Here is a 224,265-nt window from a genome sequence, read left to right as displayed (position 1 = left end):
GAGCCGGGTGGAGGAGGTGTGCGCCGTGCCGCCTGCCGCGCCGATGCGGACGGCGAGCGGGGTCAGCGCGAAGACCTCCGGGACCACCGTGATCGTCCGCGTGTCGCCGAACGCCTGCTCCCGCTGCGCCAGACCGAACGGATCGACGGTGCGCAGCAGGAGCGGCCCCAGGGGCCAGACGCCGCGACGGACGCCGGTGACGAGGTAGCTGAGCTGCGGGGTGTCGGCGGGGTATTCGCCTCCCGAGTCGCCGGTGACGGCGGAGGGGAGGACATCGTGCCACAGCCCGTGCGGCACCCGGAGGGCCCGGAGCGTGAAGCGGACCGTCACGCGCGAGGTCTCCGAGACCGTGAGGAGGTCGGTCGAGATCTGCCGGGTGACCGTTCCGGAGCGGCGGGGGAGGCGGACGGCGAGAGCCGCGAACAGCGTGAGCGCGGCCAGCAGGACCCCGAGGTACAGCAGGATCCGCGCACCGAGGATGTTGGCCGCGATCACGCATCCGAGCGCGGCGATGAGCGCACCGGTGCCGCGCGGCGTGAGCAGTCGACGTCGGCGCATGGCGGTGTCCTCAGGAGCGGGTCGCGACGGGCACGCGCACGCGCTCCGCGATCTGGGTGAGCGCCGCCTCGACCGGCTGGGCACCCGCCCGATGCGCGCCGCGGGCGGGGAGCAGCCGATGGGCGAACACGGGGATCAGCAGGTCCGTGATGTCATCCGGGATGACGTAGTCGCGGCCGTCCAGCGCGGCCCAGACCTTCGCCGCGCGGACGAGCTGCAGCGTGGCCCGCGGGCTGGCGCCGAGGTGCAGGCTCGGGTCGGTGCGGGTGGCCTGGGCGAGGGCGACCGCGTACTCCTCGAGTGCGGGCGCCACGTGCACGGCCCGGGCCCAGGCGATGAGCTGCGAGATCGCGGTGGCGTCCGCGACCGGGGTCACGGTCGCCAGCGGGTTCACGACGTCACGCTGCCGCAGCATGAGGGCCTCGGCCGCGGGGTCGGGGTAGCCCATCGAGATGCGCATCATGAACCGGTCGCGCTGCGCCTCGGGGAGCGCGTAGGTGCCCTCCATCTCCAGCGGGTTCTGCGTGGCGACGACGAGGAACGGGTCGGGCAGCCGATGCGTGGAGCCGTCGACCGTGACCTGCCCCTCCTCCATGGCCTCCAGGAGTGCGGACTGGGTCTTGGGGGAGGAACGGTTGATCTCGTCGGCGATGACGATGTGGGCGAAGACGGCGCCGCGCTTGAACTCGAACTCGCGATCGACGGGGTTGTAGACCGAGACCCCCGTGACGTCGCCGGGCAGGAGGTCAGGGGTGAACTGGATGCGCCGGACGGTGGCGTCGACGGTCGCGGCGAGGGCGCGGGCCAGCATCGTCTTCCCGACGCCGGGCACGTCCTCGATGAGCAGATGGCCTTCGGCGAGCAGGCAGACGAGGGCGCTGCGCACGGCCTCGGGCTTCCCGTCGATCACCTGGCTGATCGAGCCGAGGATGGCCGCGGTCTGGGCGGCGAATCCGTCGGCGTCGATCGCGACCGGGCTCAGGGGGGCGTTCTCTGGCATGCGTTCCCTCTCGTCCGGCGCAACGATGCGCGTGCATCGATCGTACGCTCCGCACGGCCCGCGGGACCATGCCGGGCTGCGGTCGTCGGGTCCCGTCGGCGTCGGGTAGAGTGGACGACGGCTCTCCGCGTGGCGGCATCCAGGCCAATTCCCCCAGGGCGGAAACGCAGCAAGGGTAACCGGGCTCTGCTGGGTGCGCGGAGGGTCTTTTCTTTTGCCCGCGTCCAGCCGGCCGCAGGGTGCTCCTGCGAGAATCGAACGGTGACCGTTCCTCCGCCGGCCAGACCCGAGCATCCGCTGCGGCGATTCGCGTCGCCCGTGCTGCTGCTCGCGGCGATGTGGGCAGTGCAGTTCGCGGACGCCGTGCTGCCGGGCTCCTTCAGCGGCCTCGGCATCCGCTCGTGGGACCCTGCGGGACTCCTGGGGATCGTCTTCGCCCCACTGCTGCACGCGAGCTGGGCGCATCTGATCGCGAACTCCGTGCCGTTCCTCGTGCTCGGCTGCCTGGTCGCGGTCGAGGGCACGCGCCGGTTCTGGGCCGTCACCGTGATCGTCGCGGTCGTCGGCGGGCTCGGGACCTGGCTCGTGAACGCCCCCGGCACGCTGACCGTGGGTGCCTCCGGGCTCGTCTTCGGGTACTTCGGCTACGTGGTGATGCGGGTGTTCGCTCCCGGCCGCGTGTCGCACCGCATCCTCTACGCGGTGATCGCCGTCGTCGTGATCGGGCTGTACGGCGGCACCATGCTGGCCGGGGTGTTCGGCGTCGCGGACGGCGTGTCCTGGCAGGGCCATCTGTTCGGCGCCATCGGGGGCGGTGCGGCCGCGCTCGCCGGACGGCGTCCCGACCAGCGCCGCGCCGTCGGACGATGACGGCTCCGCGCACGAGGAGGACGACGGCGACGCGGACCACGTCGACCCGGCGGCCCGCCGCGTCGCGCGAGGCCGCCAACCGCCGACGCCGGGAGGCCCGCCGTCGAGCCGCCCGGCGCGCACAGCGGAAACGGATCCTGCGGCGCGTCGCCGTGTCCGCCGCCGTGGTGGCCGCGGGGGCGGTGCTGCTCGTGCTCATCCCGCTGGGGCTGGCGAGGGATCCGGCGCCGGTCTGCCTCGACCGTCCGTCGACCTTCCCCCAGGCGGGCGTCGCCGGATGGAGCGGCGAACAGCTCGAGAACGCCGCGACCATCATCCGCACCGCCGACGAGCTCGGGTTCGCGCGGGACGGTCAGATCCTCGGCGTCATGACCGCGATGGGCGAGAGCAGCCTGCGCAACATCGACTACGGGGACTGGGAGACGCGCGGCTGGACCAATCCGGATGGATCGCGCACGACGAGCATCGGTCTCTTCCAGCAGCAGGAGTGGTGGGGGAGCGCGGAGCAGCGGATGGATCCCGCCACCGCGGCCCGCCTGTTCTTCGAGCGCCTGGCGCGGGTCCCCGACTGGCGGTCGATGGCGCCCTCGCACGCCATCCACCGGGTGCAGGTGAACACGGACCGGGACTACTACACGCGGTACCAGGAGGATGCCACGGCCGTCGTCGACGTGCTGTCCGGCCCGTGCGAGTGACGCGCGCGTTTGTCACGGCAGCGGCGGGGTGCGGTGTCGGGGTGCCCGCCTAAGCTGGAGCCGTGTCGCGGAGCATCTACATCACCTCGGCCGAAGGCCACACCGGGAAGTCGACGATCGCCCTCGGGGTGCTCGATGCGCTGATGCGCGTGTCGCCGCGCGTGGGCGTGTTCCGCCCGATCGCCCGCGCGGTCGCCGAGCGCGACGAGATCCTCGAGCTGCTGCTCGCCCACGACGGCGTCCAGCTCGACTACGAGGACTGCATCGGCGTCACCTACGACGATGTGCGCGCCGACCCCGAGGGCGCGCTGTCGACCATCGTCGCCCGCTTCAAGGCCGTCGAGGCGCAGTGCGACGCCGTCGTCATCGTCGGCAGCGACTACACCGACGTCGCGAGCCCCGCCGAGCTCGGCTTCAACGCCCGGATCGCGGCGAACCTCGGAGCCCCCGTCCTGCTCGTGCTGAGCGGACGCGACCAGCAGCGGCAGGCCGAGCAGCTCGGCACGACCACGGCGCGGGAGGCCGCCGCCGTCGGCCAGATCGCCGCCCTGGCGCTGCCGGAACTCGCCGAGGAGCGCGCGGAGCTGTTCGCGGTGGCCGTGAACAGGGCCGATCCCGACGGGCTCGACGCCATCGTCGACGCGGTGCGGGCCGTCGTCCCCGCCGGCACCCCGGTCTGGGCGCTGCCCGAGGATCGAGCGCTCGTCGCGCCGTCCATCCGCGGCATCGTGTCGGCCGTCGACGGCACGCTGCTCAAGGGCGACGAGGATCGTCTGACCGCGGTCGCGCTGTCGATCGTCGTGGCCGGCATGTCGATGGTGAACGTCCTGCCGCGCCTCACCGACGAGGCCGTGGTCGTGATCCCCGCAGACCGCACCGAGGTGCTGCTCGCCGCCCTCCTCGCCGACTCCTCCGGCACGTTCCCGCGGATCGCCGGGATCATCCTCAACGGGCCGTTCCCGCTGCCGGACCCGATCCTCCAGCTGCTCGACGGCTTCGCCTCCTCGGTGCCGATCATCACCACCGACCTCGGCACCTACGACACGGCGGTGCGGGTGATGGGCACCCGCGGCCGCATCTCCGCCGACTCGCGTGGTCGCTACGACCGGGCGCTCGGACTCTTCCAGGCGCACGTCGACGTGGCCGAGCTCACCGAGCAGCTCGGGCTCGCGGAGGCGCACGTCGTCACGCCGCTCATGTTCCAGTACGGCCTGATGGAACGCGCGCGGTCCGACCGCCGCCACATCGTCCTCCCCGAGGGCGACGACGACCGCATCCTCCGGGCGGCGGCGGCGCTGCTGTCCCGCGAGGTGGCGGAGCTGACGATCCTCGGCGACGACGGGGCGATCCGCGCGCGGGCGGCGGAACTCGGCCTCGACATCGCCGGCGCGCACGTGGTGAGCCCCACCGACCCAGAGCTCGTGGAGCGCTTCGCCGCCGAGTACGCCCGGCTGCGCGCTCACAAGGGGATCACGCTCGCGCAGGCCGCGGACACCGTCACCGACGTCTCCTACTTCGGGACGATGATGGTGCACCTCGGGCTCGCCGACGGCATGGTCTCCGGCGCCGCGCACACCACGGCGCACACGATCCGTCCCTCCTTCGAGATCATCAAGACGAAGCCGGGGGTGAACGTCGTCTCCAGCGTGTTCCTCATGGCCCTCGCCGATCGTGTGCTCGTGTACGGCGACTGCGCGGTCATCCCCGATCCCACGGCCGAGCAGCTCGCCGACATCGCGATCTCGTCCGCCACCACCGCCCGGCAGTTCGGCATCGACCCCCGCGTGGCGATGCTGTCGTACTCCACCGGCGAGTCCGGGTCGGGGGCCGACGTCGACAAGGTCAGGGCGGCGACGGCGCTCGTGCGTGAGCGCGCTCCCGAACTCCTCGTGGAGGGTCCCATCCAGTACGACGCCGCCGCCGATGCGGCGGTCGCCAAGGCGAAGCTGCCGGACTCGGCCGTGGCGGGGCGGGCGACGGTGTTCGTCTTCCCCGACCTCAACACCGGCAACAACACCTACAAGGCGGTGCAGCGCTCCGCCGGCGCCGTGGCCATCGGTCCGGTGCTGCAGGGGCTCAACAAACCGATCAACGACCTGTCCCGCGGCGCGCTCGTCGACGACATCGTGAACACGGTGGCCATCACGGCGATCCAGGCCCAGGGCGACGAGCGAGCGGGGGAGGAGGCATGAGCGCGATCCTCGTCATCAACAGCGGGTCGTCCTCGTTGAAGTACAGCCTCATCGACACGGCGCACGAGGACGAGCTCGCCAGCGGGCTCATCGAGCGCATCGGGCAGGACTCCAGCCCCGTCGCCCACACCGTGCGCCCGGAGCCGGGTGACGGACCGTCGGCGACGATGCTCGACGCCACCTACCGCGACGAACAGTCCATCCCCGACCACGCCGCCGCCTTCGAGGTCATGCGCGCGCAGTTCGCCGCGCATGGCCCCTCCCTCGAGGCGCATCCCCCGGTCGCGGTCGGGCATCGGGTCGTGCACGGTGGTGCGCGCTTCTACGCGCCGACCCTGATCGACGCCGACGTCGAGCGGCAGATCGACGAGCTCGCCGTGCTCGCGCCGCTGCACAATCCGGCGAACCTCGCCGGCATCCGGGCGGCTCGCGCCGTGTTCGACAGCGTCCCGCACGTGGCGGTGTTCGACACCGCGTTCCACCAGACGCTGCCGCCGGCGGCCTACACCTACGCGATCGATGCGGCGCTCGCCGCCGAGCACCGGGTCCGTCGGTACGGATTCCACGGCACGAGCCACCAGTACGTCAGCGAGACCGCCGCGCGTTTCCTCGGGCGCGACCTCGGGACCCTCCGGCAGCTCGTGTTCCACCTCGGCAACGGCGCGTCGGTCACCGCGATCGACGGGGGTCGCTCGGTCGAGACCTCGATGGGCCTCACGCCGCTCGAGGGCCTCGTCATGGGCACGCGGTCGGGCGACATCGACCCGGCCGCTCTCGTGCACCTGTCCCGCCGCGCCGGCTACACCATCGACGACCTCGATGCGCTGCTGAACACCCGCAGCGGACTGGCGGGACTCGCCGGACGCAGCGACATGCGCGACATCCTCGCGGGCGTCGCCGCGGGGGAGGCGGCCGCGACGCTGGCCTTCGACGTGTACGTCCACCGTCTGAGGGCCTACGCCGGCGCGTACATCGCGCAGCTCGGCGGGGTCGACGTCGTGTCCTTCACCGCGGGCGTCGGGGAGAATGCGGCGCCCGTGCGGGCGGCGGCGATGGCGACGCTCGGCTTCGCGGGGATCGAGATCGACCCGGCCCGCAACGAGGCGAAGGAGCGCGGCGTCCGCGTCATCTCGACGGACGCCTCGGCCGTGATGGTCCTCGTCGTCCCCACCGACGAGGAGCTCCAGATCGCCAGGCAGACCGCCGAACTGCTCTGATCGCGGTCCGGGGTTACCCCGCGCGCGCCACCGCCATTACGCTTGCACAGTGGCACGGAGAGGTGCCGACCCGACCCTCGTCCTTCTCCTGGAGGCTCTGTGCCAGACGCGCTGCCCGACCTGTTCCACGCCGACGGTGTGCTGTTCGACCTCGACGGCGTCCTCACGCCGACCGCCGAGGTGCATATGCGCGCCTGGAAGGCGGTCTTCGATGACGTCTTCGCCCGCTGGGACATCACGCCGCCGTACACCGACGAGGACTACTTCGCCTACGTCGACGGCAAGAAGCGCTACGACGGCGTCGCGAGCCTGCTGCGCAGCCGCAACGTCGAGGTGCCCTGGGGCTCGGTGGACGACGACCCGTCCGCCGAGACCATCTGCGGGATCGGCAACCGCAAGAACGCCGCGTTCGCGGCGTCGCTCCGCAGCCAGGGCATCGCTCCGTTCCCCGGCTCCCTCGCCGTGGTCGAGGCGCTGCACGCCGCGGGGATCCCGCTCGGTGTCGTCTCCAGCTCCAAGAACGCCGAGGAGGTGCTGGCGGCCGCCGGCATCCGGTCCTTCTTCCGCGTCGTGATCGACGGCGTCGTCGCCGAGCGTGAGCACCTCGCCTCCAAGCCCGCGGCCGACATGTTCGCCGCCGGCGCCACGGCCCTCGGCGTCGCCCCGGCCCGCAGCATCGCCGTCGAGGACGCCACCTCCGGCGCCGCTTCGGCCGCCGCCGCCGGATACGCCGTCGTCATCGGCGTCGACCGCGGCGCCGGCGCCGACGCACTCCGCGCCGCCGGCGCGACCCACGTCGTCGACGACCTCGGCGTCCTGCTTCCCGCCGCCCGCACCGACACCCCGGAGACCGCATGATCGACCGCGACCGCTTCCCCGTCGACCCGTGGCGTCTCATCGAGACGCGCTACTCGGAGGAGGGCGTCGGCGAGACGCTGTTCTCGGTCGGCAACGGCTACCTCGGGCTCCGGGGCAACCACATCGAGGGGCGCGGCGCGCAGGAGCACGGCACCTTCATCAACGGCCTGCACGAGACATGGCCGATCCGGCACGCCGAGCAGGCCTACGGCTTCGCCGAGGTCGGCCAGACGATCGTCAACGCCCCCGACGCCAAGGTGATGCGGCTCTACGTCGACGACGAGCCGATCTCCCTCGACGACGCGGACGTGCGCGAGTACGCCCGCACGCTCGACATGCGCACGGGTGTGCTGGAACGGCGCGTCGTCTGGGAGACCCCGTCAGGCAAGCGGGTACGCATGCGGGATCAGCGTCTCGTGAGCTTCGAGGAGCGCCACCTCGCCGTGCTGCGGCTCGAGGTCGTGGTCGAGAACGCCAACGCCCCGGTCACGATCAGCTGCCAGCTGCTCAACCGTCAGGACGGGGCGGGCGTCTACGCCGGCTCCCCGATGACGACCAAGGGCGCCGCCTTCGACCCGCGCAAGGCCGAGCGCATCGCGGACCGCGTGCTGGAGCCGGCGGAGCACTGGCAGGACGGGCTGCGCTCCGCGCTGTCGTACCGGGTCGCCGCGTCCGGGATGACCGTCGCCGTCGTCGCCGATCACATCATCGAGACGGAGAACGACTACAACGTCCGGACGCTCATCGAGCCGGACATCGCCAAGAACGTCTTCCGCGTCCAGGCGAAGGCCGGCGTCCCCATCACGATCACCAAGCTCGTCAGCTACCACTCGTCCCGCGGCGTGCCCCCGCGGGAGCTCGTCGACCGCTGCCGTCGCTCTCTCGACCGGGCAGCGGACGAGGGCGTGGAGACGGTGTTCCGTCGTCAGCGCGAGTGGCTCGACGCGTTCTGGGAGCGCAGCGACGTGCAGATCGGCGGGCGCGACGACCTGCAGCAGGCCACCCGGTGGTGCCTGTTCCAGCTCGCTCAGGCCTCGGCCAGGGCGGACGGCGCCGGCGTCCCCGCGAAGGGACTCACCGGCTCCGGCTACAGCGGCCACTACTTCTGGGACACCGAGATCTACGTGCTCCCGTTCCTCACCTACACGACGCCGCGCTGGGCGTACAACGCTCTCCGGGCCCGGGTGAAGATGCTCCCCGCGGCGCGCCGCCGGGCCGCTCAGCTCAACGAGGCCGGCGCGCTCTTCCCGTGGCGCACGATCAACGGCGAGGAGGCCTCGGCGTACTACGCCGCCGGCACCGCGCAGTACCACATCAACGCCGACATCAGCTTCGCGCTCGGCAAGTACGTGCGGGCGACCGGGGACGAGGCCTTCCTGCGGCGCGAGGGCGCCGACGTCGCGATCGAGACCGCGCGGCTCTGGGCCACCCTCGGCTTCTGGCGGGGATCGCGGCTCGTGGAGCAGTCCGGCGCCGGCGACGGCCTCCAGACGTTCCACATCCACGGCGTCACCGGCCCGGACGAGTACACGACCGTCGTGAACGACAACCTGTACACGAACGTCATGGCGCGGTACAACCTCCGGTACGCGGCCAAGGTCGTGCGGGAGATCCGCGACAGCTACCCCGAGGACTACGCGGCCCTCGTCGAGCGCACGGGCCTCGGCTCCGGTGAGGCGGAGTCCTGGGAGCGGGCCGCCGAGGCGATGTACATCCCGTACAGCGAGAGCCTCGGCATCCACCCGCAGGATTCGCTGTTCCTGGAGCGGGAGGTCTGGGACCTCGCGAACACCCCGGCCGACCAGCGCCCGCTGCTGCTGCACTTCCACCCGCTCGTGATCTACCGCTTCCAGGTGCTCAAGCAGGCCGACGTCGTGCTGGCGCTGTTCCTCCAGGGCAACCACTTCTCGCCCGAGGAGAAGAAGGCCGACTTCGACTACTACGACCCGCTGACGACGGGCGACTCGACCCTCTCGGCGGTCGTGCAGTCGATCCTCGCGGCCGAGGTGGGCTATCAGGACCTCGCGCAGAAGTACTTCGAGCAGTCGCTGTTCGTCGATCTGCACGACCTGCACCACAACGCGGCGGACGGCGTGCACGTGGCCTCGGCCGGTGGCGTGTGGACGGCCCTCGTCTGCGGCTTCGGCGGCATGCGCGACTACGGCGGCGACCTCAGCTTCGACCCGCGGCTCCCCGAGTCCTGGCCGTCGTTGTCGTTCCCGCTGCAGTGGCAGGGGACGGCGATGCAGGTGACCGTCACGCGGCACGAGCTGCGCGTCGAGGTGCGCAGCGGACCTCCGGTGCCGTTCAGCGTGCGGGACAACGCGTACATCGCGACGCTGGAGGACGAGGTCATCGTCCCGCTCGCGAACCAGGGACCCGTGATCCCCGGACGCCCGACCCTGCAGGAGTTCGCCGACGCCCGCCGCGACGACGGCACGCGTCTTTCGGCCTCGGTCCCCGTGATCACGAGCGCGATCCCCGTCATCGAGAACCTCGACTGACCGCTGACCCACCCCTCTGCGTGCGTCCCCCCCCGTTGCGGACGCACGCAGAGGGGTGGCTCGCGTGAAAGGGGCCGGGTCGACCGGGAGGGGAGCAACGTCGGTGGCACGCCGTAGGCTGGAGGGGTGACCACAGCCCTCTACCGCCGCTACCGACCCGAGACGTTCGGCGAGATGATCGGGCAGTCGCAGGTGACCGATCCGCTCATGACCGCGCTGCGTGGCGACCGCGTCGGCCACGCCTACCTGTTCTCCGGCCCGCGCGGCTGCGGCAAGACCACCTCGGCGCGCATCCTCGCCCGGTGCCTGAACTGCGCGGAGGGACCGACCGACACCCCCTGCGGGACCTGCCCGAGCTGTGTCGAGCTGTCCAGGGCGGGCGGTGGATCGCTCGACGTCGTCGAGATCGACGCGGCGAGTCACAACGGCGTCGACGACGCGCGCGACCTGCGCGAGCGGGCGACCTTCGCCCCGAGCCGCGACCGCTTCAAGATCTTCATCCTCGATGAGGCGCACATGGTCACCCCGCAGGGCTTCAACGCGCTGCTGAAGCTGGTCGAGGAGCCCCCGCCGCACGTCAAGTTCATCTTCGCGACGACGGAGCCCGAGAAGGTGCTCGGCACGATCCGCTCGCGCACCCATCACTACCCGTTCCGGCTGGTCCCGCCCGCCGCGATGCTCGACTACGTCGAGAAGCTCTGCGCGGAGGAGGGGGTCATCGTCGAGCAGGGCGTCCTCCCGCTCGTCGTCCGCGCCGGGGGTGGCTCGCCCCGCGACACCCTGTCGCTGCTGGATCAGCTCATCGCGGGGTCGGACGCCCCTGCCGGCTCGGAGACTGTCACCGTCGGCTACGCGCGCGCGGTCGCGCTGCTCGGGTACACCCACGGGGCCCTCCTCGACGAGATCGTCGATGCGCTGGCGACGGGCGACGCCGCGACCGCCTTCCCGGCCATCGACCGCGTCGTGCAGACCGGACAAGACCCGCGTCGCTTCGTCGACGACCTCCTGGAGCGCCTGCGCGACCTCATCGTGATCGCCGCCGTGGGCTCCGGTGCCTCCGCCGTGCTCCGCGGGATCGCGGAAGACGAGCTCGACCGTATGCGCCGCCAGGCAGAGTCGTTCGGCGCCGCGCGGCTCTCCCGTACGGCCGACGTGGTCAGCGCGGCTCTCGACGACATGTCCGGAGCCACGTCGCCCCGCCTCCACCTCGAGCTCATGGTGGCCCGTGTCCTCGCCGCATCCGGGGGGTCGACCTCGTCCGGGGCGGCCGCGTCGGGCGCGCTGCAGCCGCCGGCCACCACGCATCCGCCGGTGATCCCGCCCGCGGCCGCGGCGCCGTCTCCCACGGCTGCGCCCGGCACGGAGACCGCGCCGGCAGTGCCCTCGACGCCCGCGGCACCGGCTCCCTCCGCGCCGGCCGTCTCCGCCCCGGTGGCCGCCGCTGAACCCGAGCGCTCCCCGGAGCCCGAGCCGGCGCCGGAACCTGCCCGTCCCGCGGAGCCCGACCCCACGCCGGCTCCGGCCCCGGCGTCGTCCGCGCCGTCCGCCCCCGTCACGTTCGACCGCGTCCGCGATGCCTGGCCGGCCGTGCTGAAGCGTCTCGAAGGCATCAGCCGCACGTCCTGGCTGCTCGCCACCGCTGTGCAGCCGCTGGCCTACGACGGCGACTCCGAGGTCCTGACCCTCGGATTCACGAGTCAGCACGACGTCGCGAAGTTCAAGGGGACCACGCCCGGCTCCGGGCCGTCCGACCACCTCCGCACGGCCATCGAGCAGGAGGTCGGGGTGCGGGTCAAGTACCTGCCGGCCCCGATGCCGCCCGGCGGTGCGCCGCGGCAGCCCGCCTCCTCGGGATCCGCCGCCCCGGCCGACACCGCTCCCGCATCGGAGCCTGCGTCAGCGCGTCCCTCCCGCCCGCAGACCCGCGCCGCCGCGGCCCCCGTGACGGAGTGGGCGGTCGCACCCATCCCGACGACAGCGGCCGCCGCGCCCGCAGCGCCCCTCGCCGTCGACGAGGAGCCGGAGGATGTCGAGGCCGCCCCCGCCGCCCCGACCCCGCCGGCCGACGGCAGGATCGATCGCGATGAGCCGCCGCTGCCCGGCGACGACGACGCTCCCGCGTTCGACGAGGAGCCGCCGTACGATCCGGCCTACGAGCCCCCGGCTCCGTACGACCGCCCTCCCTCCCCACGCGCGACTCCGGCGGCGGCCCCGAAGGCGGCCGCCCGCGCGGCCCCCGCGGCCGCTCCACCGGTCGTCGTCGAGCGCACCCCTGCCGCCGGCGGCGTGCAGCGCTACGGAGAGGCCGTGATCCGCCAGGTGCTCGGCGCGACGTTCCTTCGCGAAGAGCCCTACGAGCCCCCCACGAGGTTCTCCTGATGTACGACGGCATCGTCCAAGAGCTGATCGACGAGTTCGGCCGCCTTCCCGGCATCGGCCCGAAGTCGGCGCAGCGCATCGCGTTCCACATCCTGCAGACGCCGACGTTCGACGTCGCCCGTCTCGCCGAGCTGCTGACCGAGATCCGCATCCGGGTCCGCTTCTGCGAGATCTGCGGCAACGTCGCGGAGCAGGAACGCTGCGCGATCTGTCGCGACCCTCGCCGCAACCAGGCGCTGATCTGCGTGGTCGAGGACGCGAAGGACGTCGCGGCGATCGAGCGCACGCGGGAGTTCCGCGGCCTGTACCACGTGCTCGGCGGCGCGATCAGCCCCATCGCGGGCATCGGGCCGGACGACCTCCGGATCGCCCAGCTCATGACGAGGCTCGCCGACGGCACCGTGCAGGAGGTCATCATCGCCACGAACCCCAATCTGGAGGGGGAGGCGACGGCGAGCTACCTGAGCCGGCTCCTGACGACGATGCAGATCACGGTCTCGCGGCTCGCCTCGGGCCTCCCGGTCGGCGGCGACCTCGAGTACGCGGACGAGGTGACGCTCGGCCGGGCCTTCGAGGGCCGGCGCGTGCTGTGACCCCGCAGTCCGGCTTCTCCCGCCGGGGCTGGCTGCTCTTCGGGGCCATGGCCCTGCTCTGGGGCGTTCCCTACCTCTTCATCAGCGTGGCGGTGGATTCGATCTCCCCGCCCGCGATCGTGGCGGGACGGACGCTGATCGCGGCTCTCCTCCTGCTGCCGTTCGCCCTGCGCAGCGGCGCCCTTCGCGCGGCGCTCCGGCACTGGCCGTGGGTGCTGGCCTTCGGGGCGGTGGAGATGGCCGGACCGTTCCTCCTTCTCGGGCATGCCGAGATGACGCTGCCCTCCGGAATGACCGGACTCCTCGTCGCCACGGTGCCGCTGTTCGCCGCTCTCATCGCGCTGGGCGGCGGCGACCGTGGCGTGCTGCGTCCCGCCCGCGGCCTCGGCCTGCTCGTCGGCTTCGTCGGCGTCGCCATCGTCGTGGCGGGGCCCGGGCTCTTCGGGGGAGAGGTGAGCCTGCTCGCGGCCGGGGAGGTGCTGCTCGTCGCGGTGCTGTACGCGATCGCACCGTTCATCGTGGCGCGCAAGTTGAACGACGTGCCCTCGCTCGGCACGATCACGCTGTCCCTGCTCATGGTCGGCATCTTCTATCTCCCGATCGGTCTGCTCACGCAGCACGAGGTGCCCACGCTCCCGTCGATCGGTGCGCTGCTCGCCCTCGCCGTCATCTGCACGGCGCTGGCGTTCCTGGCCTTCTTCGCGCTGATCCGCGAGGTCGGACCGGTCAGGGCGCCGTTGTTCACCTACGTGAACCCGGTCGTGGCGATCGTGCTCGGCGCCATCGTGCTCGCCGAGCCCCTCACCCCGGGGCTCCTCCTCGGATTCCCGCTGATCATCGTCGGGTGCTGGTTCGCCGCCACCGGAGGGCGCCTGCGCCCGGTGACGCCCGTCCCGCCCGCCCCCGCCTGAGCCGTCACATGCGCGGGGCGGCATGCGCGCCGATCGTAGAATGACCGTGGGCGGATCCGCCCGACATCCCAGGGAGTGAACGTGGCCCTCATCGTGCAGAAGTACGGCGGCTCGTCCGTCGCCGACGCAGAGAGCATCAAGCGCGTCGCCAAGCGCATCGTCGACACGCGTCGCGCCGGTCACGACGTCGTCGTCGCCGTGAGCGCCATGGGCGACACGACCGATGAGCTGCTCGACCTCGCGAACGAGGTCGCGCCGATCCCGGCGCCGCGCGAGCTCGACATGCTCCTCTCCAGCGGCGAGCGGATCTCGATGGCGCTGCTGGCGATGGCGATCCACTCCATGGGCTTCGAAGCGCGGTCGTTCACCGGCAGCCAGGCCGGCATGATCACCGACTCGCAGCACGGCGCGGCGCGCATCGTCGACGTCACGCCCGTGCGACTCCGCGAGGCGCTCGACGAGGGCGCCATCGTCATCGTCGCCGGCTTCCAGGGGTTCAACCGCGACACCCGCGACATCACCACGCTCGGCCGCGGCGGGTCGGACACGACGGCCGTCGCACTGGCGGCGGCACTGTCGGCCGACGTCTGCGAGATCTACAGCGACGTGGACGGCATCTTCACCGCCGACCCGCGCGTGATTCCGAAGGCGCAGAAGCTCGACCACGTCTCCAGCGAGGAGATGCTGGAGCTCGCCGCCAACGGCGCCAAGGTCCTCTACATCCGTGCCGTGGAGTACGCCCGCCGGCACGGTGTCCTCATCCACGCCCGGTCGACGTTCTCGTCGGCCGAGGGCACATACGTTCTGGGCGAGGGCATGAAGAACCCTCGCGAAGCCGAGGGAGCAGTCATGGAAGAACCGATCGTCGCCGGCGTCGCCACCGACTTCAGCCAGGCCAAGATCACCGTCGCCGGGGTGCCCGACGTCCCGGGCAAGGCCGCCGAGATCTTCAAGATCGTCGCGAAGTCCGGCGCCAACGTCGACATGATCGTGCAGAACGTCTCCGCCACCGGGCGCACGGACATCTCGTTCACGGTCCCCAAGGCCGACGCCGCTGCCGCGCTCAAGGCCCTCGCCGGCGAGCAGACCGAGGTCGGCTTCCAGAACCTCATCCACGACGACCAGATCGGCAAGCTCTCCGTGGTCGGCGCGGGGATGCGCACGCACTCCGGTGTCTCGGCGACCCTGTTCGAGGCCCTGTCCGCCGGCGGCATCAACATCGAGATGATCTCCACGTCGGAGATCCGCATCTCGGTCGTGCTCCGCGACACCGACCTCACCGAGGCTGCCCGCACCGTGCACACCGCCTACGGTCTCGACGGCGACGCGGAGGCCACGGTCCACGCCGGCACCGGCCGCTGACTCCACGCCAGCGCGCCACGCCAGCTCAGGCGTTCGCGCTAACTCAGGCGGCCCTGTCCGCGCGTGCCTGTTGTCCCGCGTTCGCCTGTTCTCGCGGGACTGCCTGTTCTCCCGGGCCCGCGTCAGCTCAGGCGTTCGCGCTAACTCAGGCGGCCCTGTCCACGCGTGCCTGTTGTCCCGCGTTCGCCTGATGTACCGGGGGCGCGTGCCTTCGTGAAACGGACGGGCTTCGGGGTGGTCGTGGCGCGATAGACTCGCGGAAACCCTGACACCGGCGCCAGGCGCAGCATCAGCATCCCGACGCCGCGCCCGAAGCCTCGTACGCCGTACCGCACGAAGCCAAGGAACATCATGACCCGCATCTCCGAATCAGGACTCTCCGTCGCCATCGTCGGCGCCACCGGCCAGGTGGGCACCGTGATGCGCGAGATTCTCGCGGAGCGTTCGTTCCCGATCCGCGAGCTGCGGCTGTTCTCGTCGGCGCGTTCCGCGGGCACGGCGATCGAGTTCGGCGGACAGACGGTCATCGTCGAGGACGTCGAGGCCGCCGACCCGTCCGGGATCGACATCGCGCTGTTCTCCGCCGGTGCCACCGCCAGCCGCGCCTACGCCCCCCGCTTCGCCGAGGCCGGCGCCGTGGTCGTCGACAACTCCAGCGCCTGGCGCATGGACCCCGAGGTCCCCCTCGTCGTCAGCGAGGTCAACCCGCACGCGATCGACGACCGGCCCAAGGGCATCATCGCGAACCCGAACTGCACCACGATGGCGGCGATGCCGGTGCTGAAGGTCCTCGACGCCGAGGCCGGCCTGGAGCGCCTGATCGTGTCGACCTACCAGGCGGTGTCCGGCTCCGGACTCGCCGGCGCCCAGGAGCTGCTCGGCCAGGTCGAGGGCGTGCTCGCGCAGGGCGACACCCTCCGCCTCGTGCACGACGGCTCCGCGGTCGACTTCCCCGAGCCCGAGAAGTACGTCGCGCCGATCGCCTTCGACGTCATCCCGTTCGCGGGGAACCTCGTGGACGACGGGGACAACGAGACCGACGAGGAGAAGAAGCTCCGCAACGAGAGCCGGAAGATCCTCGAGCTGCCCGACCTCCGCGTCGCCGGTACCTGCGTCCGCGTGCCGGTGTTCACGGGCCACTCGCTGTCGATCCACGCCGAGTTCTCCCGCGACCTGACGCCCGAGCGCGCCACGGAGGTGCTGAGCGCGGCGCCCGGCGTCGTGCTCGACGAGGTGCCGACCCCGCTGCAGGCCGCGGGCAAGGACCCGAGCTTCGTGGGCCGCATCCGTGCCGACCAGTCGGCTCCGGAGGGCAAGGGGCTCGTGCTCTTCATCAGCAACGACAACCTCCGCAAGGGGGCGGCGTTGAACGCGGTGCAGATCGCCGAAGTGCTCGCCGAGCGCCTCGCCCCGGTGTTCTGACCGCCCGGTGGTCGGCGGGGTCCTGCCCGCGAACTAGACTGTTCGGGTGACTGAAAACGTCGATGTCGTCCTGATCGGCGGTGGCATCATGAGCGCCACCCTGGGTACCCTGCTGCACGAGCTGCAGCCGGACTGGAAGATCGTCGCCTTCGAGCGGCTGTCGGACGTGGCGCAGGAGAGCTCGAACCCCTGGAACAACGCCGGGACCGGGCATGCCGCCCTGTGCGAGCTGAACTACATGCCGCAGCAGGGCGACGCTCCACTCGACCCCGCCAAGGCGATCTCGATCAACGAGCAGTTCCAGCAGAGCCGCCAGTTCTGGTCCTCTCTCGTCGAGAAGGGCGTGCTGGACGAGCCGTCGACCTTCATCAACGCGACGCCGCACATGACGTTCGTGCGGGGTGAGAAGGACGTGGCCTACCTCAAGAAGCGCTATGAGGTGCTCAAGGAGCAGCCGCTGTTCGCCGGCATCGAGTACAGCGAAGACTCCCGCGTCATCAACCAGTGGGCGCCGCTGCTCATGCAGAAGCGGCGGAAGGGCGAGCCGTTCGCGGCCACCCGGGTGCCCGCCGGCACCGACGTCGACTTCGGCGCGCTCACGCATCAGCTCTTCGATCACCTGCGTGACTCGGGCGTCGCCGTGCGCACGAACCACGAGGTCAAGTCGCTCAAGCGCCAGAAGGACGGCACCTGGCTCATCAAGTACCGCACGACGGTCGGCCGCACCCCGAACGAGATCAAGGCGAAGTTCGTGTTCGTCGGGGCCGGTGGCTGGGCGCTGAAGCTCCTGCAGAATTCCGGTATCCCTGAGATCAAGGGCTACGGCGTCTTCCCGATCGGCGGCCAGTTCCTCAAGACGACGAACCCGAAGATCGTCGCGCAGCACAAGGCGAAGGTCTATTCGCAGGCCTCGGTCGGCGCGCCGCCGATGTCGGTCCCGCACCTCGACACGCGTGTCGTCGACGGCGAGGCATCGCTGATGTTCGGGCCGTTCGCGACGTTCAGCCCGAAGTTCCTCAAGAACGGCTCGATGCTCGACATCGTCACGCAGGTCCGGCCGCACAACCTTTGGCCGATGCTGCGGGTCGCCTTCGCCAACCCCGACCTCATCACCTACCTCATCAGCGAGCTGATGAAGAACCACCGCAAGAAGGTCGACAGCCTCCGCACGTTCATGCCGACGGCCAAGGACAAGGACTGGACGCTCATCGACGCCGGTCAGCGCGCCCAGGTCATGAAGAAGGACCCGAAGAAGGGCGGCGTGCTGCAGTTCGGCACCGAGGTGGTCGCCTCGGGCGACGGCTCGATCGCCGGTCTCCTCGGTGCATCCCCCGGGGCTTCGACCGCCGTGCCGATCATGCTCGACCTGCTGAAGAAGTGCTTCCCCGGCGAGTACCCGGGGTGGGAGTCGCAGCTGCGTGAGCTCATCCCCACCTTCGGCCGGAAGCTCAACGGCGACGCGGAGCTCGCGGAGGAGTCGACCGCCGCGACTGCCGCCGTCCTCGGCATCAACGTCTGACCTGGGCCCGTGGCGAAGCTCTACTTCCGCTACGGCGCGATGAACTCGGGCAAGTCGACCGCTCTGCTGCAGGTCGCCTACAACTACGAGGAGCGCGGCCAGCACGTGCTCCTCGCCAAGCCCGCGATCGACACCAAGGGCGCGGGGCAGATCGAGAGTCGCCTCGGCGTCACGCGGCCGGTCGACTTCCTCGTCGGTCCGGACGATGACGTGCGCGCGCTCTTCGCGGTCCACCGCGAGCGGATGCAGCGGTCCACGGAGGAGGAGCTCCTCCCGACCGGCCCGATCGACGTCGCCTGTCTCCTCATCGACGAGGCGCAGTTCCTCACGCCGACACAGATCGACGACCTGTTCCGCATCGCGGTGGAGGACGGCATCCCGGTGATGGCCTACGGCATCCGCAACGACTTCCGCACCCACGCGTTCCCCGGCTCCGCCCGGCTCCTGGCCATCGCGCACTCCCTGGAGGAGCTCAAGACCATCTGCCGCTGCGGGCGCAAGGCGGTGTTCAACGGCCGCGTGGTCGGCGGCCGCTTCGTGTTCGACGGCGACCAGGTCGCGATCGACGAGGGCGCCGACGGTTCCGCCTCGCCCGAGCTCACGACCTACGAGTCGCTGTGTGGCACCTGCTATCTGGAGGAGTCCGGCGGCCGTCTCGGCTGACCCGCCGACCCACCCCCTTCCGGTCGCCCCACCCCTCTGCGTGCGTACGCACCGGGCCGGGACGCACGAAGAGGGGTGGGTCGCGCGCGCCGCATCACCGCATTGCGTGGTCTGACCACACGCGCTAACCTGTGGTCTGACCACAGGAGGCGGGATGACGGAGCAGCCGGCGCGGGCATGGCGACTCGTGCTCGAGCACATCGAGCGTGACCTGCTCGACGGTCGTCTCGGGCCGGGGGACCGGCTGCCGTCCGAACGGGACCTCGCGAGCGACCTCGGCGTCGGGCGGTCGAGTGTGCGGGAGGCGTTCCGGGTGCTCGAGGTGCTCGGCCTCATCCGTACCGCCACCGGCTCCGGGCCGCAGGCGGGCGCCATCGTCATCGCGACCCCCACCGGCGGGATGTCGGCGCTCCTGCGGCTCCAGGTGGCCGCGCAGGGCTTCCCGCTCGATGACGTCGTCCGCACGCGACTCGTGCTCGAGGACGCGGTCGTGGAGGCGATGGCAGGCGCCACCCACCGCGACACCGACCGGGCGCACGAGCTGCTCACGGCCATGGACGACGGCGCCCTCACTCCGGCCGAGTTCCTGGCCCTCGACGCGCAGCTGCACCTCTCCCTCGCGGAGGGCAGCGGCAACACCGTCATCGCGGCGATGATGGCGGGCCTCCGCTCCGCCATCGAGTCGTACGTGCTCGCGGGCGCGGCGACCGTCGACGACTGGGACCGCATGGCCGACCGCCTGCGGTCCGAGCACCGTGCACTGGTCGCGGCGATCGACGCGGGCGAGGTCGACACCGCCCGGCGCCTGGTCCGCGCCCACATCACCGGCTACTACACCGCCGCGGGCCTCACCCGCGCCATCACCCCGCAGAACTGAGAGGCAGAACATGGTCCAGCGCCAGCTCCCCAACCCCGCCGAGCTGTTGGAGCTCATGAAGTTCAAGAAGCCCGAGCTCGACGGGCGCAAGCGCCGTCTCGACGCCGCGCTCACCATCGACGATCTGCGCACGATCGCCAAGCGCCGCACACCGAAGGCCGCCTTCGACTACACGGACGGCGCGGCCGAGGGCGAGCTCTCGCTGAGCCGCGCCCGTCAGGCGTTCCAGGACGTGGAGTTCCACCCCGGCATCCTCAAGCCGGCGCCGGACGTCGACACGACCGTCGAGATCCTCGGCGGTCCGTCCGCGCTTCCGTTCGGCATCGCGCCGACCGGCTTCACCCGGCTCATGCAGACCGAGGGCGAGGTCGCGGGTGCCGGAGCCGCGGCCGCTGCGGGCATCCCGTTCACGCTGTCCACCCTCGGGACCACCTCGATCGAGGACGTCAAGGCGGCGACGGTCCGGGAGCCGCAGGGCCCCGTGCCCGGACGGAACTGGTTCCAGCTTTACGTCATGCGCGACCGCGAGATCTCGTACGAGCTCGCCCGCCGCGCCGCCGCCGCCGGCTTCGACACCCTGCAGTTCACCGTCGACACCCCGGTCGCCGGTGCCCGTCTCCGCGACAAGCGCAACGGCTTCAGCATCCCGCCGCAGCTCACCCTCGGCACGATCATCAACGCCATCCCGCGGCCCTGGTGGTGGTTCGACTTCCTGACCACCCCGAAGCTGGAGTTCGCGTCGCTGAGCACGACCGGCGGCACCGTGGGCGAGCTCCTCGACGCGGCGATGGACCCGACGATCAGCTACGACGACCTCGCCGTCATCCGCGACATCTGGCCCGGCAAGATCGTCATCAAGGGCGTGCAGAACATCGAGGACTCCGTGCGCCTGCGGGACGCGGGCGTCGACGGCATCGTGCTGTCGAACCACGGCGGGCGCCAGCTCGACCGCGCCCCGATCCCGTTCCACCTCCTGCCCGAGGTCCGTCGTGCGGTCGGCGACGACTTCACGGTCATGATCGACACCGGCATCATGAACGGCGCCGACATCGTGGCCTCCGTCGCGCTCGGCGCCGACTTCACCCTGATCGGCCGCGCCTACCTCTACGGCCTCATGGCGGGGGGACGGCAGGGCGTCGACCGCACGATCGCCATCCTGCGCGGTGAGATCGAGCGCACGATGCGGCTGCTGGGCGTGGCCTCCCTCGCGGAGCTCGAGCCCGGACACGTGACCCAGCTCACCCGTCTGGTGCCCGTCTCCCGCGCGGCCGGCGTCGAGGTGCACTGACCCACCTGCACGACCAGACCACGCCTGCACGACGGATTCGCTCGTCCCGTCGTGCAGGCGGGTCGACGTCGTGCGAACGTGCGCGTCAGACCCGGGTGGAGAGGGTCGGCAGGAGAGCCTCGAGGCGGGCCGCCGTGTCCTCCCAGCCCTCGACGGCCACCGACGGCACGCCCAGCGCGAGGACGGGGTAGTCGTTGCCGCCCTCGTCGAGACGGTCGCCGTAGAACAGCATCGCCGTGAGCTCGATCCCGGTGTGCGTGGCGAGCTGTCGCATGCCGAACGCCTTGTCGATGCCGGCGCGGGTGATGTCGATGGAGGTCGAGCCGCCGGAGCGCACCTCGAGGCCAGGAAGCCGCGCGGCGACGGCATCGCGCAGGGCGCCGCGCTTCGCGCCGGTCGGATCCCAGGCGTGCTTCGCGTCACGCGGTGCCTGCTGGCCGAGGGCCGAGAACGTGATCTGCGAGCCGCGGTCCTCGAGGATCTCGCCCCAGGGCTCGGTCTCCCAGAGCCCGAGGCGCTCCGCCTCCTCGCGGAGGGCCGTGAGGGCGGCGGACTTCTCCTCGTCGCTCAGGTCGTGGGCGTACACGGCTACGAAGTCGCTGCCGTCATGCCGCAGGTATCGCGTGCCGCACGTCGGAAGCAGGTGCAGGCGGGCGAGCGCCTCCGGGTCGGCGTCCGCGAGCTGCGCGACGACCTGCGTGCGGAACTGCGCCTCGTTGCCCCCGGAGATGATGGCGACGTCGACGGACTGGAGCAGCTCGTTCAGGAGCGCGGCGATCCGCGGGTCGATCGTGCCCTTGGACGGCGCGAGCGTGTCATCGAGGTCGAAGGCGACGAGAGAGGGCGATGTCATGATGCCTCCACTGTAGGTGTTCGCGGCCGGGAGGAGGGTGTGGTGGCGAGCAGCGTGCAGAACACCGCGATGACGATGCCGATCGTCGCCCCGGTGGAGTTGGCCAGCACGTCGCTCACGGTCGCGGCGCGGTGGGGGAGGGCCAGGTACTGCGCCGTCTCGATCACAAGCGAGAGGGTCGGGCCCACGAGCAGCGACAGCGGCCAGAGTCGGCGGGGAAGGAGCAGGAACGCGAGGATGCCGACGGGGACGAAGACGATGACGTTCGCGAGGATCTCGAGGCGCGTGAAGTCGAGGCCCGTCCAGCCGACGCGGTGGAGTGCGCCGAGGGCGAGGTCCACCACGGAGGGCATCGTCTGCTCCACCCGCGCGGGCGTGAGCGTAAGGAACGCGATGCCGGCGAGGAACGGCAGCCCGAGAGCGAGCGCCCAGATGCGCGTCGAACGACGCGGCGGCGGCAGGAGCCTCCCCATGCGTTCCCCTCTCGCACGACATCCCGATACAGAGAAGGCCGCCCCTGCGGGCGGCCTTCTCGTGTCACTGGTCGGGGTGACAGGATTTGAACCTGCGACCTCTTCGTCCCGAACGAAGCGCGCTACCAAGCTGCGCCACACCCCGTTTTGCAACCCTCCGAGTCTACAGCGAAATGCCTCCAGCACCGAATCGAGCGCGCACATCCGCGTGGCGCGCCGTGCGGGAGCCGTCGGCACGGGGATCCGCGCCCGTGTCGTACGGGCTCAGGCGCGCGGGGTCAGGGTGAGCAGCGTCGCCTCGGGGCGGCACGCGAAGCGCACGGGGGCGTAGATCGAGTGTCCGCAGCCGGCGCTCACGTTCAGCGGCGCCGAACGCCCGTCGTGCGTCCAGGTGCTCAGCCCCTTGGCCTGCTTGAGGGGGATGTCGCAGTTGGCGACGAGCGCGCCGTATCCCGGGAGGCACACCTGGCCCCCGTGCGTGTGTCCGCCGAGGATCGCGTCCGCGCCGAGGTCGACGAAGCCGTTGAGCACCCGCTGATAGGGGGCGTGCGTCACCCCCAGCACGGGAGCACCGTCCGGGCGGGGACCGAGGCCGGCCAGGGCGTCGGGGAGCACGTCCAGCCGATCCCAGTCGCGATGCGCGTCGTTCACGCCGAACAGATCGACGGGCGCTCCGCGGACGGTCAGCCGAGCCGCGGCGTTGTTCAGATCGGCCCAGCCGAGCTCGTCCGTGAAGTAGTCGTCCATCGCGGCGGTGTCGAGCAGCGCCGGCTGTCGGATCTTCTGAGACGGGCCCGCGAAGTAGCGCAGAGGATTGCGCGGCGTGGGGACGTTGACGTCGTTCGACCCGTGCACGAACACACCGGGGATGCCGGCGAGGGGAGCGAAGGCGCGACGGATCCCCTGCAGCCCGTCCTCGTGACCGAGGTTGTCGCCGGTGTTGACGATGAGGTCGGGCTGAAGCTCGGCGAGCGAGGCGAGCCAGTCCTGCTTCCGACGCTGCCAGGGCGCCATGTGCGCATCGGACAGGTGCAGGATGCGCAGCGGCTCCGCGCCGGCGGGAAGGGCCTCCGCCGTCACCTCCCGCACGGTGAACAGGTAGCGCTCGATCCCGATGCCCCACACCGCAGCGGCCGCACCGACGGCCCCCACCGCGCCGAGCGCGATGAGGGCCGGGTGTGCCGCGCGGGGCGCGCCTACTTGCACGTCACCCTGATCGGCGTGGACTTCGTGGCCGCGGTGTTCGCGGCCGGGTCGGTCGAGGTCACCTTGGCATCGTCCGCGTTGCACGATCCGGCGCGCTCGACCGACGTGAAGCCGGCTGCGATCAGCGCGGCGTTCGCGGCGGTCGGTGACTGGCCGGTGACGTCGGGGACGGTCGCTCCGTCGCCGTTGCTCGGCGAGATCGTGATGGTGGCGCCCGACGGAGCCTGACCACTGGGATCCTGCGCGACGACGATGTTGGTCGCCTTGTCGCTGTCGACGGGGTCGCCCACGGAGACGGTGAACCCGGCACGCTCGAGGGTGGCCGTCGCCTCCTCCACCGTCTGTCCGACCACATCGGGCACGTCCACCCGGATCTGCCGGATGAGGTTGCCGTCGGGCTGCGGGAAGGCGTCGCCGCCGTAGACCATGTTGGCCGCGTGCTGAGCCGCCCTCGCCAGCGGATAGCGCACCTCGTTGAGGAGGTGGCTGCCGGTCCAGACGTTGAAGACGTTGTCGTGGTTGCCGTTCGACCGGCCGGCCCAGACCGCGGTCGCGACCTTGGTGCTCGACTCGATCATCATCGTCGACCAGAGGTCGTGGGTACCGGTCTTGCCGATCAGCGGCGTGCCGTCGAACGGGTTGGCCCTGGCACCGGTGCCTCCGCCGGCCATGACGCCCTGGAGCGCGTAGGCGGCGGTCGCGGCGACCTCCGGGGCGAGCACGCCCTCGGTGCACGAGGCCTTGGGAAGCTCGCGCTCCTTGCCCTCCGCGTCGATCACCTTGTCGATCGCGCGCGGCGTGCAGTACGTGCCGCCGCTCGCGACGGTGGCGTACGCGTTGGCCATCGCGATGGGGGAGATGTTCTTCGGGCCGAGCACGTCGTACGGCACGTTCTCCTCGGTGACCTTGTTGCCGTTGGCCAGCGTGACGCCCATCTTGTCGGCGACCTTGTTGATGTCGCAGACGTCGAGCTTGGCCGCCATGGCGAAGTAGCCACTGTTGAGCGACTGGGCCGTGAAGGTCATCGGGGTGCCGGGGTAGCCGCGGCTGCGGCCGAAGTTGCCGATCTCCGCCGTGTTCGTCGCCTGCGGGCTGCCGCAGACGGGGATCCGCAGATTGGTCTGCACGGTGCCGTTCAGGTTCTCCCGGACGGAGTGCCCCTTCTCGAGCCAGTCGATGAGGGTGAACAGCTTGTACGTCGATCCCACCTGGAAGCCGCCGGACTTGCCGTACTTCTGGTCACCGGCGAACACGAGGGAGGAGTACGCCTGATCGGTGGTCGGCGTCTCCGAGAACATCGTGTTCTGGGTGATCGAGAGGATGCGACCGGTGCCGACCTCGATGGAGACGCCCGCGGCGCCAAAGTACTTGTTGTCGAAGTTGGCCGGGGCGACGTTGGCCATCTCCTCGGCGGCCGGGTCCTGCACCCGGAAGTCGAGCGACGTGTAGATCTTCAGGCCACCGCGGCGGAGCAGATCCCGACGGTCCTGGATGTCCTCGCCGAAGGCCTCGTCGTTCTCGATGATCGACTTCACGTACTGGCAGAAGTAGGCGTTGCGCCCGGCCGCCGCACAGCCCTGGACGGGAACGGTGATCGCCGGCTCGATCGCCGAGGCCATCGCCTCGTCGTACTGGGCCTGGGTGATCTTCTTGTCGGCGAGCATGCGCCCGAGGACGTAGTCACGACGGTCCTTGGCGTCCTTGTAGCCGTCCTCCGCGGAGTTGTGGGCGACGCCGTCCTTGGTCGTGTACGTGCCCTCCGGCTTGTCGATGCGGTAGGTGTTCGGGTTCTGCACGATGCCGGCGAGGGTCGCGGCCTGGGCGACGCTGAGCTTGCTGGCGGACGTGGAGAAGTAGTAGCGCGACGCGGCCTCGATGCCGTAGACCGTGCCGCCGAAGTTCGCGATGTTCAGGTAGCCGAGGAGGATCTCGTTCTTCGAGTAGTCCTTCTCGATCTGGATGGCGTAGCGCATCTCCTGGAGCTTGCGCTCGATGCCGTCGACGCCCGACGCGTTGGTGGCGTCCTGCCAGCACTGCTGCAGCTCGTCCGCGTAGGTCTCGGAGGCGGTGCTGACGTTCTGCTCGCACTGCTGGATGCGGACGTTCTTCACGAACTGCTGGCTGATGGTCGAGGCGCCACGGCTCGAGGTGCCGCGCACGTTGTCGACGAGGGCCTTCACCGTCGCGCCGAGGTTGACCCCGCCGTGGGTGTAGAAGTTCTTGTCCTCACTCGAGAGGATCGCGTCGTAGAGGACCGGCGAGACTTCCTCGTACTTCACCGGGACGCGGTTCTGCTCGTAGAACGACGCCAGCACGACCGGCTTGCCCTCGGGGTTCGTGGCGTAGATGGTCGACTGCTCCATGGGAGTGTCGACCTTCAGCACCTCGGGCAGCTCATCGAAGATGGTCAGCGCCGTGGTGCCGGCGACGCCGGTCATCGCGAGGACGGGGGTGACGCTGGCGGTGACCAGCAGACCGGCGATGGCGCTCAGTCCGACGAGCCCGACGAGACCGCCGAGCACGCCCTTCACCGTGCGGTTCTTTTGGGGCATACGCTTGATCGTAGGGGAGTTCCCTGAATACCGGCTTTGACGAGCGCGGCCCGGTCTGCCCTGGACGCGCCCTGATCGACAGGAGTGCCATGACCACGTGGGAGTACCTCACCACGCCGCTGCTGATCCACAACACCGCGGCCATCCTCAATAACTGGGGCAAGCAGGGCTGGGAGCTCGTCCAGGTGGTGCAGGGCCCCGAAGGCGGTCTGGTCGCCTACTTCAAGCGCCCCGTGACCACGGACGGCTCGACCAACGCCGGTCTCGCCGCCGCCGCCGAGGCCTCGCGCCAGTTCGAGGGAGGCCAGGCATGAGCATCGCCGCCCGCCTCTCCGAGCTCGGCATCGGGCTGCCCGCCGTCGCCGCTCCAGTCGCCGCCTACGTGCCGGCGGTCGTGCACGGCGGCCTCGTCTACACGTCGGGCCAGCTCCCGTTCGTCGACGGCGCCCTCCCCGCGACCGGCAAGGTCGGCGCGGAGGTGTCCGCGGAGGACGCGAAGGCCTACGCCAGGACGTGCGCTCTGAACGCGCTGGCCGCCGCGGCCGATGTCGCGGGCGGTGTCGACCGCATCGCGGGCGTCGTCAGGGTGGGCGGGTTCGTCGGCTCGGCGGAGGGCTTCACCGGACAGCCCGGCGTCATCAACGGCGCGAGTGAGGTGCTCGGCGAGATCTTCGGCGAGGAGGGCCGGCACGCGCGTGCTGCCGTCGGCGTCGCGGAGCTCCCGCTCGGCAGCCCCGTTGAGGTCGAGGTCACGTTCCGCCTCGCGTAGTTCCCGCGCCCGGCCCCGAGACCCCGGGCACACGTCGAGACCCCCTGCTGCAGACGTCTGCAACAGGGGGTCTCGACGTTAACCCGGGGTCTCGCGTTACTTGACCTGGGCGGAGATGATGCTCATCACGGCCGTGTCCGCGAGCGTCGTCGTGTCGCCGACCTCGCGACCCTCGGCCACGTCGCGGAGCAGACGCCGCATGATCTTCCCGGAGCGGGTCTTCGGCAGCTCGCCGACGATGTAGACGTCACGCGGACGGGCGATCGCGCCGATCTGCTCGCCCACCCAGAGCCGCAGCTGCTGCGCGAGTCCCGCCGGGTCGTGCGCGGAGAGGTAGCTCTCCTTGATGATCACGAACGCCACGACCGCCTGACCCGTGGTCTCGTCCGAGGCGCCGACGACGGCGGCCTCCGCGGTGGCCTCGTGCGCGACGAGGGAGGACTCGATCTCCGCGGTCGACAGGCGGTGACCCGAGACGTTCATCACGTCGTCGACGCGTCCGAGCAGCCAGAGGTCGCCGTCCTCGTCGAGCCGTGCGCCGTCACCCGCGAAGTAGTAGCCCTGCTTCTCGAACTTCTCCCAATAGGTCTCGCGGAAGCGCTCCGGGTCGCCCCAGATGCCGCGCAGCATGCTCGGCCACGGTTCGGTGATGACGAGGAGCCCGCCGTTGCCGTTGCCGACCTCGACGCCCTGCTCGTCCACCACGTCGATCGAGATGCCGGGCAGGGGCACCTGGGCGGAGCCGGGCTTCGTCGCGGTGATGCCGGGGAGTGCCGACACCATGATCGCGCCGGTCTCGGTCTGCCACCACGTGTCGACGATCGGGGTCGTGCCGGCGCCGATGACCTCGCGGTACCACATCCAGGCCTCGGGGTTGATGGGCTCGCCCACCGAGCCGAGCACGCGCAGCGAGGACAGGTCGAACTTCTGCGGGACGCTGCGACCGATCTTCATGAACGAGCGGATCGCGGTCGGGGCCGTGTAGAAGATCGAGACCTTGTACTTCTCGATGAGCTCCCACCAGCGGCCGGGGTGCGGGGTGTCGGGCGTGCCTTCGTAGAGCACCTGCGTCGCGCCGTTCGCGAGCGGACCGTAGGTGACGTAGCTGTGTCCGGTGATCCAGCCGATGTCGGCGGTGCACCAGTAGACGTCGGTCTCCGGCTTCAGGTCGAAGACGTTCTTGTGCGAGTACGCCGCCTGGGTGAGGTAGCCGCCGGAGGTGTGCAGGATGCCCTTCGGCTTCCCCGTCGTGCCCGAGGTGTACAGGATGAAGAGGGGGTTCTCGGCGGGGAACGCCTGCGCCGTGTGGTCGGCGGAGGCCGCGGGGACGACGTCGTGCCACCAGAGGTCGCGGCCCTCCGTCCACTCCACCTCGTTCTCGCCGCGCTTGACCACGAGCACGTGCTCGACGGTCTGCTGCTCACCCTCGCCGCGGTCGGCCAGCGCCTGGTCCACCGCCGGCTTCAGCGCGGAGACGCGGCCCTTGCGGTACCCGCCGTCCGCGGTGATGACGAGCTTGGCGCCGGCGTCGTCGATCCGGGAGCGCAGGCTGTCCGCGCTGAACCCGCCGAAGACGACCGAGTGGATGGCGCCCACGCGCGCCACGGCGAGCATCGCGGCGATCGCCTCGGGGATCATCGGCAGATAGATCGCGACGCGGTCGCCCTGCCCGATGCCGAGACCCTCGAGCACGTTCGCGACGCGCTTGACCTCGTCCGTCAGCTCGGCGTAGGTGATGCGGCGGCTGTCGCCGGGCTCGCCCTCCCAGAAGAGCGCCACGCGGTCGCCGTTGCCGGCCTCGACGTGCCGGTCGAGGCAGTTGTAGGCCACGTTGAGCTCGCCGTCGTCGAACCACTTGGCGAAGGGCGGGTTGCTCCAGTCGAGGACCTGGGTGAAGGGCTTGTGCCAGTGCACGAGCTCGCGCGACTGATCGGCCCAGAAGCCCTCGCGATCCGCGGCGGCGCGCTCGTAGAGCTCTTTCGAGGCGACGGATTGGACGGCGAACTCCTCCGACGGCGCGAAGCGCCGGGTCTCGTCGAGAAGGTGATCGATCTGACTGCTCATCGGCAGGCGCTCCTTTGCGGCGTTCGGGTCGTGCAGGCATGGCCGCAGGGGGAGTGCGACCAGGTCAGGGTGAATCTATCCCCGGCCCCCACCGTCGAATACTGCCGAAAGTCAGTAGTCGCGTGGGTTTTGTCAGGACGGTCGCCTTGCGTACACTCGACGACAGCCGAAATCTCATTCCGGCCTTGGCGTGCCCGATTCCCCCGATCGAGAGCCGCCGTGGGCGGCACTTCATTCCCCCCGTGAGGTGCCGCCCTTTCTTATGGGAGCGCTCCCGATCCGCGCTCGCATCGCGATCGGCTCCTCCACTGCGGGAGACGGCGCCGGCTTGTGCACACGCGCCGCGGGAGCCCGGGCACCGCGCGGTCCAGGTGGGCGGCCTGCGGCCTACCGTCGCCGTATGCCTGACCGATTCGTCATCCAGCCGCGCTCGTCCGAGACGCGCGCGGCGCCACGCTCGCCGCAGGAGGCCCTCCGGAGTGAGGCGGCTTTCGCCCCGCTCGCGCCGTTCATCGACGACGAGGTCACGGACGTGTTCCTGAACGGCGCGGACGCGCTGTTCGTGGACAGGGGGAGGGGCGCGGTACGTGTTCCTGAGTGGCGGGCGACGGAGCGGGAGGTCAGGGAGCTCGCCGTGGCGCTCGTCGCGATCGGCGGGCGACACCTCGACGATCAGACGCCGTGCGTCGACGTCCGCCTCGGGTCCGGGGTCCGGGTGCACGCCGCGCTGGCTCCGGTGTCGGCGCGAGGCACAGCCCTGTCGATCCGCGTCCCTCGCGTGCATGCCGCCGACCTCGATGCGCTCGCGGCGCGCGGAGCGTTCGACCCGCGGCAGCGGCGATGGCTCGGCGCGCTGGTCCGCGACCGGGCGAACCTCCTCCTCACCGGGGGCACGGGCTCCGGCAAGACGACGCTGCTGTCGGCCCTGCTGTCGGAGGTCCCGCCCGAGGAGCGCATCGTCACCATCGAAGACGTCGCGGAGCTGCGGCCCCGGCATCCGCACCATGTCGCTCTGGAGGCCCGGCAGGCCAACCTCGAAGGCGCCGGTGAGATCGATCTGGCGCGGCTGGTGCGGGAGTCCCTGCGCATGCGGCCCGACCGCCTCGTGGTGGGCGAATGCCGAGGAGTGGAGGTGCGGGAGCTGCTCACCGCGCTCAACACCGGGCACGACGGCGGCGCCGGCACTCTGCACGCCAGCGGTCTGGCCGACGTCCCCGCGCGGTTGGAGGCCCTGGGAGCGCTCGCCGGCATGGACGCGGTAGCGCTCGCGCGTCAGGCGGTGAGTGCCTTCACCATCGTGTTGCACCTGGAGCGGGCTCGGGATGGCATCCGACGCATCGCGAAGGCCGGCCGTCTCGCGCTCGCGGGCGACCGCCTGACGATCGAGGAGGTCGAGCCGTGGTGACGCTCCGTGTGCCGCGTCCGGCGTCGGCGGCCGGTCCGCATGTCGCCGATTCCGTCCAGACGCTCGCGGTGCTCCTGCAGGCCGGGGCGATCCCCCTCGTCGCCTGGAGGCACCTCGCGGGCACGGGAGACCCCGCCGCGACGGCGGTGCTCGAACGAACGCGCGAGGGCATGCCGCTGGTGTCCGCGATCGAGGCGCAGGGTGGCATGTGGACGGAGCTGGCGGCGGCGTGGGAGGTCGCCACGACGGTGGGGGCACCGCTGGCCGACGTGCTCCGCACCATCGCCGAGGCGCTGCGCGATGCCGCGTCGGCGGCCGACGATGTCCGAGTGGCTCTCGCCGAGCCTGCGGGGACGGCGCGACTGCTGCTGTGGATGCCGCTGGCCGGTCTGCTGCTCGGCGCCGCGCTGGGATTCGACACCCTGGGCGCGATCATCGGTAACCCGCTCGGGGGCGTATGCGTCGTCGCGGGGCTGCTGCTGGTCGCGGCCGCTCGGCTCTGGATACGGCGGCTGCTGCGCCAAGCACGCCCAGCGCCGGGCACGCCGGGCATGGCCGCGGAACTCGTCGCGGTGGCGCTCGCCGGCGGCGCACCGATCGACCGCGCCGTCGCGCTCGTCACCGAGACCGGCGTCGTCGACCCCGCCGAGCGCGACCGCGTCGGCCAGGTGCTCGAGCTCTCCCGCGCGGCCGGCGTCCCCGCCGTTGAGCTGCTGCGCGCGGCGGCGGCGCAGGACCGGCATCGCGCCAGGGTGCACGGGCGTCTCCGCGCCGCGCGTCTCTCCACGCGCCTGCTGCTTCCGCTCGGCGTCTGCACGCTGCCGGCGTTCCTCCTGCTCGGTGTGGCGCCCCTCCTGCTCAGTGTGCTCGCCTCCACGCCGCTGCCGACCTGACCCTTCCGTGATCACCGACAAAGAAAGAGGTACGAAGATGAACGACACGCTCCCCACCCTGGACCGGCGCCGCGCCAGGGCGCTCTTCGGAGACGACACCGGCGCGGCGACCGCCGAATACGCCATCACCACCATGGCCGCGGTCGCCTTCGCCGGTCTGCTCGTGGCGATCATGCGCTCGGACGAGGTGCGGGGCATCCTCACCGGTCTCGTCCGTCGAGCCCTGACCGTGTCATGACGCACGGCGGACACGACGCTCGCGCGACCGCGGCACCGGCAAGGTGGCGGGGCGACCGCGGTGCCGTCGCGGCGGAGCTCGCCCTGGCGCTGCCGGCCATCGTGCTGGTGCTGCTGCTGGGGGCGGGAGCTCTCCTGGCGGCGTCGCGGCAGGTCGCGCTGCAGGATGCTGCCGCCGACGCCGCCCGACTGCTCGGTCGTGGCGAGGACGCGGCGGCGGCTGCCCGGGTCGTCCACGAGGCGATCCCGGGTGCCGGTACCGCGTTCGCCCCTGCCGGCGACCTCGTGTGCGCCACGGCGACGCTCCGGGTGTCGCTCGGAGCGGTCATCAGCGTCCCGCTGCGTGCCTCGAGCTGCGCCCTGGACGGGGGCCGCTGATGGCGGGGTCGGCGCTCGCGGCCGCGCTCCTCGTGGTGAGCGCCACGCTGTCCGTCGGTCTCGCGGCGGTGGGCGGTGCGGCGGTCACGGCACAGCGTGCGGCGGGCGCGGCCGACGCCGCCGCGCTCGCCGCCGCCGATGCCGCGAGCGGCGCGGTGCCGACGGCGGACGAGCCCTGTGCGTTGGCCGCCAGGGTCGCCGCGGCGAGCGGGGCGGCCCTGACGAGCTGTTCGCTGGAAGGGTATGTGGCGACCGTGTCGGTGGAGGCGGCGTACGCTGGACTCGCTGCCGTCTCCCGCGCTCGTGCCGGGCCACCCGAGGAACCATGACGGCGGCTCTACCCCTCGCCCGCTGTGAACGACCCCTGATAGCGGTGTGTATGGTGTGCTTCGAAGAAAGGACGCCCCTTGGCTGAAGGCAAGAAGCTCGTCATCGTCGAGTCCCCGACGAAGATGCGGTCTATTCAGGGATACCTCGGCGACGGTTACGAGGTGCTCAGCTCCGTCGGCCACATCCGCGATCTCGCCGACAAGAAGGACATCCCGGCCGAGGACAAGAAGGCGTACGGCAAGTACTCCATCGACATCGACAACGGCTTCGACCCTTACTACGTGGTGTCGGACCGCAAGACCAAGACGGTCGCCGAGCTCAAGCGCGCGCTCAAGCACGCGGATGAGGTCCTGCTCGCCACTGATGAGGACCGCGAGGGCGAGGCCATCGCCTGGCACCTGCTGGAGACGCTCAAGCCCAAGGTGCCGGTCAAGCGCATGGTCTTCCACGAGATCACCAAGGACGCGATCCAGGCCGCTGTCGGCAACACCCGTGAACTCGACCACGCCCTCGTCGATGCGCAGGAGACCCGCCGCATCCTCGACCGCCTCTACGGGTGGGACGTCTCGCCCGTGCTCTGGTACAAGGTCAAGACCGGGATCTCGGCCGGCCGCGTGCAGTCCGCCGCGACCCGCCTGATCGTCGACCGCGAGCGCGAGCGCATGGCCTTCGTCTCCGCGGAGTACTGGGACGTCGACGCCGATGCGGCCGCGACCGGCACGTCGTTCCGCATCCGCCTGGTGCGCGTGGACGGCGGCCAGCTCGCCCGCGGCTCCGACTTCGACGACACCGGGAAGCTCAAGAAGGCGGTCGTGGTCCTCGACGAGGCGAAGGCGGCGACCCTTGCGCGCGCCGTCGACGCCGCCGGGGCGGGAACCGTCACCAAGGTCGAGGCCAAGCCGGGAACCCGCAGCCCCTACGCGCCCTTCACGACCTCCACCATGCAGCAGGAGGCGGGCCGCAAGCTCTCGATGAGCGCGAAGCAGGCGATGAGCGTCGCCCAGCGCCTCTACGAGAAGGGGTACATCACCTATATGCGTACCGACTCCACGGCGCTGAGCACCCAGGCGGTGCAGGCGGCCCGGAGTCAGGCCGTGGCTCTCTACGGCGACAACGCGGTGCCGCTCAAGCCGCGCGTCTACAAGTCGAAGAGCAAGAACGCCCAGGAGGCGCACGAGGCGATCCGCCCGTCGGGGGAGAACTTCCGCACGCCGTCCTCGCTGTCCGGCGAGCTCGACCGCGAGGAGCAGCGGCTGTACGACCTGATCTGGAAGCGCACCGTCGCGAGCCAGATGTCGGACGCCAAGTACGAGACGACGACCGTCACCATCGCGGTCGAGGCGGACGGCCAGACGGCGGAGTTCACCGCCTCCGGCACGGTCTACACGTTCAAGGGTTTCCTCGAGGCGTACGAGGAGGGTCGCGACGAGAAGCGCAGCGACGCCGACGCCGCGGAGAACCAGTCCCTGCCCGCCGTCTCCGTCGGCGACGAGCTGGCCGTGTCCGCCGCGGAGGCGAAGGGTCACCGCACCACGCCGAAGCCGCGCTACACCGAGGCCTCGCTGGTGAAGGTGCTCGAGGAGAAGGGCATCGGCCGACCCTCGACCTTCGCCACGATCCCGGAGACCATCCTCGATCGCGGGTACGCGGTCAAGCGCGGCCAGGCCCTCGTGCCGACGTGGCTCGCGTTCAGCGTGGTGCGTCTGCTCGAGGAGCACTTCGCCGAGCTCGTCGACTACGACTTCACCGCGGCGCTCGAGGACGACCTCGACACCATCGCCCGCGGCGAGCAGAACCGTGTCGAGTGGCTGAAGTCGTTCTACTTCGGCTCCGACTCGCACGTGGGTCTGCGCCAGGTCGTCGACAACCTCGGCGAGATCGACGCCCGCGCGCTGAACTCGACGCGGATCACCGACACCGCGACGCTGCGCTTCGGCAAGTACGGCCCCTACCTCGAGGTGACGGACCCGAAGGATCCGGAGGCCAAGCCGCGCATCGTCAACGTCCCCGAAGATCTCGCGCCCGACGAGCTCACGGCGGAGAAGGCCCAGGAGCTCATCGACGCGCCGGTCGCCGGCGACCGTGTCCTCGGGGTGAACCCGGAGAACGGCAAGGTCGTCGTCGTCAAGGACGGACGCTTCGGCCCCTACGTGCAGGAGAACGATCCGGTCTCCGACGACGCCGTCGTCGATGAGGCCACCGGCGAGGTCGTCGACCTTCGACAGGCTCAGGCACCCAGCGCGAAGGGGAAGCGCGGTGCGAAGAAGGAAGCGGCGCCCAAGCCCCGCACCGCCTCGCTGTTCCGCTCGATGTCGGTCGACACGATCGACCTCGACACCGCGCTGCAGCTGCTGAGCCTGCCGCGCGTGGTCGGCGTCGACCCGGAGTCGGGCGACGAGATCACCGCGCAGAACGGCCGCTTCGGTCCGTACCTGAAGAAGGGTGCCGACTCCCGGTCGCTGGAGAGCGAGTCGCAGATCTTCGACGTCACGCTGGAACAGGCGCTGGAGATCTACCAGCAGCCCAAGTACGGCGCCCGCCGGGCGTCGAGCGCGCTGGCGGAGTTCGACGCCGACCCGGTGAGCGGCAAGCCCATCCGCGTGCGCGACGGCCGCTTCGGCCCGTACGTCACCGACGGTGAGACGAACGTCACCATCCCGCGCGGACAGACCCCGGACGACATCACGTTCGAGATCGCCGTGCAGATGCTCGCGGACAAGCGCGCCAAGGGTCCGGCACCCAAGCGGGGAGCGGCGAAGAAGGCTCCCGCGAAGAAGGCTCCGGCCAAGAAGGCGCCGGCGAAGAAGACGTCGGCGAAGGCCTCCACGGCGAAGAAGTCCACGGCGGCGAAGACGTCGACCACGTCGGCAGCCCGCTCGGCGGCGGCCAAGAAGGCAGCGGCGACCCGGGCCGCGAACGCGGCGGCGAAGGCGGCAGAGAAGGCGGACTCGTGACCGCAGGCCCCGGCCTCTGGATCACGCTGGAGGGCGGGGACGGCTCCGGGAAGACGACCCAGTCGAACCTCCTCGCCACGTGGCTCGAGCAGAGCGGTCGGATGGTCGTGCGCACCCGGGAGCCGGGCGGCTCCGAGGTCGGGCAGCTCATCCGAGACATCGTGCTCCACCACCGCGGTGACATCGCGCCGCGCGCGGAGGCGCTGCTCTACGCCGCCGACCGCGCGCACCACGTCGCGACGGTGGTGCGCCCCGCGCTCGCTCGCGGCGAGATCGTGCTGCAGGACCGCTATCTCGACTCCTCGGTGGCGTACCAGGGCGCCGGACGCGTCCTGGACGCCACGGAGATCCGCGACCTCTCACTGTGGGCTGCGGAGGGTGCTCTTCCGGATCTCACCGTGCTCCTCGATCTCGATCCGGCCACCGCGCGCACGCGCCTCGATTCGGCCGACAAGCCGTTCGACCGGCTGGAGGCCGAGAAGGAGGCCTTCCACGCCCGTGTGCGCGACGCCTACCTCGAACTGGCCCGTGCGGAGCCCGCCCGGTTCCTCGTGATCGACGCCGCGGCGTCACCCGAGCGCATCGCCGATCGCATCCGCGCCCGCGTCTCGGCGCTCTTCGACTGATCCTCCACAGAGAGGGCTTCGCCCGACGGGACGCACGGCCCGTCAGCGGGTGGTGGGAGCGTCGGCGGTCCCGATTAGGCTGAGTGCATGCCCTCGACCCTCGCCCCGCCGTTTCCCTGGGCCGATGTCTGGGGGCAGGAGGCCGCCGTCGAGACGTTGCGCGCCGCCTCGGCCGATCCGGCCGCGCTCTCGCACGCCTGGTTGATCACGGGCCCTCCGGGATCCGGACGCTCGACGCTCGCCTATGCCTTCGCCGCGGCGCTCATCGCCGAGGGGCCGGACGACGAGGCCACGATGCGCCAGGTCCTCGCCGGCACCCACCCCGATGTGACGGCGCTGCGCACCGACAAGGTGATCATCACCATCGCCGAAGCACGGGCCCTCGTCGAGCGCTCCTACTTCGCCCCGTCCGCCGGCCGCTATCGGGTCATCGTCGTCGAAGACGCCGACCGGATGGTGGAGCGCACGTCCAACGTGCTGCTCAAGGCGCTGGAGGAGCCGCCGGAGCAGACCGTCTGGATCCTCTGCGCGCCGAGTGAGGCCGACCTCCTCCCGACCATCCGCTCACGCGTGCGGTCGCTCCGACTCCGCGAACCCGACGTGGTGGACGTGTCCCGCCTCATCAGCCTCCGCACGGGCGTGGACGAGGCCGTCGCCGAGCAGGCCGCCCGACACGCGCAGCGCCACATCGGCATGGCCCAGCGACTCGCCACCGACGACGCCGCCCGGCGACGCCGCGACGAGACGCTCCGCGCCGTGATGGGCGTGCGCGGGGTCAACGACGCGGTCGAGGTCGCCGGGCGCATCATCCAGGCGGCGACGGAAGACGCCAAGGCACTCACGGCCGAGCGGGATGCGGCGGAACGCGCCGCGCTCCTGCGCACCGTCGGGGTCGCCGAAGGGCAGGCCGTGCCTCCGGCGCTGCGGGCCCAGGTGTCCGCGCTGGAGGACGAACAGAAGAAGCGGGCGACGCGGAGTCTGCGGGACGGCATCGACCGCGTCCTCACGGATCTGCAGTCGCTCTTCCGCGATGTCGTGATGCTGCAGTACGGCCGCGGTGACGATCTCATCAATCGCGAGCTGCACGCCGAGCTGGCCGCCCTCGCCGCCGCCTGGAGCGTCGAGCGTACGCTCGTCGTGCTCGACCACCTGGCTGAGACCCGTGAGGCGCTGGAGCGCAACGTCGCCCCGCTGCTCGCACTCGAGAGTTTGCTCGTGACCGTCACGAGCGGGAGGAAACCGTGAAGACTCGATCCCTGCCCCGCCTCCGTCGCTCCGCGGCGCTCATCGCCGGTCTGGCCGCCGCCTCGGTCGTGCTCTCCGGGTGCCTCTACGCCATGATCCCGGAGCAGTCCTCGAAGCCGGCCGTGGAGAAGACCCCGGACACCGAGGGTGTCTCGGAAGATCTGCTTCCCTTCTACTCCCAGGAGCTGGACTGGACCGAGTGCGGTCCGGGCTTCGACTGCACGACCGTCACCGCGCCGCTCGACTGGGACGACCCCGGAGCGGGAGAGATCGAGCTCGCCGTCGTGCGGCAACGGGCCGAGGGCGAGGCGATCGGCTCGCTGCTCACGAACCCCGGTGGCCCCGGTTCCAGCGGCGTCGACCTCATCCAGGGAAGCCTCGACTACGCGGTGGGTCCGGCGCTCATCGAGAACTACGACGTCATCGGCTTCGACCCGCGCGGGGTCGGCGCCTCCACCGCCGTCACCTGCTACGACGCGAAGGAGATGGACGAGTACCTCTACGGCATCCCTTCGGCGCCGCGGGGCACCCCGGAGTGGGAGACCGAGCTGCTCGATTCCGCCCGCGGCTTCGGAGAGGCGTGCGACGCCAACAGCGGGGGCATCCTCCCGTACATCACCACGGTCAACGCCGCCCGCGACATGGACCTCCTCCGCGCCGTCCTGGGCGACAAGGAGCTCAACTACCTCGGGTACTCGTACGGCACGTTCCTGGGCGCGACCTACGCCAAGCTCTACCCGGAGAAGGCCGGACGGCTCGTGCTCGACGGGGCGATCGATCCCTCCGTCCCCGGTCTCGAGGTCGGTGCCACGCAGGCGCTCGGCTTCGAGTCGGCCCTGCGGGCCTACATGCAGAGCTGCCTCGACTCCGGCTCGTGCCCCTTCAGCGGGACGGTCGACGAGGCGATGGCCGATCTCGGCGCCCTGCTCGCGAGCGCGGATCGCACGCCGTTGAAGAACGGTGACGGCCGGCTCATGGGCGCCGACTCCCTGATGACGGCGATCATCGCGGCGCTGTACTCGGAGGACAGCTGGGAGATCCTCACCCAGGCCCTGGACGAGGCGCTGCAGGGCGACCCGTCGACGGCCTTCCGCCTCGCCGACTTCTACAACGGCCGGGAGAACGGCACCTACATCGACAACTCGACCGAGGCCTTCCGCGCGTACAACTGCATGGACTACCCGGTCGAGGACGACCCTGCGGCCGAGGCGGCCACGGAGAAGAAGATCGCGGAGGGGGCGCCGACCATCGCTCCGTACTGGTCGGGACCCGACCCGTGCGAGGTGTGGCCGTATCCGCCCACCGGCACCCGCGAGAAGATCACGGCGGAAGGCGCGGGTCCCATCGTCGTCGTCGGCACGACCAACGATCCCGCGACCCCGTACGAGTGGTCGGAGTCGCTCGCCGACCAGCTCTCCGAGGGCGTCCTCATCACCCGCGTGGGGGAGGGCCACACCGGTTACAACAAGGGCAACGTCTGCGTCGACGAGGCGGTGGAGGCGTTCCTCCTCGAAGACGTGGTGCCGGAAGACGGCCTGCGCTGCGAGTGAGAGAGCCTCGATTCGCGAGCGAGCGCGAGACAGGGTAATATCGGTGATCGCGCCGCTCACGCGTCGCACGCCGCTTTAGCTCAGTCGGCAGAGCATTTCACTCGTAATGAAAAGGTCGTCAGTTCGATTCTGACAAGCGGCTCAGGAAAGCCCCCGGAACCCTCGTGGTCCCGGGGGTTTCCTCGTCTCCGGGCCCGGCCGCGGGGCGTACGCTCGGAGCATGAGCAGAGCGCTTCTCATCGTCGACGTGCAGAACGACTTCACCGAGGGCGGTGCGCTCGCGGTTGCGGGCGGTGACGCGGTGGCCGCCGCCGTCTCCGCCTACCTCGCGTCCCACGCCGACGACTACGAGGTCGTCGTGGCCTCCCGGGACTGGCACGATCCCGACGGCGACAACGGCGGCCACTTCTCCACGACCCCGGACTACACCGACTCCTGGCCCGTGCACTGCGTCGCCGGCACGGCCGGAGCCGACTACGACCCGCTGCTCGTGACCGACGGCGTCACCCATCACGTGCGCAAGGGGCAGGGCCGTCCGGCCTACTCGATGTTCGAGGGGGTGACCGACGACGGGGCGACGGTCGCCGCGGTGCTGAGCGCGGCCGGCGTCGTGACGGCCGACGTCGTCGGCATCGCCACGGACCACTGCGTCCGTGCTTCCGCACTCGATGCGATCGCCCACGGCGTCCACGTCCGCGTCCTCACCGACCTGGTCGCCGGAGTCGCGCCCGAACCCAGTGCCGCGGCCCTCGCCGAGCTCGCGCACGCCGGTGCCGAGCTCCTCGAGAGCTCGGAGGCGTGAGCCGCAGCGTCCTCCTCCTCCGCGCGGTCAACGTCAGCGGACGCAGCCGCGTGCCGATGGCGCGGTTGCGGGAGGTGCTCGCCGCCGCGACCGACCTGGAGGACGTCTCCACCTACATCGCGAGCGGCAACATCCTCTGCGCGACGCCGCGGGAACCCGCGGCTGCCTGCGCGTCGGTCCGTGCGCTCATCGCGGCGGAGTTCGGCGTCGACACTCCGGTGATCCACCGCACGCACACCGAGCTCGCCGAGTCCGAAGCGGCCCAGCCCTTCCCGGAGGGGGAGCTGAAGCTCGTGCACGCGATGTTCCTCGAGGGCGCTCCCGCCGCGGGCGCCCTCGAGGCCCTGCACGAGCGCCTGGTGCCGGGGGAGCGTCTCGCCCTGGTCGGACATGATCTGTGGATCGACTACGCCCCCGGAGGGGTGCACACGACGAAGCTCACGAAGGCCGTGCTGGACCGGGCGCTCGGGGTTCCCGGCACGGCGCGCAACCTCCGCACGGTGCGGAAGCTCATCGCGCTGACGGCGTGACCACGGCCCGGCTCAGCGCGGCCGGCGGCATCGGGGCATGCGTGGCGAGGTCGACCCGGCGGGAGTCGCAGCCCGCGCACCGGACGTAGACGACGACGCCCCCGCTGGTGGGGTGACGCGACTCCACGAGCCAGGCGTGCTCGTGGGTGTCGGCGGCGGAGGCGAGCCGGGGGATCGGGAGGGTGTCGGAGGAGGTCATGGGACCAGCGTGATGTAATGGTCTTATGCATCTCAACCCTTACGGTGAATACGCGGTGCTCCTCGCGGCCTCCCTCGCGAATGACTGGCCGGTCGATCGCGCGGGCATCGAGGAGCGGTCGCTCGCGCTCGGGATGACGCAGACGTTTCCGCCGGCCCCCGACGACCACGCGCAGGTGCGCGCCGTGATCGACGACTGGCTGGCCATCGTGGATGAGCCGGACCCTGATGCGCGGGCCGCCCTGCTCAACGATCAGCTCGCCACCGCGGGTGCCTATCCGCGGCTCACCAATCACGATGACGAGGGCTGGCACCTGCATTACCGGGACGACGTGCGCTCGCTGCCCTTCGTGCTGCGCGCGATCATCAACCTCGGCACGGCGCTGCACCTCGTGACCCGGGGGATGAACCGACTCGGGCGCTGTGACGCGCCGCCGTGCACCAACGTCGTCGCGGACGTGACGCGCAACGGCCGCCAGCGGTTCTGCTCCGTGAGGTGCGCGAACCGGGCGGCCGTGCGGCGCCATCGGGCGCGCGTCAGCTGAGGGTCAGGCGGTCTGCCCTGCGTGCTTGCCCTCGCCGATCTCCTCGACGAGCTTGGCGTTGAACGCCGGGAGGTCATCGGGGGTGCGGCTCGACACGAGACCCTCGTCGACCACGACCTCCTCGTCCACCCAGCTCGCGCCGGCGTTGCGGAGGTCGGTCTTCAGGCTCGGGTAGCTCGTGATGGTCCGACCGTCGACGACACCGGCCTCGATGAGGATCCAGGCGCCGTGGCAGATCACGCCCACGGGCTTGTGCTGCTCGAAGAACGCGCGGGCCAGGTCGATGGAGGCTTGATCCATGCGGAGGTGGTCGGCGTTCACCACGCCGCCCGGCAGCACGAGCGCGTCGAACTGGTCGGCGCTGGCGTCCGCGGCCTTCAGGTCGACGGCCTGTTCGTGACCGTTCTTGCCGGTGATCGCCGCTCCGTCCGGGGCGATGAGCGTGGCGCTCGCGCCTTCCGTCGTCACCGCCTCCCAGGGGCTCGTGAGCTCGCTGTCCTCGAAGCCGTCCGTCGCCAGGAATGCCACGCGGTTTCCGGTGAGAGTCATGGTCCGTCCTTTCGGTGGGAAGTCGCCCTGTTCCGGGGACTCCTCGACCCTCTCCCACCGCATCAGACCTCGCCAGGGGGTGGCCAGCCGTCGGCGACGGTGATACAGCAGGGCCGCGTCGGCGCGGGGCGGCGCGGTCGAGTCGATACGATCCAGACATGCGCCTCCGTCCTGCTCTCCTCCTCCTGCCGGTGCTGGTCGTGCTCGCGGGCTGCACACCCGCTCCGGAACCGACGCCGACCGCGACGTCCAGCGCCTCGGCGACGCCGTCGTCCTCGCCCGCCCCGACCACGGCCCCGACGCCCACGGAGACGTCTTCGCCCCCGGCCGCCGGCACCTTCGCGAAGGGGCAGCTCGTGTCGCTCTGCACCGAGAAGATCCGCTCGATCTCGCCGGATGCGACGTTCTTCGCCGACATGGCGACCACGGAGTGGCTGGAGGAGTCGGCGGTGTGGTTCGTGGCCGTCCCGGAGACGATCGACGGTCAGGACAACGTCGCCGTCTGCGGCATCGGGGGAAGCCCGGAGGCGCCGGACTTCGTGATGCACGGCGAGACGCTGCCGGACGGCGTCGCGGGGATCCGCGACGACCTGCTCGCCGGGAACGTCGGCGGCGACGACTGAGGATGCGGTGGGCCCCGTGGGGCTCGAACCCACGACCCGCGGATTAAAAGTCCGATGCTCTGCCAACTGAGCTAGAGGCCCGTGCTCCCAGTCTAGGGGGCGCACGACGAGGGGCCGTCGGCGCCACAGCCGCCGACGGCCCCTTCACCTGCCCCGTGTCCCTCCTGACAACAGGGGAGGCCGTGTGCCGGTCGGGTCGCCGGCACCGTCCCTGGCTTACTCAGCCGGGGGCATCAGGACCGAGTCGATGAGGTACACGGTCGCGTTCGCGGTCTGCACGCCGCCGCAGATGACGTTGGCGTCGTTGACCATCCACTCGTCACCGCTGCCGGTCACCTCGAGGTCGGCGCCCTGGACGGTGGTGTGCATGCCCTCGATGTCGGACGGCTCGATCTGGCCGGGGACCACGTGGTACGTGAGGATCGAGGTGAGGAGGTCGCTGTCGGTCTTCAGCGTCTCGATGGTCGCGGGGTCGATCTTCGCGAAGGCGTCGTCGACCGGCGCGAACACGGTGAACTCGTCGCCGTTGAGCGTGTCGACGAGGTTCACGTCGGGGTTCAGCTCACCGCTCACCGCCGACACGAGCGTCGTCAGCATCGGGTTGTTCGAGGCCGCGACCGCTACCGGGTCCTGGGACATGCCCTGGATGGAACCGGCGCCGTCCGGGACCTCTTCCGCGTACGCCGCGCAGCCCGGGCCGACGAGGTTCGCCGCGGGGTCCATCTCCATCGGCGTCGACTCCGACGTCTCCGGCGTCGTCGGCTCCGACGACTCCTCCGTGCTTGTTCCGCTGCCCATGGAACATGCCGAGAGCAGGAATGCGCTCGCCAGACCCAGGGTGACTGCTGCGGTGACCTTCTTCTTGGTGCTGAACATGTCGAGCTCCTTCGAAACTCCGGCCACGGCCTCTCCGTGGCGTCGAGGGCTGTTCGGAAGCCTCTGCGGATCGGATGGGAGGAATTTCGAGATTCTCCGAAATCGGATCCGATCCAATCCGCTGCGGGGGGTCGGCGCGAACAGCACCCGACAGAGACGAGGACCTCATGGACCTGATCATCATCGGCCTGCTCGGCGGGCTCATCACCGGCATCTCGCCGTGCATCCTGCCCGTGCTCCCGGTGATCTTCCTCACCGGCGGTGCCCAGTCGGCGTCCTACGAGGGGGAGGCGGTGCCGGCCAAGCGCAGCCGCCCGTACTTCGTCATCGCCGGCCTCGTGCTGAGCTTCACGCTCGTGACGCTCGCCGGGTCGCTCCTGCTGGGCCTGCTGAACCTGCCGCAGGACATCATCCGCTGGGTCGGCATCGCGGTGCTGGTCGTCATCGGGGTGGGACTCATCGTGCCGCGGTTCCAGCACATCCTGGAGCGGCCGTTCCAGCGCTTCGGACAGCGCGAGGTGAAGAACCGCGGCAACGGCTTCGGCGTCGGCCTCGCTCTCGGGGCCGTGTTCGTCCCGTGCGCGGGCCCGGTCCTCGCGGCCATCATCGTCGCCGGCTCCACGGGGCAGATCGGCGTGGGCACCGTGCTCCTCACCGTCTCCTTCGCGATCGGCGTCGCGGTGCCGCTGCTGGTCTTCGCACTCGCGGGTCGCAGCGTCATCGAGCGCATCCGGGCCTTCCGGACGAAGGAGCGCGCGCTGCGGATCGCCGCCGGCGTGGCGATGATCGCCCTCGCCGTGGGACTCGTCTTCAACGTGCCGCAGGCGCTGCAGCGTCTGCTCCCGGACTACACCGCGCCGCTGCAGGAGCAGATCGCTGACTCCGAGCAGGTGCAGGACGCCCTCGACCTCGGCGGCCTGGTGAACGAGGAGAACAAGGACCTCGACAAGTGCACGAACGGCGCGACCGAGCTTGAGTCCTGCGGGACGGCGCCCTCCATCAAGGGGATCCAGCAGTGGCTCAACACCCCGGACGGGGAGGCGATCGACCTGAAAGACCTGCGCGGACAGGTGGTCCTCATCGACTTCTGGGCGTACTCCTGCATCAACTGCCAGCGCTCCATCCCGCACGTCGTGGCCTGGGACGAGGCCTACCGGGACGCGGGGCTGCAGGTGATCGGCATCCACTCGCCCGAGTATGCGTTCGAGAAGGATCCGGGGAACGTCGCGGCGGGCGCGCGCGACTTCGGCATCGAGTACCCGGTCGCTCTCGACAACACCCTCTCCACCTGGACCAACTACCGCAACCGGTACTGGCCCGCGCACTACCTCATCGACGCGGAGGGGACCGTCCGCCACATCTCCTTCGGCGAGGGCAACTACGCCGCCACCGAGGCGATGATCCGGGAGCTGCTGCAGGACGCCGACCCCGACGTCGAGCTGCCCGCCGCCACGGACGTGAAGGACGAGACCCCTGAGGTGGGAGCCACGACCCGGGAGACCTTCCTCGGCTCCTCCAAGGACGTCAACTACGGCGGCGGCGACGAGTACCGCCGCGGCGACGGCAGCTTCCGCTTCCCCGATGACCAGCCCGACGACAGCTTCGCCCTGGACGGCGACTGGACCGTGGACACGCAGTACGTCACGCCGACCGCTGAGGACGCGCGGATCCGGCTGCAGTATCGCGCGGCCGAGGTGCGCATGGTCGTCGCGGGGTCGGGCGAGGTGGTGGTCACCGACGCCGACGGGAACGCGCAGACGATCCGGATCGACGGGACGCCACGCTCCTACGGCCTGCTCGAGCAGGACGACATCGAGAAGGGCACGTTCACGCTCGAGGTCCCCACCGGCGTCGAGGTGTATTCGTTCACATTCGGGTGACGTCTGCACGGGAAGAGGGAGGAGATACGGCATGCTTATGGAGATGGTCATCGATGGGATGGACGTCCCCGAGGACGGGACGGCGCCGCAGGATGCTGTCGCCGACCTCCTCGTCCGCGTCGCCTCCGGTGATCAGGCTGCCTTCGCTGCGCTGTACGACTCCCTCTCCTCCCGTGTGTTCGGCCTCATCCTGCGCGTCCTCGTGAACCGCGCGCAGAGCGAGGAAGTGCTGCAGGAGGTGTTCCTCGAGATCTGGCAATCCGCTTCCCGGTTCGCTCCGAACAAGGGACAGGGACGAACCTGGGTGATGACCATCGCGCATCGCCGGGCCGTGGATCGGGTGCGGGCTTCGCAGTCGAGTGCGGACCGGGACGTACGCGCGGGCTTCAAGGACCTCGGCGTCGCGCACGACAGCGTGGCGGAACGGGTGGAGCTGGGGATCGAGGGAGAGCGGGTCGTCGCGGCGCTGGCGGGGCTTCCGGAGGCGCAGCGGGAGGCGCTCGTCCTCGCCTACTACGGCGGTTACAGTCAGAACGAGATCGCGGCGCTCGTGGGAGCACCGCTGGGCACGATCAAGACACGGATGAGAGACGGGCTGACCCGGCTCCGCACGGCGATGGGGGTGACGGCATGAACGAGAAGGACTTCGCGGAACTCGCGGCAGGTGCCGCGCTCCACGCGCTCTCGGCGGACGACGAGCGCCGGTACCGCCGTGCCCTCACCGAGCACCCGGAGTGGGCGGCGCAGGACGACACCGACGCCCAGACGGCCGCTCTCCTCGCCGACGGCGTGGCCCCGGTCGCTCCGCCCGCCGGCATCCGTGCGGCTCTGCTCGCGCAGATCGCCCAGACTCCGCAGGGCGGCGCCGCGGAATCCTCGTCCGACTCGGGCGAGCCCGACGGACCCGCGGACGAGAGCCCTGCCTCCGGTGCCGCCGCTCCCGCTCCGGCTCGCCGCTGGACCCGGCTCGCTTTCGCGCTCGCCGCATGCCTCGCGCTCCTCGTGGGCGTCGGGATCGGTGCGGTCGCTCTGAACGACCAGCTGAACCGCCCGGCGAGTGTCGTCGCGCTGCAGGAGATCGAATCCGCGGGCGACGCGCAGACGGCGACGGTCGAGCTCGACGACGGCGCGACGGCGACGGCGCACTGGTCGGGCTCGGTCGGCAAGGCCGTGCTCGTCACGGACGGACTGCCCGAGGTAGCGGACGGCAAGACCTATGAGCTGTGGTTCGTGCGCGGGGAGGATCCCATCGCCGCGGGTGTGTTCGACGTCGACGACGGAGAGGCCACCGCGCTCCTCGAGGGCGAGATGCAGGCGGGCGACGCCATCGCGGTGACGGTCGAGCAGGAGGGCGGATCGCCGTCCGGGCTCCCCACGACCGACCCGGTGATCGTCATCCCGACGGCCTGAGCGTCGGAGGCGGGGCGTACCCTGGAGGGATGCCCGAGCAGCACCACCGCCCCGTGCGTCGTCCGACGAGCGCGTTCGACAACATCGTCGGCGCCCATGATCCCGCCGAGGAGACGCGTGTCGCACACGCCACCGCCTCCGCGCTGCTGACCCGCGTCCGCGAGGACGAGAGCGGGGCGAGCGTCGAGCGGCTGATCGCCTTCACGAGCGAGCACGGCATCGACGAGATCGCGGAGCTGTGGTCGAAGGCGCCGTCGCGCACCCTCCCCGGGTCGCTGTGGCGGCTGTACGTGCTCCAGCTCGCGATCCACGGCGATCCGCGCACCGCGGCCCTTCTCTATGACCGGGGACGGGTCGAGCTGCCGTCGGCCGACGCCGTGGTCGCCGGGGCGCCCGTGCCGGCGAGCCCGGACGAGCTCGTCGCGCTCATCGACACGATCCTGCGCGGCGCCTTCCGCGGCGACTTCGCCGTGGCGCTGGAGCGGGCGGCGGCGTTCTGCCGCGTCCAGGCCTCGGGGGCGACGCACACCGCCGACGACTACGAGCCCACGGAGCCCGCCCGGGCGAGCGAGCTCACCACGCGGGCGCTGCGGCTGAGCAGCTATGCCCAGGACCTCGCGGCGTCGGCGGCCCTGTGGCGCACCGGCGCCCTGGCCTGAGTCCGAGCGGGCGGGACGGCGTCCGGACAGAGAAAGACCGGGCCGCAAGAACGCCTCTCGGCGGAAGGCCGCTCGCAGCGGCGAAAATTGGAGCCCGGGGTTATGCGGCCCGGCCACTCCAGTGTAACGCGAGGACGCGGTGGGTATTCCCGGCGGCCTAGGCTCGGTGACATGACCCGTCGCTTCGCCCTCATGATCGATCCCGTCGCCGCCGACGAGCAGCGTGCCGACTACGCCGACACGTTCACGCAGGTGGACGCCGCGGCCCCCGCCCTCAGTGTCGGCGAGCTGAGCACGCAACGGGGCGACGGCGTGTTCGAGTCTATCGGCGTGATCGACGGACATGCGCAGGAGGTCGTCCCGCATCTGGAACGCCTTGCGCACTCGGCGCGACTCTGCGACCTCCCGGTGCCGAACCAGGAGCAGTGGCGGCAGGCGATCCAGCAGGCCGCCGCACAGCTCGACGCGGGGGAGTCGGTCATCAAACTGATCCTCAGTCGCGGCGTCGAGCACGGGCCGACGCCGACCGCCTGGGTCACGGCGGCTCCGGCGGCGGACTTCGCGGCGGTACGGCGGAACGGCGTCAAAGTCGTCACCCTCGACCGCGGATACGACCTCGGCGCGGCAGAACGGGCGCCCTGGCTGCTGCTCGGAGCGAAGACGCTGTCCTACGCCGTGAACATGGCGGCCCTGCGCGAGGCCAAGCGCCGCGGAGCCGACGACGCGATCTTCCTGTCGAGCGACGGCTTCGTGCTGGAGGCTCCGACGGCCTCCCTCATCCTGCGCTTCGGCGACCGCTTCACGACCCCGGCCCCGAACGGCGGGATCCTGCATGGCACCACGCAGCTCAGCGTCTACGACCACCTTCTCGCGCGGGGCTTCGAGGTCGGGTACGACCGCATTCCCGCCGCCGATCTGACGCGGGCCGACGCCGCATGGCTCGTGTCGAGCGTGCGTCTCGCGACCGCCATCACCGCGATCGACGGCACGCCGGTCGCCGTGGACGCCGCCCTCACGGACGACCTCAACGCCTACCTCCTCTCCCCGCGCGACTGAGTCCTCCGGCGGGACGGACGGAGACGAGAACGGGCCCGGACGCGAGGCGTCCGGGCCCGAAGACCGAAGAGAGTGCGGGTCAGCCGAAACGGCCGGAGACGTAGTCCTCTGTGGCCTGCACCGACGGGGTCGTGAAGATGTTCGTCGTGTCGTCGTACTCGATGAGCTTTCCGGGCTTGCCGGTGCCGGCGATGTTGAAGAACGCGGTCTTGTCGGAGACCCGGCTCGCCTGCTGCATGTTGTGCGTCACGATGACGATCGTGAACTCGTTCTTGAGCTCGCCGATCAGCTCCTCGATCGCGTAGGTCGAGATGGGGTCGAGGGCGGAGCACGGCTCGTCCATCAACAGCACCTCCGGGGAGACGGCGATCGCGCGGGCGATGCAGAGACGCTGCTGCTGGCCGCCCGAGAGCCCGGAGCCAGGACGGTCGAGGCGGTCCTTGACCTCGTTCCACAGGTTCGCGCCGGTGAGCGACTTCTCGACGAGGTCGTCCTGCTCGCTCTTCGACATGCGCTTGTTGTTGAGCTTCACGCCGGCGAGCACGTTCTCCTTGATCGACATCGTGGGGAACGGGTTCGGCCGCTGGAACACCATGCCGACCTGGCGACGCACGAGCACCGGGTCCACGCCGGCGCCGTAGAGGTCCTTGCCGTCGAGCAGCACCTCGCCCTCGACGCGGGCTCCGGGGATCACCTCGTGCATGCGGTTGAGGGTGCGGAGGAAGGTGGACTTGCCGCAGCCCGACGGGCCGATGAAGGCCGTGACACTGCGCGGCTGGATGTCGAGGGAGACGCCTTCGACCGCGAGGAAGTTGCCGTAGTAGACGTTGAGGTCGTTGACTTCGATGCTCTTGGACACGTGAATTCCTATTCTGAGTGGTCGGGCGCTCAGCGGCCGTTGACCTTCGGGGCGAACAGCCTCGCGATCAGGCGGGCGAGCAGGTTCAGCACCATGACGATGAGGATGAGGGTGAGGGCGGCGGCCCAGGCGCGCGCGACGGCGGCGTCCGGGCTCGTGCCCTGGTTCATGTACTGGTTGTAGGCGAACACCGGGAGGGTCATCATCTGACCGTCGAAGATGTTCGTGTTGAGGCTCTGCGTGAAGCCGGCGGTGAGCAGCAGCGGGGCGGTCTCGCCGATCACGCGGGAGATGGCGAGCATGACCGAGGTCATGATGCCGGCGATCGAGGTGGGCAGGACGACCTTGAGGATCGTGAGCCACTTCGGCACGCCCAGGGCGTAGGAGGCCTCGCGCAGCTCGTTCGGGACGATCCGGAGCAGCTCCTCGCTGCCGCGCACCACGACAGGCGTCATCAGCACGGCGAGGGCGAGAGCGCCCATGAAGCCCATCGAGATCCCGGGACGGATCAGGAGGGCGAACACCGCGTAGATGAACAGACCGGCGACGATCGAGGGGATGCCCGTCATCACGTCGACGAAGAACGTGATGGCCTTGGCGATCTTGCCGCGGCCGTACTCGACCAGGTAGATCGAGGTCATCAGACCGACCGGGACCGAGATGATCGTGGCCGTCAGCGTGATGAGGACCGTGCCCCAGATGGCGTGCACGATACCGCCGCCTTCACCGACGACGTTGCGCATCGAGTAGGTGAAGAACTCGGCGTCGAAGCGCTCGAGGCCGTTCGCCACCACGGTCCACAGCAGGGAGATCAGCGGCAGCAGGGCGATGAGGAAGGCCGTGGCGACGAGGGCCGTCATCAGGCGGTCGACGGCCTTGCGACGGCTCTCCGCGATGGAGGAGATCACCGTGATGATCACCATGTAGAGCAGGATGCCGACGACGACGGTGCCCGCGATGTTGAAGTCGGCGAGCGGGGTGTCCGAGCCGGCAGCGGCGACACCGAAGACGGCGGCGGACACGACGAACGAGACGCCGAGGAGGGCCCACGGAGCCCACTTCGGCAGGCGGCCGGAGGTGAGGGCGGTGGTGCTCGCGGCGGGCGGAGCGCTGGTGAGGGCGGTCATGTCAGTTCGCTCCCGAGAACTCGGCGCGGCGGGCGACGATCCAGCGCGCCAGCGCGTTGACCGCGAAGGTCACGACGAAGAGGATGAGGCCGGTCGCGATCAGCGTGTTCACACCGGTGCCGTGCGCCTCCGGGAAGGCGAGGGCGATGTTCGCGGGGATCGGCGTGGGGTTCGTGGCGGTGAGCACGAGGAAGCTGACGACCGCCGAGGGGGAGAGCACCATCGTCACGGCCATCGTCTCGCCGAGCGCGCGGCCGAGGGCCAGCATCGCCGCCGACACCATGCCGCCGCGGGCGAAGGGGAGGACGGCCATGCGGACCATCTCCCAGCGCGTGGAGCCGAGGGCGAGGGCCGCCTCCTCGTGGAGCTTGGGGGTCTGCAGGAAGACCTCGCGGCAGATGGCGGTCATGATCGGGATGCACATCACGGCGAGGACGAGGGCGGCGGTGAGGATGGTCTTGCCCGTCGCGGAGACCTGCCCGCCGAAGAACGGCACCCACGAGGCGTTCTCGTTGAGCCACACGTAGATCGGCTGGAGCATGGGGGCGAGCACGAGGCCGCCCCAGAGGCCGAACACCACGGAGGGCACGGCGGCGAGCAGGTCGATGATGTAGCCGAGGAACGACGCGAGCCGCCGGTGGGCGTAGTGCGAGATGAAGAGCGCGATGCCGATGGCGATCGGGGCGGCGATCAGCAGGGCGATGAACGAGGCCCAGAGGGTGCCGAAGACGAGCGGCCAGACGTACACCCAGAACGACTCGCCCCGGAGGATGTGGTTGTCGGTGGTGTCGAGCTGGAAGGCCGGCAGGCTCTGGATGATGAGGAAGGCGGCGACGAGCGCCAGCACGATCAGGATGATGATGCCGGCGGCCAGCGCGGTGCCGGAGAAGACCCGGTCGCCGAGGCGCTGCTTGGCCTTGATCGGTGTGGGCGGCGCCGGTGTCGGTGCCGGTGCCGTTGTCGGCTCCTGCGCGGTCGTGCTCATGATCTCCCTGTTTCGGGCCGGGTGGAGATGGATCGGGTGCTGACCTGGCGGAGCCCCCGCGCCCGCTCGGGGACGCGGGGGCACCGTCGTCAGTGGATCGGCAGGATCAGCCGACCTGGATGAGGTCGATCGCGGCCTGGACCTGCTCGCGCAGGCCGTCCGAGATCGGGGCGCTGCCGGCGTTCTCGGCGGCGGCGTCCTGGCCCTCGGCGCTCGCGATGTACGTGAAGTACTCCTTCACGAGCTCCGCGACGTTGCTGTCCTCGTACTGCTCGCAGCCGATGAGGTAGCTGACCAGGGCGATCGGGTAGGCGCCGTCCGCGGCGGCGGCCGGGTCGACGTCGAAGACGAGGTCGCCCTCGCCGCGTCCCTCGGCGAGCGGCGAGCCCTCGACGAGCTTCGCGGCGGCCTCGGCCGAGTAGGAGACGAAGTCCTCGCCGACGCCCACGGCGACCTGGCCGAGGCCGTCCGCCTGCGAGGCGTCGAGGAAGCCGATCGCGCCGTTGCCGGCGGTGAGGGCCTGCTTCACACCCGAGGTGCCCTGAGCGGCCTCGCCACCCTGGATCGGCCACTCGTCGGAGACCTCGTAGGTCCAGACGTCGGGGGCCGTCGCGCTGAGGTACTTGGCGAAGGTCTCCTGCGTGCCCGAGGGGTCGGAGCGGTGCACCGGCGAGATCGCCAGGTCGGGGAGCTCGACGCCGTCGTTCAGGGCGGCGATGGCCTCGTCGTTCCAGTTGGTGATCGTGCCGGCGAAGATGCCCGCGATCGTGGCGGCGTCGAGGTTCAGCGTGTCGATGCCCTCGAGGTTGAACGCGACGGCGACGGGGGAGATGTAGAGGGGGACCTCGACGATGTCGTCGGTGGTGCAGGCGCCGAAGCCGCCGGCGGCGAGCTCCTCGTCGTTGAACGCGCGGTCCGAGCCGATGAAGTTGCTGCCGCCCTCGAGGAAGTTCTCGCGGCCGGTGCCGGAGCCGGTGGGCTCGTAGTTGACCGTCACGTCGGGGTTGGCGGTCTGGAAGGCGGCGACCCAGGCCTCCTGGGCTGCGGTCTGCGAGGACGCGCCGGTCGCGTCGATCGTGCCGGAGAGCGTGGACTCCGAGGGCTCTTCGCTGGAGCCGCCGGCTCCGCCTTCGTTCGCGGCACAGCCGGCGAGGGCGAGAGCGGCGACGGCGCCGATGGCGCCGATTCGTGCGATTCGGGAGATCTTCACTGTGGATCCTTCGATCTTGGAGGGGTGGGGCCCGGTGCAGGGCACACAGTGACGCTAGGGGCGACGGTTAACGAGACTCTCCCGCGCAGGTGAACGGCAGGTGAACGACCGGCGACTCTCTGGAGCCGATCCCCGTCACTGCGCGGCCCCCTCCGTTTCGAATCGCCCGATCTGCGCCATCCCCGGCCGAGATGCAGCGAAGTGCGCGATTCGAACGAGGGAGGGTCAAACCTTGGGGGCGTGGGTCTCGATCGAGATGATGCCGGAGCCGGGATTGGTCGCCGAGACGTGCACCACGGAGAACGCGCCGGTCTCCAGATCGGCGGCGCTGCCGACGTACGAGCCGTGCACGGTGCCGGTCGCGAGGGCGATCTCCGAGAGGAGCGCAGGCAGCACCGGGCCGTGGCTGCAGAGCACGGCGGGCTTGCCGGCGCGGATGCGGCGGCCGACGACGGAGCGGAGATCGGCGACGCCGTCCTCCCAGGCGTCCTGGCTGATCTTCTCGGTGAGGACCGGCTTGCGGTCCAGGGCCTTGGCGAGCGGCGTGACCGTCTGCACGCAGCGCACCGCGTCGCTGGTGACGATCTTGCGCACGCCGAAAGCGCGGAGCGGTCCGACGATGGCCTTGGCCTGGCGCTTCCCGCGGTCGGTGAGCGGCCGGGCCGCGTCCGCCTTGTCCCACTCCGAACGGGGAAGGGCCTTCGCGTGCCGGAGGGCGATCACCGGGAAGGTCCGCAGCACGCCGTCGTCGACGAGGGCCGCGAACGCTTCGAGGATCTCGAGGTCGACGGGGTAGCTCAGCGCGGCACGGGCCTTCTTCACGCTGACCCACTCGAGGGCGGCGATCTCGCGGTTGGGTACGAAGGTCGACGCGCGGATCGCGGCGTCCGTCGCCTCGGCAGCCCAGTAGTGCACCACCTTCTGCTTGCGGGACGCGAGGTGGTAGCGGCTGATCCCGACCGGCACGCCGAGGGCCACGCGGATGCCGGTCTCCTCGTGCACCTCGCGGACGGCGGTCTCCGCGAGCATCTCGCCCGGGTCGACCTTGCCCTTCGGCAGGGTGACGTCGCGGTACTTCGTGCGGTGGATGAGCAGGATCCGCAGCTTGCCGTCGACGAGGCGCCACACGACGGCGCCGGCCGCGTACACGGCCTTGTCCGCCCACTTCGCGTCGGCCGCGGATGGCGGGAGCTGGACCTGCCGCGCCGTCATCGAACCGCCCGCGCCCGACGACGTCGCTGGATCATCCCCATGGTCTTATCCTGCAGGTCGGTGAGCGGCTTGCCGTCGGAATCCACGGCGTGGCGCTCCCACACGCCGTCGCGGCCGAGGTGCCACGACGATGTCCGATCGTCCATCGCCAGGTCGAAGAAGGCGGTGAGCTCCTTGAGGTGCGCGGGGTCGGTGACCCGCACCAGGGCCTCGACGCGCCGGTCGAGGTTGCGGTGCATCATGTCGGCGCTGCCGATGTACACCTGCGGGTCGCCGTCGTTCTCGAACGTGAAGATGCGCGAGTGCTCGAGGTAGCGGCCGAGGATGCTGCGGACGGTGATGTTGTCGCTGATCCCGTCGAGGTCGGGCCGCAGGCTGCAGATTCCGCGCACCCACACGTCGACCTTCACCCCTGCGGCGCTGGCGCGGTAGAGGGCGTCGATGATCTCCTCGTCGACCATCGAGTTGACCTTGATGCGGATGTGCGCGGGCTTGCCCGACTCGGCGATCCGGCGCTCGGCGTCGATCAGCCGCACGAGGCCCTTGCGGAGGTGGAGCGGGGCGACGAGCAGACGCTTGAACTTCTTCTCGATCGCGTAGCCGCTGAGCTCGTTGAACAGCCGGGTGAGGTCCTTGCCGACCTGGGCATCGGCGGTGAACAGACCGAAGTCCTCGTAGATGCGGCTCGTCTTCGGGTTGTAGTTGCCGGTGCCGACGTGCGAGTAGTGCTGGAGTCTGCCCTCCTCCTCGCGGATCACGAGGGCGAGCTTGCAGTGGGTCTTGAGCCCGACGAGGCCGTACACCACGTGCACGCCGGCCTTCTCGAGCTTGCGCGCCCACACGATGTTGTTGGCCTCGTCGAAGCGGGCCTTCACCTCGACGAGCGCGAGCACCTGCTTGCCGGCCTCGGCGGCGTCGATGAGGGCCTGCACGACGGGGCTGTCGCCGGACGTCCGGTACAGCGTCTGCTTGATGGCGAGCACGTGCGGGTCGCGGGCGGCCTGCTCCAGGAACGCCTGGACACTCGTGGTGAAGGACTCGTACGGGTGGTGCACGAGCACGTCGGACTTCCGGATCGCCTTGAAGATGTCCGCACGGGTGTTGGAGCCCGTCGGCTGGAAGGCCACCGCGGTGGTGGGGAGGTGCGGCGGGTACCGCAGATCGGGGCGATCGATGCGCGACAGATCGAAGAGGCCGCGCAGATCGAGCGGCCCGGGGAGGCGGTAGACCTCCTGGTCGGTGATGTCGAGCTCGCGCACGAGGAGGTCCATCGTGACCTCGTCCATGTCGTCGGTGATCTCGAGCCGGATCGGCGGCCCGAACCGGCGGCGCAGCAGCTCGGCCTCCAGCGCCTGGATGAGGTTCTCGCTCTCGTCCTCCTCGATCTCCACGTCCTCGTTGCGGGTGAGGCGGAACGCGTGGTGGTCGAGCACCTCCATGCCGGGGAACAGGTCGCCGAGGTGGTTGGCGATGAGCTCCTCGAGGCGGAGGAAGCGCTTGATCTCGCCGGTGGACGGCACCTCGACGAAGCGCGGCAGCATGGGCGGCACCTTGAGGCGGGCGAACTCCTGGCGGCCGGTCCGCGCGTTGCGGATGCGGATGGCGAGGTTCAGGGAGAGCCCGGAGATGTAGGGGAACGGGTGCGCCGGGTCGACCGCCAGCGGCATCAGCACCGGGAAGACCTGTGCGCCGAAGTAGTCGGACAGCGCGCTGCGCTCGTCGTCGGTGAGATCCGACCACTCCGTGATCTCGATGCCGGAGTCGGCGAGGGCGGGGCGGACGAGCTTCGTCCAGGCGTCCGCGTGGCGGAGCTGGAGGGCGTGCGCCTCGCGCGAGATATCGGCGAGGGCGTCGACGGGGGAGCGTCCGATGTTGGTGGGCACGGCGAGACCGGTCATGATGCGCCGCTTGAGACCGGCCACGCGCACCATGAAGAACTCGTCGAGGTTGCTGGCGAAGATGGCCAGGAAGTTCGCCCGCTCCAGCTCCGGCAGCGACGGGTCCTCCGCGAGTTCGAGCACCCGCTGGTTGAACGCGAGCCAGCTCAGCTCGCGGTCCAGGTAGCGATGGTCGGGGAGCTGCGAGTCCGGCGCCTCGACGGCGTCGTCGAAGTCGTCGTCTTCGGCGTCACCGAGTCCGGCGTCGGCGAGTGCGGGATCGATCATGGGGTACATCTAAGCACCGGCAGGTGTCGGGCGTGTGAACGGCGGTCAGCGCGAGCCGACCAGGCTGTCGTCCTCGTAGACGTTGAAGCGGTACCCGACGTTGCGCACGGTGCCGATGATCTGCTCCTGATCGCCGAGCTTGGCGCGGAGCCGTCGCACGTGCACGTCGACGGTCCTGGTGCCGCCGAAGTAGTCGTACCCCCACACCTCGCTGAGCAGCTGCTCGCGGGTGAACACCCGGGACGGGTGGGTGGCGAGGAAGTGCAGGAGCTGGAACTCCTTGTAGGTGAGGTCCAGCGGCCGCCCGTGGAGCTTGGCCGAGTAGGACTGCTCGTCGATCGTGACGCCGGAGGCCTGCACGCGCGCCGGTTCGGCGACCTCGTCCCGTCGTGCGAGCGCCAGACGCACGCGTGCGTCGATCTCCGCGGGACCGGCCGTCGCCAGCAGGACGTCGTCGATGCCCCACTCGCCCGACAGCGCGCTCATGCCGCCCTCGGTCACCACGAGCAGGAGCGGTGCGTCCTGTCCGGTGGCCCGCAGCAGTCGGCACAGCGACTTCGCCCCGACGAGGTCGTGGCGGCCGTCGACGATCACGATGTCGTACTCCGGGGCATTGATCAGCTGCGCCGGCTCCGCCGGGATCTGCCGCGTGCGATGGCTCAGCAGCTCGAGGGCGGGCAGCACCTGCTCCGAGAGCGGAGCATTGGTCAGAACCAGCACCAGGGCCACGCGCACTCCTCACCGGCGGGGGATCGACGCCGTGCCGCCATGATAGCGGCCACCGATGCGCAAGAATGGAGACATGTCAGAACCGGCACTCGCGCCCCGCAACGCCTTCACCGGCGTCATCGCGGTCTGGGCGACCGCGTTCGTCGGCAGCATCGTCATCGGGATCTTCGCTCCGGAGGAGTGGCGCATCCCCTGGATGCTGGTCGGCTTCGGGGCGGTGGTGCTGCTGTCCTTCGCCGTGCAGCTCTGGTACGGGCGCACGCAGGGCTTCATCTTCCGCGTCGCGAGCAGCGTGACCGGTGCGCTGCTGCTGATGGGGATCATCTCGGTCGGCTTCGGCCTGGCCGCCCTCATCCCCTCCTGACCCGGATCGCCGGGGGTAAGGTGGAGGTCATGGACATCATGGCGCTCGAAATCTTCTTCATCGGCCTGCTCGGCCTGGCGAGCCTCGCGATCGTTTTCGTGTCGGCCGTGGTGCTGCGCAACCTCTTCCGCGGCCAGCGCTGACGACATGATCGAACTCCCCACCGACCTTCCCGCCGACCTCGCCCCGCTGGCGTGGCTCATCGGCGTGTGGGAGGGTTCCGGGGTGATCGACTACCCGGTCGGCGAGGAGCGTCTGCAGGGCGAGTTCACGCATCGCGTCAGCTTCAGCCACGACGGGGGACCGTTCCTCAACTACGCGGCCACGGCGACCTTCGTCGGTGACGAGGGTGCGCCCGCCGTCCCGCTGACCGCCGAGTCCGGTTTCTGGCGTCTGGCGCGTCCGGCCGCGGCGACCGACGCGGGACCGGCGCTGCTGCCGCCGACGGCGACCCCCGTCACCCGCACGGTCGACGACGTGGAGGCGCTGCGGTCGGACAACGGCGCGTTCCCGCTCGAGGTGTCGCTGGCGCGCTCGGACGGCATGCTCGAGTACTACCTCGGCGAGATCAACGGACCGCGGGTCGACCTCGCGTCGGACGCGATCGTGCGCGGCGCCGGTGCCAAGGACTACGGCTCCGCCTCGCGGATGTACGGACTCGTCGACGGGCACCTGCTGTGGGCGTGGGACATCGCCGCCCTCGGCACACCTCTGCGGGCGCACGCCTCGGCGCGTCTCGCCCGCGTCTGAACGGAGCACACGGTGAGCACCAGCGTCTTCGACGGCGTCCCCGGCGCGACAGCGGGGGAGCGCGGGATCGCCCACTTCGGTGATCCGTTCCGGGAGCAGCGCCGCCTCGCGGCCGGAACGGCGATCGCGCCCCTCGACGACCGGACGGTCATCGAGGTGTCCGGTCCCGAACGCCTCCCCTGGCTCGACTCCATCACGTCGCAGGCGGTGGGTCGCCTGCGCGCGGGGGAGAGCACCGAGCTCCTCGTCCTCGATCCGCAGGGACGGGTGGAGCACGCGGCCGGCGTCCTCGACGACGGCACCTCGACCTGGCTCCTGGCGGATGCCGGCGATGCCGAGGGGCTCGCGACGTGGCTGACGCGGATGAAGTTCCGCACCCAGGCCACGGTCGAGCTGCGCCCCGACCTCGCGCTGCTCGGCTTCGTCGACGGCGGACCCGCGGCCGAGCGCGTGCGCGGCCTCGACGACGCGCGGATCTGGGTCGACCCGTGGCAGCAGGTCGCCGTCGGCGGCCATCAGTACGCCGACGTGGCCGCGCACCCCGGGGCCGACCTCGCCTGGCGGGTCGGCATCGTGCCCGGGACGGCGGCGCGGGCGCTCGCCGCGGAGCTCGATCGGGAGGATGCCGCCGGACTCCTCGCCGCCGAAGCGCTGCGCATCGCCGCCTGGCGCCCGCGGTGGGCGGCCGAGGTGGACGAGCGATCGCTGCCGCACGAGTCGGACTGGCTCCGCAGCGCCGTGCACCTGAACAAGGGCTGCTACCGCGGGCAGGAGACCGTCGCGAAGGTGCACAACCTCGGTCATCCGCCGCGGCGGCTCGCCCTGCTCCAGCTCGACGGCAGCGACGCCGTGCTTCCGGAACCCGGAGCCCCCGTGTTCGCGGGCGATGACGAGGTCGGGCACATCACCTCCTCCGCGCGGCATCATGAGGACGGGCCGATCGCCCTCGCCCTCCTGTCCCGTCGCGCCCCGATCGGCGATCTCGTCGTCCGGGCCGAGGGGATCGACATCGCCGCGTCCCAGCAGATCATCGTCCCGGCCGACGCCGGCGCCACCGCGGACATCCCGCGCCTGACGCGGCTGTCCCGCCGACCCACGGCGCCCGACCCCCGCGACGCCGGGGTCTGAGACACCGGACCCTGGTCAGGCCGGTGCCACGGCGTCCCACGGCAGGGTGAGCTCGCCCAGCCGCCACCGGCTCCGCCCGCCCTGCACAGGCCAGCCCTGCGCGCGCAGCGCGGTCACCGCGGCGAGGAAGCGCTGCGTGGCCCCGAAGGTCGACAGGGGAGCAGCGCGCTCCCACTCCCGGTCCAGGTCGACGAGCAGCGCATGGATGCGCTCGCCGGGGACGTTGCGGTGGATGAGGGCCTTGGGCAGCCGCTCCGCCACGATGCTCGGGACCTCGAGCCCGCGCAGGCGGAGGGAGACGGTGAAGCGGAGCGGCGTGCCGCCGGGATCGACATCGACCCAGCTCGCCACGCGCCCGATCTCGTCGCAGGTGCCCTCCACCAGGAGCCCGTCCGGCGCGAGGCGGTGCGCCATCGTCCGCCAGGCGGCGGCGACCTCGGCCTCGTCATACTGCCGCAGGACGTTCATCGCCCGGATGACGGCGGGCCGACGACCGCCCGGGAGCGGCACCTCGAACCCGCCGCGGGCGAAGGAGACGCGAAGATCGGCAGGGAAGGGCGTGCGGCCGGCCCGGACCTCGGCGAGCTGCTGCTCCGCGGTGGCCACCCGGTCCGGGTCGAGCTCCAGACCGCGCACCTCCGCATCCGGCCGCGCGCGTCGCAGTCGGGCGGCCAGCTCGAACGCGGTCACCCCGCTCGCCCCGAAACCGAGGTCGACGACGAGAGGGTCGGCCGCGCGTCGGAAGGCAGGGGAGGCGGCGATCCACCGGTCGTTCCGACGCAGCCGGTTCGTCCCTGTCGTGCCGCGGGTCGGCCGACCGAGGGGAGATGACGCCATGCGTCCATCCTCCCTCCTCCGCCGCTGTGCCCGCTCCGCGCCCCGGATAAACTGGCGACATGACTGCGAAGCGCACCCTGATCCTGCTCCGCCACGGCCAGAGCGAGTGGAACGAACTGAACCTCTTCACCGGCTGGGTGGACGTCCGCCTGACCGCGCAGGGCAAGAACGAGGCCCGTCGCGGCGGTGAGCTGCTCGCCGAGTCCGGCATCCTGCCCGACGTGCTGCACACGTCCCTGCTGAGCCGGGCGATCCAGACCGCCGACATCGCGCTGGACGCCGCCGACCGGCTGTGGATCCCGGTGAAGCGCTCCTGGCGGCTCAACGAGCGCCACTACGGGGCGCTGCAGGGCAAGGACAAGGCACAGACGCTCGAGGAGTTCGGTCCGGAGCAGTTCCAGCTGTGGCGCCGCTCGTTCGACGTGCCGCCGCCCCCGCTGGACGACGCGAGCGAGTTCAGCCAGGTGGGTGACGCCCGCTACGAGGGCATCGACGGCGAGGTGCCGCGCACGGAGTCGCTCAAGCTCGTCATCGACCGCCTCCTGCCGTACTGGGACGCGGAGATCGTCCCCGATCTGGAAGCCGGCAAGACCGTCCTCGTGACCGCGCACGGCAACTCGCTGCGCGGCCTCGTCAAGCACCTCGAGGGCATCAGCGACGACGACATCGCCGGCCTGAACATCCCGACCGGCATTCCGCTGGTGTACGAGCTCGACGATAACAACGCGCCGACGGGTCCCGGCCGGTACCTCGACCCGGAGGCCGCCGCCGCCGGTGCCGCGGCCGTGGCCGCCCAGGGCAAGAAGTAACCGAGCCCCCGGTTTCACGTCGAGACCCCCTGCTGCAGGCGACTGCAGCAGGGGGTCTCGACGATAAGGCGGGGTCTCGGTCAGGCGTGGCCGAGCTGCTCCTGCTGTTCCACCGCGAGGGCGATGTCCTCCTCCTCGACGTGCCAGTCGCCCGTCGCGAGGTAGACGACCTTCTTGGCGACGGCGACCGCGTGGTCCGCGAACCGCTCGTGGTAGCGGCTGGCGAGTGTCGCGTCGACCGTGGCGACGGCCTCGCCCTTCCAGTTGTCGCTCAGCACCTTCTCGAAGACGCTGGCGTGCAGTTCGTCGACGTCGTCATCGGCGTTGCGGATCGCGTCCGCGAACTTCAGATCCTGGGTGCGGAGGAGCTCCGTGAGCGTGCGGGAGATCTCCACGTCCAGCTCGCCCATCTTCACGAACGTGCCCTTCAGGCCCTTCGGGATCGCGCGCTCCGGGAAGCGCAGGCGGGCGAGCTGGGCGATGTGCTCGGACATGTCGCCCATCCGCTCCAGGGACGCGCTGACGCGGAGCGCCGTGACGACGATCCGGAGGTCGCGCGCGACCGGCTGCTGTCGGGCGAGGATCTCGATGGCCTGCTCGTCCAGCGCGACGGCGAGCTCGTCGATCTTCGCGTCGTCGGCGATGACCTCCTCGGCCAGCGCGACGTCGCTCGTGGCGAACGCGCGGGTCGCCTTGTCGATGGAGACCGTGACGAGCTCGGCGATCTCGACGAGGCGGGACTGCAGGTCCTCGAGGGACTGGTGGAAGACTTCGCGCATGGTGGGCGCAACCTTTCATTCGGATCCCGGCTGACGGTCCAGCGCGGGGCGGCGGGCGTCCGCGGGGAGAGCACTGCGCGCGCGCAGGCCTGAAGCGATTGTCTGCTCCGAAGGTTAACGAACGGTGCCCAGCGAGTGAATAGTACGTCTCCGCTCCCCGGGATGGCGCGGAAACCCGCCGGATCGACGGTGAACGCGCTCTACGCTGGAGTCATGACCCTGCCGCAGCTCGCGCTGTCCTCCCTCGCCATCGGGTTGGCGATCGGGGTGGGCCTCTCGCTCCTCGTCGTCTGGGCGTATCGGGCGCGGGCGCGGGCGGAGGAGGAGACGTCGATGGCGATCCCGCCCGGGATCACCGACGTGCTGCGCAGCATGGACGACGCCGCGTGCGTGGTCGACGTCTCCGGCCTCGTGCTCGCCACGTCGAAAGCCGCCGCACGGTTCGGGATCGAGGTCGGATCGACGCTCGAGAATCCGGAGCTCCGGCAACTCGTGCGGGGCGTCCGGTCGACGGGGGAGACGGCGACCGAGTCGCTGCGCATCACCCGCGGCGGTCTCAGCCTCGACCCCCGCCTCGTGTCGGCCAGGGCGAGCGCCATCGGCACGCGCCTCGTGCTCCTCATCATCCGCGACGTGACCGAGCAGGAGCGCCTCGACCAGATGCGCCGTGACTTCGTGGCCAACACGAGCCACGAGCTCAAGACGCCCGTCGGGGCCGTGAGCCTGCTCGCCGAGGCCATCGAGTCCGCCGCCGACGACCCCGCCCAGGTGCGGGCATTCGCGTCGCGGATCTCGGCGGAGGCCGGCCGTCTCGGTCAGCTCACCGGACGCATCATGAGTCTGTCCCGGCTGCAGGCGGAGGACGGGCTGACCGAGGTCGCCCCGGTCTCGATCGACGAGGTCATCGCCTCCTCGATCGAAGCCCACGTCGTGCAGGCCGACTCCGCCGGTGTGGAGCTCGCCCGCGGTGGAGACCGCGGCGTCTGGGTCCGCGGCGACGCACAGATCCTCATCGAGGCCGTCGGCAATCTCATCGCCAACGCCATCGTCTACTCGCCCCGCGGCTCCCGGGTGGGCGTCGGGGTGAAGGCCGACGACGACGTCGTGGAGATCGCCGTCTCCGACCAGGGCATCGGGATCGCGGAGGCCGACCGCGAGCGCATCTTCGAGCGGTTCTACCGCGCGGACGAGGCCCGCTCCCGGCGCACCGGCGGCACCGGCCTCGGGCTGTCCATCGTCAAGCACGCCACCCAGCGGCACGGAGGAGAGGTGCGGCTGTGGTCGCGCCCGGGCCGCGGGTCCACGTTCACCATCCGCCTGCCCCGGATCGACGCCCCCGCGAACACCGGGCAGGGCAAGAAGAGCAAGAAGAAGCGCGCGCGCAAGGCCGTCCCCGCCACCGGGGCGACGCGCGTCCGAAACGGAGAGACCGCATGACCCGCATCCTTCTCGTCGAAGACGAGCCCGACCTCGCCGACCCGCTCGCCTACCTGCTGCGCCGCGAGGGCTACGAGGTGGAGATCGCCGAGGACGGCCCCGGTGCGCTGACGGCGTTCCGGGAGCGCGGTGCCGACATCGTGCTGCTCGACCTCATGCTGCCCGGCATGCCGGGGACCGAGGTGTGCCGGCAGATCCGGTCCACGTCGGCCGTGCCCATCATCATGCTGACGGCGAAGGACTCCGAGGTCGACATCGTCGTGGGGCTCGAGCTCGGCGCGGACGATTACATCACCAAGCCGTACTCGTCGCGGGAGCTGCTCGCCCGGATGCGGGCGGTGCTGCGGCGGGTGGTGCAGGCGGAGGCCGAGCTCGACGAGCGGGTGCTCGAGGGCGGGCGCGTCTCGCTCGACATCGATCGGCACACGGTGGCGGTGGCCGGCGAGCAGATCAACATGCCGCTGAAGGAGTTCGAGCTGCTGGAGGTGCTGATGCGCAACTCCGGCCGGGTGCTCACGCGCGGCCAGCTCATCGACCGGGTGTGGGGGAGTGACTACTTCGGCGACACCAAGACGCTCGACGTGCACATCAAGCGCATCCGCTCGCGGATCGAGGAGAACCCGAGCGAACCGGTGATGCTGGTGACCGTCCGCGGCCTGGGGTATCGCTTCGAGGGGTGACCGCACACAAGAGAGGCCGGCACCCGTGGGTGCCGGCCTCTCTTGTCTGTCTGCGGACTCAGTCCTGCGGAGCGAGGTCCGAGTAGTACGGCAGGGTGCCGTCGAGGACGGGCACCTGCGTGGTCACACCCGCGGAGTCGCCGGACTGGAAGTGCATCGCGACGGTGGCGCCGGGCATGGTGTCGAGGCCGACGATCTCCACCGGCTCCTGGTCGGCGCCGAGGCTGACCGATCCGCCGGCGGGCACGGTGATCATGAACGGCTCGCCGCCCTCGAGGGAGACCGTCAGGGTGGCGCGGTCCTGCGTCGGGTTGACGACCGCGCCCACGAAGTTCCCGGCCGTGCCGTCTTCGTTCGCGATGATGAGGGCGTTCCGGACGGCGATGGGGCCGTCCTCGTCCGACACGTTCACGCCGTCGGAGGCCGCGTACTCGATCTTCGTCGACTGCGGCGTGATGAACGTGCACCCGGTCGCGCCGAGCAGAACGAGGGCGCTGATGGCGGCAGACGCGACAAGGCGCGATTTCACGGGTCCTCCTGAGGTCCGACGGGATATCCCTCCCCATTCTATGGGTAAGTCGAGGAGCCGCTGGGAACAGGAAGCGCGAACCTTAGCGCATATCCCCTGTGGTATCCTTGAGGTTGCCGAAAGGACATGTTTTTATGCTTTTTGAGGTTGGCGAGACCGTCGTCTATCCGCACCATGGCGCTGCGACCATCATCGAGGTCAAGGAACGCGTCATCAAGGGCGAGACGAAGAAATACCTGAAGCTCAACGTCACGCAGGGCGATCTCATCATCGAGGTCCCGGCCGAGAACGTCGACCTCGTCGGCGTCCGCGACGTGATCGGCAAGGAGGGCCTCGACCACGTGTTCGAGGTGCTGCGCGCGCCGTTCACCGAGGAGCCCACCAACTGGTCGCGCCGGTACAAGGCGAACCTGGAGAAGCTCGCGTCCGGCGATGTCATCAAGGTGAGCGAGGTCGTGCGCGACCTCTGGCGCCGCGACCAGGACCGCGGCCTGTCCGCGGGTGAGAAGCGGATGCTGGCCAAGGCCCGGCAGATCCTCATCTCGGAGCTGGCCCTGGCCGAGAAGATCGACGAGGACAAGGCGGGCGCACTGCTCGACGAGGTCCTCGCGTCCTGAGACGTCCTTCACGGAAGGCGGGTGCTGCGGCACCCGCCTTCTGTCGTCTCCGCCGGTAACGTGAAGCTGTGAGCATCCTCCCCGTCCCGCATACCGCGATCATCGTCGTCGCCGCCGGCTCCGGCACCCGTCTCGAGGCCGGAGCGCCCAAGGCGTTCGTCGGCATCGACGGCCGCACCATCCTGCGGCACGCCCTCGACGGCGTCTTCGCGGCGGCGCCCTTGCAGGTCGTGGTCGTCGCGCCCGCAGGCTACGAAGGCGACGCGGAGACGGAGCTGCGGGAGGCCGCCGGCGATCGTGCCGACCTGGGCCGCGTGGTCACCGGAGGGGCGACGCGGCAGGAGTCGGTCGCCGCGGGGCTCGCCGCCCTGTGGGGGGACGTCACGACGGTGCTCGTGCACGACGCGGCGCGCGCCCTCACGCCGCCCGGCGTCATCGACGCGGTGGCGGCGGCCGTGGTCGCCGATGCCGGTGCGGTGCCGAGCCTGCCTGTCGTGGACACGCTCAAGCGCGTCGCGGACGGTCTCGTCGTCGGTGCCGTGGATCGTGCGGAGCTCGCGGCCGCGCAGACTCCGCAGGGCTTCCCGCGCGCGCTGCTGGAAGCGGCGTACGCGGAGGCGACCGCCCGGGGTGCCGAGTACACCGACGACGCCGCGCTCTTCGCCGCGGCCGGGAACACCGTGCGCCTGGTGCCGGGTTCCGAGCGTTCGTTCAAGATCACCACTCCCGCCGACCTGGAGCGCGCCCGCCTCCTCGTCGCGACGTCGTCGGGATCGCCCGCCTCGGCGGCGCGGCCGTCGACTCCCGTCGGGGGCGCACCCCGTGTGGGCATCGGCACGGACGTGCACGCCTTCGGTGGCGACGGGCCGCTGTGGCTGGCCGGGCTGGAATGGCCGGGGGAGCCCGCGCTCTCCGGGCATTCGGACGGGGACGCGGTCGCCCACGCGATCGTCGACGCCCTGCTCGGCGCCGCCGGGCTCGGCGACATCGGCGAGCACTTCGGCACCGCTCACCCGGAGTATGCGGGGGCGCACGCCGATGTCTTCCTCTCCCGCACCGCGGAGCTCCTGGCGGAGGCGGGCTTCGCGATCGGCAACGTGTCGGTGCAGTTCCAGGGCAACCGCCCGCGCTTCAGCGGACGACGCGGGGAGGCCGAGGCTGCTCTGTCGGCGGCGCTCGGGGGCGCTCCGGTGGCCGTGACGGCCACGACGACCGACGGCCTCGGCTTCCCGGGACGGGGCGAGGGGATCGCGGTCACGGCCGTCGCGGTCGTCATCCCGCGACCGGAGCGGAGTCTCTCAGCGCCCGCCGAGTAGGCTTGAGCGGTGACTCTCCGCCTCTACGACACCCGCGCACAGCTGCTGCGCGACTTCGTGCCTCTCGATCCCGAGAACATCACGATGTACGTGTGCGGACCCACCGTGCAGTCCGGCCCGCACATCGGCCACGTCCGCGCGGCCCTGAGCTTCGATCTCCTGCGCCGCTGGCTGACGCACCGCCACGGCCGCGTGACCTTCGTGCGCAACGTCACCGACATCGACGACAAGGTGCTCGCCAACGCCACGGACGCCGAGCCGTGGTGGGCGCTCGCCTACCGGATGGAGCAGGAGTTCGCCGCGGCCTACGCCGGCATCGGCATCCTGCCGCCCACGTACGAGCCGCGGGCGACGGCCTCCGTCCCGCAGATGCAGGAGCTCATCGCGCTGCTCATCGACCGGGGCCACGCGTATCCCGCTCCCGACGGGTCGGGCGACGTGTACTTCGATGTGCGCTCCTGGCCGTCCTACGGCGATCTCACCCATCAGTCGGTGGACGCGATGGAGGCGGCGCAGGACGCCGACCCGCGGGGCAAGCGCAACCCCCAGGACTTCGCCCTGTGGAAGGGGGCCAAGCCCGACGAGCCCGCCGATGCGACCTGGGCGTCGCCGTGGGGGCCGGGGCGTCCGGGCTGGCACATCGAGTGCTCGGCCATGGCGAAGCGGTACCTCGGCGCGGAGTTCGACATCCACGGCGGCGGCCTCGACCTGCGGTTCCCTCATCACGAGAACGAGCTCGCGCAGTCGACGGCCGCGGGTGACGGCTTCGCCCGCTACTGGGTGCACAACGGCCTCGTGACCGTCGACGGCCAGAAGATGTCGAAATCCCTCGGCAACTTCACCCTCGCGCGGGACGTGCTCGCGGAGCGGGATCCGCTGGTCGTGCGCTACGCTCTCGCCGCCGCGCACTACCGGTCGAGCCTCGATCTCTCGGAATCGTCCTGGGCGGAGGCGGACGCGGCGCTCGGCCGTATCCGCTCCTTCCTCGATCGCGCATTCCGCGCGGCCGGCGAGGAGATCGGTGCCGAGGTCGCGCGGAGCCTGCCCGAGGCCTTCGTCGAGGCGCTGGACGACGACCTCGGCGTGCCGCAGGCCCTGGCCGTCGTGCACGAGAGCGTGCGGGGCGGGAACTCGGCGCTGGACGCGGGCGACACCGACACGGCCCTGGACGCGGCGCGGGCGGTGCTCGCCATGACCGGGATCCTCGGTCTGGACCCGCGCACGGGATCGGGCGCCGCCGGGGGCGCGCAGGCAGCGGCGCTGGACGCGCTGGTGCAGGAGATGATCGCGCAGCGCGCCACCGCGCGCGCGGAGAAGGACTGGGCGGCGGCGGATCGCATCCGTGACGCGATCGCCGCCGCAGGAATCACGCTGGAGGACACTCCGGCCGGAACTCATTGGAGTATCGATGGCTAAGCCAGGGCGCCCCGGCGCGAGCAAGGGAAACAAGAAGGGCCCGACCAAGGGCACCGGCGGTCTCGGGCGCAAGGCGCTCGAGGGTCGCGGGCCCACGCCGAAGGCGGAGGACCGCGCGTGGCACCCCGCCGGTAAGCGCAAGGCCGCGGCCGAGCGCTACGCGGCTGCGGGCGGCAAGGGCAAGCCCGGTGGGCGCCCCGCGTCCGGCGGCAACCCGAACCGCAGCGCCCGGTCGAAGGACAACACCACCGACACCGAGACGGTCACCGGCCGCAACTCCGTGCTCGAGGCGTTGCGCGCGAAGATCCCGGCGACGGCGATGTACATCGCGCAGCGCGTCGAGATGGACGACCGCGTCAAGGAGATGCTGTCGATCGCGACCCACCGCGACATCCCGGTGCTCGAGGTCACCCGCCAGGAGCTCGACCGCATGGCCGGCTTCGACGGCGTGCACCAGGGCGTCGCCCTCAAGGTGCCGCCGTACGAGTACGCCCACCCGCAGGACCTCCTGGAGCAGGTCATCGACTGCGGCGAGACGCCGCTGTTCGTCGCCCTCGACGGCATCACGGACCCCCGCAACCTCGGTGCGATCATCCGCTCGACGGCGGCGTTCGGCGGCCACGGCATCATTCTGCCGCAGCGCCGTTCCGCCGGTGTGAACTCCGCGGCGTGGAAGACGAGTGCGGGCGCGGCGGCGCGCATCCCCGTCGCCCTGGCGTCGAACCTCACCACGCAGCTCAAGGAGTTCAAGAAGCAGGGCGTGTTCGTGCTCGGGCTCGACGGTGACGGCGACGTCTCGCTGCCCGCGCTGGAGCTGGCGGACCGTCCCGTCGTCATCGTCGTGGGCTCGGAGGGCAAGGGCCTGTCCCGCCTCGTGACCGAGACCTGCGACCAGATCGTCTCCATCCCCATCTCCGCGGCGACCGAGTCGCTGAACGCCGGCATCGCGGCCTCGGTCGCGCTGTACCAGGTCGCGACCGTCCGCGCCGCGGACTGACCGAGAGGAACACGCATGGCCCGCATCATCGTCCTGGGAGGAACCGGCTACGCCGGGCGCCACATCGTCGCGGAGGCGGTGAGCCGCGATCACGCGGTCGTCGCCATCTCGCGCTCGACCCCCGCGGATCCGGTCGCGGGTGCGGCGTACGTGCAGGGGTCCGCGCTCGACCCCGCGACGCTGACCGAGGCGTTCGCGGGTGCCGATGCCGTGGTCTCCGCGCTCTCGCCGCGCGGTGACATGGAGGACCGTGTCCTCGAGGCGCTGACGAACGTGGTCGCGCTGCTCGACGGCACCGAGACCCGGCTCGGGGTCGTGGGCGGCGCGGGCGGCAGCCTCGTCGCGCCCGGTGGCCCCCGACTGTTCGATCAGGGGTTCCCCGAGGAGTACAAGCACGAGGCGCAGGTCGGCATCGACTCGCTCGCGCTCCTGGAGCGCACCGCGGAGAGCCTGGACTGGGTCTTCGTGCACCCTGCCGAGGTCTTCGGGCCGTGGGCCGAGGGGGAGCGCACCGGACACTACCGGGACGGCGGTGACGTCCTCGTCCGCGACGAGGACGGGAAGTCGTACATCTCCGGGGCGGACTTCGCCGTCGCGATCGTCGACGAGATCGAGCAGGGCAACCACCACCGCGAGCGGTTCACGGTCGGCTACTGACGCCGCCCGGCGCGGCGCCGACCGGCGGGCACGGTCTCAGACGAGGTCGCGCCAGTCCACCTCGTCGTCGTCGCCGAGCGCGAGCGTGCCGGTGACGACGGGGAGGCCCATCGTCTCGGTCGGCGGCCCCATGATGGTGGCCTCGTCGCGCCGGTGGCGGAGCACATCGTTGATGTAGCTCGTCAGCACCTCCGCGAGGGCGACCGAGCGTCCCTGCGCCTGCGACAGGTACCAACGGTGCTCGAGCACCTGGTGGAACACCTCGGCCGGCTCCAGCTTGGCGCGCAGGTCGTAGGGGATCGCGCGGACGACGGGCTCGAAGACGCGCGTGAGCCACTCGTGCGCGTACATCTCCTCGTCCGCCCACTGCTTGGTGGAGCGGGCACGGAACTCGTCGAGGTCGTTGAGGAGCCGCCGGGCCTGGTTCTCCTCGACGTCGAGACCGGTGAGGCGGATGAGGCGGCGCTGGTGGTGCCCGGCATCGACGACCTTGGGCTGGATCTCCACGACCGTGCCGTCGGCGGTCGTCGACATCGACATCTCGTCGATGTCGAAGCCGAGGGCGTTGAGCCGCTCGACACGTTCCGTGATGCGCCACGTCTCGGCGGCGGAGAAGGACTCCTGCGCGGTGAGCTCGGCCCAGAGGGAGCGGTAGGACGACACGATGCCGTCCGCGATGGCGACGGCGTCGACCCCGTGCTCCAGGCGGCCGCCCGCGGCGAGATCCATGATCTCCCCGGCGATGTTCGTGCGCGCGAGGTCCAGGTCGTAGGCGCGCTGACCGTCGGTGAGGCCCTCTTCGTGCAGCTCGCCGGTCTCCGCATCGACGAGGTACGCCGCGAACGCCCCGGCATCCCGGCGGAACAGCGTGTTCGAGAGCGAGACGTCTCCCCAGTAGAAGCCCACGTTGTGCAGACGCACGAGCAGCAGGGCGAGCGCGTCGACGAGGCGCGTGGCCGTGTCCGGGCGGAGCACCCGGGTGAAGAGGGCCCGGTACGGCATCGAGAAGCGCAGATGCGAGGTGACCAATGCCGCGGGGAGCGGCGCCCCCGACGAGTCGGTGCGCCCCGCGATCACCGCGACGCGCTCCACGCACGGCACGTCGAGTCGCGACAGGTTGCCGAGCATCTCGTACTCCCGGCGCGCCATCTCGGTCGTCGTCTCCTTCACCGCCACCACGCGCCCGGAGAGATCCGCGAAGCGCACGAGGTGGCGGGAGAGGCCCTTGGGCAGCGAGACGATGTGCTCGGACGGCCACTTCTCCAGAGGCGTCGACCAGGGCAGAGCGAGCAGACCGGGGTCGACCGTCTTGGCGGTGATCCGGAGGGATTCCTGCATGGGGGCTCCTGAGGGTGCCGGGGAAACGACGCGGCGCGGGCGACCGAAGTCAGCCCGCGCCGCGGTGGAGTGTCCGATCAGGCCGAGACGACCGGCTTGTCGTTCAGGCGGTCGCCCGACTCGAGGTCGAACGCGTGCACGTGACCCGGGTTCGCGGCAAGGGTGACGGTCTCCCCGGCGTTCGGGTGGTTGCGGCCGTCGACGCGGGCGACGAGGTCGGTGCGCTTGCCGTTGATCTCCGTGTGGCCGTAGAGGTAGCCGTCGGCGCCGAGCTCCTCGACGAGGTCGACGACGACCGAGAGGCCGCGACCGTCGGCCGGGCCGACCGTGATGTCCTCGGGGCGGACGCCGACCGTGACCTGCGAGCCCGACGCGCGGCCGACCGTGTCGCGGTCCAGCGGCACGACCTCGGTGCCGAACTGCACGCCGCCGTCGGCGAGGTCGGCGCTGAACAGGTTCATCGCGGGGGAGCCGATGAAGCCGGCCACGAACACGTTGTTCGGCTTCTCGTACAGGTCGCGCGGGGAGCCGACCTGCTGGAGCAGACCGTCCTTGAGCACGGCGATGCGGTCACCCATCGTGAGCGCCTCGGTCTGGTCGTGCGTGACGTAGACCGTGGTGACGCCGAGACGACGCTGCAGCGACGCGATCTGCGTGCGGGTCTGGACGCGGAGCTTGGCGTCGAGGTTCGACAGGGGCTCGTCCATGAGGAAGACCTGGGGCTGACGAACGATGGCGCGACCCATGGCGACACGCTGACGCTGACCACCGGAGAGGGCCTTCGGCTTGCGGGTGAGGTACTGCTCCAGGTCGAGGAGCTTCGCGGCCTCGAGGACGCGCGCGGCGCGCTCCTCCTTGCCGACGCCGGCGATCTTGAGCGCGAAGCCCATGTTCTCGGCGACGGTCATGTGCGGGTACAGCGCGTAGTTCTGGAACACCATCGCGATGTCGCGGTCCTTCGGCGGCACGTCGGTGACGTCGCGGTCACCGATGAGGATGCGGCCGGAGTTGACCTCTTCGAGGCCGGCGAGCATGCGGAGGGAGGTGGACTTACCGCAACCGGAAGGACCGACCAGGACGAGGAACTCGCCGTCTCCCACCTCGAGGTTGAGCTTGTCGACAGCCGGACGGGTGCCGCCGGGGTACAGGCGGGTGGCCTCGTCGAAAGTCACAGATGCCATCGTGTTTCTCCTTCACCGGCAGGTACGTGCCGGACGATCCGTAGTGAATGAAGCGGCGGAGCGACCCGCCGTGACCCTCCATCGGGTCGGGATCAGTATGGCACGAACGGCCGCACCTGGGTATTTCTCAGCCTCACTGGTTAGCATCGAACCCGGCCGTGCGCAGCGGCGATCACCGCCCGACGGTGGTCGGGGCCAACCCGGACCCCCTGAGACTCAAGAGGAACGATGTCGAGCGACGAAACGCCGAACGTCCCTGCCCCTCGCACTTCGCGCGAGGCCGTGCGGGAGAAGGCACAGAAGGTGCACGCCCAGCAGTCGCGGGCGCGTCTCATGCGACGGATCATCATCGGTGCGGTCGCGATCATCGCGGTCGGTGCGATCGGGACCGCCGTGACGCTCGCGGTGACCTCGCAGACGTCCAAGCCGCAGCTCAGCCCGAGCGGCATGGAGGCGGACGGCGTCGTGGTGACGGACATCGCCTCCGCCGCGATCGCCGGCACCGCGTCCCCCACACCGGACCCCGAGCCCAGTGAGGCCGGGGCCAGCGAGACGCCGTCGCCCGAGCCGTCCGCGGCCGGCGCCGTCGAGGTCCACGTCTACGTCGACTACCTCTCGCCCGACGCGGGCAAGTTCGAGCGCGCCAACGCCCGTCTGCTCGCCCAGTGGATCGAGGACGGCGCCGCGACCGTCAGCTACCACCCGGTCGCTCTGCTCACCGCCAGCTCCAACGGCACGAAGTACTCGCTGCGTTCCGCCGCTGCCGCCGCCTGCGTGGCGACGCACTCGCCGGACCAGTTCTACGCGTTCAACCACGACCTCCTCGACGACCAGCCCGATGTGGGCAGCGACGGGATGTCCGACGAGGAGCTCGCCAACCTCGCGGGTGCCGTCGGCGTGGACAACGCCAAGACCGTGCGCTCGTGCATCCAGGACGGCGACTACGTCAGCTGGGCGAAAGAGGCGACGACCCGCGCGCTCGAGGGGCCGCTCCCCGGCTCCGACGACCTCGTGCTCACTGCCGCCCCGATGATCGTCGTGAACGGCGAGGCGTACGTCGGGGCGCTGGACGACCCGCAGGAGCTGTCGACGTTCGTCATGTCCGTCGCCAGCGAGGCCTACTACGAGTCGACGTCTCCGACGCCCACCCCGACCGCCACCTCGGCGCCGGCGAAGTAGTCCGTCGAGCGTCCCGGCCATCGCTAAGCTGTGATGGCATCCGCCGACTTGGCGCAATTGGTAGCGCACCGTACTTGTAATACGGGGGTTACGGGTTCGAGTCCCGTAGTCGGCTCTCTCTGACGGACCCCTCCGCGTGATCGCGGTGCCTTTGCGTGCCGCGCTGTCGCACGCCCGCATATCGCGTATCACTTCGGAGGGTGTTATGTTACTGGGGTGCAGGTGGTCGGCACCCCGCCCCGGCCACCTGCGCATCTTTTCGCGTCACCGCGGGAATGTTCGCGCCGCTCGACGCGGTTGTCTCGGACATGACCCGCATCGGCTCCAGTGACCTCGACGTCTTCCCTCTCGCCCTCGGCGGCAACGTGTTCGGCTGGACGGCCGACCGTGACGCCTCCTTCGCCGTCCTCGACGCCTTCGTCGACGGGGGTGGCGACTTCATCGACACGGCGGACTCCTACAGTGCGTGGGTTCCCGGCAACGAGGGCGGCGAGAGCGAGACGATCATCGGAGCGTGGCTCGCGGCGCGGAAGCCCCAGGGCGTCGTCGTCGCGACCAAGGTCAGCCAGCACCCCGCCTTCCGCGGTCTCTCGGCGGGGAACGTGCGCCGCGCGGCGGAGGCGTCGCTCGCTCGCCTCGGCGTCGACGAGATCGACCTCTACTACGCCCACTTCGACGACGAGTCCGTGCCGCTGGAGGAGACGGTCGAGGCGTTCGGCGCCCTCGTCACGGACGGGCTCGTCCGGCACGTGGCGGTGTCCAACTACACCGCCGACCGCATCCGGCAGTGGATCGATATCGCGGACCGCCTCGGCGTCGCGCGACCGGTCGCCGTCCAGCCGCACTACAACCTCGTCCACCGTAACGACGTCGAGGACACCATCATCCCCGTCGCCGAGGAGTTCGGGCTGAGCCTCGTGCCGTACTACGCGCTGGCGAGCGGCTTCCTCACCGGCAAGTACCGCTCGACGGACGCCGGGGGAGAGGGGTCTCCGCGGGCCGCCGGCGCTGCGAAGTACGCCACCGAGGCGGGACTGCGGATCATCGACGCGCTCGACGAGATCGGCGGAACGCACGGCGCCTCGGTCGCCGCGACGGCCCTGGCCTGGCTGCGTGCGCAGCCGACCGTGGTCGCGCCCATCGCGAGTGCCCGGACGGTGGATCAGGTGCCGGATCTGCTCGCCGGAGCGCGGCTGGAGCTGTCGACCGAGGAGGTCGAGCGCCTGAACCGCGTGTCGGCCTGGACGCCGCCGCAGGGCTGACCCGCTCTCACCGACCGACGAGGCCGAGCCGGTGCGCGAGGATCACGGCATGGATCCGGTCCCGCGCCCCGAGCTTCGCCAGGATCCGCCCGACGTGCGTCTTCACCGTGGACTCGCCGACGTAGAGTGACGCCGCGATCTCGGCGTTCGTGAGCCCCTGGCCGATCGCGACGAACACCTCGCGCTCGCGTTCGGTCAGGGAGCGGTACCCGGCGTCGTCGACCTCGTCGAGAGCGCTGGTTCCGAGCTGCGAGCCGACGTGCTCCAGCAGCACGCGGGTCACCCGGGGCGCCAGCGCGGCGTCTCCACGATGGACGGCACGGACGGCGGAGAGCATCTCCTGGCGCTGGGCGTCTTTCAGGAGGAACCCGCTGGCACCGGCCCGGATCGCGCCGAAGGCGTACTCGTCCAGATCGAAGGTCGTGAGGACGAGCACCTTCGTCTCGGGATGCGCGCCGACGATGGCGGTCGTCGCCGCGATCCCGTCGAGCTCCGGCATCCGGATGTCCATGAGCACGAGGTCGGGGGCGAGTGCGGCGCTCTGTGCGATCGCCGCCCTCCCGTCGGCGGCCTCCCCGATGACGACGATGTCGGGTTCCGCCTCGAGGACCATGCGGAACCCCAGGCGGATCAGCTCCTGGTCGTCGACCAGGAGCACGCGGATGGGTGATGTCATCTGTTCTCCTCCTCTGTCGGCAGCACGGCGCGAAGGATCCATCGGCCCGCACCGTCCGGCCGCGACTCCAGTGTGCCGTGGACGTGGGCGGCGCGTTCCTGGAGACCCCGGAGACCGAAGCCTCCCTCGCCCGGAGAGCCCGCGACGCCGTCGTTGACGATCTCGACGACCACGGACGCGGGCGTGTACTCGAGTCGCACGGATGCGGCGGTCGCGGTCGGCGCGTGCCGCATCGCGTTCGTCAGCCCCTCCTGCACGATCCGGCCGAGCGCGTGGGCGACATCGGACGAGACGTCCGCGTGGCCGGTGGTGGCGAGGGTCACCGGATACCCGGTCCGCTGCGCGGCCGCGACGGTCTCCTGCGGGGATGCGGGCGAGACCGGCGCGAGGAGGATCGGGGCGTCGTCGTCCCGAAGCACCCCGAGCATCGCCCGCATCTGGGTGAGCGCGCTGCGGGCGGTGTCCGCCGCAGAGGTGGCCGCCGCGCGCGCCTGTTCACGGTCCGGGGTGGCGGCCGCTCCCTCGGACAGCGCCACGACCACGGTCAGGGAGTGCGACACGATGTCGTGCATCTCGCGTGCGATCCGCGCCCGCTCCGCCGCAGCGGCGAGCTGCGCCTGCTGGTCGCGCTCCACGAGGAGCTGCCGGGAGCGGTCGATGACGGCGTCCAGGTAGCGCTTCCGGTTGCCGACGTTCGCGCCGATCAGGGTGCCGATCAGGCCGAGCACGACCGTGCCGAGCAGGGCGTTGACCGCCTCTTGGAGTGTGAAGACGCCGGCCCAGAGGAGAAGCCCGGCTCCCGAGGCGCTGGCGGCGACGCCGATGCCGAAAGCGGTCCACGCGGCACGGGTGGAACGGTAGACGGCGAGGGAGTAGCCGGCGAACAGCAGCAGCGGGCTGCTCCCCGGCAGCGCGGTGAACAGGAGGAAGACGTCGAGCAGGATCGCCGCGATCGCCGGGAGCCACGGCTTCCGTCGGCGCCAGAGCAGGGTGGCGGAGGCGGCGACCACGCAGAGCGGCAGCAGGGCGGCGAGCACGAGCCCGACGGGGCCGCGGTCGGCATCGTCGACGCGCGCGGCGGGTGTGATCGTGAGGACGATACAGAGCAGGGTGAGCAGGACGTCGGCGAGGACGGGATGGCGCGCCCAGAAACGCCGGAACACGCCGGGAGGACGAGGGAGCCGCAGCCCCTCGTCCTCCCGGACCGTGTCCGTTCCGCGTCGCTTCGCCGGCACCCGGTCTCCTACGCGTCGCGCGTGCGAAGGACGGCCCACGCGGCCAGCAGACCGCCGACCACCCAGCAGCCGAGGGTGAGGAAGGCGACCGGCGCATCCAGCGTCGCCGTGTCACCGGGCAGGATCGCGCTCTGCGCGGCGGCGACGGGGAGGTAAGCGGAGGCGTCGATCACCCAGGCCCAGGCCTCTCCCGCCATCGCGAAGAAGCTCGCGACGATCGGCAGGACGAACAGCAGACCGACCGTCGCCGCGATCGCTCCGGCACCCGAGCGCAGGATGAAGCCGAAGGCCACGCCGATCAGCGCGAAGACGGCCATGGCGAGGGAGGCGACCACGATCGGCAGGACGGAGGCCGCGGGGTCCGACCAGTCGATGCGCTGCTCCCGTCCTGCGACCACGGGGGACACGGCGGCCGCCGCGGCGCCGAAGATGACCAGCGACGACAGGAACAGGAAGCCCGCGAGCACGAGGGCCTTCGCCAGCAGCACGGACCCGCGGATCGGGTCGGCGGTCAGCGTCGAGCGGATCATGCCCGTGGAGTACTCGCCGGTGACCGAGATCGCCCCGATGATGCCGGCGAGCAGCATCGTGAACTGGATCGGCATGACGACGGCCTGGATCGGGTCGAACCCGGGGGCATCGATCGCCTGGGCGATGAGGACGGCGATGCCGATCGTCAGCACGGCGGCGATCGCGATGGACCACCACGTCGACCGGAGGGTGATGAGCTTGATCGCCTCGCCGCGCACGGCGCGTGCGAAGGTGAGGCGCCGACCGGAGTCGACGGCAGGGGGCGTGAGGGCCGGGGTCGTCACGGCGGGGGCGGCGGTCATGAGAGCTCCTTCGTGCGGTACTCGACGGCGTCGCCGGTGAGGGCGAGGTAGGCCTCTTCGAGGGACCCGGTGGTCGGGGTGAGTTCGTGCAGCGGGATCCCGCGCTCCGCGGCGAGGTCGCCGATGCGCGCTGCCGGGAGCCCCGCGATGTCGAGCAGGTCGGGAGCGGCGCTGACGATCTCCACGTCCGGACCGCCCACCGCGGCCACGAGGTCGGTCGGGCGGGGTGTCCGCACGCGCACGCGGTTTGTCGTCCAGGAGCGCACCAGCTCGGCCAGCGGAGCGTCGGCGAGGACCTTGCCCCGTCCCATCACGATGACGTGGTCCGCGGTCTGCGCCATCTCGCTCATGAGGTGACTGGACAGCAGGACCGTTCGGCCCTCGGAGGCCGCATGCCGGACGAACTGTCGCACCCAGCGGACGCCCTCCGGGTCGAGGCCGTTGACCGGCTCGTCGAGGATGAGGGTGTGCGGGTCGCCGAGCAGTGCGGAGGCGATCCCGAGGCGCTGCCCCATGCCGAGGGAGAACTTCCCGGCGCGCTTGCGGGCGACCGCGCCGATGCCGGCGAGCTCGATGACCTCGTCGACGCGCGACGTCGGGATGCCGTGCGTGGCGGCCATGGCCCGGAGGTGGTCGCGTGCGGTCCGACCGGTGTGCACGGCCTTGGCATCGAGGAGCACGCCGACCTCGGTGAGGGGCGCCCGGAGCTTGCGATACTCCTGGCCGGCGACGGTCGCCCGGCCGGCCGACGGACGGTCCAGCCCGACGATCATGCGCATGGTCGTCGACTTCCCTGCGCCGTTCGGTCCGAGGAAGCCGGTGACGGTCCCCGGCTGCACGGTGAAGGACACGCCGTCGACGGCGGTCTTGTCCCCGAATCTCTTGGTGAGGCCTTCTGCGGTGATCATGGTCCCCACGCTACGGACCGTCGGGGCGCGGCGCGTCCTCCCGGAGGACGATTCCCCGGTGCGGTGCGATCGTCCTCCGGGAGGACGGCGCCGTGGAGGACAGGTGCCCGCGGAGGCTCCGATAGTGTCGAGAGGTGACTCCCGCCCGCCGCCTCCCCGCCCCTCTGGCGCTCGGGGGAGCCGTCGCGATCGGGGTCATGACCGCGATCCAGGCGCGCATCAACGGGGTCCTGGGCGTGCGCGTCGACAACGGCATCGTCGCCGGCTTCCTGTCCTTCGCGGTGGGGCTCGTGGCCCTCGCCGTCGTCATCTCCTTCCTGCCTTCGGCGCGCGGTGGCGCTGCGCGCCTCGGTCGCGGCATCCGCGACCGGAGCATCCCGTTCTGGATGCTCCTCGGCGGAGCCTGCGGCGCTCTCACCGTCTCCACCCAGGGGCTGACGGCGGGCATCCTCGGCGTCTCCCTCTTCACGGTGGGTGTCGTGGCAGGGCAGACCCTGCACGGCCTCGTCCTCGACCGCATCGGCTTCGGGCCGGCGGGCGTCGTGGCCGTGACCCCCGGCCGGGTGATGGGCGGCGTGCTCGCGCTCGCCGCGGTGGGGATCTCCCTCTCGGGCGATGTGCTGGCGACCGCCCCGCTGTGGATGCTAGTGCTGCCCTTCGCCGCCGGTGTCGGCATCGCCTGGCAGGCCGCGACGAACGGTCGGCTGGCCCAGCGCGTGCAGTCGCCGATCGCCGCCACCCTGATGAGCTTCATCGCGGGAACCCTGGTCCTGGCGGTCGCCGCCGGCATCAGCGTCGCCGTGCGGGGGTGGCCGGCCGCGCTGCCGACCGAGCCCTGGCTCTACCTCGGCGGCTTCCTCGGTGCGGGCTACATCCTGCTCGGCGCCTTCATCGTCGCGCACACGGGCGTGCTGCTCATGGGGCTGGGATCGGTGCTCGGGCAGCTCGTGACGTCCGTCGTGATCGACCTGCTCTGGCCGGCGCAGGCGGGACCGGCGCTGTGGCAGGTGATCGCGATGGTCATCGTGGCGGTGGGCTCGGTGCTGGTCGCGGTGCCCTGGCGTCGACGCCGGCTCTAGGAGCGGCTCTTCTTCGCGGCCTTCTTCGCCTTCTTCTTCGCCTTCTTCTTCGCCTTCTTGCGGGCTTTCTTCTCGGCCTTCTCGGCCTTCTTCCTCTCGGCCTCCTGCGCCGCCGCCTCGGCTGCCGCCCGCTCCTCCGGAGAGAGCTTCGGCGGCCGGGTGAGAAGCGCGCGGGCGTCGACCGTCTTGCGCCTGCCGGGACTCTTGCCCTCGGGCTTCGCGCCGACGTAGAGCCAGCCGAGGAGCTCCTCGTCGGGGCCCAGCCCGTGCATGCGCGCCACGGGCTCTGAGCGCGTGTAGTGTCCGGTGCGCCAGATGACGCCCCACCCCGCCTCATCGAGCAGCAGGCTCAGCACATGCGCGACGCCGGAGGCCACCGCCTCCTGCTCCCAGCGCGGCACTTTCTCGCTCGGACGGTAGCTCGCGACCACCGCGATGAGGAGCGGAGCCCGCAGCGGCTTCGTCGACGGCTCCGCGTCTCCCTGAGCCTCGGCGATCGCGGCACCGAGCGCCTCGCGGTCCGCGCCGCGCAGCTCGATCAGACGCCAGGGGCGCAGCGAGGAATGGTCGGCGACGCGGCCGGCGGCGCCGACGAACGTCACCAGCTCCTCGCGCCCCGGCGCGGTGTCGCCGACCTTCGACCAGGACTGCCGTGCGCGGACGGCGTCGAGGGCGCTCACGACTCGTCGGGCGTGAAGTTCAGCGCGATCGAGTTCATGCAGTAGCGGTCACCGGTGGGGGTGCCGAAGCCGTCCGGGAAGACGTGGCCGAGGTGCGAACCGCAGGTCGCGCAGCGGACCTCCGTGCGCACCATGCCGAGACTGTCGTCCTCGAGCAGCTCGACCGCATCCGGCCGGACCGACTCGTAGAAGCTCGGCCAGCCGCAGCCCGAGTCGAACTTGGTGCCGCTCTTGAAGAGCTCCGCACCGCAGGCGCCGCAGGTGTAGAGGCCGGCGCGCTCCTCATCGAGCAGCTCACCCGTCCAGGCGCGCTCGGTCGCCGCCTGGCGCAGCACGGCGTACTGCTCTTCGCCGAGCTCGTCGCGCCACTCGTCTTCGGTCTTGTTCACGCTGTAGGGCATCGTGTCCTCCTGAGTCCTCTCCATTCTCCCTCGTGCGAGGGCGTCGGTGGCGCTTCGCGTCAGAATGGACGCATGACCGACGCCGTGCAGGAGCGCTATGCCCGATTCGCGGCGACGGAGGCTCCTGGGCGCAGCGCGCTGTACGCGGAGTGGGCGGCCGGGGTCGCCGCCGACCCGGAGATCAGGGAGCTTCTGCGACGGATCCCGCCGACCCGACGCCAGCCGCCCCTCGTCTTCGCCGTGTCCCGCCTGCTCGGCGCCGGTCACGGACCGTACCGGGAGTGGCGTGAGTTCGTCCTCGCGCGGGCCGACCGGCTCGTCGCCGAGTGCACCCGGCGCGCCCTGCAGACCAACGAACCTCTGCGGACCGCCGCTCTGCTGCCCGTGCTCTCCGAGATCGACGGGCCGATCGCACTGCTGGAGATCGGCGCCGCGGCGGGCCTGTGCCTCTACCCCGATCGCTACTCGTTCCGCTTCACCGACGGAGAAGGACGCGTCCGCCGCGCCCTCGATCCGCTCGACGGCCCCTCGACGGTGCTGCTGGAGAGCACCGTGTCCGGAGACCTGCCGCCGCTGCGCCTGCCCGAGGTCGTGTGGCGCGCGGGTATCGACCTCGCCCCGCTGGACGCGGCGGCCGCCGACGACCGGCGCTGGCTCCGCGCACTCGTGTGGCCGGGGGAGGAGGGGAGGGAGCAGCGCATCACCGCCGCGCTCGACATCGTCGCCGCCGACCCTCCGCTCCTCGTCGCCGGCGACGCGGCCGCCCACCTGGACGATCTGGCGGCGTCGGCTCCGGCGGACGCCACTCTGGTCATCACGACCCCGGGGGTGCTGGTGCACATCCCGCGGGCGGAGCGGACGGAGCTCGTCGCCACGATCGCGGGACTGCCGGCGCACTGGGTCACGATCGACCCTCCCGGCCTCCTCGACGTGTGGGAGCCGCCGGTCGCCGTGGAGACCTGGCCGGGCTTCGTCGTCGCGCACGACGGCCGCGTGCGCGCCGCCGCGGATCCGCTCGGCGCGTGGTGGGAGTGGCGCGCCGGGGATCGCCGTCCGACGACCTAATCTGAGGGCATGTCCGCAGACCACCTCACGGAGCGCGATCGCGCGATCCTCGCCCTGGAGGCCGCCTGGCCCCGCCACGGCGGCATGAAGGAGGAGGTCATCCGCAGCAGGCTCGGCATGAGCGCGGCGCGGTACTACCAGCTGCTCGGGCGGCTGATCGACTCCGAGGCCGCGCTCGAGTTCGACCCGATGCTCGTGCGGCGGCTGCGTCGGCTCCGCGACGCCCGCGGCGCCAGACGGGCCGCGCGGATCCCCGGCTTCACCGGCTGAGCGGACGCCGACCGCACGGATCGGGCCCGTCGCGGACCGGTTTGCCAGGGACGTGCCGCTAGCATCGAGGGGTGTCCAAGCCCCCCCGTGACCGTTTCGACGAGGTCCCCCGTTCCACCGGACGCGTAGGAGCGCACCGCGCCGAAGCCCCGGGCATGAACGGCTGGGTCGTGCTGCTGTGGTCGTTCGTCGCCGCCCTCGTGCTCATCATCGCCGGCATCTTCGGCGCCCTGGCCGTCATGGGGCGGATCGAGCTGTTCCCCGATGCCGCGCCGTCCGCGGTCGCCACGCCGGAGGAGACCGGGGTGATCGACCCGACCTACTCGGTGCTGATCCTCAACGCGACCCCGGACAACGGCCTCGACGACCAGATGCGCGACACCCTCATCAACGCCGGCTGGGCGGCGGACACGGTGCTCGCCAGCGACAGCGAGAGCGACGACTTCGCCACGACGACCGTCTACTACGTCAGCGCCGAGGACGAGGAGGCGGCCATGGGCCTCGCCGGCGTCATCGGCGGTGCCGAGGTGCAGCAGAGCGATTACTACGCGGGTCAGACCGAGGACGGCCAGAAGCAGCTCACCATCGTGATCGGCGTCGACCGGGCCGCGTCGGTGCCCGAGACTCCCGCGCCCTGACGCCCGTATCCCTCTCGGATCGCACGGCTTGCACTCGATGGTGTCGAGTGCCAGAATGGCGTTAGCACTCTCTCACTCTGAGTGCTAAACCCACCGTCTACGTCCAGGAGGGACGACAAAACTCATGGCAAAGATCATCGCCTTCGATGAGGAGGCCCGCCGCGGCCTCGAGCGTGGCCTCAACATCCTCGCCGACGCGGTCAAGGTGACCCTCGGCCCGCGTGGTCGCAACGTCGTGCTCGAGAAGAAGTGGGGCGCCCCCACGATCACGAACGACGGTGTCTCCATCGCCAAGGAGATCGAGCTGGACGACCCGTACGAGAAGATCGGCGCGGAGCTCGTCAAGGAGGTCGCCAAGAAGACCGACGACGTCGCCGGTGACGGCACGACGACCGCCACGGTCCTCGCCCAGGCCCTGGTCCGCGAAGGCCTGCGCAACGTCGCGGCCGGTGCCGACCCCATCTCCCTCAAGCGCGGCATCGAGAAGGCCGTCGCCGCGATCACCGAGGAGCTGCTGAGCACGGCGAAGGAGATCGACTCCAAGGAGCAGATCGCCGCGACCGCCTCCATCTCCGCCGCCGACCCCGCGATCGGCGAGCTCATCGCCGAGGCCATCGACAAGGTCGGCAAGGAGGGCGTCGTCACCGTCGAGGAGTCGCAGACCTTCGGCACCGAGCTCGAGCTCACCGAGGGCATGCGCTTCGACAAGGGCTACCTGAACCCGTACTTCGTCACGGACCCGGAGCGCCAGGAAGCCGTCTTCGAGGACCCGTACATCCTCATCGCGAACCAGAAGGTCTCCAACATCAAGGACCTCCTGCCGATCGTCGACAAGGTGATCCAGGACGGCAAGGAGCTCGTCATCATCGCCGAGGACGTCGAGGGCGAGGCTCTCGCGACGCTCGTGCTGAACAAGCTCAAGGGCATCTTCAAGTCGGTCGCCGTCAAGGCTCCCGGCTTCGGCGACCGTCGCAAGGCGCAGCTGCAGGACATCGCGATCCTCACGGGCGGCCAGGTCATCACCGAAGAGGTGGGCCTGAAGCTCGAGAACGCCACGCTCGACCTGCTCGGCCGTGCGCGCAAGGTCATCGTCACCAAGGACGAGACCACGATCGTCGAGGGTGCCGGCGAGGCCGACCAGATCGAGGGTCGCGTCACGCAGATCCGTCGCGAGATCGAGAACACCGACAGCGACTACGACCGCGAGAAGCTGCAGGAGCGCCTGGCGAAGCTCGCCGGTGGCGTGGCCGTCATCAAGGCCGGTGCGGCGACCGAGGTCGAGCTCAAGGAGCGCAAGCACCGCATCGAGGACGCCGTCCGCAACGCGAAGGCAGCCGTCGAGGAGGGCATCGTCCCCGGTGGTGGCGTCGCGCTCATCCAGTCCGGCACGAAGGCGCTCGACGCTCTCTCGCTCGAGGGCGACGAGGCGACCGGTGCGAACATCGTGCGCGTCGCGATCGAGGCTCCGCTGAAGCAGATCGCGCTGAACGCCGGTCTCGAGCCGGGCGTCGTCGCCAACAAGGTCTCCGAGCTCCCCGCGGGCCAGGGCCTGAACGCCGCCAGCGGCGAGTACGGCGACATGTTCGCACAGGGCATCATCGACCCGGCGAAGGTCACGCGTTCCGCGCTGCAGAACGCCGCGTCGATCGCCGGCCTGTTCCTCACGACCGAGGCCGTCGTCGCCGACAAGCCCGAGAAGGTTGCTGCTCCCGCGGGTGACCCCACGGGCGGCATGGACTTCTGATCCTCTGAGAGGTTCAGAGACCCCGTCTCACGCAGAAAGCCCCCGGCTCCGGCCGGGGGCTTTCTGCGTCCCTCAGCGGAAGAGGCTCGCCGAGTACTGATCCGCTTCGGCGTACTGGGTGGCCACGGCGCCGAGCGATGTGCCGATACCGTCCAGGACGAGCTCGACGTGCTGCTGGGCGCCCTGCCACTCCTCGGCGCAGCTCTGGAAGGCGGCCGAGGCCGTGCCGACCCACGCGGTCTGCAGGTGCCGGAGCTGAGACATGAGCGTGGCGGATTCGGCGCGCAGGCGCTCGATGGTGGCGCGGGTCGCGGCTTCTGCCGCGTGGACGGCGTCGGTGTCGACGGTGAAGACGGTCATGGGATCTCCCTTCGAGGAAGCTCCGACGGTACGGGGGCTGCAGCGCCGTCGGAGAGGCGAGACCGCGTCCGGTCCGGAAGCCGGGAGAAGGGACGCGCCGCGAGAGATCTGTGCAGGAGCGAGTGCCTACGGGAGGTCGTCGAGCCGCTCCAGCGGCTGCGTGTCCTCGAGGAGATGCTCCGGGGTCGAGCGCGCGGGGGCGAGCGGGAGCGTGACGGTGAAGGTGGCGCCGCCTCCCGGGCTCTCCGACACCGCGATGTCGCCGTTGAGCGCCTTGAGGATGGAGGCGACGATCGCCAGTCCCAGGCCGGAGCCGCCGGTCTCCCGCGCGCGGGAGGTGTCGGCTCGCCAGAACCGCTCGAAGATCTGCTCCCGGATCTGCGGCGGGACACCCTCGCCGTGGTCGACGATCGAGATGCTCGCGGTGCCCGCCGTGCGGTCGGAGTCCACGACGATCTCGATCGGGCTGTCCTCGGGGGAGAAGCGGCGGGCGTTGCCCAGGAGGTTCGTGACGACCTGACGGACCTTGTTCTCCTCGCCGAGCACGATCGGCGGTGTACGCACCGGGATGTCGGCGACCTCGGTGAAGTCGATGGCCGGCGGCTGCTCCTGCGGCCGCGCGCGGCGACGAAGGCGCGACAGGGTGGCACGGGGGCGCGGCTTCGGCGCGGGCTCCGGGGCGATGGGCACCACCGGGGTGCGGATGGGTGTGGTCGGGACGTTCTCGAGCGTGCGGTCGATCACGGAGATCGTGCGGCCCGGAGCTGCGGCCCGCACGTCGAGGGCGGCATCGCGCGCGATGGGGCGGAGATCGAGCGGGACGATCTGCGGCTCGCGCTCCTCGTCGAGTCGGGCGAGCGCGAGGAGGTCCTCCACGAGGACGCCCATGCGGATCGCCTCCTTCTCGATGCGCTCCATCGCCCTGGCGGTGTCCTCCTCGCCCTTGATCGCGCCCATGCGATACAGCTCGGCATAGCCGCGGACGCTGACGAGCGGAGTGCGCAGCTCGTGACTGGCGTCGCCGATGAAGCGTCGCATGTGCTGCACGGTGCGATCGCGCTGGGCCAGGGAGCGATCCACCCGATCGAGCATCGTGTTGATGGCCGCGTTCAGGCGCCCGACCTCGGTGGTCGGCTCCAGGTCGGTGAGCCGCTGCCGGAAGTCGCCGGCGGCGATCGACATGGCGGTCTGCTCGACCTGCCCGAGCCGGCGGAACGTCAGCGTCACGAGTCCGCGGGTGAGCAGAGCCGCGACGAGGATCGTGATGAGGGCGATGGTGATGTAGATCCCGAAGTACTGGCTGATGATGCGGTCGGCCTCGGCGAGGGGGAGCGCCACCATCTGGATGCTCAGCGGGTCGCCCTCCTGCTGCACGACGGCCGCGGCGGCGTGGTAGACCCGGCCGTCCGTGTCCTCGAGGGCGAGCACCTGATCCTCGTTCGCCTGGGCGTCCGACAGGGAGTACTCCGCGGGGAAGACCGGGGCACGACCGGAGGCGCTGGGGGCCGTCGCACGCAGGGCGCCCTCCGCATCGTAGATCGCGAAGGAGAAGTCGCGGGGCTTCTCGTCCCGCGGGGTGTACGTGGTCACGCCGTCGATGGTCGTGGTGTCGAAGTACCGGTCGACGAGGTCGCTGGTCACCAGTGCCGGAAGCTGCGCGTTGATGTTCTCGACCAGGGCGTTCCGCAGCAGCGGCACCGTCCCGATCCCGGCGACGAGGAGACCGAGGGCGAGCACGGCGACCGTGACGCCGGTGACCTTGGCACGGAGGCTGATGCGCCGCCACCAGGCGGTGACCGCATCCGGCTTGTGCGCCATGCGGTCCTCCCTCGTGCGGCGGCGATGCCGTCCGGGGACGGCGGGTGCGGGCTCGACGGTCTCAGACCGTCTTGCCCACCTTGAGCATGTACCCGAAGCCGCGCTTCGTCTGGATCAGCGACTCCTCCGTGTGCGGATCGATCTTGCGACGCAGGTACGAGATGTAGCTCTCGACGATGCCGGCGTCGCCGTTGAAGTCGTACTCCCAGACGTGGTCGAGGATCTGCGCCTTCGACAGCACCCGGTTCGGGTTCAGCATGAGGTAGCGGAGGAGCTTGAACTCGGTCGGGCTCAGGTCGATCGGCTCCTTGCCGACGTGCACGTCGTGCGTGTCCTGGTCCATGGAGAGCTCGCCGGCGCGGATGATCGACTCCTCGTCGGCCTGCATCGTGCGGCGGAGGATGGCCTGGGCCCTGGCGACGATCTCGTCCAGGCTGAACGGCTTGGTGACGTAGTCGTCGCCGCCGGCGTTCAGGCCCTCGATCTTGTCCTCCGTGCCGTCCTTGGCCGTGAGGAAGAGGATGGGGGCGGTGAATCCGGCGCCGCGGAGGCGCTTGGTCACGCTGAACCCGTTCATGTCGGGGAGCATGACGTCGAGGATGATGAGGTCCGGCTCCTCCTCGAGGACGGCGGAGATCGTGGCGGCGCCGTTGGCCACCGTCTTCACCTGGAACCCGGCGAAGCTGAGACCCGTGGAGAGCAGGTCGCGGATGTTGGGCTCGTCGTCGACGACCAGGATGCGCGCAGCAGTCATGACCCCATTATGGTGACTTCGGCCATGCGCGGGCTGATTATCCTGCGGAACGGCGTGGATGCGGTCGATCCGTCGGCGGGTGGATGTGCCGCACAGGCGGCCCGGGGGAGGATCGAGGCATGAGTTCGATCGAGGACGCCACCGCCGCCCCCGTCACCCCGTCCGCGCCGTCCCCCGAGGTGTCCGAGCGCGGGCTCGAGTACCACCGTCTGGCGCTCCTCCGCCCGCGCCCCCGGTGGTGGAAGCCGCTGCTCACCGGCCTCCTGGGCATCGCGTTCTACCTCGCGATCCTCGTGCTCGTCGTCGTGCCGCTCGTGGTCGTGTCGGCCCTGGTGCCCGGGTGGGGCGCCGAGCTGCAGATGCTGTTCCGGACCACCGCGTACTTCCAGCTGGACCGTCCGTGGCTCCTCGTGGCGCTCGTGCTCCCGCTCATCCTCATGATCCCCGCCCTGCTCCTGGCCTCGCGGGTCGTTCAAGGACGAGGCGTCGGGCTCCTGTCGTCGGTCACCGGGCGGCTGCGGATGGACTGGCTCGGTCGGACCCTCGGGCTGGCGTCCGCGGTGTTCGTCGTCTACTTCGCCGTGGTGCTCGGCTGGTCGGCGGCCCTCGGCGATGCGGTGACACCGGACTTCTCCCACCCCGGGCTCCTGCTCATGGTGGTGCTCCTGCTCGTGCTGATCCCGTTCCAGGCCGCCGCGGAGGAGTACGTCTTCCGCGGCTATCTCATGCAGCTCGTCGGGACCTGGCTCCGGCACCCCGCCTTCGCGATCCTGCTGCCGGTGCCGCTGTTCGTGCTGGGGCACGGCTACGACGTGTGGGGTGCGGCGAGCGTCGGCCTCTTCGCCGTCGTCGCCGCCTGGCTCACGTGGCGGACGGGCGGGCTGGAGGCGGCGATCGCGCTGCACATCGTGAACAACCTGATGATCTTCCTGCTCGGCTCCGTCGCCGTGGTCGATGCGAACGCCACCTCGGGGTCGCCGGTGGATCTCCTGGGCTCGGCCGCGGCGATGCTCGTCTTCGCCGTCGTCGCAGACCGCTGGGCGCGCCGGAGAGGGATCACCCGGACCGCGTCGCCCGCCGCCGTCGCCCGCGGGACGCATCTCCTCCCGGGGAGGATGCACGGCTGAGCGCCGCGACCCTGTTCAGGCGGCGATCGCCTCGGCGTCCATGATCGTGTAGCTGTACCCCTGCTCCGCGAGGAACCGCTGCCGGTTCTGCGCGTAGTCCTGGTCGATCGTGTCGCGGGCCACGAGCGTGTAGAAGCTCGCGGTGTGGCCGGACTGCTTGGGGCGGAGCAGCCGCCCGAGCCGCTGGGCCTCCTCCTGCCGGGAGCCGAACGAGCCGGACACCTGGATGGCGACCGACGCCTCGGGGAGGTCGATGGAGAAGTTCGCGACCTTCGACACCACGAGCAGCGAGATGTCGCCCTCTCGGAACGCCCGGTACAGCTCCTCGCGCTCCTCGACCGGGGTGGATCCGGTGATCTGCGGGGCGTCGAGCGCCTGCGAGAGCGCGTCGAGCTGGTCGAGGTACTGACCGATGACCAGGATCTGCTCGCCCTGGTGGGCCGCGATCAGCTCGCGCACCGCATCGATCTTCGCCGGTGCGGAGGCCGCGAGCCGGTAGCGCTCGTCGTCGGTCGCCGCCGCGTACTCCAGGCGGTCCGCCGGGGGGAGGTCGACCCGCACCTCGAAGCAGGCGGCGGGGGAGATGAACCCCTGCGCCTCGATCTGCTTCCAGGGGGCATCGAAGCGCTTGGGGCCGATGAGACTGAACACGTCGCCCTCGCGGCCGTCCTCGCGGACCAGGGTCGCGGTGAGGCCGATCCGGCGCCGCGCCTGCAGGTCGGCGGTGAGCTTGAACACCGGGGCGGGCAGCAGGTGCACCTCGTCGTACACGATGAGGCCCCAGTCCAGGGCGTCGAGGAGCGCGAGGTGCGCGTACTCGCCCTTCCGCTTCGCCGTGAGGATCTGGTACGTCGCGATCGTGACGGGCTTGACCTCCTTGGCCTGCCCGGAGTACTCGCCGATCTCCTCGGGCGTGAGGCTGGTGCGCTTGAGCAGCTCGTCCCGCCACTGCCGTGCGGACACGGTGTTCGTCACGAGGATGAGCGTCGTGGTCTTCGTGGCGGCCATGGCCCCCGCGCCGACGATGGTCTTTCCCGCCCCGCAGGGGAGGACCACCACGCCGGAGCCGTCCTTGGAGAAGGCATCGACCGCGTCCTGCTGGTACGGGCGGATGGTCCATCCGTCCTCGGCCAGCTCGATCTCGTGGGGCGTGCCGGGGGTGTAGCCGGCCAGGTCTTCGGCCGGCCAGCCGATCTTCAGCAGCTCCTGCTTGATCTGGCCGCGGGCCCATGCGTCGACGACGAAGGTCTCCGGCGTGGGGTGCCCGATGAGCAGCGGCTGGATGCGCTTGTTGTTCGCGACCTGGGCCAGCACAGCGGGGTCGGTCGAACGCAGGATGAGCACGCCCTCGTCGTCGCGCTCGATGACCAGGCGCCCGTACCGGTTGACCGTCTCGCGCAGGTCGACCGCGACGGAGGGCGGCACGGGGAAGCGCGACCAGCGGTCGAGCGTCTCCAGCATGTCGTCGGCGGTGTGCCCGGCCGCGCGGGCGTTCCACAGACCCAGGCGCGTGATGCGGTAGGTGTGGATGTGCTCGGGGGCGCGCTCCAGCTCGGCGAAGATCGCGAGCTCGTGACGGGCGCTCTCGGCGTCGGCGTGGGCGACCTCGAGGAGCACGGTGCGGTCGCTCTGGACGATCAGGGGGCCATCAGACATAGCTGACCAGTCTACCGGCCCCTGGCCGCACGGGGCCTAGGTCGGGACGACGGTCGCGGCGCGGATGCTCGACACCGGCAGGGTGCGCTCGACATCGGCCGCCCTGTCCCTGCCGCGCAGCCGACCACCGCCGATCCCGGTGGCTTCGAGGAGGAGATCCCTGGTGGATCCGTCCGGCATGCCGACCGTCACCCGCAGCACGGCCTTCGCGCGCACCGCCGCCTCCAGCTCCCTGTCCAGCCACGCGGCGTCCGCGTCGGGGCCCTGGTGCTCGCGCAGCCGGGCGATCAGCGGTCCGTAGTCGGGGGCGGGAGCGTGGTCGGGAACGGCGGCCGGATGGCGCGTCCGCACCGCGACGGTGCCGTCGCGATCGACGAGGGTCGCCGGATACCGGGCATCCGTCAGCGCCCAGTACACCGTGTCCTGCCCGACCTTGGTCGTCAGCGAGCCGACGTGCGCGGTGAGTCCGAGAGGGCGGAGCGACTGGTCGACCGCCATGGCCTCGAGGAGGTGCGCGTCCGTGCTCTCCACCCGCGTGCGCCCCGTCTCTTCGTCCACGGAGACCCGCACGAGTCCGTGGCGCTGGCCGGTCTGCGCGACGAGGTAGCCGAGGGGCTGGGGGATGCCCGTGAGCGAGAGGCCGCCGAGGAACTCCAGGATCGAGGCCTCGTCTTCTCCCGCGGCGAAGGCGTGCGCCACCGACTCCGCGGTGAACCGGTACGACGAGGCCTGGGAGGCCGACTCCCGGCGGGCCATGGTGCGCAGGCGCACGTCCAGCGCGGGCTGCAGAGGACCGGGGGCGATCGCGGTGAGGTCGTTCTGGAGGAAGATCCGGTCCACCTCCGCGGGCAGGAGCGCGGCGAGGGCGGAGGGGTCGGCCGCCGCTCCGCGCCGCAGGGCCTCGGACCAGGCGGGTTCGGAGCCGTCCTCCGCGACGAGACCGAGGAGCCGGGCGCCTTCGAGCTGCCGCGCCGCGTCTTCCGGCCAGGCCGGGTCCCAGGGGTGGGCGCGGTGCCACTGCGTGAGCGGGAGCCACCCTCCCGACTCCGCGCGCACACCGCGGGGCAGTGCGTCGCGGAAGGCTGTGGCCAGCACGCTCCAGCGTGCGATCGCGGGGGAGCGCAACCACTCCTCTGCGGCGGGCGTCGTGCGCAGCAGTCGATCGCTCGGCGTCGCGAGCCCGGCGCGGACGGCGAGGGCCACCAGAGGATCGACGCTCTCGACGGGGAGGCCGGCGTCGGCGAGCTGGCGTTTCTGCCCCGCGCTCACGGCGCCGCCCATGAGCAGCGCGAAGGGCTGATCCCTGGCGAGGAGGAGGATGTCGGCCACCGCGCCGACGGTGGTGAAGGCGCGTTCGGCGGCGTGTGCGGCCACGGACTCCGTGGAGGCCGGCGCCGCCGTCTCGTCCGGCACCGCGGGGCGGGTCTTCCCGGCGACCGCTTCCGCCACCGGCGGGTGCGGGGTGCCGTCGGGGCGGAGGAGGGCGAGGGCGATCAGGCGCTCCCGCTCGGCGCCGACGACGCTCCCGGAGGCGGCATCGAGAAGCGCCGTGGCCTCGGCGGCGGTCAGAGCGGGCAGCACTCGGGCGATCGAGGACGGCTCCAGCAGCGCCTCCGCGGCGTCGAAGAAGTCCTGCCATCCGGTATCCGGACGGACGCCCCGTGCGCTCAGCAGCGCCGTCAGCTCGTCATCGCTCGCCGCAGCCAGGTGATCGGCCAGCGGGCGTGCGTGCGTGCTCATCGGTGCGGCCTCACCGACGCGACTCTGCGCGGCCCTTCCGCACGAAGCTCATCACCAGCAGCACGATGATCATGACGAATGCGAGCGGCAGACCCCAGTAGGGGATCGCGGCTATCACGGGCCACAGTCCTTCGCCGAAGGCCGCCCGGTCCATGCCCAGCGCCGTGCCGATGATGATGACGAAGAAGCAGATCACCGCCGCCGCGGCGATGCCGAGCGCGGTGAACGCCAGGATGCGGTCGATCCGACGGATGGGGACCTCCGGTCCACGGCTCTGCGTACTCATCCGCCCCAGCCTACTCGCACGCCGGGAAGCCGCTCCGATCCGCCCGTGACCGGTAGGCTGGGGGCACGCGCACGAGCGCGTCCCGTTCTGCATTTCGATCCCAGCGAGGTTCTCCCATGCCCACCGGCAAGGTCAGGTTCTACGACGAAGACAAGGGTTTCGGCTTCATCGCCAGCGATGACGGCCAGGACGTCTTCCTGCACGCCTCCGCGATGCCTGCCGGCACCGCGGTGAAGGCGGGTGCGCGCGTGGAGTTCGGCGTGGCCGACGGCAAGCGCGGCCTCCAGGCGCTGTCGGTGCGCGTGCTCGAAGCGCCGCCCAGCCTGGCGAAGGCGAAGCGCAAGCCCGCCGACGACATGGCCATCATCATCGAGGATCTCGTGAAGCTCCTCGACGGCATCGGCGGCGATCTGCGCCGCGGCCGCTACCCCTCCTCCAGCCACGGTCGCAAGATCGCGGCCGTCCTGCGCAAGGTCGCCGATGACCTCGAAGCCTGACGCCGACGCGCGTCTCGTCGAGGCGCACGACCTCGCGCTCTCCGCTCTGCGCGAGATCACACCTGCCGCCACGATCGGCCCGGCCGCCGGGTTCATCCCGGAGGAGGACGGATCCGTCTCCCTCCGCTTCGAGAACCGGCTCCCCGGCTACCCCGGCTGGTACTGGACCGTGACGGTCGCCCGCGTGGACGACGAGGAGCCCACCGTCCTCGAGGTCGAGCTGCTCCCCGGCGACGGCGCGCTGCTCGCTCCGGAATGGGTGCCGTGGGCGGAGCGCCTGGCCGAGTACCGCGCGCACCAGGCCGAGCTGGCCGAGGCGGCCGCGGCCGGCGGCGGAGACGACGAGGCCGACACGGACGACGAGGACGCCGACGGCGAGCTCGACGACGACGGCATCGACGATGACGAGCTCGACGAGGACGGCTCCGACATCCTCCACGCCGGCGACCTCGACGGGGTGGACATCGATGAGCTCGACGACTCCGAGGACGACGCATCCGACGAGGACGACGAAGCCGAGGACGACGAGGCAGAGGGCTCCGAGGGCGACGACGCCGACGCCCGCGATGCGGACGCCGGCGACGAAGAGGAGTGAGCCAGGCGGTCAGCCGCCGAGGTTCTCCTGCACGAAGTCGATGGCACGGATGAGCTGACGCACGTCGTCCGGCTCGATCGAGACGAAGGTCGCCACCCGCAGCTGGTTGCGGCCGAGCTTGCGGTACGGCTCGGTGTCGACGATGCCGTTCGCGCGCAGCGCCTTCGCGATCGCCGCGGCGTCGACGCTGTCGTCGAAGTCGATGGTCGCGACGACGGGCGAGCGGTGCGCCGGATCGCTGACGAAGGGCGTCGCCACGGCCGAGGCCTCGGCCCAGTCGTACAGCACCGACGAGGATTCGGCCGTGCGTGCCGCGGCCCAGCCGAGTCCGCCGTTGTCGAGGATCCACCGGAGCTGGTCGTCCAGGAGCAGCAGCGTCGTGAGGGCGGGGGTGTTGAGCGTCTGGTTGAGCCGGGAGTTGTCCACCGCCTGCTTCAGGCTCAGGAACTCCGGGATGTACCGCCCCGAGGCGGCGATCCGCTCGATGCGGTCGATCGCGGCGGGGGAGACCGCGGCGAACCAGAGTCCGCCGTCGGAGCCGAGGTTCTTCTGCGGGGCGAAGTAGTAGACGTCGGCCTGCGCCATGTCGAGGTCGATGCCGCCCGCGGCGCTCGTCGCGTCGATCACCGTGAGCGCCCCTTCCGCGTGGACGCGCTCGATCGGCGCGGCCACGCCGGTGGAGGTCTCGTTGTGCGGCCAGGCGTACACGTCCACACCCTCGACGAGCTCGGCGGCGCTGCGCGACCCAGGCTCGGCGGAGCGGACGTCGGGAGCCTCGAGCCAGGGAGCGGCGGCGGCCTTGGCGAACTTGCCTCCGAACTCGCCGAACACGAGGTTCTGGCTGCGGCGCTCGATGAGGCCGAAGGCGGCGGCGTCCCAGAACGCGGTCGACCCGCCGTTGCCCAGGATGATCTCGTAGCCCTCGGGCAGGCGGAAGAGCGCGGCGAGCTGCTCGCGGACGCTGCCGACGAGGTTCTTCACGGGCGCCTGGCGATGCGAGGTCCCCAGGATCGAGGCACCCGTCGTGACGAGCGACTCGAGCTGCGCACCGCGCACCTTCGAGGGGCCGCAGCCGAAGCGGCCGTCAGTGGGCAGGAGGTCACGGGGAATCTCGATCGCCATGGCTAGATTCTAGGGGGATCGCGCCGCCGTTCCTCCCGCCTGCGCCCCGTCCGATGTCGCCGGAGGAATGTAGGCTTGCCTAAGAACTTTCGGAGGGCCACATGACGGATCTGATCGACACCACGGAGATGTATCTCCGCACCATCCTCGAGCTCGAGGAGGAGAACATCGTGCCGCTGCGGGCGCGCATCTCGGAGCGCCTCGGCCACTCCGGTCCCACCGTCTCGCAGACCGTCGGACGAATGGAGCGCGACGGCCTCGTCGTGGTGTCCGAAGACCGCACGCTCGAGCTCACCGACGCCGGACGCCGCAAGGCCGTCGACGTCATGCGCAAGCACCGCCTCGCCGAGCGCCTGCTGTCCGACGTGATCGGGCTGGACTGGGCGTTCGTCCACGAGGAGGCCTGTCGCTGGGAGCACGTCATGAGCGAGCAGGTCGAGCGCCGTCTCGTCGAGCTCCTCGGTCACCCCACCGAGTCGCCGTACGGCAACCCGATCCCGGGACTCGACCAGCTCGGCGACCTTCCCGCCCGCACCTTCGACGAGGGCGTCATCGGCCTCGTGCAGCGGCTGAACGCCGCGGGCGAGCCGGTCGAGGGGACGGTCCGCCGTCTCGCCGAGCCGGCACAGGTCGACCCCGAGCTCCTGGAGCAGCTGCGTGACGCGGGCGTCGTCCCTGGCGCGCGTGGAGACTTCCGCTTCAACGAGGGCTATGTGCTCATCCAGATGGACGGCAAGGAGGAGGGTCTGGAGCTCCCCGTCGAGCTCGCCTCGCACATCTTCCTCGTCGGCGAGCCCGCCTGATCGGCTCACCGAGGATTGTCAGTTTCCCAGGGTGACATGATCGTTATCTTCCGGTAACCTCGGTCAGGTCCTCAGCGAAGAAGCCCGCTGGGGGCGAACCGCGAAGATCCGCCTTCCGGCTCGTCGTCTTCCCGAGAGGGATGCGCTCGAACCCGAGCAGTGCATCCCTGCCCTGGGGCAGAGAGTGTCGACGAGCCAGCGCCACCCGAGGTGCGAGGGCTCAGGAGGACCACGTTTTGGCCGCAGACATCGAACCGACCGCGAAGACATCTGAAGACCGAGTACCCGCCCGACGCTCCGGCGCCCGGGTCGGCGTTCGGAAGATCGCAGCCCCTCTCCGGTCGGTGGCGATCTTCGGTGCCGTCGGCGCCCTCGTCGCCGCCGTCGCGCTCCCCGCCTACGCGGCGTCGAAGCCGACGGATGCCACCGCGCAGACCGTCCAGCAGCTCGCCGCCGTCGACGCGCAGTCGCTGGTCGTCGCCTCGGAGGCCACGGCCGCCCCGCTCGTCCGCGGTGCCTTCAGCGCCACCACGCCCGAGGAGATCGAGAAGAAGAAGGCCGAGGAGGCCGCTGCCGCCGCCGCCCGCGCCGCAGCCGCCGCCGCGTCCGCCTCCACGCCCTCCTCCGGCACGTTCAACACCGCGGGGTACGCGCTCGTGGCTCCGGGCTCGGGCGAGGTCCGCTATCCGCTGCCCCTCGGCTCCTGGAATGTCAGCCGCACTGTGGGCGGCGGTCACAACGGCGCCGACATGCTCGCTCCGGCCGGCACCCCGATCTACGCCGCCGCCTCGGGCGTCGTGCGCGCCTCCGCCGAGAGCATCGGCGGCTACGGCGTCGCGGTCATGCTCGACAGCGTCGTGGGCGGCCAGCGCGTGCAGACCACGTACGGGCACATGCTGTACGGGTCGCGCCAGGTGCAGGCCGGCCAGACGGTCGCTGCCGGTCAGCTGATCGGCTACGTGGGCAGCACCGGACGCTCGACCGCGAACCACCTCCACTTCGAGGTCTGGATCAACGGCGGCCTCGTCGAGCCGATGTCCTGGCTCTCCGTCAACGCCGGCTGAGCGGGACACGTTCTCGGTCATTCACCTCCCGTTTCGCCGCGGTCCGCGCGGGATGGGTTAGCCTGAACCCGTCGTCATACAGGCGGGAGAGGCTGATGGAGCGTACACCGAGCATCCGAACCATGGACGCTCTCGGTCGTCACGTCCTTCGGCATTGCCCGCAGGAATGCCGCGGTCCAGCCGCGCGCGAAAGGCGCCGTCTCTAGACGGCGCCTTTTCTCGTCCCTGCGAACGCTCTTCCTCCTGCACGACGTCGTGTGAGTCGAGAGTGCCGGGAAGCCGTCCCGGCGGATCGAGAGGATGACGAATGCGCACACTGGTCCTGAATGCCGGATACGAGCCGCTGGCGATCGTGTCCTTCAAGAGAGCCCTCGTCCTGGTCATGAACGACAAGGCGACGGTGATCGAACGCGTCGAGGACGACCCCGTCTGGGGCACCCACGGCGTCTACGACCGCCCGGCGGTGATCATCCTCTCCCGCTACGTGCGCGTCCCCACGAGCCGGCGCGTCCCGGTGACCCGCCGCGGCGTGCTGCGACGCGATGGTCATCGCTGCGGATACTGCGGCAAGGCGGCCGCGACGATCGACCACGTCCTGCCGCGTTCGCGCGGCGGCGCGGACTCCTGGGAGAACCTCGTCGCGTGCTGCCTGCGCTGCAACAACCTCAAGAGCAACCGCACCCCGCAGGAGATGCGGTGGCAGCTGCGGTTCACGCCGCGCCCCCCGCACGGCACCGCATGGACGGTGCGCGGGGTGGAGCGCAGCGATCCTCGCTGGGAGCCCTACCTCGCCCTCGCCGCCTGACGGACGGCGCGAGGGCGCGCAGCCCTGGTCCCGTAGACTGGGCTGCGCGCCCTCGTAGCTCAGCAGGATAGAGCAGCCCTCTCCTAAAGGGCAGGTCGCAGGTTCGAATCCTGTCGAGGGCACTCCCGCTTCCGCACGCGTCAGGGCCGGCCGCGCCGCCACAGCTTCGACGGCCACCAGATGGCCTTGCCGATGTCGTAGGCCAGGGCCGGGACGAGCAGCGAGCGCACCACGAAAGTGTCAAGCAGTACTCCGAACGCGACGATGAACGCGAGCTGCACGAGGAAGAGGATCGGGATCACCGACAGCGCCGCGAAGGTCGCCGCCAGGACCAGGCCCGCGGAGGTGATGACGCCGCCGGTGATGGAGAGCCCGCGGAGGATGCCCTCCCTCGTCCCGTGCTGCTTCGACTCCTCCCGCACCCGCGTCATGAGGAAGATGTTGTAGTCGATGCCCAGGGCGACGAGGAAGACGAAGCCGTAGAGCGGGACGGCGGGGTCGGCGCCGGGGAAGTCGAAGACGCCGTTGAACACGAGCGCCGAGACGCCCATGGCGGTGCCGAAGGACAGCACCGTCGTCAGGATCAGCAGCACCGGCGCGAGGATCGAGCGCAGCAGCAGCATGAGGATGATCATGATCACGACGAGGATCACCGGGATGATGAGGTTGCGGTCGTGGATGGACGCGTCGTTCGTGTCGATCGTGGTGGCCGTCACCCCGCCCACCACGGCTCCGAGGTCGTCGAGCTCTCCGCGCAGCTCGCGCACGGTGGAGGCCGCGGCGGCGGAGTCGGCGGCGTCCGTCAGCGTCCCCTGCAGGAGCACCTGACCGTCGACCGTCGTGGGCTCCGGAGCGGGGGTCCCCGGAGGGCCGACGGCCGTGATCCCGTCCGCCGTCACCGGAGCGGACCCGCTCGGGGAATCGGCTGCGGTGACGGTCACCCCGTCGATCCCGTCGCTCGCGAGGAGCACGTCGGCGGCGTCCTGCAGGCGGTCCTCGTCCACGATCACGGAGACCGGGCTCCCCGAGCCGCCGGGGAAGTGCTCGCCGAGCGCGACCTGGCCGTCGCGCGCCTCCGAGGCCCCGAGGACGAGGTCGGACTGCGGCACCCCCTGAGCGTCCAGCTGGGTGACCCCTGCCGCGCCGGCGAGGAGGACGAGCGTGGTCGCGATCCAGATCACGCGGGGACGCTTCTTGATGAGGCCGGACAGTCGCGCCCACAGCCCGGTGGTGCGCATGCCGTGCTCCTCGGCCACGACCTCGGGCTCGAAGCGGGGACGCCGCGGCCAGAAGACCGCGCGCCCGAACAGCAGCAGCAGCGAGGGCAGGAGCGTGAGCGCGGACAGCATCGCGAACACGATGCCGATCGCCGCGACCGGGCCGAGGGTGCTGTTCGACTTCAGGTCGCTGAGCAGCAGGCACAGGAGCCCCGCGATCACGGTGCCCCCGGACGCGACGATCGGCTCGACCGACCCCTTCCACGCGGCGAGGAGCGCGACGCCCTTGTCCTGCGCGACCCGCAGCTCCTCCCGGAACCGCGCGACGAACAGCAGCGCGTAGTCGGTGGCGGCGCCGATCACGAGGATGAAGAGGATGCCCTGGGTCTGCCCGCTGAGCAGCAGGATCTCCCACTTCGCCAGCCACCACACGACGAGGAGCGCGACGCACAGGGCGAACAGGCTCGTGGAGAGCACGACGAGCGGCAGCAGGAACGAGCGGTAGACGAGGACGAGGATCACGAGCACGGCGAGCAGGGCGACGCCGAGGAGGAGGCCGTCGATGCCGGCGAAGCCGGCGGCGAGGTCGGCCGTGAAGCCCGCAGGACCGGTGATGTAGACCGTGATGCCGTCCGGCACCGCGGCGCGCAGCTCGTCTCCGAGAGCGGTGGTGGCATCGCTGAGCTCGGCGTCGCCGTCGATCGGGATGAAGGCCTGGACGGCTCGGCCGTCCTCGGACGGAAGCGCCGGGGAGACGTCGTCAGCGACGCCCTCCACGTCGGGCGCGTCGGCCACCGCGTCGGAGATCGCCTCGAGCTCGGACGGCGTCAGCTCCTCCTCCGAGGTGAACACCGCGATCGCCGGGATGGCGTCGCTGTCGGTGAACTCGCCGAGGAGTTGCTGCACGGTCGTGGCGTCCGCGGACTCCGGGAGGTAGGTGGTCTGGTCGTTCGACGACACCTCGTCGACCTTCCCGAACAGCGGACCGCCGAAGGACGCGCCCGCCAGCCACACCAGGATGAGGGCGACGGGCAGGAACACCCGCAGCCAGGAGTGGCGTCGGGTGCGCGCGCGGGTCGGCGGCGTCGGTGCGGGGGCGGGGCGGGACATCGGGGGTCCTTTCGGGAGCGGTGGCGGGGGAGGCGGCGCGGGGGTCAGGAGACCCAGGCGAGGATGAGGATCATCGTGGCGAGGAAGCCGGCGATGTAGTTCAGCGCGATGAACCGGCGCCAGGCGCGGTTCGTGCCGGCCGAGGTCTCGTCGGTGACGTTCCACCACGGCGCGGCGTTGACGATGTAGGGAAGCGCCAGCACGGCGGCGAGCGGTCCGGGCCAGGGGGTCAGCAGCATCGCGGCGCCGGCGATCGTCCAGAGCACGAGGGAGAGCCGGACGGTGGCCCTGGCGCCGATCACGGTCGCGATGGACGAGATGCCGCCCTCGCGATCGGGTCCGATGTCCTGCACGGCGCCGAAGGCATGGGCCGCCATGCCCCAGAGGAAGAAGGCGACGAGGACGAGGACGGTGGTCGTGGTGACGGGGGCTCCGGCGAGGGAGAGGCCCACGAGGGCGGGGCTGACGAAGTGGGTGCTCGAGGTGACGGAGTCCAGGAAGGGCCGCTCCTTGAAGCGCAGCACCGGTGCCGAGTAGGCGAGGACGGCGAAGACGCTGACGGCGAGCCACAGCCAGGATGCCGGAGTGCCGACCGCGAACAGGTAGACGAGGAAGGGCACGTTCGTGACCGCCGCTGCCCACAGCGTCGCACGGTGGATCCGCGGGGACAGCAGCGCGCCCTCGATCCCACCCTTGCGGGGGTTGGCCAGATCGGAGGCGTAGTCGAAGACGTCGTTGATGCCGTACATCGCGAGGTTGTACGGGATGAGGAAGTACAGCGTCCCGATCACGAACGTCGCGTCGATCTCCCTGGTGCTCAACAGGTAGGCGGCGGCGAAGGGGAAGGCGGTGTTGATCCAGCTGATCGGTCGGGAGGAGAGGACGACCTGGGCGATGTCGCGGCCGAGGCCCCCGGTGCGGGACGTCTGATCGGTCATGCCTGCTCCTCCGTCCGGGCGGCGGCGCGTGTCCGGGAGCGGCGCCCGCGGAGCGCGGTCCACAGCGCGGGGAGCAGCAGCACCCCGGCCAGCGGGTAGGCGAAGTCCTCGATCGGGGCGAGCCCGATGTGCAGGCCGGCGAGCGGGCCGGGCGCGTAGTGGAAGAGTCCGGTGGCGATCATGACGGTGTCGAACACGGCGGTCAGCACGAGGAGGGCGAGGGCGGTCAGCGCGAGGGCGCCGAGGTGCGGGATGCGGCGCGCGGCGACGCCGAGCGCGACCGCGGCGAGGACGGCGACGGCGAGGAACACGGCGGACAGCTGCAGGTAGGTCATCGCGCCGCTCCTTCCGCCTCGGAAGTGCCGCGGCGGCGCTCCAGGACGCGCGCGGCGCCGCCGTAGAGCACCATCGTGCACACGACGAGGAAGACGAGGAAGATCGGCTCTTCGAGAGGGAGTTCGGGAGCCAGGACGATGCCCGTGGCGATCGCCGCCTCACCGCGGAAGAAGATCCCCGCCGCGATACCGGCCACATCCCACACGAGGAAGAAGGCGAGGCCGACGGCGGTGACGACGGCCGCCGCCACGGCATCGCGCCAGAAGAACAGGCGGAACCGCCAGTCCAGCAGCAGCATGCAGCCGAGGGAGACGAGCAGGGCGGCCAGGTAGATCGCGCCCATCATGCCCGCTCCGCGCTCGTCGGGCGTGGGGCCGGCTCCGGCAGCGGACCGGGGGAGTGGTCGCCCCGGATGCGCTTGAGCACGATCTCGGCGCTGATAAGGCACATCGGCACGCCCACACCGGGGGCGGTGGTCGCTCCGGCGTAGTACAGCCCCTGCACGCGCCGGGACGCGTTCTGCGCGCGGAACATCGCGCTCTGCGACAGGATGTGCGCGGGCCCGAGCATCCCGCCCCGCCAGGAGTGGTAGTCGTCGCGGAAGTCGGCCGGCCCCACGGTCTCCCGGACGACGATGCGCTCCCGCAGGTCGGGGATCCCCGCCCACGTCTCGATCAGGTCGATCGCGGCGTCCGCAGCCTTCTCGACAGCCGCGGAGCCGGCGCCGTCGCTTCCCCCGTGCCCGAGATCGACGTCGGCCGGCACCGGCACCAGCACGAAGAGGTTCTCGTACCCGTCCGGCGCGACCTCGGCGTCGGTGGCGCTGGGGCGGCAGACGTAGGTGGACGCCGGGCTGGGGACGGCAGGGGTGCGACCGAAGATCGCGTCGAAGTTCGCATCCCAGTCGTCGGTGAAGAAGAGCGAGTGATGGGGGAGCTCGGGCAGGGCGCCGCGGACGCCGAGCATCACGAGCACGCCGCCGGGCCCGCTCGTGCGCCGCGCCCACCAGGACTCCGGATAGGACTGCAGCGTCGGGGGCAGCAGCGCCGTCTCCGTGTGGTGCAGATCGGCGCCGGAGACCACGATGTCCGCGTCCTCCACGTGCTGGTGGCCGTCGCGGTCCGTCCAGCCGACCCCGGTCGCATGGGTCGCGCCGTCGGCATCCTGGGTGCGGATCCCGGTGACCTCCGCGCCGGTGACGATCCGGGCGCCGGCATCCTGGGCCAGCGCCGCCAATCGCTCGACGACGCGCCAGAAGCCGCCCTGCGGATACAGCACGCCCTGGTCGAGGTCGAGCGCGCTCATCAGGTGGTACATCGCCGGGGCCGTCCGGGGATCGGTGCCGAGGAAGACCGCGGGGTAGCCCAGGATCTGGCGCAGCACCGGGGTCCGGAAGCGGCGGGCGGCGAAGGCCTGGAGGCGCGTGCCGAGCAGCGAGAAGAGCCGAGGGAGCGCGCGCACCACCTCAGGCGCGGCCAGCGTCCTGGTCCGGGTGAACGGGTTGTAGAGGAAGTAGCTCCTTGCCATGGCGCCGGCGTCGTGGGCGGAGGTGAGGTAGGTGTCGAGCGCGGCGGCGGAGCCGGGTTCCATCGACTCGAACAGCGCCGAGACGGCGTCCCGTCCGGCGGGCACCGTCACCGGGGCGTCGCCGGACTCGGGGGAGCGGAAGACGCGGTACCCCGGGTCGAGCAGCGTCAGGTCGAGCTGATCCTCGGTGCTCGTGCCCATCATCGCGAAGTAGTGGTCGAACACCTCGGGCATGAGGTACCACGAGGGGCCGGAGTCGAATCGGAAGCCGTCGCGCTCGATAGTGCCCGCCCGTCCGCCGACGCGGTCGTTCTTCTCCAGGACCACGACGTCATGGCCGTCGCGTGCGAGCAGCCCGGCCGTGGCCAGGCCGGCCACGCCCGCGCCGATGATGACGATGCGGCTCATCGGTCCCGCTCCAGGCTCGTGACGATGACGGCCCGCGCGGCGAGCAGCGCCTTGATCGGATCCGGCACGCGGACCCGCCGGCGGTACAGCTCCGCGGCCGGCGTCCGCGCGACCTTCCGGGTCAGGGCGGCGAAGAGGGCGAGGGCGCTGCGCACCGCGGCACGGGCGTCCTTCGGGAGCAGCGGGATCGCAGCTCTCGCGTCGGCGAGCTGACGGTGGACGGTGTCGACCCAGGAGTCGCGGTCGGCATCGGTGAGACGAGCTGAGCCGCCGAGGTAGCCGCGCTGCAGGCGGTCGGTGTCGTCGGCCAGATCGCGGAGGAAGTTCACGTTCTGGAACGCGGCTCCCAGCCGCCGAGCCCCGCGCTCGAGGATCTCGAGCTCGGCCGGCGTCCGCGTGGCGTCGCGGAGGAAGACTCGGAGGCACATGAGCCCCACGACCTCCGCCGACCCGTAGACGTACGCGGCGTGCGCGTCGGCGTCGTAGGCCGTGAAGCCGGAGTCGCCCGCGATGTCGGCGCGCATCGAGTCGAAGAACGGCCGGGTGAGGTCCTCGCCGATCCCGCACTCGCGCGCCGTCCGCGCGAACGCGTGCAGGATGAGGTCGCTGCTGTAGCCGGTCCGCATCGACCGATGGGTCTCCGCGATGTACGAGTCCAGGGCGGCCGCCTGGGCGCCCGCGTCGAGTCCGGCCTCGGCGGCGACGCCGTCGACGATCTCGTCCGCGATGCGCACCATCGCGTAGATGTTCCGGACGTGCTGACGATGACGTCGCCCGAGGAGGCGGGTGGCCAGGCCGAACGATGTCGAATAGGTGCGGATCACATCGGAGGTCGCGATCTCGGCGGTGCGGCTGAAGCGGCGCAGCGCCGCGTCGTCGCGATGCTCGGCGGGGGTCGCGGTCATCGGCTGCGGCCCTCGATCCGGTCGGCGAGCGCGAGGACGACGCGTCCTGCATCGGCCGAGAGCGTGCCCGCCTCCTCCGCTTCCGCGAGCACCGTCGAGACGGCGGCGAGCTGCTCCTCCACGAGACCGCGGACGAAGCCCTCCGCACCGCATTCGCGGAGGCGGTCGCGCATCTCCGCCGAGTCCTCGACGCTCAGGTCGGTGGCCCCGAACCGCAGCTCGATGCTGGGCCAGTGGCTGGTCATCCGCGCGTAGGCGATGATCGCGGTCTCCTTGCCCTCGCGGAGGTCCGAATAGGGGTCCTTGCCGTGCGTCTCCGGATCCCCGAACACGCACAGCAGGTCGTCCTGCAGCTGGTAGGCGAGGCCGAGGTGGCCGCCGATCTCGGTCAGCTGCTCCTCGGCTGCCGTCGACGCCCCCGACAGGATGGCCGCCGCGCGGAGGGGGAGGACGAACGAATAGGCGGCCGTCTTCGACGCGCTCGTGGCGAGGATGGTGCGGAGGTCGGCCGCGATGATGCCGTCGCTGAGGGCCACGTCCGAGTGCTCGCCGGCGACGGTCTCGAACACCGTCGTCTCGAGGAGGGCGAGGAGCCGCTCCCGTCGCGCGGCGGGGATGTCGGCGCGGGCGAACCCGAGCACGGCACTGGACAGGAGGAGGTCTCCGAGGAGGATGGCGCTCGACCGGCCCCAATGCAGCGCCGCCTCGCCACCGGCATCGGGGCGACGGGAGACGAGGGAGCCGATGAGGTTGGGGCGGCGGCGGCGCGTGAGGTCGCCGTCGATCACGTCGTCGTGCAGGAGGAACGCGAAGTGCAGGAGCTCGACATGAGCGGCCACGTCGATCGCCCGGGCGGTGTCCTCCGCCGTGAGGGGAGCCGTGGTGAGCGCGGACAGGAGGTCCATGAGCATCCGCGGACGCAGGAGCTTCCCGCCGAGAGCGTGCTCGGCCGCGGTGTGCCACAGCGCGGCGAACTCCGCCCCGTAGTGCTCGGCGGCGACCGCGCGCTCGGCGAAGCGTCGTCGCAGCACCGCCTCGATGCGGGTGCCGAGGTCTTCCTCTGTCACTGTGACGGCCATGGCTCAGACCTCTCCGTGTCGTCGGAGGAGCGGGAGCTGCTCCGCGAGCCAGGGGCTGAAGGCGAAGGGGGTGCGGATGACCGCGGCGAGCAGGTCGTCCACGTCGACCCATTCCCACTCCGCCACCTCGTCGGGATTCGCGGCGGGCTGCCCGTCGATCACGGCGACGTGCACCGGGCAGATCTCGTTCTCCACGATGCCGCTCGCGTCCACGGCGCGGTAGCGGTAGTCGGGGAGGGCGAGGCGGATCTCGGTCACCTGGATGCCCAGTTCGTCGGAGCCGCGCCGGCGCACCGCGTCGGTCATGTCCTCGCCGGGCTGCGGGTGCCCGCAGAAGCTGTTGGTCCAGACGCCGGGCCACGTGCGCTTGCCGAGGGCGCGACGGGTGACGAGCAGGCGTCCCTCCCGATCCTGCACGTAGCAGGAGAAGGCGAGGTGGAGGGGCGTGTCGGTCGTGTGGACTTCGCTCTTGGGCAGGATGCCGACGGCAGTCCCGTCTTCGGCGAGGAGTGTGACGTTGTCCATGGCGCCCTCTCGTCGTTTAGCTAACCTGGCGAAATATCAACTTAGCATGAAGCTGTTGGTGTGTAACATGATCGCATGCACTCCGAGCCCCGCACCACCCCGGTCGCCGAGGCGCCGGCGACCGCGGGGCCGGACGACCTGACCCATGGCGCGATCTACGACGTCGAGGCCAGCGATCCGCGCAGCACGCTCATCGACCGCTCCGGCGTCGCGCCGGAGGATCTGCGGCAGATCGCTCGCGTCATGGAGGCGCTCGGCGGATTGCGCGACGCCGAGCAGCGGCTGTCGCAGGCGTCGCGCCGGTACATGCAGCTGAACGAGACCGACATGCGGGCGCTGCACTATCTGATCGTGTGCGCGAATCGGTCGCTGGTGGCGACCCCCAGCGGGATCGCCCATCACCTCGGGGTCTCGACCGCAGCGACGACGAAGCTGCTCGACCGGCTCGAGAAGGGCGGGCACATCCGGCGCTCGCCGCATCCCACAGACCGACGGGCCCTCGCGATCACGATCACTCCGGAGACCAGGCACGCCGCGATGGAGACGGTCGGGCGGCAGCAGGCCAAGCGCTTCTACGCGGCCGCGCGGTTGTCGGCGGCGGAGCGCGATGTGGTGATCCGGTTCCTCCAGGACATGACGGAGGAGATCACCCTGCGTGACGAGCCGTGGGCCGCGCAGGGCGCACACGAAGATCCCGCCCGACCGTGAGGTGGGGCGGGACCGGATCAATGAGCGGCGCGGTACGCGTCCAGGATGGGGGCCGGAACTCGTCCCCGCTCCGAGAGCGTGTACCCGTTCTCCTTCGCCCAGGCGCGGATCGCCGCGACCTCGGGGTTGCGTGAGGGCCGCTTCCGCGACGAGGAGGAGGACGAGGAGCGCCCTCCGCCGGTGGACGCACCGGATCCCGCCCGACGCCCTGCCGTGATGTACGGCTCGAGGGCCTGGCGCAATTCCTCGGCGTGCGCGGAATTCAGATCGATCTCGTAGGAGGTGCCGTTCAGCGAGAAATGCACGGTCTCGCCCTCTCCGACCTCCAGGACGGTGCCGTCGATATCGTCGACCAGCTGGTGCACAATTCGTCTCGCCATGACGGCGACTTTATCGCGGCGGCGGGAATGCGCACAACAAAAGCCGCTCCTTCATGGCGCCGTATGACGCGGTCGCGGAGAATGCCCGATTCAGGGAAGCAGACCCGCGCGACGTGCTTTGGTCACGGCGGCATGCCGCGTCGACGCGTCCAATTTCGACATCGCGGTGCCGAGATAGGCCTTGACGGTGCCTTCCCGCAGACCGAGATGCGCGGCGATCTCCGCATTCGTCGATCCGAGGGCGGCGCACGCGAGCACGTCGGTCTCGCGCGGGGAGAGGTGGATGACCGGAACGGGGCCGGTCGTCGTCGGGAGGTCGTCGCCGGCGAGGGTCAGCAGTCGGCGCTCGACCTGCGCCAGCCGCGCGCGGATGCCGGCGTCGTCGACGGTGGCGGCGATGCTGCGCAGCTCCGCGAAGCTCTCCCGCAACTCCTCGCGCTGGGCCGGCGCGACGGCGGCGGGCGACGGGGACGCGGCCCGCAGACGGCGCTGCACCTCGTCACGGATGCGCAGCTCATCGGCGACGGATTGGGCGACCTGCATCGCCGGTGCCGTCGTCACGCCGCCGATCCTCTCCTCGGCCCAGGCGCCGGCATAGAGTACGCCGCGGGGGCGGCCCTGGACGACGATCGGCAGGGCGAGCAGTGTCCGCAGGCCTTCGCCGAGCACGAAGACGTCGTAGTCGTGGGTGATCTGGCGGGAGGAGCCGTAGTCGCTCGTCATCCGCGGGCGCAGCTCCATCATGGCGCGGCCGCCGAGACCGCGCTCGGGGCGCACGCGGAGCCCGTCGAGAGCGCGGGTGCGGGCCCCGACGATGCTCGTGACGCTCACGACGCCCTCTTCGATCAGCCCGCCGAAAGCGACGGGGAAGCGCGTGCGCCGCGCGAGCTCGCGCACCGCGTTGGCGACGAGCTCCGCCTCGGATTCGACGGTGATCGGAGAGCTCACGAATACCTACTTTCGGGGGTGACGGCACCGTTCCCCGTTTCGTAGCGTCGACCCTACCACTCGGGCGGCGACAGCCGCGCGTGCAGCGGACATGTGGCAAGGAGGCCCCATGAGCGAACAGGTTCCGACCCCTCAGAACGGTGCGATCGATTATGTCGCCGTCGAGCAATCCCCTCGATTCTTGAGATTGAAACGGACGCAGCGGTCCTTCATCTTCCCCCTCGCCGCGTTCTTCCTCGTGTGGTATTTCGTCTACGTGCTGCTGGCGGCATTCGCCCGCGATTTCATGGCGCAACGCGTCTGGGGGGATATCACCGTCGGGCTGCTCTTCGGGCTCGGTCAGTTCGTGACGACATTCGCCATCACGATGGCGTATGTCGCATTCGCGAATAGGAAGCTCGACCCCCTGGCGTCCGAGATCCGTGAAGAACTCGAGAAGGCGCAGGCGGACGCATGACCATCATCCGCACGGCTACCGAGGATGTCGCCCTCGACATCAACCCGGTGTTCAACATCTCGATCTTCCTCGCCTTCGTCGCGGTGACGTTGTTCATCGTGATCCGCGCCAGTCGGAACAACAAGACGGCCGCCGACTACTACGCGGCCGGTCGTTCCTTCACCGGGCCCCAGAACGGATTCGCGATCGCCGGCGACTACCTCTCCGCCGCGTCGTTCCTCGGCATCTGCGGTGCCATCGCGATCAACGGGTACGACGGATTCCTCTACTCCATCGGATTCCTCGTCGCCTGGCTGGTCGCGCTGCTGCTCGTGGCGGAGCTCATGCGCAACACCGGCAAATTCACAATGGCGGACGTGCTCTCGTTCCGCTTGAAGCAGCGTCCGGTGCGGATGGCGGCGGCGATCACCACGCTCGCGGTCTGCTTCTTCTACCTCCTCGCGCAGATGGCGGGGGCGGGCGGTCTCGTGTCCCTGCTGCTGGGGATCGACGGGCGCGTCGGGCAGTCGGTCGTCATCGCCGTCGTCGGCATCCTCATGATCGTCTACGTGCTCATCGGCGGCATGAAGGGCACCACCTGGGTGCAGATCGTCAAGGCGGTGCTCCTCATCGGCGGTGCCCTGGCGATGACGATCTGGGTCCTCGCGATCAACGGCTTCAGCCTGAACACCCTCCTGGAGGCCGCGGTGGCCAACTCCGACAAGGGCGAGGCGGTGCTGGCGCCCGGTCTGCAGTACGGCGCCAACCCGTGGGACTTCCTGTCGCTGGGCATGGCCCTCGTGCTCGGCACCGCGGGTCTGCCGCACGTGCTCATGCGCTTCTACACCGTGCCGACGGCCAAGGAGGCACGGCGGTCGGTGGTCTGGGCGATCTGGCTCATCGGCGGCTTCTACCTGCTGACCCTCGTGCTCGGGTACGGCGCCGGCGCCCTCGTCGGCGCCGACGTGATCGCCGCGGCACCCGGCGGGGTGAACTCGGCCGCCCCGCTGCTGGCGTTGAAGCTCGGCGGGCCGGTGCTCCTCGGTTTCATCTCCGCGGTGGCGTTCGCCACGATCCTCGCGGTCGTCGCCGGACTCACCATCACCGCAGCGGCGTCGTTCGCCCACGACATCTACGCGAACGTCATCCAGAAGGGGCGGAAGGACGCGTCGGGGAAGCCGGTCGAGCCCGATCCTAACGGCGAGGTCCGCGTGGCGCGTCGTACCGTGATCGTGATCGGCATCCTCGCGATCGTCGGAGGCATCGGGGCACAGGGGCAGAACATCGCCTTCCTCGTGGCGCTCGCTTTCGCGGTGGCGGCGTCGGCCAACCTGCCGACGATCCTCTACTCGCTGTTCTGGCGCCGGTTCACGACGCGGGGCGCGGTGTGGAGCATGTACGGCGGGCTCGGTTCGGCGATCATCCTCATCATCCTGTCGCCCGTGTTCTCCGGCACGCCGACGTCGATGATCCCCGGGATCGACATCGCCGTCTGGCCGTTGAACAACCCGGGCATCGTGTCCATACCGCTCGGGTTCGCGCTCGGCTGGCTCGGGACCGTCACCAGCACGCGGCGCGAGTCTCCCGAGCTGGCGGCCGAGATGGAGGTGCGCTCGCTCACCGGCTTCGGCGCGGAGAAGGCCGTCGACCACTGACGCGACCTCCTCGGGTGCGGGCCCGGCGGCCTACTCGCCGGGCCCGCACCCCAGGAGCGGGGTTCATCGCGACTCGAGGTCCAGCAGGAAGCGCTTCCGCTCCGGATGGCCGCCGTAGTGCCCCGCGGAGCCGTCGGATCGCACGACCCGGTGCACGGGCACGATGATCGAGAACGGCGTGAGGCGGCACGCCGTCCCGACGGCGCGCGCCGCCCCCGGGTGGCCGGCCAGCACCGCGACCTCCCCGTAGCTCAGGGTCTGGCCCCAGGGGATGTCGCACACGGTGTGCAGCGCGGCCCGGTGGAAACCCTCCACGAGACGCCAGTCGAGACGCAGATGCTCGTCGAAGCGCACGGGGTCGCCGTCGAAGTACGCGTCCAGGAGCGACACGAGCTCGTCGGCCGCGCCCGGGTCGGGCTCCGGGACGGCACCGAGCTGCCGCGAGACGCTTTCGAGCAGCCACGGCACCTGCGGGTCTGCGGACTCGGAGAGGTCGAAGCGCACGATGCCCTCGTCGGAGAAGACCGCGAGGGCGTCGCCGAAGGGCGTCGGAGCGAAGTCATAGCGGAAAGTCATGTCCCCATCCTGGCCGCCGAATCCGGGCGCAGAACGGCGCGAGACGGAGCGGTTCCGCGTTCGGTGGAGAACGGCAGCGCGCGGACACGAGGGGAGGAGTAGTCGGCGGAGCGCGGTGCCGGGCTGTTTTTCACCGGAAACCCGCCGTGGATACCGATCTCCGACGGTGTCGCGCCTAGGGTGTGAGTGTGTGGCGACGGGAAAGCAGGTCTGCGAACAGCACAGCGGTGGACAACGCTGTGTCCCTCGGTGACCTGCACGACTCGTCCACCGGAGTCGGGATCGCGCACGCCGCCGAGGCCGAGCGGACGCGCCTGCGGGCCGAAGCCGCCGATCTGGGCGGTCCTTCGCCGCTGAGCAGCTTCCGCGACGGGCCGGAATCCGGCATCGACATCTCCAAGGCGCACCCGGGCAGCCTGCCGCAGTTCATCACCGGCAAGTCGACGCTCCTCTCCAACCTCTTCCGCGACGAGGTGGGCCTGCGTACCGCGCGGCTGGCCGCCGAGCGCATCACGGCCAAGAACACCGAGCTGCGCACGGTCCGCGGCATCGAAGCCGTGCACCTCGCCGTCGGCGTCGCGCGGTGGCGCATCGGCGGGGCGACCTTCGCGGCCCCTGTCCTGCTGCGACCCCTCGCGATCCGCCGCCATCACACCGACTTCGAGCTCAAGCTGCAGGGGGCGTTCGAGGTGAATCCGGAGCTCGTCCGGGTCGCCCGCGAGCACTTCGGGCTGTCGCTCGACGCGACAGCCCTCGCGGCGCTCGCCTACGACGGCGGCATCTTCAAGCCGCAGCCGGTGATCGACAGCCTGCGCGGTCTGACCCGATCGATCGAGACGTTCTCCGTCGAGCCTCGACTCGTCGTCTCCACCTTCGCCGATGTCGCTGGCGCTATGGCCCAGGACGGCGGCACCCTCGACCACCCCGTGCTCAACGCCCTCGGCGGCCACGTCGGCGATCGCGAGCAGGTCACGGCACCGCGCGCCGTCCCGCACCACGTCGGTCCTGACGACCGCGCGCCCGCCTCGGACACGCTCCTCCTCGACGCGGATGCCGAGCAGGAGGCGGTGCTGGCCCGCATCACCGCCGGTCACTCCCTCACCGTGGCGACGCTGCCGGGCACCGGCGGCACGCAGACCGTCATCAACGCGCTGGGCGAGCTCGTCCGCGCCGGCAAGAAGGTGCTCGTCGTCTCGGCCCGCCGGTCGACGCTCGACGGCGTGCGCCACCGCCTCGCCGGCATCGGCCTCGACAGCCTCGCGGTGTCCCCGGCGAGCCTGCGCCGCGACCTCGTCCGTGCGATCGGCAGGAACGAGAAGGCGACCGCGCCCAAGGTGAGCGAGGTCGACGACGCGCTCGTGCGGCTGCGCACGGTGCTCCGCGACTATCGCGACGCTCTGACCGTTCCGATCCCCGGCCTCGACGCCTCCGTCCTGGACGCGACCAGGCACCTCACCCGTCTCGCGTCCCTGCCGGTCCCGCCGTCGACCACCGCCCGACTGAGCGTGGACGCCCTGCGCCGGCTCGCGAAGGATCGCACCGAGGCGGCCGCCGCACTGGCTCAGGCCGCACGGCTCGGCGAGTTCCGCGTCGGACCGAACGATTCACCCTGGTACGGCGTCACCTTCGGCAGCACCGAGGCCGCCCGCGCCGCCCACGAGCTCGCCGGGCGCCTCCATGCCGTCAGCGTGCCCGCCCTGCTGGAGCGCGGCTACGAGCTCATCGCGCAGACGCACATGCGGCCGTTCTCGACGATCGACGAGCTCGGCGACTACCTCGAGCTGCTGCAGGGCATCCGCGACACCCTCGACCGGTTCAGCCCGACGGTGTTCGAGCGTCCGCTCGGGGAGCTCATCCAGGCGCACGGCTCCCGCCGGGACGCACCCGGGATGTCCGGAGCGAACCGTCGCCGCCTCCGCCGCCTCGCCAAGGAGTACGTCCGCCCCGGCGTGCACGTGACGGAGATGCACGAGGCGCTGCTGCGCATCCAGACCCAGCGCACCCAGTGGCAGCGCTACGTCGACGCGGGCGTCGCGCCGGAGATCCCGCTCGGCCTCGCCGACGTGTTCGCCTCCTGGCAGCGGGTGGAGGCCGAGCTGGCCGAGCTGGACGCGGCACTCGGCCGCCGCGAACCGCTGTCCTCGCTGCCGGTCGCGCGACTCGTGCGCATGCTCGCGGGTCTCGCCGCGAAGTCCGACGTCTTCGAGAACCTCGTCGAGCGCGCGCAGCTGCGTGACAAGCTCGCCCTCCTCGGCCTGGAGCCGTTGCTGACCGAGCTCTCGGTTCGCCATGTCTCCGAAGCGCGGGTGGGGGACGAGCTCGAGTTCGCCTGGTGGCAGTCCCTCCTCGAGCGCGCGCTGCAGGACAACCGCGCGCTGCTCGGAGCGAACACCGCGGTGGTCGACCGCCTCGAGCGCGACTTCCGGCTGGTCGACGAGGCGCACGCGGCGATGGCGGGACCGCTGCTCGCCTGGCAGCTCGCGAACCAGTGGCGCATCGCCATCGTGGACGAGCCCGAGCAGTCGCAGAACCTGCGCCGCGCCCTGACGCAGTCCGCGACGACGGCCGCCGAGGTCGTCAGCGCCGCGCCGACCCTCGTCGACGTCCTGGCTCCGGTCTGGATCTCGTCGCCCTACCTCGTCCCGGAGATCCCGGACGCGGTGGAGTTCGACACCGTGCTCCTCGTCGACGCCGCGGCCATCAACCTCGCCGAGGCGGCCCCGGCGATCCGCCGTGCCCGGCAGGTCGTCGCCTTCGGAGACCCGGTCACGCAGCGGCCCTCTCCCTTCCGCATCGCGGTCGACCCCGCGGAGGACTGGGAGGAGGAGGTCCCGTTCGACGAGGTCTCCGTCTTCGAGCGGCTGTCCGAGCTGTTCCCCGTGATGACGCTGACCCGGAGCTACCGTGCCGGCGGTGAGGACCTCGCGGAGCTCATCAACGACGCGTTCTACGGCGGCGAGATCGTCTCCCTTCCGTGGGCGGGGTCGTACCTGGGCCGGGGCAGCCTCACCGTCGACTACGTCGAAGGGGGCACCGGGACGCCCGATCCCGTGTCCGGCGCCGTCGAGAGCCCGGACGCCGAGGTCGCCCGCGTCGTCACGCTCGTCGTCGAGCACGCCGTGCACCGCCCGACGGAGTCGCTCATGGTGGTCACCGCCAGCACCCGTCACGCGGAGCGCGTGCGGGCCGCCGTGACCGCCGCCTTCGCCGGCCGCTCCGACGTCGCCGACTTCGTCGCCCGCGACACCGCGGAGCCGTTCGCCGTGCTCACGCTCGAGGAGTCCGTCGCCGAGAGCCGCGACCGCGTCATCTTCTCGCTCGGCTTCGGACTCACCAAGCACGGCCGCGTCCTCAGCGACTTCGGCGACCTGTCGACGCCGGACGGCGAGCGGCTGCTGACCGTCGGGATGACCCGGGCGCGGCGCTCCATGGTGATCGTCTCGTCCATCCGCCCCTCGGCCTTCGACGACGGGCGTCTCGAGCACGGCGCAGCCACGCTCATGTCGATCCTCGGCGGTCTCGCGGCGCGCGCCCGCGATGCGCGCCTGGAGGATCTGGCCGACCCGCTCACGCTCGCACTGGCCAGGGAGCTCCGGCGTCTCGGCGCTTCCGTCGACGTCGACTACCGGGGGCTCCTGCCGCTCGTGGCGCAGCACAACGGCAAGGCCGTCGTGATCGAGTCCGATCCGGAGTCCCGGGGGGAGTCGCTGCGCGAGACGCTCCGGCTGCGCCCGCATGTGCTCCGCCGCCTCGGCTGGCACTACGTCCGCGTGCACGCGTTCGACCTCTACAGCGACCCGCGCACGGTGGCGTCCCGGATCGCGACGGTGCTCGGCATCTCGGAGTCGGCCCCGCGCGCGGAGAACGACACGCAGCCCCTCGACCTCGGCGACCACCGGAATGACTGACGGCCGTGACGAGCCGCGTCAGCGGGTCGTCCGGGTGCCGGGCTCCCGGCGGGCGCGTCTGACGCCCGTCGAGGGCAGCGACCCGGCGCCGGAGGTCCCGGGGGGTGAGACGCCGCGCCGGTCCGCCCCCGGCGATCGGAAGGGTCCCAACGACGACCAGCTCCTCCGCGACGTGCCTCCGCACTACTGAGGCGGCCGCACCCGGAACGAGAAAGACCCACGGCCCTCCGAGGAGAGCCGTGGGTCGTGAGCGCGGTGCGGTCAGACGCCGCGCGGACCCTGCTGGGTCTTGAGCAGATCGCGGATCTCGACGAGCAGCTCCGCCTCGGTCGCGGCGGCCGGCTCCTCCTCCGGCTCCTCGGCGGGCGTGCCCTTGCGTGCCTCGACGTGCGCCTTGAACGTGTTCATCGGCAGGACGAAGACGAAGTAGACGACCGCGGCGACCGCGAGGAAGCTGATGATCGCCGAGATGAGGTCGCCGATCGGGAACGTGACGGTCTCGCCGTAGATGTTCGGAACCTGGATGCCGAACTGCCCCGCGGCGTCCGCCTTGAGGAAGAGCGCGATGAGCGGGTTGATGATGCTGTTCACGACCGCTGTGACGATCGCCGTGAAGGCGGTGCCGATGACGACCGCGACGGCCAGATCGATGACGTTCCCGCGGAGCAGGAAGTCCTTGAAACCTTTGAGCATGGAAACCCCCAAGTCGACTGGGCCTCAGTTCGAGGCGGGAGTCGACGCAGCAGCCGGTTTGGCGCTCGTCGTCGAATCCGACTTCGATGATGCCGAAGCATCCTTCGAACCCCCGGATTTGGCGCGCGAGTCCGTGCGATAGAAGCCGGAGCCGTTGAAGGTCACGCCGATCGAGCCGTACTGCTTGCGCAGCGCGCCGCCGCACTCGGGGCAGACCGTGAGCGCGTCGTCGGAGAAGCTCTGGACGGCGTCGAACTGGTGCCCGCACGCGGTGCAGGCATAGGCGTAGGTGGGCATGGCGGTCCTTGCGGGTCAGCGTCGCCGAGGCGACAGATGCAGCGTCTGCGACGGGGTCACGATGCCGTCGACCGGCTGATCGTGCACCTCACGAGGCAGTTCGTCGAGTACCTCGGAATCATAGATCACCGCGTACACCGGAGGGCACTTCTCCATGGAGCCGATGGTCTTGTCGAAGTAGCCGCGGCCCCAGCCCATCCGCATCCCCGAGCGGTCGACGGCGGCGGCGGGGACGATCATGAGGTCGACGTCGTTCACGGCGATCGGCCCGAGCACCTCGCCGGTGGGCTCGGGCAGCCCGTACAGGCCTTCCGCGATCTCGTCGGTGTCGTCGGCGACCGCCCAGTCCAGCAGTCCGTCGGAGCGGGTGACCGGGAGGAGCACCCGGATCCCGCGGCGGACCGCGCGGGTGACGAACTCCCTGGTGCCCGGCTCCGTGGTGGTGGAGAGGAAGCAGGAGACGGAGCGGGCGCCGAGCTCGTCGACGAGGGCGTCCAGCCGTTCGCCGATCGCCGTGGCAGCGGCTTCGCGCTGGGGATCGGACAGCAGCTGACGCCGCTCGCGCAGCTCCGCGCGGAGGGCTCGCTTGGCGTGCTCGACGTCGTTAGCCATGGTCCGAGTCTAGGGCGGCCCCCACCGGTAGGCTGTGGGAATGGCTCACGAGAAGATCAAGGCTGTCATTCCCGCCGCCGGACTGGGGACACGATTCCTGCCCGCGACGAAGGCGATGCCGAAGGAGATGCTCCCCGTCGTCGACAAGCCGGCGATCCAGTACGTCGTCGAGGAGGCGGCGAACGCCGGGATCGAGGACATCCTCGTGATCATCGGGCGCAACAAGAACGCGATCTCCAACCACTTCGACTCCGTGCCGGAGCTCGAGGTGAAGCTCATGGAGAAGGGCGACACCGGTCGCCTGGAGCGCGTGATGAAGTCGAGCGACCTCGCCGACATCCACTTCGTCCGCCAGGGCGAGCCCAAGGGTCTCGGCCACGCCGTGCTCCGCGCTCGGACGCACGTCGGCGACAGCTCGTTCGCGGTGCTGCTCGGCGACGACCTCATCGACGAGCGCGACCCGCTGCTCACGGAGATGATCGCGGAGCACGAGCGCACCGGCGCCGCCGTCATCGCCCTCATGGAGGTCGACCCGGACAGCATCCACATGTACGGGGCCGCCGCCGTCGAGCCGATCGAGGGGTCGGACGCCGTTCGTGTCACGGGCCTCGTCGAGAAGCCCGCGAAGGAGGACGCCCCGTCCAACCTCGCGATCATCGGTCGCTACGTGCTCCCCGCGTCGGTCTTCGAGATCCTCGAGCGGACCGAGCCCGGCAAGGGCGGGGAGATCCAGCTCACGGATGCCCTGCAGGAGCTCGCGACGGCGGACGGCGGACCGGGCGTGGTCGGCGTCGTCTTCGGAGGCCGCCGCTACGACACCGGCGACCGCGTGGACTACATCAAGGCGATCGTGCAGCTCGCGGCCGACCGCGACGACCTGGGCTCGGAGCTGCGCCCCTGGCTCAAGGACTTCGCGGAGCGCCTCTAGGCGCCTCGCGGTCGTCGGAGGTGCGGCGTGGAGCTGTCGACGGGGATGCGGCACGGACCGGTCGAGCTGCGTCTGATCCGGACGAAGGACGCGCGGCCTCTGCAGCAGGAGCTGCTCGCGAACCGCGCGTGGCTGCAGCCGTGGGAGGCGACGATCCCGCACGGGGCGGTGTCCTTCGACATGCGGGTCAGCATCCGTCGGCTGCTCCAGCAGTACCGGGATGGCGGCGGCTACCCGTTCGTCATGGAGTACGACGGTGAGGTCGCCGGGCAGCTGAACGTCTGGGGCGTCGCTCGGGGCTCGCTGTGCTCGGCGACGATCGGGTACTGGGTGAGCGAGCGCTTCGCGGGGCGGGGGATCACCCCGACCGCGGTCGCGCTCGCGACCGACGCCTGCTTCACGGAGTACGGGCTGCATCGTATGGAGATCTGCATCCGGCCCGAGAACGCCGCGAGCCTTCGCGTGGTCCAGAAGCTCGGCTTCCGGTACGAGGGGCTGCGCCGGCGGTACATCCACATCGACGGGGACTGGCGCGACCACTACGCCTTCGCCCTCACGCAGGAGGAGGTTCCGCAGGGCGTGCTCGCCCGGTGGATCCACGGACAGGTGCCGCCGCACGCGGCGACGATCCCGCCGGCGGACCGCATCAGCCTCTGACATCGCCCGTTGCGGAAGGACACGCCGCGACACGCGCCCCGACTGCACGACGCGGCCGGTCCGCCGCCGTTACCGTTGTCCTATGGACGGGCCGGTGCTGAGCGGGGGAGTGATCGTGCTCGTCGCCGTGCTCCTGTGGATGCTGTACCTGCTGCCCTCCTGGCGCGGGCGCTTCCAGTACAACGCGGCCGAGCGGAACGCCGTGCGGCTCAATCAGGCGCTGCGGATCCTCGCCGAGACGAGCGAGACGCCCAGCGAGGTGCACATGGAGCTCAACGCCCGTACCGTCGTCGCGCAGCAGAAGCTCGCGAAGCGGCTGCAGGCCCAGCGGGAAGCCGCGGAGCTCGAGGCCCTCCGCCAGGAACTCGCCGCCACGCGGGCCGATCCCGTGATCCGTCGCGCACGGGCCCGCCGACGCGTGCGCCTGACGGCTACCGGCGCGCTCGTCCTCGGTCTCGTCGCTGTCGGTCTCGGCATCTGGCAGCTCCTGGCCACCGGGGGAGCGGTGCTCCTCTGGAGCGGTGGGGTGGCAGCCCTCATCGCCACCATCGTCCTGCAGCGGATGGCCGCGGTCGCTGTGCGCGCTGCCCGTCGTCCGCAGCCCGCGGCCGTCGAGACCATCGCGGAGAGGGTCGCTCCGGCCCTGCACGACCAGGGCCCCGCCACCTGGACCCCGCGCCAGCTCCCGGAGCCGATGGTGTCGGTCACGGGATCGCGCGCCCAGGCGGCTCGCGCCGAGATCGATGCGCAGGAGGAGCGCCGCAAGGCCGCTCGGGTCGCCGCGCTCCGTGCCCGCGCCGAGGAGATGGCGCCGGCAGCGCCCGTCAGCCTCCCGGCAGCGCCGGCGGCAGCGGCGGAATCCCCGTACGCCCGCATGGGCTTCGTCGACGACGCGGAGATCGAGGCGCACGTGCGCCAGCTCCTCCAGCGTCGGGCCGCCGGATGACCGTCGCGGTGAGCGCGGGTCTCCTTCGCTGACGCCTCCGTGCCGCTCCCGGCGAGCGGTTCCGGCCGTCTCGGCCGTACGGGCACACCGGAGACGCGCGCGAGTGTCGCTCCTCGCGTCCCGCCCGCTCTGGGCCGTAGAGTCGGGGGATGGGAACCATGCAGTACGGCTCCGGCAGCGAGATCCAGATCGAGGACCGCGCCCTGACCCATCTGAAGGTCGCGATCGCGACCAAACTCCGCCGGAACGAGAGCTTCACGCTCTCCTGGAAGCACCCCGACGGCGACGTGCCGGGACGTTCGACGATCTGGCTGCATCCGTCGATCCCGCTGCGCTTCACCTTCTCGGAGCCGGAGACGCCGGAGCTGAACGTCAAGTGGATCCAGGCCCTCATGGTCGAGGCGAGCTCGTCGGGAGGCATCAGCCTCGTGGACGAGGTCGTCGACGGTCCCGCCGACTGAGCGCCTCCGCTACTCGGCGGGGTACGCCTGCGCGGTGAGCTGCCGGGCGAGGTGCGCGGCGTTGCGGGTCGCGGTCGCGATCGCAGAGCTCACGGCCTCCGGCGTCTCATCGAGGTCCTTGTAGTCCACTGTCTGCATGGCCTCGCCGTTCCAGTACACGGAGGTCTGCGCGGGGATCGTGTAGCCGATGTCGTTCAGCGCCTGGAAGAGGATCGCGGAGATGTGGTGCGCGCCGTCCTCGTTCCCGAGGACACCGGCGATCGCGACCTTGTCGAAGAGGATCGGGCGGCCCTGCTCGTCCGTCTCGCTGAGCTCGGCGTCGAGGCGCTCCAGCACGCGCTGGGCGACGCTCGAGTGCTGTCCCATCCACGTCGGCGTGACGAACACGAGGATGTCGGCATCGAGGACGCGCTGACGCAGGGCCGGCCACTGGTCGCCGTCGCCCATGTCCTTCTCCACGCCGGGACGGATGTCGAGGTCGACGGCCCGGACGAGGTCACCCGTCACCCCGTGCTCGGCGAGGGCATCGAGCAGCTGACGCGCGAGCAGATCGGAGCTCGACGACGCGGGGGAGGGCTTGAGGGTGCAGGAGATCGCGAGGGCGGTGAGGGAGGTGTCCATGCTCCGACTCCACCAGAGATGCGGGCGGCGGCACAGGGCCTTTCCGGGTCCGGGCTATCCTGGTAGAGCACCGACGACAGGAGATCCCGTGATCCTCAGCTTCCTCTTCTTCATGATCATGTTCCTCGGAGGCTTCTGGCTGCTGGGGATCGCCCACGAGATGCCGGACACGCTCGCCGCGCTCACCTTCGTCGGCGGCATCCTGCTCGTCTCGCTGGCTCTCGGGTTCGCGATGCGCCAGCGCGGTTCGGCCACGCGTCGCTCCAAGAACTGGACCGGCAGCCCGACCGAGTGACCGCCGCGGGGCGGTGCCCCGCGCTCACCGTCGCTGGGCGAGCCTCGCTTCGAGGTTCGCCCGCACCGCCGGCCACTCCGGCTCGATGATGGAGTACTCCACGCTGTCGCGGAGTGCGCCGTTGCGATAGCGGCTCATGGCCCGCATCACACCGTCCTGCTTCGCGCCCAGTCGTTCGATCGCGGCGCGGGACTGGAAGTTCACCCACTGGGTCGTCAGCCCGACCCGGAAGACCCCCAGTGTCTCGAAGGCGTGGCGGAGGAGCAGCAGCTTCGACTCCGCATTGGTGCCCGTGCCATGAGCGGACGGCCGGTTCCAGGTGTATCCGATGTGCAGTCGGGGGACGTCGGCGACGATGTCGTAGTACGACGTCAGTCCCAGCACGCGTCCGGCGGCGTCGAAGGCCGTGAAGGGCACCATCTCGCCGGTGGCGACGAGGCTCAGGCGCCGGTCGACCTCGGCCGCGACGCCGTCGGGTGCCGGAACCGAGGTGTACCAGGCGGTCTTCCACAGGTCGCCCTCGGAGACTGCTTCGACGAGGCCGTCGACGTGCGACCGGTCGAGAGGGCGGAGCTCGACGAGATCGCCGGTGAGAGTGACGGGGGCGGGGGCGACGTGGAAGGCCATGGTGTCATTCAACCAGCGTCGGCCGCTGTGCCCGGCCCTCAGGCGGGGATGGCCAGGTGCTCGCGGCGCAGCACCCGCTGGAACGCGAGGACGATCTCGATCGTGACGTCGAGCTCGAAGGCCAGGCTGGCCAGATGTGTGCCGCGGAGCTGCTCCGCCGCTGCGTACGCCGCCGGCGTGATCAGGCGTCGCGCGGCCCACTCATCGGCCTGCCGCTCCTGTCGAGCCCGAAGGGCCGCCTGCCGCGTGGGCTGATGACCGAGGTGAGCGTGACCGAGCTCATGGGCGAGCACGCTGCGGGCGGTGCGCCTGCTCATCCCCGGGGCGAGCCGGATCGTGCGCGTGACGGGCTGGAAGCCCCCGAGGGTGAGACCGGTGCGTTCGATCACGCGGAGACCGAACTCGTCGGCCAGACGGAGAAGCTGCTGCATGGGCCTCCGTCCGGTCGGTGTCGTCTACTCGTAGAGGTCGTCGGTGTCCGTCTCGCGGGTGGATCCGGATTCGAAGGCGACCTCGCGGGCATTATCGCGTGGGGTGGCGACATCGGTGCGGCGCCGGAGGGGAGTGACGATCGCCGACATGCCGTCGGCGGCCAGACGCTCCTCAGCGCGGGCCACGAGGACGTGCGGCTCGACGCCGAGCGTGGCGCACACCGCGTAGACCACCGGCACGGGAATGGCGCGCTTGCCCGTGACGTAGTTGTCGAGGGCGCTCCGGGCGATGCCCACATCGCGCGCCATGGCGGCGATGCTGCTGCGTGCCGCCGCGATCTCCGCCCGCATCTGACGGCCGACCGCCTCGTTGAACTGCTCGGCTGGTGTCTTCATCCGGCTCACCTTAGCAGCGCACCGAGAGCAGGATGCCGTCATATTGGTAGCTGAGGGCTCTCTCTGTGTCCGTGCGTGGCGGTACCGTATGCGCATGGGGACAGAATTGCGTCATCTGATGGCATCGGCCGTGGAGGCCGCTCGCTTGCACGCCGGAGTGTCGTTCATCGAGCTCTCGGAGCAGACCGGGATCGCGCCGGCCGCGCTGGCCGACCTCCTCGAGGAGCGCGCGGACTTCACGATGGAGGATGTGGCGGGGATCGCGGGGGTGCTCGACGTCCCCGTCACGCGGCTGCTGCCCTGCGCGCCCTGAGATGATGCGCGCCCGCGCCTGGGACGGGGCGAGGCGATGAAGTAGCGTGGGCGCATGAAGACCGTACCCTTCGGATCGACGACCGCTCCGGCCCTGATCGCCGGGATGATGCGCATCGACAGCCTCGACGACGAGCAGATCCGCGGCCTGTATGCGACCGCACGGGATGCCGGGATCGACTTCTTCGACCACGCGGACATCTACGGCGGGGAGATGCACCACTGCGAAGCGCGATTCGCGGATGCTCTCCGGCTCAGCACCACGGAGCGGGACGAGATCGTGCTGCAGACCAAGTGCGGCATCGTGCCGGCGCAGGGCATGTTCGACTTCTCCTACGACCACATCGTCGGGCAGGTCGAGGGCTCGCTCGCGGCCCTCCGCACCGACCGCATCGACGTCCTCCTGCTGCACCGGCCGGACGCCCTCGTCGAGCCGGACGAGGTGGCTCGCGCCTTCGACCACCTCGAGTCCTCGGGCAAGGTGCGCGCGTTCGGGGTGTCGAACCACACCCCGTCGCAGATCGAGCTGCTGAAGACCGCGGTGCGGCAGCCCCTGGTCGCGAACCAGCTCCAGCTGTCCCTTACGCATGCGCCGATCATCGCGCAGCCGGTGGCGGCGAACATGGCGGGCCATGACCAGAGCATCGGGCGCGACGGCGGCGGCATCGTGGACTACTGCCGGATCCACGGCATCACCGTGCAGGCCTGGTCTCCGTACCAGAGCGGCTTCGGCGGCGGCGTCTTCCTCGGGCACCCGGACTACCCCGAGCTCAACGCCGTGATCGAGCGCCTGGCGGGAGTCCATGGAGTGACACCGACCGCGATCGCCACCGCCTGGATCACCCGGCACCCCGCCGGGATGCAGGTCGTGCTCGGCACTACGACACCGCACCGCGTGCAGGAGGCAGCGGCCGGAGTGGACGTCGTGCTCACCCGCCCGGAGTGGTACGAGCTCTTCCGCGCCGCCGGACACCTGCTGCCGTGAACCCTCGGGTCCCGTCCGTGCGTCGTCTACTCTGAACCCATGCCGTTCCTGTTCTCGCTCCTGGTCATCGCGCTGATGATCGGTGCGCTGATCGACATCATCACGCGCGACGACTCGCAGGTGAAGCACCTGCCGAAGATGGTCTGGATCATCATCGTGATCCTGCTGCCGTTGATCGGCAGCGCGCTGTGGTTCGCGCTCGGGCGGGAGTACGGGGAGGGTGGCGTTCCGCTCCCGCGGATGCGGCGCGCCGAGCGCCCCGCGGCCCCGACGACGACGGTCGCACGCCCCGCGCCGCCGGTCGACGTCCGGTCCACCGAGCAGCAGATCGCGGACCTCGACCGGGAGATCGAGGAGTGGCGGCTGCGCGAGGAGATCGAGAAGCGGCGTCGGGAACGGGGAGACGACGCTCTTCCGTCGTCCTAGCCGCCGAGCGGTGCGGCCTGCCAGGATGCCGTCATGAGCATCCTCGTGAACGTCGACAACTTCGCCCTCGCCGAGACCCACCGCATGATGCGCGACCTCCAGAAGGAGGCCGGGGGCGTGGACCGGTTCCTGCACAACCGGGCTCCGGCCGCGATCGACCGGCAGACCGTGATCCGGCTGAACCGCGACACGCTGTACAGCTTCGCGGTCCTCGACATCAGCGAGGGCGCGACGTTCAGCATCCCGGAGCACGGCGACCGTTACCTCTCGGCGATGGTCGTCAACGAGCACCACTATGTGGATGCGATCTTCCACGAGGCGGGCGAGCACACGCTGACGGAGGCGCAGTTCGGGACGCCGTACGTCGTGCTGGCCGTGCGCATCCTCGTGGACCCCGCGGACCCGGCGGATGTGGCGGAGGTGGGGGCGCTGCAGGACCGCATCGCGCTGCACAGCGGATCGGCCACGCCCTTCGCGATGCCGGACTACGACACCGTCAGCCTCGATGAGACCCGCCAGGCGCTGCTCGCGTTGGCCCGGAACCTGCGGGGTTTCGACCGCATGTTCGGCAGCGAGGACGAGGTCGACCCGGTGCGGCACCTCATCGGCACGGCGGCGGGCTGGGGAGGGCTTCCCTCATCCGAGGCGAGCTACATCGGCGTCGATCCGCGTCTGCCGGTGGGCCGCTACGAGCTCACGGTCGACGAGGTCCCCGTCGACGGCTTCTGGTCGATCTCGGTGTACAACGCCGACGGCTTCTTCGAGCCGAACGATCGCGAGGCCTACACGATCAACGACATCACCGGCGTCCGCAACGACGCCGGCACGATCACCGTCCGCTTCGGCGACCATCCGGAGGGCGTGCCGAACGTGCTCCCGATCACGGAGGGCTGGAACTACCTCGTCCGCCTCTACCGCCCCCGCCCCGAGGTGCTCGACGGCAGCTGGACGTTCCCGACGCTCCGGGAATCGGCTTGACCCTGACGCCGCGTGAGGCCCGATCGTGGAGGCATGACTGATCACTACAACGCTTTCGAGATGAGCCCGGTGCCGGCGCCGGGCCCCGACGCGGTCGCACCGGAGCTGTTCCGGGGCATCTACGGGATGCCCGCCTTCGTCACCATCCCTACGACGGACCTCGCCGCCTCGGTCGAGTTCTGGACGCGGGGCCTGGGCTTCTTCGAGCTCTTCGGGGTGCCGGGGCGGATCGTCCACCTCCGGCGGTGGGTCTTCCAGGATGTGCTGCTCGTGCCGGGCGAGACCGCACAGGAGACAGCACCCGGCCTGCGGGTCAGCTTCGCGTGCGTGCTCGGCCAGATCGAGCCGCTCGTGGCGGCCTGCCGGGCGTGGGGTCCCGGCACGGTCGGGGATCCGATCGACACGCCCTGGAACACCCGGGATGTGGAGATCGTGACCCCCGAGAACGTGCGCGTCGTCTTCACGGCGGCGAAGCCCTACGAGCCGGGGAGCGTCGAGGCGGCCACCCTCGCGGAGATGGGCATCCGTCCGCCCGCGGACACGGCGGAGATCGGAGGAGGAGTGGATGCCGGATGACAGCGGCGCCGCGGACCTGACCGTCGGTCGGGCCGCGGCGCTCGCCGGGGTGACGGTGCGGACGCTGCATCACTGGGACGACATCGGTCTAGCCCGTCCGTCCGCGCGTTCGGCGGCCGGATACCGGGTGTACACGGACGTCGATCAGGAGCGCCTGCGGCGCATCGTCGTCTATCGCGAACTCGGTCTCGGCCTCGAGGCGATCCGCCGGCTGCTGGACGATCCGGCCACCGACATCCTCACCGCGCTGCGCGCGCAGCAGGAGCAGCTCGCGGCCCGGATCGCACGCCTGACCGACCTGCAGGCTGAACTGGAGCGGATGGTGACCGCCCACGAGCGCGGCCTGATGCTGAGCGCGGGCGAGCAGCGCGCGGTGTTCGGGCCCGATTGGGACCCGTCCTGGCCGCTCGATGCGCGCCGCCGCTGGGGCGACACGGTGCAGTGGCAGCAGTACGCGGAGCGATCCGCGGCGCGCGATGCGGGGAATGGCAGGCGGTCGCGGACGCGATGCGGGAGTTCGAGTCCGCCCTCGCGACGGCCATGGATGCCGGTGTGGCTCCCGGGACGGCGGACGCCGATGCGCTCGTCGAGCGACACCGTGCGGTGTTCTCGGCCTACTTCCCGTTGAGCAGGGAGATGCAGGTCGTGCTCGGTCGGCTGTTCGTCGCCGACCCCGGCTATGCGGCGCACTACGACGGCATCCGCGCGGGGCTGGCGGAGTGGTTCCGCCGCAGCATCGAGGCCGAGGCCCGGCGTCATGGCATCGATCCGGAGTCAGCGGTCTGGCGGTGACCCCTCTGCGCCCGCCGGGTCAGGCCGCGTGCGTCCGGGGATTCGCGTCCGTGACGGCGAACGAGGCATGGACGGCCTCCTCGAGCTCCGGGTAGCGGAAGGTGAAGCCGGCGGCGGTGAGCTTCTCGGGGAGGACCCAGCGGCTCTTGAGCACGAGCTCGGTCTCGGTGCGGATGCCGATGGCGCCGAGCTCGAGCATCCAGCGCGGCATCGGCGGGCCGACCTTCGCCCCCAGCACGCGGCGCACGGTGGCCATGAAGGCGGCGTTGTCGACGGGGTGCGGCGAGGCGGCGTTGACCGGCCCGTCCAGAGCGGGGGTCTCTTCGAGGAACTCGATGATGCGCGCCACATCCTCGATGTGGATCCAGCTGAAGCGCTGCCGTCCGCGACGGGCGCCGGGGAGGTGTGCGGTGCCGGCGGCGCGGCGCGCGGGACCGACCGGCCAGAACCCGTCGTACTGGGGGCCGCCGAGGCCCAGCCGTGCGAGGGTGCGGAGCGGTTCCAGCACACCGCCGTCGCCGAGGACGATGGCGGTGCGGAGGGCCACACGGCGGGTGCCGGGGAGCGCGTCGGCGAAGAGGGCGCGCTCCCACGCCTTGGCGACCTCGACCGAGAAGCCCGTGCCGATCTCGCCGGAGGACTCCGTCATCGGCCGGTCCTCGGCGTGCCGGTAGATCGTGGCCGTCGAGGAGTTGATCCACAGCGGCGGCGGGGTGGCCGCGCGGGAGATGGCGCGGCTCAGGGCCGCGGTCGTGTCCAGGCGGGAGCGGAAGATCTCGGCACGGTTGCGCGGCGTGTAGCGGCAGTTCACGCTCGTGCCCGCGAGGCCGATCACGAGCGAGGCCCCGTCGACGGCGGCGTCGATGCCGTCCTGATCGCTCCAGGTGAGGTCGCTTCCCGAGCGGGAGATCGTGACGACCTCGCGCCCGGCATCCCGGAGTCGCGCCGTGAGGAATCGCCCCATGAACCCTGTGGCCCCGCCGATGACCGCCCGGTCCGTGCTCATGCGCTGTCGTCCTTCCGATCGGGTTCGAGGGCGTAGTCGAAGTTGCCCCGGTACTCGTAGAGGCGGCCGAGGAGCGGGGCGTCGACCGTCAGGCGCACCCGCTGACGACCGGCCTCGTCGTCCCAGCGCTCGACGAGCCGGACCACGGGAGCCACGATCCGCGGGATGCGGAGCCGGAAGTGCCCGAGACGGATGCCCACCGCGCGACTGGTCAGGTGCAGGGCGCCCGCGCGGGGCTCCACGGCGAAGCAGGCGACGACAAGCCCGGGCTCGCCGAGCTCGTCGACGATGCGGCCGTGCCGCGTCGGTGCCACGGCGTCGCGCATCACCCATGGCCCGCTCGCGAACAGAAAGGTGCGCTCGGCGATCGCACGGGAGGCGATGGTGCGGTTCTCGATGCGGAACGGCACGTCGCGTTCCCAACGTGCGGCGATCACCCCGCGCCGTTCGAGGCGGCGGAGGAGCGGCCATAGCACGCGTCGCGGCGTGCCGACGCGCTGGAACGTGCCTTCGCCGACGCCGACCATCCCGTCCGGGACCGCCTGGAAGTAAGTCCGAAGTCGGGGGTGAAGCTCGGCGAGGCGCTCGCCGAGGGCCCTCGCGTACGGGGACTGCGGCACGGGCGTCACGGTTCGAGCCTAGTCCGCGGAAGTGCCGTCCCGGCCCGCGCCGTCCGCCGGGCGGAGCAGACGGTCGAGGAGGGCGAGGGCCTCGTGCTGCGGAGCCGTGTCGTCCAGCAGCCACTGCGTCTGCAGGCCGTCCGAGGCCGCGACGACGAGGGCGGCGACCGCGAGGGGATCGACGTCGGCCCGGATGCGCCCGTCCGTCTGCTGCTCGCGGACCGTCTCGGCGATGTCGGCCCGCAGGCGGGCGAAGCGCTCGGTCGCGAAGGCGCGGGCGGCGGGATGGCCCTCCTCGAGCGCGCTGGCGACGAGCGTGGAGTACAGCTGCACCAGACCGGGGACCTCGCGGTTGGCTCTGGCCGACCGGATCATCCCCTCGACGGGGTTCGCGGGTTCCGGCTCGGTCTTGCGTCCCGGGGCGTTGCTCTCGACGTAGACCGCGACGAGCAGCTCCTCCAGCGACCCGAAGTAGTGGGTGAGGGCGGCATGCGTCACCCCCACCTCCTTCGCGATCGCCCGCAGACTCGTGCGGTCGGCGCCGCGGGCCGCGAACACCTCGATCGCGCGGTCCAGGATCTCCTGGCGGCGGGCGATGCCCTTGGCGTACGTCCCGCGGGGACGCGGGCGTCCGGAGTCGTCGGAGGGGGCGGCGGGCATGTCCCGAGTCTATCGACAAGAAACTTCCACCTGGAGGTATTCGGTGCTAGCGTGCGTGCAGGCGCCCAACGCCCGCCTGTCACCGACGACCGAGGAGCACGACCGATGACGATCCAGACCTCTCTGCAGCTGTTCACGATCCGCGAGCAGCTGGAGGCCGACCTCGAGGGCACGCTCGCCGCGGTGGCGGCGCGCGGGTTCACCGCGGTCGAGCCCTACGACTTCGTGCGCCGGGCGGACGACATGGCCGCCGCCGTGTCGGCCGCGGGACTGACCGCCCCGTCCGGGCATGCGTTCCTCGCGACCCCGACCTTCGTGCGCCCGGACGGCTCCGGCACCACGGCTCCCGTCCCTCCGCCCGCGGAGGTCTTCGCGGCCGCGAAGACGCTCGGCATGGACACGGTGATCGATCCCTACACCGAGCCGGCGCGCTGGGGATCGGTCGACCAGATCGTCGAGACCGCCCGGCTGCTCAACGAGGCGGCGGAGATCGGCGCGGAGGCCGGTGTCCGAGTCGGCTACCACAACCACGCGCATGAGCTGGAGGCGGTGTTCGACGGGGTGACCGGGCTGGAGATCCTCGCGGGGCACCTCGATGAGCGCGTCGTGCTGGAGGTCGACCTGTACTGGGTCGCCCGGGGCGGCGTCGACCCGGTGGCCCTCGTGGAGCGTCTCGGCGAGCGCGTGATCGCGGTGCACGCGAAGGACGGCACCCTCGACCCCGCGCTGCTGGACGCGTACCCGCCGGCCGATCAGGTGCCCGCGGGCGACGGGGCCGTGCCGCTCCGGGAGGCCATCGCCGCCGCGCCCGCGCTCGAACTCGCCATCGTGGAGTTCGACCACTACGACGGTGACCTGTTCGACGCCATCGAGCGCAGCCGGGTCTTCCTCGACGCCGAGGCCGCGCGCTGATGGTGCGCGGGGGTGGCGTCGTCGGCGTCGGCCTCATCGGCGCCGGAAACATCAGCGATCAATACCTGCAGAACCTCACGCGCTTCCCGGACGTGGTGGTGCGGGCGATCGGCGACCTCGTCGAGGAGCGGGCGCGCGCGCAGGCCGCGGCGTACGGGGTGCCGCGGGCCGGGGGTGTGGAGGTCGTGCTCGACGATCCCGACATCGACATCGTCGTGAACCTCACGATCCCGGCCGCGCACGTCGCCGTCTCGGAGGCGATCGTCGCCGCCGGGAAGCACGTGTGGACCGAGAAGCCGCTCGGCGTGGACCGCGAGGAGGCGCGACGCCTGCTGGAGACGGCCGCAGCGGCCGGACTCCGTGTCGGCGTCGCGCCCGACACCGTCCTCGGCCCCGGCGTGCAGACCGCGAAGCGCGCGATCGCCCGCGGCGACATCGGGCGTCCGCTGTTCGGTCAGACGACCTTCCAGTGGCAGGGACCGGAGATCTTCCACCCGAACCCCGCGTTCCTCTACGCGAAGGGGGCGGGGCCGCTCCTCGACATGGGGCCGTACTACGTCTCGACCCTGGTCCACGTCTTCGGGCCGGTGGCCGCCGTGGCCGCCCTCGGGCTGCAGGGGTCGCCGACCCGCCGCGTGCAGGTCGGCGACCGCGCCGGGGAGGAGTTCCCGGTCGAGATCCCGTCCACGCTCAGCGTCCTGATGGACTTCGAAGGCGGCGGTCAGGCGCAGAGCCTCTACAGCACGGACTCGCCGCTGGTGCGGCAGGGCATCGTGGAGATCACGGGAACCGAGGGCACCCTCGTCATCCCCGACCCGAACACGTTCGGCGGGCCGATCACGATCACCCGGCCGCTGTCCCGGCACTTCGTGCCACCGGAGCCGGTGGTGCAGGAGGTCGTCGATGTCGCGCCGGAGGGGGTGCTCGCGGGGCGCGGGCTCGGGCTGCTCGACATGGTGCGCGCGATCGCGGAGGACCGACCGCACGTCGCCACCGGCGACGTCGGGTACCACGTGCTCGACACGCTCCTCTCGATCGAGGAGGCCGCAGCGCGGCGCACGTTCGTGGAGGTCGCGAGCACGCTGGATCAGGTGGGCGCGCTGCCCGCCGACTTCGATCCCTTCGCGGCGACGTAGCGGTCCACGTTCGCGGGGGAGAGCACCTCGCGGGCGACCATGATCGCCGCCCCCAGCACCGCGGCGCGGTCGCCCGCCTGCGACTGCACGATCGCGAGGTGCTGGGTGGCGAGCGGGATCGAGCGGCGGTAGACGACCTCGCGGACGCCGGCGAGCAGGTGCTCTCCCGCGCGGGCGATGCTGCCCCCGAGCACGATGATCGACGGGTTGAGCAGGTTCACGACCGTCGCGAGCACTTCGCCGACATCGCGACCCGCCTGGCGGGTGGCCTCGATGGCCGCCGCATTGCCGGCGCGGACGAGGTCGACGACGTCGGAGGCGCTGTGCACGTCGTGGCCTTCGGCGCGCAGCGCGACGGCGAGGGCCGAGCCGCTCGCGAGGGCCTCGAGATCCCGTTCGTCGCCCGGCTCCCGCCCCGAGCCGGCGCTCATCGGCACCTGGACGTGGCCCATGTCGCCCGCCGATCCCTGGGCACCGCGCTGGAGCTGACCACCGGCGATGATGCCGGCGCCGATGCCGGTCGAGACCTTCACGAACACGAGGTCGTCCACCCGCGGCCAGCTCGTGGCCTGCTCGCCGAGCGCGAGGATGTTCACATCGTTGTCGACGAGGACCGGGACGTCGAACGTGCGCTGCACATAGCCGGGGACGTCGAAGCGGTCCCAGCCCGGCATGATCGGCGGGTTGGTCGGGCGCCCCGTGGAGTGCTCGACGGGGCCGGGGACGCCGATGCCGACGCCCACGAGGGGAAGGCCCTCGGCGGTCGCGGCGAGCAGGGCCGTCCCCTCCGTGAGGATCGCGTCGAGGAGGGCCTCCGGTCCGTCGCCGATGTCGATCGCGCGGGTGCGCGCGTCGAGGATCACGCCGGCGAGGTCGGCCACGGCGACGGTCGCGTGCGTGGCTCCGAGGTCGACCGCGAGGACGAGTCCGGCGCGGGGGTTGAACGCCACGCGGGCGGGAGGACGACCGCCGGTCGACACCGCTTCACCGGCGGGGCGGAGCAGGTCGGCGGCCAGCAGCGCGTCGACCCGGGAGGCGACGGTGGAGCGGGCGAGGCCGGTGAGGGCGGCGAGCTCCGCCTTGGTGCGCGCGTGCCCGTCGCGGAGGATCTGGAAGATCTCGCCGGTCCCGGGGGAGGGCGTCGCGAGCGGCCTCAGCACGTCAACCATGGCGTCAGTAAAGCACAGCACTTCTCGCAGTCGGCTGTGCGACTTCAGATTCGTTACAAACAACTTTTGACGAAGGGCTAGCAAAAGTCCTGACCGCTGTGTCAGACTCGCCGCCATGACAACGGATGTCACTGACACCGGTCTCGGGACGATCCGAACCGGGATCCTCGGCGGGGGCTTCATGGCCCGCGTGCACCGCACGGCCGCCCGAGACGCGGGCGGCGCGCTGCGCGCCGTCGCCACCCGGTCCGCCCAAGGCGCGAGGGATGCCGCGCAGCTGCTCGGCGCCGCACGCGCCGAGCACGACGCGGAGGCGCTGCTCGACGCCGACGACATCGACGTCGTCCACATCTGCACCCCGAACGCCACGCATGCCGACCTCGCCCTGCGCGCGCTGCGGGCGGGCAAGCATGTCGTGTGCGAGAAGCCCCTCGCCACGACCGCCGCCGACGCCGCCGCGCTCGCCGCGGAAGCCGCCGAGAGCGGGCTCGTCGCGGCCGTCCCCTTCGTGTACCGATACCACCCCATGGTGCGGGAGGCCAGGGCGCGCATCGCCCGCGGCGAGGCCGGGGAGCTGCTCACGCTGGACTGCTCGTACCTGCAGGACTGGATGCTGCGGCCCACCGACGACGACTGGCGGGTGCGATCCTCGTCCGGCGGGGCCTCCCGCGCGTTCGCCGACATCGGCTCGCATCTGTGCGACCTCCTCGAGTTCGTCACGGGTGACCGGATCCGCGCCCTGAGCGCCCGTACCCGCCGGGTCTTCGCCGAGCGGGCCGGGCAGGCCGTCGACACGGAGGACATCGTCGCCGTGCTCGTCGAGACCTCGGCGGGGGCGCTCGGCACGCTGCTCATCTCGCAGATGGCGGCGGGCCGCAAGAACGCCCTCACCCTGGAGCTGCACGGGACGCGGCAGAGTCTGCGGTTCGAGCAGGAACGGCCGGAGGAGCTCTGGGTCGGCATGCGCGAGGAGTCGCGGCTGCTGCTGCGCGACCCCGCCACGGCCGACCCGGAGTCCGCCCGGCTGCAGCGTGTCCCGGCCGGGCATGCCATGGGGTATCAGGATGCCTTCAACGGTTTCGTCGCCGACGTCTACGCCGCGATCGCGGGCGACGTCCCCGATGGACTGCCGACGTTCGCCGACGGCCACCGCGCGGCCGTGCTGACCGAGGCCGTGCTCGATTCCGCCGCCCACGAGGGCCGCTGGACGGAGGTGCCGGCATGACCGCGACGACGACGCAGCCGGTGCTGCGGGTGGCCGGGATCCGCAAGGCGTTCTTCGGCGTGGAGGTGCTGAAGGGCATCGACTTCGACGTGCGGCCCGGGGAGGTGCACGGCCTCGTCGGCGAGAACGGCGCGGGCAAGTCCACCCTCATGAAGATCATCGCGGGCGTGCAGCCGGCCGATGAGGGGACGATCACGTACCGCGGCGCGGAAGTGCGCCACGCGCACCCGCGGCAGGCGATGGACGCCGGCATCGTCACGGTGTTCCAGGAGTTCACCCTGCTCCCGGAGCGCACGGTCGCGCAGAACGTCTATCTCGGCCGGGAGCCGCGGCGCGCGGGGCTCATCGACGTCCGGGCCATGAACGTGCGCACCGGGGAGCTGCTGAGCGATCTCGGCGTCTCCTTCATCGATCCGCAGTCCCGCGTGGGCTCGCTGACGGTGGCCGAGCAGCAGATCGTCGAGATCGTGAAGGCGCTGTCGTTCGACGCGCAGGTGATCTCGATGGACGAGCCGACCGCCGCCCTCAGCGACCGCGAGGTGGAGCTGCTGTACGCGATCATCCGCCGGCTCACGTCCCGAGGGGTCGCCGTCATCTACGTGTCGCACCGGCTGAAGGAGATCTTCGACCTCTGCGACCGGATCACGATCCTCAAGGACGGCGCCCTCGTCTCCACGGACGAGACAGCGGCGCTGACCACCGACGAGCTCGTGCGCCGGATGGTGGGGCGGTCGATCCAGTCGTACTTCCCCGACCCGGTGGCCGGCACGGCGGTCGGCGCGCCTCGACTCGAGCTCGACGGCTGCGGGAACGCCTACGTGGACGGGGTGTCGCTGATGCTCCGTGCGGGGGAGATCGTCGGGGTGGCCGGGCTCCAGGGGTCGGGGCGCACCGAGCTGGTGGAGGGCGTGTTCGGCATCCAGGCCTTCACCCGCGGCGCCGTGCGGATCGACGGGAAGCCGGTGCGGATCGGCGGACCACGCGCGGCCGTGCGCGCCGGGCTCGCCCTCGTCTCGGAGGACCGCAAGGCGCAGGGGCTCGCGCTCGGACAGTCGATCCTCGACAACGCCCTGCTCGTGGTGCGGAACGTGTTCGCGGGACGCGCCGCGGCGTCGCGCCGGGAGGTGCCGGGGGTGCTCCGCACGCTGGAGGTGTCGTCGCGCGGCCTCGACCAGGAGGTGCGCTTCCTGTCCGGCGGCAACCAACAGAAGGTGGTGCTGGCGAAGTGGCTGCTCACCCAGCCGCAGATCGTGCTCTTCGACGAGCCGACGCGGGGCATCGACGTGGGGGCCAAGTACGCCGTCTACCAGCTCATGCGCGAGCTGGCGGCACAGGGGAAGGCCGTGCTCATGGTCTCGAGCGAGCTCCCGGAGGTCATCGGCATGAGCGACCGCATCCTCGTCATGCATGACGGCGAACTCGTCGCCGAGCTGCCGGCCGGTGCGGCCGAGCACGAGATCCTCGCGGCGGCCACCGGCGCCGACCGCGGTCCTTCGACGAACGGGGGTGCGCGATGAGCCGCCGCACCGGAGCCCGTCTCCGCATCGACTCGACCGTCATCGTGCTCGGCATCCTGCTGCTCGCGCTCGTGGTCGGCGCGATCCTCGTCGCCACGGTCGGTCGCAACTTCCTCAGCCCGGGGAACATCCGCGACATCCTGACCGGGATGAGCGTGCTCGGCCTCGTGGCCATCGGGCAGACGCTCGTGGTGCTCGGGGCCTCGCTCGACCTGTCGGTCACCTACGTCATCAGCCTGTCGAGCCTGCTCGCGGCGACGATGATGGCCGGGAACGCGGGGAACATCCCGCTCGCCGTGATCGTGACGCTCCTCGTGTGCGCGGGGATCGGGCTCGTGAACGGGCTCATCGTGACCGTGCTCAAAGTCAACGGCTTCATCGCGACGCTCGGCGTCGGGCTGATCCTCCAGGGCATCCTCAACACGAACTTCGAAGGCTCGGCGGGCGAGGTCCCGTGGGCGTTCCAGCTCATCGGCGCGACCGGCGTCGGACCGATCCCGGTGTCCACGCTCATCATGATCGCGCTCGCCGTGCTGGTCTGGGTGCTGCTGAACCGCACCCGCACCGGCGCCCATCTCTACGCCGTCGGCGGCGACCCCGAGATCGCTCGGCTCAGCGGCGTGCGCACCCGCCTCCCGCTGATCTGGGCGCACGTGCTGTGCTCCGTGTTCGCGGGCCTCGCCGGACTCCTGCTCGCCAGCCGTCTCGGCGTGGGCAGCCCGACGGTCGGTCAGCAGGGTGGCTACGCGCTGCTCTCCATCGCCGCGGTCGTGCTCGGCGGCACCCTGCTCCTCGGCGGACGCGGCTCGATCTGGGGCACCATCGGCGGCGTCGCCATCCTCGCCGTCGTCGACAACGTCATGAGCGTGCTGCAGGTGAATCCCTTCCTCAAGGACGTGGTGCGCGGCATCGTCATCGTCGCCGCGGTCGCCGTCTACAGCCGGCGGGCCATCGTGCGGCGTCGTCCCCGCTTCGGCGCCGGCGGCACGCGCACCGGGGGAGACGACGCCGCGAAGGCGGCCGAAGCCGACATGGCGGTCGCGGCCGCCGAGCTCGCGGATCCGACCACCGAGGTCGCCGCCGTCGACAGCGCCGGGGATACCGCCTCCGTGCGGGAAGGAGGACGCTCATGAACGCGCTGCGCACCTTCGTCAGCCCCCGCGGGGCGGTCTTCCTGCTGCTCGTGATCCTGCTCGTCGCGGTCGCCGTGCTCAACCCGAGCTTCGCCGAGCCCGGGCAGTTCATGCGGTACCTGCAGCGCGTCGCCCCCATCGCGATCGTCGCGATCGGGCAGTACTTCGTGATCATCGCGGGGGAGTTCGACCTCTCCCAGGGATCGCTCATCACGGCGCAGGTCATCATCGCCGGCAACCTCGTCGGCCAGGACGACGCCCGCACCCTCCCTGTCCTGCTGCTCATGATCGTGTTCGGCGTGGTCGTCGGGCTCGTGAACGGCGTCCTCACGACGCTGCTCAAGGTGCCGTCGTTCATCGTGACGCTGGGCATGATGCTCGCCCTGCTCGGCGGCGTGATGTGGTGGACGGGCGGCGCGGCCACGGGGAACCCGGCCGACAGCTTCCGGGAGATCGGTCGCGGCGGGATCCGCGACCTCCCCGTGCTGGAGTTCCTGCCCTGGGCCGTCCTCCTGCTCGCCGCCTGGCTCGCCCTCGGCATCGTCATCACCAAGCGCCCGCTGGGCAAGACCCTCATCGCGATCGGCGACAACGCCCGCGCGGTGGACTACGCCGGTGCCCGCCGGGCCTGGGTCACGACCCGCGCGTTCGTGCTGTCCTCCCTCTCGGCCACCCTCTCCGCCGTCCTGCTCGTCGGGTACGCGGGGGTGCACCCGTCCGTCGGCCGCGGCTACGAGTTCACCGCGATCACCGCGGTGGTGCTCGGCGGCGTCGTGCTCGGCGGAGGACGAGGGTGGATCGTCGGCGCCGTGGCCGGAGCCTTCGCACTGGAAGCGCTGTTCCTGCTCCTGAACATCGCGGGCGTCCCATCCACGCTCCGCGACGCCGTGCAGGGCGTCATCATCATCGCGGCCGTCGCCTATGCGGGGGTCGCCTTCCGAGCCCGCCGCCGGCGCGGTCCCCAGCCGACGGACGTCTCGACCGCGGGGACCGAGAACGCCGAGAACCGCACCACCGCATCAAGCCCTACAACCAGAGGAGATTAGCAATGCGACGATCGATGAAGATCGCCACCGCAGGGGTGGCCCTCTTCGGCCTCATCGCGCTCGCCGGGTGCACGACCGACCCGTCCGTGGCGCCGGCGGAGTCGGAGAACCCCGAGGAGTCGGCCGAGACCACCGAGTGGTTCGACCAGGAGCTCTTCGACAAGCAGGACGAGGAGCGCGGCGTCGACCCCCAGGGCCCCGCCGACCAGCCCTACCTGCAGCACATCAACGCCGAGATGGTCGACACGTCGGAGTTCGCCAGCACCGGCGCCAAGAAGGCCTGCTTCGCGAACGCCTCGATCTCGAACCCGTGGCGGCAGACGGGCTGGATCACGATGAACGAGCAGCTGAAGGTGCTGCAGGAGTCGGGCGCGATCAGCGAGATGGAGACCCGCGACGCGCAGGACTCCGACGACACCCAGATCGCCGACATCGACTACTTCATCTCCGAGGGGAACTGCGACGTCTTCCTCATCTCGCCGAACAGCACGGCGGCGATGACCCCCGCGGTCGAGCGGGCGTGCGAGACGGGCAAGCCGGTGGTCGTGTTCGACCGCGGCGTGAACACCGACTGCCCTGTCACGTTCATCCACCCGATCGGCGGCTTCGCCTGGGGCATCGACACCGCGGAGTTCCTCATCGACAACCTGGAAGAGGGCGACAAGGTCGTGGCTCTCCGGATCCTCCCCGGCGTCGACGTGCTGGAGCACCGCTGGGCCGGAGCCGAGAAGCTGTTCGAGGAGGCCGGGATCGAGGCCGTCGACCACTTCACCGGTGCCGACCCCGCCGAGATCAAGAGCATCATCAGCGACGAGCTCGCCAAGGGTGACGTGCAGGGCATCTGGATGGACGCGGGTGACGGTGCCGTCGCCGCCATCGAGGCCTTCGAGGACGCCGGAGCCGACTACCCGGTGATGACCGGCGAGGACGAGATGAGCTTCCTGCGCAAGTGGAAGGACACGGGTCTCACCGGCCTCGCTCCGGTGTACTCGAACTTCCAGTGGCGCACCCCGCTGCTCGCGGCGCAGATGATCTTCGCGGGTGAAGAGGTGCCGAAGGAGTGGGTGCTCCCGCAGAAGCCGATCACCGAGGCCGAGCTGGACGACTACCTCGCGGCGAACGAGGGGATGCCCGACGGCCACTACGCCAAGTTCGGCGGCGAGGACCTCCCCGGCTACCCGACGGTCTGGCAGGAGCGTCAGATCCCGTAACCCCGTGTGCTCCCGCCCTTCCGCTCGGCCCGCGCCGAGTGGGAGGGTGGGAGCACCCGTACGATCACAAGGACAACGATGCCCCGCACGATCGCCGTCAACACCTGGGTCTGGACGTCTCCGCTGACGGACGACACCCTGGAGCCGCTCGCCCGCACGGCGGCGCGGATGGGCTACGACGCCCTGGAGCTGCCGCTGGAGAGCGTCGGCGACTGGGATCCGCTCCGGGCCCGCACCGTGCTGGACGGCCTCGGCATGGGCGCGGTCGTGGTCGGCGCGATGGGTCCTGGTCGCTCGCTGCTCGCGCGCGCCGGAGACGTCGCCGCGACGCAGGACTACCTCCGTGCGTGCCTGGACGCCGCGGCCGTGCTCGGGGCCTCGATCGTCGCCGGACCCTTCTACGCGCCGACCGGCGTCACCTGGCGCATGGACGAGGCGGAACGGGCGGAGGTCGTCGGCGAGCTCCGGGATAACCTCGCTCCGCTCGCCAGGGAGGCCGCGGCGATCGGCGTGACGCTGGCCGTCGAGCCGCTCAACCGCTACGAGACCAGCGTGCTGAACACCGTGGCGCAGAGTCTGGATGCGCTGGCGCCGCTGCTCGGTGCCGGGCTGGGGCTGGCCCTCGACACCTACCACCTCAACATCGAGGAGAAGCGGCCGGCCGACGCGGTCCGCGCGGCCGGCGCCGCCATCGCGCACGTGCAGGTGTGCGGCAGCGACCGCGGTGCCGTGGGCGACGACCACACCGACTGGCCGGAGATGCTCCGCGCGCTCGACGACGCCGGCTACCGCGGCGCCCTGGGACTGGAGAGCTTCACGGGGGAGAACGCGACGATCGCCGTCGCCGCCTCCGTGTGGAGACCGCTCGCCGCCAGTCAGGACGACCTCGCCGCCCGCAGCATCGCCCACCTGCGCGCCCTCGGTGCCTGAACCCCGCCCGCCGCACGAAGCCCCGCGATACGAAGGAGTATCCATGAGCAGTCACCCGGTCACCCTGTTCACCGGCCAGTGGGCCGACCTCCCGTTCGAGGAGGTGGCCCGCCTCGCCGCGGAGTGGGGCTACGACGGGCTGGAGATCGCCGCGTCCGGCGACCACCTGGACCTCCGTCGGGCGGACGAGGACGACGCCTACGTCGCCTCCCGGCGCGAGATCCTCGACCGGCACGGGCTGCAGGTGTTCGCGATCTCCAACCACCTGGCCGGGCAGGCGGTGTGCGACGACCCCATCGACTTCCGCCACGAGGGCATCCTGCGCCCGTACGTCTGGGGCGACGGCGAGACCGAGGGTGTCCGGCAGCGGGCGGCGGAGGACATGAAGCGGGCGGCCCGGGTGGCCAGGAAGCTCGGCGTCGACACCGTCGTCGGCTTCACCGGGTCGTCGATCTGGCCCTATGTCGCGATGTTCCCGCCGGTGCCGGAGGCGGTGATCGCCCAGGGCTTCCAGGACTTCGCGGACCGCTGGAATCCGATCCTCGACGTGTTCGACGGGGAGGGCGTGCGCTTCGCCCACGAGGTGCATCCGGGGGAGATCGCGTACGACTACTGGTCGAGCGTCCGCACCCTGGACGCGATCGACCACCGCGATGCGTTCGGCTTCAACTGGGACCCCTCGCACATGATGTGGCAGAACATCGACCCCGTCGGCTTCATCGTCGACTTCGCCGACCGGATCTACCACGTCGACTGCAAGGACACCCGTCTGCGGCCGCGGAACGGCCGTGCCGGGGTGCTCGGCTCGCACCTTCCGTGGGGCGACCCCCGGCGCGGCTGGGACTTCGTCTCCACCGGCCACGGCGACGTGCCGTGGGAGGACGCCTTCCGTGTGCTCGACGCGATCGGCTATGACGGCCCGATCTCGATCGAGTGGGAGGACGCCGGCATGGACCGCCTGCACGGCGCGCCCGAGGCGCTCGGATTCGTGCGCTCCCTGCTGTGGCCGCCGCCCGCGGCCGCCTTCGACGCCGCGTTCCGCCACCAGTGACGGGCCCGGTGTCCCCGGGCCGTGCTCAGGGCTCCCGCAGGCGGACCAGGCGCTCGTGCCCGGTCTCCTCGAGCTCGGCGATGTCGTCGCGCGACTTGAGGAAGTCGGAGAACGACCGGTAGCCGAGGGCCTTCTCGCTGAAGGACGGGTCCATGCGGCGCATGTGCGTCTTGACCGCGGAGCTGTGCAGCCATTCGTCGGCGTCCGCCTTGTCGTGGCCGAGACGCAGCGCGCGCTCCAGGAGCCGTGTGGCCTCGCCCTGGTCGTCGATCTTCTCCTCGACCTTGGGCTCCTCGGCGGCGGTCTTCGTCTTGGCCTTCGCGCGCGACTTCGACGCGGTCTTGGGCTTCGGGGCGCCCGTGTCCGCGGTGGCCGGCGCGGACGGCTCCGCCGGAACCTCGACCGCGGGGGCGACGGCGGGCTGTGCCGCCTTCGTCGGACGCGCCACGCCGGGGAGCGAGTCGTAGGACTCGAACTCGTCGCAGGCCGCAGCGAGGGACTTCGCCGTGGACCCGGCGACGCCCACGCCGATCACGTACCGGCCGAGGCGCTTGCAGCGCTGGGCGAGCGGCACATAGTCGCTGTCGCCCGCCACGATGACGACGTGGGTCAGGTCCGGCAGGCGGAACATGTCCTCGACCGCGTCGACCGCCAGCCGGATGTCCGCGCCGTTCTTCGCGTACGCCGCGGCCGGGAAGAGCTGCACGAGATCCACCGCGCGCGCCACGAGCTGCGAGCGGTACTCGGCGTTGACCGGCGACGACCAGTCCGCATACGCCCTCGTCAGCACGAGCGTGCCGAAGGACGCCGCGTAGTCGATGATGGCGCCGACCTCGATCATCGCCCGGTTCAGCCGCTCGGCGACCTCGGGGTCGTTCGGGTGCTCCGTGATGCGCTGGCGATCCTTGCCGTAGGAGTTGCGGCCGTGGACGCGGTCGTACCAGGAGATGACGATGTTGTCGAAGTCCAGGTACACCGCCACGCGGGCGTCGGTCGTCTCAGCCACGGTCGTCCTCCTCACCGGGGTACCGGACGCCGATCTGCGCGCGGATCTCGTCGAGGGCCCCCATGATGGCGACGCTCTCCGCGATGGGGAGGATGTCGCCCTCGAGGAGACCGTCGCGGACCAGACGCTCGGCCGCGAGCGCCTGGTACTGCATGCCGCGGCCCTCGACCTCCGAGACGTACTCCTCCTGCACGGTGCCGTCAGGCCGCACGACGCGGAAGGAGGTGGGGGTGTACCAGACCCGATCGATGTCGATGCGGGCCTCGGTGCCGACGATGCTCGCGGCGTTGGGGCCGGCACCGCGCGAGGAGGAGAGGCTCGTGGAGACCGCCCCGCTTTCGTGGATCATGACGGTGGCGACCTCGGAATCGGCTCCGGTCTCGACCAGACGCCCCACGGCGCGGATGGTGGTCGGTGCCCCGAGGATGTCCCAGATGAAGGAGATCGGGTAGATGCCGAGGTCGAGCAGCGCGCCGCCGCCGAGCTCGAGCGCATTCAGACGGTGGGCGGGGTCGGTGGGCAGCTGCTGCGTGTGGTCGGCGCTCACGGCGCGGATCTCACCCAGGGCGCCGTCGGCGAGGAGCTCGCGGATGCGGACCATGTGCGGCAGGTAGCGCGTCCACATCGCCTCCATCACGAGCAGCCCGCGCTCGGCGCCGAGCCGCTGGAGGTCTTCGGCCTGGGCACGGTTGAGGGTGAACGCCTTCTCCACGAGCACATGCTTGCCGTGCTCCAGGGCGAGCCGGGCGTTCTCGTGGTGCATCGGGTGCGGTGTGGAGACGTAGATGATGTCGACGTCGGGATCGGAGACCAGCGCCTCGTACGACGGATGCGCGTGCGCGATGTCGAAGCGTGCGGCGAAGGCGTCGGCCGACTCCTGCGAACGAGAGCCCACCGCGACGAGGTCGAGGCCGGCCGTGCGCAGATCGGATGCGAAGGCGCCGGCGATGCCGCCGGTCGCGAGGATTCCCCAACGAAGTCCAGTCATCCTCTCAGCGTAGAGGGTGGCGCATGTGACCGTCTGTGACATCCGGTGACCTCCGGCTTCCGCCCCGTGGCCCGGGTGGCGGCCGCGGTCCTACCGTGTCGGCATGACGGAACCCCTCGTGATCGGCGCCATGGTGCGCACCCTCGGCGCCTACCCCTCCGGGTGGCGGTACCCCGGAGCCCACCGCGACCCCGCGGGAGACGCCGACATCCTCCGCCGTATCGCGCGGGAGGGGGAGGACGCGGGCCTGGACTACCTCTTCTTCGGCGACTGGCTCGCGACCGGACCCGACCTGGAGTTCCGCGATCCCTACCTGCTGGCCCGCATCGACCCGCTGAGCGCGGTGCTGTTCCTCGCCGGGGTGACCTCCCGGATCGGACTCATCGCGACGGTCAACACCACCTATGCCGACCCGTACGCCACGGCGCGGGCCCTGGCCTCCCTCGACGTCCTCACCGACGGCCGGGCGGGGATCAACCTCGTCACCGGCGCCGAGCCGCGCGCCGCAGGGAACCACGGTCGCGAGGCCCACGCCGACACCGAGACGCGCTACGACCGGGCGGAGGAGTTCGTCGTCGCCCTGCGCCGGCTCTGGGACTCCTGGGCCGAGGACGCCTGGGTCGCGGATGCCGAGCGCGGCGTGCTCATCGACCCCCGGGGGCTGCGCGCCGCCGACGTCCAGGGCGCACACGTGCGGGTCGCCGGCCCGCTCAACGTCACCCGCCCGCCGCAGGGGCGCATCCCGATCGTGCACGCGGGGACCTCGCCGCGGTCGCGGGCGCTCGCGGCGACCGCCGCCGACCTCGCCCTCATCGCCGCCCCCACCCTCGCCGACGCCGTGGCCACGCGGCGGCTGCTGCGGGATATCGCGGCGGAGGCGGGCCGTCCCGCGGAGGAGCTGAAGGTCATCGCCCCGGTGCTCCCCGTCGTCGCGGGGTCCGACGCCGCCGCCCACCGGATCGTCCGGCGGCTGCTGGAGCTCGTCCCGCTCGCGGAGGGCGGGCAGCGGGAGCGCGTCGGATTCCCGGCGAACCGCACGGTGGAGGCTCTGGCCGACGCGCTGGAGGTGGCCGCCGACGACCCGCTGCGGGCCGCGGCCTTCGACACTCCGGTGACGGTCGCCGAGGCCGCACGCCTGGGGGAGCGGGGCGCCGCGCTCGTCGAACGGCTCGCGGGGATCGCCGGACTCCGGGTCGGGACGCCGGACGCCCCGACCTGGCGGCATCTCGTCGCCGCGCACGCCGTCCCTGCGGCCTTCGTCGTCGGCGACGCCGGCACGATCGCCGACCACTTCGCGCACTGGCGCGACGAGGGCGCCGCCGACGGCTTCAACGTCCTCTCGGCGTTCCAGCCCGGGCAGTTCGAGGCCTTCACCCGCCTCGCAGCCCCCGAGCTCCGTCGTCGCGGTCTTCTCCGGACCCCGGAGGAGACCGGTCAGGGGGCCGGTGCGGAGACGCTGCGCGACCGCCTCCGTGTGACGTCGCGAGTCGGCGCGTGACCACGCGTGTCGTCTCGCGACACCCGGAGTCCGCGGCCTCGCCGCTGCACCCCGCCGCTTCCTACCGTGAACACCACCCGCACTGCACCCGCACCCGACACCCTGCCTTCCGAACCCGAGGAGTCCTCCGCATGAACCGCCGCCTCATCCGCACCGCCGCCGTCGCGGTCCCGCTCGTCCTGGCGGGCAGCCTCGCCGCCTGCGCCAGCTCGCCCGCCCCGGGGAACACCCCGGCCGCGGCGGGGGACCCCGTCTCCGGCGGCACGCTCACCTACCTCGAGCACCAGGCCTACACGAACCTGTATCCGCCGCAGGCCGGCTTCTACCCGAACGGCGGCATCGTCAACAACATCGCCGCCCGGCTCACCTGGCAGAACCCGGAGACGCTCGAGATCGAGCCCTGGATCGCCGCGGAGTGGACCGTGAACGACGACGCCACGGAGTACACCTTCGACCTCAACCCTGACGTGACGTTCTCGGACGGCACGCCCGTGGACGCCGCCGCCGTGGCGAAGAACTTCGACACCTACGGGCTGGGCGACGCCGAGCGCGGGCTCACCGTCTCCGAGGCCATCAACAACTACGCCGGCAGCGAGGTGGTCGACGAGGACACCGTGACGTTCCGCTTCAGCGCGCCGTCGCCCGGATTCCTGCAGGCGACGTCGACCATCAACTCGGGACTGCTGTCCCCCGAGACCCTGGACGGCACGATCGAGGACTTCGGCGCGGGCAACGCGGAGAACATCATCGGCTCCGGCCCCTTCACCGTCACGGACGAGAAGCTCGGTACCGAGTACACCCTCACCGCCCGCGATGACTACGCCTGGGGCCCGGACAGCGCCGAGAACGACGGCCGTCCGTACCTCGACGCCGTGCACGTGCTGGTCACCCCCGAGGACTCCGTCCGCATCGGGTCGCTGCTCGCGGGCCAGGCCGACTACGTCCGCTACGTCCAGGCGTTCGACGAGGACCGCGTCGAGGGCGCCGGATTCACGCTGTACGCCCCGCAGACCCGCGGCGTGAACAACTCGATCGCCCTCCGCCCGGAGAACCCGCTGCTGTCTGACATCCGCGTGCGCCAGGCGATCATCGCCGCGGTCGACGCGCAGGAGGTCGTCGACACCCTGTTCACCGAGAACTACCCGGTGGCCACGTCGGTGCTGTCCTCGCAGGCCGCGGGATACAAGGACGAGTCCGCGCACTACGCCCACGATCCGGAGAAGGCGGAAGCGCTGCTCGACGAGGCAGGCTGGGTGCCCGGCGCCGACGGCATCAGGGAGAAGGACGGCGAGCGGCTGTCCATCACGGTCTACGAGGCCAAGCCGCAGCCCCTGTCGAAGCAGACCCTGGAGCTCGTGGCGCAGCAGCTCGCGGCGGTCGGCGTGGAGCTCACCGTCAAGCCCGGCGATGCGGGCAGCTACGCGGAGGACACCCGTGATCCGCTGAAGACGGGGTTCTACCACTCGATGGTCGGCCGTGCGGACCTCGACGTGATCAAGAGCCAGTACTTCACGAAGAACCGCGACGTGCTCATCTCTCAGGACGCGACGCTCGACGAGCTGCTGCTCGCCGTCGCCTCCGAGCCGGACGCCGAGAAGCGGGTGGCCGCCTCGCAGGCCGTGCAGGACTACATCGCGGAGCAGGCGTACGTGATCCCGCTCTTCGAGGAGCCGCAGGTCTACGGTGCGGCCACGTACGTGCACGGCGTCGCGTTCGAGTCGGTCGGCCGCCCCACGTTCTCCGGCGTGTGGCTCGCGGAGCACTGAGGACCACGGTGACCCCATGACCTTCGTCCTCCGACGGGCCGGGCAGGCCGCGATCGTGCTGATCGCGGCCTTCACGGCCACGTTCTTCCTGTTGCAGCTGCTGCCGGGAGACGCCATCCTCATCAAGTTCTCCGACCCGAGCCTGGGGCTCTCGCCGGAGCAGCTCGACGACATCCGCGCGACCTACGGCGCCGACGTGCCGTGGGGGGAGCAGTACCTGCACGCGGGTCTCGGCTTCCTGGCGGGCGACTTCGGCTACTCGACCCAGTACGGCACCCCGGTGCGGACGATGCTGGCCGAGGCGCTGCCCGCCACGCTGCTGCTCGCGGCGCTCGGACTCCTGGTCGCTGTCGTGCTCGCGGTGCTGATCGCGGCGCTCTCCGCGCTCGCCCCCTTCGCGTGGCTGCGGGACGGCCTGCGGCAGGTGCCGGGACTGTTCGTCGCGGTGCCGGTGTTCTGGCTCGGCATCCTCCTCATCCAGGTGTTCTCGTTCGGGCTCGGCTGGGTGCCGATCGTGGGAGCCGACCCCGTCAGCGGCCTGTTCCTCCCCGTCCTCACGCTCGCCGTGCCGATCTCGGCGCCCCTCGCCCAGGTGCTGGTCCGCTCCATCGACCGGGTGCAGGCGCAGCCGTTCGTGACGGTGGTGCGGGCGAAGGGCGCGCCGCCGGCGTGGGTGCTCACGCGCTCGGTCGCGCGCAACGCCGCCGTCCCGACGCTCACCATCGCGGGGGTGCTGTTCGGAGAGCTCGTCGGAGGAGCGGTGGTCACCGAGACGGTCTTCGGCCGCACCGGCATCGGACGCCTCACGGAGCAGGCGGTCGCGAACCAGGACATCCCGGTGCTGCAGGGGGTGGTGCTGCTGTCGGCCCTGGGGTTCGTGGTGATCAGCTTCGCCGTCGACCTCGCCACGCCCCTGATCGATCCGCGGCAGCGGCGGGCGGCGCGCGCCGCCCGGTCCCGCCCCGTCCGTCCCGCCCAGGAGGTGCCCGCATGACCGCTCCCGTGATCGCGGAGACCACCGTCGAGACGCCCGGTGCCCCGCCCGCGCCGTCCGCCCCGGCTCCCGCCTCGGCCTCCCGTCCGCGACGACGCTTCCGCGCCTGGGGGCTGTACCTGGCGTTCGCGGTCGTCGCCGTGGCGGTGCTGTGGGCGGTGATCCCCGGAGTCTTCGCGCCGGGCGACCCGCTGACCGGCGTGCCCGCCGACAAGCTCCTGCCCCCGAGCGCCACGCACTGGTTCGGGACCGACGCGCTCGGCCGCGATCTGTTCGGCCGGGTCGTCCACGGCGCGGTGCACTCGCTGTCGGGTGCGCTGATCGCGGTGACGGTCGGCCTCGCGCTCGGCACGCTCCTCGGAGCCGTCGCCGGCGCGACCGGCGGCGTCGTGGACGACGTGCTGATGCGGATCGTCGACGTGCTGCTGGCCATCCCGGGGCTGCTGCTGTCGCTCTCTGTCATCATCCTGCTCGGCTTGGGCACCGTCAACGCGGCGATCGCCGTGGGACTCGGCAGCGTCGCAGCCTTCGCCCGGCTCATGCGCGCCGAGGTGGCGCGGGTGCGGCGCACCGAGTACGTCGAGGCGGCCTTCGGCAGCGGCGGCACCTTCGTCGCCGTGCTGCGCCGGCATGTGCTCCCGAACGCCCTCACCCCGATCGTCGCGCTCGCCGCCTTGCAGTTCGGCACGGCCATCCTCGCCATCTCCACCCTCGGCTTCCTCGGCTACGGGGCCCCGCCGCCCACCCCCGAGTGGGGGCTGCTGATCGCCGAGGGACGCAACTACATCGCGACCGCCTGGTGGCTCACGGCGCTGCCCGGCCTCGTGGTGGTCGCCGTCGTGCTCAGCGCCAACCGCATCAGCCACCGGCTCGGAAGGAACACCCGATGACCGCGCCAACACCCGTCCTCACCGCGACGGACCTGCGGGTCTCGTACGCCGGCAGCGAGGTCGTGCACGGCCTCTCGTTCGCCATCGCCGAGGGGGAGACGCTCGCCCTGGTCGGCGAGTCGGGTTCCGGCAAGTCCACCACGGCGCACGCCCTCCTCGGCCTGCTGCCCGAGGGCGGACGGGTCGAGGGCGGCCGCGTCCGGCTCGGCGACCTCGACATCTCCGGATGGTCGGATCGGGCGTTCCGCGGCATCCGCGGTTCGGAGATCGGGCTGGTGCCGCAGGATCCGACGACGTCGCTCGACCCGGTGCGCCCCGTCGGCGTGCAGGTCGCCGAGGTGCTGCGCCTGCACGGTCATCGCGACCGTCGTTCCCGGAACGCCCGCGTGCTCGAGCTGCTCGACCGCGTCGGGCTGGACGACCCCGATCTGCGCGCCCGACAGTATCCGCACGAGCTCTCCGGCGGCATGCGGCAGCGCGTCCTCATCGCGGCCGCGATCGCCCTCCGCCCTCGGCTGCTCATCGCGGACGAGCCCACCAGTGCTCTCGACGCCACGGTGCAGCGCCGCGTGCTGGACCTGCTGGACGAGCTGCAGCGCGAGGACGGCACGAGCATCCTGCTCGTGACGCACGACCTCGGCGTCGCCGCGGACCGGGCGGCGCGGATCGCGGTGCTGAAGGACGGCCGGATCGTGGAGCAGGGGCCGAGTGCGCAGGTGCTCGCGGAGCCGGAAGACCCCTACACGAGGCAGCTGCTCGCCGACGCGCCCGCCTTCACCACCGGCTTCCGGCGTCCGGACGCGCCGCCGTTCCTCCGGGATGCCGCGGCGGTGGCCGCCGAGAAGCCGTGGGAGATCGTGGCCGCGGGCCTCGTGAAGGAGTTCCGGGTCGCGGGTCGTGAGCGCTTCCGGGCGGTCGACGACGTCTCCTTCCGGGTGCGGCGCGGGACGACCCATGCGCTGGTCGGCGAGTCCGGATCGGGCAAGTCCACCACCGCGCGCCTGGTCACGCGCTTCCTCCGTCCGGACGCCGGGACCGTGGAGCTCGCGGGGGAGGACGCGACGGCCGTCGAGGGGGCGCGACTGCGTGCGCTGCGGCGGCGGATCCAGCTCGTGTACCAGAACCCGTTCGCCTCCCTCGACCCACGGCAGCAGATCGCCGACATCGTGGCCGAGCCGCTGCACAACTTCCGCATCGGGACCCGCTCCGAGCGTCGGGATCGGGCGGTCGCGCTGCTCGAACGCGTGGCGCTGCCGGCCGATGCGGCCCGCCGCACCCCGAGCGAGCTGTCCGGCGGGCAGCGCCAGCGGGTCGCGATCGCGCGGGCGCTCGCCGTCGACCCGGAGATCCTCGTGCTCGACGAGGCGGTGTCGGCGCTCGACGTGACGGTGCAGGCGCGCATCCTCGAACTGCTCTCCGCGCTCCAGGCCGAGCTCGGACTCACCTACCTCTTCATCTCGCACGACCTCGCCGTGGTGCGCCGCATCAGCCACACCGTCTCCGTGATGCACCGCGGTCGCGTGGTGGAGGACGGGCCGACCGAAGAGCTGTTCCACGACCCGCAGCACGAGAACACCCGGGAGCTGCTGGCCGCGGTCCCCGGACGAACGGAGATCCTCGCATGAGCACCACCCCTCGTCCCACCGTCGCGTTCTTCACGCGGCTCCTCGACGACGCGTCCCCGGCCGACCGCTACCGCCTCGCCCTGGCGCAGATCCGGCACGCCGAGGAGTACGGCGTGGGGAGGGCGTGGGTGGCGCAGCACCACTTCCGGGCGGCGGAAGGCGGGCTGCCCTCGCCGCTCGTCTTCCTCGCGCACGCGGCGGCACGCACCTCGCGGATCCGCCTCGGCACCGGGATCATCACCCTGCCCCTCGAAGACCCGGTCCGCGTGGCCGAGGACGCCGTGGTGGCCGACCTGCTCGCCGACGGGAGGATCGACCTCGGGCTCGGCAGCGGCGGTACCCCGTCGTCCTTCGCGCCCTTCGGGGAGGACGTGCGCGACAAGGGGCCCACCTACGACCGCAAGCTCGGCGTGCTGCTCGACGCTCTCGCAGGCCGGGACATCGGTGCGGGGAACACGCTGTATCCGGACGCGGGGTCGCTGGCCGCGCGCATCTGGCAGGCGACGTTCTCGGCCCCCGGCGGTCATCGGGCGGGCGTCCACGGTCACGGACTGCTGCTGTCCCGCACGCAGCCCCGCCCCCACGACCGGCTGCACGCGCCGCTGTCCGCGCTGCAGGACCCCATCATCGACGCCTACCTCGATGCGCTGCCCGCCGAGGCGACCCCGCGCATCACCGCCTCCCGCACCGTGTTCGTGGCGGACGACCGCGCCGAGGCGCTCCGGTTCGCCGAGGTCGGGTTGCGGCGGGCGGCCGAAGGCTTCCGTCGGCAGGGCCAGACCATCCCCGGAAACGACCTCGACGACCTCATCGCCGCTCTCGACACCCATCTCGGCACGCCCGAGGAGGTCGCCGCCTCGCTCGCCGCCGACACCACGCTGCACCGCGCGACCGAGGTGGCATTCCAGGTGCACTCGGTCGACGCGCCGCACGCCCACGTCCTGCGCTCGATCGAGCTGTTCGCGACCGAGGTCGCACCGGCCCTCGGCTACGCGCTGACCCCGCCGGATCCCGAGAGCACCCGCACTGCCGAGAACACCCCCACCGTGAAGGAGAACGCATGACCGCCGACATCGTCGACCAGCTGACGGGGGTGACGCCGGAGCTGGATGCGCTGCGTCGTCGCCGCCCCGTGACCAGGGAGCAGCTCCAGGCGAGCTTCGACGCGCTGTTCCACCCGGTCTCCGCGGAGCACGTCTCGCTCGCCGAGCGCGCGCTCATCGCGGCGTTCGCGACCGCTCTCGCCGGTGCCGACGACCCCACGGCGGAGTTCTACGCCGGGAGGGCCCGCGAGATCGACCCGGAGCGCGCCGCGATCGTCGCCCGAGAGGCCGAAGCAGCCGCGACCACCGGACCGTTCGGCGCCTACACCGAACGCGGGCTGGAGGCCGAGAGCACCGACGGCGCGCGGTACGTGCCGGCCGAGGCGGCGTCGGCTGCCCTGGGGGAGCGCCTCGCGGCGGCTCTCGCGCACACGCACCTGCTGGTGTTCCGCCCCCGCGAGGCATCAGGCGCCGACCTCGGCCGCCTGCACGACGCCGGCTGGTCGACGGACGGCATCGTCACGCTGTCGCAGCTCGTGTCGTTCCTCGCCTTCCAGCAGCGGGTCGTCACCGGCCTGCGGGTGCTCCAGGACGCCGGGCTCACCGCCACCGCCACAGCCACCGACACCGACACCGACACCGACGAGGAGGCCGCATGACCGCCGCCGACACCGTGCTCCGGCACGACGACGCCCCCTATCCCGACGCCTTCACCCGCGCCGAGGTCGGCTGGACGCCGCACCTCGCGCCGCTGGCGGAGGAAAATCTCACCCCGCGACACCTCGATGGCCTCGTTGACGCCGCCCGCGCGAAGAACGAGTACTTCCGGCTGCTCGCGCGCGACCCCGAGGTGCTCCGCGCACGCACCCTCGTCGACAAGGACATCTTCTACAACACCGCGGAGGGGCTCCCGCGCGCGGAGCGGGAGCTCGCGGCCACCGCCGCCTCCCGCCGCAACGGCTGCGTGTTCTGCGCGTCGGTGCACTCCCGGTTCGCGGCGCATCACGGCAAGCGGCCGGAGGACGTCGACGCGCTCCTCACCGAGGGCGTGGACGCGGACCTCGGGGAGCGCTGGAACGCGATCGTCGCCGCCGCGGTCGCGCTGACCGACACGCCCCGCGCGTTCGGAGCCGCGCACATCGCGCGCCTCCGTGCGGCCGGACTGGACGACCTGGAGATCGCGGACGTCGTGCACGGCGCGGCCTTCTTCAACTGGGCGAACCGGCTGATGCTCTCGCTCGGCCGCCCTGTCGCTCCCGCCTGATCTCTCAGGGGACGAGGATGATCTTCCCCGAGGCGGCGCCGGTCTCCATGAGCTCATGGGCCCGCGCCGCCTCGGCGAGGGGCAGCTCCGGGCCGAGCTCGATGGTGAAGTCGCCCGCGGCCAGCAGGTCGACCGTCTTCTGCAGCGCTTCTGCGCGCCACTCCAGCTCCTGCGGCGTGAGCGGCTCGGGGGAGCCGCCGGAGAACGCCCGGATGCCGAAGTCAGCGGCGTCGGGACCGCGGACGATGGTCGCAATGCGGTCGCGGTCGGCGACCAGGGCGAGGGAGGTCTCGATCGCCTCGTCGGTGCCCGCGCAGTCCAGGACCACGGTCACGGGGGAGGGGGCTGCGGCGCGGACGCGGTCGAGCAGGCCGTCGCCGTAGGCCACGGGGATCGCGCCGAGCTCGCGGAGCTGGTCGTGCCGGGCGGGGCTCGCGGTGGCGATCACGGTCGCGCCCCAGGCGACCGCGAACTGCACGGCGGCCTGGCCGACCGCACCCGAGCCCGCGTGCACGAGGAGCACGTCGTCGGCCGTCACGGCGAGCGAGCGGAGGGACTGATAGGCAGTGCCGGCCGGGATGCCGATCGCCGCTCCCTCGGCGGCGGTGACGGCGTCCGGGAGCTTCACGAGCTTGTCGGCCTCGACCGCGAGGGCGGAGGCGTAGGTCCCGAGCGTGTCGCGGATCGCGACGCGGTCGCCGACCTCGAACCCGTCGACGCCCTCGCCCAGCACCTCGATGACTCCCGCGCCGTCGAACCCGACCGGACGCGGCTCGGTGATCGGCGCGGAGGGGCGCTTGCCGCCGCGGAGCTTGGCGTCGATGGGATTGGCGCCGGCCGCCTCGATGCGCACCAGCGCCTCGCCGCGGACGGGCACGGGGTCAGGCACCTCCATCAGGTGGAGGACAGCGGGGGATCCGAACTCGGTGTAGACGATCGCGCGGGCCATGCCCTCAGGCTACCCGGCGGGGGTCACTTCCCCGCGAGCGCCTTGGTGATCCGCTGCGGCGACACCGGCTGCGCGGTGCCGAGACGCTGGGCGAAGACGCTGACCCGGTACTCCTCCAGGAGCCAGCGCACCTCGACGATCGCGGGGGGAGCGTCGGGCGCGAGGGGGATCGTGCCGCCGGCGTCCGCGAACAACACCGCCATCCGCTCGAACTCCGTCATCCGCGCGCGGTCCTTGCCCGGCTCGTTCGCGAGGGTCTTCAGCCGGTCGATCATGCCGTCGAGGTACCGGGGGAAGTGGGCGAGCCGGTCGACCCCCGCGGCCGCGACGAAGCCGGGATGCAGCAGTCCGGAGAGCTGGGTGCGGATGTCGTTCAGCGGGCCGAGCAGCGCCAGCGCGTTCTGCGCCTTGATGCCCCGCTCCACCTCCCGCGCCTTCGTGAGGATGCGGGCGACGAGGGAGACGCAGGCGAAGAGCTCGTCGACGAGCACGGCCGACACGGCGTCGCGCACGCGGGCGAACTCGGCTTCGGTGCGCACGACGCCGCGGTCCCGGCCGTCGGCGCCTCCGGTCGACGCGTCGATGACGCGACGGGCGACGGCTGCGCGGCAGTCCTCGATGAGCGCGGCCGCCGACGGGTACGGCGAGGCGGCGAGTGCGAGCTTCTCCTGGCTGGTGAGGTGCTGCTGCACGTACGACGATGGCGAGGGCACCGCGAGCAGGACGAGACGGAGCACGCCGTCGCGCGTGGCGGCGGCCGCGGCGTCGGGGGTCGCCTCGAGCCGCACCGACACGCTCGTGCCGGCATCGACGATCGCCGGATACCCCCGGACGACGCCGCCCGCGACCTTGGTGTCGATGACCGCCGGGAGGTCGCCGAACGTCCACGCCGTCAGCCCGGTCTGCTCGACCGGAGCGGCGGCCACGCGCTCCGCCCCGCGCGGTCCCGGTGCCTCCGCACGCCCGGGGCGCGCGATCGAGCGGGCGACGCTGCTGCGCGCGCGGTCGGAGAGCTGAGCCTGCAGCGACCGGAGATCGCGCCCCGAACCGACCACGCGTCCCCGCTCGTCCACGGCGCGGAAGTTCATGCGCAGATGTGCCGGCACCCGTTCATCGTCGAAGTCGGCGGCCGTGACCACCTGGTTCGCGAGCGGCTGCACGAGCCGCGCGAGCGCCTCCTTCAGGGTGCGCGGGGGGAGACCGCCGTGCGCCTCCGGACCCTCGTCGGCCAGCGCCGCCCCGAACTTCTCCGCCCAGTCGGCGGCGGGGACGACGTGGCGCCGGATGGCCTTGGGCAGCGCACGCAGCAGTCCGGTGACGAGCTCAGCGCGCAGCCCGGGCACCTGCCAGTCGAAGCCGCGGTCCTCGATCTGGGCGAGCAGCGGCAGAGGCAGCACGACGCTCACGCCGTCGTCCGGTGCGCCCGGCTCGAACCGGTACGCGAGGCCGAGCACCTGGTCGCCCTGCGTCCACCGGGTCGGGAACTCGCGCTGGTCGGCGCGGTCCTCGTCGTCGATGAGGTCGCTCTCGCGCATCACGAGCAGCTTCGGCGTCGCGGTCAGCGCCTCGCGCCACCACTTCTCGAACGAGCGCACGTCGAACACGTCGGCGGGGATGCGCTCGTCGTAGAAGCGGAAGACGGCCTCGTCGCCGGCCAGGATGTCGCGACGCCGCTCGCGCTCCTCGAGCTTCTCCAGACGACGGCGGAGCTCGGCGTTGCTGCGCCAGAACGCACTGACCCGCTTGTCGATGCGGGACGGGTCCCATTCGCCCTCGACGAGCGCATGGCGGACGAAGAGCTCGCGCGAGGCGGCCCGGTCGATGCGGGCGAACTGCACGCGCCGGCGCGGGATGATCTCGACCCCGAACAGCGTGACCTTCTCGAACGCCACGGCGGCTCCGGCGTCCTTGGACCAGTGCGGCTCGGTGACCTGGCGCTTCGCGAGGTCGCCGGCGAGGGGCTCGGCCCAGGCGGGGTCGATCGCGGCGACGGTGCGGGCGAAGGTGCGGGAGGTCTCCACGATCTCGGCGGCCATGACCGCCCTGGGGCTCTTCTTGCGCAGCCCCGACCCCGGGAAGATCGAGAACCGGATGCCCCGCGCGCCCCGGTACTCCGTGATCCGGCGGCGGGCGTCCTTGGCGGGAGAGTGGGCTTTCCCCGCGGGGACGGTGCGCTCGTCGAGGACGCCGATCTGCGACAGCAGGCCGGAGAGCAGCGCGCGGTGGATGGCATCCGGATCGGCCGCGCCGCTCGGCTCCGTCCCGCGGTCGGGGCTCTTGACGAGCGTCCGGAGCTGGCGGTGCACGTCGAACCACTCGCGGACCCGCACGTAGTTGAGATGCTCGCTGCGGCATAGCCGGCGGAACGCGCTGGAGCCGAGCTCGCGCTGCTGCTCGCGCAGGTGGTTCCAGAGGTTCAGGAGAGTGAGGAAGTCGCTCGTCGGGTCCACGAAGCGCGCGTGCAGCCGGTCCGCCTCCTCGCGGCGGTCCTCCGGTCGCTCGCGCACGTCCTGGATGGACAGCCCCGCCACGATCGCGAGCACGTCCCGCAGCACCGACCCCTGGGTCCCTGAGCCTGTCGAAGGGCCTGAGCCCCGCTGGGTCCTTGAGCTTGTCGAAGGGCCCGCCTCGATGAGCATGCGCGCGAACCGCGGGTCCATCGGCATCCGGGCGATGTCGCGCCCGATGCGGGTGAGCCGGGGACCGTCGTCCGGCCCCTGCGCCGGCCGGAGGGCGCCGAGCTCGGTGAGCAGGTCGAACGCCGCCTTCACACCCCGGGAGTCGGGCGGGGTGAGGAACGGGAACGCGGTGATGTCGCCGAAGCCCAGCGCGAGCATCTGCAGGATGACGGAGGCGAGGGAGGTGCGCAGGATCTCGGGTTCGGTGAACTCGGGACGCCGCGCGGAGTCCTCCTCGGAGTACAGGCGGATGGCGATGCCGTCACTCGTACGGCCGGCGCGCCCGGAGCGCTGATTCGCCGAGGCCTGGGAGATGGCTTCGATGGGCAGCCGCTGCACCTTCGAGCGGTTGCTGTACCGGGAGATGCGCGCGGTGCCGGTGTCGATGACGTACTTGATGCCGGGCACCGTGAGGCTCGTCTCGGCCACGTTCGTCGCGAGCACGACCCGGCGACGGACGCCGGCCACGGTGCTGCGCTCGAACACCCGGTGCTGCTCCGCGGCGGAGAGCCGGCCGAACAGGGGGAGGACCTCGGTGGGCGAACGATCCTTGGCGTAGGCCGCGCGCACGGCGTCGGCCGCGTCCCGGATCTCCGCCTCGCCCGGCAGGAACACGAGCACATCGCCGGGCGCCTCCCGGTCGAGCTCGCGGAGCGCCGCGACGATCGCGCTCACCTCGTCCTCCGGCTCGCCGGCGGCGTCCTGCTCCGCGTCCTCGTCGACGAGCGGGCGATAGCGGATCTCGACGGGATACGTGCGCCCCGACACCTCGATGACCGGCGCGGGGGTGCCGTCGGCGGCGGCGAAGTGCCGCGCGAAGCTCTCCGGGTCGATGGTGGCGGAGGTGATGATCACCTTCAGGTCCGGGCGCTCCGGGAGGATGCGGGCGAGGTAGCCCAGCAGGAAGTCGACGTTGAGGGACCGCTCGTGCGCCTCGTCGATGATGATCGTGTCGTAGCGCGTCAGCAGCCGGTCGCGGTGGATCTCGTTGAGGAGGATCCCGTCTGTCATCAGCGCGATCCGGGTCTCGTCGGAGACCTTGTCGGTGAAGCGCACCTTGTATCCGACGAGCGTGCCGAGCTCGACCCGCAGCTCCTCGGCCACGCGCTCCGCGATCGTGCGGGCGGCCAGCCGTCGGGGCTGGGTGTGGGCGATGCGCTCGCGGCCCAGCTCCAGCGCGATCTTGGGGAGCTGGGTGGTCTTCCCCGATCCGGTCGCGCCGGCGACGATGACGACCTGGTGGTCGCGGATGGCGTCGGCGATCTCGTCCCTGGCCGCGCTGACGGGCAGCTCCGGAGGGTAGGAGATCACGGGGGAGGACATAGCCCTCCATCGTATGCCGGGATGCACACCGGGGTCGCCGCGATCGCCGCATACGATCATCGGGTGATGACTGCTCTCCGCCCCGTGCGCTGGTTCCGTGATTTCGGGCGGCCGCCGCGCATCCTCGGTCTCGACGTCGCGCGGGGTCTGGCGATCCTCGGCATGGCCGGTGCCCACGTCGGCGTGACGGAGGCGTTCGAGTGGGGCGACCCGACCACGTGGACCGACCTCGTGCACGGCCGCTCGTCGATCCTCTTCGCGCTGCTCGCCGGCGTCTCCATCGCCCTCATGACCGGGCGCGACGTGCTGCCGGAGCGGGAGCGCCTCCCGGGCATCCGCCTCAACCTCGTGGGCCGCGGCGCGGTGATCTTCGTGATCGGCCTCGCCCTGGAGCTCCTCAACACGCCGATCGCCGTGATCCTCACCCTCTACGGCCTGCTCTACGTCGCGGTCATCCCCGTGCTGCGGTGGCGGCCCCGGCAGCTGCTCCTCGGCGCCGCCGTCCTCGCCCTCGCCGGTCCGGCGCTGCTCGCTCTGCTCAGCGCGGTGGCGCTGCAGCCGTTCGGTGCGGGCATCGGGTTCGTGCTCTACGGCACCTATCCGATCACCGTGTGGCTGGCTCTCGTGCTGGGCGGCATGGCTCTGGGCCGGCTCCGGGTGCAGGAGCTGCGCACGGCCGTCGTCGCCCTCGTCGTCGGCGTGGTCCTCGCCGCGATCGGCTACGGTCTGGGTGCCCTCGGAGCGGGCGCGGGGCTGGGCGGGACGGAATCGATCGTCTCCTCGACGAGCGCGTCCTCCGGGAGCGAGAGCATCGAGATCCTTCCCGGCGAGAGCCTGTCGTCGTCTTTCATCCCCGACGATGTGATGCCGCCGTCCGGCTGGGAGAGCTACCCCGAGGCGCTCGCCGCGACGGATCCGCTCGGCTCCATGGTCCGCGCGGTCTTCGCCGTCGACCCGCACAGCGGCGGCACCGCCGAGATCCTGGGCTCCGGTGGGTTCGCCCTCGCGGTGATCGCCCTGTGCCTGCTCCTGAGCCGTCCGCTGCGCTGGCCGCTGCTGCCCCTCGGCGCGCTGGGGTCCATGCCGCTCACGGCATACAGCGTGCACGTCGTCTCCGTCGTCCTCGTCGCCGGCCCCGGAGGCTTCATCGCGGACAACGCCTTCTGGGCGCTCACCGCCGTAGGGCTCCTGCTGGTCACGACGCTGTGGGCGATGTTCGTCGGACGTGGTCCCCTGGAACGCCTCGTCGGAAAGGGCGCCGCCGCGATGGCCGCCGTGCCTCGGCGCTGACGCTTTTCGTCATCCGCACGGGCGCACCTGTCATCACAGGTCTTAGGCTGGGGGGATGACCATTCCTGCACTCGAACTGAACGACGGCAACTCCATCCCCCAGCTGGGCTACGGCGTCTTCAAGGTGCCGCCGGCAGAGACCGAGAAGGCGGTGAGCGAGGCCCTCGAGATCGGGTACCGCCACATCGACACCGCCGCGATCTACGGCAACGAGGAGGGCGTCGGCGCGGCCATCGCGTCCTCCGGCATCCCCCGTGAGGAGCTCTTCGTCACCACGAAGCTGTGGAACGACCGCCACCACGACGACGAGCCCCGCGCCGCCATCGGCGAGAGCCTCGAGAAGCTCGGCCTGGAGCAGGTCGACCTCTACCTCGTGCACTGGCCCACCCCGGCGAAGGACGACTACGTCCACGCGTTCGCGAAGCTCGTCGAGCTGCGCGACGCGGGCCTGACCCGCAGCATCGGCGTCTCGAACTTCCTCGTGCCGCACCTGGAGCGCACGGTGAAGGAGACCGGCGTCGTCCCGGCCGTGAACCAGATCGAGCTGCACCCGGCGTACCAGCGCCGCGAGGAGGTCGCCTGGGCCGAGGCCAACGGCGTCCGCATCGAGGCCTGGGGTCCGCTCGGCCAGGGCAAGTACGACCTCTTCGGCACCCCGGCGATCGCGGAGGCGGCCGCCGCCCACGGCGTGACCCCCGCACAGGCCGTCCTGCGCTGGCACCTGCAGAAGGGCATCATCGTCTTCCCGAAGTCGGTGCGTCCGGAGCGCCTGCGCGAGAACCTCGACGTGTTCGGCTTCGAGCTGACCGACGCCGAGATCGCCGCGATCGACGCGCTCGACCCGCTCGACGGCTCCGGCCGCGTGGGCTCGCACCCGGACGAGGTCAACTGATCCCGCCCTCATACCGGCCGCGTGCTCGGCACTGACGCCGTCACCGGGCCAGCACTGACCGGAGCCTTGCTCCCGAGCCCGCGGCCCGCGGCTCGTCTCCGTTCCATGACGCCCCGTGTCGCTTCGCGCGACACGGGGCGTCCGCGTGGGTACCGTCGAGCCCATGACAGCTCCGCTCCGCGTCGTCGCCGTCTCGGGCTCCCTCCACGAGCCGAGCAAGACCACCGCCCTCCTCCGTGCGATCACCGCCGCGGTCGCCGAGCGCGCCCCGGTCGAGGCGCAGCTGATCGAGCTCACGCAGGTCGGACCCTCGCTCGCGGGTGCTCTCACCCGTGACCAGCTCCCGCCGGAGGTGGAGGCACAGCTGCAGGCGATCGAGACAGCCGACCTGCTCATCGTGGGCAGCCCGGTGTACCGCGCCTCGTTCACGGGGCTGTTCAAGCACCTGTTCGACTTCGTGGACCAGTACGCCCTCGTCGGCACGCCGGTGCTCCTCGCGGCGACCGGTGGCGGCGAGCGACACGCGCTCATGATCGAGCACCAGCTGCGCCCGCTGTTCGCGTTCTTCCAGGCGCTCACCCTCCCGCTTGGCGTGTACGCGAGCACGACCGACTTCGACGGCTACGAGGTGGCGACGGACGTGCTGCGTGCGCGGATCGCGCTCGCGGCCGAGCGGGCCCTCCCGCTCGTCGGCTACACCCTGTCCCGTCCCGCGGAGCTGCTCGTCGGCTGATCCTGGTCCGGAGCCGGTGAGCCCGGCGTAGCGTGGGAGCATGACGAACCGTCTCGCCGACACCCTCAGCCCCTATCTGCGGGCCCACGCCGACAACCCCGTCGACTGGTACCCCTGGGGAGAGGAGGCCTTCGCCGAGGCGCGCCGCCGGGACGTGCCGATGCTGATCTCGATCGGCTACTCCACCTGCCACTGGTGCCATGTGATGGCGCGCGAGTCGTTCGCCGACCCGGAGACCGCCGCCCGCATCAACGAGGGGTTCGTCGCGGTGAAGGTCGACCGCGAGGAGCATCCGCACGTCGACGGGGCGTACATGGCCGCCGCGTCGGCGTTCACGCAGAACCTCGGCTGGCCGCTCACGGTGTTCACCACGCCTACCGGACGCGCCTTCTACGCGGGGACGTACTGGCCGCCGGAGGCGCGACCGCCGATGCCCGCGTTCCGCGATGTGCTGGCCGCGGTGCGCGAGGCGTGGACGACGCGACGGGCGCAGGCCGAGGAGTCCGCCGACGCGGTGACCGCGGCGCTCGCCGAGGCGGCGGAGACCACGGCATCGAGCCTCCCGGACGCCACGGCCCTCGCGGAGGCCGCCCGCGGTCTCGTCGCCAGGGAGGACGCGGAGTTCGGCGGCTTCGGCGGAGCTCCGAAGTTCCCGGTGGCCACGACTCTGCGGTTCCTCCAGGAGCCCCTCATCCGCGCGGCCGCACCGGAGGCGGCGGCTGCGGCCGAGCGCGCCCTCGCGGCGATGGCGGCCTCAGATCTGCGTGACGCCGACGGCGGGTTCTTCCGCTACGCGACCCGGCGTGACTGGACGGTGCCGCACTACGAGCGCATGCTGACCGACAACGCCCAGCTGCTCGAGGTCGCGCTCGACGCCGGCGACGAGGAGACCGCCCGCGGGATCGCCCGCTTCCTGCTCGGCACGCTGCGGCAGGAGGGCGGCGGCTTCGGCGCTGCGCAGGATTCCGAATCGTGGATCGACGGGGCCCGCAGCGAGGGGGGCTACTACCTCCGTCCCGTCGCGGAGCGCGCGGCGCTGGAGCCGCCCGCCGTGGACGGCAAGGTCATCACGGGATGGAACGGCCTCGCGATCGCGGCACTCGCCCGGGCGGGGGCGGCGCTCGGCGACGACGCGTGGATCGCCGCCGCTGCGGAGGCCGCCGCTGCCGTGCTCGACACCAACCGCGGGGCCGACGGCGCGCTCGTGCGGGCATCGCTGGACGGCCGGGCCTCCGCCGCGGTCGCCACGGCCGCCGACCTCGCGCTGCTCGCCGAGGGCCTGTTCGCCCTCGCGGCGGCCACCGGCGACGTCGATCCGGCGTCCACGGCCCTGGGCCTCCTCGACGGAGCGCTGGACGGCGCCGCGGGGGACGACCCGATGCTCCGCGCGCAGGGCATCGCCGCCTCGCCCGACCACACCGACGGCGACCTGCCCTCGGACACGGCGGCGGTCGCGCAGGCCGCGCTCACCGCCTGGCGGCTGGGAGCGGGGGACCGCTATCGCGCGGCAGCAGTGGAGCGGGTGGAGGCCCTCGCCGCCCGGGCGCTCGCCCAGCCCTTCGCCCACGGCAGTCTGCTCCGGGTCGCCGCCGGACTCGCCACCGCGCCGCGGCAGCTCGTCGTGGTGACGGAGGATCCGGGTGGGGCGCTCGCCGCCGCGGCCCGCGGAGCCGATGCCGATGTCGTCGCCGTCGTCACGCCGGCGCAGGCCGCGGCGTTCGGCGCCGCGGGGTTCGAGCTGTTCGAGGGCAAGGAGGCGACCGCCGAGCGCGCCTACGACTGCCGCGCCTTCGTGTGCCGCCTGCCGGTGAGCGATCCGGCCGCGGTCTCGCGCGCACGGTGAGCGCCCCTCCCCGGCGCAGCGCTGTGCATTCTGCCTACCGCGCGGCGTCCGTCTGCCCGTCGAGTGCGCGCGATGCGCAGCTTCGAGTGCACGGTTTGCCCAGCGCCCGCGATCCGTTCTAGGGTGACGCGACCCCTCTCGGATCACAGCAAGGATGCTCTGACGATGACTCTCTCCGCCCGCGCCGGTCTCGACGCCGTGCCCGCCTACCGACAGGGGCGCTCCGCCCCGGCCGGTGCCTCCAAGCTCTCCTCGAACGAGTCCCCGCATCCGCCGCTGCCCTCCGTCGTGCGCGCCGTGCAGGACCGGGTGGCCGGCATCCACCGCTACCCGGACATGAGCGCCTCCGCGGTCCGGGAGGCGCTCGCCGCCCGGTACGCCGTTGACCCGGCGCAGGTGACCGTCGGCGCGGGGTCGGTGGAGATCGCCGCCCAGCTCATCCACGCGGTCGCCGGCGAGGGGGACGAGGTCGTCTTCGCATGGCGGTCCTTCGAGGCCTACCCCTCGCTCGTCCGGATCGCGGGCGCGACGCCCGTCGCCGTGCCGCTGGATGCCGATCACGGACACGATCTCGACGCGATGCGCGCCGCGATCACCCCGCGCACACGTCTCGTGTTCGTGTGCAACCCCAACAACCCGACCGGCACGGTCGTCGACGCCGAGGCCCTGGAGCGCTTCGTCGCCGCGGTGCCGCACGACGTCCTCGTCGTCATCGACGAGGCCTACGTGCACTTCGACCGCACGGAAAGCCGCGGCGCCGGGATCGAGCTGTTCCGTCGCCACCCGCACGTCGCGGTGCTGCACACGTTCTCCAAGGCGTACGGCCTGGCCGGGCTCCGCATCGGCTACGCGATCGCCCCCACCGCGATCGCCGAGGCGCAGCGCAAGGTGGCCGTGCCGTTCGGGGTCACCGACCTCGCCCAGGCCGCGGCCCTCGCCTCGCTCGCCGCGGAGGACGAGCTCGCCGTCCGCATCGACGAGGTCGTGGCGCAGCGCGATCGGCTGTACACCGTGCTCACCGCCGCCGGCTGGCCCGCCGTCCGCTCGCAGGCCAACTTCGTCTGGGTCCCCGCGGGGGAGCGCACCGCCGAACTCGACGCCCTCCTGCATGCCGGCGACGTGGTCGCCCGCGCCTTCCCCGGCGAGGGCATCCGCATCTCGTCCGGCTCCGCCGCCGACATCGACCGGGTGGAAGCCGCCCTCGCGGTCTCCGGCGACGCCGCGCACGAGTCCGACCACGATTCCGACCTGATGGAGGTGGGCGCGTGACCACGGAGGTCCCCGTCACCACGACGACCACGAAGGGCCTGCACCCGGGCCTCACCCGCCGCCAGATCTCCATGATGGGGCTCGGCGGCGCGATCGGCGCGGGGCTGTTCGTCGGCTCCGGGCAGGCGATCAGCATCGCGGGACCCGCCGTGCTCATCTCCTACCTCGTCGCGGGCGGCATCGTCGTGCTCGTGATGGCGATGCTCGCCGAGATGGTGGCGGCCCGCCCCAGCTCCGGCGCCTTCAGCTCCTACGCCCAGAAGGCCATGGGGCGCAGCGCCGGCAGCGCGGTGGGCTGGCTGTACTGGATCCAGCTCGTCGTCGTGATCGCCGCCGAGGCGACCGGCGCGGCCGGGATCGTGGCGAACTGGGTACCCGGGATCCCCGCGTGGGTGTGGGTGCTCGTGTTCGTCGTGGCGCTCACCGCGGTGAACCTCTTCGGCGTGCGCAACTACGGCCGTTTCGAGTTCTGGTTCGCGGCGATCAAGGTCGCCGCGATCATCGCCTTCCTCGTCGTCGGCGTGTGCGCCATCGTCGGACTCATCCCCGGTGTGCCGGCGACCGGCATCTCGAACCTGGTGGATGAGGGCGGCTTCGCCCCGCACGGCATCACGGGCATCGCCGCGGCGCTCCTCATCGTCGTCTTCGCGTTCGGCGGCACCGAGGTCGTCGCGATCGCGGCCGCCGAGTCGGACGACCCCTCCCGCAACATCCGCCGGATCGTGCGCGAGGTGCTGGTGCGCATCCTCGTCTTCTACGTCGGCTCGATCTTCGTCATCGTCGCGGTGCTCCCGTGGGACGACCCCGCCGTGCAGGCCGGTCCGTTCTCGGCGGTCCTGGACACCCTGAACGTGCCGGGCGTCGGCCTCGTGATGGACCTCATCGTGGTGATCGCGCTGCTCTCGGCCATGAACGCCAACATCTACGGCGCCTCCCGGATGGCGTACTCGCTGGGGGAACGCGGGCTGGCGCCGCTGTCCGTCACCCGGACGAGCCTCAAGGGCGTGCCGTTCGTCGCCGTCCTCGCCTCGGTGGCCTTCGGCTTCGTGACCGTCGGACTCAACTGGGCCTTCCCGGACGTGGTGCTCCCGGCGCTGCTGAACGTCGTGGGGTCGACCCTGCTGGTGATCTGGACGGCGACGGCGATCTCGCAGATCGTGCTGCGCCGGCGGGCCGACCGTGCCGGCGAGGCGATGCCCATGCGGCTCTGGGGCTTCCCCTGGGTGTCGTGGCTGTGCCTCGTGCTGCTCGCCGCCGTGATCGCGCTCGCGATGATCGACCCGGCTGCGCGCATCCAGCTGCTGCTCACGCTCGGGCTCACCGCGGTGTTGCTCGTCGTCGCCCGCCTGACGCGGGGTGTCTCCCGCCCCGGCATCGTCAAGGAGTGACGTGCGGATCGATCGCCTCGACGCCGCGCTGATCCGGCTGCTGACGGAGTCGCCGCAGCTGCCCCTCCTGGAGTGCGCGCGCCGGCTGGGCATCGCGCGGGGGACGGCCACGAGCCGTCTCGCGCGCCTGCACGAGGGTGGGGTGATCGAGGCGATCGTGCCGCGCATCGACCCCGCCGGCTTCGGGTACGGCGTCGTGGCGTTCTGTCTCGTCGAGATCGATCAGAAGGTGGGGCATGACGACGTCGCGACCGCCCTCGCGGACGCGGTGCCGGAGATCGTCGACATGCACACGGTGACCGGCGCGAGCGACATGCAGCTTCGGCTCGTCGCCCGCGATGCGACCCGCCTCCAGGAGGTGCTGGACCGGGTCGCCCTCGTGCCGGGGGTCGCGCGGACCGCGTCCTCCATCGCGATGCGCACGCATCTCTCGGGTCGCGTGCTCCCGCTCGTGGAGCACCTGGCCGACGAGGTCTCCTGACCCGGGCTCGGAGTCCGGTCGGTCAGACGCCGGTCAGACCCAGCCCGGCAGCCAGTTGTGCAGGCGCCAGAAGTCGTAGGGAACGCTCATCCCCGTCCACAGCGGCAGGAAGAACGCCGAGACGAGGACGACGACGACGAGGAAGATCAGGACGGTCCGCTGTCCCGACTGGCGGCGCGGGAGCGGGTCCTCCCGGCGCCCGGCGATGATCCGCAGTGTGGCGGTGAGTGCGAGCACGAGGAACGGCATCATCACGACCGTGTAGAACTGGAAGATCGTCCGGTCGGGGAACATCAGCCAGGGCAGATAGGTCACCGCGAGCCCCACGAGCGGGAGGCTGAGCGCCGGGCCGACCGGCTGCCGCGTGATCCACCCGCGGATGAGGCGGTAGAGCAGGTACACGCTGGCCGCGACGCCGCCGTACCAGATGAGCGGGTTGGGGATCGCCGAGATCACGCCGATGCAGTGGTCGACGCCGCAGCCGGTGGGGTCGCTGTCGACCCACACCGCGGTGGGGCGGAGCAGGAAGGGCCACTCCCACGCCGGGCTCGCGTACGGGTGCCCGCGGGTGAGGCCCACGTGGAACCCGAGCATGGCCTCGTGGTAGTTCCATAGGGCGATGAGCGGGTTCGGGTCGCTGCCGCGGTCGTAGCCGTTCGCCGTCACCAGCCATCCGGTCCAGCTCGCGAGGTAGACCGCGAGGGCGGGCACGACGAGGAGGACGAACGACACCGGCCCCTGCCGGAAGACCGCGGACGCCGGCCACACGACGACCCCGCCGCGGCGCCGGGCGAGGGCGTCGGTGATGACGACGAAGAGTCCGAAGCCCGCGAGCACGTACAGCCCCGACCACTTCACCGCCGAGGCGGCGCCGAGTGCGAGCCCCGCGGCGACGAGCCAGGGACGGCGCCAGAGGATCGGTCCCCACAGCGGGTGCTCGTCGTCGGGGTTCCGACGTTCGAGCAGGGGGATCGTGTGCTGGCGGTCGATGAGCACGAACAGCACGCCCAGCAGCACGAAGAAGGTGAGGATGCCGTCGAGCAGCGCGATGCGGCTCATCACGATGCTGAGGCCGTCGATCGCGAGGAGCGTCCCCGCCACCGTCGCCGCCACGACGGAGCCGGTCAGGCGTCGCGCGATGAGGAAGACCAGCAGCACCGATCCCGCACCGAGGACGGCGGTCGCCAGACGCCAGCCGGCGCTGTTGTCCGGGCCGCCGATGGCCATGCCCAGCGCGATGAGCCACTTCCCGAGCGGCGGGTGCACGATGAAGGCGCCCTTGTTCGTCAGCGGGAGCTCCTGCAGGGTGATGAAGGCGTCGTTCGCGTTCTCGCCCCACACCCCCTCGTACCCGAGGCTCCACAGCGACCAGGCGTCCTTGACGTAGTAGGTCTCGTCGAAGGCGAGCTGGTGCGGATGTCCGACGTTCGCCAGGCGCAGCACCGCCGCGAGGGCCGTGACCAGCAGCGGGGCCAGCCAGCCGATCGCCCGGCCCCAGTCCGGAGCCTGCAGCACGCGGTCGCGGAGTCGCTCGTAGCGCGTGAGCCGCTCCTCGGGGAGGGGCAGGAGGGGCTCGGGCGCGGTCACCGGTCCAGCCTAGACACACTCCGCCCTGTGCTCCCGGTATGCCGGCTCCGGTCCCGCTGCCGGTCCACGCCTAAGCTGGGCGGGTGATCATCCTCGCCGCGACCCCGATCGGAAACCTGGGCGATGCGTCGCGGCGACTCGTGGAGGTGCTGGAGAACGCGGAGATCGTCGTGGCGGAGGACACCCGCACGACGCAGCGCCTCCTGCAGGCCCTCGCGATCGACAACCGGCCCCGCTTGATCGCGCTGCACGACCACAACGAGAAGCAGAAGGCCGCGGAATTGGCCGCGCTCGCCGCGGAGACCGACCTCGTGGTGCTGAGCGATGCGGGCATGCCGACCGTGAGTGACCCGGGATACGGCCTCGTCGCCGAGGCGGTGGCGCAGGGGGTCACGGTGACCGCGATCCCGGGGCCCAGCGCGGTGCTCATGGCCCTGGCGATCTCGGGGCTGCCGACGGACCGCTTCACCTTCGAGGGGTTCCTGCCGCGGAAGCCGGGGGAGCGCCGGGCGACCCTTTCCGCCCTCGCCGCCGAGCCGCGCACGATGGTGTTCTTCGAGTCGCCCTCGCGCCTGGCGACGACCCTGACCGACATGGGGGCCGCTTTCGGCGCGGACCGCCGGATCGCCGTGTGCCGGGAGCTGACCAAGCTGTACGAGGAGGTCCGTCGTGGCACCGCGTCCGAGCTCGCCGCCTGGGCCGCCGACGGGGTGAAGGGAGAGATCGTGGTGGTCGTCGAGGGGGCGCCGCGGCGGGAGGCCTCCCCGGAGGACGCCCTCGCCCAGGTGCAGGCCCTGGTCGCGGACGGCACCCGCCTGAAGGATGCGGCCTCCGAGGTCGCGGCCCTGACGGGCTTGTCCTCCCGGGATCTGTATCAGGCGGCCCTGGCGGCGCGGTCGCGGTGACCCCCGTCGCAGATTCGCACCCCGGTTGCGGGGATGCGGGGGGCGGCTGCGGCATGAGCCCGGATCTGCGGCCTCCCGCCGGACAGGACCCGGTCGCGCGCGCCTACGACGAGAGGGCCGCGGAGTACCGGGAGGTCGCGGGAGACCTGGGACTGATGGATCCGCGCGACCGCGAGCTCATCCGGCGGTGGCGCGAGGAGACCCCGGGGCGGCTGCTCGATGCGGGCTGCGGCCCCGGGCACTGGACGGCCTTCCTGCACGGGGGCGAGGGGCGGGACGTCGAGGGGATCGACCTCTCCTCGGCTTTCATCCACGGGGCGCGGGCGCAGTATCCGCACCTCTCGTTCCATCACGGGTCGTTCCGGACGCTGCCGCAGGCATCGGGCACCGTCGGCGGCGTCCTCGCGTGGTACTCCGTGATCCACACGCCTCCGGCCGAGCTCCCGGACGTGTTCGCCGAGTTCGCCCGGGTGCTCGCCCCCGGCGGGAGCCTGCTCCTCGGCTTCTTCGTCGGCGAACCCCGGGTCGCCTTCTCCCATGCCGTCGCCCCCTCCTTCTTCTGGACCGCGGAGGCCCTGTCCCCGCTGCTCGCCGCGGCCGGTCTCGAGCTGCACTGGTCCGAGACCCGCGAGCGCGAACCGGGCGAGATCAGCTCCCGCCCGCACGGAGCCCTCCGCGCCCTCCGCTCCTGACCCGCCCGTCCACGCACGCCCTCGCAGGTCTGCACCGTGTCGCAGACCTGCACCGTGTCGCAGAGACTGGCCCCATCCCTGCGACACCGACGCGAATCTGCGCCCGCGCGCGGGAGCGGGAGGGGGCACCGGGGGAGACTGTCCTACGCTGACAGGACCAGGACCCGGACCAGAACCAGGACCAGAACCCGCGAGCGAGAGGAGTCCGCGTGAGCAAGGCCGCGACGGTGTACGACGTCGCCGACCGCGCCGGAGTGTCGATCGCGACCGTGTCGCGGGTGCTGCGCTCGCCGGAGGCCGTCCGTCCGGTGACCCGGGAGCGGGTGCTCGACGCGGTCTCCGCGCTGGGGTACGTCCCCAGTGGGAGCGCGCGGGGTCTCGCCGAACGCCGGACCGGGGTGCTGGGGCTGTACTTCCCGGGATTCGACGCCGCCGAGGACGCTCCGCCCCTCGACGTGCTGTCCGCCGCCGCCCGCCCGCCGTTCACGGTCGTGTCGGACGAGCAGGACGCGCCGCACTCCTCCATGCTGTTCCTCGACGAAGTCCTCCGCGGCGCCGAGCTGGAGGCGTGGAAGCAGGGGTTCGTGCTCATGGTGGGCGTCGGCCGCGACGATCCCGACCGCTCCACCGTCCGCGACATGGCCGGCCGCGTGGACGGGCTCATGGTGCTCGCCCGCAGCGTGCCGGACGCCGTGCTCGCCCGGCTGGCCCGCCGTATCCCGGTGGTCGTGCTGTCCGGACCGCCACGGGGCGATGCCTACGACCACGTCACGGTGAGCAACGTCGAGGCGATGGGGGAGCTGACCCGTCACGTGCTGTCCCAGGTCGGGGAGGGGGAGATCGCGTTCCTCGCCGGCCCGGCCGACTCGCCCGACGCCGAGCAGCGGTGGGAGGGCGTGTCGACCGCGCTCGCCGCCGCGGGGCGCGACCCGGCAGCGGTACGCATCCTCCGGGGCGACTTCACCCGCGCCTCCGGGCGTCGGGCGGGGGAGCGGCTCGCGCGCGACGGCGTGCCCGCCGCGCTCATCGCCGCCAACGACCAGATGGCCCTCGGGGCCATGGACGTGTTCCGCGGGGCGGGCGTGCGGGTGCCGGACGACGTCCTCGTCACGGGGTTCGACGGCATCGAGGCGGCGACCCTGGTGTCGCCGCCGCTGACCACGATCCGGCAGCCGATGATCGAGCTCGGACGCGCGGCGGTGCAGGTGCTCGCGCGACGGCTGGAGCAGCCGGACGCCCCGCCGCTCACCACGCGTCTGCCCCTCCAGATCCTCCTCCGCGAGAGCTCCACGCGCCCCTCCTGAGCCGACGCGACCGCGCCGCCCCGGAGGGTCTCCTGGCTTGCCACGGGGTTGCCGATTCAAAATGTATGCGCTTACAATCTGGTGTACGGCTTCGGCCGGCAGGACTCCCCACCCCCCGGGGCGCCCTTCATGACAGAGACGACATGAGGTCATCCAGTGGCAGAGACGCACACCTTCCGACGCTGGCGCCGCGCCGCCGTCGTGGGGCTCGCGGCCGCAGCGGTCGCGCTCAGCGGCTGCAGCATCCAGATCAGCTCGCAGCCCGACCCCTCGATCGGCGACGACACGATGCTCATCAACGCCGACAAGGGCAACCCGTTCTTCACGCAGAACTTCAACCCCTACCTCACGAACACCCGGACCGCCTCGCGGTGGATCTACGAGCCGCTCATCCTGGTGAACCCGCTCGACGGTGAACTCACCCCGTGGCTCGCGTCCGAGTGGACCCAGCCCGACGCCCGCACGATCGTGATGACGGTCCGCGACGGCGTGGAGTGGAGCGACGGCGAGCCCCTCACCCCGGAGGACGTGGCCTTCACGTTCCAGCTCATCAAGGACGAGCCTTCGCTCGACATCAAGGGCGCGTGGCAGCACATCGACCGCATCGAGGTCGACGGCGACGACGTGGTGTTCCACCTCCAGGGCGAGGACGCGCCGTCGCTCTCGATCCTCGGGCAGACCATGATCGTCCCCGAGCACCTGTGGGCCGACGTGGAGGACCCGGCCACCTGGCGCAACGAGGAGCCGGTCGGCACCGGCCCGTTCGTGCTCGGGAACTACAACGACCAGCAGTACTCGATGGACCGCAACCCGGACTACTGGCAGGCGGACAAGATCGAGATCGAGCACATCATCCTGCCGGCCACGAACACCCAGCTCGACACCGTGACCCGCGGCTACGACTGGGCCTACTCCTTCATCTCCGACGTCGAGGGCACCTGGGGAGCGGCGAGTCCCGACAACACCTGGTGGTTCCCGCCGGGTGGCGTCATCTCGCTCGTGCCCAACCTCGAGGTCGCCCCGTTCGACGACGTGAACGTCCGTCGCGGCATCGCGCTCGCGCTCGACCGGGAGGAGATCGCCGAGACCGCCTCCGAGGGCTACATGCAGCCCGCCGGGCAGACCGGCCTCATCCTGCCCAACCAGGAGAAGTACCTCGACCCGGAGATCCCGGACCAGGGCATGCTCGCGCAGGACCGCGACGCCGCGCTCGCGGCGTTCGCCGAGTCCGGGTACACCCTGCAGGGTGACCAGCTCGTCGGCGAGGACGGCGAGCAGCTCGCGTTCTCGCTGACCACCGCCAACGGATACTCCGACTGGACGCGCGCCGCCCAGACCGTGCAGCGCCAGCTCGCGGACGTCGGCGTCAAGGTGTCGCTCAAGCTCCCGCAGCCCGCCGGCTACCAGAGCGCGATCGGCACCGGCGACTTCGAGATGGCGATCGGCGGCATGGGCAACGGCGACGTGTACCAGGCCTACAACAGCCTGCTCTCCAGCGACTTCTACGTGCCGGCCGGCGAGGTCACGACCAACAACTTCGAGCGCTACCGCTCCCCGGAGGCCGACGCCCTGCTGGAGGAGTACCGCGCCACGATCGACCCCGACCGCCAGACTGAGATCGTGCACGAGCTGCAGAGCATCGTGTACGAGCAGGTCCCCGTGATCGGCCTGTACTACGGCGGGATCTGGGGCCTGTTCAACGACGCGAAGTTCACCGGCTGGCCCTCCGCGGACGATCCGTACATGATCCCGCAGAACTACGATTCGGCGCCGCTGGGCATCTTCACCCACCTGAAGCGCACGGACGGGGGAGACCAGTGAAGTACGTCCTCCAGAAGATCGGCCTGTTCCTGCTCACCCTGTGGGCCGCGATCACCCTGAACTTCTTCCTCCCGCGACTGATGCCCGGCTCTCCCGCCGACGCCGCGATCGCGAAGCTCTCCCAGAACGGTCCGGTCTCCGACGCCACGCGCGCCGCGATCGAGGCGCAGCTCGGAGTGCCGACCGGATCGATGTGGGACCAGTACGTGGCCTACCTCGGCCAGGTCGTCCGGCTCGACTTCGGCGTCTCGTACACGTTCTACCCGCAGACCGTGTCGAGCATGGTCTCCACCGCGCTGCCGTACACACTCGGCCTCGTCGGCATCGTCACGATCCTCGCCTTCGTGATCGGCACCCTCATCGGCGTGATGGCCGCCTGGCGGCGCGGCACGTGGCTGGACTCCCTGCCGACGCTGACCGGGTCGTTCCTCAGCACGTTCCCGTACTTCTGGACGGCGCTGCTGCTGCTGTTCTTCCTCGGCTACGTGCTGCACTGGTTCCCGACGACCGGCGCCTACTCGGCGACGACCACCCCGGGCTTCACCTGGGACTTCATCGTCGACCTCGTCCGGCACGCGTTCCTGCCGGCGCTGACGATCCTGCTCACCTCCCTCGGCGGCTGGATCATCGGCATGCGCAACGCGATGATCAACACGCTCGGCGAGGACTACATCACCTTCGGCGAGGCGAACGGCCTCCGCGGCCGCACGATCGCCCTCCGCTACGCGGCCCGCAACGCGATCCTGCCGAACCTCACCGGCTTCGGTCTCACGCTCGGCGGCGTGGTGGGCGGCTCGATCCTCGTCGAGCAGGTGTTCGGATATCCGGGCATCGGCTACCTGCTGTTCAACGCCGTGATCGGGCAGGACTACCCGCTCATGCAGGCGCTCTTCCTGATGATCACCGTGAGCGTGCTCATCGCCAACTTCCTCGTGGACATCCTCTACGGGGTTCTCGACCCGAGGACTCGCCGATGACGACCCCGAACCCCACCCCCAGCACCGTGACCGTCAAGGTCCCCACCGCCCGCATCGCGGCGCCCAGCCCGTGGCGCGCCTTCGGCCGCATGGTCGGCACCCTGTGGTCCAACGGCAAGGCCCGCATCGGCCTCTGCCTCCTCGCGTTCTTCGTGCTCGTCGCCGTGTTCGCCCCGCTCCTGGCTCCCTACGGCCCGAAGGAGAACGGGTTCCCGCGCAACGCCGACGCCTCGTGGGAGCACTGGCTCGGCACGACCGCGGCCGGGGAGGACGTGCTCAGCCAGCTCATCTACGGGGCCCAGGTCAGCCTCCTCGTGGGCTTCGCGGCTGGGCTCCTCTCCACGATCGTGGCCGTGCTGATCGGTCTGAGCTGGGGCTACATGCGCGGCTTCGCGGGCGAGGTCGTCGGGTTCATCGTGAACCTCTTCCTCGTGATCCCGGGCCTGCCGCTGATGATCGTGATCGCGGCCTACCTGCAGAACGGCGGCATCCTCATGATCATCGCCGTGATCGTCGTGACCGGCTGGGCCTGGGGTGCCCGCGTGCTGCGCAGCCAGACCCAGTCCCTCCGCGGCAACGACTTCGTCACCTCGGCGCAGTTCTCCGGCGACAGCAGGGCGCGGATCGTCTTCCGCGAGATCCTGCCGAACATGACGTCGATCATCGCCGGCACCCTCTTCGGAGCGGCGACGGCGGCGATCCTCGCCGAGGCGGGCCTGGAGTTCCTCGGCCTGGGCGACTCCAGCATCGTCAGCTGGGGCACGATGCTCTACTGGGCGCAGAACTCCAACTCCCTGCTCACCGGCCAGTGGCTGCTGCTGTTCGCGCCCGGTCTGTGCATCGCGCTGCTCGCCCTCAGCCTCACACTCATCAACTTCGGCGTGGACGGCATCTCCAATCCGCGCCTCCGCGAAGGGAAGGGCCGATGAGCGCCATGGAGCACGACGACATCCTCCTCGACGTCCAGTCGCTGTCCGTGGAGTACGCCTCCCCGGGGCAGGAGCCGGTGCCGGCCGTGCGCGACGTGTCGTTCGCGCTCCGGCGCGGCGAGTTCGTCGGGCTCGTCGGCGAGTCGGGGTCGGGCAAGTCCACGCTCGGCTTCGCGCTCACGCGGCTGCAGAAGCCGCCGGCGCGCATCAGCGGCGGACGCATCCTGTTCGACGGCCGCGACATCCGCGAGCTCGACGCCGAAGAACTGCGGCGTCAGCGGCAGGGCGGCTTCGCGATGGTGCTGCAGTCCGGCATGAACGCGCTGAACCCCGTGCGGACGGTGGGCAACCACTTCCGCGACATCTTCGCCGCGCACGGTCATGTGCCCGCCGAGCAGCGCCAGGCCAGGGCGCGGGAGCTCGTCGGCAAGGTGGGGCTCAAGCCGGAGGTGCTCGACCGATACCCCGGTGAGCTCTCCGGCGGCATGCGGCAGCGCGCCTCGATCGCCCTCGCCCTCTCGCTCGAACCCCAGCTGATGGTGTTCGACGAGCCGACGACGGCGCTCGACGTCCTCGTCCAGCACGCGGTCATGGACACGATCCAGGAGCTGCAGCGGTCCGAGCGCTTCACGGCGATCCTCATCAGCCACGACCTCGGGATCGTCCTCGAGGCGACCGACCGGGTGATGGTCATGCACGAGGGCCGCATCGTGGAGGACGCCCGCAGCCAGGACATCCTGCACCGCCCGCAGGACGAGTACACCCGGATGCTGCTGAGCCACTACGCCGACCCGCGCGCCGAGAAGATCGAGATCCCCGGGTTCGTCGATCTCGGCACCCGTCGCCGGGAGGGACGCAGCCGTACGGACGTCACCGAGACCCTGCCGACCGTGTCTCCGCGGGACGCCCGGCGGGCCGACGCCGCGATCGTGGTGGAGGGCGTGACCAAGCGCTATCCGGCACCGCGCCGCGGCCAGGATCCGGTCGTCGCGGTCGACGACGTGTCCTTCCGCCTGGAGCCGGGGGAGGCGCTGGCGCTGGTCGGTGCCTCCGGCTCGGGCAAGTCGACGATCGCGAAGATGCTCACCGGCGTCGAGAAGCCGACCTCCGGCCGCATCCGCTTCGGCGACACCGATGTGGCGTCCTTGAAGCGCCGAGGACTCCGCGACCTCCGCAAGGACGTGCAGATGGTGTTCCAGGATCCGTACGCGGCCCTGAACCCGCTGCACACCGTCGAGTACGCCCTCACCCGCCCGGTCCTGAACTACACGAGGCTGCGCGGGGCTGAGGCCAGGGCCCGGGTGCTCGAACTGCTGGAGACGGTGGGCCTCACGCCCGTCGAGCAGTTCGCCGCCAAGCTGCCGCACCAGCTCTCCGGCGGGCAGCGGCAGCGCGTGGTGATCGCCAGGGCGCTCGCGAGCGACCCGCAGGTGCTCATCGCGGACGAGCCGGTGTCGATGCTCGACGTGTCGCTCCGCGCCGGCGTGCTCGCGCTGCTGGAGGACCTCCGCGAACGGTGGGGCATCAGCATGCTCTACATCACCCATGATCTGCTGAGCGCGCGGCTCGTCACCGAGAACATCCTCGTGCTCAACAGCGGCCGCGTCGTCGAGCGGGGCGAGACCTCCCAGGTGCTGCAGCATCCGGAGGACCCGTACACGGTCGAACTGCTCGACGCCGTGCCGAACCCCGCCCGCGCCCGCTGACGCGCCGAACGACTGCAAGAAAGAGAGAGGAGCGCATCCGTGCTCGCATTCCCCGACGGCTTCCTCTGGGGCGCCGCGACCGCCGCCCATCAGGTGGAGGGTAACAACACCACGAGCAACTGGTGGGCGATGGAACACGCCCCCGACTCGCCCATGGTCGAGCCCTCCGGTGACGCCGCCGACCATTTCCACCGCTACCCGGAGGACATGCGGCTGCTCGCCGAGGCCGGGCTGAACTCCTACCGGTTCTCGGTCGAGTGGGCGCGGATCGAGCCGGAGCGCGGGTTCGTCTCGCGGGCGATGCTCGACCACTACCGCCGCATGATCGACACCGCCAGGGAGAACGGGCTGGACCCGACGGTCACCCTCATGCACTTCACGGTGCCGCAGTGGTTCCAGAAGGACGGCTTCTGGCGTGCCGACGACGCGGTGGACCTGTTCTCCCGCTATGTGGAGACCGTGCTGCCGATCCTCGACGGCGTGCGCTACGTGTGCACCATCAACGAGCCGAACATCGCTGCGATGCTGGCCGGGGGCGAGGACGCGGCGAACCTCGTCGCCTACGGCCTGCCGAATCCCGACCTCGGCGTCGCGGACACTCTGCTGGCGGCCCACCGGCGCGCGTCCGAGATCCTGCACACGGTTCCCGGGGTGCAGGCGGGCTGGACGATCGCCACCCAGGCCTTCCACTCCACGGGCGAGCCGGGAGCGGACGAGATGCTCGCGACGTACGGCGACCCGCGCGACCACTGGTACCTGGAGCAGTCCGCCGGAGACGACTTCGTGGGCGTGCAGGCCTACACCCGCACGTTCATCGGTCCGGAGGGGCCACTGCCGGTGTCGCCGGACGTCGAGACGACGCTCACGGGCTGGGAGTTCTTCCCCGAGGCCCTCGAACTGGGCGTCCGGAGCGCGTGGGAGCGCAGCGGCGGCGTCCCCGTGCTCGTCACGGAGAACGGCATCGCCACGGCCGACGACAGCCGGCGCATCGCCTACACGCAGGGCGCGCTGGAGGGGCTGCATCGCGCGATCGCCGACGGCATCGACGTGCGGGCCTACCAGCACTGGAGTGCGCTCGACAACTACGAGTGGGCCAGTGGCTTCCGGCCCACGTTCGGGCTGATCGGCTTCGACCACGAGACCTTCGAGCGGTTCCCGAAGCCCTCGCTGGCCTGGCTCGGCGAGGTCGCCCGCCGCAATGGGCTCTGACGAGCCGCACGGCGTAACCACGGGCATGGGGGCACCTAGAATTGTCCCCATGCCCGCTGGCGACTCCTTCTACATCACCACGCCCATCTACTACCCCTCCGATGTGCCGCACATCGGTCACGGGTACACGACGGTGGCCGTCGACACGCTCGCACGGTGGCACCGCCAGGCGGGCGACGACACCTGGATGCTGACGGGCACCGACGAGCACGGTCAGAAGATGCTGCGGGCCGCGGCCGCCAACGGCGTCACCCCGCAGGAGTGGGTCGACAAGCTCGTCAGCGAGAGCTGGTTCCCACTGCTGAAGACCCTCGACGTCGCGAACGACGACTTCATCCGCACCACGCAGGAGCGGCACGAGACGAACGTGCAGACATTCTTCCAGCGGCTCTACGACCGCGGGTACATCTACGCGGGCGAGTACGAGGCGCTCTACTGTGTGGGCTGCGAGGAGTTCAAGCCGGAGTCCGAGATCGTCGACGGCACGGGTCCCTTCGAGGGGCTGAAGGTCTGCGCCATCCACTCCAAGCCGCTCGAGCTGCTGCAGGAGAAGAACTACTTCTTCAAGCTCAGCGAGTTCCAGGAGCGCCTGCTCGAGCTCTACAAGACCGAGCCCGACTTCGTGCGGCCCGATTCGGCGCGCAACGAGGTCGTCTCCTTCGTGAGCCAGGGCCTCAAAGACCTCTCGATCTCCCGCTCGACCTTCGACTGGGGCATCCCGCTGCCGTGGGACGAGTCGCACGTCATCTACGTGTGGGTCGACGCGCTGCTCAACTACGCCACTGCCGTCGGCTACGGCTCCGACGAGGAGACCTTCGCGCGCCGCTGGCCCGCCTACCACGTGGTCGGCAAGGACATCCTGCGCTTCCACGCCGTGATCTGGCCGGCGCTGCTGATGGCGGCGGGGCTCGATGTGCCGAAGGGCGTCTTCGCGCACGGCTGGCTGCTCGTGGGCGGCGAGAAGATGTCGAAGTCGAAGCTCACCGGCATCGCGCCGACCGAGATCACCGACGTCTTCGGCTCCGACGCGTACCGGTTCTACTTCCTGTCCGCGATCGCGTTCGGCCAGGACGGCTCGTTCTCCTGGGAGGACCTGTCCGCGCGGTACCAGGCCGAGCTCGCGAACGGCTTCGGCAACCTCGCCTCGCGCACGACCGCGATGATCGAGAAGTACTTCGAGGGCATCGTGCCGCCGGCGGCCGAGTACACCGAGGCCGACCTCGCGATCCAGAGGATCGTCGCGGACGCCGCGACGAAGGCGGACGCCGCGATCGGCCAGTTCCGCATCGACGAGGCGATCTCCGCGATCTGGACCATCGTCGACGCGCTCAACGGGTACATCACCGAGAACGAGCCGTGGGCGCTCGCCCGCGACGAGGACCAGCGCGAGCGTCTGGGCACCGTGCTCTACACGTGCGCCGAGGGGCTGCGGGCGCTGGCCGTGCTGCTGTCGCCGGTGATGCCGCAGTCGACCGAGAAGCTGTGGATCGCGCTCGGTGCCGCGGAGACCCTCGGGCGGCTGCAGGACCAACCGATCCGCGAAGCGGGCGCCTGGGGCGTGCTGAAGCCGGGCACGAGCGTCAACGGCCTCGCCCCGCTGTTCCCGCGCGTGGAGTCCACGGCCTGACATCCGGGCAGGACACCATGGCGGAGACCTACGTGCGCGAGCGCTCGGGCGACGGGCGCAAGGACCGGACCTATCCGGCGGCCCCGGAGCCCCTCGCGGTGCCCGTGTACGACAACCACGCGCACCTCGAGATCGCCGATGGTGACCAGCCCATGTCTCTCAGAACCCAGCTCGACCGGGCGGAGGCGGTCGGCGTCATCGGCGTCGTGCAGGCGTCCGGAGACATCGAGTCGTCCCGCTGGGCGGTCGAGGCCGCCGCGTCCGACCCCCGGGTCCTCGCCGCGGTCGCCATCCACCCGAACGATGCCCCGACGTACGCGGAGGAGGGGCGCCTCGACGAGGCGCTCGCGGTCATCGACGAGCTCGCCGCCCATCCGCGCACGCGCGCGATCGGCGAGACCGGGCTCGACTTCTTCCGCACCGAACCGGAGCGCCGTGCGCCGCAGTTCGCCTCCTTCGAGGGGCACATCGCGCTCGCGAAGAAGCACGGCATCGCGATGCAGATCCACGACCGGGATGCGCACGAGGCCGTGCTGGAGACGCTGACGCGGGTCGGGGCCCCCGAGCGCACCGTCTTCCACTGCTTCTCCGGCGACGAGGCGATGGCCCGGGTGTGCGCCGACGCGGGCTACTACCTGTCGTTCGCCGGGAACGTGACGTTCAAGAACGCGCAGAACCTGCGCGACGCGCTGAAGGTCACCCCGCTCGACCGCCTCCTCGTCGAGACGGACGCTCCGTTCCTCACGCCGGTCCCGCTGCGGGGCCGCCCGAACGCGCCGTACCTCGTGCCGCTCACGGTGCGCTTCCTGGCCGCGGAGCTCGACTTCGATGTGGACGAGCTCTCCGCGCAGCTCGCCGAGAACACGCTGCGGGTCTACGGCTCGTTCGCCGGCTGACCCTCCGGATCGACGTCCTCGGGCCCGGTCTCGGCGACGGGCTTGGCACTGACGATGTGCGAGATGGGCTTCCACACCAGCACCAGGGTGATCGCCGCCCCGCCGAAGGCGAACCACCACGGTGCCGTCAGGCCCCAGGTCTGCGCGATGACGCCGCCGAGGGCCTGGCCGACGATCATGCCGCCGAAGACGCCGACCATGTTGACCGAGGCCACGCGCCCCTGGAGGGAAGCGGGGACGAGGCGCTGCCGGACGGTCGTGGAGATCGTGCCCCACACGAAGGCGTACGCCCCGAAGAAGAACATGATGACGAGGGCCACCGTGCCCGTGGTGGTCAGCGCGAACGCGAGATGCATGAGCACCTCGAGCGAGAGGACGATGCGCATCAGGCTCGCGAACGACACGTGCCGTTCCAGCCAGCCGAAGCTCAGAGTCGCGAGGATGCCGCCCGCCGCGGACGCCGTGGTGAGCGCGCCGTAACCCACGGGCCCCATCTGCAGGTGCTCGGTGGCGTAGAGCACGAGCACGCCCCACGGCGCGGCCCAGGTCACGTTGAAGACGAGGATGATGAGCACGAGCATGCGCACCGGCGGATTGCGCCACAGCCAGCGCAGACCCTCCGCGATGTCGGTGTGCACCGGTGGGTGGGTCTCGGTCTCCCGCGGCGGGACGGGCGTGCGGGCCATGCGGGAGATGAGGACGATCGCGAGCGTCACGCACAGCACCTCGACGAGGAACGGCCATGCGCTCCCGGCGGCGAAGAGGAACGCGCCCAGCGGAGGCCCGGCGAACTGGTTGGCGACGAGATACCCGGCCTGCAGGCGCGCGTTCCCGATGCCGAGGTCTGCCGGCTTCACGAGCATCGGCAGCAATGTGCTCCCCGCGGTGTCGACGAAGACCTCGGCGGTGCCGTAGAGGAACGCGACGGCGAGGACGATCCCGATGTTCGCGGTTCCCGTCACGAGGAACACGCAGAGGGCCGCGAGCACGACGGCGCGCACGGCGTTGGCGGTCATCACCAGGCGCCGCCGATCGAAGCGGTCGGCGATGGCCCCCGCGTGCAGTCCGAAGAGCAGCCACGGTAGGAACTGCAGGATGGCGCCGGAGGCCACGAGGATCGGCGACGACGTCATCGACGCGATGAGCAGGGGAGCGGCGGCCAGCGCCACACCGTCTCCGATGTTGCTCGTCCACGACGACGCGAGCAGCCAGCGGAAATCCCTGCCCAGGCGCCGCGGAGCGATCAGTTCACCGAGGGAGGGCACCTCCGAAGGATAGCGATGATCACGGACATCACCCTGGAACCGGGCACGGCCCGTCATCCGGGAGAATGGGACCATGACCGTCACCTTGCTCGGGGCCACCGAGATCCGCCGTCTGGCCGCCGAGCTCGATGTCACCCCCACCAAGAAGCTCGGACAGAACTTCGTCGTCGACGCGAACACCGTCCGCAAGATCGTCCAGGCCGCCCGTGTACAGCCGGGGGAGCGGGTGGTCGAGGTCGGACCGGGACTCGGGTCGCTGACCCTCGCGATCCTCGAGGCGGGAGCCGCGGTCACCGCCGTGGAGATCGACCACCGCCTGGCCGCCCGCCTGCCGCAGACCGCCGACGAGCACGGCGTGCCGGAGGGGATGCTCACGGTGGTCGACGCGGACGCCCTCCGCGTGACGGAGCTGCCGGGGGAGCCGACCGTCCTCGTCGCGAACCTGCCGTACAACGTGTCGGTGCCGGTCCTGCTGCACTTCCTGGAGACGTTCCCGTACCTGCAGCGGGGCGTCGTGATGGTGCAGGCGGAGGTGGCCGAGCGGCTCGCCGCGAAGCCGGGGTCGAAGATCTACGGCTCGCCGAGCGTCAAGGCCGCCTGGTACGGCGAGTGGAAGCTCACCGGGAACGTCTCCCGCCAGGTGTTCTGGCCGGTGCCGAACGTGGACAGTCTCCTCGTCGGCTTCGACCGCTCCGAGGGCGAGCGCGGCCCGGTGGAGGAGCGCCGGCACACCTTCGCCATCGTCGACGCGGCCTTCAACCAGCGGCGCAAGATGCTCCGGCAGGCCCTCTCCGGCCTCTTCGGCAGCTCGGCCGCGGCAACCGAGGTGCTCACCGCCGCCGGCGTCGCGCCGACCGCCCGCGGGGAGGACCTCACGGTCGACGACTACCAGCGGATCGCCCAGCACGCAACGGCGATCGAGGGTTCCGGCGTCAGCGGCTAATCTGGCACGGTGACCGACTCCCCCCGCTTCCGCCCCGACGTCCCCGAACTGCACCGTCCGTACGCCGCCGACGAGGGCCGCTACGGACGGTTCGCCTACCGTCAGGTGGGCGCCTCCGGCCTCTACCTGCCCCCGATCTCGCTGGGCCTCTGGTGGAACTTCGGCGACAACATCCCGCTCGACAACCAGCGGGCGCTCCTGCGTCACGCGTTCGACAACGGGATCACGCACTTCGACCTGGCGAACAACTACGGCCCGCCGTACGGCTCGGCCGAGAAGAACTTCGGCCGCATCTTCGCGGAGGACCTGCGTCCGTACCGCGACGAGCTGATCATCTCGTCGAAGGCCGGCTGGGACATGTGGCCCGGACCGTACGGCGACTACGCGAGCCGGAAGTACATCCTCGCCAGCGCCGAGCAGTCGCTCACCCGCATGGGGCTGGACTACGTCGACATCTTCTACTCCCACCGTGTCGATCCGGTCACCCCGATCGCCGAGACCGTCGGCGCGCTCGACACCCTCGTCCGCCAGGGCAAGGCGCTGTACGTCGGCATCTCCTCGTACAGCGCGGAGCGCACGGCCGAGGCCGTCGCCGTGGCGAAGGAGCTGGGGACGCCCCTGGTCATCCACCAGCCCGCGTACTCGATCCTCAACCGCTGGATCGAGGACGGCCTCACGCAGACCCTGGAGGAGTCGGGCCTCGGCGCCATCGCCTTCACCCCGCTCGCCCAGGGGCTGCTCACCGACAAGTACCTCGGCGACGGCACGGCCGAACGTGCACAGCAGCGCGGTTCGCTGCCGAACGGCAAGCTGTCCGAGGACGCGGTCCAGACCCTCCGGGCGCTGAACGAGGTTGCGCAGGGCCGGGGGCAGTCGCTCGCGCAGCTCGCGCTGCAGTGGACGCTGCGCACCCCGGTCGTCGCCTCGGCGCTCATCGGCGCGTCGCGCACGGAGCAGCTCGACGAGAACCTCGCCGCGCTCGACGGTCCCGCCTTCACCGACGAGGAGCTCCGCCGCATCGACGAGCTCGCCGGCGCCATCGACGTCAACCTGTGGGCGACCTCGTCGGACCTGTGACCCGCTCATGAGCCTCGCCGCGTCCTCCGGGTCCGTGCACGTGCGCGCGCCGGGAAAGATCAACGTCTACCTCGGTGTCGGCGGGCGCCATGACGACGGCTATCACGCCCTCGCGACGGTCTTCCAGGCGGTGTCGCTGTACGAGGACGTGATCGCCAGGGACGCCGACGACTTCTCGATCACGGTGACCGGGGTGGAGGACGACGGCTCGGTGCCGCTCGACGACCGGAACCTCGCGATGCGGGCCGCCAAGCTGCTGGCGACGGCGACGGATCACCCCGGAGGGGTCGCGCTGCAGATCCGGAAGAGCGTCCCGGTCGCCGGCGGTATGGGCGGGGGCTCCGCGGACGCCGCGGCCGCCCTGGTCGCCTGCGACGCGCTGTGGGGCACGGGACTCTCCGCGGCCCGCTTGCACGATCTCGCGGCCCGGCTCGGTGCGGATGTCCCCTTCGCGCTGCACGGCGGCACCGCCGTGGGCACCGGCCGCGGCGATCAGCTGAACCCGGCGCTCGCCCGCGGGCGCTTCGACTGGCTGCTGGTGACCAGCGACGAGGGGCTGTCCACGCCAGCCGTGTACACCCGGCTCGACGAGCTGCGCGAGGAGGAGGGGGCTCTCGCCGACGATCCGCCGCTCTCGCTCGACGTGCCGATCCCGGTGCTGCAGGCGCTGCGCACCGGAGACGCCTGGCAGCTCGCCGATGCACTCCACAACGACCTCCAGGCGGCCGCGCTCGACCTGCGACCGGATCTGGCGCAGACCATCGAACGCGGGGTCGCGGCCGGTGCGCTGCACGGTCTCGTGTCCGGCTCGGGGCCCACCGTGGCCCTCCTCTGCGCGGATCCCGAGTCCGCGCAGGCGGTGCAGACGGCCCTCCGCGAGGACGGTCTCGATCCGCTGCACGTGCACGGCGCCGTCCCCGGAGCCCGCATCATCGGCTGAGTCTGCCCGATTCCCTCGCGTCCGAGCGGCGAGGAGCGTACGCACGGTCGAGGTGCACCCGGCGGGTCATCGCAGACATAATGAAGTAGTCATGTGACCGTGCACACGCGAGGAGGCTGGATGTCCACCTCCTCCGAGCGTGCCCGTATGCCGAGCATCCGCGACGTCGCCCGTCTCGCCGGCGTCTCGCATCAGACCGTCTCCCGGGTGCTCAACGATCACCCCAGCATCCGCCCGGAGACCAAGGCGAAGGTGCTCGACGCGATCGCCGTGCTCGACTACCGTCCCAATCTCGCGGCGCGCGCGCTCGTGACGAGCAAGTCCAACATGCTCGGCATCCTGTCCGCGACGATCGGCGAGTTCGGGCCGACGTCGTCGATCGCCGGCATCGAGGACGCGGCGCGCGAGGAGGGGTACTCGGTCTCCACGCTCAACCTCCCCGCGACCACTCCGGAGGCGATCGGCAACGCCGTGCGCCAGCTCGAGCGCGAGCAGGTGGACGGCATCGTCGTGCTCGCCCCGCAGGTGCGGGTCTTCCATGTCCTGCGCGGCATGAACGTCACGATGCCCTTCGTGACCCTGCAGACCGCCTCGGGATCGGACGGCGTCAGCCTCTCCGCCGACCAGGTGGCGGGGGCGAAGGCGGCGACCGAGCACCTGATCGCGCTGGGGCACAGCGACATCCTCCATCTCGCCGGGCCGCAGGACTGGATCGAGGCGGAGTCCCGGATGCGCGGGTATCTGGATGCGCTCCGCGACGCCGACCTGCCGACGTTCCCGCCGATCCGCGGGGACTGGACGGCCGACTTCGGCTATTTCGCCGGCAAGGAGCTCTCGCTGCGGCGCGACTTCACGGCGGTGTTCGCGGCGAACGACCTCATGGCCATCGGACTGCTGCACGGCTTCCGCGACGCCGGGCTGCGCGTGCCGCATGACGTGAGCGTGATCGGTTTCGACGACATCCCGGTCGCGGCGCACGTGGCGCCGACGCTGAGCACGGTGCACCAGGACTTCCCCGAGCTCGGGCGGCGCGCCGTTCGCATCCTCCTCGCCGAGATCCGGGGCGAGAAGGCCCCCGCGTTCGGCCCGCTGCAGACCCTCCTGCGGGCGCGCGAATCCGCTGCATCACGGTAGCGACACGAAAACACGCCGCGGACTTGACACCGCTCCCGCGGAAGACGACGATATACCGATGTGAACGGTCACATCGAAGGTGACCGCACGTCGCGAGGAAGATCCGTGAGCACCACAGCAACGTTGCCGACCGTGTCAGGCCCGATCCTGGAGATGCGCCGCATCACCAAGGAGTTCCCGGGAGTCAAGGCGCTCGCCGACGTCTCGATCACCGTCCGCGCCGGCGAGATCCACGCGATCTGCGGCGAGAACGGCGCCGGGAAGTCGACGCTGATGAAGGTCCTCTCGGGGGTGTACCCGTACGGCACGTACGACGGCGAGATCCTCCTGTACGGCCAGGAGCAGCGCTTCAAGGACATCGCGGCCAGCGAGCAGGCCGGCATCGTCATCATCCACCAGGAGCTCGCGCTCATCCCGGAGCTCTCGGTCACCGAGAACATCTTCCTCGGCAACGAGATCCGTCGCTTCGGCCGCATCGACTGGCAGGCGCAGAAGGAGCGCACCATCGAGCTCCTCGCCCGCGTCGGCCTGGACGAGGACCCGGACGTGCCGATCAAGACCCTCGGCGTCGGCAAGCAGCAGCTCATCGAGATCGCCAAGGCGCTGAACAAGGACGTCAAGCTGCTCATCCTCGACGAGCCCACCGCCGCGCTCAACGAGAACGACTCGCAGCACCTCCTCGACCTGATCCTCGGGCTCAAGGCCAAGGGCATCGCGTCGATCATGATCAGCCACAAGCTCAACGAGATCGAGCAGATCGCCGACGAGATCACGATCATCCGCGACGGCCGCACGGTGGAGACGCTGGACATCTCCCGCGGCGAGATCAACGAGGACCGCATCATCCGCGGCATGGTGGGCCGGTCGCTGGAGAGCCGCTACCCGGACCGCACGCCGGAGATCGGCGAGGTGTTCTTCGAGGTGAAGGACTGGTGGGTGCAGCACCCGACCGTCCCGGAGCGCATGGTCGTGAAGGGGTCGAGCATCAACGTCCGCCGCGGCGAGGTGGTGGGTATCGCCGGCCTCATGGGCGCCGGCCGCACCGAGCTGGCGATGAGCATCTTCGGCCGCTCCTACGGCACGTTCCTCTCCGGCACGCTCGTCAAGGACGGCCAGGAGATCGAGCTCCCCGATGTCGCCGCCGCGATCAAGCACGGCCTCGCGTACGTGAGCGAGGACCGCAAGGTGCTCGGGCTCAACCTGCTCGACACCATCAAGCGGTCCATCGTCGCGGCGAAGCTCTCCAAGATCGCGCACAACGGCGTCGTTGACTCCCGCGAGGAGTTCTCGGTGGCGGAGCGCTACCGCAAGACCCTGCGCATCAAGACCCCGTCGGTGGAGGAGGGCGTCGGCAAGCTCTCCGGAGGCAACCAGCAGAAGGTCGTCCTGGCGAAGTGGATGTTCACCGACCCCGACCTGCTGATCCTCGACGAGCCCACCCGCGGCATCGACGTCGGCGCCAAGTACGAGATCTACGCGATCATCAACGAGCTCGCCGCCCAGGGCAAGGGCGTGATCGTGATCTCCAGCGAGCTGCCCGAGCTGCTCGGCATCTCCGACCGCATCTACACCGTGTTCGAAGGCCGGGTCACCGACTGCATCCCGGCCGACCAGGCGACCCCCGAAGACCTCATGCGCAGCATGACGTCCGCGACCCAGAAAGCATCCGCATGACCACCGACTCGACCACCGCGAAGCGCGGCTTCCACTTCAAGGACATCACGAAGATGTTCGGGGGAGGGCAGTCGACCCTCCGTCAGTTCGGCATCCTCGGCAGCCTCGTCGTCATCCTCGTCGTCTTCCAGGTGCTGACGTGGATCTTCAAGGGCACCGGCCTCACGCTGTCCTCCGGCAACCTCATCAACGTCGTCAACCAGTACTCGTACATCCTGATCCTGGCGATCGGCATGGTGATGGTCATCATCATGGGGCACATCGACCTCTCGGTCGGATCCGTCGCCGCGTTCACGGGCATCGTCGTGGCGAAGGCCATGCAGGACTGGAACCTCCCCTGGCCGCTGGGCATCCTCCTCGGTCTCGGTGTCGGCGTGCTCGTCGGCGCCTGGCAGGGATTCTGGGTCGCCTACGTCGGGGTGCCGGCGTTCATCGTGACGCTGGCCGGCATGCTGTTCTTCCGCGGTGCGAACCAGGCGGTGGGCGACTCGCAGTCGGTGCCCGTGCCGGAGGGCTTCAAGATCATCGGCGCCGGCTACCTGCCGGAGATCGCCCTGCCGCTTCCGTTCAACATCCCGACCATGCTGCTGGCGCTCGCCGGCGTCGCATGGATCGTCTTCTGGGAGATCCGCACCCGGCGCATCCAGCGCAAGATGGGCTCCGACATGGCGCCGCTGTGGGTGAGCGTGACGAAGGTCGTCCTCATCTCGGCCGTCATCCTCGTCGCCGGCTGGCTGTTCGCCACCGGGCGCGAGGGCACGAGCTTCCCGATCTCGGGCGTCATCCTCCTCGCTCTCGTCATCCTCTACTCGTTCATCACGAACAACACCGTCTTCGGCCGTCACATCTACGCGGTCGGCGGCAACCGCCAGGCGGCGCGCCTCTCGGGCGTGAAGGACCGCTGGGTCGACTTCTTCGTGATGATGAACATGTCGGTCCTGGCCTCGCTCGCCGGCATGATCTACGTCGCCAGGGCGACCGCGTCCGGTCCGCAGGACGGCAACGGGTGGGAGCTCGACGCGATCGCCTCCGTCTTCATCGGCGGCGCGGCCGTCTCCGGTGGCATCGGCACGGTGATCGGCTCGATCATCGGTGGTCTCGTGATGGCGTTCCTGAACAACGGCCTCGCGCTGCTCGGCGCCGGTGCCGACGTCGTCTCGATGATCAAGGGCCTCGTGCTCCTCTTCGCCGTCGGCGTCGACGTGTGGAACAAGCAGCAGGGCCGTCCGTCGATCATCGGCTTCCTCACGCGCCGTCTCGGCCGCAAGCAGGATCCCGCCACCGACACGTTCGATCCCACGAAGACGAACTACCCCACCAGTCAGAAGTACGAAGCCCCCGCCGTCGAGGAGACGCGCGGAAAGTAAGGGCCGCGTCGCGCAACGCAGGCGCGACGGGACCTGCACACACCAGAGAAAGAGATCACATGAAGAAGATCCTTCTGTCGGCGACAGCGCTTGTCGTCGCGGGCGCATTCGCCCTCACCGGCTGCTCTTCGGAGCGCGGCGGTGACTCGGGTTCGGGGTCGGGCGAGGAGGCCTCCTCGGGCTTCGACGCCGGCTCCACGATCGGTGTCGCTCTGCCCGACAAGACCTCGGAGAACTGGGTCCTGGCCGGTCAGCTGTTCACCGACGGTCTCGAAGAGGCCGGCTTCAAGGCGGACGTGCAGTACGCGCCCGCCAGCAACACGGTCGCCGAGCAGCAGAACCAGATCCAGGCGATGGTCACCGGTGGCGCCAAGGTCATCATCATCGGCGCCAAGGACGGCAAGCAGCTCACCACGCAGGTGGAGGCCGCCCGTGACGCGGGTGTCGCGGTCATCGCCTACGACCGTCTCATCGAGAACACCGACGCCGTGGACTACTACGTCGCCTTCGACAACTTCGAGGTCGGCAAGCTCCAGGGCCAGGCGCTGCTCGACGGGCTCGCCGAGCGCGCGGATCACGAGGCGCCGTACAACATCGAGCTGTTCTCGGGCTCACCGGACGACGCCAACTCGGCGGTGTTCTTCAACGGGGCGATGGAGGTGCTGCAGCCGAAGATCGACGACGGCACGCTGAACGTCGTCTCCGGGCAGACCGAGATCTCCCAGACGGCGACCGAGGGCTGGAAGCCGGAGAACGCCCAGCGCCGCATGGACTCGATCCTCACGTCGAGCTACGGCTCGGAGACGCTCGACGGCGTCCTGTCCCCGAACGACACCCTCGCCCGCGCCATCATCACCTCGGCGCAGCAGGCCGGCAAGCCCGTCCCGGTGGTCACCGGTCAGGACTCCGAGGTCGAGTCGGTGAAGTCGATCATGGAGGGCGTGCAGTACTCCACGATCAACAAGGACACCACGCTGCTCGTGGAGCAGGCCATCAAGATGGTCGGTCAGCTCCAGAAGGGTGACGAGGTCGACGTCAACGACACCGACCAGTACGACAACGGCAAGAAGGTCGTCCCGGCCTACCTGCTCCCGCCGGTCATCGTGACCAAGGAGAACGCGGCCGAGGCCTACGCCAACGTCCCGAGCCTCCTCGAGATCGTGAAGTCGTACGAGTAAGCCGTAGCGCGAACATCCGGGTTCCCAGAGAACATCGGACACGACGAGCCGTCCGGACCCTCGGGTCCGGGCGGCTCGTCGCCGTTGCGGCGCGTCACCGTCCTGCCTTCAGTCGACGGGCTGCCATCGCCGCGTCGCCAGGGCGAGGAGGAGCGCGGCCATCGTCAGCGTGGCCGCGAGAGCGACGCGGGAGAGCGCGCCCGCCCCGCTCGCGAGGGTCCACGCTCCCGACGCCGGTCCGATCACAGCGCCGATGTTCAAGGCCGCGGTGGCGTAGGACCCTCCCATGGTCGGGGCGCCGGAGGCGGCATACAGCACCCGGGTGATCAGTGTGCTTCCGACGCCGAACGAGGCCATGCCCTGCGCGAAGACGAGGAACAGCAGGGGTAGCGGCTGCGTCGCGACCGCCGCCAGGACGATCCAGCCGCCGAGGAGCAGCGGGCCGCCGACCGCGAGGAGGACACCGGCATGTCGATCGGCGAACCGACCCGCGATGGTCACGCCGAGGAACGAGCCGATGCCGAACAGGACCAGCGCGAGCGGGACCGCAGCGTCGGGCAGGCCCGCGACCTCGGTGACGATCGGCGCGAGGAACGTGAAGACCGCGAAGGTCCCCGCGTTCACCAGGGCCGCCAGGGTCATCGCGAGGGCCAGGCGCGGTGTCCCCAGGAGCGCGAGCTCCGTGCGGAGGGCCGGTTCCTTCCGGGGGAGTGGTGCCGGGGCGGGGTCGGGCTCCGTGCCCGGGATCGTCGTCGGCACGCCGCGGAGGATTCCGAGCAGCGCAGGGAGGCAGAGGAGCGCGACAGCGGCGAAGGTCGCCCGCCAGCTCAGCGCGGTGCCGAGGATGGCGCCCACAGGGACGCCGACGATGGTGGCGACGGTCGTCCCGGAGAGCAGCACCGCGAGCGCTCGTCCGGTGCGCTCGCGGGGGACGAGGAGGGTCGCCGTGCGCAGGGCGACGGCGAGGAAGCCGGCGTTCGCGAGGGCGCTGAGTACGCGCGTGACGAGCAGAAGCTCGAACAGGGACGTCACCGCGCCGACGGCATGGCAGGCGGCGAAGAGCACGAGGCAGGCGACGAGTGTGCGGCGTGGGGGCCAGCTGCGCGCGAACGCGGCCATGGCGGGCGCGCCGATGACCATGCCGACCGCGAAGGCGGAGGTGAGGAGGCCCGCCGTGCCGACCGGGACGTCGAGCTCGTGCGCGATCGCGGGGAGGAGTCCCGCGAGCATGAATTCGGAGGTGCCCATGACGAAGACCGCCAGGGCAAGGGCATAGGGGGGCGAAAGGCATCGAGTGCTCCGAGGTGAGAGGGAAGAGGAGTGCTTCTCGTCACCACGGTCAGCGCCCGGCTCACCGGCGCGCGCCCGCCGGCAGGGCGGACGAAGGGATCAGCGGTTCGCGGGGCTGACGGTGTGACCGGCAGCCCCCGACTTGTCTGATTCGGGGCTCGACATGCCCTCCACTCTAGGGCTGACGGCGGGAGACCACGGAGGTTCCTCGGCGAAGGTGACGGTGTGCGGAGGCGGCGGTCGGTCGATGTAGGTCCGGCCGGTGGGGCTCGTCCACTTCAGAACGCCGCCCGGCCCCTGCTCGACGTGCCACGGGGAGTGGTGTTTGAGCATGTGATGTCGACGGCAGAAGGTCGCCAGGTTGTCGTGCGCGGTCTCTCCGCCGAGCGCCGCATCGTGATTGTGATCGAGGTCGCACTTCCGCGGTGCGAGGCCGCAGCCCGGGAAGCGGCAGCGTTGATCGCGGGCCTGCAGGTGCCGGCGGAGGTCTTCGCTCGGGCGATATCGGTCGACGGCCAGCAGTGCCCCGCTGATCGGGTGAGTGAGCACCCGATCCCATCCGCTCGCGGCACCGGCCAGTCGCCGGGCCGTGGCCGGATCGATCGGGATCATCCCGTCCAGCTCGGCGGCGAGGATCGGAGTGCCGTCCATCGTCCCTCCCTGCTCCCCGTGCATCAGCTCGCCGTGCATCAGCGTCAGCACCGGCACGGTGACCTCGACGCGCGCCCGAAGCTCCGAGAGCAGCCCCTCTTCCGAGTCATGCCCCGCCGGAGCGCCGGTCAGGACGAGGTCGGCGAGCAGATCCGCGCGCAGCTGATCCACGGTCCTGTCATCGAGGATGCTCTCCTCCGCCTCCCGACGCCGTGCCTGCGCGTTCTCCTCCCGCACGGCATGCGCCATCTGGGAGAGCCGGTCGTACATCCCGTGCACGAGCGCCGCGGGGCCACGCGCGCCGAGCTCGGCCATGCCGTCCTCGAGATCGGTCACCCAGACGCGGCGCAGCTCCCTGGCGTCACGATGTCGCTCGACGAGAGTCCGCTCCCGGAACCGGTCGGCCAGTCGGCGCACGAGTCGGCGTATCCGGTTCGGAGATTCCGCAGCGGCCACCTCGATCGCCTCCGCCGCGAAACGCGAACGGTCGTCCGGGTCATCGAGGTGAGCCCCCGCCTCCACGATCACGCGTGCATGCGCGGCGCTGATCCGCCCTGCGCCCTGAGCCTCCCAGACGGCGGGGAACCGTTCGACCAACCAGGACGCATCGGACATCCGCCGCTCGATCGTGCGGTCGCTGACGCGCTGTGCGGCCCCGGTCTCCGCGGCGACCGTGCGGATCGCCATGTCGCCGCCGTCCGGATGCCGAGCCTGCCGGGCGATGTCGACCGCCAGTCGCCCCGCCATTGCGAGCAGTCCGTCGCGGGCCGCCTGCATGCTGCTCAGCGTCTTCTCCGCCGCTTCCAGCCCCTCCACCAGATCGGCGAGCATCGCCATCTGGGAGTCGGTCGCGTCGAGCAGTGCGGGCATGACGGCAGTCCATCACCGACCACCGACATTCGAACGAAGATTCGAAGGATTATGGCCGAAAGTCGTATCACGAAAGGATAACGACCGTGGTTGACTGGCTCCGTGCTCCTGAACGTCATCGAAGCCGGGGAGGGCGACCGCGTCGCCGTGCTGCTGCACGGCATGATGGGGTCCGCCGAGAGCTGGCACCGCGTGGTCCCGCTGCTCGTGGAACGCGGCTTCCGCGTGCTCGCGCTCGATCTGCCCGGCCACGGCCTCTCTCCGCGTGACCCGGAGCTCACGATCGAGACGGCGGCCGACGCCGTCGTCGCCACGCTCGCGCAGACGGCGCTCCCTCCGGGGGCAGGTTCCGCAGCGGGGGACGGGGCGGCCTTCCCGCTCGCCGTCGCCGTCGGGCACTCCTTCGGCGCCACCGTGCTCGCCGCCGCCGCGCCCCGCCTCGATCCGAGTCTCGCGGTCTACGTCGACGCGCCGCTCGCCCTCCAGGGCGGCCAGGACCGCGCCTCTCTCATCTCGCAGTACGAGCACGACCGCCGCGCGCGCATGTCGCCCGCCGAGCTCCGCCGGCTCCGGCCCTTCTACTCCGTCGACGATGCCACGGTCGAGGCGCGGGCGGCCGAGCGCTTCGATCCGCCGACCGCGGCCTCCGTCTCCTGCGGGGAGGACGGTCATTGGACCGCCGCCCCCGGCTCCATCGTCGTCCGCGCGGAACCCAGTGCCTGGGTCACCGACGAGGACGCGCGGCGGTTCGAGCATGGCGGGGTCACGGTGCGCAGCATCCCCGGGGCCGCTCACACCGTCTGGTACAGCCACTTCGAGGTCTTCACCGCCGCGCTGCCGGAGCTCTTCGCCCCGTCGCTGGTCTGACCGGGAGACCGTCCGACGCGGCGCGACTACCCTGGAGAGGACATGGCACATCTTCTCGGGGCCGAAGCCCTGCACCTCGAATACCCGACCCGCGTCGTCTTCGACGCCGTGACCCTCGGCATCGAGGAGGGCGACCGCATCGGCATCGTCGGCCGGAACGGCGACGGCAAGTCGAGCCTTCTCGGCATGCTCGCCGGCACGAAGCAGCCGGACTCCGGTCGGGTGACCGTCCGCGGCGGCACCCGCATCGGCGTGCTGGACCAGGCCGACACCCTCCCCGACGACATCACGATCGGCGCCGCCGTGGTCGGCGACATGGCCGAGCACGAATGGGCCGGTGACGCCCGCGTCCGCGACGTGATCGAGGGGCTGCTGACCGATCTTCCCTGGGACGCGCAGGTCGGCTCCCTCTCCGGCGGTCAGCGCCGCCGCGTGTCGCTCGCGAAGCTGCTCACCGGGGACTGGGACGTCATCGCTCTCGACGAGCCGACGAACCACCTCGACGTCGAGGCGATCACCTGGCTCGCCGGGCACCTCAAGAAGCGCTGGCCCGCGAACGCCGGAGCCCTCCTCGTCGTGACCCATGACCGGTGGTTCCTCGACGAGATCTGCACCGAGACGTGGGAGGTGCACGACCGCATCGTGGAGCCCTTCGAGGGCGGCTATGCGGCGTACATCCTGCAGCGGGTCGAGCGCGACCGCATGGCGGCGGCGACCGAGGCGAAGCGGCAGAACCTCGCCCGCAAGGAGCTCGCCTGGCTGCGCCGCGGTGCCCCGGCCCGCACCAGCAAGCCCAAGTTCCGCATCGATGCGGCCAACGAGCTCATCGCCGACGTGCCCGAGATCCGCGACAAGGTCTCGCTGCAGTCGCTCGCCGTCTCGCGGCTGGGCAAGGACGTCGTCGACCTGCTCGATGTGGGGGTGACGTACCCTTCGACAGGCTCAGGGACCCAGGCTTCGGCAGGCTCAGGGACCCAGGCGGGATCCGGAACCGGTGGGAAGACCGTGCTGAAGGATGTGGAGTGGCGGATCGCCCCGGGCGAGCGCACGGGCATCCTCGGCGTGAACGGCGCCGGGAAGTCCACACTCCTGGGGCTCATCTCCGGCACGGTCGAGCCCACCGAGGGGCGGATCAAGCGGGGGAAGACCGTGCAGGTGCGCACGCTCACGCAGCGCCTCGACGAACTCCTCCCGCACTGGAACGACCCCGTGCGCGTGGTCATCTCGGGTCTGCGCACGTCGTACACGCTCGGCGCCGGGTCGAAGGCGCAGGACCTCACACCAGGACAGCTCCTGGAGCGGCTCGGGTTCTCCTCGGCTCAGCTCTCGACGCCGGTGAAGGATCTCTCCGGCGGTCAGCAGCGCCGATTGCAGCTGCTGCTCGTGCTGCTCGACCAGCCGAACGTGCTCATCCTCGACGAGCCCACGAACGACATGGACACCGACATGCTCGCCGCGATCGAGGACCTCCTCGACTCCTGGTCGGGCACCCTCCTCGTCGTGAGCCACGACCGGTACTTCCTGGAGCGGGTGACGGATCAGCAGTACGCGATCCTTCCCGGTCCGGACGGCGCGGGGCGCCTGCGCCATCTCCCGGGCGGCGTCGACGAGTACCTTCGTCTGCGGCAGCGCGTCGAGAGCGCCTCGACGACCTCGACGGCGGCATCGGCCCCCGCAGCGAGCGGTCTCGACGGCGCGGCTCTCCGGGCGGCGCAGAAGGAAGCCGCCGCCCTCGAGCGTCGCATCCAGAAGCTCACGCAGCAGGTCGACGCGGCCAAGCACGCCCTCGCCGACCACGACCAGTCCGACTATGCGGGCCTCGGCGAGCGGATGAAGGCGATCACGGCGCAGGAGGCCGAGATCGAGGAGCTGGAGCTGCGCTGGTTCGAACTCACGGAGCAGATCGGCTGACGGAGGAATATCCTTCTCCCACGACTGTTGGGAGTAGCGATGGAAGGCCTCGAAGTAACCGTCCTGCTCGGACTCACGATCCTCGTCGGAACCCTGATCGCCCCGCGCGTGCGTCTCGCGCTGCCGCTCGTCCTCGTCATCCTCGGACTGCTGCTGGGATTCGTCCCGCCGCTGCGCGAGGTCCAGCTGCCGCCGGAGACCGTCCTGCTGCTGTTCCTGCCGGTGATGCTGTTCTGGGAGAGCCTCACGACATCGCTGCGGTCGATCCGCCGCGACTTCCGCTACATCGTGCCGATGAGCACGCTCCTCGTCGTCGCCTCCGCGTTCGCGGTGGCCGGCATCGGCGTGCTGTTCGGGATGCCCTGGGAGATCGCCCTCATCCTCGGGGCCGCGGTCGCGCCGCCCGACGCCACGGCCGTCGCCGCCCTCGGCCGGCTGCTGCCTCGTCGGATGTTCATGAAGCTCAAGGCCGAGAGCCTGACCAACGACGGCACCGCGCTCGTGCTCTACGCCATCGCGGTGTCCCTCGCGCTGGGCGGCCAGGTCACGCCGCTCTCGGTCACCTGGGACGTGCTGGTGTCGTACGTGGGCGGGATCGCGGCGGGGATCGTCGTCGCGGCCCTGGCCACGCTGCTGCTGCGCCGCATCTCCTCCACCATCGTCATCAACGTCACGCTGCTGCTCGTGCCGTTCTCCGCGTTCCTGCTCGCCGAACTCGTCCACGCGTCCGGGGTGCTCGCCGTGGTCGTGGCCGGACTCATCGTCGCCTGGGTGTCGCCGCGCGTGACGACGGCGGCCTCGCGCCGACAGGCCGACGCGGCCTGGCCGTTCGGCGTCTTCCTGCTGAACGGGGCGCTGTTCGTGCTCATCGGCCTCGAGGTGCAGTTCGTCGCGCACGAGATCTCCGCCGCCGCCATCGGCCGCCTGGTGCTCGTGACGCTCGCCGTGTGGGCGACGCTCTTCGCCGTGCGGTACGTGTTCCAGCTCCTCAACGTGCTGTTCCAGCGCCGCCCGGCCGAACGCCCGCCGCGCGGCGCCCGCTCCCGCGCCCGACTCGTGTCCACGGTCGCCGGCATGCGCGGCGCGGTGTCGCTGGCGATCGCGCTGTCGGTGCCGACCGGTGTCTCCGCAGGGAGCATGGTGGGTGGGCGTGACGAGATCGTCTTCGTGACCGCCGGGGTGATCCTGCTCAGCCTCCTCGTGCAGGCGCCTCTCCTCCCCGCGCTCGTGCGGTGGGCGCGATTCCCGGTCGACCATGCCGAGGACGAGGAGTACGAGCTCGCCGAGCGGGCGATCTCGGGTGCGGCGCTGGCAGCGCTCGACGACCTCGCCGCGGAGCACGGCATCGGCCAGGAGGTGCGCGACCGGGTGCGCGCCGAGGGGTACCAGGCGCTGGAGTTCGCGAACGCCCGGACGCTCGCGCGGGAGCAGGCGCTCATCGACGCCGAGGCCGACGCGCTGGACGAGATGCTCGGCGCCCCCGATCCCTACGGCACCGGGGGAGAGGCGCGCAGCCGCGAAGACGATGACGAGGACGCGGGTAACGTGGCGGTGTCGGCAGGGACCGCCCCCGACCCCGAGGCGACGGACGGCACGACGCTGCAGATGATCGCGACCTCCGCCGACGTCGACCTCGCCCAGCGCTCGCCGCTCGTGCGGCACGAGGAGCACACCCGGCTCAAGCTCGCGCTGCTCGACCGCAAGCGCGAGGTGCTGCTCGGGCTCCGCGGCGCCGGCACCGTGGACGACATGGTGGTCCGCCGGATCTCCGCCCGTCTCGACCTGGAGCAGGTGCGTCTGCAGGGCATCGAAGAGTTCGACTGACCCGATCCCGCACGGCTGTGACGCCGTGTGACATCCCGATTCCGCGCCAGCGCGCCCTCCTGCCTAACGTTGTCGAGTCCCGCCAGGAAGGAACCCTCATCATGTCCCGCCGCACCACCTCCGCCCTCGCCGCGCTCGCCGTGGTCCCGCTGTTCGTCGCCCTCGCCGGGTGCGCCACCTCGTCCGACGCGGGTTCCGGCGACGGCGGCTCCGAGAACGAGACCGTCAAGATCGGTGTCGTCGGGAAGGGCGACGCGCAGTGGGCGCCCTTCGTCGAGGCCGCCGCCGACGAGGGCATCACGGTCGAGCTCGTCGACTTCGGGTCCTACGAGCAGCCGAACCCGGCGCTGACCGAGGGCGAGATCGACCTCAACCAGTTCCAGCACATCGTGTACCTCGCGGAGTACAACAACGCCTCGGGCTCGGACCTCACGCCCATCGGCTCGACCGCCATCTACCCGCTCGGCCTGTACTCGACGAAGTACGACGACGTCGACGACATCAAGAAGGGCGACACGGTCGCGGTGCCCGACGACGCCTCGAACCAGGCACGCGCGCTCAACGTGCTGCAGCAGGCGGGCCTGCTCGAGCTCAAGAGCGGCGGCACGCCGTACTCCGACCTCGCCGACATCGATGCCGACAAGTCGAAGGTGAAGGTGACGGCCCTCGAAGGTGCGCTCATCCCGACCTCGCTCCCGGACGTCGCGGCCGCGATCATCAACAACGACTTCGTCGAGGACGCCGGACTGACGTTCGACGACGCGATCGCGCAGGACGACCCGGAGGACCCGAACGCCCTCCCGTACGTCAACATCTTCGCCGCGCGTGCGGAGGACGCGGACAACGAGACGTATCAGAAGCTCGTCGAGATCTTCCAGACGAACGAGGATGTGCAGGCGGGGCTGCTCGAGTCCTCGGGCGACACCGCAGTGGCGCTGCGCACGCCGGTGGAGGACCTCGTGGCCTCGCTGGAGAAGGTCCAGAAGGACGCCGCAGAGAAGTAGTCGGCCGCGGGGCGTCATCTGCCCCCTGTTCGATGAGGGAGAATCGGGTGGCGCTTCGTGCGCCGCCCGATTCTCCGTTTCCCGAGAACCAGACCGGAGCACCTCATGCCGATCGTCACTTTGACGAACGTCTCCAAGACCTATACCTCCCGCAGCCAGGGCGATCGTGAGATCGTCGCCGTCGACGACCTCACCCTCTCCATCGACAAGGGCGATGTCTTCGGCATCATCGGATACTCCGGTGCGGGGAAGTCGACGCTCGTGCGTCTCATCAACGCGCTCGAGCCGGCCACCCGCGGCACCATCACGGTGGACGGCGTCGACATCACGGCGCTCAAGGAGAGCGAGCTGCGCGCCGTGCGCGGCGGCATCGGGATGATCTTCCAGCAGTTCAACCTGTTCTCCTCGCGCAGCGTCAAGGCCAACATCGCGTACCCGCTCAAGCTCGCCGGCTGGTCGAAGCCGGACATCGAGGCGCGCGTCGCCGAGCTGCTGTCGTTCGTGGGGCTCGCCGACAAGGCGAAGGCATACCCGGAGCAGCTCTCCGGTGGACAGAAGCAGCGCGTCGGGATCGCCCGCGCGCTCGCCACCAAGCCCGCCATCCTCCTCGCGGATGAAGCGACGAGCGCGCTCGATCCGCAGACCACGCACGAGGTCCTCGACCTGCTCAAGCGCGTCAACGAGGAGCAGGGCGTCACGATCGTCGTCATCACCCACGAGATGGATGTGATCCAGACCATCGCCACCCGCGTCGCCGTCATGGAGAACGGGCGGGTCATCGAGCAGGGCGACGTCTTCGATGTCTTCTCCGCCCCGCGGAATCCGGCGTCTCAGCGGTTCGTCGGCACGGTGGTGAAGGGGGTGCCCTCGCCGTCGGAACTCGCGGTGCTGCGGGACCGGCATACCGGACGCCTGGTGACCCTGTCGTTCCGCGACGGCGACTCGTCGCAGGCCCAGGTGTTCCTCGACCTCGCCTCGGCGGGTCTCGACTTCGAGCTCGTCTACGGCGGGATCAACGACATCCGGGGTCGTGCGTTCGGCCACCTCACGCTCGCCATCCGGGGTGACCGCGCGGCGATCGACAGGGCCCTGGCGCGTATCGCGGAGCGTGTCGAAGTCACCGTCATCGCCGGAGAGGAGGGTCGCTGATGGATCGTCTGAACGAACTGTGGCCGGAGTTCTGGCAGGCCGCGCTCGAGACCCTGTACATGACGTCGTTCGCGCTCGTGCTCGGAGGGATCCTCGGGCTGGCGGTGGGCGTCCTGCTGTACGTGACGCGCCCCGGCGGACTGATGCCGAACCGCGTCGTCTCCGGGCTCATCAACTTCGTGGTGAACTTCTTCCGACCGATCCCGTTCGTCATCTTCATGGCGGTGGCGCAGCCGTTCGCGCGCCTGGTCGTCGGCAGCGGCATCGGCACCACCGCCGGAGCCTTCATCATCGGTCTCGCGGCGGCGTTCGCGATCGGCCGCATCGTCGAGCAGCATCTCGTCTCCGTGTCGCCGGGCGTGATCGAGGCGGCGCGGGCGATGGGCGCCGGGCCGTGGCGGATCCTCTTCACCGTCGCGATCCCCGAGTCGCTCGGCCCCCTCATCCTCGGTTACACCTTCATCGTCGTCGCGCTCATCGACATGACCGCGATGGCCGGGCTCATCGGCGGCGGCGGGCTCGGGGCCTTCGCGCAGATCTACGGTTTCCGGCAGTTCGAGCCGCTCGTGATGTGGGCGGCGATCATCCTCATCGTGGTGTTCGTCCACCTCGTGCAGCTTCTCGGCACCCGGCTCGCGCGGAAGGTCATGCGCCGCTGAGGCCGATCAGCGTGCCGGGGCCTCCTGCAGGCTCCGGCACGTGGTGAACGTGCGCTCCTGCCCGCTCAGCGGATCGGTGAACCGGAGCTCGCGTGCGAGGAGCTGGAGCGGGCGGCTGAAGTCGTCCGGACGCTCCGGCTCCAGCACGGGGTAGAAGCCGTCGTGGAGGATGCCGAGGCCGAGCGCGGCGAGGTGCACGCGGAGCTGGTGCATCTTCCCGCTGTGCGGACGGAGAAGCGTGTGCACGACGCGATCGTCGGCGGCGATGACCTCGATGAGCGTCTCGGAGTTCGGCTCGCCGTCCTCATCCACCTGCACGCACACCCGGCCGCGGAGCTTCTCGATCCGGTTGCGGTAGACGAGGGGGAACCGCGACGGATCCCAGTCCGCCGGGCGCGCGGAGACCGCTTCGTACACCTTCTCCACACGACGGTCCTCGAACAGCAGCTGGTAGGCGCCGCGGGTGGCAGGGCGGGCGGAGAACATCAGCAGCCCCGCCGTGGCCCGGTCGAGGCGGTGGATGGGCGTGAGATCCGGGTTGCCGAGGCGATTGCGCAGCCGGACGAGGGTGGAGTTCTGCAGGTACTTGCCGCCCGGCGTGGTGGGGAGGAAGTGCGGCTTGTCCACCACCACCAGATGCTCGTCCTGGTGCAGGATCTCCTCGGTGAACGGGATCTCCTTCTCGACCGGAGGCTCCCGGTAGTACCAGACGAACTCCTCGGCGCCGAGAGGCGTGTCCCGGGAGAGCGGCCGGCCATCGCGCGCGACGATCTCCCCGCGGTCGAAGCGCACGAGCAGCCGCTCCGGATCGAGGTGGAAGAACCGCTCGACCATGTAGGCGGCGATGGTCGGCCACGCACCCGTCATCGGCACGTGCAGCCGGGTCGCGCCGACCCCGTCGCGCACGGGAAGCGGGGAGGGCATGCCCATGTCTCGGCCTTCGGAGCGGGGGTCGCGGGGCTGCGACCGGGTGCTCCCAGCCTAGGCGACCGCTCGGGCAGGGTCCGTGGGCCGCGGCCACTCCTGCCTCGGTTGCACGATCCCGTTGCGCCTGCACGACCGTTCCGGGGTTCTCGTCCCACGTCTCAACCCTGGTCGTGCATTCGGAGCGAGGGGGCCGGACAGGAGGCCCCGGAACCGGCGGGGTGTCAGCGGGTTTCGGCGGCGAGCCAGTCGTCGAAGGTCGTCGCCGCCGTGCGCGCGTCGTCGCCGGGAAGCAGCACCTCACCCGCGAACTCGACGCCGAGTGCGGCACCCTCCCACGCGGCGCGCAGCGGAAGGTCGCGACCCCACGCCGCGAGAGTGCGGCGCGTCATGTCGACGGCGTCCTCCGTGCGGGGTCCGGCGATGTCGAACGAGCCGCCGAGCGCCGGCGACTCCGCCGCGTCGACGAGGGTGACGGCCACGTCCGCGGGCGCGATGGGCTGCAGGAGCAGCGGGGGCACGATGCCCTCGCCGTCCTCGATGCTCCACTCGGCGATCATCGCGGGGAAGTCGTGGAACTGCGTCGCCCGCACGATGGTGAACGGAACGGGGCCACGAGTGACCTCTCGCTCCTGGGCGCGTTTGCCTGCGTAGTGGGGGTTCCCGCGCACGCGATCGAGCGCCGCGATCGAGAGGGCCACGTGGTGGTCAACCCCGGCTTCGTCCTCGGCGGCGAGCAGCGTGCGGCTGAGCGTGGTGAACACCCGCTCGGCCTCGGCCACATCGGATACCGGGGGATTCGTCGCGTCGACGACCGCGTCCACTCCGCGCAGCAGCGTCGCGAGACCTTCGCCCGCGGTCAGGTCGACCCCCTCGCTGCGGCTGAGCGACAGCGGATCGTGGCCCCGACGCCGGGCCTCCTCGACGACCAGTCGCCCGATCCGGCCCGTTCCTCCTGCGACCGCGATGCGCATGCCCACTCCTTCAATCATGGATATTGTGTGTCCACAATAGGGCGCCCGGATACGATGGGCAAGTGAAACTCCCGGAGACCTCGGAATGGGTGCTGCACACCGTGGCCGTGATCGCTCAGCTCCCCGCGGGGTCGACGGTGTCCGGGGCACAGCTCGCCGAGCACTTCGGCGTGCCGGGGCCGTACCTCTCGAAGCAGCTCGCGAAGCTCGTCCGCGCCGGCATCCTCACCGGGAGCACGGGGCCCCGCGGCGGCTTCCGCCTGGCTAGGGAGCCCGAGAGCATCACCATCCTCGACCTCGTCACCGCGGTGGACGGCGCCGCCGACCCCTACATCTGCCGCGAGCTCCGTCAGCAGGGGAGAGGCGCCGCCCGTCCGGAGGACTGCACCGCGCCGTGCGGACTCGCCGTCGTCATGCGCCGTGCCCACGAGGCCTGGAGGGCTTCTCTCGAGGCGGTGTCGATCGCGGAGGTCGTCGGCACGCTCCCCGACACCGTCCCGGCCAAGAACCGGCGCCTCCTCCTCGGACCCTGACCTGCCCGTTCCCACGATCCGTGCCCGGTCGGTCCTGTGACGCCTGCACGACCCGGGTCCGGATGCACGACCAGGTGACTACTTCTCCCGGGCAGCCGTGCACGGATCGTGCGGGCGGAACAGGCCGGAAGGGTCGGACCGAACCACACCGGGTCCGGGTCAGGTGTCGAAGCTGAGACTCAGCTTCCGCAGCAGGGCGGCCAGTCGGTCCCGGTCGGCGCGGGAGAGCGCGCGCAGGAGGTCGGCCTCGGCGTCGACGAGGCGGGTGATCGCGGCGTCCACCCGGACCCGGCCGTCGTCGGTCAGGGTCACGAGCACGCTGCGGCCGTCCGCCGGGTCGGCTTCACGGCGCACGAAGCGACGGCCGACGAGACGGTCGATGCGGTTGGTCATGGTGCCGCTCGACACGAGGGTCTGCTGCAGGAGCTGCTTGGGGGAGAGCTGGAACGGCGACCCGGCGCGGCGCAGCGCCGACAGCACGTCCCACTCCCACGGTTCGAGGTCGCTTCGGCGGAACACCTCGCGGCGCGCGCGGTCGAGGTGTCGGGAGAGGCGGTCCATGCGGGACAGCACCTCGAGGGGGGAGAAGTCGAGGTCGGGGCGCTGCGTGTTCCACGCGCCGACGATCCGATCGACCTCATCCGCCTCGCTCATCCGTTCATTATCGCGTGCGGCGGCGTCGTGGCCGCGGAGGACGCGGGGAGGAGCATCGTGAGGAACGCGCTGTGCGGGTCGGGGAGGTAGGAGCCGAACGGGGCGCCCTCGCGGAACCCGGCGGCGGCGTACATCGCGCGCGCGGGGGCGAAGAAGGGGTCGCGGCCGGTCTCGAGTGAGAGCCGCCGGACGCCCCGCGCGCCGGCGTCGTCGAGGAGATGACCGAGCATCGTCCGCCCGAACCCGCGTCCGCGGAAGGCGGGATCGGTGCGCATCGACTTCAGCTCCTCATGTCCGTCCTCCACGACCGCGAGGGCACCCGTCGCAGCGATCCGTCCGTCGACCCGTCCCGTGAAAAACCGGACGCGCGGAGTCAGCAGCTGGTCGAGCGGGAGCGCATGCTGGCTCTCGGGTGGAGCGGTGCCGTCCATCTCCGCGTGGTGGGCGGCGACGAAGGCCGCGATCTCGGGGGTGGCGACGGTGACACGGTCGATCACGAGGCTCATCGTCCCAGCATCGCAGAGCGGTGTTTCGGGCGGATGACGGGCCGGTGCGACGCGGGTCGCACACACAGGAACGGACACCGGGACGTGGCAGACTTATCGGGCGGCGCCCCGGGGCGCCGCGGTCCGCCGTGGTGTAATGGCAGCACGACAGCCTTTGGAGCTGTGAGGTCTAGGTTCGAGTCCTGGCGGCGGAGCATGACTGGGAACAACCTCGCCATCGTCGTCCTCGCCGCGGGCCAAGGCACGCGCATGAAGTCGCGCCTGCCGAAGGTGCTGCACCGGATCAGCGGGCGGCCTCTGGTCGGACACGTGCTGACGACGGCCACCCGTCTGCAGCCGGCGCACATCGAGGTGGTCGTGCGCCATGAGCGCGATCAGGTCGTGGCGGCGCTGCGCGAGGACTACCCGGACGCGGTCTTCGTCGACCAGGACGACGTGCCGGGCACGGGCCGCGCCGTCCAGGTCGCGGTCGACGCGCTGCCCGCGGACTTCGACGGCGATGTGCTCGTGCTCTCCGGCGACTGCCCGCTGGCCGATGCCGAGACGCTCTCCACGTTCCTCGACGAGCACCGCGCCTCCGGAGCCCCGGCCACCCTCATGACCGCCCTCGTCGACGACCCCACCGGCTACGGACGGGTCATCCGCGACGCCGACGGCACGGTCGACCGGATCGTCGAGCAGAAGGACGCCACGGCGGAGGAGGCGGCGGTCAGCGAGATCAACGCCGGCATGTACGTGTTCCGCGCCGCCACGCTGCGCAACTACCTGCCGCGGATCGGCGTGGACAACGCCCAGGGCGAGATGTACCTGACCGACGTGCCCGGCCTCGTGCGTCGGGACGGCGACCGGGTCGCGGCGTCGATCGTGTCGGACGTCGAGGTCACGTTCGGGGTCAACGACCGCGCCCAGCTCGCCGAGGTCGGCCGTCGTCTGAACGCCCGCATCGTCCGTCGCTGGCAGCTCGAGGGCGTCACGATCGTCGACCCGGCGACCACCTGGATCGACGACGACGCCACGCTCGCCCCCGACGTCACGATCCTGCCGAACACGCAGATCCTGCGCGCGACGACGATCGCCGCGGGGGCGACGATCGGTCCGGACACCACTCTCGTCGACTGCGAGGTCGGGGAGGACGCGGTCGTCCGCCGGACCGACGCGACCCTGGCCGTGATCGGCGCCGAGGCGACCGTCGGCCCGTTCTCCTACCTCCGCGCCGGCACCGTGCTCGGCCCGAAGGGCAAGATCGGCGCTTACGTCGAGACGAAGAACGCGGAGATCGGCGAGGGCAGCAAGGTCCCGCACCTGTCGTACGTTGGTGATGCGACGATCGGCCGCGGCGTGAACCTCGGGGCGAGCACCATCACCGCCAACTACGACGACGTCAACAAGCACCGCACGGAGATCGGCGACGAGGTGCACACCGGCTCGCACACGGTGCTGGTCGCGCCCGTTAGGCTTGGTCCTGGTGCGAAGACCGGCGCCGGCGCCGTCGTCCGTAAGGACGTCCCGGCCGGTGCCCTGGCCATGAGCGTGGCCCCCCAGCGCAACATCGAGGGGTGGGTCGAGAAGAACAGAGCAGGGACGGGCGCGGCGGATGCCGCGGCCCGGGAGAATTCGGCGGAATAGGCGGAGCATGGCCCGGAAGAAGAAGACGGTCGACCTGGATCGCGACAACGGCGTGGCCCCCGGCCTCGTCGCCAAGACGAAGAAGCGTCTGGTCATCGCGGGTGGTCGATCGCATCCCGAGCTGACGGCGGCCGTCGCCGCGTCGCTCGGCACCGAGATCGCTCCGGTCGAGCACCGTACCTTCGCCTCCGGCGAGATCTACGCCCGCTTCGAGGTCTCGATCCGCGGCTGCGACCTCTTCCTCGTGCAGACCTTCGGCGAGCCGGTCAACGAGTGGCTCATGGAGACGCTCATCATGATCGACGCTGCCAAGCGTGCCTCGGCGAAGCGCATCACCGTCGTCGCGCCGTACTATCCGTACTCGCGTCAGGACAAGAAGGGCCGCGGCCGCGAGCCCATCAGCGCCCGCCTCGTCGCCGATCTGCTGAAGACGGCGGGCGCCGACCGCGTCATGAGCGTCGACCTGCACGCCGCCCAGATCCAGGGCTTCTTCGACGGCCCCGTCGACCATCTGTTCGCCAAGCCGGTGCTCCTCGACCACTTCGAGCGCACGCTCACCCCGGAAGACCGCGATATCCTCACGGTGGTCTCTCCGGACATGGGCCGCGTGCGTGTGGCCGACACCTGGTCGGACAGCCTCGGCGCGCCGCTCGCGATCATCCACAAGCGCCGCGACCCGAAGGTCGCCAACCAGGTCTCCGTGCACGAGATCGTCGGCACCGTCGAGGGGCGCACCTGCCTCCTCGTCGACGACATGATCGACACCGGCGGCACGATCGTCAAGGCCGCGCAGGCGCTGAAGGCGAACGGCGCGCACCGCGTGATCGTCGCGGCGACCCACGCGATCTTCAGCGACCCGGCCTCTGAGCGGCTCCAGGACGCGGCGATCGACGAGGTCGTCGTCACGGACACCATCCCGCTCTCCGCGTCGCGTCGTTGGGAGAACCTCACGGTGCTGCCGATCGCGCCGCTGCTCGCGCGGGCGATCCATGAGGTCTTCGAAGACGGCTCCGTCACGAGCATGTTCGGCGGGGACGCGTAACTCATCGGGACGGCACAGCCCGCGCATAGCCCTGGTGCTTACGGTCGAGTCATCGACGGAAGAGTCGACCGACGACGACCACGGAGGACCCCATGATCCGCACGACCGTTCCGACCTCTGTCCGCACGGGCTCCGCCCTTCTCGGGATCGCGGGGCTGTTCGTCCTCGCCGGATGCTCGTCGACCGGCGACGCCGCAGACACCTCGACCGGCACCGACGAGACCGCGGGGTCGAGCACCTCGTCCTCCTCGAGCGGGGGTGACGCCTCCGGCACCTACACCGACGGCACGTACACCGCCGACGGCTCGTACCAGACTCCGGAGACGGTGGAGGAGATCACCGTCACGCTCACCCTCGCCGACGGCGTCGTGACGGAGGTCGAGGTGACCGGCGACCCGAAGGCTCCGGAGACCGAGCGGTACCAGGGCGAGTTCATCGACGGGATCGCCGACGAGGTCGTAGGGAAGCCGATCGACGAGCTGAACGTCAGCCGGGTCGCTGGATCCTCGCTCACGAGCGGCGGCTTCAACGATGCCGTGGCCTCCATCAAGGAGCAGGCCGCCGCCTAGGCGCGAGGCGTCCTCATGGGGGAGTGGCGATTCGAGGCGATCGGCACCGGGTGGGAGATCGAGACCGGTGCCGCGCTCACGGATGACGTCCGCGCGGCCGTGACCGCCGAGATCGAGCGCTTCGATCGCCTCTGGTCCCGCTTCCGAGACGACTCCGACGTGGTGCGTCTCGGCCGGTCGGGCGGTCGCCTGTCCTCGCCGGACGCGGGGCCGATGCTTGACGCCTATCGCGATCTCGACGCGGCCACGGCCGGTGCGGTGAATCCGCTGGTCGCCGACAGCCTTGTCGCCCTCGGCTACGACGCCACCTACTCGCTGCAGGCCGGCGATCCCCGCCCGGCTCCCGCGTCCTGGACCTCGCGGCTCACGTGGTCCGCCGGGGCGATCGACGCCCCTGCGCCCGCCCTGCTCGATGTCGGCGCCCTCGGCAAGGGGCGTCTCGTCGACCGGGTGATGGCGGTGCTGGCCGACGTCCCCGGGGACGTGGTCGTGGATGCCGGCGGAGACATCCGGGTGCGCGGCGCCGGCGTGCGCGTCGCTCTCGAGCACCCGTTCGATGCGCGGAAGGCGATCGGCGTCGTCGAGGTCACCGACGGCGCGCTGTGCGCCTCGGCCGTCAATCGACGGGCCTGGGGCGAGGGCCTCCACCACGTGCTCGATGCGCGGACAGGACAGCCCGTCCGCACCTGGGCCGCGACGTGGGCACTCGCCCCGGAGGCGATGAGGGCGGATGCCGCGGCCACCGCGCTGTTCTTCGACGGCGGCCCGGAGCTGGCCGCCCGCTGGGGCGTCGAATGGGTGCGCATGACCACCGACGGCCGTGTGCAGCGCTCGCCCGGCTGCCAGGCCGAGCTCTTCACCGCAGCTCCTGCGCGAGCCGCCGGAACCGTGGGAGACAGGACACCATGACCACCGCCTTCGCCGCCGCCCGCCAGCGCGTCCTCGCCGTGCTCGGCTCACTGTCGATGTACCGTCTCGTGCTGTTCGCGCTGACGGCCCTCGCGCTCATCGCGCTCGTGCTCTCCCTGCTCGGGGTGATCGTCTCTCCGACGCCGGTGGAGCTGGTGGCGTCCTTCCTCGTGCTCGCGGTCGTGATCTCGGCCGTGGACGCGGTCGCGCAGCGCCTGCTCCGCCTGCCCTGGCGCGTGGAGTCCTCACTCGTCACGGCCCTCATCCTGCTGTTCGTGCTGCGCCCCGGCATCGAGCCGTCGGCACTGCTCGGCCTCGCGATCGCCGGTGCCGTGGCCAGCGTGTCCAAGTACCTCATCGCCTGGCGAGGACGCCACATCTTCAACCCGGCGGCGTTCGGTGCCGCGGTCGTGTCGATCCTGGGGGCGTTCGGGGCGTTCAGCTGGCTCGGCACCTCGTCCTCCTGGTGGGTCGGCACGCCGGTGCTCGTGATCCCCGTCGTCCTCCTCGGGCTCGCCGTGCTCTGGCGTACGGAGAAGGTCGGGGTCGTCCTGCTCTTCCTCGTCGTCGCCGTCGCCACCTCGATCGTGCGGCAGGCGGTGCAGGCCGTGCAGTTCGACGTGGCCTTCGACGTCGTGACGGCGCTGTCGTTCGCGGTGCTCCAGTCGCCGTTCCTCTTCCTCGGCGCTTTCATGCTGTCGGAGCCCTTGACGCTCCCGCCGCGTCGTCGGCAGCAGCTCGTCGTCGCCGTCGTGGTGGGCGTGCTCGCGGGGTGGCCGATCTCGGTGGCCGGTCTGTTCACGCTCGGGCAGGAGCGCGCTCTGCTCATCGGGAACCTCGTGGCCTTCGCGTTCGCGCTCCGCGGGTCCGTGCGTCTCGTCCTCCAGAGCCGCACCTCCGTGACGCCGACCGCCCAGGAGCTCACCTTCCGGGCGAAGGGCCGCGTGCGGTTCCTCCCCGGGCAGTACCTCGAGCTCGACGTGCCGCACCGACGGCCGGACGCGCGGGGGACGCGCCGCGAGTTCAGCATCGTGTCCGCTCCGGCCGACCTTCCGACCCTTCGCATCGCGTACAAGAACGGCGACCAGCAGCACCCGTCGAGCTACAAGCGGGCTCTCGCGGCGGCCGAGCCCGGTGCGACGTTCGCCGTGACCGGAACCTGGGGCGACTTCATCCTCCCGCGCGGCGAGCAGCCGGTGCTCATGGTCGCGGCCGGCATCGGTGTAACCCCGTTCGTGTCGCAGCTCCGGCAGCTCCAAGCGACGGGGGAGCGGCGCGACATCGTCCTCGTCTACGTGGCGTCCTCGGCGGAAGAGCTCGCCTTCCGTGACGAGCTCGCCGCGACGGGTGTGCGAGCGGTCGTGTTCACCCGCGACGAGCCGGACGACCTCCCCGCGCACTGGACCTGGGCGCAGGGGGCCCGCCTGGACGCGGAGACGCTGGAGCACGCGGTGGGGGACCTCTCGGCGCGGCACGCCTTCATCTCCGGGCCGCCGCGGCTCATCGCCGACCTCGCGCCCGCGCTGCAGAAGGCCCGTTCCCTCACCACGGACGCCTTCGCCGGCTACTGACCCGGATCGTCCTCCGTCCGTCGGCCCGGGGACGCTGCGACCTGCACGACCCCGCGACACCCGCACGACGGAATCCCCGGTCTCGTCGTGCATCCGCCCCCGGATCGTGCCGATGGGATGGGTGCACGGCCGGGGGACGGGTGCACGACCGGGGGGGCACCTGCACGACGGGGGGACGGGTGCACGACGGTGTGAACGGATCAGTCGTGCGGGCGGGTTCCGGTCGTGCAGCTGAGCGGGGTAGAAGGAACCCCCGGGTCAGGCGTCGGGGGTCTCGCCGGGAGGAGTCATCGGGATCCAGACCGTGAAGGTCGTGTCGCCGGGCTCGCTGTCGACCGAGATGCGGCCGTGGTGGCCCTCCACGATGGCCTTGACGATCGCGAGACCGAGCCCGGTCCCTCCGGTCTGCCGGGCGCGGGAGCTGTCCCCGCGGGCGAACCGGGCGAAGAGCTCGTCGCGGAGGGCGGGATCGATCCCCGGGCCGTCGTCGTGCACGCGCAGCACGGCCTCATCGCCCTCCCGCGCCACGCTCAACGTCACCGTGGTCCCCGCGGGGGTGTGCGTCCGGGCATTGGCCAGCAGGTTGGCGACGACCTGATGCAGCCGCCCGGCATCCCCGACGACGGTGACCGGCTCATCCGGCACCTCGATGTTCCAGTGATGATCGGCCGCGGTCGGCCGCGCGTCGGAGAGGCCCTCGAGGGCGAGCTGGGCGAGGTCGACCGTGCCGTACACGAGCTCACGGCCTTCGTCGAGACGGGCCAGCAGCAGCAGGTCCTCCACGAGCCGCGTCATGCGCAGCGACTGCGCCTGGATGCGCTCCAGGGAGGAGGTGGTGCCCTCGATGACCGCGTCTTCCTTCGTCGCCTCCGGTGCCTGACGCAGCGCCCGCAACGAGAGCTCCGAGTAGCCACGGATGGAAGCCAGGGGCGTACGCAGCTCATGGCTCGCGTCGGCGACGAACCGGCGCATCTGCTCCTCGTTCTTCTGCCGCGCCGAGAGGGACGTGTCCACGTGGTCGAGGAGCTTGTTCAGCGCGGCGCCGACGAGCCCGGTCTCCGTCCGCGGATCGGCCTCGCTCGCCGGCACGCGCTCGGTGATGCTGACCTCGCCGCGATCGAGCTGCTGATTGGCGACCCTCGTCGCTGTCGCCGCAACCGCCCGCAGCGGCCGCAGCCCGACACGGATCGTGACCGCCGTCGTCAGGGCGAGGAGGATCAGGCCGCCCGCCGTCGCGAGCAGGATCACGGTGAGGAGCTGGGTGAGCTGATTCTGGATTCCGTCGCGCGGGAGTCCGGTGACGACGACGACGCCGTTGCTCGCGGTCGTCGCGAAGATCCGATACGAGCCGAGCCCGTCGAAGGAGACAGTCGCAGGGGTGCCGAGTGCGACCGTTCCGTACAGCCTCTGCAACTGCTCGGGCGTGAGCGTCTGGGACGAACTGGTGAGGTCGCCGCGGTTGTCGTCGAAGACGAGACCCGTCGGGCCCACCACCGGGCTGGCCACGGAGAACAGCAGGCCGGGCACCTTGACGTCGCGGCCGTACAGGATGTTCTCCGCTGTCGCCTCCGAGGGGTTGGAGCGCGACACCCACTGGTCCCGGATGGTGACCGCGTAGCCTTTCACCTCGTCGTCGAGCTGGCGCTCCAGCGTGCTGCCGAGGGTGGCGCTGGTGATGACGGCGACGATGACGAGGATCAGCGACACGAACCCGATCACCGCGGTCATCAGCCGCGTCTGCAGGCTCATGGGCCGTCGCGTCACCGTCGCTCCGCTCACTGCGGGGCCTTGATCATGTAGCCGACGCCGCGCACGGTGTGCAGGAGGGGCGTGCGCCCGGCGTCGATCTTCTTCCGGAGGTAGGAGATGTAGAGCTCCACGACCGACGACTTGCCGCCGAAGTCGTAGCTCCAGACGCGGTCCAGGATCTGCGCCTTGGACAGCACCCGGCGCTCGTTGCGCATGAGGTAGCGCAGCAGTTCGAACTCGGTCGCGGTCAGCTCGATCTCCACGCCGTCCCGGACGACCTCGTGGCTGTCCTCGTTGAGCGTGAGATCGGCGACGCGGAGGATCGACTGCCCGTCGTCGGCGCTGGCGTGTCCGGTGCGCCGGATGATCGCGCGGAGCCGGGCGATCACCTCCTCCAGGCTGAAGGGCTTGGTCACGTAGTCGTCGCCCCCGGCGGTGAGCCCGGCGACGCGGTCGCCCACGGCATCCTTCGCCGTCAGGAACAGGACGGGGACGAGATTGCCCGCTTCGCGGAGACGCTTGAGCACGGCCATCCCGTCGAGGTCGGGCATCATGATGTCGAGCACGAGGGCGTCCGGCTCGAACTCCTTCGCGACCTGGATCGCTTCGAGACCGGAGGAGGCGGTGCGCACCTCCCAGCCCTCCATGCGCAGGGCCATCGCGAGCAGATCGGTGAGCATCTGCTCGTCGTCCACGGCGAGGATGCGCAGAGGGGAGCCGTCGGGGCGGCGCAGTTCGGGCAGGTCGCTGGTCATGCCTCTATTCTGCGGAACTTCCTATGTGATTTCTATGGAGCGGGCTATGGGTTCTCTGGGAGATGTCCGCCTCATAGAACCCTCATCATCCGTCCCTCGAATCCGCATAACGGCCGTCCCTAGCGTCGGTTCCGCGCCGCGATCGTCGCGGCGGGAGGAGAGACATGTACGGACGATATCTGCGGCGCGAACTCGCGGGCCGCAAGAAGCAGACGGCGATCGTGGCCATCGGTCTGGCGGTCGCGATCGGACTCGTGATCGTGGTGAACGCCCTGACGACCGGTGTGCGCGACGCCCAGGCGCAGTCGCTCGCGGCGGTGTACGGGGTCGGGACGGATCTCACCGTCACGGGTGCCGCCGGGGAACCGGGCGACGGGACGGGGCCGCGGTTCGAGTTCGACGAGGACGCGGGGGAGAGCGACGGCGAGACCACGACCCTGGAGCAGTCGACCCTGCGCACGGACTTCGGCCGGACGACGCTCGATGCGGCGGTGCTGGACACGGTGGCCGGTACCGACGGCGTCGCCGCCGCGACCGGTGCGCTGAGCCTGACGAACTCGACCTTCTCCGGTGAGCTGCCGAGCGGCGGCTTCGGCGGGCAGGACGGTGCGGAGGGCGGCGAGGCGCCCGCGGAGGGCCAGGCTCCTCCGCAGGGTGGCGGCGGGGGTGGAGGCGGTGCTTTCGGCATCGACTCGTTCACCGTCCTGGGCATCGACCCGTCCGCGTCGGAGGTCGGCCCGCTGGCCTCCGCCGCGATCGGCGAGGGGCGTGGGCTGGACACCGATGACAGCGGAGCGCTCGTCGCGCTGGTGGACAGCACGTACGCCGCGAGCGAGGACATCGCCGTCGGCGACACCCTGGACGTCGCGGGCTCCGACGTCGAGGTCGTCGGCTTCCTCACGTCGGCGTCGGATGCCGCAGACACCCCGGCGGATGTCTACCTCCCGCTCGACACCGCGCAGGAGCTGGCCGGGGTGGAGGACGTGATCTCCACGGTGTACGTGCAGGCGGATTCGGCGGCGTCCATCGACGAGGTGCAGACGGACCTGGCGGAGGAGCTTCCCGACGCCACAGTCTCCTCGCAGTCCGAGCTCGCCGCGACCGTGTCCGGCTCGCTCTCGAACGCGACGGCGCTCGTCACGAACCTCGGCACCTGGCTGTCGATCATCGTCCTCGCCGTCGCCGTGCTGCTCTCGGTGCTCCTCACCCTCTCCGGCGTCGGCCGCCGCACCCGCGAGTTCGGCACCCTGAAGGCGATGGGGTGGTCGAACGGCCGCGTCGTGCGTCAGGTCGCCGGGGAGTCGATGGTGCAGGGACTCCTCGGAGGAGCGGCAGGTCTCGTGCTCGGCCTCGCCGGGATCCTGATCATCACCGTCGCGCAGCCGACCGTGGCCGCCGGCTCCGCGGCCGTCGGCGGAGGCCCGGAGGGAGGAGGCGGCTTCGGTGGCCCCGGCGGCATGGCCCCGGGCGCGGAGACCGCCACCGACATCGTGCTGCAGGCACCGCTGACCCCCTGGGTGCTCGTCGCCGCCGTGGGCCTCGCGGTGCTGGGCGGGCTCGTCGCCGGCGCCTTCGGAGGCTGGCGGGCGGCGCGACTGAGCCCCGCCGAGGCCCTGCGGTCCGTCGTATGAGCGGCGTCGCGAACCACACAGGAGAGAAGGAGACCGAGATGACCACGATGACGGATTCCGAGGCCCGCGTTCCGGCCCCGTCGGCGGCGACCCCGCTGTACCGGGCGACGGGCGTCACCCGCACCTATACGCGGAGGGGACGGACGGTGACGGCACTCACCGGCGTCGATCTGGAGATCATGCCCGGCGCCTTCGTCACGATCCAGGGGCCGACCGGAGGGGGCAAGTCGACGCTGCTGCAGCTGCTGGGGGCGCTCGACACCCCGACCTCCGGGACGCTGCAGCTGGACGGCCGTGAACTGTCGTCGGCCTCGTCGTCGGAGCTGGGGCGGATCCGCGCGCAGGAGATCGGCTTCGTCTTCCAGGGGTTCAACCTGATCCCGACGCTGACGGCGGCGGAGAACGTCGACATGGCCCTGGAGCCGCTCGGCATCGACCCGGCGGAACGACGCACCCGGGTCGCCGCCGCTCTCGCCCACGTCGGCCTGGCGGACCGCGGAGACCATCGTCCGGCGGAGCTGTCCGGCGGACAGCAGCAGCGTGTCGCGATCGCGCGGGCGATCGTCAAGCGCCCCCGGGTGCTGCTCGCGGACGAGCCGACGGGCAACCTCGACGAGAGGATGCGCGACGAGATCCTCGACCTGCTGGAGCGACTCTGCGCGGAGGGCATCACGATGGTCGTCGTCACGCACGACTCCGCGGTGGCGCGGCGGGCGACGAAACGGCTGCGTCTGACGCAGGGGACGGTGAGGGACATCACCCGATAGCGGGCGGCGCGGGGGAGGGGCGGACGGTGGGCCGCCCCTCTTCCGCGATGTCCGACCCCGGGTCTACCGTGTGCTCATGGTCGACCACGTCGAATCCGCACAGCCCACCGTCCACCGTCCCTCCACCGTCTCCGAGGTCGCCGCGCTCGTCCGCGCCGCCGCGCAGGAGGCGGTCCCCCTGACCGTCGTCTCCGGCGGCCACGGGCCCTGGTCCCACGCCTCCGTTCCCGGTCTGCGGCTCGAACTCGGGGAGCTCTCCTCGATCGAGGTCGACGGCACCGCCGTGCGCATCGGTGGCGGTGCGGTCTGGGGCGATGTCGCGACAGCCCTCGCCGGCCACGGCCTCGCCCTGAGCTCCGGCGACACGGCCAGCGTCGGTGTCGGTGGTCTCACGCTCGGCGGCGGCATCGGCTGGATGGTGCGCGCCTGGGGCCTCGCCGTCGATCAGCTCGTCGGCGCCCAGGTCGTCACCGCGAGCGGAGACGTGGTGGAGGTGTCGGCCACGCAGCATCCCGACCTGTTCTGGGCGCTGCGCGGCGGTGGCGGCAACTTCGGCATCGTCACCCGTTTCGACTTCGACGCGCATCGCCTGCCGGGGATCGCGCTGGCCGAGTCCGTCGTCGACGGCGACGCGACCGCCGTGCTCCGGGCCGCGCGCGAACTCCTCCGCGACGCCCCGCGCGAGCTCACCGTCACGTACATGGACGTGCCGCCCATGGACCCGAGTGCGCCGGCCGGTGCCCGGCTGACCGCCGTATGGGCGGGGCCCGACCCGGAAGCGCTGCGCGTGGAACTCGCGCCGATCACCGCGCTCGACGGTGTCACGACGGAGATCACCGAACCCGCCTACCGGGACATCCTGATGGAGATGCCGCAGCCCGAGGGCGGCGAGGCCCCCGCCCCTCCCGGGTTCCTCGGCGGGAACGGTCTCGTCGCCGACCTCGACGACGAGACGATCGATCGGCTGGTGGCCTATCGGCGGGAGTACCCCGCCTCGGTCGTCTTCCTCCGGTCCCTCGGCGGGGCGTTCGGCGACGTGCCACAGGAGGAGACGGCCTTCCCGGCGCGCAGCGCCACGTGGTTCGTCATGGCCGGTGCCTTCGACGTCCCCGGGATGCTCGACGAGCAGCAGCGTGAGAAGGCCGCCGCCGACGCGCAGCGGATCGTCGGGCGCCGCCTCGCCGAGTACAGCAACTTCGTCGACCGCGAGCGCCCGGACGCGGTGTCCGGGATGTACGACGGCGACGGCTACGCGCGTCTGCGGGCGGTGAAGGCGCAGTGGGACCCGCAGAACGTGTTCCGCCGCAACCACAACATCCTCGTCTGACGCACGAAGGGCCGGGCACCCTGCGGTGCCCGGCCCTTCGTAGACCCGAGGTCAGTGCGTGTCTTCGGCCTCGATCTCAGAGCGATCGCCGGACCACAGCGTGTGGAAGGTGCCCTCCTTGTCGATGCGCTTGTAGGTGTGCGCACCGAAGAAGTCGCGCTGACCCTGCACCAGAGCAGCCGGAAGGCGGTCGGCGCGGATGCCGTCGTAGTACGACAGCGACGACGAGAAGGCGGGAGCCGGGATGCCGGACTGCGCCGCCGTGACCACCACGCGGCGCCATGCCGCCTGGCCGCGGGTGAGCGCCTCGGCGAAGTACGGAGCCGTCATCAGCACCGGCAGGTCGGGGGTCTCGGCGTACGCGTCCGCGATCCGGTTCAGGAACTGTGCACGGATGATGCAGCCGCCGCGCCAGATCTTGGAGATCGCACCGAGATCGATGTTCCAGCCGTACTCGGCGGCACCGGCGCGGATCTCATCGAAGCCCTGCGAGTAGGCGACGATCTTGGAGGCGTAGAGCGCCAGGCGGACGTCCTCGACGAAGGCGTCGATCTCGTCGGCCGGGACCGTGAACTCCTCGTCCGGGCCGGGAAGCGCCGCGGCGACCGCGCGCTGCTCGGGGTGCGAGGAGAGGGAGCGGGCGAACGTCGCCTCGGCGATACCCGAGACCGGCACGCCCAGGGAGAGCGCGGTCTGCACGGTCCAGGCGCCGGTGCCCTTCGCGCCGGCCTGGTCCAGGATGACGTCGACCAGCGGCTTGCCGGTGGACGCGTCGACCTGCCGCAGCACCTCGGCGGTGATCTCGATGAGGTACGACTCCAGCTCGCCGCGGTTCCACTCGGCGAAGATCTCGGCGATCTCCGCGGGCGTCTTGCCGGTGCCGCGCCGGATGAGGTCGTACGCCTCGGCGATGAGCTGCATGTCGGCGTACTCGATGCCGTTGTGCACCATCTTGACGAAGTGGCCGGCGCCGTCGTGGCCGACGTGCGTCACGCAGGGCTCGCCCTCGGCGACCGCGGCGATGGACTTCAGGATGGGCCCGAGCGTGACCCAGGACTCGTCGGAGCCGCCCGGCATGATCGAGGGGCCGGTGAGGGCCCCCTCCTCGCCGCCGGAGATGCCGGCGCCGACGAAGTTGATGCCGGTCTCGCGGACGGCCTTCTCGCGGCGGATGGTGTCCGGGAAGTAGGCGTTGCCGCCGTCGACGATGATGTCGCCCGGCTCGAAGACCTCGACGAGAGAGTCGATCACGGCGTCGGTCGGAGCTCCGGCCTTGACCATGATGATGGCGGTACGCGGCTTCTGCAGCGAATCGGCGAACTCCTGGTAGGTCTTCGCCGGGATGAAGCCCGCCTCGGGATGCTCGTCGAGGAGGGTCTGCGTCTTCTCGTAGCTGCGGTTGAAGATCGCCACGGTGTTGCCCTCGCGGCTCGCGAGGTTGCGGGCGAGGTTCGACCCCATGACGGCGAGTCCGACGACTCCGATGTTCGCTGATGCTTCGGGCACGGAAGGCTCCTCGATCGTGAAGAAGGGTTGAGTTCAGCGTATCGCTGTAGGGCGGATCGAGGCGCACCCGTGACGCGACCCGGTCATCGTCCGCGGTGCCGGGCGGCCGGGACGCTCGGGACCTCTACGCTGAGGAGAGCACAGGAGCTGGAGGGAGTCGGTCGTGACGGAGTCCGAGAAGAAGGTCCGCGCCGTCGTCGCGGTGCCGTTGGCGGAGGAGCTGTGCGGGCTCATCGAAGAGCTCGAGCCGCGTCTCGAGGTCGTCCACGATGCGGCGCTCGTGCCTCCTATGCGCGGCCCTGCCGACTGGTCGGGAGACCCGGAGTTCAGCCGGACCCCGGAACAGCAGCGCGCGTTCGACGATCTCGTCGACTCTGCGGACGTGCTCTTCGGCATCCCCGATGTCGACCCGCAGGCGCTGGCGCGGACGGTATCCGCCAATCCGGGACTGCGCTGGGTCATGACCACGGCGGCCGGGGGCGGCAGTACTGTCAAGGCGGCGGGACTCGACCGCGCCGACCTCGACCGCATCGTCTTCACCACCAGCGCGGGCGTCCACGGCGGAACGCTGGCCGAGTTCGCCCTCTTCGCGGTGCTCGCCGGGGCGAAGGGCCTCCCGCGGCTGCTCGACGACCAGCGGAAGCGCACCTGGCCCGACCGCTGGGAGATGCGTCAGGTCGACGAGATGACCGTGCTCGTCGTCGGACTCGGCGGGATCGGCGCGGAGTGCGCCCGCCGTTTCCACGCGCTCGGCGCCCGGGTGTGGGGAACCAGCCGCTCCGGCCGCGCGGTCGAGGGCGTCGACCGTCTCATCGCGCCCGACGAGCTCGTGGACGCGGTGGGCGAGGTCGACGCGATCGTCGTCACGCTGCCGGGCACGGAGCAGACCAGGCACCTCATCGGAGAGGAGGTCCTCCGGGCCGTGAAGCCCGGGGCCATCCTCACCAACGTCGGGCGCGGCAGCGTCGTCGACGAGACGGCGCTTCTCGCCGCGCTCGATGACGGCCGCGTCGGCTTCGCCGGGCTGGACGTCTTCGAGCAGGAGCCGCTGCCCGCCGACTCGCCGCTCTGGACACACCCCCGCGTCCTCGTCAGCCCGCACACGGCGGCTCTGAGCTCGAAGGAGGAGGAGCGCATCGCACGGAGGTTCGCCGAGAACGCCACCCGGCTGCTCGACGGCCGGGAGCTGCGTGCAGTGGTCGACACGGTCGAGTTCTACTGAGCCGGGAGGCGACGGGCATGAGCGTGCGCATCGTCGTGATGGGGCCCAGCGGCTCCGGGAAGTCGACGGTGGGCGCGGCGCTGGCCGAGGAGCTCGGGGCGCGCTTCGTGGACGGGGACGACCTGCATCCGCTCACCAACGTCGAGAAGATGGCGGCGGGCATCCCTCTCGACGACGACGACCGGATGCCGTGGCTCCGCGTGGTCGGACGGACGCTCGCCGCCGAGACGCGCATCGTCGTCGCCTGTTCGGCGCTGCGCCGGCACTACCGGGATGCCATCAGGGCGGAGGCACCGGACGCCGTCTTCGTCGAGCTCGGCGTGGCACGGGAGACGCTCGCACGACGGCTGGGCGATCGGCCCGATCACTTCATGCCGGCCTCGCTGCTCGGTTCCCAGCTCGACGAGTGGGAACCGCTGCGGGACGACGAGGTCGGGCTCCGCGTCGATGCCGCGCTTCCGCTGAGGCGCGAGGTGGCGGCGATCCGGAAGGCGCTCATCGCGATCACGAGAGCGCCGGGGGACGCTCAGTCCTTGCGGTAGCCCGAGCGGCCGAGGGAGAACAGGGCGGCGCCGGTCGCGACGGCGGCGCACAGCGACATGGCGCCGATCACCCAGAGGAGGACGTGAGAGAGGAACGCGGCGTCGAGCATGGAGGTACTCCGAATTTCTGCAGAGGGGACCGGTGTCCTCAGCCTATCGGGTCATCCGGTACCATGGAGTCGTACCTCGGCGAGGGACGCTTCTGCGCGTGCGCGGACGTCCGTGATCGACGCGGCGAAGCAAGCCCGGTGGCTTTCCTCACGCGTCCGCGTTCGAGTCCACAATTCCAAGACCACCGCGCGGCGCCTTCGCTGCGTGCCCGAAGGAGAACCTCATGTCTGAAGACACCACGGTCCACGCCGAGCTGCGCAGCAGCTTCGGCAAGGGCTTCGCCCGTCGTCTGCGCGCCGCCGGCAAGATCCCCGCGGTCATCTACGGCCACGGCACCGAGCCCGTGCACGTCGCGCTGCCGGGTCACCAGGTCTCCCTGATCATCCGCCGCGCCAACGCGCTGCTCGACCTCGACATCGAGGGCACCTCGCAGCTCGCCCTCGTCAAGGACGTGCAGAAGGACCCGGTGCACCAGATCATCGAGCACATCGACCTCCTGGTCGTGAAGAAGGGCGAGAAGGTCGCCATCGACGTCCCCGTCGTCGTGACCGGCGAGCCGGCTCCCGGCACCATCGTCAACCTCGACGCCACGACCATCCAGGTCGAGGCCGAGGCCACGCACATCCCCGAGAACATCGAGGTCTCGGTCGAGGGTCTCGAGGAGGGCGCGCACATCACCGCCGCCGACGTCACCCTCCCGAAGGGCTCGACGCTCCTCACCGACGCCGAGGTCCTCGTGGTCGCCATCTCCGTCCCGGCCGCTCCGGTCGAGGACGAGGAGACCGAGGGCGAGTCCGCCGAGGGTGCCGCCGAGGCGTCCGAGGAGGCCGCCGCGGAGTGATCTCCGCCTGCTTCATCACGGAGGGGACGCGATCGGATCGCGTCCCCTCCGTCGTATCCTGACCGGGGCGACGGCTCCGGCGAGAGAGGACGAGGAATGGCAGCGACCTGGCTCGTGGTCGGTCTCGGCAACCCCGGACCCCGCTATGAGGCGACCCGCCACAACATCGGCCAGATGGTCGTCGACGAGCTCGCAGCCCGCCGCGGCGAGAGCTTCCGGGAGCACAAGGGGGGCGCGCGGGTCGTGGAGACCTGGCTCCGCCCCGGCGCCGACAAGCTCGTGCTCGCGAAGCCGAACACGTTCATGAACGTCTCGGGCACGCCCGTCGCGGCGCTCGCCCGGTTCTACTCCGTCCCCCTCGATCACGTGGTCGTCGTGCACGACGAGCTGGACATCCCGTTCGACACGGTCAAGCTCAAGACCGGGGGAGGCCACGGCGGGCACAACGGCGTCCGCGACATCGCGCGAGCGCTCACGAGCCCGGACTTCCCCCGGGTGCGCGTGGGCATCGGTCGCCCGGTGGGGCGTCAGGACCCGGCCGACTGGGTGCTCTCCCCGTTCGGCAAGGACGAGCGCGCGAACCTGCCCCTGCTCGTGGGCGACGCGGCCGACGCCGTCGAGCTCCTCGTCGACGAAGGACTGCTCGCCGCACAGCAGAAGCACCACGCCCCCCGCTGAGGTTCCGGCGCGCGCGGCGCGTCAGGTGGTGAAGGTGGCGTACCCCGCCGCCCCGCCGACGGCGAAAGCGGTGAAGACGGCGACGAAGAAGATGATCGCGCCGAGGACGGCGACGATGAGCGCGGCGATGCCCGCTCCGCGCCCCCGCTTCCGGCGGATCGCGATGATGCCGAGCACGATCGCGGCGATGCCGAACACCGTGCCGGCCCAGAAGGACAGCTCCGTCCACAGCACCTGGTCCCGCGCGGGGGACAGGAACCCGAGATCGCTCGTGGAGCCGCTGACGCCCTGCGGGATGCGGCGGCCGACCTCGAAGGCGCTGACGCCGCCGATGATCGGCATGACGACGGCCGCGAGGATCGAGAGGCCGAGAGCGAGCAGGCCGAGGAACCCCGAGGGCTTCGGCGCGGCATCCGGTGCGGTGTACGAGCCGGACGGTGCCGCGTAGCCACCTACAGGCACCTGATACGCCCCGGGAGGCGCGGCAGGGGGTGCCGGCGGATACGCGGGCGGGTACGGTGCCGGAGCGGCCGGCGGTGTCGACGGATACGCGGGCGGCGGGACCGCACCGGATGCCGGCTCCTGCGGGACCGAGGTCGCCGGGGGTAGGGGCGGCACGGCGCCGGGCGGAGGGGGCAGCTGCGGGTCGGTCACGATGCCATCCTAGGGTCGGCCGCGGCTCACACCCGGCGCAGCAGTCCGACGCGGTCGTACACGTCGGACAGCGTGCGATCGGCCACGGCGTCGGCGCGGGCGGCGTTCTCGGCGAGGATCCGGTCCAGCTCCGCCGGGTCGTCGAGGAGCTCGAGGGCACGGCTGCGCACCGGAGCGAACTCCTCCACGACGACCTCGGCGAGGCCCTTCTTGAAGTCGCCGTATCCGCGGCCCGCGTACTCGTCCTCGATCGCGGGGATCTGGCGTCCGGTCAGCGCGGCGTAGATGGTGAGCAGGTTCGAGACGCCCGGCTTGGCCTCGCGATCGAACCGCACGGTGCCCTCGTTGTCGGTCACCGCGCGCATGATCTTCTTCGCCGACTTCGCCGGGTCGTCGAGCATCCACAGCACACCGGCGTCGCTCTCTGCCGACTTCGACATCTTCGCCGTCGGGTTCTGCAGGTCGTAGATGCGCGCCGTCTCCTTCTGGATGACCGGGACCGGCACCGTGAAGGTCTCGCCGAACCGCGAGTTGAAGCGCTCCGCGAGGTCGCGGGTGAGCTCGACGTGCTGCTTCTGGTCGTCGCCGACCGGCACGACGTCGGTCTGGTAGAGCAGGATGTCCGCGGCCATGAGCACCGGATAGGTGAAGAGGCCGACGCTGGTCGCATCGGCGCCGTAGCGGGCCGACTTGTCCTTGAACTGGGTCATCCGTCCGGCCTCGCCGAAGCCGGTGATCGTGCTGAGGATCCAGGCGAGCTCGGCGTGCGCACGGACGTGCGACTGCACGTACAGCGTCGACTGCGACGGCTCGATGCCCGCGGCGATGTACTGCGCGGCGGTCCGGCGGGTCTTCTCGCGCAGCTCGGCCGGGTTCTGGGCGACCGTGAGGGCGTGCAGGTCGACGACGGAGAAGAACGCGTCATACGAGGTCTGGAGCTCCCGCCACTGCAGGAGCGCGCCGATGTAGTTGCCGATCTGGAGGGAGTCGGCGGAGGGCTGCATTCCGGAGTAGAGGCGAGGCTTGTTCACCCGTCAATCCTATGCGCCCGCGCCGCGGTGCCCGGCGCCGTCGCATCCCCTACGCTGACGTCATGACGGACGGCATGCCCCTGAGACGCGGACAGGTGTTCCTCGACGCCCTGGGCGCGGAGGCGGAGCGCCTCCACCCGGAGATCCTCGCGCAGTACCGTGCTCCCGTCTCGGCGGGGCACGCGGAGGGCGTGTTCGCGGTCGCGGGGAGCCGGTTCGGCCGCTGGGCGGCCCTCGCCCGTCCGATCGTGGGACCGGGTCTGCTGGTGCCGACGTCGGGGCGGGACGTGCCGTTCGTGCTGCGCACGACGACCGGGCGCGCGGCGACGGGCCGCGCGACGCTCGACTCCACCCGCGAGTTCCTCTTCCCCGGTCGGACGGCACGGATCGTGGACCGGCTGACGGTGAGCGTGCGGCCGGGGCTGGTGCGGAATCTCCTCGGCGCCCGTGGCCGCGTGGAGCTCATCGAGGAGTGCAGTGTGACGGCGGAGGGCTTCCTGCGGATGCGTACCGTCCGGGTCGCCTTGCGGCTGTTCGGGCGGCGGTTCGCTCTGCCCGGACCGCTCGGCGTGCGCGTGGACCTCGTCGACGGCTGGGACGCCGAGCACCGCCGGCGCACGATCGACATGCGCGCCGTGAACCCCATGCTCGGCACCGTGCTGGAGTACCGCGGATGGTACCGGGAGTCGGATCCGTCGCCCTCCGAGCGGCCGGAACCGGGTCAGTAGGTGTAGTCGACGACGACCGGCGCGTGGTCGCTCCAGCGCTGGTCGTACGCGGCCGCACGGGCCACGTGGTACGCCTGGACGCGCTCGGCGAGAGCAGGCGTGGCCAGGTGGTAGTCGATGCGCCATCCCGAGTCGTTGTCGAAGGCCTTCCCGCGCATGGACCACCAGGTGTACGGCCCGTCCACCTCGCCGTGGAAGCGACGTCCGACGTCGACCCAGCCCAGGCCCGTGCCGACCGAGCCGTCGACGCCGGTGACCGACGTCCCCGCCTCACCGAGGAAGCGATCGAAGTAGGCGCGCTCGCGCGGCAGGAAGCCGGCCTTGGTGCGGTTGCCGCGCCAGTTCTTGATGTCGAGCTCGCGGTGCCCCACGTTGAGGTCGCCGGTGACGAGGGCGAGGGCGCCGTCGGTGTTCAGGCTCGCCAGTCGAGCCTCGAACGCGTCGAGGAACTTCCACTTCTCGTCCTGCTTGGGGGTGTCGGCCTCGCCGGAGTGCACGTAGGCGCTGACGACGGTGAGCGGACGGTCGCCGATCAGGAAGTCGGCCTCGATCCAGCGTCCCTTGGAGTCGAAGTCCTCCGGGCCGAAGTCCGCCCGGGAGGCAAGCGCGGGGAGGCGGCTGGCGATCGCGACGCCCGCGCGCCCCTTGGCCGTGGCCTCGTCGTGCACGAAGCTCCAGCCGGGGAGGGCGGCCTCGACGTGCTCGTCCTGCCCGCGCACCTCCTGAAGGGTGAGGATGTCGATGTCCGCGGCGTCCAGCCACGTGCTCATCCCGTTGCGGGCGGCCGCCCGGATCCCGTTGACATTGACCGAGGCGATACGCAGGTGAGGCATTCCTCCAGCCTAACGAGCACCGCCGACATCGCGGTTCTGACGGTGATCGAGCTCGGAGAGCAGGCGCTGCGCGAGAGGGGAGGTCGGGGGTGCGGGCGGGGGAGCGGAGGCCTCCAGCCGTGCGACCTCGTCCTCCGCCGCGCGGACGGCGTGCCCGGCCGCCCAGCTCTGGTACCACGGGGCCTCGTCGCGCGCGGCGCGGGCGTCGCGCAGTCGGATCCGTGCCGCGGAGAGCAGCGTGGCGTGCTCCGCCACCCGCCGCTCGGCCTCGGTCGGCAGCAGGAGCGGGAGGTCGCGGTCCTGGGCGGCGACGGCGATCCACGAGGCGGCGACGAGCATGACCACCCCGTTCACCCGGAACCACAGCAGCAGTCCGACGAAGATCGCGAAGGTCGCCAGCAGCGGGTTCGACGGCGTGTAGCTCAGCAGGAACCCGACCCCGAACTGCAGCACCGTCATGGCCGCGCCGCCGAGGAGGGCTCCCGGCCAGATCGTGCTCCAGTGCAGCGAGGTGCCGGTGAGGAAGCGCACCATCGCCGCCAGCGCTCCCGTCAGCAGGACGAACGACACCAGGACGGTGCCGATCCGGATGCTGATGTTGACTCCGTCGGAGCCGGCATCCCAGCCCAGCAGCGACAGCACCCAGCTGAGGACCGCGGCGCTGGCGGAGCTGAGGGCAGAGCCGACGATGAGCGCGACGCCGAAGATCAGGGCGGCGAGCAGGTCGCGCGCCTTGAGGAGGAGGTAGCTGCGGCGGTCGGGCTCGAGGCCGAAGATGTCGCGCACGGCCCGCCGCGAGAAGGTCACCCACCCGATCGCGGTCCAGATCACCGTGCCGAGGGCGATGAGACCGGTGATTCCGAGGAACCCGCTGGTGTTCGAGGCGATCTCCTGCACCTGCGCGGGAGTGAAGACGCCGCCCTCGTCGAGGATGAGGTTCGGGATGTAGTTGTTGATGATGTCGATGAGGCCGTTCACCGCCTCCTCACTGCCGCCGAGCCAGAGGCCCGCGATGGCGAACGCGAGGTAGATCGCGGCGAAGATGGCGAACAGCGCCTGATAGCTCACCCCGGCGGCGAGCAGGAAGCCGTTGTGCTGCAGGAAGTGCCGCCACACCCGCACCGGGAAGAGGCCGAGGGTGCGCCGGGTCAGCGCGGTCGCGCGCTCGACCGCGGCATCGAGGCGACCGTCGGTCGCCGAACCGGGCTCGGACACGCCCCCACCCTACCCAAGCGCGGGCCCCGCCTTCGCGCGCCCGGCCTGCCTCAGCGAGAACAGGCGCAGACGCGAGAACAGGCGGCCCCGTCCGGGACCGCCTGTTCTCGCGTGGTTGCCTGTGCCGGCGCGTCAGGGACGCCCGCGGAGGACTGCCTGCTTGACCTCGGCGATGGCCTTGGTGACCTCGATGCCGCGGGGGCACGCCTCGGAGCAGTTGAAGGTCGTGCGGCAGCGCCAGACGCCCTCCTTGTCGTTGAGGATGTCGAGACGCACCGCGGCGTTGTCGTCGCGCGAGTCGAAGATGAAGCGGTGCGCGTTGACGATCGCGGCCGGACCGAAGTACTGGCCGTCGGTCCAGAACACCGGGCACGACGAGGTGCACGCGGCGCACAGGATGCACTTGGTGGTGTCGTCGAAGATCTCGCGATCGGCGATGGACTGCGTGCGCTCCTTGCCCTTCTCCGGCACGGAGTTCGCGACGAGGAACGGCTGCACCTCGCGGTACGACGCGAAGAACGGCTCCATGTCGACGACGAGGTCCTTCTCCAGCGGCAGGCCCTTGATGGCCTCGACGTAGATCGGCTTCGAGATGTCGAGGTCCTTGATCAGCGTCTTGCAGGCCAGGCGGTTGCGGCCGTTGATGCGCATGGCGTCGGAACCGCAGATGCCGTGGGCGCAGGAGCGGCGGAAGGTCAGCGAGCCGTCGACCTCCCACTTGATCTTGTGCAGGGCGTCGAGCACGCGGTCGGTGGAGTAGAGCTCCACGTCGTAGTCGACCCAGTGCGGCTCGGCGTCGACCTCGGGGTCGAACCGGCGGATGTTGAAGGTGACGATGAAGGACTGGATCCCGGTGTCTTCGGTCGTCTCGGCCGGCGCTTCGGCGATGGCGTTCGACATGCTCAGTACTTCCTCTCCATCGGCGGGTAGTTCAACTCGCCCTTGTCGTTCTTGGTGAAGACGACCGGCTTCCAGTCGAGCTTGATGTGGTCGCTCGGGTCGGAGGAGTGCGGGTCGCCCGTGAGGTACGCCATGGTGTGCTTCATGTAGTTCTCGTCGTCACGCTTCGGGAAGTCGTCGCGCATGTGTCCCCCGCGGCTCTCCTCGCGGTTCTGTGCGGCGTAGACGACGACCTCGGCGATGTCGAGCAGGAAGCCCAGTTCGACGGCCTCGAGCAGGTCGGTGTTGAACCGGTGGCCCTTGTCGTCGACGTGCACGTTCTTGTAGCGCTCACGGAGCTCCGCGATCACGCCGAGGACGTGCTGCAGCGACTCGTGCGTGCGGAACACCTGCGCGCCCTTGTCCATCTCGTCCTGCAGCGTCTTGCGGAGGATCGCGATCCGCTCGGTGCCCTGGTTGTTGCGCAGGCCCTCGAGCATGTCGGAGACGAACCCGGCGGGGTTCTCCGGCAGCGGGACGAATTCGGCCGTCTTGACGTACTCGACGGCGTTGCGGCCGGACCGCTTGCCGAACACGTTGATGTCGAGCAGCGAGTTCGTGCCGAGGCGGTTGGCGCCGTGCACCGAGACGCAGGCGCACTCGCCGGCCGCGTAGAGGCCGGGGACGACGGTGTCGTTGTCCGCGAGCACCTCGCCGTTGTTGTTCGTGGGGATGCCGCCCATGGCGTAGTGCGCGGTCGGCATGACGGGGACCGGCTCGACGACCGGGTCGACGCCCAGGTAGGTGCGGGCGAACTCGGTGATGTCGGGGAGCTTGGTCTCCAGCACCTCGGCGCCCAGGTGCGTGCAGTCCAGCAGCACGTAGTCCTTGTGGGGACCGGCGCCGCGGCCTTCCGCGACCTCCTGAACCATGCAGCGCGCGACGATGTCTCGGGGCGCCAGGTCCTTGATCGTCGGGGCGTACCGCTCCATGAAGCGCTCACCCGAGGCGTTGCGCAGGATCGCACCCTCGCCGCGGGCGCCCTCGGTGAGGAGGATGCCGAGGCCGGCGAGGCCGGTCGGGTGGAACTGGAAGAACTCGAGGTCCTCGAGGGGGAGGCCCTTGCGCCAGACGATGCCGACGCCGTCGCCTGTGAGGGTGTGCGCGTTGGAGGTCGTCTTGAAGATCTTGCCGAAGCCGCCGGTCGCGAAGATCACGGCCTTGGACTGGAAGACGTGCAGCTCGCCCGTGGCGAGGTCGTAGGCCACCACGCCGGCGATCTGCGTCGCGCCCGCCGCGTCCTTCACGGTGATGAGGTCGAGCACGTAGAACTCGTTGAAGAAGTTGATGCCGAGCTTGACGCAGTTCTGGAACAGCGTCTGCAGGATCATGTGACCGGTGCGGTCGGCGGCGTAGCAGGCGCGGCGGACCGGGGTCTTGCCGTGCTCGGCCGTGTGGCCGCCGAAGCGGCGCTGGTCGATCTTGCCCTCGGGGGTGCGGTTGAAGGGGAGGCCCATGTTCTCGAGGTCGATGACCGCGTCGATGGCCTCCTTCGCGAGGATCTCCGCCGCGTCCTGGTCGACGAGGTAGTCGCCGCCCTTCACGGTGTCGAAGGTGTGCCACTCCCAGGAGTCCTCCTCGACGTTCGCGAGGGCCGCCGCCATACCGCCCTGCGCGGCACCGGTGTGCGAGCGCGTCGGGTACAGCTTGGAGATCACGGCCGTCTTCGCGCCGGGGCCGGCCTCGATGGCCGCCCGCATGCCGGCGCCGCCGGCGCCCACGATGACGATGTCGAACTGGTGGTAGTGCACGCCGTCACGGACGACGGAATCCTGCGTCTGGGTAGTCACTTCTCGTTTGCCTCTTCTTCTAGCCCTGCGCCTGGCAGGTCTCCCACAGCGTGCTCGACTCGGTCACACCCAGGCACGGGTCGAACGTGAAGACGACCAGGGTGCCGAGGAGGATGAGCAGGCCCGCGGCCAGGCCGAGGGCCCAGACGAGCGCCTTGCGCGCGGTCGGGTTGGTCACGTAGTCGTTCACGATCGTCCGCATGCCGTTGGCACCGTGGATGAGTGCGAGCCAGAGCATCAGCACGTCCCACCACTGCCAGAACGGCGTGGCGAACTTGCCGGCGATGAAGGCGAAGTCGAGGGCGTGGATGCCTTCGCCGACCATGAGGTTGACGAAGAGGTGGCCGAAGATCAGCACGACGAGCACGACGCCCGAGACGCGCATGAAGACCCAGCCCCACTTCTCGAGGTTGACGCCGCGCTGGCGACGGGCGGGGGCGGCGACGGTCTGGGCGGTCATCAGTGTCCTCCTCCGAAGCCGGCGAACGCGAGCATCAGGTGGCGCGGGACGAAGCCGGCCATGATGATGCCCCACACGAGCAGCACGCCCCAGAACAGCTGGCGCTGGTACTTGGCGCCCTTCGACCAGAAGTCGACGGCGATGATGCGCAGGCCGTTCATGGCGTGGAAGACGATGCCCGCCACGAGGACGACCTCGCCGATCGCCATGACCGGGTTCTTGTATGTGCCGATGACCGCGTCGTACGCCTCCGGCGACACCCTGATCAGCGCCGTGTCGAGCACGTGCACCAACAGGAAGAAGAAGATGGCGACTCCGGTGATGCGGTGAAGCACCCACGACCACATGCCTTCGCGACCCCGGTAGAGGGTGCCGCGGGGGGTCTTGGACGTGGTTTCCGAAATCGACGGTGTCAAGCGAGCGCTTGTGGACACGGTCGTCCTCCCTGGATCGATGTGTTTCGGTCGCGTGCGCTGCTTCGTCCACATCTGGCCTGGAGGAGGGTCAGGCACGCCCGATCGGTGTCCATCCTATTCCCGCGCGGACGCCCCGGGCGACGAAGGGGAGCCTAAGTCGGGCCCGCCGCTACGCTGGCCTGCATGAGCGAGCCGATCGAAGACTTCTACGCGGTCATCCCTGCCGGCGGCATCGGCAGTCGGCTGTGGCCGCTGTCCCGGGCGGACGCCCCGAAGTTCCTGCACGATCTCACCGGGTCCGGGCATTCGCTGCTGCGCGACACGTGGGACCGTCTGGAGCCGCTCGCCGGTCCGGACCGGATCGCGGTGGTCACCGGGCGCGCGCACCGGGCGGCGGTGGAGGCGGAGCTGCCGGGGATCGCCGACCTCAACGTCTTCCTGGAATCCGAGCCCCGCGAGTCCGCGGCGGCGATCGGGCTGGCGGCGGCCGTGCTGCACCGGCGCAACCCGGACGTCATCATCGGCTCGTTCAGCGCCGACCACGTCATCCGGGGCACGCGGGTCTTCGAGTTCGCCGTCCGCGACGCCGTCGAGGTCGCGAGGGAGGGCTACATCTGCACGATCGGCATCGCGCCGACCGAGCCGGCGGTCGGCTTCGGCTACATCAAGAAGGGGCCGGAGCTGGTCGTCGAGCGCGCCAGGGAGGCGGCCCTCGTCGAGAGCTTCGTCGAGAAGCCGGATCTGGAGACGGCCAAGGCCTACCTCGCCGAGCGCACCTATCTGTGGAACGCGGGCATGTTCATCGCGAAGGCGAGCGTCCTGCTGGACGAGCTCGCGGCCAACGAGCCTGCTCTGCACGCCGGTCTGCTCGAGCTCGCCGAGGCCTGGGACGACCGGGAGCTCCGCGGGCCGGCCGTCGACCGCATCTGGCCGCGGTTGAAGAAGATCGCGATCGACTACGCCGTCGCGGAGCCGGCGGCGCGGCGCGGGCGCCTCGCCGTGGTCCCCGGGCACTTCGACTGGGATGACGTGGGGGACTTCGCGTCACTGACGAAGCTCATCACGAACGGCCGCAAGAACGACCTCGCCGTCCTCGGACCCCGCGCCCGGGTGCTCACCGACGCGGCCAGCGGCATCCTCGTCAGCCAGACCAGCCGCGTGATCAGCCTCGTCGGCGTGCAGGACATCGTCGTGGTCGACACCCCCGACGCGCTCCTGGTCACGACGGTCGAGAACGCGCAGCGGGTGAAGGGCGTGGTGGAGTCGTTGAAACTCAACGGACAGGGCGACGTGCTCTGATGAGCATCGGTCCGTGCTCATCGGCAGGGTTGATTTCAGCTTTGTAACCATTGGCCCGGCCGCCCGGGGCCGACGTGCACGAACGTCGAAACACTAGGTAACTTTGATCGATCCGCGATGGCCGCGGGTTCGTTGAGGGAGGCATCCGTGACCATCTCCACCACCAAGAAGCTGCTCGGCGCGACGGTCGCCGCCGGTGTCGTCTTCGCTCTTGCCGGCTGCGGTCAGGCGCCGACCGACGAGTCCGAGGGCGGATCCGCCCCCGTCGACTCCGACTTCAAGCCCTGCCTCATCTCCGACGCCGGCGGCTGGAACGACAAGTCGTTCAACCAGTCGGCCAAGGAGGGCATGGACAGCGCCGCCGACGAGCTCGGCATCAAGCCGCTGGAGTTCGAGTCCGCGAACGACAACGACTACGCGCCGAACCTCGAGACCGCCGTCTCCGAGGGCTGCTCGCTCATCGTCTCGGTCGGCTTCAAGCTGTCCGCCGCC

The 224,265-nt window shown here is 71.0% G+C and carries 218 protein-coding genes, 6 tRNA genes, 1 other RNA gene and 2 pseudogenes (2 of these 227 running past the window's edge); 144 read left to right on the top strand and 83 right to left on the bottom strand.

From position 1 onward, the window contains the following. Both AB0300_RS01705 and AB0300_RS01700 read right to left on the bottom strand, forming a co-directional pair. A protein-coding gene (locus tag AB0300_RS01705) for a DUF58 domain-containing protein (RefSeq protein ID WP_366215352.1) crosses the window boundary here: on the bottom strand, positions 1-558 show its start. 633 nt of this gene lie to the left of the window's left edge; only the first 558 of its 1,191 coding nucleotides appear in the window; its start codon is at positions 556-558; its stop codon lies beyond the left edge, outside the window. Between the two features lie 10 nt (positions 559-568). Beyond that, entirely contained in the window at positions 569-1,558 is a 990-nt protein-coding gene (locus tag AB0300_RS01700; RefSeq protein WP_085606278.1) for a MoxR family ATPase, read from the bottom strand. 116 nt (positions 1,559-1,674) lie between these two features. Between AB0300_RS01700 and ffs the strand changes: the two genes are divergently transcribed. The 16 genes from ffs to AB0300_RS01620 all read left to right on the top strand — a co-directional run bounded on the left by ffs (position 1,675) and on the right by AB0300_RS01620 (position 20,908). Beyond that, an RNA gene (ffs, locus tag AB0300_RS01695) (signal recognition particle sRNA small type) lies at positions 1,675-1,771 on the top strand. Positions 1,772-1,819: 48 nt separating this feature from the next. After that, positions 1,820-2,428: a rhomboid family intramembrane serine protease gene (locus AB0300_RS01690; RefSeq protein WP_366215351.1), complete on the top strand. Its 609-nt coding sequence runs from the start codon at positions 1,820-1,822 to the stop codon at positions 2,426-2,428. Then, positions 2,425-3,123, top strand: coding sequence for a hypothetical protein (locus AB0300_RS01685; protein ID WP_253247423.1), 699 nt, complete (start codon positions 2,425-2,427; stop codon positions 3,121-3,123). The genes AB0300_RS01690 and AB0300_RS01685 overlap by 4 nt, the downstream gene beginning before the upstream one ends. Before the next feature lie 62 nt (positions 3,124-3,185). Further along, positions 3,186-5,315: a phosphate acetyltransferase gene (gene pta, locus AB0300_RS01680; RefSeq protein WP_126894638.1), complete on the top strand. Its 2,130-nt coding sequence runs from the start codon at positions 3,186-3,188 to the stop codon at positions 5,313-5,315. Beyond that, entirely contained in the window at positions 5,312-6,532 is a 1,221-nt protein-coding gene (locus tag AB0300_RS01675; RefSeq protein ID WP_249520888.1) for an acetate kinase, read from the top strand. The genes pta and AB0300_RS01675 overlap by 4 nt, the downstream gene beginning before the upstream one ends. A gap of 99 nt (positions 6,533-6,631) precedes the next feature. Further along, positions 6,632-7,390, top strand: a complete 759-nt coding sequence (locus tag AB0300_RS01670; RefSeq protein WP_126894640.1) for a beta-phosphoglucomutase family hydrolase — start codon at positions 6,632-6,634, stop codon at positions 7,388-7,390. Beyond that, positions 7,387-9,894 (top strand): glycosyl hydrolase family 65 protein, encoded by a 2,508-nt coding sequence (locus AB0300_RS01665; RefSeq protein WP_025104253.1) that lies wholly within the window; start codon positions 7,387-7,389, stop codon positions 9,892-9,894. The genes AB0300_RS01670 and AB0300_RS01665 overlap by 4 nt, the downstream gene beginning before the upstream one ends. Before the next feature lie 126 nt (positions 9,895-10,020). Then, entirely contained in the window at positions 10,021-12,273 is a 2,253-nt protein-coding gene (locus AB0300_RS01660) for a DNA polymerase III subunit gamma and tau (RefSeq protein ID WP_366215350.1), read from the top strand. Beyond that, positions 12,273-12,866, top strand: a complete 594-nt coding sequence (gene recR / locus AB0300_RS01655; protein ID WP_025104255.1) for a recombination mediator RecR — start codon at positions 12,273-12,275, stop codon at positions 12,864-12,866. The genes AB0300_RS01660 and recR overlap by 1 nt, the downstream gene beginning before the upstream one ends. Continuing rightward, positions 12,863-13,777, top strand: a complete 915-nt coding sequence (locus AB0300_RS01650; RefSeq protein WP_126894482.1) for a DMT family transporter — start codon at positions 12,863-12,865, stop codon at positions 13,775-13,777. Before recR ends, AB0300_RS01650 begins: the two co-directional genes overlap by 4 nt. An 81-nt stretch (positions 13,778-13,858) precedes the next feature. Next, positions 13,859-15,139, top strand: a complete 1,281-nt coding sequence (locus AB0300_RS01645) for an aspartate kinase (RefSeq protein ID WP_025104257.1) — start codon at positions 13,859-13,861, stop codon at positions 15,137-15,139. Positions 15,140-15,490: 351 nt separating this feature from the next. After that, the gene (locus AB0300_RS01640; protein WP_366215349.1) at positions 15,491-16,561 is read left to right on the top strand and encodes an aspartate-semialdehyde dehydrogenase; all 1,071 of its coding nucleotides are present in this window, start codon (positions 15,491-15,493) and stop codon (positions 16,559-16,561) included. Between the two features lie 46 nt (positions 16,562-16,607). Continuing rightward, complete coding sequence (locus AB0300_RS01635) at positions 16,608-18,080, top strand: malate:quinone oxidoreductase (RefSeq protein WP_366215348.1); 1,473 nt, start codon at positions 16,608-16,610, stop codon at positions 18,078-18,080. Between the two features lie 9 nt (positions 18,081-18,089). Then, on the top strand, positions 18,090-18,743 hold the full coding sequence (locus AB0300_RS01630; RefSeq protein ID WP_062636208.1) for a thymidine kinase: 654 nt from the start codon (positions 18,090-18,092) through the stop codon (positions 18,741-18,743). Positions 18,744-18,897: 154 nt separating this feature from the next. After that, positions 18,898-19,620: an FCD domain-containing protein gene (locus AB0300_RS01625; RefSeq protein WP_366215347.1), complete on the top strand. Its 723-nt coding sequence runs from the start codon at positions 18,898-18,900 to the stop codon at positions 19,618-19,620. Between the two features lie 10 nt (positions 19,621-19,630). Then, a complete protein-coding gene (locus tag AB0300_RS01620) occupies positions 19,631-20,908 on the top strand; it encodes an alpha-hydroxy acid oxidase (protein ID WP_366215346.1) in 1,278 nt (425 codons plus the stop codon). Between the two features lie 85 nt (positions 20,909-20,993). Here the strand turns inward: AB0300_RS01620 and AB0300_RS01615 are convergent, their stop codons facing one another. The 5 genes from AB0300_RS01615 to AB0300_RS01595 all read right to left on the bottom strand — a co-directional run bounded on the left by AB0300_RS01615 (position 20,994) and on the right by AB0300_RS01595 (position 25,992). Then, the gene (locus tag AB0300_RS01615; RefSeq protein WP_366215345.1) at positions 20,994-21,761 is read right to left on the bottom strand and encodes an HAD-IIB family hydrolase; all 768 of its coding nucleotides are present in this window, start codon (positions 21,759-21,761) and stop codon (positions 20,994-20,996) included. Next, entirely contained in the window at positions 21,758-22,234 is a 477-nt protein-coding gene (locus AB0300_RS01610) for a VanZ family protein (RefSeq protein ID WP_126894486.1), read from the bottom strand. Before AB0300_RS01610 ends, AB0300_RS01615 begins: the two co-directional genes overlap by 4 nt. Before the next feature lie 68 nt (positions 22,235-22,302). Continuing rightward, a tRNA-Pro gene (locus AB0300_RS01605) sits at positions 22,303-22,379 on the bottom strand. A 119-nt stretch (positions 22,380-22,498) separates the two neighbouring features. Then, positions 22,499-23,440: a metallophosphoesterase gene (locus AB0300_RS01600; protein ID WP_366215344.1), complete on the bottom strand. Its 942-nt coding sequence runs from the start codon at positions 23,438-23,440 to the stop codon at positions 22,499-22,501. Further along, positions 23,431-25,992, bottom strand: coding sequence for a transglycosylase domain-containing protein (locus tag AB0300_RS01595; RefSeq protein ID WP_366215343.1), 2,562 nt, complete (start codon positions 25,990-25,992; stop codon positions 23,431-23,433). The genes AB0300_RS01600 and AB0300_RS01595 overlap by 10 nt, the downstream gene beginning before the upstream one ends. An 89-nt stretch (positions 25,993-26,081) precedes the next feature. Between AB0300_RS01595 and AB0300_RS01590 the strand changes: the two genes are divergently transcribed. Both AB0300_RS01590 and AB0300_RS01585 read left to right on the top strand, forming a co-directional pair. Then, a complete protein-coding gene (locus tag AB0300_RS01590) occupies positions 26,082-26,306 on the top strand; it encodes a hypothetical protein (protein WP_025104267.1) in 225 nt (74 codons plus the stop codon). Continuing rightward, complete coding sequence (locus tag AB0300_RS01585; protein WP_366215342.1) at positions 26,303-26,761, top strand: RidA family protein; 459 nt, start codon at positions 26,303-26,305, stop codon at positions 26,759-26,761. The genes AB0300_RS01590 and AB0300_RS01585 overlap by 4 nt, the downstream gene beginning before the upstream one ends. A 96-nt stretch (positions 26,762-26,857) precedes the next feature. On the opposite strand, the gene acs is transcribed toward AB0300_RS01585, so the two are convergent. After that, on the bottom strand, positions 26,858-28,825 hold the full coding sequence (acs, locus tag AB0300_RS01580; RefSeq protein ID WP_366215341.1) for an acetate--CoA ligase: 1,968 nt from the start codon (positions 28,823-28,825) through the stop codon (positions 26,858-26,860). A gap of 400 nt (positions 28,826-29,225) precedes the next feature. Between acs and AB0300_RS01575 the strand changes: the two genes are divergently transcribed. The 12 genes from AB0300_RS01575 (at position 29,226) to AB0300_RS01520 (ending at position 39,775) form a co-directional block, all read left to right on the top strand. Then, positions 29,226-30,230: a TadA family conjugal transfer-associated ATPase gene (locus AB0300_RS01575; RefSeq protein WP_366215340.1), complete on the top strand. Its 1,005-nt coding sequence runs from the start codon at positions 29,226-29,228 to the stop codon at positions 30,228-30,230. Then, positions 30,224-31,123, top strand: coding sequence for a type II secretion system F family protein (locus tag AB0300_RS01570; RefSeq protein WP_249520894.1), 900 nt, complete (start codon positions 30,224-30,226; stop codon positions 31,121-31,123). The genes AB0300_RS01575 and AB0300_RS01570 overlap by 7 nt, the downstream gene beginning before the upstream one ends. 37 nt (positions 31,124-31,160) lie before the next feature. Further along, complete coding sequence (locus AB0300_RS01565) at positions 31,161-31,361, top strand: DUF4244 domain-containing protein (RefSeq protein WP_025104272.1); 201 nt, start codon at positions 31,161-31,163, stop codon at positions 31,359-31,361. After that, complete coding sequence (locus AB0300_RS01560; RefSeq protein WP_249520895.1) at positions 31,358-31,738, top strand: TadE family type IV pilus minor pilin; 381 nt, start codon at positions 31,358-31,360, stop codon at positions 31,736-31,738. Before AB0300_RS01565 ends, AB0300_RS01560 begins: the two co-directional genes overlap by 4 nt. Beyond that, positions 31,738-32,067, top strand: coding sequence for an Rv3654c family TadE-like protein (locus AB0300_RS01555; protein WP_025104274.1), 330 nt, complete (start codon positions 31,738-31,740; stop codon positions 32,065-32,067). The genes AB0300_RS01560 and AB0300_RS01555 overlap by 1 nt, the downstream gene beginning before the upstream one ends. 78 nt (positions 32,068-32,145) lie before the next feature. Then, positions 32,146-35,022: a type I DNA topoisomerase gene (gene topA / locus AB0300_RS01550; RefSeq protein WP_366215339.1), complete on the top strand. Its 2,877-nt coding sequence runs from the start codon at positions 32,146-32,148 to the stop codon at positions 35,020-35,022. Continuing rightward, the gene (gene tmk, locus AB0300_RS01545; RefSeq protein WP_366215338.1) at positions 35,019-35,648 is read left to right on the top strand and encodes a dTMP kinase; all 630 of its coding nucleotides are present in this window, start codon (positions 35,019-35,021) and stop codon (positions 35,646-35,648) included. Before topA ends, tmk begins: the two co-directional genes overlap by 4 nt. Positions 35,649-35,735: 87 nt before the next feature. Further along, on the top strand, positions 35,736-36,893 hold the full coding sequence (locus AB0300_RS01540; protein ID WP_249520898.1) for a DNA polymerase III subunit delta': 1,158 nt from the start codon (positions 35,736-35,738) through the stop codon (positions 36,891-36,893). Continuing rightward, positions 36,890-38,443, top strand: coding sequence for an alpha/beta hydrolase (locus AB0300_RS01535; protein WP_366215337.1), 1,554 nt, complete (start codon positions 36,890-36,892; stop codon positions 38,441-38,443). Before AB0300_RS01540 ends, AB0300_RS01535 begins: the two co-directional genes overlap by 4 nt. A gap of 69 nt (positions 38,444-38,512) precedes the next feature. Further along, positions 38,513-38,585 (top strand) — tRNA-Thr (locus AB0300_RS01530). Between the two features lie 78 nt (positions 38,586-38,663). Next, the gene (locus AB0300_RS01525; protein WP_315109836.1) at positions 38,664-39,245 is read left to right on the top strand and encodes an isochorismatase family protein; all 582 of its coding nucleotides are present in this window, start codon (positions 38,664-38,666) and stop codon (positions 39,243-39,245) included. After that, on the top strand, positions 39,242-39,775 hold the full coding sequence (locus AB0300_RS01520) for a DUF1697 domain-containing protein (RefSeq protein WP_366215336.1): 534 nt from the start codon (positions 39,242-39,244) through the stop codon (positions 39,773-39,775). The genes AB0300_RS01525 and AB0300_RS01520 overlap by 4 nt, the downstream gene beginning before the upstream one ends. Here the strand turns inward: AB0300_RS01520 and AB0300_RS01515 are convergent. Then, positions 39,756-39,974, bottom strand: a complete 219-nt coding sequence (locus AB0300_RS01515; protein WP_366215335.1) for a hypothetical protein — start codon at positions 39,972-39,974, stop codon at positions 39,756-39,758. The two genes, AB0300_RS01520 and AB0300_RS01515, sit on opposite strands and share 20 nt — an antisense overlap. Positions 39,975-39,999: 25 nt before the next feature. Between AB0300_RS01515 and AB0300_RS01510 the strand changes: the two genes are divergently transcribed. Next, entirely contained in the window at positions 40,000-40,518 is a 519-nt protein-coding gene (locus AB0300_RS01510; RefSeq protein ID WP_025104282.1) for a CGNR zinc finger domain-containing protein, read from the top strand. Positions 40,519-40,521: 3 nt separating this feature from the next. Here the strand turns inward: AB0300_RS01510 and AB0300_RS01505 are convergent, their stop codons facing one another. Beyond that, the gene (locus AB0300_RS01505) at positions 40,522-41,067 is read right to left on the bottom strand and encodes a type 1 glutamine amidotransferase domain-containing protein (RefSeq protein WP_025104283.1); all 546 of its coding nucleotides are present in this window, start codon (positions 41,065-41,067) and stop codon (positions 40,522-40,524) included. A 158-nt stretch (positions 41,068-41,225) separates the two neighbouring features. On the opposite strand from AB0300_RS01505, the gene AB0300_RS01500 reads away from it, so the two are divergent. After that, positions 41,226-41,690 (top strand): hypothetical protein, encoded by a 465-nt coding sequence (locus tag AB0300_RS01500; protein WP_029989569.1) that lies wholly within the window; start codon positions 41,226-41,228, stop codon positions 41,688-41,690. A gap of 8 nt (positions 41,691-41,698) precedes the next feature. Here AB0300_RS01500 and AB0300_RS01495 read toward each other — a convergent pair. After that, positions 41,699-41,771, bottom strand: a tRNA-Lys gene (locus tag AB0300_RS01495). A gap of 135 nt (positions 41,772-41,906) precedes the next feature. Further along, positions 41,907-42,566 (bottom strand): fasciclin domain-containing protein, encoded by a 660-nt coding sequence (locus AB0300_RS01490; protein WP_062636269.1) that lies wholly within the window; start codon positions 42,564-42,566, stop codon positions 41,907-41,909. Between the two features lie 167 nt (positions 42,567-42,733). Between AB0300_RS01490 and AB0300_RS01485 the strand changes: the two genes are divergently transcribed. The 5 genes from AB0300_RS01485 to AB0300_RS01465 all read left to right on the top strand — a co-directional run bounded on the left by AB0300_RS01485 (position 42,734) and on the right by AB0300_RS01465 (position 47,571). Then, a complete protein-coding gene (locus AB0300_RS01485; protein ID WP_126893379.1) occupies positions 42,734-44,446 on the top strand; it encodes a cytochrome c biogenesis protein DipZ in 1,713 nt (570 codons plus the stop codon). A 31-nt stretch (positions 44,447-44,477) separates the two neighbouring features. Beyond that, positions 44,478-45,080, top strand: coding sequence for an ECF RNA polymerase sigma factor SigK (sigK, locus tag AB0300_RS01480; protein ID WP_172400107.1), 603 nt, complete (start codon positions 44,478-44,480; stop codon positions 45,078-45,080). After that, positions 45,077-45,856, top strand: a complete 780-nt coding sequence (locus AB0300_RS01475; RefSeq protein WP_366215334.1) for an anti-sigma factor — start codon at positions 45,077-45,079, stop codon at positions 45,854-45,856. Before sigK ends, AB0300_RS01475 begins: the two co-directional genes overlap by 4 nt. A gap of 29 nt (positions 45,857-45,885) precedes the next feature. Continuing rightward, positions 45,886-46,515, top strand: coding sequence for a hypothetical protein (locus AB0300_RS01470; protein ID WP_060923078.1), 630 nt, complete (start codon positions 45,886-45,888; stop codon positions 46,513-46,515). 171 nt (positions 46,516-46,686) lie between these two features. Then, positions 46,687-47,571, top strand: a complete 885-nt coding sequence (locus AB0300_RS01465; RefSeq protein WP_126893377.1) for an aminodeoxychorismate lyase — start codon at positions 46,687-46,689, stop codon at positions 47,569-47,571. Between the two features lie 79 nt (positions 47,572-47,650). On the opposite strand, the gene pstB is transcribed toward AB0300_RS01465, so the two are convergent. The 7 genes from pstB to AB0300_RS01430 form a co-directional block, all read right to left on the bottom strand. Next, positions 47,651-48,430 carry a phosphate ABC transporter ATP-binding protein PstB gene (gene pstB, locus AB0300_RS01460; RefSeq protein ID WP_062636281.1) on the bottom strand — a complete coding sequence of 260 codons (780 nt, stop codon included), beginning with the start codon at positions 48,428-48,430 and terminating at the stop codon, positions 47,651-47,653. Between the two features lie 29 nt (positions 48,431-48,459). After that, on the bottom strand, positions 48,460-49,557 hold the full coding sequence (gene pstA, locus AB0300_RS01455; RefSeq protein WP_126893376.1) for a phosphate ABC transporter permease PstA: 1,098 nt from the start codon (positions 49,555-49,557) through the stop codon (positions 48,460-48,462). Between the two features lies 1 nt (position 49,558). Continuing rightward, the gene (pstC, locus tag AB0300_RS01450) at positions 49,559-50,542 is read right to left on the bottom strand and encodes a phosphate ABC transporter permease subunit PstC (protein ID WP_060923075.1); all 984 of its coding nucleotides are present in this window, start codon (positions 50,540-50,542) and stop codon (positions 49,559-49,561) included. 106 nt (positions 50,543-50,648) lie between these two features. Beyond that, the gene (locus AB0300_RS01445) at positions 50,649-51,752 is read right to left on the bottom strand and encodes a phosphate ABC transporter substrate-binding protein PstS (RefSeq protein ID WP_085606224.1); all 1,104 of its coding nucleotides are present in this window, start codon (positions 51,750-51,752) and stop codon (positions 50,649-50,651) included. A 225-nt stretch (positions 51,753-51,977) separates the two neighbouring features. Next, a complete protein-coding gene (locus AB0300_RS01440; protein WP_126893375.1) occupies positions 51,978-52,964 on the bottom strand; it encodes an NUDIX hydrolase in 987 nt (328 codons plus the stop codon). Then, the gene (locus tag AB0300_RS01435; RefSeq protein WP_126893374.1) at positions 52,961-55,129 is read right to left on the bottom strand and encodes an RNA degradosome polyphosphate kinase; all 2,169 of its coding nucleotides are present in this window, start codon (positions 55,127-55,129) and stop codon (positions 52,961-52,963) included. The genes AB0300_RS01440 and AB0300_RS01435 overlap by 4 nt, the downstream gene beginning before the upstream one ends. 45 nt (positions 55,130-55,174) lie before the next feature. Further along, on the bottom strand, positions 55,175-55,858 hold the full coding sequence (locus tag AB0300_RS01430) for a response regulator transcription factor (RefSeq protein ID WP_025104297.1): 684 nt from the start codon (positions 55,856-55,858) through the stop codon (positions 55,175-55,177). Positions 55,859-55,931: 73 nt separating this feature from the next. On the opposite strand from AB0300_RS01430, the gene AB0300_RS01425 reads away from it, so the two are divergent. From AB0300_RS01425 to AB0300_RS01415, 3 genes are all read left to right on the top strand, one after another. Further along, complete coding sequence (locus tag AB0300_RS01425) at positions 55,932-56,222, top strand: hypothetical protein (protein WP_062636289.1); 291 nt, start codon at positions 55,932-55,934, stop codon at positions 56,220-56,222. 147 nt (positions 56,223-56,369) lie between these two features. Beyond that, positions 56,370-56,972, top strand: a complete 603-nt coding sequence (locus tag AB0300_RS01420; RefSeq protein WP_025104300.1) for an FABP family protein — start codon at positions 56,370-56,372, stop codon at positions 56,970-56,972. A 12-nt stretch (positions 56,973-56,984) separates the two neighbouring features. Then, positions 56,985-58,100, top strand: coding sequence for a glycine cleavage T C-terminal barrel domain-containing protein (locus tag AB0300_RS01415; protein WP_126893373.1), 1,116 nt, complete (start codon positions 56,985-56,987; stop codon positions 58,098-58,100). A 15-nt stretch (positions 58,101-58,115) separates the two neighbouring features. Here AB0300_RS01415 and AB0300_RS01410 read toward each other — a convergent pair whose 3' ends face one another. Next, a complete protein-coding gene (locus AB0300_RS01410) occupies positions 58,116-58,937 on the bottom strand; it encodes a class I SAM-dependent methyltransferase (protein ID WP_366215333.1) in 822 nt (273 codons plus the stop codon). Between the two features lie 59 nt (positions 58,938-58,996). On the opposite strand from AB0300_RS01410, the gene AB0300_RS01405 reads away from it, so the two are divergent. After that, positions 58,997-59,746 (top strand): phosphoglyceromutase, encoded by a 750-nt coding sequence (locus AB0300_RS01405; protein WP_366215332.1) that lies wholly within the window; start codon positions 58,997-58,999, stop codon positions 59,744-59,746. An 80-nt stretch (positions 59,747-59,826) separates the two neighbouring features. Here the strand turns inward: AB0300_RS01405 and phoU are convergent, their stop codons facing one another. Next, positions 59,827-60,525 (bottom strand): phosphate signaling complex protein PhoU, encoded by a 699-nt coding sequence (gene phoU / locus AB0300_RS01400; RefSeq protein WP_025104304.1) that lies wholly within the window; start codon positions 60,523-60,525, stop codon positions 59,827-59,829. A 213-nt stretch (positions 60,526-60,738) separates the two neighbouring features. Between phoU and AB0300_RS01395 the strand changes: the two genes are divergently transcribed. Beyond that, a complete protein-coding gene (locus AB0300_RS01395) occupies positions 60,739-61,962 on the top strand; it encodes an ATP-binding protein (protein ID WP_025104305.1) in 1,224 nt (407 codons plus the stop codon). Continuing rightward, positions 61,959-62,642 carry a response regulator transcription factor gene (locus tag AB0300_RS01390; protein WP_025104306.1) on the top strand — a complete coding sequence of 228 codons (684 nt, stop codon included), beginning with the start codon at positions 61,959-61,961 and terminating at the stop codon, positions 62,640-62,642. Before AB0300_RS01395 ends, AB0300_RS01390 begins: the two co-directional genes overlap by 4 nt. A gap of 58 nt (positions 62,643-62,700) precedes the next feature. On the opposite strand, the gene AB0300_RS01385 is transcribed toward AB0300_RS01390, so the two are convergent. Beyond that, on the bottom strand, positions 62,701-63,171 hold the full coding sequence (locus AB0300_RS01385) for a hypothetical protein (protein WP_025104307.1): 471 nt from the start codon (positions 63,169-63,171) through the stop codon (positions 62,701-62,703). Positions 63,172-63,305: 134 nt separating this feature from the next. On the opposite strand from AB0300_RS01385, the gene AB0300_RS01380 reads away from it, so the two are divergent. From AB0300_RS01380 to AB0300_RS01360, 5 genes are all read left to right on the top strand, one after another. Continuing rightward, positions 63,306-63,788 carry a CarD family transcriptional regulator gene (locus AB0300_RS01380; protein WP_025104308.1) on the top strand — a complete coding sequence of 161 codons (483 nt, stop codon included), beginning with the start codon at positions 63,306-63,308 and terminating at the stop codon, positions 63,786-63,788. A gap of 68 nt (positions 63,789-63,856) precedes the next feature. After that, positions 63,857-65,104, top strand: coding sequence for a 2-C-methyl-D-erythritol 4-phosphate cytidylyltransferase (ispD, locus tag AB0300_RS01375; protein WP_366215331.1), 1,248 nt, complete (start codon positions 63,857-63,859; stop codon positions 65,102-65,104). 9 nt (positions 65,105-65,113) lie between these two features. Beyond that, the gene (gene cysS, locus AB0300_RS01370; protein WP_366215330.1) at positions 65,114-66,520 is read left to right on the top strand and encodes a cysteine--tRNA ligase; all 1,407 of its coding nucleotides are present in this window, start codon (positions 65,114-65,116) and stop codon (positions 66,518-66,520) included. Next, the gene (gene rlmB, locus AB0300_RS01365; RefSeq protein WP_366215329.1) at positions 66,513-67,517 is read left to right on the top strand and encodes a 23S rRNA (guanosine(2251)-2'-O)-methyltransferase RlmB; all 1,005 of its coding nucleotides are present in this window, start codon (positions 66,513-66,515) and stop codon (positions 67,515-67,517) included. The genes cysS and rlmB overlap by 8 nt, the downstream gene beginning before the upstream one ends. A 15-nt stretch (positions 67,518-67,532) precedes the next feature. Beyond that, positions 67,533-68,174, top strand: coding sequence for an NAD(P)H-binding protein (locus tag AB0300_RS01360; RefSeq protein WP_366215328.1), 642 nt, complete (start codon positions 67,533-67,535; stop codon positions 68,172-68,174). 36 nt (positions 68,175-68,210) lie between these two features. On the opposite strand, the gene AB0300_RS01355 is transcribed toward AB0300_RS01360, so the two are convergent. Both AB0300_RS01355 and ugpC read right to left on the bottom strand, forming a co-directional pair. Continuing rightward, a complete protein-coding gene (locus tag AB0300_RS01355; RefSeq protein ID WP_025104313.1) occupies positions 68,211-69,512 on the bottom strand; it encodes a DUF4032 domain-containing protein in 1,302 nt (433 codons plus the stop codon). Positions 69,513-69,589: 77 nt separating this feature from the next. Further along, positions 69,590-70,693, bottom strand: coding sequence for a sn-glycerol-3-phosphate ABC transporter ATP-binding protein UgpC (ugpC, locus tag AB0300_RS01350; protein ID WP_025104314.1), 1,104 nt, complete (start codon positions 70,691-70,693; stop codon positions 69,590-69,592). Between the two features lie 228 nt (positions 70,694-70,921). Here ugpC and AB0300_RS01345 point away from each other — a divergent pair, with 228 nt between their 5' ends. The 3 genes from AB0300_RS01345 to AB0300_RS01335 all read left to right on the top strand — a co-directional run bounded on the left by AB0300_RS01345 (position 70,922) and on the right by AB0300_RS01335 (position 73,134). Next, positions 70,922-71,872 carry a thioredoxin domain-containing protein gene (locus tag AB0300_RS01345; protein ID WP_025104315.1) on the top strand — a complete coding sequence of 317 codons (951 nt, stop codon included), beginning with the start codon at positions 70,922-70,924 and terminating at the stop codon, positions 71,870-71,872. A 42-nt stretch (positions 71,873-71,914) separates the two neighbouring features. After that, a tRNA-Thr gene (locus AB0300_RS01340) sits at positions 71,915-71,987 on the top strand. A gap of 193 nt (positions 71,988-72,180) precedes the next feature. Then, positions 72,181-73,134 carry an aldo/keto reductase gene (locus tag AB0300_RS01335; RefSeq protein WP_366215327.1) on the top strand — a complete coding sequence of 318 codons (954 nt, stop codon included), beginning with the start codon at positions 72,181-72,183 and terminating at the stop codon, positions 73,132-73,134. Positions 73,135-73,141: 7 nt separating this feature from the next. On the opposite strand, the gene AB0300_RS01330 is transcribed toward AB0300_RS01335, so the two are convergent. Genes AB0300_RS01330 through AB0300_RS01315 form a run of 4 tightly spaced genes read right to left on the bottom strand, consistent with a single transcriptional unit; the run spans position 73,142 to position 76,786 of the window. Further along, positions 73,142-73,810 carry a response regulator transcription factor gene (locus AB0300_RS01330; protein ID WP_366215326.1) on the bottom strand — a complete coding sequence of 223 codons (669 nt, stop codon included), beginning with the start codon at positions 73,808-73,810 and terminating at the stop codon, positions 73,142-73,144. Next, positions 73,807-75,045 (bottom strand): histidine kinase, encoded by a 1,239-nt coding sequence (locus AB0300_RS01325; RefSeq protein WP_366215325.1) that lies wholly within the window; start codon positions 75,043-75,045, stop codon positions 73,807-73,809. The genes AB0300_RS01330 and AB0300_RS01325 overlap by 4 nt, the downstream gene beginning before the upstream one ends. An 8-nt stretch (positions 75,046-75,053) precedes the next feature. After that, the gene (locus AB0300_RS01320; protein WP_366215324.1) at positions 75,054-75,878 is read right to left on the bottom strand and encodes an ABC transporter permease; all 825 of its coding nucleotides are present in this window, start codon (positions 75,876-75,878) and stop codon (positions 75,054-75,056) included. Further along, on the bottom strand, positions 75,875-76,786 hold the full coding sequence (locus tag AB0300_RS01315) for an ABC transporter ATP-binding protein (RefSeq protein WP_025105520.1): 912 nt from the start codon (positions 76,784-76,786) through the stop codon (positions 75,875-75,877). The genes AB0300_RS01320 and AB0300_RS01315 overlap by 4 nt, the downstream gene beginning before the upstream one ends. A gap of 164 nt (positions 76,787-76,950) precedes the next feature. Between AB0300_RS01315 and AB0300_RS01310 the strand changes: the two genes are divergently transcribed. Continuing rightward, complete coding sequence (locus AB0300_RS01310) at positions 76,951-77,865, top strand: DMT family transporter (RefSeq protein WP_338567241.1); 915 nt, start codon at positions 76,951-76,953, stop codon at positions 77,863-77,865. 149 nt (positions 77,866-78,014) lie between these two features. On the opposite strand, the pseudogene AB0300_RS01305 reads toward AB0300_RS01310, so the two are convergent. Further along, positions 78,015-78,545 (bottom strand): annotated as a pseudogene (locus tag AB0300_RS01305) (nitroreductase family protein); the annotation flags it as partial. Beyond that, entirely contained in the window at positions 78,542-78,946 is a 405-nt protein-coding gene (gene msrB, locus AB0300_RS01300) for a peptide-methionine (R)-S-oxide reductase MsrB (protein WP_025105523.1), read from the bottom strand. The pseudogene AB0300_RS01305 and the gene msrB, both read right to left, overlap by 4 nt. 72 nt (positions 78,947-79,018) lie before the next feature. On the opposite strand from msrB, the gene AB0300_RS01295 reads away from it, so the two are divergent. The 4 genes from AB0300_RS01295 (at position 79,019) to groL (ending at position 82,663) form a co-directional block, all read left to right on the top strand. Next, entirely contained in the window at positions 79,019-80,011 is a 993-nt protein-coding gene (locus AB0300_RS01295; RefSeq protein WP_338566516.1) for a DUF2332 domain-containing protein, read from the top strand. Positions 80,012-80,020: 9 nt separating this feature from the next. Continuing rightward, entirely contained in the window at positions 80,021-80,281 is a 261-nt protein-coding gene (locus AB0300_RS01290; protein WP_085606204.1) for a DUF3263 domain-containing protein, read from the top strand. 71 nt (positions 80,282-80,352) lie between these two features. Further along, positions 80,353-80,919: a LytR C-terminal domain-containing protein gene (locus AB0300_RS01285; protein ID WP_029990089.1), complete on the top strand. Its 567-nt coding sequence runs from the start codon at positions 80,353-80,355 to the stop codon at positions 80,917-80,919. A gap of 124 nt (positions 80,920-81,043) precedes the next feature. Further along, entirely contained in the window at positions 81,044-82,663 is a 1,620-nt protein-coding gene (gene groL / locus AB0300_RS01280) for a chaperonin GroEL (protein ID WP_366215323.1), read from the top strand. Positions 82,664-82,735: 72 nt separating this feature from the next. Here groL and AB0300_RS01275 read toward each other — a convergent pair whose 3' ends face one another. From AB0300_RS01275 to AB0300_RS01265, 3 genes are all read right to left on the bottom strand, one after another. Beyond that, positions 82,736-83,023, bottom strand: a complete 288-nt coding sequence (locus tag AB0300_RS01275; RefSeq protein WP_085606201.1) for a WXG100 family type VII secretion target — start codon at positions 83,021-83,023, stop codon at positions 82,736-82,738. Between the two features lie 126 nt (positions 83,024-83,149). Next, a complete protein-coding gene (locus tag AB0300_RS01270; RefSeq protein ID WP_085606199.1) occupies positions 83,150-84,841 on the bottom strand; it encodes a HAMP domain-containing sensor histidine kinase in 1,692 nt (563 codons plus the stop codon). A gap of 61 nt (positions 84,842-84,902) precedes the next feature. Then, positions 84,903-85,595 (bottom strand): response regulator transcription factor, encoded by a 693-nt coding sequence (locus AB0300_RS01265; RefSeq protein WP_025105529.1) that lies wholly within the window; start codon positions 85,593-85,595, stop codon positions 84,903-84,905. A 119-nt stretch (positions 85,596-85,714) separates the two neighbouring features. Between AB0300_RS01265 and AB0300_RS01260 the strand changes: the two genes are divergently transcribed. Further along, positions 85,715-86,722 (top strand): type II CAAX endopeptidase family protein, encoded by a 1,008-nt coding sequence (locus AB0300_RS01260; protein WP_172400106.1) that lies wholly within the window; start codon positions 85,715-85,717, stop codon positions 86,720-86,722. Between the two features lie 15 nt (positions 86,723-86,737). Here the strand turns inward: AB0300_RS01260 and AB0300_RS01255 are convergent, their stop codons facing one another. Genes AB0300_RS01255 through AB0300_RS01245 form a run of 3 tightly spaced genes read right to left on the bottom strand, consistent with a single transcriptional unit; the run spans position 86,738 to position 90,404 of the window. Then, entirely contained in the window at positions 86,738-88,378 is a 1,641-nt protein-coding gene (locus AB0300_RS01255; protein WP_025105530.1) for a DNA repair helicase XPB, read from the bottom strand. Positions 88,379-88,414: 36 nt separating this feature from the next. Next, positions 88,415-90,118: a helicase-associated domain-containing protein gene (locus AB0300_RS01250; RefSeq protein ID WP_366215322.1), complete on the bottom strand. Its 1,704-nt coding sequence runs from the start codon at positions 90,116-90,118 to the stop codon at positions 88,415-88,417. A gap of 10 nt (positions 90,119-90,128) precedes the next feature. Next, positions 90,129-90,404: a hypothetical protein gene (locus AB0300_RS01245; RefSeq protein ID WP_025105532.1), complete on the bottom strand. Its 276-nt coding sequence runs from the start codon at positions 90,402-90,404 to the stop codon at positions 90,129-90,131. 116 nt (positions 90,405-90,520) lie between these two features. Here AB0300_RS01245 and AB0300_RS01240 point away from each other — a divergent pair, with 116 nt between their 5' ends. Further along, positions 90,521-90,901: a cold-shock protein gene (locus tag AB0300_RS01240; RefSeq protein WP_025105533.1), complete on the top strand. Its 381-nt coding sequence runs from the start codon at positions 90,521-90,523 to the stop codon at positions 90,899-90,901. Next, positions 90,885-91,496: a DUF3027 domain-containing protein gene (locus tag AB0300_RS01235; RefSeq protein ID WP_366215321.1), complete on the top strand. Its 612-nt coding sequence runs from the start codon at positions 90,885-90,887 to the stop codon at positions 91,494-91,496. Before AB0300_RS01240 ends, AB0300_RS01235 begins: the two co-directional genes overlap by 17 nt. A 9-nt stretch (positions 91,497-91,505) precedes the next feature. Here the strand turns inward: AB0300_RS01235 and serC are convergent, their stop codons facing one another. Next, positions 91,506-92,618, bottom strand: a complete 1,113-nt coding sequence (gene serC / locus AB0300_RS01230) for a phosphoserine transaminase (protein WP_025105535.1) — start codon at positions 92,616-92,618, stop codon at positions 91,506-91,508. A gap of 101 nt (positions 92,619-92,719) precedes the next feature. On the opposite strand from serC, the gene AB0300_RS01225 reads away from it, so the two are divergent. The 4 genes from AB0300_RS01225 to AB0300_RS01210 all read left to right on the top strand — a co-directional run bounded on the left by AB0300_RS01225 (position 92,720) and on the right by AB0300_RS01210 (position 95,412). After that, positions 92,720-93,421 (top strand): metal-dependent transcriptional regulator, encoded by a 702-nt coding sequence (locus AB0300_RS01225; protein ID WP_025105536.1) that lies wholly within the window; start codon positions 92,720-92,722, stop codon positions 93,419-93,421. A gap of 344 nt (positions 93,422-93,765) precedes the next feature. Next, on the top strand, positions 93,766-94,485 hold the full coding sequence (locus tag AB0300_RS01220) for a M23 family metallopeptidase (RefSeq protein WP_231729484.1): 720 nt from the start codon (positions 93,766-93,768) through the stop codon (positions 94,483-94,485). 307 nt (positions 94,486-94,792) lie between these two features. Next, positions 94,793-95,290, top strand: coding sequence for an HNH endonuclease (locus tag AB0300_RS01215; RefSeq protein WP_025105538.1), 498 nt, complete (start codon positions 94,793-94,795; stop codon positions 95,288-95,290). A gap of 48 nt (positions 95,291-95,338) precedes the next feature. After that, positions 95,339-95,412: transfer RNA gene (locus AB0300_RS01210), tRNA-Arg, on the top strand. Between the two features lie 18 nt (positions 95,413-95,430). On the opposite strand, the gene AB0300_RS01205 is transcribed toward AB0300_RS01210, so the two are convergent. From AB0300_RS01205 to idi, 8 genes are read right to left on the bottom strand one after another with little or no spacing between them, the layout of a single operon-like run. Continuing rightward, positions 95,431-97,617: an MMPL family transporter gene (locus AB0300_RS01205; RefSeq protein WP_366215320.1), complete on the bottom strand. Its 2,187-nt coding sequence runs from the start codon at positions 97,615-97,617 to the stop codon at positions 95,431-95,433. A 44-nt stretch (positions 97,618-97,661) separates the two neighbouring features. Next, complete coding sequence (locus AB0300_RS01200; protein ID WP_249521308.1) at positions 97,662-98,555, bottom strand: prenyltransferase; 894 nt, start codon at positions 98,553-98,555, stop codon at positions 97,662-97,664. Further along, a complete protein-coding gene (locus AB0300_RS01195; RefSeq protein ID WP_025105541.1) occupies positions 98,552-98,890 on the bottom strand; it encodes a lycopene cyclase domain-containing protein in 339 nt (112 codons plus the stop codon). The genes AB0300_RS01200 and AB0300_RS01195 overlap by 4 nt, the downstream gene beginning before the upstream one ends. Continuing rightward, positions 98,887-99,234 (bottom strand): lycopene cyclase domain-containing protein, encoded by a 348-nt coding sequence (locus tag AB0300_RS01190; protein ID WP_303709442.1) that lies wholly within the window; start codon positions 99,232-99,234, stop codon positions 98,887-98,889. The genes AB0300_RS01195 and AB0300_RS01190 overlap by 4 nt, the downstream gene beginning before the upstream one ends. Next, positions 99,234-100,826: a phytoene desaturase family protein gene (gene crtI, locus AB0300_RS01185; RefSeq protein WP_366215319.1), complete on the bottom strand. Its 1,593-nt coding sequence runs from the start codon at positions 100,824-100,826 to the stop codon at positions 99,234-99,236. Before crtI ends, AB0300_RS01190 begins: the two co-directional genes overlap by 1 nt. Then, positions 100,823-101,731, bottom strand: a complete 909-nt coding sequence (locus AB0300_RS01180; protein ID WP_126893357.1) for a squalene/phytoene synthase family protein — start codon at positions 101,729-101,731, stop codon at positions 100,823-100,825. Before AB0300_RS01180 ends, crtI begins: the two co-directional genes overlap by 4 nt. Then, positions 101,728-102,810, bottom strand: a complete 1,083-nt coding sequence (locus AB0300_RS01175) for a polyprenyl synthetase family protein (protein ID WP_366215318.1) — start codon at positions 102,808-102,810, stop codon at positions 101,728-101,730. The genes AB0300_RS01180 and AB0300_RS01175 overlap by 4 nt, the downstream gene beginning before the upstream one ends. Positions 102,811-102,813: 3 nt before the next feature. Then, a complete protein-coding gene (idi, locus tag AB0300_RS01170; RefSeq protein ID WP_025105546.1) occupies positions 102,814-103,335 on the bottom strand; it encodes an isopentenyl-diphosphate Delta-isomerase in 522 nt (173 codons plus the stop codon). 75 nt (positions 103,336-103,410) lie between these two features. Here idi and AB0300_RS01165 point away from each other — a divergent pair, with 75 nt between their 5' ends. Then, the gene (locus tag AB0300_RS01165; RefSeq protein WP_025105547.1) at positions 103,411-104,043 is read left to right on the top strand and encodes a MarR family transcriptional regulator; all 633 of its coding nucleotides are present in this window, start codon (positions 103,411-103,413) and stop codon (positions 104,041-104,043) included. Between the two features lie 17 nt (positions 104,044-104,060). Here the strand turns inward: AB0300_RS01165 and AB0300_RS01160 are convergent, their stop codons facing one another. Continuing rightward, the gene (locus tag AB0300_RS01160; protein WP_025105548.1) at positions 104,061-104,423 is read right to left on the bottom strand and encodes an Lsr2 family protein; all 363 of its coding nucleotides are present in this window, start codon (positions 104,421-104,423) and stop codon (positions 104,061-104,063) included. A 90-nt stretch (positions 104,424-104,513) separates the two neighbouring features. Next, positions 104,514-105,371: a LuxR C-terminal-related transcriptional regulator gene (locus AB0300_RS01155; protein WP_025105549.1), complete on the bottom strand. Its 858-nt coding sequence runs from the start codon at positions 105,369-105,371 to the stop codon at positions 104,514-104,516. A gap of 109 nt (positions 105,372-105,480) precedes the next feature. Between AB0300_RS01155 and AB0300_RS01150 the strand changes: the two genes are divergently transcribed. After that, the gene (locus AB0300_RS01150) at positions 105,481-105,828 is read left to right on the top strand and encodes a DUF485 domain-containing protein (protein WP_060921784.1); all 348 of its coding nucleotides are present in this window, start codon (positions 105,481-105,483) and stop codon (positions 105,826-105,828) included. After that, positions 105,825-107,462: a cation acetate symporter gene (locus AB0300_RS01145; protein WP_085606176.1), complete on the top strand. Its 1,638-nt coding sequence runs from the start codon at positions 105,825-105,827 to the stop codon at positions 107,460-107,462. The genes AB0300_RS01150 and AB0300_RS01145 overlap by 4 nt, the downstream gene beginning before the upstream one ends. A 63-nt stretch (positions 107,463-107,525) precedes the next feature. Here the strand turns inward: AB0300_RS01145 and AB0300_RS01140 are convergent, their stop codons facing one another. Further along, positions 107,526-108,038 carry a methylated-DNA--[protein]-cysteine S-methyltransferase gene (locus AB0300_RS01140; RefSeq protein ID WP_366215317.1) on the bottom strand — a complete coding sequence of 171 codons (513 nt, stop codon included), beginning with the start codon at positions 108,036-108,038 and terminating at the stop codon, positions 107,526-107,528. Between the two features lie 227 nt (positions 108,039-108,265). Between AB0300_RS01140 and AB0300_RS01135 the strand changes: the two genes are divergently transcribed. Both AB0300_RS01135 and AB0300_RS01130 read left to right on the top strand, forming a co-directional pair. Next, on the top strand, positions 108,266-111,946 hold the full coding sequence (locus tag AB0300_RS01135; RefSeq protein WP_366215316.1) for an AAA family ATPase: 3,681 nt from the start codon (positions 108,266-108,268) through the stop codon (positions 111,944-111,946). After that, the gene (locus AB0300_RS01130) at positions 111,939-112,136 is read left to right on the top strand and encodes a hypothetical protein (protein ID WP_025105554.1); all 198 of its coding nucleotides are present in this window, start codon (positions 111,939-111,941) and stop codon (positions 112,134-112,136) included. The genes AB0300_RS01135 and AB0300_RS01130 overlap by 8 nt, the downstream gene beginning before the upstream one ends. 71 nt (positions 112,137-112,207) lie before the next feature. Here the strand turns inward: AB0300_RS01130 and mscL are convergent, their stop codons facing one another. The 3 genes from mscL to AB0300_RS01115 are packed head-to-tail and all read right to left on the bottom strand — an operon-like array spanning position 112,208 to position 113,548. Beyond that, positions 112,208-112,639, bottom strand: coding sequence for a large conductance mechanosensitive channel protein MscL (gene mscL, locus AB0300_RS01125; protein WP_025105555.1), 432 nt, complete (start codon positions 112,637-112,639; stop codon positions 112,208-112,210). A 24-nt stretch (positions 112,640-112,663) separates the two neighbouring features. After that, entirely contained in the window at positions 112,664-112,936 is a 273-nt protein-coding gene (locus AB0300_RS01120; RefSeq protein ID WP_025105556.1) for an FmdB family zinc ribbon protein, read from the bottom strand. Positions 112,937-112,951: 15 nt separating this feature from the next. After that, positions 112,952-113,548, bottom strand: a complete 597-nt coding sequence (locus AB0300_RS01115; RefSeq protein ID WP_025105557.1) for a 5-formyltetrahydrofolate cyclo-ligase — start codon at positions 113,546-113,548, stop codon at positions 112,952-112,954. Positions 113,549-113,588: 40 nt separating this feature from the next. On the opposite strand from AB0300_RS01115, the gene galU reads away from it, so the two are divergent. From galU to AB0300_RS01095, 4 genes are all read left to right on the top strand, one after another. Next, positions 113,589-114,476 carry a UTP--glucose-1-phosphate uridylyltransferase GalU gene (galU, locus tag AB0300_RS01110; protein WP_060921777.1) on the top strand — a complete coding sequence of 296 codons (888 nt, stop codon included), beginning with the start codon at positions 113,589-113,591 and terminating at the stop codon, positions 114,474-114,476. A 45-nt stretch (positions 114,477-114,521) separates the two neighbouring features. Next, complete coding sequence (locus AB0300_RS01105) at positions 114,522-115,133, top strand: GNAT family protein (protein ID WP_060921801.1); 612 nt, start codon at positions 114,522-114,524, stop codon at positions 115,131-115,133. 82 nt (positions 115,134-115,215) lie between these two features. After that, the gene (locus tag AB0300_RS01100; RefSeq protein WP_366215315.1) at positions 115,216-116,079 is read left to right on the top strand and encodes a hypothetical protein; all 864 of its coding nucleotides are present in this window, start codon (positions 115,216-115,218) and stop codon (positions 116,077-116,079) included. A gap of 149 nt (positions 116,080-116,228) precedes the next feature. Further along, positions 116,229-116,540: a hypothetical protein gene (locus AB0300_RS01095; RefSeq protein WP_366215314.1), complete on the top strand. Its 312-nt coding sequence runs from the start codon at positions 116,229-116,231 to the stop codon at positions 116,538-116,540. A 9-nt stretch (positions 116,541-116,549) separates the two neighbouring features. On the opposite strand, the gene AB0300_RS01090 is transcribed toward AB0300_RS01095, so the two are convergent. Then, positions 116,550-117,161: an NAD(P)H-dependent oxidoreductase gene (locus tag AB0300_RS01090; protein ID WP_303709407.1), complete on the bottom strand. Its 612-nt coding sequence runs from the start codon at positions 117,159-117,161 to the stop codon at positions 116,550-116,552. Positions 117,162-117,249: 88 nt separating this feature from the next. Here AB0300_RS01090 and AB0300_RS01085 point away from each other — a divergent pair, with 88 nt between their 5' ends. After that, positions 117,250-117,456 (top strand): hypothetical protein, encoded by a 207-nt coding sequence (locus AB0300_RS01085; RefSeq protein ID WP_025105563.1) that lies wholly within the window; start codon positions 117,250-117,252, stop codon positions 117,454-117,456. A gap of 24 nt (positions 117,457-117,480) precedes the next feature. Here AB0300_RS01085 and AB0300_RS01080 read toward each other — a convergent pair whose 3' ends face one another. Genes AB0300_RS01080 through AB0300_RS01070 form a run of 3 tightly spaced genes read right to left on the bottom strand, consistent with a single transcriptional unit; the run spans position 117,481 to position 118,910 of the window. Beyond that, the gene (locus AB0300_RS01080) at positions 117,481-118,083 is read right to left on the bottom strand and encodes a GNAT family protein (RefSeq protein WP_366215313.1); all 603 of its coding nucleotides are present in this window, start codon (positions 118,081-118,083) and stop codon (positions 117,481-117,483) included. 38 nt (positions 118,084-118,121) lie between these two features. After that, positions 118,122-118,514, bottom strand: coding sequence for an ImmA/IrrE family metallo-endopeptidase (locus tag AB0300_RS01075; RefSeq protein ID WP_366215312.1), 393 nt, complete (start codon positions 118,512-118,514; stop codon positions 118,122-118,124). Positions 118,515-118,538: 24 nt separating this feature from the next. Then, positions 118,539-118,910 carry a helix-turn-helix domain-containing protein gene (locus AB0300_RS01070; RefSeq protein ID WP_231729480.1) on the bottom strand — a complete coding sequence of 124 codons (372 nt, stop codon included), beginning with the start codon at positions 118,908-118,910 and terminating at the stop codon, positions 118,539-118,541. Positions 118,911-119,004: 94 nt separating this feature from the next. On the opposite strand from AB0300_RS01070, the gene AB0300_RS01065 reads away from it, so the two are divergent. The 7 genes and pseudogenes from AB0300_RS01065 to AB0300_RS01035 all read left to right on the top strand — a co-directional run bounded on the left by AB0300_RS01065 (position 119,005) and on the right by AB0300_RS01035 (position 122,979). Then, positions 119,005-119,223, top strand: a complete 219-nt coding sequence (locus tag AB0300_RS01065; protein WP_366215311.1) for a helix-turn-helix transcriptional regulator — start codon at positions 119,005-119,007, stop codon at positions 119,221-119,223. Between the two features lie 54 nt (positions 119,224-119,277). Further along, complete coding sequence (locus AB0300_RS01060) at positions 119,278-120,207, top strand: aldo/keto reductase family oxidoreductase (RefSeq protein ID WP_025105567.1); 930 nt, start codon at positions 119,278-119,280, stop codon at positions 120,205-120,207. 39 nt (positions 120,208-120,246) lie between these two features. Then, on the top strand, positions 120,247-120,633 hold the full coding sequence (locus tag AB0300_RS01055; RefSeq protein ID WP_025105568.1) for a PLDc N-terminal domain-containing protein: 387 nt from the start codon (positions 120,247-120,249) through the stop codon (positions 120,631-120,633). A 33-nt stretch (positions 120,634-120,666) separates the two neighbouring features. Further along, positions 120,667-121,611: a DUF1214 domain-containing protein gene (locus AB0300_RS01050; protein WP_366215310.1), complete on the top strand. Its 945-nt coding sequence runs from the start codon at positions 120,667-120,669 to the stop codon at positions 121,609-121,611. A gap of 33 nt (positions 121,612-121,644) precedes the next feature. After that, positions 121,645-122,187, top strand: a complete 543-nt coding sequence (locus tag AB0300_RS01045) for a VOC family protein (RefSeq protein ID WP_025105570.1) — start codon at positions 121,645-121,647, stop codon at positions 122,185-122,187. Further along, positions 122,177-122,446: pseudogene (locus tag AB0300_RS01040) on the top strand (MerR family transcriptional regulator); the annotation flags it as partial. The gene AB0300_RS01045 and the pseudogene AB0300_RS01040, both read left to right, overlap by 11 nt. A 248-nt stretch (positions 122,447-122,694) precedes the next feature. Continuing rightward, positions 122,695-122,979: a TipAS antibiotic-recognition domain-containing protein gene (locus AB0300_RS01035; RefSeq protein WP_366215309.1), complete on the top strand. Its 285-nt coding sequence runs from the start codon at positions 122,695-122,697 to the stop codon at positions 122,977-122,979. Positions 122,980-122,998: 19 nt separating this feature from the next. Here the strand turns inward: AB0300_RS01035 and AB0300_RS01030 are convergent, their stop codons facing one another. From AB0300_RS01030 to AB0300_RS01020, 3 genes are read right to left on the bottom strand one after another with little or no spacing between them, the layout of a single operon-like run. Further along, positions 122,999-123,985: a DUF1731 domain-containing protein gene (locus AB0300_RS01030; protein ID WP_366215308.1), complete on the bottom strand. Its 987-nt coding sequence runs from the start codon at positions 123,983-123,985 to the stop codon at positions 122,999-123,001. Then, positions 123,982-124,614: a DUF4166 domain-containing protein gene (locus AB0300_RS01025; RefSeq protein WP_315105006.1), complete on the bottom strand. Its 633-nt coding sequence runs from the start codon at positions 124,612-124,614 to the stop codon at positions 123,982-123,984. The genes AB0300_RS01030 and AB0300_RS01025 overlap by 4 nt, the downstream gene beginning before the upstream one ends. Before the next feature lie 9 nt (positions 124,615-124,623). Further along, a complete protein-coding gene (locus AB0300_RS01020; RefSeq protein ID WP_126893344.1) occupies positions 124,624-125,265 on the bottom strand; it encodes a TetR/AcrR family transcriptional regulator in 642 nt (213 codons plus the stop codon). Between the two features lie 105 nt (positions 125,266-125,370). Between AB0300_RS01020 and AB0300_RS01015 the strand changes: the two genes are divergently transcribed. Beyond that, positions 125,371-126,177, top strand: a complete 807-nt coding sequence (locus AB0300_RS01015) for a sugar phosphate isomerase/epimerase (RefSeq protein WP_029990100.1) — start codon at positions 125,371-125,373, stop codon at positions 126,175-126,177. Next, on the top strand, positions 126,177-127,313 hold the full coding sequence (locus tag AB0300_RS01010; RefSeq protein ID WP_366215307.1) for a Gfo/Idh/MocA family oxidoreductase: 1,137 nt from the start codon (positions 126,177-126,179) through the stop codon (positions 127,311-127,313). Before AB0300_RS01015 ends, AB0300_RS01010 begins: the two co-directional genes overlap by 1 nt. Here AB0300_RS01010 and AB0300_RS01005 read toward each other — a convergent pair. Further along, on the bottom strand, positions 127,265-128,482 hold the full coding sequence (locus AB0300_RS01005; RefSeq protein ID WP_366215306.1) for an ROK family protein: 1,218 nt from the start codon (positions 128,480-128,482) through the stop codon (positions 127,265-127,267). The two genes, AB0300_RS01010 and AB0300_RS01005, sit on opposite strands and share 49 nt — an antisense overlap. Before the next feature lie 115 nt (positions 128,483-128,597). Between AB0300_RS01005 and AB0300_RS01000 the strand changes: the two genes are divergently transcribed. From AB0300_RS01000 to AB0300_RS00970, 7 genes are all read left to right on the top strand, one after another. Continuing rightward, on the top strand, positions 128,598-129,707 hold the full coding sequence (locus AB0300_RS01000) for a Gfo/Idh/MocA family oxidoreductase (protein WP_025105578.1): 1,110 nt from the start codon (positions 128,598-128,600) through the stop codon (positions 129,705-129,707). After that, positions 129,704-131,224, top strand: a complete 1,521-nt coding sequence (locus AB0300_RS00995; RefSeq protein WP_025105579.1) for a sugar ABC transporter ATP-binding protein — start codon at positions 129,704-129,706, stop codon at positions 131,222-131,224. The genes AB0300_RS01000 and AB0300_RS00995 overlap by 4 nt, the downstream gene beginning before the upstream one ends. Next, positions 131,221-132,357 (top strand): ABC transporter permease, encoded by a 1,137-nt coding sequence (locus AB0300_RS00990; RefSeq protein WP_025105580.1) that lies wholly within the window; start codon positions 131,221-131,223, stop codon positions 132,355-132,357. Before AB0300_RS00995 ends, AB0300_RS00990 begins: the two co-directional genes overlap by 4 nt. Further along, positions 132,354-133,403, top strand: coding sequence for an ABC transporter permease (locus AB0300_RS00985; RefSeq protein WP_366215305.1), 1,050 nt, complete (start codon positions 132,354-132,356; stop codon positions 133,401-133,403). The genes AB0300_RS00990 and AB0300_RS00985 overlap by 4 nt, the downstream gene beginning before the upstream one ends. Positions 133,404-133,405: 2 nt before the next feature. Beyond that, positions 133,406-134,614, top strand: a complete 1,209-nt coding sequence (locus tag AB0300_RS00980) for a substrate-binding domain-containing protein (RefSeq protein WP_025105582.1) — start codon at positions 133,406-133,408, stop codon at positions 134,612-134,614. 78 nt (positions 134,615-134,692) lie between these two features. Continuing rightward, complete coding sequence (locus AB0300_RS00975; protein WP_126893338.1) at positions 134,693-135,544, top strand: sugar phosphate isomerase/epimerase family protein; 852 nt, start codon at positions 134,693-134,695, stop codon at positions 135,542-135,544. Positions 135,545-135,587: 43 nt separating this feature from the next. Next, positions 135,588-136,595: a sugar phosphate isomerase/epimerase family protein gene (locus AB0300_RS00970; RefSeq protein ID WP_366215304.1), complete on the top strand. Its 1,008-nt coding sequence runs from the start codon at positions 135,588-135,590 to the stop codon at positions 136,593-136,595. A gap of 25 nt (positions 136,596-136,620) precedes the next feature. Here AB0300_RS00970 and AB0300_RS00965 read toward each other — a convergent pair whose 3' ends face one another. Together AB0300_RS00965 and AB0300_RS00960 are read right to left on the bottom strand one after the other, a co-directional pair. Continuing rightward, entirely contained in the window at positions 136,621-137,601 is a 981-nt protein-coding gene (locus AB0300_RS00965) for an NYN domain-containing protein (protein WP_126893336.1), read from the bottom strand. Further along, a complete protein-coding gene (locus tag AB0300_RS00960) occupies positions 137,594-138,589 on the bottom strand; it encodes a Gfo/Idh/MocA family oxidoreductase (RefSeq protein WP_126893335.1) in 996 nt (331 codons plus the stop codon). The genes AB0300_RS00965 and AB0300_RS00960 overlap by 8 nt, the downstream gene beginning before the upstream one ends. Before the next feature lie 103 nt (positions 138,590-138,692). Here AB0300_RS00960 and AB0300_RS00955 point away from each other — a divergent pair, with 103 nt between their 5' ends. The 8 genes from AB0300_RS00955 to AB0300_RS00920 all read left to right on the top strand — a co-directional run bounded on the left by AB0300_RS00955 (position 138,693) and on the right by AB0300_RS00920 (position 147,669). Further along, positions 138,693-140,087: an NtaA/DmoA family FMN-dependent monooxygenase gene (locus AB0300_RS00955; protein WP_366215303.1), complete on the top strand. Its 1,395-nt coding sequence runs from the start codon at positions 138,693-138,695 to the stop codon at positions 140,085-140,087. Between the two features lie 131 nt (positions 140,088-140,218). Next, positions 140,219-141,853 (top strand): TIGR04028 family ABC transporter substrate-binding protein, encoded by a 1,635-nt coding sequence (locus tag AB0300_RS00950; protein ID WP_366215302.1) that lies wholly within the window; start codon positions 140,219-140,221, stop codon positions 141,851-141,853. A 16-nt stretch (positions 141,854-141,869) separates the two neighbouring features. Next, entirely contained in the window at positions 141,870-142,847 is a 978-nt protein-coding gene (locus AB0300_RS00945; protein ID WP_025105589.1) for an ABC transporter permease, read from the top strand. Then, positions 142,844-143,737, top strand: coding sequence for an ABC transporter permease (locus AB0300_RS00940; RefSeq protein WP_366215301.1), 894 nt, complete (start codon positions 142,844-142,846; stop codon positions 143,735-143,737). Before AB0300_RS00945 ends, AB0300_RS00940 begins: the two co-directional genes overlap by 4 nt. Further along, positions 143,734-145,362 (top strand): ABC transporter ATP-binding protein, encoded by a 1,629-nt coding sequence (locus AB0300_RS00935; protein WP_366215300.1) that lies wholly within the window; start codon positions 143,734-143,736, stop codon positions 145,360-145,362. The genes AB0300_RS00940 and AB0300_RS00935 overlap by 4 nt, the downstream gene beginning before the upstream one ends. After that, positions 145,359-146,426: a putative FMN-dependent luciferase-like monooxygenase gene (locus AB0300_RS00930; protein ID WP_366215299.1), complete on the top strand. Its 1,068-nt coding sequence runs from the start codon at positions 145,359-145,361 to the stop codon at positions 146,424-146,426. The genes AB0300_RS00935 and AB0300_RS00930 overlap by 4 nt, the downstream gene beginning before the upstream one ends. Continuing rightward, a complete protein-coding gene (locus tag AB0300_RS00925) occupies positions 146,423-147,064 on the top strand; it encodes a CMD domain protein (protein WP_366215298.1) in 642 nt (213 codons plus the stop codon). The genes AB0300_RS00930 and AB0300_RS00925 overlap by 4 nt, the downstream gene beginning before the upstream one ends. Next, complete coding sequence (locus AB0300_RS00920; protein WP_366215297.1) at positions 147,061-147,669, top strand: alkylhydroperoxidase domain protein; 609 nt, start codon at positions 147,061-147,063, stop codon at positions 147,667-147,669. Before AB0300_RS00925 ends, AB0300_RS00920 begins: the two co-directional genes overlap by 4 nt. Before the next feature lie 4 nt (positions 147,670-147,673). Here AB0300_RS00920 and AB0300_RS00915 read toward each other — a convergent pair whose 3' ends face one another. Together AB0300_RS00915 and hrpA are read right to left on the bottom strand one after the other, a co-directional pair. Then, complete coding sequence (locus AB0300_RS00915; RefSeq protein WP_315108955.1) at positions 147,674-148,618, bottom strand: NADP-dependent oxidoreductase; 945 nt, start codon at positions 148,616-148,618, stop codon at positions 147,674-147,676. 23 nt (positions 148,619-148,641) lie between these two features. Continuing rightward, complete coding sequence (hrpA, locus tag AB0300_RS00910; protein ID WP_366215296.1) at positions 148,642-152,619, bottom strand: ATP-dependent RNA helicase HrpA; 3,978 nt, start codon at positions 152,617-152,619, stop codon at positions 148,642-148,644. Positions 152,620-152,685: 66 nt separating this feature from the next. Between hrpA and AB0300_RS00905 the strand changes: the two genes are divergently transcribed. The 7 genes from AB0300_RS00905 (at position 152,686) to AB0300_RS00875 (ending at position 160,515) form a co-directional block, all read left to right on the top strand. Further along, positions 152,686-153,909: a heparan-alpha-glucosaminide N-acetyltransferase domain-containing protein gene (locus AB0300_RS00905; RefSeq protein ID WP_238695687.1), complete on the top strand. Its 1,224-nt coding sequence runs from the start codon at positions 152,686-152,688 to the stop codon at positions 153,907-153,909. 55 nt (positions 153,910-153,964) lie between these two features. Next, on the top strand, positions 153,965-154,801 hold the full coding sequence (locus AB0300_RS00900; protein ID WP_060923596.1) for an aldo/keto reductase: 837 nt from the start codon (positions 153,965-153,967) through the stop codon (positions 154,799-154,801). Positions 154,802-154,964: 163 nt separating this feature from the next. Next, positions 154,965-155,534 (top strand): FMN reductase, encoded by a 570-nt coding sequence (gene msuE, locus AB0300_RS00895; RefSeq protein ID WP_025105598.1) that lies wholly within the window; start codon positions 154,965-154,967, stop codon positions 155,532-155,534. A gap of 40 nt (positions 155,535-155,574) precedes the next feature. After that, positions 155,575-157,377 (top strand): DUF255 domain-containing protein, encoded by a 1,803-nt coding sequence (locus tag AB0300_RS00890; RefSeq protein ID WP_366215295.1) that lies wholly within the window; start codon positions 155,575-155,577, stop codon positions 157,375-157,377. Positions 157,378-157,542: 165 nt separating this feature from the next. After that, positions 157,543-158,646: a histidinol-phosphate transaminase gene (hisC, locus tag AB0300_RS00885; protein ID WP_366215294.1), complete on the top strand. Its 1,104-nt coding sequence runs from the start codon at positions 157,543-157,545 to the stop codon at positions 158,644-158,646. Next, positions 158,643-160,034: an amino acid permease gene (locus AB0300_RS00880; protein ID WP_102209043.1), complete on the top strand. Its 1,392-nt coding sequence runs from the start codon at positions 158,643-158,645 to the stop codon at positions 160,032-160,034. The genes hisC and AB0300_RS00880 overlap by 4 nt, the downstream gene beginning before the upstream one ends. A gap of 1 nt (position 160,035) precedes the next feature. Then, on the top strand, positions 160,036-160,515 hold the full coding sequence (locus AB0300_RS00875; RefSeq protein ID WP_366215293.1) for an Lrp/AsnC family transcriptional regulator: 480 nt from the start codon (positions 160,036-160,038) through the stop codon (positions 160,513-160,515). Positions 160,516-160,548: 33 nt separating this feature from the next. Here the strand turns inward: AB0300_RS00875 and AB0300_RS00870 are convergent, their stop codons facing one another. Continuing rightward, positions 160,549-162,102 carry a phospholipid carrier-dependent glycosyltransferase gene (locus AB0300_RS00870; protein WP_126893577.1) on the bottom strand — a complete coding sequence of 518 codons (1,554 nt, stop codon included), beginning with the start codon at positions 162,100-162,102 and terminating at the stop codon, positions 160,549-160,551. An 83-nt stretch (positions 162,103-162,185) separates the two neighbouring features. Here AB0300_RS00870 and rsmI point away from each other — a divergent pair, with 83 nt between their 5' ends. The 10 genes from rsmI (at position 162,186) to AB0300_RS00820 (ending at position 174,168) form a co-directional block, all read left to right on the top strand. Then, a complete protein-coding gene (gene rsmI, locus AB0300_RS00865) occupies positions 162,186-163,007 on the top strand; it encodes a 16S rRNA (cytidine(1402)-2'-O)-methyltransferase (protein WP_025105604.1) in 822 nt (273 codons plus the stop codon). Positions 163,008-163,060: 53 nt separating this feature from the next. Continuing rightward, complete coding sequence (locus tag AB0300_RS00860; protein ID WP_085606113.1) at positions 163,061-163,699, top strand: class I SAM-dependent methyltransferase; 639 nt, start codon at positions 163,061-163,063, stop codon at positions 163,697-163,699. Between the two features lie 209 nt (positions 163,700-163,908). After that, the gene (locus tag AB0300_RS00855) at positions 163,909-165,003 is read left to right on the top strand and encodes a LacI family DNA-binding transcriptional regulator (RefSeq protein ID WP_366215292.1); all 1,095 of its coding nucleotides are present in this window, start codon (positions 163,909-163,911) and stop codon (positions 165,001-165,003) included. A gap of 156 nt (positions 165,004-165,159) precedes the next feature. Further along, on the top strand, positions 165,160-166,824 hold the full coding sequence (locus AB0300_RS00850; protein ID WP_303709437.1) for an ABC transporter substrate-binding protein: 1,665 nt from the start codon (positions 165,160-165,162) through the stop codon (positions 166,822-166,824). Continuing rightward, entirely contained in the window at positions 166,821-167,801 is a 981-nt protein-coding gene (locus tag AB0300_RS00845; RefSeq protein WP_025105608.1) for an ABC transporter permease, read from the top strand. The genes AB0300_RS00850 and AB0300_RS00845 overlap by 4 nt, the downstream gene beginning before the upstream one ends. Then, entirely contained in the window at positions 167,798-168,730 is a 933-nt protein-coding gene (locus AB0300_RS00840; RefSeq protein ID WP_025105609.1) for an ABC transporter permease, read from the top strand. The genes AB0300_RS00845 and AB0300_RS00840 overlap by 4 nt, the downstream gene beginning before the upstream one ends. Continuing rightward, complete coding sequence (locus AB0300_RS00835) at positions 168,727-170,436, top strand: ABC transporter ATP-binding protein (protein ID WP_231919644.1); 1,710 nt, start codon at positions 168,727-168,729, stop codon at positions 170,434-170,436. Before AB0300_RS00840 ends, AB0300_RS00835 begins: the two co-directional genes overlap by 4 nt. A 39-nt stretch (positions 170,437-170,475) precedes the next feature. Continuing rightward, positions 170,476-171,645, top strand: a complete 1,170-nt coding sequence (locus AB0300_RS00830) for a family 1 glycosylhydrolase (protein ID WP_366215291.1) — start codon at positions 170,476-170,478, stop codon at positions 171,643-171,645. Positions 171,646-171,694: 49 nt separating this feature from the next. Further along, positions 171,695-173,272 (top strand): methionine--tRNA ligase, encoded by a 1,578-nt coding sequence (metG, locus tag AB0300_RS00825; RefSeq protein WP_366215290.1) that lies wholly within the window; start codon positions 171,695-171,697, stop codon positions 173,270-173,272. A gap of 17 nt (positions 173,273-173,289) precedes the next feature. Next, on the top strand, positions 173,290-174,168 hold the full coding sequence (locus AB0300_RS00820) for a TatD family hydrolase (protein WP_366215289.1): 879 nt from the start codon (positions 173,290-173,292) through the stop codon (positions 174,166-174,168). Here AB0300_RS00820 and AB0300_RS00815 read toward each other — a convergent pair. Beyond that, a complete protein-coding gene (locus AB0300_RS00815; RefSeq protein WP_025105614.1) occupies positions 174,147-175,433 on the bottom strand; it encodes an MFS transporter in 1,287 nt (428 codons plus the stop codon). The two genes, AB0300_RS00820 and AB0300_RS00815, sit on opposite strands and share 22 nt — an antisense overlap. 73 nt (positions 175,434-175,506) lie before the next feature. On the opposite strand from AB0300_RS00815, the gene rsmA reads away from it, so the two are divergent. From rsmA to AB0300_RS00780, 7 genes are all read left to right on the top strand, one after another. Continuing rightward, positions 175,507-176,376 (top strand): 16S rRNA (adenine(1518)-N(6)/adenine(1519)-N(6))-dimethyltransferase RsmA, encoded by an 870-nt coding sequence (gene rsmA / locus AB0300_RS00810; protein WP_366215288.1) that lies wholly within the window; start codon positions 175,507-175,509, stop codon positions 176,374-176,376. A 9-nt stretch (positions 176,377-176,385) separates the two neighbouring features. Continuing rightward, entirely contained in the window at positions 176,386-177,453 is a 1,068-nt protein-coding gene (mgrA, locus tag AB0300_RS00805; RefSeq protein WP_085606093.1) for an L-glyceraldehyde 3-phosphate reductase, read from the top strand. A 7-nt stretch (positions 177,454-177,460) separates the two neighbouring features. Beyond that, the gene (locus AB0300_RS00800) at positions 177,461-178,393 is read left to right on the top strand and encodes a 4-(cytidine 5'-diphospho)-2-C-methyl-D-erythritol kinase (protein ID WP_126893585.1); all 933 of its coding nucleotides are present in this window, start codon (positions 177,461-177,463) and stop codon (positions 178,391-178,393) included. A gap of 120 nt (positions 178,394-178,513) precedes the next feature. Further along, complete coding sequence (locus AB0300_RS00795) at positions 178,514-179,527, top strand: LacI family DNA-binding transcriptional regulator (protein WP_025105618.1); 1,014 nt, start codon at positions 178,514-178,516, stop codon at positions 179,525-179,527. Between the two features lie 153 nt (positions 179,528-179,680). After that, a complete protein-coding gene (mmsA, locus tag AB0300_RS00790) occupies positions 179,681-181,201 on the top strand; it encodes a multiple monosaccharide ABC transporter ATP-binding protein (RefSeq protein ID WP_274543256.1) in 1,521 nt (506 codons plus the stop codon). Beyond that, entirely contained in the window at positions 181,198-182,568 is a 1,371-nt protein-coding gene (mmsB, locus tag AB0300_RS00785) for a multiple monosaccharide ABC transporter permease (RefSeq protein WP_025105620.1), read from the top strand. The genes mmsA and mmsB overlap by 4 nt, the downstream gene beginning before the upstream one ends. A 59-nt stretch (positions 182,569-182,627) precedes the next feature. Beyond that, positions 182,628-183,746, top strand: a complete 1,119-nt coding sequence (locus tag AB0300_RS00780; RefSeq protein WP_366215287.1) for a sugar-binding protein — start codon at positions 182,628-182,630, stop codon at positions 183,744-183,746. A 108-nt stretch (positions 183,747-183,854) separates the two neighbouring features. Here the strand turns inward: AB0300_RS00780 and AB0300_RS00775 are convergent, their stop codons facing one another. Together AB0300_RS00775 and AB0300_RS00770 are read right to left on the bottom strand one after the other, a co-directional pair. Beyond that, positions 183,855-185,009: a Cmx/CmrA family chloramphenicol efflux MFS transporter gene (locus tag AB0300_RS00775; RefSeq protein ID WP_366215455.1), complete on the bottom strand. Its 1,155-nt coding sequence runs from the start codon at positions 185,007-185,009 to the stop codon at positions 183,855-183,857. Between the two features lie 126 nt (positions 185,010-185,135). Further along, positions 185,136-186,557, bottom strand: coding sequence for a DUF222 domain-containing protein (locus AB0300_RS00770; protein ID WP_366215286.1), 1,422 nt, complete (start codon positions 186,555-186,557; stop codon positions 185,136-185,138). A gap of 90 nt (positions 186,558-186,647) precedes the next feature. Between AB0300_RS00770 and AB0300_RS00765 the strand changes: the two genes are divergently transcribed. The 6 genes from AB0300_RS00765 (at position 186,648) to AB0300_RS00740 (ending at position 193,971) form a co-directional block, all read left to right on the top strand. Beyond that, the gene (locus tag AB0300_RS00765; RefSeq protein WP_366215285.1) at positions 186,648-187,424 is read left to right on the top strand and encodes an alpha/beta fold hydrolase; all 777 of its coding nucleotides are present in this window, start codon (positions 186,648-186,650) and stop codon (positions 187,422-187,424) included. Positions 187,425-187,466: 42 nt separating this feature from the next. Continuing rightward, a complete protein-coding gene (locus tag AB0300_RS00760; protein ID WP_366215284.1) occupies positions 187,467-189,335 on the top strand; it encodes an ABC-F family ATP-binding cassette domain-containing protein in 1,869 nt (622 codons plus the stop codon). A 39-nt stretch (positions 189,336-189,374) separates the two neighbouring features. Beyond that, the gene (locus AB0300_RS00755) at positions 189,375-191,159 is read left to right on the top strand and encodes a Na+/H+ antiporter (protein ID WP_303709449.1); all 1,785 of its coding nucleotides are present in this window, start codon (positions 189,375-189,377) and stop codon (positions 191,157-191,159) included. 101 nt (positions 191,160-191,260) lie between these two features. After that, positions 191,261-192,163: a MetQ/NlpA family ABC transporter substrate-binding protein gene (locus AB0300_RS00750; RefSeq protein ID WP_025105627.1), complete on the top strand. Its 903-nt coding sequence runs from the start codon at positions 191,261-191,263 to the stop codon at positions 192,161-192,163. A gap of 105 nt (positions 192,164-192,268) precedes the next feature. Continuing rightward, entirely contained in the window at positions 192,269-193,312 is a 1,044-nt protein-coding gene (locus AB0300_RS00745) for a methionine ABC transporter ATP-binding protein (protein WP_366215283.1), read from the top strand. After that, positions 193,312-193,971: a methionine ABC transporter permease gene (locus AB0300_RS00740; RefSeq protein WP_025105629.1), complete on the top strand. Its 660-nt coding sequence runs from the start codon at positions 193,312-193,314 to the stop codon at positions 193,969-193,971. Before AB0300_RS00745 ends, AB0300_RS00740 begins: the two co-directional genes overlap by 1 nt. A gap of 6 nt (positions 193,972-193,977) precedes the next feature. On the opposite strand, the gene AB0300_RS00735 is transcribed toward AB0300_RS00740, so the two are convergent. Both AB0300_RS00735 and AB0300_RS00730 read right to left on the bottom strand, forming a co-directional pair. After that, entirely contained in the window at positions 193,978-194,901 is a 924-nt protein-coding gene (locus AB0300_RS00735) for a pseudouridine synthase (protein ID WP_366215282.1), read from the bottom strand. Between the two features lie 218 nt (positions 194,902-195,119). Continuing rightward, the gene (locus AB0300_RS00730; RefSeq protein ID WP_366215281.1) at positions 195,120-195,869 is read right to left on the bottom strand and encodes an NAD(P)H-binding protein; all 750 of its coding nucleotides are present in this window, start codon (positions 195,867-195,869) and stop codon (positions 195,120-195,122) included. Between the two features lie 62 nt (positions 195,870-195,931). Here AB0300_RS00730 and AB0300_RS00725 point away from each other — a divergent pair, with 62 nt between their 5' ends. Next, positions 195,932-196,402 carry an Rrf2 family transcriptional regulator gene (locus AB0300_RS00725; RefSeq protein WP_085606068.1) on the top strand — a complete coding sequence of 157 codons (471 nt, stop codon included), beginning with the start codon at positions 195,932-195,934 and terminating at the stop codon, positions 196,400-196,402. A 159-nt stretch (positions 196,403-196,561) separates the two neighbouring features. On the opposite strand, the gene AB0300_RS00720 is transcribed toward AB0300_RS00725, so the two are convergent. Beyond that, positions 196,562-197,056 (bottom strand): MarR family transcriptional regulator, encoded by a 495-nt coding sequence (locus tag AB0300_RS00720; protein WP_025105633.1) that lies wholly within the window; start codon positions 197,054-197,056, stop codon positions 196,562-196,564. After that, positions 197,053-197,562: a GNAT family N-acetyltransferase gene (locus AB0300_RS00715; protein WP_366215280.1), complete on the bottom strand. Its 510-nt coding sequence runs from the start codon at positions 197,560-197,562 to the stop codon at positions 197,053-197,055. Before AB0300_RS00715 ends, AB0300_RS00720 begins: the two co-directional genes overlap by 4 nt. Positions 197,563-197,684: 122 nt before the next feature. Here AB0300_RS00715 and AB0300_RS00710 point away from each other — a divergent pair. The 6 genes from AB0300_RS00710 (at position 197,685) to AB0300_RS00685 (ending at position 203,279) form a co-directional block, all read left to right on the top strand. Next, positions 197,685-197,756, top strand: a tRNA-Gln gene (locus AB0300_RS00710). Position 197,757: 1 nt separating this feature from the next. After that, positions 197,758-199,188: a bifunctional UDP-N-acetylglucosamine diphosphorylase/glucosamine-1-phosphate N-acetyltransferase GlmU gene (glmU, locus tag AB0300_RS00705; protein ID WP_366215279.1), complete on the top strand. Its 1,431-nt coding sequence runs from the start codon at positions 197,758-197,760 to the stop codon at positions 199,186-199,188. A 7-nt stretch (positions 199,189-199,195) separates the two neighbouring features. Continuing rightward, positions 199,196-200,230, top strand: coding sequence for a ribose-phosphate diphosphokinase (locus tag AB0300_RS00700; protein ID WP_366215278.1), 1,035 nt, complete (start codon positions 199,196-199,198; stop codon positions 200,228-200,230). Between the two features lie 92 nt (positions 200,231-200,322). Further along, a complete protein-coding gene (locus AB0300_RS00695) occupies positions 200,323-200,799 on the top strand; it encodes an FMN-binding protein (RefSeq protein WP_062636521.1) in 477 nt (158 codons plus the stop codon). Positions 200,800-200,814: 15 nt separating this feature from the next. Then, positions 200,815-201,708, top strand: a complete 894-nt coding sequence (locus AB0300_RS00690; protein WP_126893595.1) for an FAD:protein FMN transferase — start codon at positions 200,815-200,817, stop codon at positions 201,706-201,708. Next, a complete protein-coding gene (locus tag AB0300_RS00685; protein WP_366215277.1) occupies positions 201,705-203,279 on the top strand; it encodes a flavodoxin reductase in 1,575 nt (524 codons plus the stop codon). The genes AB0300_RS00690 and AB0300_RS00685 overlap by 4 nt, the downstream gene beginning before the upstream one ends. A 258-nt stretch (positions 203,280-203,537) precedes the next feature. On the opposite strand, the gene AB0300_RS00680 is transcribed toward AB0300_RS00685, so the two are convergent. Both AB0300_RS00680 and AB0300_RS00675 read right to left on the bottom strand, forming a co-directional pair. Then, complete coding sequence (locus tag AB0300_RS00680) at positions 203,538-205,028, bottom strand: ATP-binding protein (protein WP_366215276.1); 1,491 nt, start codon at positions 205,026-205,028, stop codon at positions 203,538-203,540. 26 nt (positions 205,029-205,054) lie between these two features. Beyond that, on the bottom strand, positions 205,055-205,783 hold the full coding sequence (locus tag AB0300_RS00675) for a response regulator transcription factor (RefSeq protein ID WP_025105641.1): 729 nt from the start codon (positions 205,781-205,783) through the stop codon (positions 205,055-205,057). 164 nt (positions 205,784-205,947) lie between these two features. Here AB0300_RS00675 and AB0300_RS00670 point away from each other — a divergent pair, with 164 nt between their 5' ends. From AB0300_RS00670 to AB0300_RS00660, 3 genes are all read left to right on the top strand, one after another. After that, the gene (locus tag AB0300_RS00670; protein ID WP_366215275.1) at positions 205,948-207,414 is read left to right on the top strand and encodes an ABC transporter permease; all 1,467 of its coding nucleotides are present in this window, start codon (positions 205,948-205,950) and stop codon (positions 207,412-207,414) included. Positions 207,415-207,452: 38 nt separating this feature from the next. Continuing rightward, entirely contained in the window at positions 207,453-208,181 is a 729-nt protein-coding gene (locus AB0300_RS00665; protein ID WP_231729473.1) for an ABC transporter ATP-binding protein, read from the top strand. 76 nt (positions 208,182-208,257) lie between these two features. After that, the gene (locus AB0300_RS00660) at positions 208,258-209,508 is read left to right on the top strand and encodes an FAD-binding oxidoreductase (RefSeq protein ID WP_366215274.1); all 1,251 of its coding nucleotides are present in this window, start codon (positions 208,258-208,260) and stop codon (positions 209,506-209,508) included. Between the two features lie 51 nt (positions 209,509-209,559). On the opposite strand, the gene gndA is transcribed toward AB0300_RS00660, so the two are convergent. Beyond that, positions 209,560-211,014, bottom strand: a complete 1,455-nt coding sequence (gndA, locus tag AB0300_RS00655) for an NADP-dependent phosphogluconate dehydrogenase (protein ID WP_366215273.1) — start codon at positions 211,012-211,014, stop codon at positions 209,560-209,562. 163 nt (positions 211,015-211,177) lie between these two features. Here gndA and AB0300_RS00650 point away from each other — a divergent pair, with 163 nt between their 5' ends. Next, positions 211,178-212,236 carry a D-2-hydroxyacid dehydrogenase gene (locus AB0300_RS00650; RefSeq protein ID WP_126893600.1) on the top strand — a complete coding sequence of 353 codons (1,059 nt, stop codon included), beginning with the start codon at positions 211,178-211,180 and terminating at the stop codon, positions 212,234-212,236. 17 nt (positions 212,237-212,253) lie between these two features. Continuing rightward, positions 212,254-212,778, top strand: a complete 525-nt coding sequence (locus tag AB0300_RS00645) for a gluconokinase (RefSeq protein WP_025105647.1) — start codon at positions 212,254-212,256, stop codon at positions 212,776-212,778. Here the strand turns inward: AB0300_RS00645 and AB0300_RS00640 are convergent. Next, positions 212,763-212,888, bottom strand: coding sequence for a hypothetical protein (locus tag AB0300_RS00640; RefSeq protein WP_255218687.1), 126 nt, complete (start codon positions 212,886-212,888; stop codon positions 212,763-212,765). The genes AB0300_RS00645 and AB0300_RS00640 overlap by 16 nt on opposite strands. Positions 212,889-213,112: 224 nt before the next feature. Here AB0300_RS00640 and AB0300_RS00635 point away from each other — a divergent pair, with 224 nt between their 5' ends. After that, positions 213,113-213,730 carry a 50S ribosomal protein L25/general stress protein Ctc gene (locus AB0300_RS00635; protein ID WP_025105648.1) on the top strand — a complete coding sequence of 206 codons (618 nt, stop codon included), beginning with the start codon at positions 213,113-213,115 and terminating at the stop codon, positions 213,728-213,730. Between the two features lie 96 nt (positions 213,731-213,826). Further along, the gene (gene pth, locus AB0300_RS00630) at positions 213,827-214,408 is read left to right on the top strand and encodes an aminoacyl-tRNA hydrolase (RefSeq protein WP_025105649.1); all 582 of its coding nucleotides are present in this window, start codon (positions 213,827-213,829) and stop codon (positions 214,406-214,408) included. 21 nt (positions 214,409-214,429) lie between these two features. Here pth and AB0300_RS00625 read toward each other — a convergent pair whose 3' ends face one another. Both AB0300_RS00625 and trpS read right to left on the bottom strand, forming a co-directional pair. Beyond that, positions 214,430-215,062, bottom strand: coding sequence for a hypothetical protein (locus tag AB0300_RS00625; RefSeq protein WP_366215272.1), 633 nt, complete (start codon positions 215,060-215,062; stop codon positions 214,430-214,432). Between the two features lie 26 nt (positions 215,063-215,088). Then, on the bottom strand, positions 215,089-216,093 hold the full coding sequence (gene trpS, locus AB0300_RS00620) for a tryptophan--tRNA ligase (RefSeq protein WP_025105651.1): 1,005 nt from the start codon (positions 216,091-216,093) through the stop codon (positions 215,089-215,091). A gap of 62 nt (positions 216,094-216,155) precedes the next feature. Here trpS and AB0300_RS00615 point away from each other — a divergent pair, with 62 nt between their 5' ends. Beyond that, positions 216,156-216,821: a DUF4166 domain-containing protein gene (locus AB0300_RS00615; protein WP_338566441.1), complete on the top strand. Its 666-nt coding sequence runs from the start codon at positions 216,156-216,158 to the stop codon at positions 216,819-216,821. On the opposite strand, the gene AB0300_RS00610 is transcribed toward AB0300_RS00615, so the two are convergent. The 6 genes from AB0300_RS00610 to sdhC all read right to left on the bottom strand — a co-directional run bounded on the left by AB0300_RS00610 (position 216,815) and on the right by sdhC (position 222,492). Continuing rightward, positions 216,815-217,654: an exodeoxyribonuclease III gene (locus tag AB0300_RS00610; protein WP_126893603.1), complete on the bottom strand. Its 840-nt coding sequence runs from the start codon at positions 217,652-217,654 to the stop codon at positions 216,815-216,817. The genes AB0300_RS00615 and AB0300_RS00610 overlap by 7 nt on opposite strands. Positions 217,655-217,663: 9 nt before the next feature. Further along, positions 217,664-218,869, bottom strand: coding sequence for a YihY/virulence factor BrkB family protein (locus AB0300_RS00605; RefSeq protein WP_126893604.1), 1,206 nt, complete (start codon positions 218,867-218,869; stop codon positions 217,664-217,666). A 132-nt stretch (positions 218,870-219,001) separates the two neighbouring features. Next, positions 219,002-219,769, bottom strand: coding sequence for a succinate dehydrogenase iron-sulfur subunit (locus AB0300_RS00600; protein ID WP_025105655.1), 768 nt, complete (start codon positions 219,767-219,769; stop codon positions 219,002-219,004). 2 nt (positions 219,770-219,771) lie between these two features. Further along, positions 219,772-221,598 carry a succinate dehydrogenase flavoprotein subunit gene (gene sdhA, locus AB0300_RS00595; protein WP_126893605.1) on the bottom strand — a complete coding sequence of 609 codons (1,827 nt, stop codon included), beginning with the start codon at positions 221,596-221,598 and terminating at the stop codon, positions 219,772-219,774. A gap of 19 nt (positions 221,599-221,617) precedes the next feature. Then, positions 221,618-222,058 carry a succinate dehydrogenase hydrophobic membrane anchor subunit gene (locus AB0300_RS00590; protein ID WP_025105657.1) on the bottom strand — a complete coding sequence of 147 codons (441 nt, stop codon included), beginning with the start codon at positions 222,056-222,058 and terminating at the stop codon, positions 221,618-221,620. Continuing rightward, positions 222,058-222,492, bottom strand: coding sequence for a succinate dehydrogenase, cytochrome b556 subunit (sdhC, locus tag AB0300_RS00585; protein ID WP_082758508.1), 435 nt, complete (start codon positions 222,490-222,492; stop codon positions 222,058-222,060). Before sdhC ends, AB0300_RS00590 begins: the two co-directional genes overlap by 1 nt. 165 nt (positions 222,493-222,657) lie before the next feature. Here sdhC and AB0300_RS00580 point away from each other — a divergent pair, with 165 nt between their 5' ends. Together AB0300_RS00580 and AB0300_RS00575 are read left to right on the top strand one after the other, a co-directional pair. Next, positions 222,658-223,773: a mannose-1-phosphate guanylyltransferase gene (locus tag AB0300_RS00580; protein WP_025105659.1), complete on the top strand. Its 1,116-nt coding sequence runs from the start codon at positions 222,658-222,660 to the stop codon at positions 223,771-223,773. A 147-nt stretch (positions 223,774-223,920) separates the two neighbouring features. Beyond that, on the top strand, positions 223,921-224,265 hold the 5' portion of the coding sequence (locus AB0300_RS00575) for a BMP family ABC transporter substrate-binding protein (RefSeq protein WP_025105660.1). It continues 774 nt past the right edge of the window; only the first 345 of its 1,119 coding nucleotides appear in the window; the start codon lies at positions 223,921-223,923; its stop codon lies beyond the right edge, outside the window.

The sequence above is a fragment of the Microbacterium sp. NPDC078814 genome, from assembly GCF_040702645.1.
In the GTDB taxonomy this organism is placed as follows: domain Bacteria; phylum Actinomycetota; class Actinomycetes; order Actinomycetales; family Microbacteriaceae; genus Microbacterium.
This window is presented reverse-complemented; position numbering and strand designations above follow the sequence as displayed.

Bases quoted from the DNA above. Each gene is read 5' to 3' on its own strand.
- AB0300_RS01700 (WP_085606278.1), bottom strand. From the start codon at position 1,558: ATGCCAGAGAACGCCCCCCTGAGCCCGGTCGCGATCGACGCCGACGGA.
- AB0300_RS01685 (WP_253247423.1), top strand. From the start codon at position 2,425: ATGACGGCTCCGCGCACGAGGAGGACGACGGCGACGCGGACCACGTCG.
- AB0300_RS01675 (WP_249520888.1), top strand. From the start codon at position 5,312: ATGAGCGCGATCCTCGTCATCAACAGCGGGTCGTCCTCGTTGAAGTAC.
- AB0300_RS01665 (WP_025104253.1), top strand. From the start codon at position 7,387: ATGATCGACCGCGACCGCTTCCCCGTCGACCCGTGGCGTCTCATCGAG.
- recR (WP_025104255.1), top strand. From the start codon at position 12,273: ATGTACGACGGCATCGTCCAAGAGCTGATCGACGAGTTCGGCCGCCTT.
- AB0300_RS01640 (WP_366215349.1), top strand. From the start codon at position 15,491: ATGACCCGCATCTCCGAATCAGGACTCTCCGTCGCCATCGTCGGCGCC.
- AB0300_RS01625 (WP_366215347.1), top strand. From the start codon at position 18,898: ATGACGGAGCAGCCGGCGCGGGCATGGCGACTCGTGCTCGAGCACATC.
- AB0300_RS01620 (WP_366215346.1), top strand. From the start codon at position 19,631: ATGGTCCAGCGCCAGCTCCCCAACCCCGCCGAGCTGTTGGAGCTCATG.
- AB0300_RS01615 (WP_366215345.1), bottom strand. From the start codon at position 21,761: ATGACATCGCCCTCTCTCGTCGCCTTCGACCTCGATGACACGCTCGCG.
- AB0300_RS01610 (WP_126894486.1), bottom strand. From the start codon at position 22,234: ATGGGGAGGCTCCTGCCGCCGCCGCGTCGTTCGACGCGCATCTGGGCG.
- AB0300_RS01595 (WP_366215343.1), bottom strand. From the start codon at position 25,992: ATGCCCCAAAAGAACCGCACGGTGAAGGGCGTGCTCGGCGGTCTCGTC.
- AB0300_RS01590 (WP_025104267.1), top strand. From the start codon at position 26,082: ATGACCACGTGGGAGTACCTCACCACGCCGCTGCTGATCCACAACACC.
- AB0300_RS01585 (WP_366215342.1), top strand. From the start codon at position 26,303: ATGAGCATCGCCGCCCGCCTCTCCGAGCTCGGCATCGGGCTGCCCGCC.
- acs (WP_366215341.1), bottom strand. From the start codon at position 28,825: ATGAGCAGTCAGATCGATCACCTTCTCGACGAGACCCGGCGCTTCGCG.
- AB0300_RS01575 (WP_366215340.1), top strand. From the start codon at position 29,226: ATGCCTGACCGATTCGTCATCCAGCCGCGCTCGTCCGAGACGCGCGCG.
- AB0300_RS01565 (WP_025104272.1), top strand. From the start codon at position 31,161: ATGAACGACACGCTCCCCACCCTGGACCGGCGCCGCGCCAGGGCGCTC.
- AB0300_RS01560 (WP_249520895.1), top strand. From the start codon at position 31,358: ATGACGCACGGCGGACACGACGCTCGCGCGACCGCGGCACCGGCAAGG.
- AB0300_RS01555 (WP_025104274.1), top strand. From the start codon at position 31,738: ATGGCGGGGTCGGCGCTCGCGGCCGCGCTCCTCGTGGTGAGCGCCACG.
- AB0300_RS01540 (WP_249520898.1), top strand. From the start codon at position 35,736: ATGCCCTCGACCCTCGCCCCGCCGTTTCCCTGGGCCGATGTCTGGGGG.
- AB0300_RS01525 (WP_315109836.1), top strand. From the start codon at position 38,664: ATGAGCAGAGCGCTTCTCATCGTCGACGTGCAGAACGACTTCACCGAG.
- AB0300_RS01515 (WP_366215335.1), bottom strand. From the start codon at position 39,974: ATGACCTCCTCCGACACCCTCCCGATCCCCCGGCTCGCCTCCGCCGCC.
- AB0300_RS01510 (WP_025104282.1), top strand. From the start codon at position 40,000: ATGCATCTCAACCCTTACGGTGAATACGCGGTGCTCCTCGCGGCCTCC.
- AB0300_RS01505 (WP_025104283.1), bottom strand. From the start codon at position 41,067: ATGACTCTCACCGGAAACCGCGTGGCATTCCTGGCGACGGACGGCTTC.
- AB0300_RS01500 (WP_029989569.1), top strand. From the start codon at position 41,226: ATGCGCCTCCGTCCTGCTCTCCTCCTCCTGCCGGTGCTGGTCGTGCTC.
- AB0300_RS01490 (WP_062636269.1), bottom strand. From the start codon at position 42,566: ATGTTCAGCACCAAGAAGAAGGTCACCGCAGCAGTCACCCTGGGTCTG.
- AB0300_RS01485 (WP_126893379.1), top strand. From the start codon at position 42,734: ATGGACCTGATCATCATCGGCCTGCTCGGCGGGCTCATCACCGGCATC.
- sigK (WP_172400107.1), top strand. From the start codon at position 44,478: ATGCTTATGGAGATGGTCATCGATGGGATGGACGTCCCCGAGGACGGG.
- AB0300_RS01475 (WP_366215334.1), top strand. From the start codon at position 45,077: ATGAACGAGAAGGACTTCGCGGAACTCGCGGCAGGTGCCGCGCTCCAC.
- AB0300_RS01470 (WP_060923078.1), top strand. From the start codon at position 45,886: ATGCCCGAGCAGCACCACCGCCCCGTGCGTCGTCCGACGAGCGCGTTC.
- AB0300_RS01465 (WP_126893377.1), top strand. From the start codon at position 46,687: ATGACCCGTCGCTTCGCCCTCATGATCGATCCCGTCGCCGCCGACGAG.
- pstA (WP_126893376.1), bottom strand. From the start codon at position 49,557: ATGACCGCCCTCACCAGCGCTCCGCCCGCCGCGAGCACCACCGCCCTC.
- pstC (WP_060923075.1), bottom strand. From the start codon at position 50,542: ATGAGCACGACCGCGCAGGAGCCGACAACGGCACCGGCACCGACACCG.
- AB0300_RS01440 (WP_126893375.1), bottom strand. From the start codon at position 52,964: ATGACGGCGCGGCAGGTCCAGCTCCCGCCATCCGCGGCCGACGCGAAG.
- AB0300_RS01435 (WP_126893374.1), bottom strand. From the start codon at position 55,129: ATGATCGATCCCGCACTCGCCGACGCCGGACTCGGTGACGCCGAAGAC.
- AB0300_RS01425 (WP_062636289.1), top strand. From the start codon at position 55,932: ATGTCAGAACCGGCACTCGCGCCCCGCAACGCCTTCACCGGCGTCATC.
- AB0300_RS01420 (WP_025104300.1), top strand. From the start codon at position 56,370: ATGATCGAACTCCCCACCGACCTTCCCGCCGACCTCGCCCCGCTGGCG.
- AB0300_RS01410 (WP_366215333.1), bottom strand. From the start codon at position 58,937: ATGGCGTCATCTCCCCTCGGTCGGCCGACCCGCGGCACGACAGGGACG.
- AB0300_RS01405 (WP_366215332.1), top strand. From the start codon at position 58,997: ATGACTGCGAAGCGCACCCTGATCCTGCTCCGCCACGGCCAGAGCGAG.
- phoU (WP_025104304.1), bottom strand. From the start codon at position 60,525: ATGCGCGAAGTCTTCCACCAGTCCCTCGAGGACCTGCAGTCCCGCCTC.
- AB0300_RS01395 (WP_025104305.1), top strand. From the start codon at position 60,739: ATGACCCTGCCGCAGCTCGCGCTGTCCTCCCTCGCCATCGGGTTGGCG.
- AB0300_RS01390 (WP_025104306.1), top strand. From the start codon at position 61,959: ATGACCCGCATCCTTCTCGTCGAAGACGAGCCCGACCTCGCCGACCCG.
- AB0300_RS01380 (WP_025104308.1), top strand. From the start codon at position 63,306: ATGCTTTTTGAGGTTGGCGAGACCGTCGTCTATCCGCACCATGGCGCT.
- rlmB (WP_366215329.1), top strand. From the start codon at position 66,513: ATGGCTAAGCCAGGGCGCCCCGGCGCGAGCAAGGGAAACAAGAAGGGC.
- AB0300_RS01360 (WP_366215328.1), top strand. From the start codon at position 67,533: ATGGCCCGCATCATCGTCCTGGGAGGAACCGGCTACGCCGGGCGCCAC.
- AB0300_RS01355 (WP_025104313.1), bottom strand. From the start codon at position 69,512: ATGCAGGAATCCCTCCGGATCACCGCCAAGACGGTCGACCCCGGTCTG.
- ugpC (WP_025104314.1), bottom strand. From the start codon at position 70,693: ATGGCATCTGTGACTTTCGACGAGGCCACCCGCCTGTACCCCGGCGGC.
- AB0300_RS01345 (WP_025104315.1), top strand. From the start codon at position 70,922: ATGTCGAGCGACGAAACGCCGAACGTCCCTGCCCCTCGCACTTCGCGC.
- AB0300_RS01335 (WP_366215327.1), top strand. From the start codon at position 72,181: ATGACCCGCATCGGCTCCAGTGACCTCGACGTCTTCCCTCTCGCCCTC.
- AB0300_RS01330 (WP_366215326.1), bottom strand. From the start codon at position 73,810: ATGACATCACCCATCCGCGTGCTCCTGGTCGACGACCAGGAGCTGATC.
- AB0300_RS01320 (WP_366215324.1), bottom strand. From the start codon at position 75,878: ATGACCGCCGCCCCCGCCGTGACGACCCCGGCCCTCACGCCCCCTGCC.
- AB0300_RS01315 (WP_025105520.1), bottom strand. From the start codon at position 76,786: ATGATCACCGCAGAAGGCCTCACCAAGAGATTCGGGGACAAGACCGCC.
- msrB (WP_025105523.1), bottom strand. From the start codon at position 78,946: ATGCCCTACAGCGTGAACAAGACCGAAGACGAGTGGCGCGACGAGCTC.
- AB0300_RS01295 (WP_338566516.1), top strand. From the start codon at position 79,019: ATGACCGACGCCGTGCAGGAGCGCTATGCCCGATTCGCGGCGACGGAG.
- AB0300_RS01290 (WP_085606204.1), top strand. From the start codon at position 80,021: ATGTCCGCAGACCACCTCACGGAGCGCGATCGCGCGATCCTCGCCCTG.
- groL (WP_366215323.1), top strand. From the start codon at position 81,044: ATGGCAAAGATCATCGCCTTCGATGAGGAGGCCCGCCGCGGCCTCGAG.
- AB0300_RS01275 (WP_085606201.1), bottom strand. From the start codon at position 83,023: ATGACCGTCTTCACCGTCGACACCGACGCCGTCCACGCGGCAGAAGCC.
- AB0300_RS01270 (WP_085606199.1), bottom strand. From the start codon at position 84,841: ATGGCGCACAAGCCGGATGCGGTCACCGCCTGGTGGCGGCGCATCAGC.
- AB0300_RS01265 (WP_025105529.1), bottom strand. From the start codon at position 85,595: ATGACTGCTGCGCGCATCCTGGTCGTCGACGACGAGCCCAACATCCGC.
- AB0300_RS01260 (WP_172400106.1), top strand. From the start codon at position 85,715: ATGAGTTCGATCGAGGACGCCACCGCCGCCCCCGTCACCCCGTCCGCG.
- AB0300_RS01255 (WP_025105530.1), bottom strand. From the start codon at position 88,378: ATGTCTGATGGCCCCCTGATCGTCCAGAGCGACCGCACCGTGCTCCTC.
- AB0300_RS01250 (WP_366215322.1), bottom strand. From the start codon at position 90,118: ATGAGCACGCACGCACGCCCGCTGGCCGATCACCTGGCTGCGGCGAGC.
- AB0300_RS01245 (WP_025105532.1), bottom strand. From the start codon at position 90,404: ATGAGTACGCAGAGCCGTGGACCGGAGGTCCCCATCCGTCGGATCGAC.
- AB0300_RS01240 (WP_025105533.1), top strand. From the start codon at position 90,521: ATGCCCACCGGCAAGGTCAGGTTCTACGACGAAGACAAGGGTTTCGGC.
- AB0300_RS01235 (WP_366215321.1), top strand. From the start codon at position 90,885: ATGACCTCGAAGCCTGACGCCGACGCGCGTCTCGTCGAGGCGCACGAC.
- serC (WP_025105535.1), bottom strand. From the start codon at position 92,618: ATGGCGATCGAGATTCCCCGTGACCTCCTGCCCACTGACGGCCGCTTC.
- AB0300_RS01225 (WP_025105536.1), top strand. From the start codon at position 92,720: ATGACGGATCTGATCGACACCACGGAGATGTATCTCCGCACCATCCTC.
- AB0300_RS01215 (WP_025105538.1), top strand. From the start codon at position 94,793: ATGCGCACACTGGTCCTGAATGCCGGATACGAGCCGCTGGCGATCGTG.
- AB0300_RS01205 (WP_366215320.1), bottom strand. From the start codon at position 97,617: ATGTCCCGCCCCGCCCCCGCACCGACGCCGCCGACCCGCGCGCGCACC.
- AB0300_RS01200 (WP_249521308.1), bottom strand. From the start codon at position 98,555: ATGACCGATCAGACGTCCCGCACCGGGGGCCTCGGCCGCGACATCGCC.
- AB0300_RS01195 (WP_025105541.1), bottom strand. From the start codon at position 98,890: ATGACCTACCTGCAGCTGTCCGCCGTGTTCCTCGCCGTCGCCGTCCTC.
- AB0300_RS01190 (WP_303709442.1), bottom strand. From the start codon at position 99,234: ATGGGCGCGATCTACCTGGCCGCCCTGCTCGTCTCCCTCGGCTGCATG.
- crtI (WP_366215319.1), bottom strand. From the start codon at position 100,826: ATGAGCCGCATCGTCATCATCGGCGCGGGCGTGGCCGGCCTGGCCACG.
- AB0300_RS01180 (WP_126893357.1), bottom strand. From the start codon at position 101,731: ATGACCGCGACCCCCGCCGAGCATCGCGACGACGCGGCGCTGCGCCGC.
- AB0300_RS01175 (WP_366215318.1), bottom strand. From the start codon at position 102,810: ATGGCCGTCACAGTGACAGAGGAAGACCTCGGCACCCGCATCGAGGCG.
- idi (WP_025105546.1), bottom strand. From the start codon at position 103,335: ATGGACAACGTCACACTCCTCGCCGAAGACGGGACTGCCGTCGGCATC.
- AB0300_RS01165 (WP_025105547.1), top strand. From the start codon at position 103,411: ATGCACTCCGAGCCCCGCACCACCCCGGTCGCCGAGGCGCCGGCGACC.
- AB0300_RS01160 (WP_025105548.1), bottom strand. From the start codon at position 104,423: ATGGCGAGACGAATTGTGCACCAGCTGGTCGACGATATCGACGGCACC.
- AB0300_RS01150 (WP_060921784.1), top strand. From the start codon at position 105,481: ATGAGCGAACAGGTTCCGACCCCTCAGAACGGTGCGATCGATTATGTC.
- AB0300_RS01145 (WP_085606176.1), top strand. From the start codon at position 105,825: ATGACCATCATCCGCACGGCTACCGAGGATGTCGCCCTCGACATCAAC.
- AB0300_RS01140 (WP_366215317.1), bottom strand. From the start codon at position 108,038: ATGACTTTCCGCTATGACTTCGCTCCGACGCCCTTCGGCGACGCCCTC.
- AB0300_RS01130 (WP_025105554.1), top strand. From the start codon at position 111,939: ATGACTGACGGCCGTGACGAGCCGCGTCAGCGGGTCGTCCGGGTGCCG.
- mscL (WP_025105555.1), bottom strand. From the start codon at position 112,639: ATGCTCAAAGGTTTCAAGGACTTCCTGCTCCGCGGGAACGTCATCGAT.
- AB0300_RS01120 (WP_025105556.1), bottom strand. From the start codon at position 112,936: ATGCCCACCTACGCCTATGCCTGCACCGCGTGCGGGCACCAGTTCGAC.
- AB0300_RS01115 (WP_025105557.1), bottom strand. From the start codon at position 113,548: ATGGCTAACGACGTCGAGCACGCCAAGCGAGCCCTCCGCGCGGAGCTG.
- galU (WP_060921777.1), top strand. From the start codon at position 113,589: ATGGCTCACGAGAAGATCAAGGCTGTCATTCCCGCCGCCGGACTGGGG.
- AB0300_RS01105 (WP_060921801.1), top strand. From the start codon at position 114,522: ATGCGGCACGGACCGGTCGAGCTGCGTCTGATCCGGACGAAGGACGCG.
- AB0300_RS01100 (WP_366215315.1), top strand. From the start codon at position 115,216: ATGGACGGGCCGGTGCTGAGCGGGGGAGTGATCGTGCTCGTCGCCGTG.
- AB0300_RS01095 (WP_366215314.1), top strand. From the start codon at position 116,229: ATGGGAACCATGCAGTACGGCTCCGGCAGCGAGATCCAGATCGAGGAC.
- AB0300_RS01090 (WP_303709407.1), bottom strand. From the start codon at position 117,161: ATGGACACCTCCCTCACCGCCCTCGCGATCTCCTGCACCCTCAAGCCC.
- AB0300_RS01080 (WP_366215313.1), bottom strand. From the start codon at position 118,083: ATGGCCTTCCACGTCGCCCCCGCCCCCGTCACTCTCACCGGCGATCTC.
- AB0300_RS01075 (WP_366215312.1), bottom strand. From the start codon at position 118,514: ATGCAGCAGCTTCTCCGTCTGGCCGACGAGTTCGGTCTCCGCGTGATC.
- AB0300_RS01070 (WP_231729480.1), bottom strand. From the start codon at position 118,910: ATGAAGACACCAGCCGAGCAGTTCAACGAGGCGGTCGGCCGTCAGATG.
- AB0300_RS01065 (WP_366215311.1), top strand. From the start codon at position 119,005: ATGGGGACAGAATTGCGTCATCTGATGGCATCGGCCGTGGAGGCCGCT.
- AB0300_RS01060 (WP_025105567.1), top strand. From the start codon at position 119,278: ATGAAGACCGTACCCTTCGGATCGACGACCGCTCCGGCCCTGATCGCC.
- AB0300_RS01055 (WP_025105568.1), top strand. From the start codon at position 120,247: ATGCCGTTCCTGTTCTCGCTCCTGGTCATCGCGCTGATGATCGGTGCG.
- AB0300_RS01050 (WP_366215310.1), top strand. From the start codon at position 120,667: ATGAGCATCCTCGTGAACGTCGACAACTTCGCCCTCGCCGAGACCCAC.
- AB0300_RS01045 (WP_025105570.1), top strand. From the start codon at position 121,645: ATGACTGATCACTACAACGCTTTCGAGATGAGCCCGGTGCCGGCGCCG.
- AB0300_RS01035 (WP_366215309.1), top strand. From the start codon at position 122,695: ATGCGGGAGTTCGAGTCCGCCCTCGCGACGGCCATGGATGCCGGTGTG.
- AB0300_RS01030 (WP_366215308.1), bottom strand. From the start codon at position 123,985: ATGAGCACGGACCGGGCGGTCATCGGCGGGGCCACAGGGTTCATGGGG.
- AB0300_RS01020 (WP_126893344.1), bottom strand. From the start codon at position 125,265: ATGCCCGCCGCCCCCTCCGACGACTCCGGACGCCCGCGTCCCCGCGGG.
- AB0300_RS01015 (WP_029990100.1), top strand. From the start codon at position 125,371: ATGACGATCCAGACCTCTCTGCAGCTGTTCACGATCCGCGAGCAGCTG.
- AB0300_RS01010 (WP_366215307.1), top strand. From the start codon at position 126,177: ATGGTGCGCGGGGGTGGCGTCGTCGGCGTCGGCCTCATCGGCGCCGGA.
- AB0300_RS01005 (WP_366215306.1), bottom strand. From the start codon at position 128,482: ATGGTTGACGTGCTGAGGCCGCTCGCGACGCCCTCCCCCGGGACCGGC.
- AB0300_RS01000 (WP_025105578.1), top strand. From the start codon at position 128,598: ATGACAACGGATGTCACTGACACCGGTCTCGGGACGATCCGAACCGGG.
- AB0300_RS00995 (WP_025105579.1), top strand. From the start codon at position 129,704: ATGACCGCGACGACGACGCAGCCGGTGCTGCGGGTGGCCGGGATCCGC.
- AB0300_RS00990 (WP_025105580.1), top strand. From the start codon at position 131,221: ATGAGCCGCCGCACCGGAGCCCGTCTCCGCATCGACTCGACCGTCATC.
- AB0300_RS00985 (WP_366215305.1), top strand. From the start codon at position 132,354: ATGAACGCGCTGCGCACCTTCGTCAGCCCCCGCGGGGCGGTCTTCCTG.
- AB0300_RS00980 (WP_025105582.1), top strand. From the start codon at position 133,406: ATGCGACGATCGATGAAGATCGCCACCGCAGGGGTGGCCCTCTTCGGC.
- AB0300_RS00975 (WP_126893338.1), top strand. From the start codon at position 134,693: ATGCCCCGCACGATCGCCGTCAACACCTGGGTCTGGACGTCTCCGCTG.
- AB0300_RS00970 (WP_366215304.1), top strand. From the start codon at position 135,588: ATGAGCAGTCACCCGGTCACCCTGTTCACCGGCCAGTGGGCCGACCTC.
- AB0300_RS00960 (WP_126893335.1), bottom strand. From the start codon at position 138,589: ATGACTGGACTTCGTTGGGGAATCCTCGCGACCGGCGGCATCGCCGGC.
- AB0300_RS00955 (WP_366215303.1), top strand. From the start codon at position 138,693: ATGACGGAACCCCTCGTGATCGGCGCCATGGTGCGCACCCTCGGCGCC.
- AB0300_RS00950 (WP_366215302.1), top strand. From the start codon at position 140,219: ATGAACCGCCGCCTCATCCGCACCGCCGCCGTCGCGGTCCCGCTCGTC.
- AB0300_RS00945 (WP_025105589.1), top strand. From the start codon at position 141,870: ATGACCTTCGTCCTCCGACGGGCCGGGCAGGCCGCGATCGTGCTGATC.
- AB0300_RS00940 (WP_366215301.1), top strand. From the start codon at position 142,844: ATGACCGCTCCCGTGATCGCGGAGACCACCGTCGAGACGCCCGGTGCC.
- AB0300_RS00935 (WP_366215300.1), top strand. From the start codon at position 143,734: ATGACCGCGCCAACACCCGTCCTCACCGCGACGGACCTGCGGGTCTCG.
- AB0300_RS00930 (WP_366215299.1), top strand. From the start codon at position 145,359: ATGAGCACCACCCCTCGTCCCACCGTCGCGTTCTTCACGCGGCTCCTC.
- AB0300_RS00925 (WP_366215298.1), top strand. From the start codon at position 146,423: ATGACCGCCGACATCGTCGACCAGCTGACGGGGGTGACGCCGGAGCTG.
- AB0300_RS00920 (WP_366215297.1), top strand. From the start codon at position 147,061: ATGACCGCCGCCGACACCGTGCTCCGGCACGACGACGCCCCCTATCCC.
- AB0300_RS00915 (WP_315108955.1), bottom strand. From the start codon at position 148,618: ATGGCCCGCGCGATCGTCTACACCGAGTTCGGATCCCCCGCTGTCCTC.
- hrpA (WP_366215296.1), bottom strand. From the start codon at position 152,619: ATGTCCTCCCCCGTGATCTCCTACCCTCCGGAGCTGCCCGTCAGCGCG.
- AB0300_RS00905 (WP_238695687.1), top strand. From the start codon at position 152,686: ATGACTGCTCTCCGCCCCGTGCGCTGGTTCCGTGATTTCGGGCGGCCG.
- AB0300_RS00900 (WP_060923596.1), top strand. From the start codon at position 153,965: ATGACCATTCCTGCACTCGAACTGAACGACGGCAACTCCATCCCCCAG.
- msuE (WP_025105598.1), top strand. From the start codon at position 154,965: ATGACAGCTCCGCTCCGCGTCGTCGCCGTCTCGGGCTCCCTCCACGAG.
- AB0300_RS00890 (WP_366215295.1), top strand. From the start codon at position 155,575: ATGACGAACCGTCTCGCCGACACCCTCAGCCCCTATCTGCGGGCCCAC.
- hisC (WP_366215294.1), top strand. From the start codon at position 157,543: ATGACTCTCTCCGCCCGCGCCGGTCTCGACGCCGTGCCCGCCTACCGA.
- AB0300_RS00860 (WP_085606113.1), top strand. From the start codon at position 163,061: ATGAGCCCGGATCTGCGGCCTCCCGCCGGACAGGACCCGGTCGCGCGC.
- AB0300_RS00840 (WP_025105609.1), top strand. From the start codon at position 167,798: ATGACGACCCCGAACCCCACCCCCAGCACCGTGACCGTCAAGGTCCCC.
- AB0300_RS00835 (WP_231919644.1), top strand. From the start codon at position 168,727: ATGAGCGCCATGGAGCACGACGACATCCTCCTCGACGTCCAGTCGCTG.
- metG (WP_366215290.1), top strand. From the start codon at position 171,695: ATGCCCGCTGGCGACTCCTTCTACATCACCACGCCCATCTACTACCCC.
- AB0300_RS00820 (WP_366215289.1), top strand. From the start codon at position 173,290: ATGGCGGAGACCTACGTGCGCGAGCGCTCGGGCGACGGGCGCAAGGAC.
- rsmA (WP_366215288.1), top strand. From the start codon at position 175,507: ATGACCGTCACCTTGCTCGGGGCCACCGAGATCCGCCGTCTGGCCGCC.
- AB0300_RS00800 (WP_126893585.1), top strand. From the start codon at position 177,461: ATGAGCCTCGCCGCGTCCTCCGGGTCCGTGCACGTGCGCGCGCCGGGA.
- AB0300_RS00795 (WP_025105618.1), top strand. From the start codon at position 178,514: ATGTCCACCTCCTCCGAGCGTGCCCGTATGCCGAGCATCCGCGACGTC.
- mmsA (WP_274543256.1), top strand. From the start codon at position 179,681: ATGCGCCGCATCACCAAGGAGTTCCCGGGAGTCAAGGCGCTCGCCGAC.
- mmsB (WP_025105620.1), top strand. From the start codon at position 181,198: ATGACCACCGACTCGACCACCGCGAAGCGCGGCTTCCACTTCAAGGAC.
- AB0300_RS00780 (WP_366215287.1), top strand. From the start codon at position 182,628: ATGAAGAAGATCCTTCTGTCGGCGACAGCGCTTGTCGTCGCGGGCGCA.
- AB0300_RS00770 (WP_366215286.1), bottom strand. From the start codon at position 186,557: ATGCCCGCACTGCTCGACGCGACCGACTCCCAGATGGCGATGCTCGCC.
- AB0300_RS00760 (WP_366215284.1), top strand. From the start codon at position 187,467: ATGGCACATCTTCTCGGGGCCGAAGCCCTGCACCTCGAATACCCGACC.
- AB0300_RS00755 (WP_303709449.1), top strand. From the start codon at position 189,375: ATGGAAGGCCTCGAAGTAACCGTCCTGCTCGGACTCACGATCCTCGTC.
- AB0300_RS00750 (WP_025105627.1), top strand. From the start codon at position 191,261: ATGTCCCGCCGCACCACCTCCGCCCTCGCCGCGCTCGCCGTGGTCCCG.
- AB0300_RS00745 (WP_366215283.1), top strand. From the start codon at position 192,269: ATGCCGATCGTCACTTTGACGAACGTCTCCAAGACCTATACCTCCCGC.
- AB0300_RS00740 (WP_025105629.1), top strand. From the start codon at position 193,312: ATGGATCGTCTGAACGAACTGTGGCCGGAGTTCTGGCAGGCCGCGCTC.
- AB0300_RS00735 (WP_366215282.1), bottom strand. From the start codon at position 194,901: ATGGGCATGCCCTCCCCGCTTCCCGTGCGCGACGGGGTCGGCGCGACC.
- AB0300_RS00730 (WP_366215281.1), bottom strand. From the start codon at position 195,869: ATGCGCATCGCGGTCGCAGGAGGAACGGGCCGGATCGGGCGACTGGTC.
- AB0300_RS00720 (WP_025105633.1), bottom strand. From the start codon at position 197,056: ATGAGCGAGGCGGATGAGGTCGATCGGATCGTCGGCGCGTGGAACACG.
- AB0300_RS00715 (WP_366215280.1), bottom strand. From the start codon at position 197,562: ATGAGCCTCGTGATCGACCGTGTCACCGTCGCCACCCCCGAGATCGCG.
- glmU (WP_366215279.1), top strand. From the start codon at position 197,758: ATGACTGGGAACAACCTCGCCATCGTCGTCCTCGCCGCGGGCCAAGGC.
- AB0300_RS00700 (WP_366215278.1), top strand. From the start codon at position 199,196: ATGGCCCGGAAGAAGAAGACGGTCGACCTGGATCGCGACAACGGCGTG.
- AB0300_RS00695 (WP_062636521.1), top strand. From the start codon at position 200,323: ATGATCCGCACGACCGTTCCGACCTCTGTCCGCACGGGCTCCGCCCTT.
- AB0300_RS00690 (WP_126893595.1), top strand. From the start codon at position 200,815: ATGGGGGAGTGGCGATTCGAGGCGATCGGCACCGGGTGGGAGATCGAG.
- AB0300_RS00685 (WP_366215277.1), top strand. From the start codon at position 201,705: ATGACCACCGCCTTCGCCGCCGCCCGCCAGCGCGTCCTCGCCGTGCTC.
- AB0300_RS00680 (WP_366215276.1), bottom strand. From the start codon at position 205,028: ATGAGCCTGCAGACGCGGCTGATGACCGCGGTGATCGGGTTCGTGTCG.
- AB0300_RS00675 (WP_025105641.1), bottom strand. From the start codon at position 205,783: ATGACCAGCGACCTGCCCGAACTGCGCCGCCCCGACGGCTCCCCTCTG.
- AB0300_RS00670 (WP_366215275.1), top strand. From the start codon at position 205,948: ATGTACGGACGATATCTGCGGCGCGAACTCGCGGGCCGCAAGAAGCAG.
- AB0300_RS00665 (WP_231729473.1), top strand. From the start codon at position 207,453: ATGACCACGATGACGGATTCCGAGGCCCGCGTTCCGGCCCCGTCGGCG.
- AB0300_RS00660 (WP_366215274.1), top strand. From the start codon at position 208,258: ATGGTCGACCACGTCGAATCCGCACAGCCCACCGTCCACCGTCCCTCC.
- AB0300_RS00645 (WP_025105647.1), top strand. From the start codon at position 212,254: ATGAGCGTGCGCATCGTCGTGATGGGGCCCAGCGGCTCCGGGAAGTCG.
- AB0300_RS00640 (WP_255218687.1), bottom strand. From the start codon at position 212,888: ATGCTCGACGCCGCGTTCCTCTCTCACGTCCTCCTCTGGGTGATCGGC.
- AB0300_RS00635 (WP_025105648.1), top strand. From the start codon at position 213,113: ATGTCTGAAGACACCACGGTCCACGCCGAGCTGCGCAGCAGCTTCGGC.
- pth (WP_025105649.1), top strand. From the start codon at position 213,827: ATGGCAGCGACCTGGCTCGTGGTCGGTCTCGGCAACCCCGGACCCCGC.
- AB0300_RS00615 (WP_338566441.1), top strand. From the start codon at position 216,156: ATGACGGACGGCATGCCCCTGAGACGCGGACAGGTGTTCCTCGACGCC.
- AB0300_RS00610 (WP_126893603.1), bottom strand. From the start codon at position 217,654: ATGCCTCACCTGCGTATCGCCTCGGTCAATGTCAACGGGATCCGGGCG.
- AB0300_RS00600 (WP_025105655.1), bottom strand. From the start codon at position 219,769: ATGTCGAACGCCATCGCCGAAGCGCCGGCCGAGACGACCGAAGACACC.
- AB0300_RS00590 (WP_025105657.1), bottom strand. From the start codon at position 222,058: ATGACCGCCCAGACCGTCGCCGCCCCCGCCCGTCGCCAGCGCGGCGTC.
- AB0300_RS00580 (WP_025105659.1), top strand. From the start codon at position 222,658: ATGAGCGAGCCGATCGAAGACTTCTACGCGGTCATCCCTGCCGGCGGC.